This window comes from Idiomarina loihiensis, assembly GCF_024584785.1.
Taxonomy (GTDB): Bacteria; Pseudomonadota; Gammaproteobacteria; order Enterobacterales; family Alteromonadaceae; genus Pseudidiomarina; species Pseudidiomarina fusca.
Window position 1 is genome coordinate 979403 of sequence record NZ_CP074112.1, and the last position, 228325, is coordinate 1207727.

Annotated in this window: 237 protein-coding genes, 6 tRNA genes and 3 pseudogenes (2 of these 246 cut by a window edge); 85 read left to right on the forward strand and 161 right to left on the reverse strand. The window is 48.2% G+C overall.

Annotated features, from left to right (window positions below):
* The 26 genes from KGF88_RS04535 to KGF88_RS04660 all read right to left on the reverse strand — a co-directional run.
* Window positions 1–2372 carry the 5' portion of a hypothetical protein gene (locus KGF88_RS04535; protein WP_153825612.1) on the reverse strand. The gene continues 250 nt to the left of window position 1, outside the view, so 2372 of the gene's 2622 nt are visible here — the first part of the coding sequence; the start codon lies at window positions 2370–2372; its stop codon lies beyond the left edge, outside the window.
* Window position 2373: 1 nt separating this feature from the next.
* Window positions 2374–2718, reverse strand: coding sequence for a hypothetical protein (locus tag KGF88_RS04540; protein WP_153825611.1), 345 nt, complete (start codon window positions 2716–2718; stop codon window positions 2374–2376).
* 20 nt (window positions 2719–2738) lie between these two features.
* A complete protein-coding gene (locus KGF88_RS04545) occupies window positions 2739–3062 on the reverse strand; it encodes a hypothetical protein (protein ID WP_153825610.1) in 324 nt (107 codons plus the stop codon).
* Between the two features lie 12 nt (window positions 3063–3074).
* The gene (locus tag KGF88_RS04550; protein WP_153825609.1) at window positions 3075–3995 is read right to left on the reverse strand and encodes a hypothetical protein; all 921 of its coding nucleotides are present in this window, start codon (window positions 3993–3995) and stop codon (window positions 3075–3077) included.
* Entirely contained in the window at window positions 3982–4164 is a 183-nt protein-coding gene (locus KGF88_RS04555; protein ID WP_153825608.1) for an HI1506-related protein, read from the reverse strand. The genes KGF88_RS04550 and KGF88_RS04555 overlap by 14 nt, the downstream gene beginning before the upstream one ends.
* On the reverse strand, window positions 4161–4619 hold the full coding sequence (locus KGF88_RS04560) for a phage tail terminator protein (RefSeq protein WP_153825607.1): 459 nt from the start codon (window positions 4617–4619) through the stop codon (window positions 4161–4163). Before KGF88_RS04560 ends, KGF88_RS04555 begins: the two co-directional genes overlap by 4 nt.
* On the reverse strand, window positions 4591–5121 hold the full coding sequence (locus tag KGF88_RS04565; protein WP_153825606.1) for a phage virion morphogenesis protein: 531 nt from the start codon (window positions 5119–5121) through the stop codon (window positions 4591–4593). The genes KGF88_RS04560 and KGF88_RS04565 overlap by 29 nt, the downstream gene beginning before the upstream one ends.
* Before the next feature lies 1 nt (window position 5122).
* Window positions 5123–5545 (reverse strand): gp436 family protein, encoded by a 423-nt coding sequence (locus KGF88_RS04570; protein WP_153825605.1) that lies wholly within the window; start codon window positions 5543–5545, stop codon window positions 5123–5125.
* 9 nt (window positions 5546–5554) lie between these two features.
* Entirely contained in the window at window positions 5555–5848 is a 294-nt protein-coding gene (locus tag KGF88_RS04575) for a hypothetical protein (protein WP_153825604.1), read from the reverse strand.
* 40 nt (window positions 5849–5888) lie between these two features.
* The gene (locus KGF88_RS04580) at window positions 5889–6809 is read right to left on the reverse strand and encodes a hypothetical protein (protein WP_153825603.1); all 921 of its coding nucleotides are present in this window, start codon (window positions 6807–6809) and stop codon (window positions 5889–5891) included.
* Window positions 6810–6820: 11 nt separating this feature from the next.
* Window positions 6821–7180 (reverse strand): capsid cement protein, encoded by a 360-nt coding sequence (locus tag KGF88_RS04585; RefSeq protein ID WP_153825602.1) that lies wholly within the window; start codon window positions 7178–7180, stop codon window positions 6821–6823.
* 5 nt (window positions 7181–7185) lie between these two features.
* Window positions 7186–8346: a peptidase gene (locus tag KGF88_RS04590; protein ID WP_153825601.1), complete on the reverse strand. Its 1161-nt coding sequence runs from the start codon at window positions 8344–8346 to the stop codon at window positions 7186–7188.
* 76 nt (window positions 8347–8422) lie between these two features.
* Window positions 8423–9139, reverse strand: a complete 717-nt coding sequence (locus KGF88_RS04595; protein ID WP_153825600.1) for a phage minor head protein — start codon at window positions 9137–9139, stop codon at window positions 8423–8425.
* A gap of 2 nt (window positions 9140–9141) precedes the next feature.
* Window positions 9142–10638, reverse strand: a complete 1497-nt coding sequence (locus KGF88_RS04600) for a DUF935 domain-containing protein (protein ID WP_153825599.1) — start codon at window positions 10636–10638, stop codon at window positions 9142–9144.
* Complete coding sequence (gene terL, locus KGF88_RS04605; RefSeq protein ID WP_153825598.1) at window positions 10638–12224, reverse strand: phage terminase large subunit; 1587 nt, start codon at window positions 12222–12224, stop codon at window positions 10638–10640. The genes KGF88_RS04600 and terL overlap by 1 nt, the downstream gene beginning before the upstream one ends.
* On the reverse strand, window positions 12221–12802 hold the full coding sequence (locus tag KGF88_RS04610) for a hypothetical protein (protein WP_153825597.1): 582 nt from the start codon (window positions 12800–12802) through the stop codon (window positions 12221–12223). Before KGF88_RS04610 ends, terL begins: the two co-directional genes overlap by 4 nt.
* Before the next feature lies 1 nt (window position 12803).
* The gene (locus KGF88_RS04615) at window positions 12804–13364 is read right to left on the reverse strand and encodes a hypothetical protein (RefSeq protein WP_153825596.1); all 561 of its coding nucleotides are present in this window, start codon (window positions 13362–13364) and stop codon (window positions 12804–12806) included.
* A gap of 8 nt (window positions 13365–13372) precedes the next feature.
* Window positions 13373–13912, reverse strand: a complete 540-nt coding sequence (locus KGF88_RS04620) for a glycoside hydrolase family 108 protein (RefSeq protein ID WP_153825595.1) — start codon at window positions 13910–13912, stop codon at window positions 13373–13375.
* The gene (locus tag KGF88_RS04625; RefSeq protein ID WP_153825594.1) at window positions 13912–14595 is read right to left on the reverse strand and encodes a hypothetical protein; all 684 of its coding nucleotides are present in this window, start codon (window positions 14593–14595) and stop codon (window positions 13912–13914) included. Before KGF88_RS04625 ends, KGF88_RS04620 begins: the two co-directional genes overlap by 1 nt.
* On the reverse strand, window positions 14588–14947 hold the full coding sequence (locus tag KGF88_RS04630; protein WP_153825593.1) for a Mor transcription activator family protein: 360 nt from the start codon (window positions 14945–14947) through the stop codon (window positions 14588–14590). Before KGF88_RS04630 ends, KGF88_RS04625 begins: the two co-directional genes overlap by 8 nt.
* Window positions 14948–14949: 2 nt before the next feature.
* Window positions 14950–15318 (reverse strand): RusA family crossover junction endodeoxyribonuclease, encoded by a 369-nt coding sequence (locus KGF88_RS04635; RefSeq protein ID WP_153825592.1) that lies wholly within the window; start codon window positions 15316–15318, stop codon window positions 14950–14952.
* Complete coding sequence (gene csrA, locus KGF88_RS04640; protein ID WP_153825591.1) at window positions 15311–15496, reverse strand: carbon storage regulator CsrA; 186 nt, start codon at window positions 15494–15496, stop codon at window positions 15311–15313. The genes KGF88_RS04635 and csrA overlap by 8 nt, the downstream gene beginning before the upstream one ends.
* 93 nt (window positions 15497–15589) lie before the next feature.
* Complete coding sequence (locus tag KGF88_RS04645; RefSeq protein WP_153825590.1) at window positions 15590–16300, reverse strand: replication protein P; 711 nt, start codon at window positions 16298–16300, stop codon at window positions 15590–15592.
* Window positions 16281–17069 (reverse strand): hypothetical protein, encoded by a 789-nt coding sequence (locus tag KGF88_RS04650; RefSeq protein WP_153825589.1) that lies wholly within the window; start codon window positions 17067–17069, stop codon window positions 16281–16283. The genes KGF88_RS04645 and KGF88_RS04650 overlap by 20 nt, the downstream gene beginning before the upstream one ends.
* Before the next feature lie 86 nt (window positions 17070–17155).
* Window positions 17156–17749 (reverse strand): hypothetical protein, encoded by a 594-nt coding sequence (locus KGF88_RS04655; protein WP_153825588.1) that lies wholly within the window; start codon window positions 17747–17749, stop codon window positions 17156–17158.
* Window positions 17736–17948, reverse strand: a complete 213-nt coding sequence (locus tag KGF88_RS04660; RefSeq protein WP_153825587.1) for a Cro/CI family transcriptional regulator — start codon at window positions 17946–17948, stop codon at window positions 17736–17738. Before KGF88_RS04660 ends, KGF88_RS04655 begins: the two co-directional genes overlap by 14 nt.
* Before the next feature lie 121 nt (window positions 17949–18069).
* On the opposite strand from KGF88_RS04660, the gene KGF88_RS04665 reads away from it, so the two are divergent.
* The 5 genes from KGF88_RS04665 (at window position 18070) to KGF88_RS04685 (ending at window position 21422) form a co-directional block, all read left to right on the forward strand.
* Window positions 18070–18675: an XRE family transcriptional regulator gene (locus KGF88_RS04665; protein ID WP_153825586.1), complete on the forward strand. Its 606-nt coding sequence runs from the start codon at window positions 18070–18072 to the stop codon at window positions 18673–18675.
* A gap of 17 nt (window positions 18676–18692) precedes the next feature.
* Window positions 18693–19604, forward strand: a complete 912-nt coding sequence (locus KGF88_RS04670) for a DUF4747 family protein (RefSeq protein ID WP_153825585.1) — start codon at window positions 18693–18695, stop codon at window positions 19602–19604.
* 27 nt (window positions 19605–19631) lie between these two features.
* Window positions 19632–20204: a hypothetical protein gene (locus KGF88_RS04675; protein ID WP_153825584.1), complete on the forward strand. Its 573-nt coding sequence runs from the start codon at window positions 19632–19634 to the stop codon at window positions 20202–20204.
* A 322-nt stretch (window positions 20205–20526) separates the two neighbouring features.
* The gene (locus KGF88_RS04680; protein WP_153825583.1) at window positions 20527–20712 is read left to right on the forward strand and encodes a hypothetical protein; all 186 of its coding nucleotides are present in this window, start codon (window positions 20527–20529) and stop codon (window positions 20710–20712) included.
* 74 nt (window positions 20713–20786) lie between these two features.
* Window positions 20787–21422 carry a hypothetical protein gene (locus KGF88_RS04685; protein ID WP_153825582.1) on the forward strand — a complete coding sequence of 212 codons (636 nt, stop codon included), beginning with the start codon at window positions 20787–20789 and terminating at the stop codon, window positions 21420–21422.
* Window positions 21423–21443: 21 nt separating this feature from the next.
* On the opposite strand, the gene KGF88_RS04690 is transcribed toward KGF88_RS04685, so the two are convergent.
* On the reverse strand, window positions 21444–21725 hold the full coding sequence (locus KGF88_RS04690; protein WP_153825581.1) for a hypothetical protein: 282 nt from the start codon (window positions 21723–21725) through the stop codon (window positions 21444–21446).
* A gap of 414 nt (window positions 21726–22139) precedes the next feature.
* Here KGF88_RS04690 and KGF88_RS04695 point away from each other — a divergent pair, with 414 nt between their 5' ends.
* The 16 genes from KGF88_RS04695 to KGF88_RS04770 all read left to right on the forward strand — a co-directional run bounded on the left by KGF88_RS04695 (window position 22140) and on the right by KGF88_RS04770 (window position 30790).
* Window positions 22140–22427, forward strand: coding sequence for a hypothetical protein (locus KGF88_RS04695; RefSeq protein WP_153825580.1), 288 nt, complete (start codon window positions 22140–22142; stop codon window positions 22425–22427).
* A complete protein-coding gene (locus KGF88_RS04700; protein ID WP_153825579.1) occupies window positions 22424–23335 on the forward strand; it encodes a RecT family recombinase in 912 nt (303 codons plus the stop codon). Before KGF88_RS04695 ends, KGF88_RS04700 begins: the two co-directional genes overlap by 4 nt.
* A gap of 4 nt (window positions 23336–23339) precedes the next feature.
* Complete coding sequence (locus tag KGF88_RS04705; RefSeq protein ID WP_153825578.1) at window positions 23340–25094, forward strand: YqaJ viral recombinase family protein; 1755 nt, start codon at window positions 23340–23342, stop codon at window positions 25092–25094.
* A gap of 11 nt (window positions 25095–25105) precedes the next feature.
* Window positions 25106–25714: a hypothetical protein gene (locus KGF88_RS04710; protein ID WP_153825577.1), complete on the forward strand. Its 609-nt coding sequence runs from the start codon at window positions 25106–25108 to the stop codon at window positions 25712–25714.
* Window positions 25711–26145, forward strand: coding sequence for a hypothetical protein (locus KGF88_RS04715; RefSeq protein WP_153825576.1), 435 nt, complete (start codon window positions 25711–25713; stop codon window positions 26143–26145). The genes KGF88_RS04710 and KGF88_RS04715 overlap by 4 nt, the downstream gene beginning before the upstream one ends.
* Complete coding sequence (locus KGF88_RS04720; protein WP_153825575.1) at window positions 26145–26321, forward strand: hypothetical protein; 177 nt, start codon at window positions 26145–26147, stop codon at window positions 26319–26321. Before KGF88_RS04715 ends, KGF88_RS04720 begins: the two co-directional genes overlap by 1 nt.
* Window positions 26314–26715, forward strand: a complete 402-nt coding sequence (locus tag KGF88_RS04725) for a hypothetical protein (RefSeq protein WP_153825574.1) — start codon at window positions 26314–26316, stop codon at window positions 26713–26715. Before KGF88_RS04720 ends, KGF88_RS04725 begins: the two co-directional genes overlap by 8 nt.
* Window positions 26712–26909: a hypothetical protein gene (locus KGF88_RS04730; protein ID WP_153825573.1), complete on the forward strand. Its 198-nt coding sequence runs from the start codon at window positions 26712–26714 to the stop codon at window positions 26907–26909. Before KGF88_RS04725 ends, KGF88_RS04730 begins: the two co-directional genes overlap by 4 nt.
* Complete coding sequence (locus KGF88_RS04735; RefSeq protein ID WP_153825572.1) at window positions 26909–27106, forward strand: hypothetical protein; 198 nt, start codon at window positions 26909–26911, stop codon at window positions 27104–27106. The genes KGF88_RS04730 and KGF88_RS04735 overlap by 1 nt, the downstream gene beginning before the upstream one ends.
* Entirely contained in the window at window positions 27106–27426 is a 321-nt protein-coding gene (locus KGF88_RS04740; protein ID WP_153825571.1) for a hypothetical protein, read from the forward strand. The genes KGF88_RS04735 and KGF88_RS04740 overlap by 1 nt, the downstream gene beginning before the upstream one ends.
* Window positions 27423–27728 carry a hypothetical protein gene (locus tag KGF88_RS04745; protein ID WP_153825570.1) on the forward strand — a complete coding sequence of 102 codons (306 nt, stop codon included), beginning with the start codon at window positions 27423–27425 and terminating at the stop codon, window positions 27726–27728. Before KGF88_RS04740 ends, KGF88_RS04745 begins: the two co-directional genes overlap by 4 nt.
* 370 nt (window positions 27729–28098) lie before the next feature.
* Window positions 28099–28740 (forward strand): hypothetical protein, encoded by a 642-nt coding sequence (locus KGF88_RS04750; protein ID WP_153825569.1) that lies wholly within the window; start codon window positions 28099–28101, stop codon window positions 28738–28740.
* Entirely contained in the window at window positions 28733–28945 is a 213-nt protein-coding gene (locus KGF88_RS04755) for a hypothetical protein (protein ID WP_153825568.1), read from the forward strand. Before KGF88_RS04750 ends, KGF88_RS04755 begins: the two co-directional genes overlap by 8 nt.
* On the forward strand, window positions 28942–29514 hold the full coding sequence (ssb, locus tag KGF88_RS04760) for a single-stranded DNA-binding protein (RefSeq protein ID WP_153825567.1): 573 nt from the start codon (window positions 28942–28944) through the stop codon (window positions 29512–29514). Before KGF88_RS04755 ends, ssb begins: the two co-directional genes overlap by 4 nt.
* An 18-nt stretch (window positions 29515–29532) precedes the next feature.
* Entirely contained in the window at window positions 29533–29763 is a 231-nt protein-coding gene (locus KGF88_RS04765) for a DUF4224 domain-containing protein (RefSeq protein WP_202912493.1), read from the forward strand.
* A 4-nt stretch (window positions 29764–29767) separates the two neighbouring features.
* Entirely contained in the window at window positions 29768–30790 is a 1023-nt protein-coding gene (locus KGF88_RS04770) for a tyrosine-type recombinase/integrase (RefSeq protein ID WP_153825566.1), read from the forward strand.
* Between the two features lie 87 nt (window positions 30791–30877).
* Here KGF88_RS04770 and KGF88_RS04775 read toward each other — a convergent pair.
* The 8 genes from KGF88_RS04775 to KGF88_RS04810 all read right to left on the reverse strand — a co-directional run bounded on the left by KGF88_RS04775 (window position 30878) and on the right by KGF88_RS04810 (window position 35639).
* A tRNA-Leu gene (locus KGF88_RS04775) sits at window positions 30878–30964 on the reverse strand.
* 40 nt (window positions 30965–31004) lie between these two features.
* A tRNA-Cys gene (locus KGF88_RS04780) sits at window positions 31005–31078 on the reverse strand.
* Between the two features lie 9 nt (window positions 31079–31087).
* Window positions 31088–31162: transfer RNA gene (locus KGF88_RS04785), tRNA-Gly, on the reverse strand.
* A gap of 80 nt (window positions 31163–31242) precedes the next feature.
* Complete coding sequence (gene pgsA, locus KGF88_RS04790; protein WP_110075051.1) at window positions 31243–31791, reverse strand: CDP-diacylglycerol--glycerol-3-phosphate 3-phosphatidyltransferase; 549 nt, start codon at window positions 31789–31791, stop codon at window positions 31243–31245.
* A 16-nt stretch (window positions 31792–31807) separates the two neighbouring features.
* A complete protein-coding gene (gene uvrC, locus KGF88_RS04795; RefSeq protein WP_153825565.1) occupies window positions 31808–33676 on the reverse strand; it encodes an excinuclease ABC subunit UvrC in 1869 nt (622 codons plus the stop codon).
* Window positions 33677–33682: 6 nt separating this feature from the next.
* The gene (locus KGF88_RS04800; protein ID WP_110075049.1) at window positions 33683–34327 is read right to left on the reverse strand and encodes a LuxR C-terminal-related transcriptional regulator; all 645 of its coding nucleotides are present in this window, start codon (window positions 34325–34327) and stop codon (window positions 33683–33685) included.
* A 209-nt stretch (window positions 34328–34536) separates the two neighbouring features.
* Window positions 34537–35328: a thioesterase family protein gene (locus tag KGF88_RS04805; protein ID WP_153825564.1), complete on the reverse strand. Its 792-nt coding sequence runs from the start codon at window positions 35326–35328 to the stop codon at window positions 34537–34539.
* Between the two features lie 219 nt (window positions 35329–35547).
* Window positions 35548–35639 (reverse strand) — tRNA-Ser (locus KGF88_RS04810).
* 207 nt (window positions 35640–35846) lie between these two features.
* Between KGF88_RS04810 and KGF88_RS04815 the strand changes: the two genes are divergently transcribed.
* From KGF88_RS04815 to KGF88_RS04835, 5 genes are read left to right on the forward strand one after another with little or no spacing between them, the layout of a single operon-like run.
* Window positions 35847–36524: a Bax inhibitor-1/YccA family protein gene (locus tag KGF88_RS04815; RefSeq protein ID WP_110075047.1), complete on the forward strand. Its 678-nt coding sequence runs from the start codon at window positions 35847–35849 to the stop codon at window positions 36522–36524.
* A gap of 57 nt (window positions 36525–36581) precedes the next feature.
* The gene (locus tag KGF88_RS04820) at window positions 36582–36932 is read left to right on the forward strand and encodes a DsrE family protein (protein ID WP_110075046.1); all 351 of its coding nucleotides are present in this window, start codon (window positions 36582–36584) and stop codon (window positions 36930–36932) included.
* 13 nt (window positions 36933–36945) lie between these two features.
* Window positions 36946–37293: a hypothetical protein gene (locus KGF88_RS04825; protein ID WP_153825563.1), complete on the forward strand. Its 348-nt coding sequence runs from the start codon at window positions 36946–36948 to the stop codon at window positions 37291–37293.
* On the forward strand, window positions 37277–37639 hold the full coding sequence (locus tag KGF88_RS04830; protein ID WP_153825562.1) for a hypothetical protein: 363 nt from the start codon (window positions 37277–37279) through the stop codon (window positions 37637–37639). The genes KGF88_RS04825 and KGF88_RS04830 overlap by 17 nt, the downstream gene beginning before the upstream one ends.
* The gene (locus tag KGF88_RS04835; protein ID WP_110075043.1) at window positions 37627–37956 is read left to right on the forward strand and encodes a TusE/DsrC/DsvC family sulfur relay protein; all 330 of its coding nucleotides are present in this window, start codon (window positions 37627–37629) and stop codon (window positions 37954–37956) included. Before KGF88_RS04830 ends, KGF88_RS04835 begins: the two co-directional genes overlap by 13 nt.
* 76 nt (window positions 37957–38032) lie before the next feature.
* Here KGF88_RS04835 and serS read toward each other — a convergent pair whose 3' ends face one another.
* From serS to lrp, 6 genes are all read right to left on the reverse strand, one after another.
* The gene (gene serS, locus KGF88_RS04840) at window positions 38033–39325 is read right to left on the reverse strand and encodes a serine--tRNA ligase (RefSeq protein WP_153825561.1); all 1293 of its coding nucleotides are present in this window, start codon (window positions 39323–39325) and stop codon (window positions 38033–38035) included.
* A 1-nt stretch (window position 39326) separates the two neighbouring features.
* Complete coding sequence (crcB, locus tag KGF88_RS04845; protein ID WP_110075041.1) at window positions 39327–39716, reverse strand: fluoride efflux transporter CrcB; 390 nt, start codon at window positions 39714–39716, stop codon at window positions 39327–39329.
* On the reverse strand, window positions 39706–41046 hold the full coding sequence (locus tag KGF88_RS04850; protein WP_153825560.1) for a replication-associated recombination protein A: 1341 nt from the start codon (window positions 41044–41046) through the stop codon (window positions 39706–39708). Before KGF88_RS04850 ends, crcB begins: the two co-directional genes overlap by 11 nt.
* Window positions 41033–41674: an outer membrane lipoprotein chaperone LolA gene (gene lolA, locus KGF88_RS04855; protein WP_153825559.1), complete on the reverse strand. Its 642-nt coding sequence runs from the start codon at window positions 41672–41674 to the stop codon at window positions 41033–41035. Before lolA ends, KGF88_RS04850 begins: the two co-directional genes overlap by 14 nt.
* Before the next feature lie 58 nt (window positions 41675–41732).
* Complete coding sequence (locus KGF88_RS04860; protein WP_153825558.1) at window positions 41733–44255, reverse strand: DNA translocase FtsK; 2523 nt, start codon at window positions 44253–44255, stop codon at window positions 41733–41735.
* Between the two features lie 127 nt (window positions 44256–44382).
* Window positions 44383–44874, reverse strand: a complete 492-nt coding sequence (gene lrp, locus KGF88_RS04865; protein ID WP_110075037.1) for a leucine-responsive transcriptional regulator Lrp — start codon at window positions 44872–44874, stop codon at window positions 44383–44385.
* A 142-nt stretch (window positions 44875–45016) separates the two neighbouring features.
* Between lrp and ald the strand changes: the two genes are divergently transcribed.
* From ald to infA, 4 genes are all read left to right on the forward strand, one after another.
* Window positions 45017–46144, forward strand: a complete 1128-nt coding sequence (ald, locus tag KGF88_RS04870) for an alanine dehydrogenase (RefSeq protein ID WP_153825557.1) — start codon at window positions 45017–45019, stop codon at window positions 46142–46144.
* Window positions 46145–46284: 140 nt separating this feature from the next.
* Window positions 46285–47244: a thioredoxin-disulfide reductase gene (gene trxB, locus KGF88_RS04875; protein WP_110075035.1), complete on the forward strand. Its 960-nt coding sequence runs from the start codon at window positions 46285–46287 to the stop codon at window positions 47242–47244.
* Window positions 47245–47272: 28 nt separating this feature from the next.
* Entirely contained in the window at window positions 47273–47965 is a 693-nt protein-coding gene (gene aat, locus KGF88_RS04880) for a leucyl/phenylalanyl-tRNA--protein transferase (RefSeq protein ID WP_162014465.1), read from the forward strand.
* 162 nt (window positions 47966–48127) lie between these two features.
* Window positions 48128–48346, forward strand: coding sequence for a translation initiation factor IF-1 (gene infA, locus KGF88_RS04885; protein WP_008489926.1), 219 nt, complete (start codon window positions 48128–48130; stop codon window positions 48344–48346).
* A gap of 19 nt (window positions 48347–48365) precedes the next feature.
* Here the strand turns inward: infA and clpA are convergent, their stop codons facing one another.
* Together clpA and clpS are read right to left on the reverse strand one after the other, a co-directional pair.
* Window positions 48366–50645: an ATP-dependent Clp protease ATP-binding subunit ClpA gene (gene clpA, locus KGF88_RS04890; protein ID WP_153825556.1), complete on the reverse strand. Its 2280-nt coding sequence runs from the start codon at window positions 50643–50645 to the stop codon at window positions 48366–48368.
* Between the two features lie 39 nt (window positions 50646–50684).
* A complete protein-coding gene (gene clpS, locus KGF88_RS04895; protein ID WP_110075032.1) occupies window positions 50685–50999 on the reverse strand; it encodes an ATP-dependent Clp protease adapter ClpS in 315 nt (104 codons plus the stop codon).
* Window positions 51000–51242: 243 nt separating this feature from the next.
* Between clpS and cspD the strand changes: the two genes are divergently transcribed.
* Complete coding sequence (gene cspD, locus KGF88_RS04900) at window positions 51243–51455, forward strand: cold shock domain-containing protein CspD (protein WP_110075031.1); 213 nt, start codon at window positions 51243–51245, stop codon at window positions 51453–51455.
* Between the two features lie 57 nt (window positions 51456–51512).
* On the opposite strand, the gene yejK is transcribed toward cspD, so the two are convergent.
* A complete protein-coding gene (gene yejK, locus KGF88_RS04905; RefSeq protein ID WP_110075030.1) occupies window positions 51513–52556 on the reverse strand; it encodes a nucleoid-associated protein YejK in 1044 nt (347 codons plus the stop codon).
* Window positions 52557–52627: 71 nt separating this feature from the next.
* On the opposite strand from yejK, the gene KGF88_RS04910 reads away from it, so the two are divergent.
* From KGF88_RS04910 to KGF88_RS04920, 3 genes are all read left to right on the forward strand, one after another.
* Window positions 52628–52852, forward strand: coding sequence for a DUF1414 domain-containing protein (locus KGF88_RS04910; RefSeq protein WP_153825555.1), 225 nt, complete (start codon window positions 52628–52630; stop codon window positions 52850–52852).
* Between the two features lie 15 nt (window positions 52853–52867).
* On the forward strand, window positions 52868–54493 hold the full coding sequence (locus KGF88_RS04915; protein ID WP_153825554.1) for a DUF3413 domain-containing protein: 1626 nt from the start codon (window positions 52868–52870) through the stop codon (window positions 54491–54493).
* 67 nt (window positions 54494–54560) lie between these two features.
* Window positions 54561–54637, forward strand: a tRNA-Pro gene (locus tag KGF88_RS04920).
* Window positions 54638–54749: 112 nt separating this feature from the next.
* On the opposite strand, the gene KGF88_RS04925 is transcribed toward KGF88_RS04920, so the two are convergent.
* From KGF88_RS04925 to KGF88_RS04940, 4 genes are all read right to left on the reverse strand, one after another.
* Window positions 54750–56609 (reverse strand): sensor domain-containing diguanylate cyclase, encoded by a 1860-nt coding sequence (locus KGF88_RS04925; RefSeq protein ID WP_153825553.1) that lies wholly within the window; start codon window positions 56607–56609, stop codon window positions 54750–54752.
* 191 nt (window positions 56610–56800) lie between these two features.
* The gene (locus KGF88_RS04930; RefSeq protein WP_153825552.1) at window positions 56801–58186 is read right to left on the reverse strand and encodes a GTPase/DUF3482 domain-containing protein; all 1386 of its coding nucleotides are present in this window, start codon (window positions 58184–58186) and stop codon (window positions 56801–56803) included.
* A complete protein-coding gene (locus tag KGF88_RS04935; protein ID WP_162014464.1) occupies window positions 58171–59568 on the reverse strand; it encodes a DUF2868 domain-containing protein in 1398 nt (465 codons plus the stop codon). The genes KGF88_RS04930 and KGF88_RS04935 overlap by 16 nt, the downstream gene beginning before the upstream one ends.
* Window positions 59569–59576: 8 nt before the next feature.
* Window positions 59577–61406 carry an ABC transporter ATP-binding protein gene (locus tag KGF88_RS04940; RefSeq protein ID WP_153825550.1) on the reverse strand — a complete coding sequence of 610 codons (1830 nt, stop codon included), beginning with the start codon at window positions 61404–61406 and terminating at the stop codon, window positions 59577–59579.
* 117 nt (window positions 61407–61523) lie between these two features.
* On the opposite strand from KGF88_RS04940, the gene KGF88_RS04945 reads away from it, so the two are divergent.
* Genes KGF88_RS04945 through KGF88_RS04955 form a run of 3 tightly spaced genes read left to right on the forward strand, consistent with a single transcriptional unit; the run spans window position 61524 to window position 64546 of the window.
* The gene (locus KGF88_RS04945) at window positions 61524–63197 is read left to right on the forward strand and encodes a carbon starvation CstA family protein (RefSeq protein ID WP_110075023.1); all 1674 of its coding nucleotides are present in this window, start codon (window positions 61524–61526) and stop codon (window positions 63195–63197) included.
* A 26-nt stretch (window positions 63198–63223) separates the two neighbouring features.
* Window positions 63224–63496, forward strand: coding sequence for a cory-CC-star protein (locus KGF88_RS04950; protein ID WP_110075022.1), 273 nt, complete (start codon window positions 63224–63226; stop codon window positions 63494–63496).
* Window positions 63497–63520: 24 nt separating this feature from the next.
* Window positions 63521–64546: an ArsA family ATPase gene (locus KGF88_RS04955; protein ID WP_153825549.1), complete on the forward strand. Its 1026-nt coding sequence runs from the start codon at window positions 63521–63523 to the stop codon at window positions 64544–64546.
* A 5-nt stretch (window positions 64547–64551) separates the two neighbouring features.
* Here KGF88_RS04955 and KGF88_RS04960 read toward each other — a convergent pair whose 3' ends face one another.
* On the reverse strand, window positions 64552–65160 hold the full coding sequence (locus KGF88_RS04960; protein WP_257119967.1) for a YqaA family protein: 609 nt from the start codon (window positions 65158–65160) through the stop codon (window positions 64552–64554).
* Window positions 65161–65413: 253 nt separating this feature from the next.
* On the opposite strand from KGF88_RS04960, the gene KGF88_RS04965 reads away from it, so the two are divergent.
* Window positions 65414–66433: a zinc-binding alcohol dehydrogenase family protein gene (locus tag KGF88_RS04965; RefSeq protein WP_153825548.1), complete on the forward strand. Its 1020-nt coding sequence runs from the start codon at window positions 65414–65416 to the stop codon at window positions 66431–66433.
* A gap of 20 nt (window positions 66434–66453) precedes the next feature.
* Here KGF88_RS04965 and KGF88_RS04970 read toward each other — a convergent pair whose 3' ends face one another.
* On the reverse strand, window positions 66454–66897 hold the full coding sequence (locus KGF88_RS04970) for a hypothetical protein (RefSeq protein ID WP_153825547.1): 444 nt from the start codon (window positions 66895–66897) through the stop codon (window positions 66454–66456).
* A gap of 189 nt (window positions 66898–67086) precedes the next feature.
* Between KGF88_RS04970 and KGF88_RS04975 the strand changes: the two genes are divergently transcribed.
* Genes KGF88_RS04975 through KGF88_RS04985 form a run of 3 tightly spaced genes read left to right on the forward strand, consistent with a single transcriptional unit; the run spans window position 67087 to window position 71927 of the window.
* Window positions 67087–68229: an efflux RND transporter periplasmic adaptor subunit gene (locus KGF88_RS04975; RefSeq protein ID WP_153825546.1), complete on the forward strand. Its 1143-nt coding sequence runs from the start codon at window positions 67087–67089 to the stop codon at window positions 68227–68229.
* A gap of 3 nt (window positions 68230–68232) precedes the next feature.
* A complete protein-coding gene (locus KGF88_RS04980; protein WP_110075017.1) occupies window positions 68233–71340 on the forward strand; it encodes an efflux RND transporter permease subunit in 3108 nt (1035 codons plus the stop codon).
* 44 nt (window positions 71341–71384) lie between these two features.
* Entirely contained in the window at window positions 71385–71927 is a 543-nt protein-coding gene (locus KGF88_RS04985; RefSeq protein ID WP_153825545.1) for a DUF2937 family protein, read from the forward strand.
* A gap of 27 nt (window positions 71928–71954) precedes the next feature.
* On the opposite strand, the gene KGF88_RS04990 is transcribed toward KGF88_RS04985, so the two are convergent.
* The 5 genes from KGF88_RS04990 to KGF88_RS05010 all read right to left on the reverse strand — a co-directional run bounded on the left by KGF88_RS04990 (window position 71955) and on the right by KGF88_RS05010 (window position 76252).
* Window positions 71955–72296, reverse strand: a complete 342-nt coding sequence (locus tag KGF88_RS04990) for a hypothetical protein (RefSeq protein WP_153825544.1) — start codon at window positions 72294–72296, stop codon at window positions 71955–71957.
* Window positions 72297–72351: 55 nt separating this feature from the next.
* Window positions 72352–72900, reverse strand: coding sequence for a YgjV family protein (locus KGF88_RS04995; RefSeq protein WP_257119968.1), 549 nt, complete (start codon window positions 72898–72900; stop codon window positions 72352–72354).
* A 90-nt stretch (window positions 72901–72990) separates the two neighbouring features.
* Window positions 72991–74661 carry a M28 family metallopeptidase gene (locus tag KGF88_RS05000; RefSeq protein WP_153825543.1) on the reverse strand — a complete coding sequence of 557 codons (1671 nt, stop codon included), beginning with the start codon at window positions 74659–74661 and terminating at the stop codon, window positions 72991–72993.
* 4 nt (window positions 74662–74665) lie between these two features.
* Window positions 74666–75166 carry a DUF192 domain-containing protein gene (locus KGF88_RS05005; protein ID WP_153825542.1) on the reverse strand — a complete coding sequence of 167 codons (501 nt, stop codon included), beginning with the start codon at window positions 75164–75166 and terminating at the stop codon, window positions 74666–74668.
* A 111-nt stretch (window positions 75167–75277) separates the two neighbouring features.
* Entirely contained in the window at window positions 75278–76252 is a 975-nt protein-coding gene (locus KGF88_RS05010; protein ID WP_228759427.1) for a DUF4382 domain-containing protein, read from the reverse strand.
* A gap of 188 nt (window positions 76253–76440) precedes the next feature.
* Between KGF88_RS05010 and KGF88_RS05015 the strand changes: the two genes are divergently transcribed.
* Entirely contained in the window at window positions 76441–77361 is a 921-nt protein-coding gene (locus KGF88_RS05015) for a gluconeogenesis factor YvcK family protein (protein ID WP_153825541.1), read from the forward strand.
* 40 nt (window positions 77362–77401) lie between these two features.
* Window positions 77402–80077, forward strand: coding sequence for a M14 family zinc carboxypeptidase (locus KGF88_RS05020; RefSeq protein ID WP_153825540.1), 2676 nt, complete (start codon window positions 77402–77404; stop codon window positions 80075–80077).
* A gap of 45 nt (window positions 80078–80122) precedes the next feature.
* On the opposite strand, the gene dcd is transcribed toward KGF88_RS05020, so the two are convergent.
* Both dcd and apbC read right to left on the reverse strand, forming a co-directional pair.
* The gene (gene dcd / locus KGF88_RS05025) at window positions 80123–80713 is read right to left on the reverse strand and encodes a dCTP deaminase (protein WP_153825539.1); all 591 of its coding nucleotides are present in this window, start codon (window positions 80711–80713) and stop codon (window positions 80123–80125) included.
* Between the two features lie 21 nt (window positions 80714–80734).
* Window positions 80735–81805, reverse strand: a complete 1071-nt coding sequence (gene apbC / locus KGF88_RS05030; protein WP_228759426.1) for an iron-sulfur cluster carrier protein ApbC — start codon at window positions 81803–81805, stop codon at window positions 80735–80737.
* A 116-nt stretch (window positions 81806–81921) separates the two neighbouring features.
* On the opposite strand from apbC, the gene metG reads away from it, so the two are divergent.
* From metG to KGF88_RS05045, 3 genes are read left to right on the forward strand one after another with little or no spacing between them, the layout of a single operon-like run.
* Window positions 81922–83952 carry a methionine--tRNA ligase gene (gene metG / locus KGF88_RS05035; protein ID WP_153825538.1) on the forward strand — a complete coding sequence of 677 codons (2031 nt, stop codon included), beginning with the start codon at window positions 81922–81924 and terminating at the stop codon, window positions 83950–83952.
* On the forward strand, window positions 83952–85142 hold the full coding sequence (locus KGF88_RS05040) for a class I SAM-dependent rRNA methyltransferase (protein ID WP_153825537.1): 1191 nt from the start codon (window positions 83952–83954) through the stop codon (window positions 85140–85142). Before metG ends, KGF88_RS05040 begins: the two co-directional genes overlap by 1 nt.
* 54 nt (window positions 85143–85196) lie before the next feature.
* Window positions 85197–85562, forward strand: a complete 366-nt coding sequence (locus KGF88_RS05045) for a histidine triad nucleotide-binding protein (RefSeq protein WP_153825536.1) — start codon at window positions 85197–85199, stop codon at window positions 85560–85562.
* Between the two features lie 63 nt (window positions 85563–85625).
* On the opposite strand, the gene ggt is transcribed toward KGF88_RS05045, so the two are convergent.
* Entirely contained in the window at window positions 85626–87368 is a 1743-nt protein-coding gene (gene ggt / locus KGF88_RS05050; protein WP_153825535.1) for a gamma-glutamyltransferase, read from the reverse strand.
* A 160-nt stretch (window positions 87369–87528) separates the two neighbouring features.
* Here ggt and KGF88_RS05055 point away from each other — a divergent pair, with 160 nt between their 5' ends.
* Entirely contained in the window at window positions 87529–88197 is a 669-nt protein-coding gene (locus tag KGF88_RS05055) for a rhomboid family intramembrane serine protease (protein ID WP_153825534.1), read from the forward strand.
* A 70-nt stretch (window positions 88198–88267) separates the two neighbouring features.
* On the opposite strand, the gene KGF88_RS05060 is transcribed toward KGF88_RS05055, so the two are convergent.
* The 11 genes from KGF88_RS05060 to gyrA form a co-directional block, all read right to left on the reverse strand.
* Window positions 88268–88585, reverse strand: a complete 318-nt coding sequence (locus KGF88_RS05060; protein ID WP_324186767.1) for a ComEA family DNA-binding protein — start codon at window positions 88583–88585, stop codon at window positions 88268–88270.
* A gap of 91 nt (window positions 88586–88676) precedes the next feature.
* The gene (gene pyrF, locus KGF88_RS05065) at window positions 88677–89372 is read right to left on the reverse strand and encodes an orotidine-5'-phosphate decarboxylase (RefSeq protein WP_153825533.1); all 696 of its coding nucleotides are present in this window, start codon (window positions 89370–89372) and stop codon (window positions 88677–88679) included.
* The gene (lapB, locus tag KGF88_RS05070) at window positions 89373–90530 is read right to left on the reverse strand and encodes a lipopolysaccharide assembly protein LapB (protein WP_153825532.1); all 1158 of its coding nucleotides are present in this window, start codon (window positions 90528–90530) and stop codon (window positions 89373–89375) included. It lies immediately after the preceding gene.
* The gene (locus KGF88_RS05075; RefSeq protein WP_110075001.1) at window positions 90530–90808 is read right to left on the reverse strand and encodes a lipopolysaccharide assembly protein LapA domain-containing protein; all 279 of its coding nucleotides are present in this window, start codon (window positions 90806–90808) and stop codon (window positions 90530–90532) included. The genes lapB and KGF88_RS05075 overlap by 1 nt, the downstream gene beginning before the upstream one ends.
* 56 nt (window positions 90809–90864) lie before the next feature.
* Window positions 90865–91149: an integration host factor subunit beta gene (gene ihfB, locus KGF88_RS05080; RefSeq protein ID WP_110075000.1), complete on the reverse strand. Its 285-nt coding sequence runs from the start codon at window positions 91147–91149 to the stop codon at window positions 90865–90867.
* Window positions 91150–91205: 56 nt separating this feature from the next.
* Window positions 91206–92879, reverse strand: a complete 1674-nt coding sequence (gene rpsA, locus KGF88_RS05085; RefSeq protein WP_110074999.1) for a 30S ribosomal protein S1 — start codon at window positions 92877–92879, stop codon at window positions 91206–91208.
* A gap of 120 nt (window positions 92880–92999) precedes the next feature.
* Window positions 93000–93692, reverse strand: a complete 693-nt coding sequence (gene cmk, locus KGF88_RS05090) for a (d)CMP kinase (protein WP_110074998.1) — start codon at window positions 93690–93692, stop codon at window positions 93000–93002.
* Between the two features lie 59 nt (window positions 93693–93751).
* Entirely contained in the window at window positions 93752–95143 is a 1392-nt protein-coding gene (gene aroA, locus KGF88_RS05095) for a 3-phosphoshikimate 1-carboxyvinyltransferase (protein WP_153825531.1), read from the reverse strand.
* Between the two features lie 53 nt (window positions 95144–95196).
* Window positions 95197–96300 carry a histidinol-phosphate transaminase gene (gene hisC, locus KGF88_RS05100; RefSeq protein WP_153825530.1) on the reverse strand — a complete coding sequence of 368 codons (1104 nt, stop codon included), beginning with the start codon at window positions 96298–96300 and terminating at the stop codon, window positions 95197–95199.
* Window positions 96301–96435: 135 nt separating this feature from the next.
* Entirely contained in the window at window positions 96436–97518 is a 1083-nt protein-coding gene (gene serC, locus KGF88_RS05105) for a 3-phosphoserine/phosphohydroxythreonine transaminase (protein ID WP_153825529.1), read from the reverse strand.
* A 3-nt stretch (window positions 97519–97521) separates the two neighbouring features.
* The gene (gene gyrA, locus KGF88_RS05110) at window positions 97522–100197 is read right to left on the reverse strand and encodes a DNA gyrase subunit A (RefSeq protein WP_153825528.1); all 2676 of its coding nucleotides are present in this window, start codon (window positions 100195–100197) and stop codon (window positions 97522–97524) included.
* A gap of 143 nt (window positions 100198–100340) precedes the next feature.
* Here gyrA and ubiG point away from each other — a divergent pair, with 143 nt between their 5' ends.
* The 6 genes from ubiG to KGF88_RS05140 all read left to right on the forward strand — a co-directional run bounded on the left by ubiG (window position 100341) and on the right by KGF88_RS05140 (window position 106389).
* Window positions 100341–101057: a bifunctional 2-polyprenyl-6-hydroxyphenol methylase/3-demethylubiquinol 3-O-methyltransferase UbiG gene (gene ubiG / locus KGF88_RS05115; RefSeq protein ID WP_153825527.1), complete on the forward strand. Its 717-nt coding sequence runs from the start codon at window positions 100341–100343 to the stop codon at window positions 101055–101057.
* A gap of 2 nt (window positions 101058–101059) precedes the next feature.
* Window positions 101060–101716, forward strand: a complete 657-nt coding sequence (locus tag KGF88_RS05120; protein WP_153825526.1) for an HAD family hydrolase — start codon at window positions 101060–101062, stop codon at window positions 101714–101716.
* Window positions 101717–102206: 490 nt separating this feature from the next.
* Window positions 102207–104546, forward strand: coding sequence for a class 1a ribonucleoside-diphosphate reductase subunit alpha (gene nrdA, locus KGF88_RS05125; RefSeq protein ID WP_110074991.1), 2340 nt, complete (start codon window positions 102207–102209; stop codon window positions 104544–104546).
* Between the two features lie 83 nt (window positions 104547–104629).
* Entirely contained in the window at window positions 104630–105760 is a 1131-nt protein-coding gene (gene nrdB / locus KGF88_RS05130; RefSeq protein WP_110074990.1) for a class Ia ribonucleoside-diphosphate reductase subunit beta, read from the forward strand.
* A 6-nt stretch (window positions 105761–105766) separates the two neighbouring features.
* The gene (gene yfaE, locus KGF88_RS05135) at window positions 105767–106027 is read left to right on the forward strand and encodes a class I ribonucleotide reductase maintenance protein YfaE (RefSeq protein WP_110074989.1); all 261 of its coding nucleotides are present in this window, start codon (window positions 105767–105769) and stop codon (window positions 106025–106027) included.
* Between the two features lie 98 nt (window positions 106028–106125).
* The gene (locus tag KGF88_RS05140; RefSeq protein WP_110074988.1) at window positions 106126–106389 is read left to right on the forward strand and encodes a GrxA family glutaredoxin; all 264 of its coding nucleotides are present in this window, start codon (window positions 106126–106128) and stop codon (window positions 106387–106389) included.
* A gap of 27 nt (window positions 106390–106416) precedes the next feature.
* Here KGF88_RS05140 and hrpA read toward each other — a convergent pair whose 3' ends face one another.
* Window positions 106417–110151, reverse strand: a complete 3735-nt coding sequence (hrpA, locus tag KGF88_RS05145; protein WP_257119969.1) for an ATP-dependent RNA helicase HrpA — start codon at window positions 110149–110151, stop codon at window positions 106417–106419.
* A gap of 94 nt (window positions 110152–110245) precedes the next feature.
* A complete protein-coding gene (locus KGF88_RS05150; protein ID WP_153825525.1) occupies window positions 110246–111337 on the reverse strand; it encodes an isoaspartyl peptidase/L-asparaginase family protein in 1092 nt (363 codons plus the stop codon).
* Window positions 111338–111482: 145 nt separating this feature from the next.
* Between KGF88_RS05150 and sbcB the strand changes: the two genes are divergently transcribed.
* Together sbcB and KGF88_RS05160 are read left to right on the forward strand one after the other, a co-directional pair.
* Window positions 111483–112916 carry an exodeoxyribonuclease I gene (gene sbcB, locus KGF88_RS05155; RefSeq protein ID WP_153825524.1) on the forward strand — a complete coding sequence of 478 codons (1434 nt, stop codon included), beginning with the start codon at window positions 111483–111485 and terminating at the stop codon, window positions 112914–112916.
* A gap of 41 nt (window positions 112917–112957) precedes the next feature.
* Window positions 112958–114574 (forward strand): GMC family oxidoreductase, encoded by a 1617-nt coding sequence (locus tag KGF88_RS05160; RefSeq protein WP_153825523.1) that lies wholly within the window; start codon window positions 112958–112960, stop codon window positions 114572–114574.
* 38 nt (window positions 114575–114612) lie between these two features.
* Here the strand turns inward: KGF88_RS05160 and KGF88_RS05165 are convergent, their stop codons facing one another.
* Together KGF88_RS05165 and KGF88_RS05170 are read right to left on the reverse strand one after the other, a co-directional pair.
* Window positions 114613–116958 carry an efflux RND transporter permease subunit gene (locus KGF88_RS05165; protein WP_153825522.1) on the reverse strand — a complete coding sequence of 782 codons (2346 nt, stop codon included), beginning with the start codon at window positions 116956–116958 and terminating at the stop codon, window positions 114613–114615.
* Window positions 116959–116972: 14 nt separating this feature from the next.
* A complete protein-coding gene (locus KGF88_RS05170) occupies window positions 116973–118127 on the reverse strand; it encodes a sialidase family protein (RefSeq protein WP_162014463.1) in 1155 nt (384 codons plus the stop codon).
* A 212-nt stretch (window positions 118128–118339) separates the two neighbouring features.
* Between KGF88_RS05170 and KGF88_RS05175 the strand changes: the two genes are divergently transcribed.
* Window positions 118340–119695 (forward strand): DUF1329 domain-containing protein, encoded by a 1356-nt coding sequence (locus KGF88_RS05175; RefSeq protein ID WP_153825520.1) that lies wholly within the window; start codon window positions 118340–118342, stop codon window positions 119693–119695.
* Between the two features lie 75 nt (window positions 119696–119770).
* Here the strand turns inward: KGF88_RS05175 and KGF88_RS05180 are convergent, their stop codons facing one another.
* From KGF88_RS05180 to KGF88_RS05195, 4 genes are read right to left on the reverse strand one after another with little or no spacing between them, the layout of a single operon-like run.
* The gene (locus KGF88_RS05180) at window positions 119771–120640 is read right to left on the reverse strand and encodes an NAD(P)-dependent oxidoreductase (RefSeq protein ID WP_153825519.1); all 870 of its coding nucleotides are present in this window, start codon (window positions 120638–120640) and stop codon (window positions 119771–119773) included.
* The gene (locus tag KGF88_RS05185; protein WP_153825518.1) at window positions 120637–121623 is read right to left on the reverse strand and encodes a diacylglycerol/lipid kinase family protein; all 987 of its coding nucleotides are present in this window, start codon (window positions 121621–121623) and stop codon (window positions 120637–120639) included. Before KGF88_RS05185 ends, KGF88_RS05180 begins: the two co-directional genes overlap by 4 nt.
* A 15-nt stretch (window positions 121624–121638) precedes the next feature.
* Complete coding sequence (locus tag KGF88_RS05190; protein ID WP_153825517.1) at window positions 121639–122445, reverse strand: methyltransferase domain-containing protein; 807 nt, start codon at window positions 122443–122445, stop codon at window positions 121639–121641.
* 14 nt (window positions 122446–122459) lie between these two features.
* A complete protein-coding gene (locus KGF88_RS05195; RefSeq protein ID WP_153825516.1) occupies window positions 122460–123215 on the reverse strand; it encodes a Nif3-like dinuclear metal center hexameric protein in 756 nt (251 codons plus the stop codon).
* Window positions 123216–123351: 136 nt separating this feature from the next.
* On the opposite strand from KGF88_RS05195, the gene KGF88_RS05200 reads away from it, so the two are divergent.
* Complete coding sequence (locus tag KGF88_RS05200; protein WP_153825515.1) at window positions 123352–123714, forward strand: hypothetical protein; 363 nt, start codon at window positions 123352–123354, stop codon at window positions 123712–123714.
* Window positions 123715–123819: 105 nt separating this feature from the next.
* Here KGF88_RS05200 and KGF88_RS05205 read toward each other — a convergent pair whose 3' ends face one another.
* Genes KGF88_RS05205 through KGF88_RS05250 form a run of 10 tightly spaced genes read right to left on the reverse strand, consistent with a single transcriptional unit; the run spans window position 123820 to window position 132606 of the window.
* Entirely contained in the window at window positions 123820–124353 is a 534-nt protein-coding gene (locus KGF88_RS05205; protein ID WP_153825514.1) for a DUF3833 domain-containing protein, read from the reverse strand.
* The gene (locus tag KGF88_RS05210; protein ID WP_153825513.1) at window positions 124353–125003 is read right to left on the reverse strand and encodes a chalcone isomerase family protein; all 651 of its coding nucleotides are present in this window, start codon (window positions 125001–125003) and stop codon (window positions 124353–124355) included. The genes KGF88_RS05205 and KGF88_RS05210 overlap by 1 nt, the downstream gene beginning before the upstream one ends.
* Window positions 124969–125532, reverse strand: a complete 564-nt coding sequence (locus tag KGF88_RS05215) for a DUF2878 domain-containing protein (protein ID WP_153825512.1) — start codon at window positions 125530–125532, stop codon at window positions 124969–124971. The genes KGF88_RS05210 and KGF88_RS05215 overlap by 35 nt, the downstream gene beginning before the upstream one ends.
* A 6-nt stretch (window positions 125533–125538) precedes the next feature.
* The gene (locus tag KGF88_RS05220) at window positions 125539–126777 is read right to left on the reverse strand and encodes an SAM-dependent methyltransferase (RefSeq protein ID WP_153825511.1); all 1239 of its coding nucleotides are present in this window, start codon (window positions 126775–126777) and stop codon (window positions 125539–125541) included.
* Window positions 126778–126812: 35 nt separating this feature from the next.
* Entirely contained in the window at window positions 126813–127676 is an 864-nt protein-coding gene (locus KGF88_RS05225) for a DUF1365 domain-containing protein (protein WP_153825510.1), read from the reverse strand.
* The gene (locus KGF88_RS05230; RefSeq protein WP_153825509.1) at window positions 127663–128943 is read right to left on the reverse strand and encodes an NAD(P)/FAD-dependent oxidoreductase; all 1281 of its coding nucleotides are present in this window, start codon (window positions 128941–128943) and stop codon (window positions 127663–127665) included. The genes KGF88_RS05225 and KGF88_RS05230 overlap by 14 nt, the downstream gene beginning before the upstream one ends.
* 16 nt (window positions 128944–128959) lie before the next feature.
* The gene (locus tag KGF88_RS05235; protein WP_153825508.1) at window positions 128960–129676 is read right to left on the reverse strand and encodes an SDR family NAD(P)-dependent oxidoreductase; all 717 of its coding nucleotides are present in this window, start codon (window positions 129674–129676) and stop codon (window positions 128960–128962) included.
* Window positions 129673–130125 carry a nuclear transport factor 2 family protein gene (locus tag KGF88_RS05240; protein WP_110074968.1) on the reverse strand — a complete coding sequence of 151 codons (453 nt, stop codon included), beginning with the start codon at window positions 130123–130125 and terminating at the stop codon, window positions 129673–129675. The genes KGF88_RS05235 and KGF88_RS05240 overlap by 4 nt, the downstream gene beginning before the upstream one ends.
* Before the next feature lie 58 nt (window positions 130126–130183).
* Window positions 130184–131629: a cryptochrome/photolyase family protein gene (locus KGF88_RS05245; RefSeq protein WP_153825507.1), complete on the reverse strand. Its 1446-nt coding sequence runs from the start codon at window positions 131627–131629 to the stop codon at window positions 130184–130186.
* Complete coding sequence (locus KGF88_RS05250) at window positions 131626–132606, reverse strand: YbgA family protein (protein ID WP_162014462.1); 981 nt, start codon at window positions 132604–132606, stop codon at window positions 131626–131628. Before KGF88_RS05250 ends, KGF88_RS05245 begins: the two co-directional genes overlap by 4 nt.
* 140 nt (window positions 132607–132746) lie before the next feature.
* Between KGF88_RS05250 and KGF88_RS05255 the strand changes: the two genes are divergently transcribed.
* The 3 genes from KGF88_RS05255 (at window position 132747) to KGF88_RS05265 (ending at window position 134750) form a co-directional block, all read left to right on the forward strand.
* Window positions 132747–133355: an LON peptidase substrate-binding domain-containing protein gene (locus KGF88_RS05255; protein ID WP_153825506.1), complete on the forward strand. Its 609-nt coding sequence runs from the start codon at window positions 132747–132749 to the stop codon at window positions 133353–133355.
* 134 nt (window positions 133356–133489) lie between these two features.
* Entirely contained in the window at window positions 133490–134068 is a 579-nt protein-coding gene (locus tag KGF88_RS05260; protein ID WP_238387588.1) for a sigma-70 family RNA polymerase sigma factor, read from the forward strand.
* The gene (locus KGF88_RS05265; protein WP_110074963.1) at window positions 134061–134750 is read left to right on the forward strand and encodes a ChrR family anti-sigma-E factor; all 690 of its coding nucleotides are present in this window, start codon (window positions 134061–134063) and stop codon (window positions 134748–134750) included. Before KGF88_RS05260 ends, KGF88_RS05265 begins: the two co-directional genes overlap by 8 nt.
* Window positions 134751–134809: 59 nt before the next feature.
* Here KGF88_RS05265 and KGF88_RS05270 read toward each other — a convergent pair whose 3' ends face one another.
* The 7 genes from KGF88_RS05270 to thrS form a co-directional block, all read right to left on the reverse strand.
* Complete coding sequence (locus KGF88_RS05270; protein WP_110074962.1) at window positions 134810–135106, reverse strand: integration host factor subunit alpha; 297 nt, start codon at window positions 135104–135106, stop codon at window positions 134810–134812.
* A gap of 4 nt (window positions 135107–135110) precedes the next feature.
* Complete coding sequence (pheT, locus tag KGF88_RS05275) at window positions 135111–137498, reverse strand: phenylalanine--tRNA ligase subunit beta (protein ID WP_153825505.1); 2388 nt, start codon at window positions 137496–137498, stop codon at window positions 135111–135113.
* A gap of 13 nt (window positions 137499–137511) precedes the next feature.
* On the reverse strand, window positions 137512–138492 hold the full coding sequence (pheS, locus tag KGF88_RS05280) for a phenylalanine--tRNA ligase subunit alpha (protein ID WP_110074960.1): 981 nt from the start codon (window positions 138490–138492) through the stop codon (window positions 137512–137514).
* 115 nt (window positions 138493–138607) lie between these two features.
* Complete coding sequence (gene rplT, locus KGF88_RS05285) at window positions 138608–138961, reverse strand: 50S ribosomal protein L20 (protein WP_110074959.1); 354 nt, start codon at window positions 138959–138961, stop codon at window positions 138608–138610.
* Between the two features lie 18 nt (window positions 138962–138979).
* Window positions 138980–139177, reverse strand: coding sequence for a 50S ribosomal protein L35 (gene rpmI, locus KGF88_RS05290; protein WP_110074958.1), 198 nt, complete (start codon window positions 139175–139177; stop codon window positions 138980–138982).
* A gap of 90 nt (window positions 139178–139267) precedes the next feature.
* Window positions 139268–139810: a translation initiation factor IF-3 gene (gene infC / locus KGF88_RS05295; protein WP_110074957.1), complete on the reverse strand. Its 543-nt coding sequence runs from the start codon at window positions 139808–139810 to the stop codon at window positions 139268–139270.
* Window positions 139811–139829: 19 nt separating this feature from the next.
* The gene (thrS, locus tag KGF88_RS05300) at window positions 139830–141746 is read right to left on the reverse strand and encodes a threonine--tRNA ligase (RefSeq protein WP_153825504.1); all 1917 of its coding nucleotides are present in this window, start codon (window positions 141744–141746) and stop codon (window positions 139830–139832) included.
* Between the two features lie 144 nt (window positions 141747–141890).
* On the opposite strand from thrS, the gene KGF88_RS05305 reads away from it, so the two are divergent.
* Window positions 141891–142115, forward strand: a complete 225-nt coding sequence (locus KGF88_RS05305) for a hypothetical protein (protein ID WP_257119970.1) — start codon at window positions 141891–141893, stop codon at window positions 142113–142115.
* A 68-nt stretch (window positions 142116–142183) separates the two neighbouring features.
* Window positions 142184–142393, forward strand: coding sequence for a CPXCG motif-containing cysteine-rich protein (locus KGF88_RS05310; RefSeq protein ID WP_110076893.1), 210 nt, complete (start codon window positions 142184–142186; stop codon window positions 142391–142393).
* Window positions 142394–142425: 32 nt separating this feature from the next.
* Here the strand turns inward: KGF88_RS05310 and KGF88_RS05315 are convergent, their stop codons facing one another.
* Window positions 142426–143028, reverse strand: a complete 603-nt coding sequence (locus KGF88_RS05315) for a riboflavin synthase subunit alpha (RefSeq protein ID WP_110076894.1) — start codon at window positions 143026–143028, stop codon at window positions 142426–142428.
* 113 nt (window positions 143029–143141) lie between these two features.
* Here KGF88_RS05315 and KGF88_RS05320 point away from each other — a divergent pair, with 113 nt between their 5' ends.
* The 4 genes from KGF88_RS05320 to KGF88_RS05335 all read left to right on the forward strand — a co-directional run bounded on the left by KGF88_RS05320 (window position 143142) and on the right by KGF88_RS05335 (window position 146761).
* Window positions 143142–144248: a DUF3080 family protein gene (locus KGF88_RS05320; protein WP_153825503.1), complete on the forward strand. Its 1107-nt coding sequence runs from the start codon at window positions 143142–143144 to the stop codon at window positions 144246–144248.
* Between the two features lie 107 nt (window positions 144249–144355).
* Window positions 144356–144748 (forward strand): DUF6746 family protein, encoded by a 393-nt coding sequence (locus KGF88_RS05325; RefSeq protein ID WP_153825502.1) that lies wholly within the window; start codon window positions 144356–144358, stop codon window positions 144746–144748.
* A 1-nt stretch (window position 144749) separates the two neighbouring features.
* On the forward strand, window positions 144750–145583 hold the full coding sequence (locus KGF88_RS05330; protein ID WP_110076897.1) for an AAA family ATPase: 834 nt from the start codon (window positions 144750–144752) through the stop codon (window positions 145581–145583).
* A complete protein-coding gene (locus KGF88_RS05335) occupies window positions 145583–146761 on the forward strand; it encodes a vWA domain-containing protein (RefSeq protein WP_153825501.1) in 1179 nt (392 codons plus the stop codon). The genes KGF88_RS05330 and KGF88_RS05335 overlap by 1 nt, the downstream gene beginning before the upstream one ends.
* A 67-nt stretch (window positions 146762–146828) precedes the next feature.
* On the opposite strand, the gene KGF88_RS05340 is transcribed toward KGF88_RS05335, so the two are convergent.
* A complete protein-coding gene (locus KGF88_RS05340) occupies window positions 146829–150953 on the reverse strand; it encodes a S8 family serine peptidase (protein ID WP_162014625.1) in 4125 nt (1374 codons plus the stop codon).
* A gap of 239 nt (window positions 150954–151192) precedes the next feature.
* On the opposite strand from KGF88_RS05340, the gene KGF88_RS05345 reads away from it, so the two are divergent.
* The 4 genes from KGF88_RS05345 (at window position 151193) to KGF88_RS05360 (ending at window position 156871) form a co-directional block, all read left to right on the forward strand.
* Window positions 151193–151933, forward strand: coding sequence for a TetR/AcrR family transcriptional regulator (locus KGF88_RS05345; protein WP_202912524.1), 741 nt, complete (start codon window positions 151193–151195; stop codon window positions 151931–151933).
* A gap of 22 nt (window positions 151934–151955) precedes the next feature.
* Window positions 151956–153620, forward strand: coding sequence for an isovaleryl-CoA dehydrogenase (locus tag KGF88_RS05350; RefSeq protein ID WP_153825499.1), 1665 nt, complete (start codon window positions 151956–151958; stop codon window positions 153618–153620).
* Between the two features lie 10 nt (window positions 153621–153630).
* Window positions 153631–155154 (forward strand): class I adenylate-forming enzyme family protein, encoded by a 1524-nt coding sequence (locus KGF88_RS05355; protein WP_153825498.1) that lies wholly within the window; start codon window positions 153631–153633, stop codon window positions 155152–155154.
* Between the two features lie 163 nt (window positions 155155–155317).
* A complete protein-coding gene (locus KGF88_RS05360; RefSeq protein WP_162014626.1) occupies window positions 155318–156871 on the forward strand; it encodes an AbgT family transporter in 1554 nt (517 codons plus the stop codon).
* A 28-nt stretch (window positions 156872–156899) separates the two neighbouring features.
* On the opposite strand, the gene KGF88_RS05365 is transcribed toward KGF88_RS05360, so the two are convergent.
* Entirely contained in the window at window positions 156900–157355 is a 456-nt protein-coding gene (locus KGF88_RS05365; protein ID WP_153825497.1) for an RrF2 family transcriptional regulator, read from the reverse strand.
* Between the two features lie 136 nt (window positions 157356–157491).
* Between KGF88_RS05365 and KGF88_RS05370 the strand changes: the two genes are divergently transcribed.
* Window positions 157492–157809, forward strand: coding sequence for a hypothetical protein (locus KGF88_RS05370; protein WP_110076905.1), 318 nt, complete (start codon window positions 157492–157494; stop codon window positions 157807–157809).
* 651 nt (window positions 157810–158460) lie between these two features.
* Here KGF88_RS05370 and KGF88_RS05375 read toward each other — a convergent pair.
* The 5 genes from KGF88_RS05375 to KGF88_RS05395 form a co-directional block, all read right to left on the reverse strand.
* The gene (locus KGF88_RS05375) at window positions 158461–158835 is read right to left on the reverse strand and encodes a hypothetical protein (protein ID WP_110076906.1); all 375 of its coding nucleotides are present in this window, start codon (window positions 158833–158835) and stop codon (window positions 158461–158463) included.
* Window positions 158835–160175: an RHS repeat domain-containing protein gene (locus KGF88_RS05380; RefSeq protein WP_257119971.1), complete on the reverse strand. Its 1341-nt coding sequence runs from the start codon at window positions 160173–160175 to the stop codon at window positions 158835–158837. Before KGF88_RS05380 ends, KGF88_RS05375 begins: the two co-directional genes overlap by 1 nt.
* 17 nt (window positions 160176–160192) lie before the next feature.
* On the reverse strand, window positions 160193–160477 hold the full coding sequence (locus KGF88_RS05385; RefSeq protein ID WP_110076907.1) for a hypothetical protein: 285 nt from the start codon (window positions 160475–160477) through the stop codon (window positions 160193–160195).
* A gap of 75 nt (window positions 160478–160552) precedes the next feature.
* Window positions 160553–160933: a hypothetical protein gene (locus KGF88_RS05390; protein WP_110076908.1), complete on the reverse strand. Its 381-nt coding sequence runs from the start codon at window positions 160931–160933 to the stop codon at window positions 160553–160555.
* Window positions 160930–161967 carry an RHS repeat domain-containing protein gene (locus tag KGF88_RS05395; RefSeq protein ID WP_153825496.1) on the reverse strand — a complete coding sequence of 346 codons (1038 nt, stop codon included), beginning with the start codon at window positions 161965–161967 and terminating at the stop codon, window positions 160930–160932. The genes KGF88_RS05390 and KGF88_RS05395 overlap by 4 nt, the downstream gene beginning before the upstream one ends.
* 24 nt (window positions 161968–161991) lie before the next feature.
* Here KGF88_RS05395 and KGF88_RS05400 point away from each other — a divergent pair, with 24 nt between their 5' ends.
* The gene (locus tag KGF88_RS05400; RefSeq protein WP_153825495.1) at window positions 161992–162204 is read left to right on the forward strand and encodes an MBL fold metallo-hydrolase RNA specificity domain-containing protein; all 213 of its coding nucleotides are present in this window, start codon (window positions 161992–161994) and stop codon (window positions 162202–162204) included.
* Window positions 162205–162249: 45 nt separating this feature from the next.
* On the opposite strand, the gene KGF88_RS05405 is transcribed toward KGF88_RS05400, so the two are convergent.
* Together KGF88_RS05405 and KGF88_RS05410 are read right to left on the reverse strand one after the other, a co-directional pair.
* Window positions 162250–162762 carry a hypothetical protein gene (locus tag KGF88_RS05405; RefSeq protein WP_153825494.1) on the reverse strand — a complete coding sequence of 171 codons (513 nt, stop codon included), beginning with the start codon at window positions 162760–162762 and terminating at the stop codon, window positions 162250–162252.
* The gene (locus KGF88_RS05410) at window positions 162755–163816 is read right to left on the reverse strand and encodes an RHS repeat-associated core domain-containing protein (protein WP_153825493.1); all 1062 of its coding nucleotides are present in this window, start codon (window positions 163814–163816) and stop codon (window positions 162755–162757) included. The genes KGF88_RS05405 and KGF88_RS05410 overlap by 8 nt, the downstream gene beginning before the upstream one ends.
* Before the next feature lie 280 nt (window positions 163817–164096).
* On the opposite strand from KGF88_RS05410, the gene KGF88_RS05415 reads away from it, so the two are divergent.
* Window positions 164097–164173: transfer RNA gene (locus tag KGF88_RS05415), tRNA-Val, on the forward strand.
* Between the two features lie 249 nt (window positions 164174–164422).
* Here KGF88_RS05415 and KGF88_RS05420 read toward each other — a convergent pair.
* From KGF88_RS05420 to KGF88_RS05430, 4 genes and pseudogenes are all read right to left on the reverse strand, one after another.
* Window positions 164423–164866 carry a hypothetical protein gene (locus KGF88_RS05420; RefSeq protein WP_153825492.1) on the reverse strand — a complete coding sequence of 148 codons (444 nt, stop codon included), beginning with the start codon at window positions 164864–164866 and terminating at the stop codon, window positions 164423–164425.
* On the reverse strand, window positions 164829–165017 hold the full coding sequence (locus tag KGF88_RS13920; RefSeq protein WP_162014627.1) for an IS3 family transposase: 189 nt from the start codon (window positions 165015–165017) through the stop codon (window positions 164829–164831). The genes KGF88_RS05420 and KGF88_RS13920 overlap by 38 nt, the downstream gene beginning before the upstream one ends.
* Before the next feature lie 18 nt (window positions 165018–165035).
* Window positions 165036–165389: a cupredoxin domain-containing protein gene (locus tag KGF88_RS05425; RefSeq protein WP_153825491.1), complete on the reverse strand. Its 354-nt coding sequence runs from the start codon at window positions 165387–165389 to the stop codon at window positions 165036–165038.
* Between the two features lie 37 nt (window positions 165390–165426).
* A pseudogene (locus KGF88_RS05430) lies at window positions 165427–166227 on the reverse strand (HAD-IC family P-type ATPase); the annotation flags it as partial.
* Window positions 166228–166262: 35 nt separating this feature from the next.
* Here KGF88_RS05430 and KGF88_RS05435 point away from each other — a divergent pair.
* Window positions 166263–166958 (forward strand): IS3 family transposase, encoded by a 696-nt coding sequence (locus tag KGF88_RS05435; RefSeq protein ID WP_257119972.1) that lies wholly within the window; start codon window positions 166263–166265, stop codon window positions 166956–166958.
* A 214-nt stretch (window positions 166959–167172) separates the two neighbouring features.
* Here KGF88_RS05435 and KGF88_RS05440 read toward each other — a convergent pair whose 3' ends face one another.
* The 12 genes and pseudogenes from KGF88_RS05440 to KGF88_RS05495 all read right to left on the reverse strand — a co-directional run bounded on the left by KGF88_RS05440 (window position 167173) and on the right by KGF88_RS05495 (window position 181739).
* On the reverse strand, window positions 167173–169506 hold the full coding sequence (locus tag KGF88_RS05440; protein WP_110077063.1) for a heavy metal translocating P-type ATPase: 2334 nt from the start codon (window positions 169504–169506) through the stop codon (window positions 167173–167175).
* 113 nt (window positions 169507–169619) lie between these two features.
* Window positions 169620–170513 (reverse strand): annotated as a pseudogene (locus tag KGF88_RS05445) (IS3 family transposase); the annotation flags it as partial.
* Between the two features lie 12 nt (window positions 170514–170525).
* A pseudogene (locus KGF88_RS05450) lies at window positions 170526–170905 on the reverse strand (IS30 family transposase); the annotation flags it as partial.
* Window positions 170906–170950: 45 nt separating this feature from the next.
* Entirely contained in the window at window positions 170951–171409 is a 459-nt protein-coding gene (locus KGF88_RS05455) for a hypothetical protein (RefSeq protein ID WP_011234470.1), read from the reverse strand.
* Window positions 171410–171436: 27 nt separating this feature from the next.
* On the reverse strand, window positions 171437–171808 hold the full coding sequence (locus KGF88_RS05460) for a cation transporter (protein WP_055437796.1): 372 nt from the start codon (window positions 171806–171808) through the stop codon (window positions 171437–171439).
* A 57-nt stretch (window positions 171809–171865) separates the two neighbouring features.
* Window positions 171866–172204, reverse strand: coding sequence for a P-II family nitrogen regulator (locus KGF88_RS05465; RefSeq protein ID WP_153827123.1), 339 nt, complete (start codon window positions 172202–172204; stop codon window positions 171866–171868).
* A 96-nt stretch (window positions 172205–172300) separates the two neighbouring features.
* A complete protein-coding gene (locus tag KGF88_RS05470; RefSeq protein WP_092841983.1) occupies window positions 172301–172669 on the reverse strand; it encodes a hypothetical protein in 369 nt (122 codons plus the stop codon).
* A gap of 99 nt (window positions 172670–172768) precedes the next feature.
* On the reverse strand, window positions 172769–175894 hold the full coding sequence (locus KGF88_RS05475) for an efflux RND transporter permease subunit (protein ID WP_153827122.1): 3126 nt from the start codon (window positions 175892–175894) through the stop codon (window positions 172769–172771).
* A complete protein-coding gene (locus KGF88_RS05480) occupies window positions 175887–177413 on the reverse strand; it encodes an efflux RND transporter periplasmic adaptor subunit (protein ID WP_153827121.1) in 1527 nt (508 codons plus the stop codon). Before KGF88_RS05480 ends, KGF88_RS05475 begins: the two co-directional genes overlap by 8 nt.
* 1 nt (window position 177414) lies before the next feature.
* The gene (locus KGF88_RS05485) at window positions 177415–178704 is read right to left on the reverse strand and encodes a TolC family protein (protein ID WP_228759567.1); all 1290 of its coding nucleotides are present in this window, start codon (window positions 178702–178704) and stop codon (window positions 177415–177417) included.
* A 660-nt stretch (window positions 178705–179364) separates the two neighbouring features.
* Window positions 179365–180999 (reverse strand): PepSY domain-containing protein, encoded by a 1635-nt coding sequence (locus KGF88_RS05490; RefSeq protein WP_228759566.1) that lies wholly within the window; start codon window positions 180997–180999, stop codon window positions 179365–179367.
* 8 nt (window positions 181000–181007) lie between these two features.
* A complete protein-coding gene (locus KGF88_RS05495; RefSeq protein ID WP_153827119.1) occupies window positions 181008–181739 on the reverse strand; it encodes a hypothetical protein in 732 nt (243 codons plus the stop codon).
* Window positions 181740–182071: 332 nt separating this feature from the next.
* Here KGF88_RS05495 and KGF88_RS05500 point away from each other — a divergent pair, with 332 nt between their 5' ends.
* The gene (locus tag KGF88_RS05500; protein ID WP_153827118.1) at window positions 182072–182818 is read left to right on the forward strand and encodes a MauE/DoxX family redox-associated membrane protein; all 747 of its coding nucleotides are present in this window, start codon (window positions 182072–182074) and stop codon (window positions 182816–182818) included.
* Between the two features lie 26 nt (window positions 182819–182844).
* Here KGF88_RS05500 and KGF88_RS05505 read toward each other — a convergent pair whose 3' ends face one another.
* From KGF88_RS05505 to KGF88_RS05605, 21 genes are all read right to left on the reverse strand, one after another.
* Window positions 182845–184155, reverse strand: a complete 1311-nt coding sequence (locus KGF88_RS05505) for an APC family permease (protein WP_153827117.1) — start codon at window positions 184153–184155, stop codon at window positions 182845–182847.
* 21 nt (window positions 184156–184176) lie between these two features.
* Entirely contained in the window at window positions 184177–184611 is a 435-nt protein-coding gene (locus KGF88_RS05510) for a YybH family protein (RefSeq protein ID WP_055437789.1), read from the reverse strand.
* Between the two features lie 17 nt (window positions 184612–184628).
* The gene (locus KGF88_RS05515) at window positions 184629–185477 is read right to left on the reverse strand and encodes a copper resistance D family protein (RefSeq protein WP_228759565.1); all 849 of its coding nucleotides are present in this window, start codon (window positions 185475–185477) and stop codon (window positions 184629–184631) included.
* The gene (locus tag KGF88_RS05520) at window positions 185474–185824 is read right to left on the reverse strand and encodes a copper resistance CopC family protein (protein ID WP_011234483.1); all 351 of its coding nucleotides are present in this window, start codon (window positions 185822–185824) and stop codon (window positions 185474–185476) included. The genes KGF88_RS05515 and KGF88_RS05520 overlap by 4 nt, the downstream gene beginning before the upstream one ends.
* Before the next feature lie 26 nt (window positions 185825–185850).
* On the reverse strand, window positions 185851–186594 hold the full coding sequence (locus KGF88_RS05525) for a copper resistance protein B (protein ID WP_110076776.1): 744 nt from the start codon (window positions 186592–186594) through the stop codon (window positions 185851–185853).
* An 11-nt stretch (window positions 186595–186605) separates the two neighbouring features.
* Window positions 186606–188363, reverse strand: a complete 1758-nt coding sequence (locus tag KGF88_RS05530; RefSeq protein ID WP_153827116.1) for a copper resistance system multicopper oxidase — start codon at window positions 188361–188363, stop codon at window positions 186606–186608.
* The gene (tatA, locus tag KGF88_RS05535) at window positions 188353–188571 is read right to left on the reverse strand and encodes a twin-arginine translocase TatA/TatE family subunit (RefSeq protein ID WP_011234486.1); all 219 of its coding nucleotides are present in this window, start codon (window positions 188569–188571) and stop codon (window positions 188353–188355) included. The genes KGF88_RS05530 and tatA overlap by 11 nt, the downstream gene beginning before the upstream one ends.
* Before the next feature lie 2 nt (window positions 188572–188573).
* Window positions 188574–189065: a DUF411 domain-containing protein gene (locus KGF88_RS05540; protein WP_006956253.1), complete on the reverse strand. Its 492-nt coding sequence runs from the start codon at window positions 189063–189065 to the stop codon at window positions 188574–188576.
* A 66-nt stretch (window positions 189066–189131) separates the two neighbouring features.
* Window positions 189132–189476, reverse strand: a complete 345-nt coding sequence (locus KGF88_RS05545; protein WP_162014613.1) for a hypothetical protein — start codon at window positions 189474–189476, stop codon at window positions 189132–189134.
* A 355-nt stretch (window positions 189477–189831) separates the two neighbouring features.
* Window positions 189832–190491, reverse strand: a complete 660-nt coding sequence (locus tag KGF88_RS05550; protein WP_153827115.1) for a site-specific integrase — start codon at window positions 190489–190491, stop codon at window positions 189832–189834.
* A gap of 365 nt (window positions 190492–190856) precedes the next feature.
* Complete coding sequence (locus KGF88_RS05555; protein WP_072243337.1) at window positions 190857–191072, reverse strand: GDCCVxC domain-containing (seleno)protein; 216 nt, start codon at window positions 191070–191072, stop codon at window positions 190857–190859.
* Window positions 191060–191449 (reverse strand): organomercurial transporter MerC, encoded by a 390-nt coding sequence (merC, locus tag KGF88_RS05560; RefSeq protein ID WP_034823179.1) that lies wholly within the window; start codon window positions 191447–191449, stop codon window positions 191060–191062. Before merC ends, KGF88_RS05555 begins: the two co-directional genes overlap by 13 nt.
* Window positions 191450–191514: 65 nt before the next feature.
* Window positions 191515–191892 (reverse strand): MerR family transcriptional regulator, encoded by a 378-nt coding sequence (locus KGF88_RS05565; RefSeq protein ID WP_008950466.1) that lies wholly within the window; start codon window positions 191890–191892, stop codon window positions 191515–191517.
* Between the two features lie 217 nt (window positions 191893–192109).
* Window positions 192110–192574: a hypothetical protein gene (locus KGF88_RS05570; RefSeq protein ID WP_153827114.1), complete on the reverse strand. Its 465-nt coding sequence runs from the start codon at window positions 192572–192574 to the stop codon at window positions 192110–192112.
* Between the two features lie 140 nt (window positions 192575–192714).
* Entirely contained in the window at window positions 192715–193176 is a 462-nt protein-coding gene (locus KGF88_RS05575; RefSeq protein WP_153827113.1) for a hypothetical protein, read from the reverse strand.
* A gap of 2 nt (window positions 193177–193178) precedes the next feature.
* Window positions 193179–193529 (reverse strand): hypothetical protein, encoded by a 351-nt coding sequence (locus KGF88_RS05580; RefSeq protein WP_153827112.1) that lies wholly within the window; start codon window positions 193527–193529, stop codon window positions 193179–193181.
* Between the two features lie 95 nt (window positions 193530–193624).
* On the reverse strand, window positions 193625–194041 hold the full coding sequence (locus tag KGF88_RS05585) for a hypothetical protein (RefSeq protein ID WP_153827111.1): 417 nt from the start codon (window positions 194039–194041) through the stop codon (window positions 193625–193627).
* 229 nt (window positions 194042–194270) lie between these two features.
* Window positions 194271–195074, reverse strand: coding sequence for a GIY-YIG nuclease family protein (locus KGF88_RS05590; protein WP_092842175.1), 804 nt, complete (start codon window positions 195072–195074; stop codon window positions 194271–194273).
* A 1029-nt stretch (window positions 195075–196103) separates the two neighbouring features.
* Complete coding sequence (locus KGF88_RS05595; RefSeq protein ID WP_228759564.1) at window positions 196104–196535, reverse strand: potassium channel family protein; 432 nt, start codon at window positions 196533–196535, stop codon at window positions 196104–196106.
* Window positions 196536–197026: 491 nt separating this feature from the next.
* A complete protein-coding gene (locus KGF88_RS05600) occupies window positions 197027–197494 on the reverse strand; it encodes a GIY-YIG nuclease family protein (RefSeq protein WP_153827110.1) in 468 nt (155 codons plus the stop codon).
* 320 nt (window positions 197495–197814) lie between these two features.
* The gene (locus tag KGF88_RS05605; RefSeq protein WP_126801850.1) at window positions 197815–198198 is read right to left on the reverse strand and encodes a hypothetical protein; all 384 of its coding nucleotides are present in this window, start codon (window positions 198196–198198) and stop codon (window positions 197815–197817) included.
* Between the two features lie 120 nt (window positions 198199–198318).
* Here KGF88_RS05605 and KGF88_RS05610 point away from each other — a divergent pair, with 120 nt between their 5' ends.
* Window positions 198319–198750 carry a hypothetical protein gene (locus tag KGF88_RS05610; RefSeq protein ID WP_092841881.1) on the forward strand — a complete coding sequence of 144 codons (432 nt, stop codon included), beginning with the start codon at window positions 198319–198321 and terminating at the stop codon, window positions 198748–198750.
* 108 nt (window positions 198751–198858) lie between these two features.
* Window positions 198859–199569, forward strand: a complete 711-nt coding sequence (locus KGF88_RS05615; RefSeq protein WP_153827109.1) for a hypothetical protein — start codon at window positions 198859–198861, stop codon at window positions 199567–199569.
* A 581-nt stretch (window positions 199570–200150) separates the two neighbouring features.
* On the opposite strand, the gene KGF88_RS05620 is transcribed toward KGF88_RS05615, so the two are convergent.
* From KGF88_RS05620 to tehB, 3 genes are all read right to left on the reverse strand, one after another.
* The gene (locus tag KGF88_RS05620) at window positions 200151–200396 is read right to left on the reverse strand and encodes a type II toxin-antitoxin system RelE/ParE family toxin (protein WP_257119983.1); all 246 of its coding nucleotides are present in this window, start codon (window positions 200394–200396) and stop codon (window positions 200151–200153) included.
* A gap of 23 nt (window positions 200397–200419) precedes the next feature.
* Window positions 200420–200707, reverse strand: coding sequence for a CopG family ribbon-helix-helix protein (locus tag KGF88_RS05625; RefSeq protein WP_110076941.1), 288 nt, complete (start codon window positions 200705–200707; stop codon window positions 200420–200422).
* A 104-nt stretch (window positions 200708–200811) separates the two neighbouring features.
* Entirely contained in the window at window positions 200812–201381 is a 570-nt protein-coding gene (gene tehB / locus KGF88_RS05630) for a tellurite resistance methyltransferase TehB (protein ID WP_153827108.1), read from the reverse strand.
* 114 nt (window positions 201382–201495) lie between these two features.
* Between tehB and KGF88_RS05635 the strand changes: the two genes are divergently transcribed.
* A complete protein-coding gene (locus tag KGF88_RS05635; RefSeq protein WP_228759563.1) occupies window positions 201496–201843 on the forward strand; it encodes a hexameric tyrosine-coordinated heme protein in 348 nt (115 codons plus the stop codon).
* On the opposite strand, the gene KGF88_RS05640 is transcribed toward KGF88_RS05635, so the two are convergent.
* Window positions 201811–202764, reverse strand: coding sequence for a GlxA family transcriptional regulator (locus KGF88_RS05640; RefSeq protein ID WP_153827107.1), 954 nt, complete (start codon window positions 202762–202764; stop codon window positions 201811–201813). The genes KGF88_RS05635 and KGF88_RS05640 overlap by 33 nt on opposite strands.
* Before the next feature lie 97 nt (window positions 202765–202861).
* Here KGF88_RS05640 and KGF88_RS05645 point away from each other — a divergent pair, with 97 nt between their 5' ends.
* Complete coding sequence (locus KGF88_RS05645; RefSeq protein WP_228759562.1) at window positions 202862–203758, forward strand: MBL fold metallo-hydrolase; 897 nt, start codon at window positions 202862–202864, stop codon at window positions 203756–203758.
* A gap of 52 nt (window positions 203759–203810) precedes the next feature.
* Here KGF88_RS05645 and KGF88_RS05650 read toward each other — a convergent pair whose 3' ends face one another.
* Window positions 203811–204323, reverse strand: coding sequence for an alpha/beta hydrolase (locus KGF88_RS05650; RefSeq protein ID WP_194928203.1), 513 nt, complete (start codon window positions 204321–204323; stop codon window positions 203811–203813).
* A 194-nt stretch (window positions 204324–204517) separates the two neighbouring features.
* Window positions 204518–205708: an RNA-guided endonuclease InsQ/TnpB family protein gene (locus tag KGF88_RS05655; RefSeq protein ID WP_219968268.1), complete on the reverse strand. Its 1191-nt coding sequence runs from the start codon at window positions 205706–205708 to the stop codon at window positions 204518–204520.
* Window positions 205709–205751: 43 nt separating this feature from the next.
* On the opposite strand from KGF88_RS05655, the gene tnpA reads away from it, so the two are divergent.
* Window positions 205752–206180, forward strand: a complete 429-nt coding sequence (gene tnpA, locus KGF88_RS05660; RefSeq protein ID WP_257119926.1) for an IS200/IS605 family transposase — start codon at window positions 205752–205754, stop codon at window positions 206178–206180.
* A 48-nt stretch (window positions 206181–206228) separates the two neighbouring features.
* On the opposite strand, the gene KGF88_RS05665 is transcribed toward tnpA, so the two are convergent.
* Window positions 206229–206945, reverse strand: a complete 717-nt coding sequence (locus KGF88_RS05665) for a sulfatase-like hydrolase/transferase (RefSeq protein WP_202912530.1) — start codon at window positions 206943–206945, stop codon at window positions 206229–206231.
* A 129-nt stretch (window positions 206946–207074) separates the two neighbouring features.
* On the opposite strand from KGF88_RS05665, the gene KGF88_RS05670 reads away from it, so the two are divergent.
* The 3 genes from KGF88_RS05670 (at window position 207075) to KGF88_RS05680 (ending at window position 209141) form a co-directional block, all read left to right on the forward strand.
* Window positions 207075–208067, forward strand: a complete 993-nt coding sequence (locus KGF88_RS05670) for an LLM class flavin-dependent oxidoreductase (protein ID WP_153827310.1) — start codon at window positions 207075–207077, stop codon at window positions 208065–208067.
* A gap of 28 nt (window positions 208068–208095) precedes the next feature.
* Window positions 208096–208512 carry a VOC family protein gene (locus KGF88_RS05675; protein WP_153827309.1) on the forward strand — a complete coding sequence of 139 codons (417 nt, stop codon included), beginning with the start codon at window positions 208096–208098 and terminating at the stop codon, window positions 208510–208512.
* Window positions 208513–208613: 101 nt separating this feature from the next.
* Window positions 208614–209141, forward strand: a complete 528-nt coding sequence (locus KGF88_RS05680) for a hypothetical protein (RefSeq protein WP_153827308.1) — start codon at window positions 208614–208616, stop codon at window positions 209139–209141.
* 173 nt (window positions 209142–209314) lie between these two features.
* Here KGF88_RS05680 and KGF88_RS05685 read toward each other — a convergent pair whose 3' ends face one another.
* The 9 genes from KGF88_RS05685 to KGF88_RS05725 all read right to left on the reverse strand — a co-directional run bounded on the left by KGF88_RS05685 (window position 209315) and on the right by KGF88_RS05725 (window position 220510).
* The gene (locus tag KGF88_RS05685; protein WP_153827307.1) at window positions 209315–210130 is read right to left on the reverse strand and encodes a DUF7281 domain-containing protein; all 816 of its coding nucleotides are present in this window, start codon (window positions 210128–210130) and stop codon (window positions 209315–209317) included.
* A gap of 18 nt (window positions 210131–210148) precedes the next feature.
* A complete protein-coding gene (locus KGF88_RS05690) occupies window positions 210149–211441 on the reverse strand; it encodes a hypothetical protein (RefSeq protein WP_153827306.1) in 1293 nt (430 codons plus the stop codon).
* Window positions 211441–212058 carry a hypothetical protein gene (locus tag KGF88_RS05695; RefSeq protein WP_110076927.1) on the reverse strand — a complete coding sequence of 206 codons (618 nt, stop codon included), beginning with the start codon at window positions 212056–212058 and terminating at the stop codon, window positions 211441–211443. Before KGF88_RS05695 ends, KGF88_RS05690 begins: the two co-directional genes overlap by 1 nt.
* Entirely contained in the window at window positions 212058–215747 is a 3690-nt protein-coding gene (locus KGF88_RS05700) for an ATP-binding protein (RefSeq protein ID WP_162014640.1), read from the reverse strand. The genes KGF88_RS05695 and KGF88_RS05700 overlap by 1 nt, the downstream gene beginning before the upstream one ends.
* Window positions 215748–215785: 38 nt before the next feature.
* Entirely contained in the window at window positions 215786–216085 is a 300-nt protein-coding gene (locus tag KGF88_RS05705; RefSeq protein WP_153827304.1) for a monooxygenase, read from the reverse strand.
* Between the two features lie 137 nt (window positions 216086–216222).
* Window positions 216223–217752, reverse strand: a complete 1530-nt coding sequence (locus KGF88_RS05710; RefSeq protein ID WP_162014639.1) for an FAD-binding domain-containing protein — start codon at window positions 217750–217752, stop codon at window positions 216223–216225.
* Between the two features lie 2 nt (window positions 217753–217754).
* A complete protein-coding gene (locus tag KGF88_RS05715) occupies window positions 217755–218540 on the reverse strand; it encodes a DUF429 domain-containing protein (RefSeq protein WP_153827302.1) in 786 nt (261 codons plus the stop codon).
* A gap of 82 nt (window positions 218541–218622) precedes the next feature.
* On the reverse strand, window positions 218623–219024 hold the full coding sequence (locus tag KGF88_RS05720) for a GFA family protein (RefSeq protein ID WP_153827311.1): 402 nt from the start codon (window positions 219022–219024) through the stop codon (window positions 218623–218625).
* 343 nt (window positions 219025–219367) lie between these two features.
* Window positions 219368–220510 (reverse strand): transposase, encoded by a 1143-nt coding sequence (locus KGF88_RS05725; RefSeq protein WP_257119973.1) that lies wholly within the window; start codon window positions 220508–220510, stop codon window positions 219368–219370.
* A gap of 357 nt (window positions 220511–220867) precedes the next feature.
* Here KGF88_RS05725 and KGF88_RS05730 point away from each other — a divergent pair, with 357 nt between their 5' ends.
* Together KGF88_RS05730 and KGF88_RS05735 are read left to right on the forward strand one after the other, a co-directional pair.
* Window positions 220868–222031 carry an exonuclease SbcCD subunit D gene (locus KGF88_RS05730; RefSeq protein ID WP_153827382.1) on the forward strand — a complete coding sequence of 388 codons (1164 nt, stop codon included), beginning with the start codon at window positions 220868–220870 and terminating at the stop codon, window positions 222029–222031.
* Window positions 222032–222033: 2 nt separating this feature from the next.
* Window positions 222034–225261 carry an AAA family ATPase gene (locus KGF88_RS05735; protein ID WP_153827381.1) on the forward strand — a complete coding sequence of 1076 codons (3228 nt, stop codon included), beginning with the start codon at window positions 222034–222036 and terminating at the stop codon, window positions 225259–225261.
* 92 nt (window positions 225262–225353) lie between these two features.
* Here KGF88_RS05735 and KGF88_RS05740 read toward each other — a convergent pair whose 3' ends face one another.
* From KGF88_RS05740 to KGF88_RS05755, 4 genes are all read right to left on the reverse strand, one after another.
* A complete protein-coding gene (locus KGF88_RS05740; RefSeq protein ID WP_153827380.1) occupies window positions 225354–225776 on the reverse strand; it encodes a GNAT family N-acetyltransferase in 423 nt (140 codons plus the stop codon).
* A gap of 118 nt (window positions 225777–225894) precedes the next feature.
* Complete coding sequence (locus KGF88_RS05745) at window positions 225895–226335, reverse strand: helix-turn-helix domain-containing protein (RefSeq protein ID WP_153827379.1); 441 nt, start codon at window positions 226333–226335, stop codon at window positions 225895–225897.
* Between the two features lie 701 nt (window positions 226336–227036).
* Window positions 227037–227396 carry a metal-binding protein gene (locus KGF88_RS05750; RefSeq protein ID WP_110077049.1) on the reverse strand — a complete coding sequence of 120 codons (360 nt, stop codon included), beginning with the start codon at window positions 227394–227396 and terminating at the stop codon, window positions 227037–227039.
* 128 nt (window positions 227397–227524) lie between these two features.
* Window positions 227525–228325: the 3' portion of a ferredoxin reductase family protein gene (locus tag KGF88_RS05755; RefSeq protein ID WP_153827407.1), read on the reverse strand. Its footprint extends 534 nt past the window's final position; 801 of the gene's 1335 nt are visible here — the last part of the coding sequence; its start codon lies beyond the right edge, outside the window; it ends in the stop codon at window positions 227525–227527.

Below are 228325 nucleotides of genomic sequence, written 5' to 3' on the forward strand. Positions count from 1 at the left end.
TCTCGTTGCGCTGGGTTCAAAACCATCTCGTCTTTGCGCAGCATCCATGTGCCTTCATGGCTCTCAGGAACACGGCCAATGCCATCGTGCGCCATACCAGCAAGTGATAAACCTTGCGCTGCTGTCATAGTCGCTGTCATGCCGGCGATTGCTCCAGCTGAGTTACCACCCATTGTAGCCAGTGATACCATGGCTGCAGCTGGTGTCCACACAGACGCAAGTGTTACCGCGGTGGTTGTCCCTGCAGCTATGTTTGCTGCAGCTGTGGTTGCTGCGGCTGACTGTTCGATGCCAGCAAGCAATAGGCGTTTTACGCCAATCTCAACAAGACCTGAAATGACTGTTTTCAGAACGCTTCTTGCGAGATTCTGCATCACCTCACCAAAATTCTGCCCCTCCATTATCGAGGTGGCAACAGCATCACCGATGCCGGCAGCGAACCGATCAAAGGTTTCTGACCACATTGCATCAATCTGAGCGGTCATATCGCCATTGATTTGAGCCATTGCCTCGGTGTGGCGTTGCATCTCAAGCTCTTTAAGTGCGTTAAGCCGTGCTAGCTTTTCAACCTCAGATTCGCCAGGCATGGTTTCGGCCAAGCTTGGGTCTTGAATCGCTTGGTCGATGTGGCTCATGTTTGTGCGGTGTTGCCACATTTCAGATTGCTGTGGCATTAGTTGGTTGCTAAGCGAGCCGATATTACTGGTCACAGCTTGACGCTGGCGCTCTACATTAAGCTCATCTTCTTTGGCCTGGCGCAACTCACGAATGCGCGCAATTAGCCGATCGAGCGAAGCGATTTGGTCTTCGGTTAGGTTGGTGCCCGCTTCCTGCAGTATCTGGTACCGCTCCCAACTGTCCTCAGAAAGTGAAAGTTCAACCATCTGCATGGCGAGCTTATCAGTAACCTTTGCGAACTGCTTGGCAGCCTTGTCGGATGCATCGCCTGCGTTAGATACACCCTTAGCGGCTTCATCTGCGTTTTGTGCAGCCTTAAGTAATAGGCCGCCGATTTCCTCTAGCAACAACTCGAATCCGCGCTGTTCTTTCTGGGTTTCTTTGTACTCGGTTTTTAGGCCATCAAGACGGTCTTTTAGTGCGCTGTATTGGCTTGAGTTCATTTGCACGAACGGGTCCGCAAGTTGCTCCTCGAGCTTTTCGATTTCATCTCGATATTTGGCTATTTTACTGCTCGCCTCGACCCACTTCATTTGGAGTGAGTTTTCTTTATGCTCAAGTTCAGCAAGGGTTAAGCCCTCGAAGCTATCCCGAAGCTTCTCAAGCTCTGACTGCAGTGATTTGGCGCGTTTTTCGGCCTTATCACCGGCATCATCAGCAAAAATAAATAACGCACTGGCAGCTAGGGCGACAACGCCAATGGGACCACCAAGTAAACCCATGGCAAATGAAGCGCCGCGAGCGGCCGCGCCAACAGCGACCAAGCGATGCGCTGTCATTCGGGTTATACCATTCATGGCCGCATAGCGAGCAATAACACGAGTCTGTGCAGCCTGATGAATCAAAAAGGCCTGTGTTGTGGCAGCAACAGAACCAAGCATTCGTGCACCAAATACTGACGCAATCAGCAACCCAACATCAACAATGGTTTCACCATCTTCTTGGATCACCTCTGTCAGGTATCCCAAAGCTTCGGTGCCGGCTTGGATGCTTGCCTTCATCGCATCGCCGATACCGCCTTCGTTGATTGTTTGTAGCGTTTCAATCCATTGGTTATTCATGCGGTTAAGAGCGGCTTCTACTTGGTCTGCTTGCTCGTCTACGATGCCGGCAAATTGATTCTCACCAAGACCAATCAAATAGTCTTGGATAGCGCTGGCGCTATTGGCAACCTCGGTGGTAATCCCTTGGAAGGTAAACTTAATGGTTTCGCCTTCATTACGGGCTTTAATACCAAAGTCTTTCAGCCGTTCAAACTCGGCAACGGATGCGTCGGCAACAGCTTCGATAAACTGCTCTAAGCTTTTACCCATCGCGCGAGACGTGTTCATGTACGACAGCAGTGCTTCCTCAGATGGCTTCAGGCCAAGGTTGCTTAAGCGAGTGAAACCAAGAACCAGTTCATCTATTCTGGTACCCGTCTCATCGGCCATCTGGTTGAGTTCACCCATTTTAACGCGGGCTTCTTCAGTGCCACCGGCAGCAACGCGCATCTGCGCGCCCCACCGGTCAATCATCTTTTGGTTTTCAAGAAGCGCACGAGCTGATGTGGCTGCGGCATAAGCTGAACCGATGATTGCCGTCGCGCGCTTTGCAGTATCCTTGAGTCGCTCGATATCCGAGACGCTTTGGTTGGTGGCTTGTTTTAGCTTCTGATTCTTACCATCAAAGATGACGGATAACTTCAAGGCCATGTTATTTGCTCTCCATTCGAGCGTTTAGCTCGCGAACTGCAAAGCGCATGAGTTTGCGCAGCTTGTCGTATTGTTCTGGCGTGTATTGGCGGCCGCTCATTTCAGCATCGGCTTTTACGCCTACTAAATTAGCCCCGACACAAACGCCCTGGGTGTAGTTGAATTGGTCACTGACTTCGAGAAACCACTTCAAGGCCTCCCAGTTCTCATCAAGAACAAAGAAGTCCTCGTTGAGGTCTTTGCGCCCCTTTAGAGCTGCAGCGATATCTTCATCACTCGCCCCAAAGATGCGCATCTCATCAGCCAGTTGCTGGCGCTCTTGGCTATCTTCGGCTGGCCCGTGCACCCAATACCGGGCAGCCTCTTCTAGTTTTTTGCTGTGAACCCAACGTGCAGGTCGGTGTAAGCACGCATGATTGCGGTGCGCACGAACACGTATTCACATAATTGGCGCAGCGTATCTTTGCTGAACGGCACTTCGTTGCCGTCATCGTTCTGCACTTCAGACCAACCGGTGACAATCTTCTGAATGACCTCAACATCGTCCTTTTTGCTCTCAATTAGCTTCTGATACTCGCTGTGCTTGAGTATCAAAAACTGAGCTTTGAACGATGTTTCGCCGTCCACTGGGTGGTGCACTTTGACGGTCGCTTCGGCGGTCATTGGACCTGTTTGCAACTTGAATCCCATCGGTACCGCTCCTTATTTACTGACCATGGCCACGTCTTGAATGACACGGAACGGCAGCGTGTAGCACACTTTGCCTTCACGGTCGGTGTAAGTTGGCTTGCCTAGCTGAATCTTGGCGGTCGATAGCTCAAAGATTTTGCCGGCAGCGGTGCCGTGAATGACGTCCATTGACATTAGCGTGTTAGCGCGTGCAATTGGGAACGGGTCAAACTCGCTCACGTCCGGCGCCTCAATCACGAATTGACCATCAGGCTTCCAGTCGGTCAGGTAGATGCGCTCTTCAACGGTGTTTTCGTCATAGGCCACTTCGTTGTTCTCGTTGTGCTCGAACTCATACATCTTGTACTCAACACCATCGAGTTTGAACGTGGTCTTGTCATGACCGACCTTTTCAGGCGTTTGCCAGGCACTGAAGTCAGCAGCAGGAATACCGCCAGCAACAACACCACCATACAGGCCAGTGATCTCAAAGCTCATGCGTGGAATCTCACCCACCTTGAGTGACGTGCCAATCGTACCGCGCGCACCAAGCAGCTTGTGAATCGCACCGTCTTGGTGAAAATAGAACGTGCCATCAGGCTCGCTGTTATCAGTTAAGCGGCTATAAGCGACTTTGGCCACGTCAGGTGTTGCGCTGAATCCGGCTACCTGCATGATTGGCGCAAATGGTACAGGCGTGGTTGCTGCACCAGAACCAGTTAGCTCAACATTGCCCGTCATTTTGACGTGCATGCCGACCATCATCATCTGCTTGTTGCCGTTCTTGCCATCATCAAGCTCACGCTCAAGCTCTTCACCCTCAAGTGGGGTGATTTCAAGGCCGTTGGTTTGAATAGCGATACCAGGGCCGTTGGCGGAGATTAAATCAATCCCGTAAGCTTCAGCACCGCTATTGATAGCGGCCAATAGTAGTTTTTTCTTAGTTCGACGCATCTTGGCCACCTTTCTTCTGTTCGCTCACAACCTGAACACTCAGGCGTGGGTCAGCTTCAACTTGAGCAAGCTGCGCAGCGCTTAGCTCACCCGATTTAAATTTGTTTTCACCCTTCTTGAAGTCGATACCAGCGCGCCGGCACGCTTCACTTGCTGTGATAATCATCATGATTCACCCTCGTAGATGTACTCGACGCTGTACTCTTCAATCCAAAGCACACCGCCTTTGCGGAATTCAAATAAACTGCCCTGCTCAAACTGAATAGATTCGTAACTACCGCCCGGCTCGAACCCTGCTAACGCGGCACGAACCTGCTTTTTCATGGTGGCCAAACGGCGATTGACGTTCGAGCCAAGCGGGTCGTTGATGCTGCGGCACGCAATCAGCACACCAAAGCGCTCGCGTATGAGCTGTGAGTAGCGCCCCGTTGTGCGCTCGTTGGATTGCCCGCCGTCATCGATGGGAACCACGAACGCGCCATCAGCTTTGACTTGGGTATTGTCCAAAATGGTGGACGCATCAACCGCCTGTTCGATATTGCGAAACAGCTTATTGCCGTCCACCTGTATCGCCGCTAGGCGCTGTTCAACCACATCAAGCAAGTCCACTGCGCTCAACTCCATCAATGCTGCTCATGTAACGGTCGAATATCTGCACTATCTTGCGTTCCTGCGGTGCGTAGATACCAAGAAACTCGCGCTTTTCGATATTCATCTTGCGGTTGTGCGCTCCCACGGTCTGCGCCACGGGAAAACGCAACGGGCGGCCAAAAGCCTTATTGACAACGCGCGTATGGGTGCGAATTTTGACGGACTTATTCACGCCGTCTTGATGCGCTGGGCCATACTTAACATTGGTTCCCACCTCGGCTCTTAGGTGGGAAAACCGTGCGCGTATACTCTCTTGTAGGCGTCGAGTATCACGTAAGGGCTGGCCGCCCCGTTGAACCGGCTTCCATTTGGTGCCGTCAGGTGCAGTACTGCGCCGAAAGCCCATCTGGTAATCAGCGCGCAGGCCTTGACCAACACGCTTAAAAAATTCTTTTCGGCGATCACTGCCAACCTCATCGAGCGCACGGCGAATGCGTTCAAATTCTTGCTCGTTGAGGCTTACGGTCATCACCATGTTAGAAATCCTTGAGCGATTCGCGTGTAAAGCTACGGTCGCCCGCTGTGCGCTTTACAGCAACGCTAACGCGCGCGCTTCCCTCTTCTGCGCGAGAAAGACCAAGGGTGGCTTCACCTTTGGCTAATCGCTTAAGCCATGCAACTGCATCGACATAGCGATTGCGTACCTCTTCTGTGGCGCTGTTATCCCAGAGGCGATAACGGGCGATGTCGCAGCATACAGTTTTCAGAAACGCAGGGGTTGATGGCAATGGCAGTGCATACGCTACCGCAATGAACGTGTCCATTTCAGCGCTCGCTTCGCCCAGGGCAGCGGTTAGCTTAACGCTGTCATACGATTCATTGGCGTTATCGGTTGGCGCAAGATGCTCAAGCTCATCAACCCCAAAGCGCGTTTCTAAATCCTCAATAGCTGCGTACATCGCTACCTCTTACTTCTGCTCGCGTGCCTGCTCGATAAGCTCAATCAGGTTGGCCTTGGTGTGCTCATCGCTCACCTCAACGCCCAATTGTTTCGCAATCGCGATTAACTCATCTTTCTTGAGCTTGCTAAGCGCCGGGTCTTCGTTGTCGTCATCATCAGATTTCGACTCAACCGCAAGCGCATTCGCTTTAGCGAGCTGCTCAGCAATTTCCGCATCTACTTCGATTGGCTTGCCAGTCACGTTATGCTTTTCGCCATTGACACGAGCCGGAAATGCGAGAGTTACGTTTACTGTTGGCATGAGTGTTCTCCTATACCATTAGCGGTAGTGAAGCGGCGCTTTACAGCACCGCATTGAAGAAGAAGCCGGCCTCTTTTGAGATCAACACTTCTTTCACCGACTCACCCACACGAACACGGATACCGCCACGAAGACCAATGTCACCGTCTTCACGAGTAGCCGCAACACGCTCGCCATGCTCTGCAGTCAAGCCAAAGGTGACGTCATCACGAAGTGCAGCCACTGGGTTGATATACAGCAGCGCTGCACCGCCAGACCATAAGCGTGCAATGCTCATGTCTTGGCCTTTGTTCGCGGTGTTGTAGCGGCCTGCGCCAACGATGATGCTCTGCAGTTCAAACATTTCGCGAATGAACTCCCATGGCACCATGCCGGTGTCGCCAGTTGAGCCGTTGAAGGCTTTCACTAGGCTAGCGTTGCGACGCATTGCAGTGGCTTCAGCGCGGCCTAGCACCAACGTATTCGGGCGCACCAATGGCGTGTCTAGCGCATCACTGATTTGCTCAATTAAGTTAGAGCCTGCATCGTTCCACTTGTCGGTACCCGCTAGGGTTTCCGAGTGGTTATAGTTGTTCACGTTCATGACCATGTCAGCGACGCGCTTCTCGCGGCCAAGCAAGATGAGCTCAGAAAGCTTCATGGTTGCGCGACCTTCAGGGTCAATCGCTGGGTTGTTTTTCGCTTCTTCGATATCGCTATTTGGAATGGCGTCTTCCAAGCCGAAATCAACGACTGAGCTGGTGTGCTCAGTGGCACCAAATTCCACTTCGTTCGGACGCGATTTGCGACCAACTAAGCTATTTGGAATGGTGAAGGTGTCTTTGGCGTCGAACTCAGTCCACTTAAAGTTCGCTGCGCCAACTGGGGTGCGCGGCATTACCTGGTCGGCAATGAACTGCGCATTCTTAAAGCCTAAGGCGATAGCCGTCAGGCGCTGTTGTTCTACGAATGGTGCTGGCATGATGCTACCCCTTACTCTTTGTCGATTTCGATGCTGATGATGTCACCAGCGGCGTTGGCAGCGGTTAACGCGCGGCCAATGATGTTGTCAGTGCCAACCGCTGAGGTCACAACGCGGCCCTGGGTGTCAACTGTCAACTTGGCACCTTTAGCGATTGCAGCGCCTGCTTCAACCTCTTCAATGCCGTTAAACGTTACGTCGATACGACCGCCTGCAGCCACTTCGCGTGGTTCGGCAGAGGTACCTAACAATGGGCCCGCTACATCGGTCGCCAATGCAACCTCGTTATCACCTGCTGCTAAGGCAACAACGCGATGCGGAGGGATGACAGTGGCGGCGATAAACGTTTTGATTAAACCTGGGTTCTTCATGGCGTTTACTCCGCTTCTTTGATTACATGGTTAACAGCTTCAGTAATCGAAACCGTACGGCCAGCTTTACGCTGCTCTTCTTGGTACTCGACCGCTTTCACTGAAATGGATTTTGCTGTCACAGGCTCTGGCTTTTGCTCGTTATCATCGCCAGACTGCTCTTCAAAATTGATGACAACCTTGCCGTCCTCGAATTGCTTCAAGTAAGCATCTTGTGCGTCAAGGCCCTTCTCGTCTTCGCCCTCACCGAAATCAACGGTTTGGTTACCAAGGCGCTCAGCAAAGGCTAAAACACGGGCTTTATCAGCCGGCTTCACCTTGCCGCTTGCCACTAACGCGTCTACACGAGACACAAGTGCGGCATGCTTGCGCTGGTTTTCTTGCTCTTCAAACTCAGTCACCTTGGTTTGCAAGGCGGCTTTATCGCTTTCAAGCTTGGTTTTTTCGGCCTCAAGTGCTGCCACTTGTGCCTGTGCTTTTTCTAGCTCGTTCATATCGAATGTCTCCGGCTCTGGTTTGTCGCGGGTTTCGCTAAAATCAGTCACCGGAGTGCTGCTAGAAGAGTCCTTTTCAGGCTCCTTCATGAGCGATTCCGCTGACCTGTTTAAATCATCGATAACGTAATTAGGGATAGCCTTGTCGGCCTCGTCCTTGCTGAACTTATCGATGATGAATTCACGTAGGTTCTTGAATACATCGCCAACGCTCTTAAACATCCAGCCGCGCTGCCATTGCTCCTCGAACTCAATCACGCCCTCTTCTGCCTCACTGAACTCGACCGCTTTCAAACCTTTAATGGCGGGCGGTTGCGCACCTAAAAAGCCAACATGGCGCAAATACAACGTGCCTGGCTTGGGGTTGTTTGGTGCGTCCGGGAGATAGAAGCTAGCACTGACTTTCTTGAATGCGCCGCTTGTGACCATTTCTTCAAAGTCAGTGTTTAACTGGTGAGGAATGGCATCTAGCGCGCCCTCACTGAATTCCATGGATGCTACCCACCCATAAGCAGGGTGATTATCTTTGGGGTGGCCGATAACGATTGGTGCTTCATGCAGCTGTGGGTCATAGGCTGACGCTGCAGCCGAAAGCTTGTCCTCACTGAAGTCCAAAGTCTGGCCATGTGAGTCGGTATGCTTACCCGGTTTGAATATGTTGATACGTTTCATATCACGTCAGTCCTCTTTGATTGTCGCTATTTTGCGCATGTGTTTTTAGCTCCACCACCCGTGTTTTTTCCAAGCATCAAATAAACGTTGGCCCCACACCTTCAGGGTGCGCTATTTGGCGGCCGTCAGCGGTTTCGTGAATGAGCCATTTAACGTCTGGCTGGTCAGATATGCGCAGGCCGTACTCGGCGATGTCATCCCACGTCAGCTGGATGACGCCACAGCGGCAGTTGTAGTCATTTGGAGGGTAATGGGTCTGCCAGAATGGGTGGTCAGCCGGTAACACAATGCCGTCCCATGCGCGGTGTTGTGTTCGTGTTCGCGAGTCATCCACGGCGTCATACATGAGGTATGGGAACGTGTCTTTGGTTTCCTGAATGTTCTCCCACTGCCCCTTCGCATAGGCGCTCTGTAGGTTGGTTCTGAAGATGGTTTCAAGGCGGCTAGCGCTCCCTAGGCGCGCTTCAATAACCTGCCCAGTTAGCGGGTCGATGACATCACGCTTGCCCCACCAACCGCGACGCTGCAATGCCGGCATGATTTGCTCAGCGAAATCCGCAAAGGTGTCACCATTGGCGATCACTCGGTCGAGCTCCTGCTTAACGAAATCAAGCAAGTCCTGATTCATGAGTTTGGCCACGGTGAACGCAATATCATGCTCTTGGCCAACCATGTCATCCCATCGAAAAGAGCGAGACAGCCCTTTTGCCAGAAAGAACTCAAGTGCTTCCTCTGGCGTTATCTCGAATTGCGCTGCTGCTTCGTAATAGTTCACGATGTGATGGATATTCATCGCTATTGAGCCCCGCCGTTCTTCAGGTAGCCTCGCATACGGGCCATGACGTTGGCATTACGAATGCGCTCAAGAACCTTGTCGTCAGGGTCCTGCTCTGCAAGCTCATCAAGGCGCTTTATAAACTCCTGCTCGTTGCTGGCACTTTGGGCAAACTCAAGCACCTTGCGCACAAGACCACCAATTGCGCTTTCTGGGTCTTGTGCTAGATATTCGCCGGCATCAACCAGGTCACGCATGTCGCGGCGATGCTGAACGCGCTTCTGTGTCAGTGGCGACACCTCAGCGAATTCCATACCCATCGGCGGTACCTGGTTGCCAAATGGCAAATTAGATGCGCTCATATCGCGCTTGCGCCAGCCATCACCGTAGGTCTCTTTGATGTACTCTTCGGTGGGCTCGTAGCCCATTTCAAAAATCTTCTTGTCGCGCTCAGCGACTTGATTGAGGTCTTCTTTTTCCTCGGTCTTGCGCCAAATGCGTGGTGGTTTCGCCCCGTCGAAGTTAAGCGCAACCAGGTAATCAACCACTTGTCGATTGAAACTATCGCAAATAAGGTCGGCATCTGACTTGATGACGTCCGCTTTCACGCTGCCATGTACCTTGGCTTGACTGTAGCTGCTGCCATCGTCGGTAGTCATGGTTTGGCTTAAGATGATTTTCGAGATTGCTCGGTTCATGGCATCTTCGAGCGACTTGTAATCGACGGTGCCAGTACGACTTGCCTCGATAAGCTCAACTACGAAGTCCTCTGGGATAACCACCCCACTGTCAGCCTGAATCGCATCGAGCACATCAAGCGCCATGGCTTTTTGCTCTGGGTCCTTGATGGCCGCCTGTGATAACTTGGTGGCCACCGTAGGCATGCCAAACTTCTCAAGGTATATCAGCCAAAACTTGATGCAGTTACGCTTGAAGAACACAGGCCAGTACAGCGCATGGGCTAAGCCTTCGCCATACGGGTTGTCGTCATGCTCTTGACCAACGCTAAACACCCAGAACTTCTCACGCGGCATGGGCACCTTTTCAGCGCCCTTTTTGAGTAGGAATAATTCGTTGTTGATGCCAAACCTAAAGCGGCCGCGGTCACGAACCCGGATTGAATCGAGGTACCACAGGCCATCACGAAACACCGGCATAAGCTCCGCCACGCTGTAACCGTAGTGCATCGCAAAAAGCATCTTGTCAGTGACCTGGTCAAAGCCAACATCATCGAGAACGGTTTTGATGTATTCGGCTGCAGCGGTATCAGCTGCGCTTTGGCCGCCCGGAACGATGTCGATTTCAGCCTGCACAACGGCCGTACGGCGTTGTTGAAAAGCGCTTCGCACTTGATCATCACGCAGCAGCTCTTTATAGACATTGAATTGCCCATGGCCTTTGGTGCGCAATACGTTGTCAGGATTATCAATCATCACTTGGATAAGCGCGCTAGCGAGCGCTCTACCGTGGTCAGCTTTGGATAACTCGGTTTGAATGGGCTTTTTGGTATCTGGCATCAGGTATAACCTCCGAATCTATTTCGCCCTCGGCGGCGTGTGCCACCTGAGCCTGTATTGTCTGCATCAACGGATGCGCGGCGCCCTGTGCTGGCGCTGCTAATCTCGATTGAGTGATTGTGCGCCCAGTCGAGGTACTGCGATGTACTATCCACCTGGTCGTCATTGGTGCTTAGCGGGAAGCCAAACAGCTCTGACTCGTAGGCAATCAACCAATCGGCGTACTCAGGTAACCAAACGCGCCCAGACTCAAATTGCGGGCTAATGCGTATGGCTCGCGTGAGCTTGCTACCCTCTGGCTCGATGGCCACTACCGGCATGAGCACCTTTTTAGGTAAATCAGGGAGCTCAACGCCCTTCCTCAATTCCTGTATCAATGACTGACCTGAAGCCTTATCTTCAATAAGCACAGCGTGTGGGCGGTACTGCATGTAGTAGTTCGCGAGAATGCGCTTCAACTCTGGGTATTCCACCCGGTCACGCCACACATGCATCAGGAAGTGGCCAAGCTGATTGTTCTCGCCCCACACGCTCAACACGCTCGGGTCATTGTGTTGCTCTGGTTTGTACGCCGTATCCAAACTGAAGACCACCCGAGAAATTTCCGGCAACTGACGATAGCGTTGTGGCCAAGCGCGTTTAATGATGGAGCCTTCTGCAGGTTTAGGACGCTGCTGGTAGAGTGATTCCCAGTTACGTGAGCCCTGTGAGCGCTTTTCTTGCTCCCAGTGCGCCACGCTGAACCAATCGGTCCATAGGTATTCGCCAGGCTTGCGACCTAGCGGGTCGTCATCACGCTCACATTGAGCCTGCAGACAGATAACAAGCCATCGCTCACCGTCCTTGGCGATAACATGACCGCTTTCACCATCCCATGTATCGGGAAGAATGCGACCGGCTAAATCGTCCTCATGCCAGCGTGTTTGGATAATCAGGATACGGCCACCGGGCTTGAGTCGCGTGCGCAGGTCAGCGTTATAGGCGTCCCACGTTTTATCACGTATCTTTGGGCTGTCTGCGTCTTCACGGCTTTTGAAAGGATCGTCAATCACCAGTAAGTCAGCGCGGTTACCCGTGATACCCGAACGAATGCCGCCAGACATGTATGCTGAGCCGTTTTCAAGCGACCAGAAATCAAGCGCTCGGTTATCAGCAACCAGGTTGGTCTTAAAAACGTCGTTGTATTTCTCCGACTTCGCTATCGAGCGAACCTTACGTGAAAACTTCTGAGCTAAAGAAGAGCCATAACTAGTGCTGATAACACTTTTTGTTGGATTTTTCCCCATGAACCAAGGAGGGAAGGTAACGGTGCCGTAGGTAGACTTAGCGGAGCCCGGTGGCATCATCACGAGCACACGCCGCTCTTCTCCGCTTTCGAGCTTCATCATGGCGTCGTTGATTAGCTCATGGTGCTCTGCAGGTGTCACCGAATCAGGGTAGAACTCTTCGCAATCCTCATCATCTTCATTGACGGGAACGCCAGGCACGTCGATGTAGCGAGCAAAGGCATTTAAATCATTGCGCGCCCTCTCCCTCAACTTCTGTTCGAGCAGCTCCAAGAGCTCACGCTTTGCCTGCAATGTCATTTTTCCAGTTTTTGTAGAAGCTCTGCGATTCGGTTATCCATCTCACTTTCAGACATGGACTGGTAAGGCTTATCACCTTCAGGGTTGGTTGGTGCCACTTTGGTTGGTGCATCAAGACCAAGCAATTTACAGCGGCGCTCTACGATGTTCAGGATGACGTTCATATAGCGAGGGTCACCTGTTTGGCCGCCAGTCTCCGTGCGAACGAACTTGGCCTTAGCCTCAATCGGCTCACCATCATCATTGATTGCTGCCTCAGTGACTTCTTCGCCCTGCTCGTAGCGCTTGTGATAATCCTCACATGAACGCTCAAACTCACGCCATGCTTTCGCCTCAAGCAGGTCCAGCCGCGCCAACTGCTCTTCACGATGCGCATCAAAGTCACGCACAGCAGAAGAGCGCCAGCGCTTGCGTATCTCACGCAAGTCGTAGTTGACCATATTGACGCTGTACTTGATGCCGTTCGCAGCCTCTAAGGCCTCCGCAATGGCCGCCATGGTGAAGCCTTTGAGGTACATCTCAGCGACAATGGCTTGGTCTTTGATAACCTGGTCAGGTGTACGCCGCGGTTTAGCCATGTTATCGAGCCTTACTCAGTAGTTCTTTGACAGCTCCACCCATCTTGGGGCCCTTGTGCTTGCTAAAGGCGTCTAATGTGCGAAAACCCATATAGGCCAACGCAGGTGAGAATATCGCGCCGGCAAGCGCCATATCAGCACCATCAGCACTGGTGAATGCCGCAATAAGCTCGAACAGGAGTACATACGCAGCGCCAGCAACGAATGAATGACGAGCAATTTTCGGGCGAGTGCGGCGCACATACTCATCTTCTGCGTTGTCGCCACTACGAATGGTTTCTTGCTGCTGTTCGTGTTGGTGCTGCTTATCGGTAATCTGTAGCTTTGCCTGCTCGAACTGCAGCTGGCGCAACTGGATGCGCTCTTCGATTTCCATCTGCTGCAGCTTGGCCATTGATTCGGGATCGGCCTGCAACTTGCGCATGACTGCATCAGCATCAGCTTCAACACCAAGCCAACTGGCAACCAAGCCGCCCACCGCACCACCGGCAGGACCGCCAAGCAGCGAGCCAATAACCGGTGCAGCGCCACCGATTGCATCTTTAACTTTTTCCCAGCTCATACGTCACCTCACTCATCGCTCAACGCGGTGTTATAACAAGAAAATAGGCGGCGGTACCAACCACGGCCAAAGTGTTCAAGCAAGCCACCTGTTCGCGCGTATCCTAGCGCTCGCTCTGCTGCTATAGCCTGAATAGTTCGATCGCATCCGTAGCGCTGCTGATAAGCCACCAGGGCGGCAATCGTCTTGCTACCAACAATGCCGTCAACGTATGCACCCACAGCACGCTGTAGGTGTTTGCCCATAGCGCCAAGCCCTTGGTTGATACAGCCATCGAATACCATCAGCGCAACGCTATCGCTCATCTGGTCACACTTAATGGGTAGCCAGAACATGTGGTAGAAGATGAACTCAACGTGCTTGGGCTCAAGGTCGCTCACGCTTTCGGGTAAGTCGGCTTTTGGAAACTTACGCCGCGCGCTATTCAGGGTTAGTTGCGTAACTCCTAGGTTAGTATGGCCACCCGGGTCATTGGGGTGGTCAACCTCGCCACCCTCCCAGTGCGCTACAAACTGCAGTCCACGCTTGAAGCTGTTGCTGTACGTCACTATTCAATCTCCTTCCCCCGATAAAATTTACCGGTTAGCTGACCATTAAGGCCGATAAGGGTGCGCTCAGCGTCAATGAATGCGGTTTTCATGGCCGCAAGCACAGCGCTAAGTAGGAAGCTTGTCTTTTTGGAATTTGAGTCCGCTATCTCGGAGTCTTGCAAGGTGGCAATGGTGTGCGTGATGTAGCTCAAACTAGCGCGATTCCAGTCACGGAACCTTTCAATGACGATGTCAGGAATGCCCTGCTCCTTAAATCTTTTCTCGTACTCGGTGACGGCCATAGACAGTACTAGAGTTGCATGGCGCTGCCATTCAGCATTTGATGACTTTGCGCTAAGGTCTTTTAGATGCGCTTCAAGCTCGCTGCTCATCGTTCGCACCAGTATCTTGAGCATGTCACGGTACATCTGCGTGCGTACTGGGTAGCGACTGGGGAATGGCATCTGGTCAATACCAAGGTTTAGCCAGTAACTGGAAACGCTGAACAATCGGTGGTCAGTTAATGGCCGCTCCGACTTAATAAATTGCATTTCGGTGTTCTCAACGCCATCGCGCGGCGGCAGAAAACGGTCAATCACTCGCCCCAACACCTGGTGGCTCACAACGGCCAGAACAAATCCTAAGGCCGTTGGCCATCCGTACTGTGTGGCGATATCTGCCACGGCTTGAAAATCAGGCATTGTAGTTATACTCCTCGCGCAAAATATCTTTGATTCGCCTAGTGGTTAGACGGTATTTTGCGGCGAGCTCTTCGAGTGTTACACCCGTGTTTTTTCCATCACGCTGAATTTGCAAGTTGCGCCGTATGCGCTTGAGCTTCGTAGGTATGTAGATTGAGAACCCTCCGTAAACTGCGCTCAGCTGCTCAGCGGAATTATCCCCAATTGCATCAATCAACTCTGGTTGCGTGCGTGCATCAACGTGAACCGTTAAGTACGTGCCGCCCCAATGCTCTTCAAGCGCTAGCAATCCATCTTCGCCAACAAGCTCAATCAGCTCCTGCTCCCACACGCTATTCGTGATGTAACCCATCGCTACTGCTCCTCAAGTGGTTCAATCTCAACTTTCACGCAACCAGGCTTTTGTACCTGGGCGCGAACAATCGTTAGGTGGTCAATTTGGGAATCGTCTAAGTAGACGCCGGCATGGGTCATTACATCCAATAGGGCCTTGTTGAAGTTGTCCAAATCACGCCGCTTGGCGTCTGGTGGGAATAGCGTGATTGTGACTCGTAAGCTGTGACTGAGTCGCTTACAAGCTTTTTGCTGTTTTAGCAGCCAGAAGCATTCCGTTTTGTACTTACGGCCGCGCTCGCTGATTTTGGTGAATTGCTTATTGCCCACACGAACATTGCGATAGTAGGTATTCGTGCTTGGTGGGAACGGTAGCGTGATGTTAATCAACGTGCTCTACCTCGCTTTCGTTTTGCATGCGCAGGTAAATCTCTTCGCGAAAGATACCTGTTTCTTTTGGCGCCGTTATTCCAAGTCGCACCTGGTCGCCTTTGATGGCCAATACGGTGATCACGATATCGTTGCCAATATTGATGCTCTGTCCTGGTGTTCTGGTTAAATGCAGCATGATGAAGCTCCCTGTTGTTATAGTTATTTGCCCTCATTTCGCGCTTAGACAGCGAGGGCTACTGCCACAAACATGACCACTTGCGCTTACACGTTACTCAGGCTTACTCCCGGTCATTTGCTCCGTCGTAGTGCTGACGTTGCTGCTACCTGCAATCCCGGGGCCTAGCCGCGACGTGCCCACGCGGCCCCTGTCGGTGTTATCTGTTCGTTTGCGTTTCAGTACTGAGTCAATCACGGCGCGAGACTCTTCACGCGATAAGGTTTTGTAGCCTAGGCGTTCGTACATGGGGCGATTATCTTCTGGCTCTGACTTGTGCGGCAGTGCGTTGCGAAAGCTTGGTAGCTGCCCTGCGACGGCCTGTTTGACCAGATAGTGATACTCACGGCTAGCGCGCTGACGCCATTCACGCTCAGATGTTTGGTAAAGGTCGTAGCCCACACGTTGGTCAATGAAACGGCACACATCGTGGCTGAATGGGTATGGTGTTTTGCTGTGTCGCCATGTGGTTCGTGCTTCACGAACTTCGTGTGTAGCCGTCTCCAAATCGGGAATACCAAGCTCTTGGATGGTGGGCTTGCACAGTTCAGCAAACTCAGCTGGGTTTGGCGTGAATTTGTTTTCTGATGCACGTAGGCGTAAGCGGTTTATTCCGCGTCGCAGTCCAATGCGGCCAATCTTGTGATGGATAAGCAGCTTTGCATACTCACGCATCACATCATCTGAATGCTCACCAAAACGCGCTGCGTAATCCACGCAGTAGAGGCTGAACATTGGTTTCAACTCAGAATTTAGGATCATCATCAGATTGTTCTCTCTGGTCGTAATATCCAGTTCGTGCAAGTTCTGCTGCTGCCTCTTTGGACTCTCTGAGCAATCGCGCTGTTGGATTTTCTGCACGCTGGTTGCCGCCAGGTCGTGAATGTTTTTGGGTGTTTGGTCTGCCATACGATTTCTCCCTTCCGCACCAAACGCGCCATTCGGCTAGCCAGTCAGCCGGTGAGCGCATTGTGTTGCGGTGTTTGTTATGAAAACGGAATGCGTCAAATAGGCCGCTTAGCTGTTCTTCGCTAAGGGTTAGCCCAGTGATTTTTGCGGTTTGTTTAAATTTATCGCTGAAGCTGAGCTCTTGGCCTGTCGAAAAATTTGATTTTTGGCTCGTTTCGCGCGCACGCGCGTTAGAGAGAGAGGGTTTTATATCGGAAGTATCAGAGGTGTGGCGCTCATGGTGTGGCGCTCCTGTGGCGCTCATATTCACTTCAGCCGTTGGTTTTACTGGGTTCCGCTGTGGCGCTCCCACTGTGGCGCTCATGTGGCGCTCCTCATTTGGACGGACTAATCCTGCGCTAGCCAAAACAAGCCGAAAAACCATGTGTTCGCCCGGCTGTTTCGAGTGTAATGGCTCAATCCAACCGTAACGCTCAAGCTTGCGCAAAAGTCGCTTCACCTGGTCTTTGGTTAGATAGGTGTGCGGCTCTTTGGAGCCTCGCTCTGGTTTGTGCTCAAGATTCTCCCGTATCGCCTGATATGAGATTTTGCGCACAGCACCAACGATGCCTGTGTCATAATCCATGTGCCATCGTAGGTACAGGTACAGCGACCTTTCGCGGTCACTGATATGCCTGTCCTCGAATAGCGCCGAATACTCAGCTCTATTCATTACGCGTTACCGCTCTCAAGTACGCCATCAATCTGGCGTTTGATACACATGGCCGCCTCAACAACATCCATCAGCTCTTTACGCGCCAGCATCACTTCTTTCACCGGCATGTTCTCGATGCCGGTTTGCGTGAGCACCTTGCTTAATTGGTGAATTGCCTCTCCGCTTTCGCGAATGAATGTGCCCAGGTCAGCCATTTCTTTGTTCTGGCCAAGCTCGGAATGATGCACCGGAATAACGCCATATCGCTCACAAAGGACCGCACGAGCTTCTGAACGCTCTGGCTCAGGCAAGGCCTCAACCAGCGCTTCTTCAAGCTCGCTTGGTATCGATTGGGGTTTATCGCTGATGGGTGTGTGAACAAGGCGTGATATGCGCTTTTCAGCTGCAACAAGACCGTTGATGGTATCCGTATCAAACGGCTTAAGCTCCCGCAACTCTTCAGGAACGGTTTGTGTGTAGTGCGTGATAGCACGCTCAACGTAGACCTTAAATAACATACCGCGCCGATTGAGCGCCTTGGTCACATAATTACGGATAACTTGTGGTCTGCTTATTTTCTGTACAAACACTGACGTTTCAGGCTGCCGCATTAGTCTCTATCCTTTGGTCGAAGGGTTGGTTAATAAACTCCGCATCCACTGACAGTTTGCCGCCTGTCTTTACGTGGAGCTCAAATTGCACACCGCGGGGAACGCGTTTCCATTGGCTAACGGCGCCATCGGTTATCCCAAGTGTTGCAGCGAGCGCCCTTTGAGAGCCGAAGTATTTGATTGCTTCTTGCTTAGTCATGCTCACCTCATGGGTATAGTAAATCATAGCCATGTTAGTCAGCTAAAATATAAAGATCAACAAGAAATTATAGTTTGGGTTGTATAGATTGATTGCTAACTATGATTCGTAGGTGGTGAAAATGCAGAAACAGTCGCTCGGTGAGCGCATCAGAAGACGGCGGAAATTATTAGGTTTAAGCCAGAAGAAGTTGGCTAATTTGCTCGGCGTTACTTATGGGAATATTTCGCATTGGGAGATTGGGATAACAAACCCAAAACCATCGAATTTGAGCACGCTTGCTAAAACGCTAGACACAACCGTTGAGTGGTTACTCGATGGCACAGAAGACACAGACAAGAATAGTGACGCTGATTACTTTCTCGATGTTCCACCGTTAATTCACGGCGGTGGCCCAAAGTATTTCCCCAGGGCGCAACTCGAAACCCAAAACCTTGACCTGGAATATCTTCATTGGCTTGCTGCCCCAGATGACTCGATGTCGCCAAGCATTCGCGAGGGTGACGTTCTGGTGGTCGATATGCACGACCGTGAAGTCAAAGATGGCAAGGTTTACATCGTGCGATATGCCGATGCACTCATCATCAAGCGTTTATTTAAACGTATCAACGGGCTACTGCTGCGCTCCGATAACACCGCTGCAGTTCCTGATGAAACCCTACCCCCAAACAAGCAGGATGCCATTGAAGTGGTTGGCCGTGTAGTACTGCGGATTGGTGAGTTATAACAACAAGGAAAATACTCATGCCTATCATGTACGTCAATATGCAAGTCTTACCTTTGAAAACAAAGAGCCAGGGAGGGCCTGGTTTTATTGGCCAAGAGGGTTACAAAAATCTTTTTACTGAGCTTTCAAGATTGGTAAATAAGGCCAGAGAAGACAAGAAGCTTCACGAACTTGGGCATCGCTTGAAGCGTTCTGAATATTATCTTGTTTTTGACTCTGTAAAAGTTCAACCAGATTTAGCGTTTGGAACGCTCGTCAGATACAACAAGGTTAGACAGGTTGACGATTTTTACACTGGGGAAGAGCTTTTTAGTGAAAGCGATGGCAAGGCAGGGGTCTCATCCAAGAAGAAGTTCACATTTGTATTCGATTTCAACAAGCATGTAATGGCTATTCAGGGTTCGAGCTTCCCGAGCGTTCTCGCCCTGGAAGATGCGTTAGCAAATATTTTTCAGCAGCCGCTCCATAATACATTTAAAACGCACAGTTTTAACTGCCATGTTCTCACAGAGGCGAACTCTTACAGCGAGTTATTCGTCGCTAAAAGTGTTAAAAGAGTCGAGGTTAAGCTCACATTCTCTAATGCCAACAACGCGCTTAAAGGTAGCGCAAAGAAAATTGAAAAAGAACTCCAAGACCGCGGGGTTCATACCATGGAATACAAAGAATCCGGTGGTGAAGAAGGTTATATTGATGGTTTAAGCAAATTCACCAAGGCATATATAGAGCTGGCTTCTCGATATGGGCATGCTAAAGCACGATACATTGATCCAGCAACATCTAAGCTAAAATCTTATTTTTCTAAGGACCACCCAGTTGAGGAGCGATCAGTAAGAATAACGAAAAACATGAAGGAAGGTGACATTATCAGCAAGATAAAGCAGACTATTACCTCAGCGTGGAATAGGGCCTCTAACAAAGATGTTTAAAATTGTGGGGCATGGAGGTATGTACTTGTGAAGTGTTACAATATTCCGATACTCGGCTTGCTAATAAAATTTGCTAACGCATACGTTTTAGATGGCCGGCCAGAATACACTACAAGAATCGCTCCAAATACACTATGGCTTGAGTGTATCTTTAAAGATGTTTTTTACGCCGCATTAATGTCACTGGCTGCAATGGCCTTAACAGCTATTATAGGTTTTAATTTTTCTCCATCTTCAGTGATATCAGATGTTTTCCCTGATTTTATTGGTTTTGCGCTAGGGGCTTATGCTTTAACATTTTTGTTGCCCTACTCTATTCCCGATCACGTTTTTAAAGAAAATGAGTCATTGCTGAAATCGCTACCTTTTAATTTTGGTTACCCATTGTCGCTAATCGTTGTGGTATTGCTTTTGAACTCTATATTTAAGCCCAGTGAGCCTGGCTTGTTGTTCAATTTTATCTTCGGCACTGCAATGTTTTATTGCTTTATTCTGGTAATTGAAATTATCGAGTTGGTTGGTAATTTGGGCCGATCGATAGTGAGCCATCGAATGGATGATGCTAGCGCCCCCAGCAAGGATGACAATAAAAGGGATTAAGAAGCTACCGGTAACCAACCAGTAGCGCATATCGCAAATTGTGGTATGCGCCCTCTCCTTTTGGTGGCAGCTTTCGCCACCCTACCCAATCACTAGCCACTGCAGCTGACGCCCGGCTTCTATTAGCCCCGTCTTTCAAATCCCCTCTTATCCATAAAACCTATTAAATTCAAACCTTTGCCATTCAGTAGCGCAAATATCCAAACGTGGCAATATACACTCCAACTTGACTGGTCAATAAATCGACCAACCTGAGGAAATGGCCACCTTAGGTACGAGCCCATGGGTTCCGGTCTTCATCAACCAAATGAGGAACTGGAAAATGAATAATGATATTTGCGCGGTGTATGTGAGTTACCAGGTGTTAACCAAAAGCGGAGAATTGGTAACGGTAAATCATCAGCTGCAGCTTGACGCTTCCACTGGTGACGAACTGCGCCAGCACGTTGCTTCAGCTGTAGGTGAAGTTACCATCAGCGCGCGCCAGCCGGAGTGGAATTTTATGTAATGTCTGAATAGCGACATGGCAGTTGCATTCATGTTAATTTATGATTTCATCGTCATAAAACATGGAGAGTACCAGTGAAAGCACTATTACCAATCGCAATTGCCTTGTCGCTTGCCGGGTGCAACGTTACACCACCTAAAATTGAGTGGTTTACCCAGGTGAGTATCGACGAGTTTACCGATGAGGTTAGCTGTACAGTTACCCAAGGCGGGTTGTACACCAGTAGCGGTGTTATATACACAATCAACAACCAGGTTTACCCTGCCGTCCACTTTGACTCCTACGGCGTTTTTGCTGGTGTTATCAGTGGTGGCAATATACGCATTCCCGTTGGCGATGTTCGTGTTCGTGTTGACAACAATGAGCCTTGGACACTTCAGGCAGTGAATACGCCAAAGACCGCGCTTAAGGTTGATGGCCCAACAAGCCAAGAACATCTAAGCACTTACACGCAATCACTAAACCCAGAGCAAAAGGCACAAATTGAAGCCGCTTATAGCTCAACAATGAATCTAACAGCTAACATGATGCTGCCCTACACTTTCGTTGGTGGGGATGATGCTGCACGCTTAATCGATGAAATGAAAAGCGGCCGACAAATCAGGCTACAGCGCATCGCTCTTGGTAATACAACTTCGACCGTAGGTGTTCACGATATTGACCAATCTTTTCATGATGCACTTGCTAAGTGTCAGTCTTTGATTCAATAAGAAAAGCCCGCACTTGCGGGCTTAATATCCTTCATTCATTTCAAATTTACCGATCCTGTCGCCACTATAAACGGAGCACCGGTAACGGTAATTGGTCCATGCTCCAAAGCCATTCTGAAGCTTTGCCCTGCCTGTGACGATGACATCACTACTCATAGACTTTAGCGTTTCAGTTGTGACGATTTCAGCCTGGTGCTTGGCGCGCGAATGCACGCGGTCATGACAAGCTTCTATCGCTTTTCTGTATTGCCAATTGCAACCTGAAACCAGAATAACTAAAAAAATAACTCCCAGTAACCTCATCGCTAAATCTCCCTTTAAGCCCTTTAAATATCGGCTATTCAATGATGCCCTATTCCTACCGAAAATCAATTACCAAAAGTTTTCTATATTTTTCTATATCTTTTTGTTGACTATCAACTATAGTTTACTATACCTTTAATAACGCAAGGCAACTTCATCGCCTTTAAACAGCGAAGGGAGGGAGCGAAATGCAACTGGCTTTGTAATGAAGCTGACACCGCCGAGAGGCGGCGCATTTTCAAGCGTTCTTGGTTCGGACCTCTAATCCCCCGTCCGAAGTCCACACGAACTGAGAGCGCTTGGCAATGCGGAGTGTGATTCGCAGAAATGAAAAAGCCCAGTGGACGGCAATCCAACTGGGCTCGGGCAAACCGGGTGAGCAATCACCCTTCAACCAACAGGGAGTATAGCCAAATGACTCAGGCTTCTCAAGCGTTGTACGAACTAAATCTGAACGATCTGATTGACCAGGTCACAACCCATCATGCCGCACTTATGCGTTGCCGCCAGTTTAGCGGCCACATGAATGTAAGCGGCGACCATCTCGAACTTGTTGTTGATGAAGATGATGAGGTGCTTTTAACCCGCAAATTCGACCTGAACGACAAGTTCATTCTGCAGCGCCTACGCGGCGTCATTACCACGATGCAAGAAATTATGCCGGCATCAAGCGCATTTGAAACCACTGGAGGTGTTGCATGAGCAACCAAAATCAAAATCAAGTTGCTGAGCAGCACCAAGCGCCAGCAAATCAATTTTCAAACACCACTGACCTTGTCCTGGACTATCAAGCCATGGAGCAAATGGGTCGCTTAGCTGAAATGATGGCCAACGGTCGTGCGACTGTTCCAATGCACCTGCAGGGTAATCCTGCTGACTGCATGGCGGTCATCATGCAGGCGGCACAGTGGCGCATGAATCCGTTTGCGGTAGCGCAGAAAACGCACGTTGTGAGCGGCACACTCGGTTATGAGGCGCAACTGGTGAACGCCGTGGTGTGCTCATCAACCAAAGTGAAAGACTCGTTTCACTACGAATGGTTTGGCGACTGGACCCGCGTGATTGGCAACTTCGTGACCAAGACCTCACAAAAAGGCAATCAATACCAGGCACCAAACTGGACTGCAGCAGATGAAAAAGGTCTTGGCGTTCGCGTTTGGGCGACCCTCAAAGGCGAGAGTGAGCCGCGCGTGCTCGAATTACTGCTGAGCCAAGCGCAAGTTCGCAACTCCACACTATGGGCGTCAGACCCGAAGCAGCAACTTGCTTACCTTGCTGTGAAGCGTTGGGCTCGCCTGTACGCTCCTGATGTGATTTTGGGCGTGTACTCAGCTGATGAGCTTGATGATTTACCAGAGAAAGAGTTGAACCCTCGCGCAAGCGGTACTGCTGAACGTGCGCCAGAGCTTGAGCCCTATCCACAGGATAAGTTCAAAGAGTTCCTACCGAAGTGGACCAAGATGATTCATAGCGGCCAGCGCAGCGCCCAAGAGGTCATCGATATGGTTAGCGCTAAGTACCAACTGAGTAATGGCCAGATTGACACCCTGCTCGCCATTGAGCAAGAAGCGCCCATCGATGGCGAATACCAATCAGCGGATGAGGAGTAAGACCATGCGTATATTAAAGCTACAACAAGGCACGCCAGAATGGCATGCGGCGCGCGCAAAGCACTTCACGGCATCTGAAGCGCCCGTGATGATGGCCGCATCAAGCAAGATGAAACGCAACGAGCTTCTTGAAATGAAAGCGCTGGGTACCGAAAAGGAAATCAGCGACTACGTGCAGAAGTTTTTGTTTGACAAAGGCCACGAAATGGAAGCTCTAGCGCGCCCAATCGTTGAAGAGCTTATCGGCGAGGAACTGTACCCCACCGTGGCGGTAAGCGAGTGCGGTGAATACCTGGCATCGTTTGACGGCTTAACTATGATGGGCGACATCGTGTTTGAGCACAAAATGTGGAACGAGAGCCTTGCGCAAAGCGTGCGTGATGAAAAGCTAGATCCAGAGTACTACTGGCAGCTTGAGCACCAACTGATGGTTTCCAAAGCGGAAAAGGCTATTTTCGTAGTGTCTGATGGCACCAAAGATAACATGGTGCACATGTGGTACACCCCCGTTCGTGGCCGCCGCGGCAAGCTAGTGAAAGGTTGGCAGCAATTCCGTGATGACCTAAGCACGTTTGAGCCACCGGCTAAGGCTGAACCGGTTGTTGGCGAGTCGCCAGAGGATTTGCCGGCATTGTTGATTAAAGTTGAAGGTCAGGTGAAAGAAACGAACCTTGCCACGTTCAAGCAAACCGCTATGCATTTCATCGAGAATATCAACACTGAGCTGCAGAACGACAAGGACTTTGCTGACGCGGAAGTGATGGTGAAGTTCTGTAAGCGCGCTGAAGATGAACTCGAGCAGGCCAAGAAGCATGCACTGGCACAAACGCAGAGCATTGACGAGCTATTCAAAACCATTGACCACCTAAAAGACCAGTTACGCGACAAGCGCCTCACCTTGGACAAATTGGTTAAATCGCGCAAAGACGAGATTCGCGCGCAATTGCGTGTTGATGCGACCGATGCGCTCAAAGCACATGTCGAGCGCGTAAACAAAGAAACCCTTGGTGATGCTTACATCACGCTTGATAGCGTGTTGCCAGACTTTGGCGCGGCCATGAAGGGTAAGAAAACGGTCGATAGCTTGAAGTCGGCCATTGATGACGCCCTGGCTGCAGCCAAAATTGATGTAACTGAGCGCGCTGAGGTGATCACCGAAAACCTACTGACTTACGCTGAACTGGTGGGTGAAGAGCACCGCATTCTGTTCAATGACGTGAAGCAATTAGTGCTCAAGCGCGCTGATGATTTCCGTGCAACCGTGAAAGAGCGCATCACAGACTACAAAGCGCAGCAGCTTGAAATTAAGCAGCGACAGCAAGAGCAGGAAGCAATAGCGAAAGCCAAGGCTGGTACTGAAGTAAAACGCCCTGCTGAGCCAGAGACAGAGGCGTCAGCGGTTGAACCTGAAGTAGCCAAGGCGTCAGCTGAAACGGCTAAAGCATTTGATGGTATCAAGCCACCCAAAGAGCTAGTTATTCAAGCTGTAGCTGATGCTTACAACTGCGACCGCGCTATGGCCAGTATCATCATTTGCGAAACCGCTGACAGCATCCGCGGGCTTAAGAATGGCGGTGGACGCATTGGCAAAACCGCCTTAGCGATGGGCGACCGCATTTTTGAAGCGCAGTCCAAAGAAGACCTACTGGCCGTTGGCAAAGAGATTCAGCATGCCAAGCATGCCGGCGATATCGATGAAATCGACGATGCCGTTCTGCAGGCGCAGTACCGTCGTAAGCAATTCGAGTTTCGGGCATAGGAGCGCGCACCATGGCAACTTCAATGAATGATCTGCTGAACGATGCGAACTGTCGCATTCAGCAAATGGAGATGGAGCGTTTTCACGAGCGTGCAAGCTTAGTGATGATGGCCACTCTACTGGTTCAGGCTGCATTTGAGCGGAGCGGCGTCAGTATTGACGCTGTTACCGCCAAAGGCGTTGAGCGTGTTGACCTGGTTGATGTGAATCTCGTGCTGGCAGAGCTGCGCAAACTGGCTTTTGCCGGAACTTACTCGCAAGAGGACGTGCACAACAAGGTGGTCGAGCTCAGTCGTAGCAAACGCGACCGAGGTGCTGCAGTTGTACGCCAGGCGAAAATCATCAACCGCATGAAAACTGCCCACGATGCTCTACTTGAGGACTTTGATTTAATCAATAGCGCCATTGAAAAGGTTCTTGATTACCGCATTGCGCCCAAATCGGAGCTGCAGAATCTATCTAGTGCGCTCAACATGATGCGCATTCACCTGGGTGGCGTTCGACTGCTGCTGAAGCACAAGCCAGCGCTTGATTCGGTAGTGGTTATCCGCAAGCCAAACCGAGAGCGTGGCCAGTTCCTATTTGACGGTCGCGGCCAACTCAAGGAGACGGTCCAATGACATACATCACCGACTTAAAAGAGAAGCTTCGTAGCACCGAGGAAGCGCTTGATGCTTGGAAAACCGAAGCGGCAGAGCTGCGTGACCAGGTGCAGGCGCTACAGGCTAGCCGCTCGAAGTTAAGCGCAACCCTTCGCCTGCTTTGTGGTGACCTGATTGCGCTTAGCACCGAAAGCGCAGGTGTGGCCGGCTGGCACAAGAACAGCCAAATCGCTGCGTGGGATACCTTCGAGGGCATGATGAGAATTGCCCACGATTACCACGACAAAAAAGAGTTCGACCGACTGGGCAAAAGCTACATGGCCGAAGGTATCCGCATGGTTTTTGATGAGGACCTAGTAACACGTTATTACGACGATGAATTCGATGCTGAGTTTGTGTTGCTACCAGACGTTGATGACCTACTGAAAAGCATTGAGGAGGTCTCGTAATGGTTTTATTCAAAGAATGGCACAACACCATGACCGCTGGCCGCATCACCATCATTCTTGCCAAGCTATTTGGCCGCAAAACGGTGGCACGCGATATGAACTTCACCGTAACGATTCACCACTTTATGGGTAAGTCATACATCACCAATGCGGTTAAGGATGGCAACCATGGCTGATTTACAGCGTTTAGCAATGGAGCACGCCCGGTGGTCTCGTGTGAAGCGTGAGACCAAAAAGGAAGCTGGCCAAATCGAATGCAAGCGTCAAAGCACCGAGGGTTTATCGCTGCCTCATGATACCGAGGCGTACTTCAACGCGACATCCCGAGAAAACTGCATTGAATTTGTGTACCGCTTGGTTTCTGACACCAATGCAGAGCAACCTTTTGATGTCCAGGTCAGCTTCAATGAAGTGTGGGATGACGAGATGGCCGGCGGCAACGTCTGCCCAGGCTGCGTTCGCATTCGAGAGTTGAAGCGCCAGCGCGTTGAAGCATCACGCAAGCTTGGTCAAATCCGTTCAGCAATCACAAAGGCAGGCGAGCACCTGCTTAAGGCTGGTGAGTCATGAGTAACGCCGATCCATTTTTAACATGGGTGAACGGATACCCGTGCGGGGCCATTGACGCCCAGGGCCGCATCTACATGGTGAGAAAGTTCAACCGCGAGCAATGCGAAGCTGCGCTGAAAGTTGATGGCCTGCAAAAGTCAGTTGAGAAAGCGGTTCACAGCCGCCTGCGCAAGTTGGCTAAGGATGGTGAGTGATGAGCAACTTAACTATCGCTGTACGCTGGAATCGCTTGCCAGATTGCTGTAAAGGTTGTCGCTTCCACGAAAGTGAAGCGGACGATGAGTACTCACCGAATTACCATTTCTGCACGAAAGGTGTTGCTATTCCGGTGAAAAAGAAAAGTTGTAGGGTTAAAGAAAAATACGCCAATCGCGTTAAGGATGGTGAGTGATGAAACCTAAGATATGCATTGAAACCGGGCGAACCGCCTATTTGTTTTCAACAATGGTTTTTGATGCCAAGTCAAAGCAAGAAACTCGCCGCCAGGCAATCAAACGCTGCCCCTGGTGGGCAAAGCTTATTGGTGTATCTACTGGTGTGCTTGGGTTTCTAGCTTTGTATGCATTCATTATGTGGGAACCAAACCTTGTTAATTCACTGGCGCTAGCAGAGCCATGGGAAAGATTTTTTATTGTTTTATTTGCCGTTATTTTTGGCTTCTGTGGTTGGGTTGCTGTGGTCGCATCACATGAAAACCGAGGTGATTTATGAGTGAAACACTATCCCCACAAGACGTTGATAACTATCGCTGGCTAACCAATCTGATGCTTGCTGACCGCATGGCTCGCGCTTACGGGGTTAATCGCCCCGCTGCCATTCGCCGATGTGCAAGACGCATGCGTGACCAGACGGTATCAACCGTTGCCTACGGCATCGCTAAGCTACTAGTTGAGAAGCCTGATTCGTTCTTGGTGCCCTACATCGAAAAGCGCATTGAGGACTTCGAGAAGCGCAACATGCTGAATCGGGCTTTGCCAGAACTACCTAGCGCCGAGAAATTGTCGCCAGCATAACAACGAGGGCTGAAACAATGGATTTAAAGAGCAACTCAATAGTTCTTAATTATGAGCAATGGTACTTCGCTGTAATGGATGAGTTCGCGGAGACTCACACCAAAGAGGATTGCGACGACTGCAGCGGTGATGGCGAGTTTGAGTGTGATTGCTGTGGTCACATTGCGGACTGCAAAACCTGTGACGGTGACGGCTTTGTATTTGTCGATACATCTGGTCGCCTAGCTTATCCGCCGCAACGCAATAAGCGAGAGCACCGGCTTTATATTATCCGCACATTCTTGCGGCTCGCTAAGTTCACGGGCCGAAGCTACTTCAAGCAATGCAAAGAGGCCTTGAAACTTTATAGCTACCCTCTTGGAGGTTCGCTATGAAACTCGATTTTTTGACATCACTGCAGCAGTTAGGTCCGTGCGGACTACGCCCAGTTATCGACACCTTGAGCGACAGCTATTCAGTTATGGCTTTTGGTGACTGGAAAGCGCTCGCTATATCGCTCATCGATGACGGCTTTGTTACTCAAAAAGGCAATGGCCAATACATGGTCACTCCTGCCGGCGATGAAGCCATTCACAAAGGCCAAAGCTTTTTTGATGAAGCTGATGTCGATGATGAACCGCAAGCTGATAGCGCTGAGGGTGATAAAGAACCACCTGCACTAACAACCGCAACGCAAGCGCACCGCCCTGCAGCTGACCACGAATGGCGCAGGCCATTCTCACCCAAGGCGCCCTACCAAGAAACGGGTAAGCGGACTGAAGAGCCAAAGCCTAAAGGTGAGCCGGCGCCAGTGGTCCAATTCAAAGTAGAACAGGTTAATGGTGGCAACCAGGTCAAGGCAAGCGATGGACTATTTATCAACCTACCTGTCAAGAATAGCAGCACTGAGCTCAATCAAATGACGATTGATGATTTACTGATTGTATTCACGCTTGGGAAGGAAGCGGAGACAATCATTGAAACGCGCCTACAAGCTTTCGAGTTTGGCCGTAAGGCGGCATCGAATGAGTGATAGCGTTGACGATGCAAATGCAACGCAGGCGCACTTTAATGAGCTACAAATCAGCAAGGTGCGCCAAGCGGCGAAACAAATGGATGCTGCAGCGACAGGTTACTGCCTGTCATGTGGGCAGCAAATAACAAAATCTGGTCAGCGCTGGTGCAATGCAGATTGCCGCGATGACTGGGAAAAATTAAAGAAGCGAGGTTTGTTATGAGCAAGGGAATCAATAAGGTCATTCTGATTGGAAACTTGGGCGCTGACCCAGAGGTCCGTTACACCCAAAGTAATACGCCAATTGCGAATATCAGCGTGGCCACAACCGAGGCATGGAAAGACAAAGCCACTGGTGAACCCAAAGAGCTGACCGAATGGCACCGATGTGTAGCCTATCGCCGTTTAGCTGAGATTGCCGGTGAATACCTGAAGAAAGGCTCCAAGGTGTATATCGAAGGCCGCCTGCAGACGCGCAAGTGGCAAGGCCAAGACGGCGTTGAGCGCTACACCACCGAGATTGTAGTGAACGACTTGCAAATGCTCGACGGGCGCCAACAAGGTAGCCAGCCGCAAACTGGTGGCCAACAGGGTTATGCATCACAAGGTTATGGCGGCAACCAGCAACAACCGCAACGAAGCAGGCTTGGCACGACCATGCCTGGTGCACAACCGAGTCAGCAGCGAGCTGCAGCGCCAGCGCAGGGTTTTGCGAACCCACCGGATTTTGATGATGACATACCCTTTGCCCCGATTGGCAAGCAGTATCGCAGTTTATTGAACTGCATTTAATCAACGGAGAACGTAGTCATGAGTGCAGCAGAAGACATGAGCCGTCTACTTAATGACGATGAAATTGCGGAGATTACAGGCTATTCTCACCCAAGCGCGCAGTGCCAAGCGCTGCGTAAGCATGGGGTGTTCTTTATTCAACGCAAAGACGGGCGCCCTCGGTGCACGTGGTACCACATCAACCACCCGATTGGTGCCAAAGCGCAAATGAATAGCTCAAACGAGCCTGATTTCAGTCGATTGGATTAGTGTCATGGTTGGACGGAGAAAGGATTCGAGCGGGGAAAAACTCCCCGTTCGTGTTTACAAGACGAAGTATGCCTACGTTTGGAAGCCGCGAGATAACCAGACGGTTACGCTGTGCAAGGCTGACGCTGCCATATCGGAAGTGTGGCGCGCTTGGGAGGATGCAGTTGAGATTTCCAGCAACAAGCAAACCGTGCAATGGCTCGTTGAGCAGTTTCTGCGTAGTGCTGACTTCTGCGAACTGGCCGTGGCCACACGCAAGGACTATTACAAGCACTCTAAGTTTATTCTTGATGTGTTTGGCAAGATGGACCCAGACCGCGTTGAGCCGCAGCATATTCGCTTATACATGGACAAACGAGGCCTGCGTAGTCGCGTGCAAGCAAACCGTGAAAAATCATTCTTTAGCCGGGTGTATCGGTGGGCTTATGAGCGCGGTCTAGTTAAGCGCAATCCGTGCAAAGGGGTTCGTCAGTTCAAGGAGACGCCACGCAATAAGTACATCACCGATGTTGAATATGATGCGGTTTTCCAGTGCGCCCCACCGGCCGTAAAGATTGCGATGGAGCTTGCTTATCTTTGCTGCGCGCGACAATCTGACGTGTTAACACTGCGCAAGTCGAACATTCTCGATGAAGGGCTATTCATTAAGCAGGGTAAAACAGGCAAGGAGCAAGTGAAAGCCTGGTCACCACGGCTTCGAGCGATTATGGCCCTAGCAAAGCGCTTACCAATCAAGAAAGGCATGGCGAGCCAGTACGTCATTCACAAGCCAGATGGTAGCAAGTACACCCGTAATGGCTTCAATACGACGTGGGCAAAAGCACGAAGCGAGGCGCGAATAAAAACTGGCTTGCCGCTTGATTTCACATTTCACGACATCAAGGCAAAGGGTATTTCAGATTTAGATGGTGAGCTGCATGAGAAGCAACGCATTAGTGGCCACAAGAGCGCATCACAGACTGCTCGTTACGACAGAAAAGCGGATGTTGTACCAGCTGTTGACGGTTTCAATGAGCGTAAAAAATGAGGGTGAATCTTCTAAGTGTATCTTCTAAGAATCTTCTAAGTGTGGTTTTGCTGAAAGTGCCTGTTTCGCTACAGGCCTTGTCAGAATTGGTGCCCGGGGCCGGACTTGAACCGGCACGCTGTTACCAGCGAGGGATTTTAAATCCCTTGTGTCTACCAATTTCACCACCCGGGCATACATTGTAATTCCGAGGTACTACCTAAGGTCTTCGAGATGGAGGCGGGTCCCGGAGTCGAACCGAGATCCACGGATTTGCAATCCGCTGCATAGCCATTCTGCCAACCCGCCAACCGAATTTGGAGCGGGAAACGAGATTCGAACTCGCGACCCCAACCTTGGCAAGGTTGTGCTCTACCACTGAGCTATTCCCGCATCCAGTGCTTGCGCATTCTACTGGCTATTTCGTTAACGTCAACGCTTTTTTTCAATCATTTGGTTCGTTTGCTTTTTTTTTAATCCACTTGGCTTAAATCTGACCAAGCAGCCCGCAAATATTCCCACATTGACCACAGAGTTAACACAAAGGCTATGTATAACAGCAAGGTTGCGGTGCCAATTATAAAACTATTTGCCTCCCAAATTAAACCTCCAATTGCCACCATTTGTGCAATTGTTTTTAATTTTCCCAAATTAGAGACTTTAACTTGTTCTTGCCGCCCTATTTGCGCCATCCATTCGCGTAGCGCCGAAACGACCAATTCACGACTTACAATCGCCAATGCCGGAATACTGATCCACCAAACGGCGTAGTTCTCTACTACGACAATTAACGAAGCTGCCACCATAACTTTATCGGCAACCGGATCTAAAAAGGCGCCAAACTTAGTAAATTGATTAAATTTGCGTGCCACCCAACCATCTAAAGCATCGGTAATCCCGGCAATAGCAAAGACAAACGCTGCCCAAAAATGAGATTCAGGCCCGGGAATATAGTAAATAATTAAAAATACCGGAATTAAAACAATGCGAAAGCTGGTAAGCAGATTAGGAATATTCCACATCTTTAAAATTTATCCTCTATTCGTCCCGAAATGCATGATAGATGGTTTCAGCGATTTCTCGGCTAATTCCGGGCACTGCGCTAAGTTGGTCAATACTAGCCTGTTTTACTTCCTGTAATCCACCGAGATTTTGCAATAATTTCTGCCTTCTCTTGGCGCCAATACCAGGAATATCCTCCAGCTTGGATGAGCGTTTTACTTTTGCTCGCCGTTGCCGGTGCCCGGTAATGGCAAAACGATGGGATTCATCGCGAATATGCTGCACCAAATGTAAAGCAGGAGCATCGCCAGCTAAAGGTATGGTTTGATGGCTACCAGCGAGGATCAAGGTTTCTAAGCCAGGTTTGCGTGATTCGCCTTTGGCGACGCCAATTAACAACGGCGCATCTATATGTTTTGGTGCGGCCCATTGTTCAAAATAAGCTTCTGCTTGTGATAACTGCCCTTTACCACCGTCAATAAACAAAATATCAGGTAACGCCGCCAAGCCCTCTGGACTCTTCAGGGCTGCATCAAAACGGCGCTGTAGCGCTTGCGCCATCGCTGCATAATCATCACCAGGCGTGATGCCTTTGATGTTGAAGCGGCGATAATCACTCTTTTTCGGGCCTTGGCGATCAAAAACGACACAGCTAGCCACTGTTTCTTGGCCCATAGTATGGCTGATATCAAAGCATTCCATCCGTTGAATCGGCTCAGCGACATCCAGTACTTGTTCTAACTGCTGCAAACGCATACTCATGGTTGAGGCTTGGTTTAATTTAGATTCAAGCGCGTTGAGCGCATTCTTTTGCGCTAACACTTGATACTGTTTCCGTTCGCCTCGCACGTTATGCGTCATCCGTACTTGTTGCGCTAAGGCTTGTTCAAGTACTTGCAAATCGTGTTCGGGGTCAAGCAACAAAGCGGCATTGTCGGCCGGTAGAATAATTTCTCGCGGTAAGCGTCGACCTACTTGGTCATTCAGATAAAATTGCAGCAAAAAGGCTAACAACACTTCGTTATCACTGGTGTCACTAGGTAGTTTCGGAAAATAGCTACGACTGCCCTGCACTGCTCCTTCACGAATAAATAGCAGATGGATGGCAGCAATACCACCACGGCGAGCAAAGCCAATCACATCCAGTTCCTGCTGATTACCGGTAACGGCGTTGCGTTCTTGTACCTTGCGCAAGGCCCCAATTTGATCACGAAAACGCGCTGCTCGTTCAAACTCCAGTTGCGTACTGGCTTGTTCCATTTTCACCACCAACTGATCGATCACTTGTTGGTTCTTCCCCTGTAAAAACGACTTCGCTAAGTCTACTTGCTCTTGGTATTCCTCATCACTGCAGTAGCCTTTAACGCAAGGAGCCAAGCAACGTTTAAGCTGATACTGCAAACACGGACGGCTGCGGGCGCGATAGTAGGAATCCTCACATTGCCGCACCGGAAACAGCTTTTGTAACAAGCGTAAGCTTTCACGCACGGCTACGCCATTGGGGAATGGGCCAAAATACTCAGCTTTTTCGCGGCGCGTGCCCCGATGAAAAGCTAAACGTGGATGCTGGTGTTGGCTGACAAGAATGTATGGATAAGACTTATCGTCTCGTAATAAGACGTTATAGCGCGGGCGGTACTTTTTAATGAAATTATTTTCAAGAATTAGGGCTTCAGCCTCAGTATTGGTAACTGTGACATCCATCGCCGCAATATGACGGACCAAGGTTTGGGTTTTGGGCCTATCTACCGTAGCGCGAAAATAACTACTCACGCGCTTTTTCAGGTCTTTGGCTTTGCCCACATAAATAACAACACCTTCGTCATCATACATGCGGTACACGCCAGGTTGATGAGTCAGGTGTTGAATAAATGCTTTTGCATCAAATAACTGCTTTTCGGTCATGCTGTTTTATGTAGGTTCTAGGTCAACAAGTCCCGATTGTATCGCAAGATGAGTTAATTCTACATCTCCGGCGACACCAAGTTTTTGGAAGATACGATAGCGAAAGGTATTTACTGTTTTACTACTGATATTTAAATGCTTGGCTATTTCGACGACGCGAATACCTCGGCCTAACATCTGTGTCACTTGTAATTCACGCTCACTTAAGGAGTTTATCATTCGCACCTGCTCTTGCCGCCGCGGATTCTTAGCAAAGTATTCCGCTACTGCGCTGGCCACAAACATTTGCCCACGACTTAAAGAATAACAAGCCGCATCAAACTCTTCATAGTTTGCATGATCTAACAAATAACCGTCTACTCGAGAAAGATTGCACTGATAATCCAGCACATCTTGAAATGATCGCGCCCATAAGAGCAGCTGCAAATCATTATATCGTCTATGTAACCGACGCCAACTTTCAATTGTCCCATCACCTACAAGCTGACTACTAAGAATAACCGTGGCATACGGGTTGTTTTTTGCTTCTTCCCGTAATTCATTCATATTCTTGACGCTTGCAACAACTCGGTATTTTTTATTCGAGCTTAACGTGGCGTACATTCCTGCACGCACTAAATCACTCGATACAGCTATAATGAAATCAGCCATGAGCCACATTCCTTTGTTTAGTTTTCCACGAGTCCTGAAACCATTTCAGGTGGCTTAGATTTGCGCTATATCGGCATAAATTGCAAGCAAAAATTATTGATTTAATTAGCTATTAGGAAATTAACAAGGCGTTTTTAGTCTTTTTAAAAACACCTTGTTTCAAATGACATAAATAAGGTTTTTTTGAGTTAAATCAGCCTGTTTAAACCTTAACCAAAGACCGTCACAGTCTGACGGCTAATGGCAACTAGGTTACCAGCGGCATCCCAAATATGTGCATGAGTATGACCATACCCCTCATTGGCGTAATCAATATAGGCAGCATACTGCCACCAATCATGACTACTCAATTGGTTATCTAACGGCTCTGGGAACTCAATCGTCCAGGTAAGAGAACTGGCAGGTGCTGGAGCGGTTAAATGCGGCAATACGGCTGGCGGCCAAGCATCAACCATACCTAAGAGCAGGCCTATCGACATCGGTTGTTGTTCTGCACGAAAACGCATCCAGCCACCAAACTCGCGACTAGCATTGCCGGTAAAAGGTAAGCCACCCAAACTCACACGGTAATCAAAGTGACTAGTAAACTCTGGCAGTATGTCGATTGGCGGAAAAGCTGGGCCTTGCTCTCGTGGCGGCACATGGGCGCTGGGCAAATCTACCACTCGCACGCGGGATGGCCGTGATCGGCCATAACTTGCTAAAGCGGCTAACACCACGTCATCAGCCTGCACGATTTCAACGGCGATTTGCGTCACATTTTTGCCTTCTCGTAAAATTCGCCGTTTTAATGTTGCTGTGCCTGGTTGCACTGGGGCTACGAAAGAGACAGTTAGTGCCCGTAGGTGTTGTTCAGAATTGGCACCAAGGTGAGCATGTTGCCAAGCAATAGCGGCAGTAAGCCCACCAAATAACGCGCGTCCTTGCCCCCAGCCCTCAGGCAGCTCAATCGTTTGCTCTGCGGCAGCGCTTATTTGCGCTAATGTCTCACTAAACTGCATGGTAAGTTTCCTTGTGCCATTACTCTTTGCTTCAACAGAAACCAGTCACTATTCACCTAGCCACAGCAAAAATTGAGCTATAAGCCGTTAGGATACGTATGAATAATACTGAACTAATACCTTGAGATTATACACAGGTAAGACCATATGGCCAGCAGCAGCCGTGACGAAAAACGGGCAAAAAAAAGCCCGCTTAAGTAGCGGGCTTTTTCTAGAATGTGGCGGAGAGAGAGGGATTCGAACCCCCGGTGGGCGCAAACCCACGCCTGATTTCAAGTCAGGTGCATTAAACCGAGCTCTGCCATCTCTCCGGTGTCTGTGGCTGTGCGCCTCAAGACGAAGCGAATGATAAAGAGCTAAAACGCGCTTGTAAAGCAAAAATTTGAATCATTTGGTTCGTTTGCTGTCATTTTATACAATAAGCCAATAAAAGTGCTGAAATCATTGCTAAGTGCCCCCATATATAAGGTACACTGGTTGCAGTTTTAATTTGCAGTAACAACAACACGGAGATATCCATGAGTAACCAAGCTCACCTATCAACCACTCATCAATCAGAGTCGGTGTTACAAACAAATAAGGTTTTACGCAACACCTATATGTTGTTGGGCATGACCTTAGGCTTTAGTGCTTTAATGGCGTTCGTAGCTATTGCTACTAATGCAGCACCGATGCACTTTATTATTACCCTTGTCGGTTTTTATGGTTTGCTCTTTGCTATCCACAAAACGGCTAACAGTGCTATGGGGCTGGTATTAGTGTTTGCCTTAACCGGCTTCATGGGTTACACCATTGGGCCGTTACTAGGTATGATTAGTGCCATTGGGCCGCAAGGTAATGAGATTATCATGACTGCCATGGGTGGCACCGCGTTAATCTTTTTTGCCCTATCAGCTTATGTATTAACCACGAAGAAAGACATGTCTTTCTTAGGTGGCATGATGGTTGCCGGTTTTGTGGCCTTGGTGGTCATGATGATCGCAAATATCTTCCTGAACATGCCAGCGCTAAGTTTAGCTTTGTCAGCGCTGTTTATTCTGTTCTCAGCTGGTGCCATTTTGATGCAAACCAGTGCCATTATTCACGGTGGTGAGCGTAACTATGTATTAGCTACAGTTACCCTATTCGTGTCTATTTATAATATTTTCTTAAGCTTGATTCAGTTATTAATGGCGTTTGCCGGCGGTGACGAATAAGTTATCTGTTATCTAGCAGGGGCTCCCGCCCCTGCTTCTCAATTTGAAGCTCTTGCTATGGCCCAATTTGTTTTAGCCTTACATACTTCCCCGAATGCCGCTCAACCAGCTCATTATCGTAGTTTACTAGCTTTACGCTTTGCTCAGGCTGCCGTGACTGCTGGCCATCGTATTAGCCAAGTATTCTTTTACCAAAGTGCGGTATTGCATGGGCAAGCTACCGCCGAGCAAAGTATTGCCACCCAATGGCAGGCATTTGCACAACAACATCACATTCCCTTGGTGCTTTGCCATACCGTAGCCGCTACCGAGTATCAGCTCGAGCAACTTGCTGAGGGATACAGTAACGGTGGTTTAACAGAATTTGCCACGGCGGTAGCCGCCGCCGACAAAGTCGTTCAATTTTAAGCTGAGGTTGCTTGTGAGTTTCGCTATTATTCAAACGAGTCCAATCAACCACCCTGCCATCTGGCATGGTCAAGATATGCTGTTGGCATTAGCTAGTTTAGATCTTAATCCACAGCTTATCTTAACTGGCGCCGCGGTGCAGGCATGGTTGAGTAACCAAGATCAACAACGTCATGGCCAGTCGCTGCATAAGAGATATGCATTATTGGAGCTGTTTGACTGTCCTAACGTGTGGATTCAAGCCAGTGAATACCTAGCTGCCGGTGGCGCTAATAGCAACTGGATAGCTACGGTAGAAGTGATAGATGACGAGCTATGGAGCGCTCGCTTAGAGGAATTTCAACATGTCTTACGCTATTGAGGGCTTGTCCAAGGATATTGATACTCAGGCTGCGAGCAATCCCTTATGGGTTATGCGCACTTGGCCTGATACAGCGTGGTGTCAGCAGTGGCTAACTGCAGCAAGCCAAGTCATCTTATCGGAACGAGCCTTACTTGAGGTCTGGTATCACCCTGAGCGCATTGATGAGCTCCCGGCAAGGCCATTAGCGCTGCATACAGAAATTCAACTACTGCGCCAACAGCAGCCTGAGTTAGCTGAATTAGAGCTGCCTATCACGGTGATTCAGATTGGTGACCAACGTTGGGTGGAACTTACCTTGGAATGTCAGCCAGTGATATTATGGGAGCAACCATGTTCGAATTAGAGGGTCAGCAATATGCTACCGACCAACACGGCTATTTAGCTGATTTTAGCCAGTGGTCGCCCGCTTTAGCGGAGCATATTGCCGAGCTAGAAGGCATTGCGCTTAGTGATGCCCACTGGGAAGTCGTCCATTTTGTCCGTGATTTTTACCAACAATACGATACCAGCCCTGCGATGCGAGTGCTGGTTAAAGCCATAGGCAAGAGCTTAGGCGCGGACAAGGCTAGTAGTATGTACCTTTACAAGTTATTTCCTAAAGGCCCAGCCAAACAAGCCACACGAATTGCGGGTTTACCCAAGCCAGCCAAGTGCATTTAAGTGTTCGCCATAAACAACAACGCCAGCGATTCATGCTCTCGCTGGCGTTGTTATTAAGCTAGCTAACTCGTCACCTTTAGCGCAATTCAGTAGCGCCACCTAAATAAGGCTGCAAGGCTGCTGGAATAGCTACCGAGCCATCAGCTTGCTGGTAGTTTTCTAACAAGGCCACCAACGTACGTCCTACCGCTAACCCTGAACCATTTAAGGTATGCATCAACTCAGGCTTTTTCGCACCTTTGCGACGGAACCGAGCTTGCATTCTGCGAGCTTGAAAATCTTGCATGTTAGAGCAAGAACTGATCTCACGATATTTTTCTTGGGTTGGTAGCCAAACTTCTAGATCGTAAGTTTTAGCCGCACCAAAGCCCATATCGCCCGTGCACAAAAGCACTTTACGATACGGCAGTTCTAAGCGTTGTAGAACGGTTTCAGCGTGCGCGGTGAGCTGCTCTAAAGCTGTCATCGAATGCTCTGGTGCAACCAACCACACTAATTCAACTTTATCAAACTGATGCTGACGGATTAAGCCACGTGTATCACGCCCATGAGACCCTGCTTCGCTACGAAAACAAGGAGTATGAGCCACGTATTGCAGCGGCAGTTGAGCTTCGTCGGCAATCTCATCGCGCCACATATTGGTTAAGGGAACTTCTGCGGTCGGAATCAAAGACAAAGGTACTTGATTCTCGGTAGCTCCTTGCACATGAAACAAGTCTTCACCAAATTTAGGCAATTGTCCGGTCCCAAACAAGGTTTCATGGTTCACCAGATAGGGCACATAAGTTTCTTGGTAACCATGCTCATTGGTATGTAAATCAAGCATGAACTGGGTTAAGGCGCGGTGTAAGCGGGCAACCTGACCTTGTAACACCACAAACCGTGCACCGGCTAGTTTGGCTCCAACTTCAAAATTCATCCCCTGCTGTAAACCTACTGCAACATCCACATGGTCTTTCGGAACAAAGTTAAACTGGCGTGGTGTACCCCAGCGCGCCACTTCTTGGTTATCGTCTTCATTAGCGCCTAACGGCACCGAGTCATCGGGTAAATTAGGAATACCAGCAATGATACTGTGCAGTTCATCTTGTACTTGCTGTAACTCCGCCTTGGCCGTATCTAAGTCCTTACCCAGTGCATCTACAGCAGCTAACAAAGGCGCAATGTCTTCACCTTTGGCTTTGGCTTGGCCCACGGCTTTGGCACTGGCGTTACGCTCAGCCTGTAGTGATTCAGTACGCACTTGTAAATCTTTACGGCGTTGTTCTAATTGCGCTAAGCCAGCAACATCCATGGTAAAATTACGGGTGGCTAGCAATTTAGCTGCGGTTTGCTCTAATTCACTACGAAAAAACTTAGCGTCTAACATGTTAATCCCAGATATTTAAATAATAAGGTTTTAGCCACAGCGCTATCAGCACTGCCGCCAGACAACAAATAAAATTAGCAGCTGCATGAATCGCAGCTTTAAGTAGTTCGCCTTGTTGGGCAAGCTGCACAACTTCTACCGAGAAAGTTGAAAAAGTAGTAAAAGCACCGAGCAACCCGACTCCTAGAAAGAGCCACCAAGACTGATGAATGCTTTGCTGTTGTTGCCACACCAGCAGCATTGCCAACAAGAATGACCCCAATATGTTAACGGTAAGTGTTGCGAAAGGGAACGTTTTACCAAGGATATGTGGCAACAGTAACCCTACCCCATACCGAGCCATAGCACCGATGGCGCCGCCTAAGCCTACCCAAACCCAGTTAGTCAACATCACTGCGTCGCCAATTGCTACGTTGATCTTGTTCACGCAACCACTCTAGTTTAGCTTTTAGTTGCTGCTCTAAGCCGCGGTCGTTAGGGCGATAAAGCTGTTGATTGGCAAGAACTGCGGGCAGATAACGTTCACCCGGAACAATCGCTTGTGGATAGTCATGGGCATAACGATAATCGGCACCGTAGCCATCAGCTTTATGCAACGCTGTGGGTGCATTGGTTAAATGCTTAGGTACAGCTAAATCTGGATAATCTGCCGCCAGTTGCTTGGCTTGGTTAAAAGCTTGATAGACAGCATTACTCTTGGGCGCTAAGGCACAATAAATCAAAGCTTGCGCAATCGCCCGTTCGCCCTCGGCTGGGCCTACTCGGGTAAAGGTATCCCAAGCATTTAAAGCCAACTGTAGCGCACGCGGGTCGGCGTTACCGATGTCTTCAGAGGCAATCGCAAGGACACGTCGTGCGACGATCAAAGGGTCGCCGCCGCCATGCAAAATCCTAGCATACCAGTAGAGTGCGCCATCAGCAGAAGAGCCGCGAACTGATTTATGCAAAGCTGAAAGCAACTCATAATAAGCATCACCCTGCTTATCAAAGCTTGCTTGCCGCCCACCGACAGCCTCCTTGACTAAGGCTAAGTTAAGTTCAGACTCGGTAGCCGCATCGGCACTAATTTCTAAGTAATTCAGGGCACGCCGTGCATCCCCAGCAGCAGCATGCAATAAATACTGCAAGGCGTCGTCGCTAAGCTGCAAGTGGCGTTCACCCAAACCGCGTTCAGAGTCGGTTAAGGCCTGCATGATGACTTTTTTAATGGCCTCTTCATCCAGACTCTGCAACCGGTAAATGCGGGTCCGAGACAGCAGTGCGTTGTTGAGTTCAAACGCAGGGTTCTCAGTGGTGGCCCCCACGAAAATGATGGTGCCATCTTCTATGTGAGGTAAAAAGGCATCTTGTTGGCTTTTATTAAAGCGATGTACTTCGTCGACAAACAATACCGTGCGCTGTTGCCGTTGCAAAGCTCGCTGCTTGGCCGTTTCTATGGCTTGGCGAATATCTTTCACCCCAGCAGTTACGGCACTGATTCTATCTAATTGGGCAGCCCCACTGGTTGCCACCAGCTCAGCTAAGGTGGTTTTGCCGGTACCAGGTGGCCCCCACAAAATCATCGAGTGTAATAGGCCCTTGCTGATAGCTTGATAAAGCGGTTTTTCTGGCGCTAACAAATGCTCTTGGCCGATGTACTCAGCCAAACGCCGAGGTCGCATCCGTGCCGCCAATGGCCGAAAATCAGGGTCGAACGCCAAGCGCTGGTTAGCGTTGGTCATCCACATCTACTCCAGCCGGCACTTTAAAGGTAAATAATTGCTTGGCGACCGCACCATTAAGCTTCACGTTGGTTAGCTCAATGGTACTCATTTGGCCTTGCCCGTCATCTAGAATGATTCGGCTCAGTGGTGCCTTCAGATCCGCACCGGCAAACACCAACTGCAAACTTTGCGGGCTCTGCGCTTGGTCATTTGGTTGTAACGCAAAACTGTTGTCAGCCATTTTAACGTCATAATTTGCCCAAGCTGTAGCATCAGCATCAAGCAACAATAATAACGGACTTTGCTCCACTGCTTCAGCTTGTTGATAGACAGTAACCTGTTCAACAAAGGGATTGTAGTACCATAAATTGATGCCATCAGCGACCATCAGGGTCTCATCAGGAGCATCGGTTTGCCAATACAGATAATTAGGACGTCCGAGCGCCATGCGACCATGCAATTGCTGCACCAAATCGCCGTTCATATCGGTAACTTGCTGACTAAAGTCTGCTTCGAGTGTGGATACTTGCGCTAGGCGCTCTAACAGAGCATCACGATCGGCATCGTTGGCCGCAACCGGCTGTAGCGCTTGCTGCGCTAACGCAAAGATACCAACTGAGTATGCTACTAGGGTTTTAAACGTCATTTTTTACCTTCTACCTTTTTGAGTGAGACCAGCAATAGCAATGTTTAGGTAATAAGCCTTAATCGCGCGGAGCACGCGGTGCAATAACGTCACGCTGGCCATTGTTGCCGGCACTACTAACGACCCCACTTACTTCCATTTGTTCCACAATTCGTGCCGCCCGATTGTAACCAATTCTGAATTTGCGCTGCACGCTAGAGACGGATACCCGACGTGTTTCAGTCACAAAAGCGACTGCTTCGTCATAAAGAGGGTCACTTTCTTCATCACCCATGTCTAATTGTTCGCCAGGCAACAGGTTGTCTTCATCTAAGCCGCCCTTGAGAATTTCATCCAAGTAATTAGGTTTACCGCGTTTCTTCCAATCAGCGACCACCGCATGTACTTCATGGTCATCCACAAAGGCACCGTGAACTCGCGTTGGCACTCCGCTGCCGGGCGGTAAGTACAACATATCCCCTTGCCCTAATAGCTGATCAGCACCGGGCTGATCCAAAATGGTGCGCGAATCGATTTTAGACTGCACCTGAAAGGCGATACGCGTAGGAATGTTTGCTTTAATGAGCCCAGTAATCACGTCTACCGACGGACGCTGAGTTGCAAGAATCAAATGAATTCCTGCTGCCCGCGCTTTTTGTGCAATACGAGCAATCAACTCTTCTACTTTTTTGCCAACAATCATCATCATGTCGGCAAACTCATCAATGACCACCACAATACTTGGCAATTTCTCTAAGTAAGGTGGTAATTCGTCCATCGAGTCCCCTGGTTTCCAGAACGGATCGCGTAAGGGTTCGCCTGCATCCATGGCTTCCAACACTTTTTGATTGTAGCCTTTTAAATTACGCACACCCAAGGCTGACATCAGTTTGTAGCGGCGCTCCATTTCTCCCACACACCAACGCAGAGCATTGGCCGCATCTTTCATGTCGGTGACCACTTCGGTAAGTAAATGAGGAATCCCCTCGTACACCGACAGCTCCAACATTTTCGGGTCGATCATGATTAAGCGGACATCATCAGGTGAGCTCTTATACAGCAAGCTCAAAATCATTACGTTCACACCAACGGATTTACCCGAGCCGGTGGTACCCGCGACCAATAAATGCGGCATCTTAGCTAAATCAACTACAACCGGCGCACCAGAAATACCTTTACCTAGCACCATGGTTAGCGGAGATTGGCTTTGTTGGAAAGCATCACAGGCTATCACTTCACTGAAAAATACCGTTTCTCGAGATTTATTAGGAAGCTCTAAACCGACGTAGGATTTGCCTGGAATAACTTCGACAACGCGAACCGAAATAGCCGAAAGTGAGCGCGCAATATCCTTATCTAAGTTTGAAATCTTAGACACTTTGACACCAGGCGCTAAATCAAGCTCAAACCGGGTGATCACAGGGCCAGGTTGAACATTCGCAACCTTCACTTCCACTCCGAAGTCTTGCAATACAGCCTCAACGGTTTCACTGATTTGCTGTAATTCAGCTGGTGTTAACGGGTTACCTGTGCGATTAGGACGGTCTAATAACTCAATCGATGGTAATGGATCTATCGGGCCCTGATTTGGTTCTTCGTTAGCATCATCATCCGCGGCTGACGGTACTGCCGTATTCGCCCCAAGCTCAGTGTCCGGTTCTGGTTGCACAGCGTTACTAGTACTCAAAGAGGTCGCGTCAGAATTCACCCGTACTGGCTCGCGCGGTGGTTGGAATCGGCTCAGATCATCGGTGGCTTGAATACTTGGCAAGTCAAATGCTTCATCTAATTCTGGCTCTACTCGCGCACTAACAGGAGAGTCAATCGCTAGGCGGTTTGCTTTGTTAGCTGTGCCAGCGCTTTTCTTATTAAGCGCAGCATCGCTCTCATTGCTATTTTCGGTATCACTATGTTCTGTATCGCTATCTTCTGTATCAATGATGCGCTGCGCCGCTTGGCGCTCTGCCGCTTGTTGCTTGCGCTGTTGCGCTTGACCTTGTAACTTCATCATCGCCCAAGCCCAGCCGCGCTGACTTTGGGCGGCTAGCCATAATGCTGCAGTAATGGTCCACTCACCTAACTTATCGGCTAACCAAATCCAACTAACACCGGTAACTAAGGTCAAACCGGTACAGAGAAAAGTTAACAGTAATAAGGTCGTGCCGATCATATTAAAATAGGGTAACAGCGATTGGCTAATAACGTTTCCCACTACCCCGCCGGCAGAAAAAGAAAAAATATTAGCAAAATTTAAGGAAGCTAAGGCTGAAGCACCGATCAGCGTCAGGACTAAACCAATCAGGCGCAATCCTACCGCCAAATAGTCTAGCTCTAGTAAACGGTGGGGTTGCCGAAACATCAAATAGCCCAAACCAGCCAGAGCAAAGGGGATTAAATACGCAACATAACCCAAGGCAAAGAGCAAAGCGTCGGCAAACCATGCGCCAATGGCGCCGGCATGATTATGAATGGTGCCTTCAAATCCCGTTTGCGACCAACTAGGGTCGGCCGGATGAAAGCTTGCTAACGCCAGAAACAAAAATACCGCAAAGGCCCCACATAAAATAAGGCCAACTTCCAACATGCGTTGTACACCGCTCATTTAAGACCTCGCGGTTGCTGCTGTTTTGCCATGGTATCGATATCCTTGCGCTTAGCGTTATAATTATTTTATCCCCTATTGTAGCGTGCTTGTGCGGGTTATTCAGCTATTTAGTAGGGTTCTTTTGTTAACCTTTAATCAAGACCTTATTATCAGCTTTAACTTCTTCCATCACCACGTAAGTACGTGACTCATTGACCCCTGGCATGGTTAAGATAGTTTCGCCCAATAACTTGCGATAAGAAGGCATATCTGGCACTCGTGCTTTAATCAGAAAATCAAAATCACCGGCGACTAAGTGGCATTCTAGAATTTCCGGTGTTTTTTGCACCTCAGCGCTGAAATCAGCAAACGCATCAGATGAGGTTCTACTCAAGGTAATTTCTACAAACACCATTAAGTTAGCCCCTAATTTAGCGGGATTAATCCGAGCATGATAGCTTTCAATGACGCCCTCTCGTTCAAGTTTACGCACCCGCTCGCTGCAAGCCGTTGGGCTAAGCCCCACCCGCTGGGCTAAATGCACGTTACTAATACGCCCCTCAGCTTGCAAGATGCGTAGAATCCGCCGATCGATACGGTCGACCGTGATTTCTATTGGAACTTCCGGACTAAACATTATTTTTCTCTATTTAGCGCATGTTAATGCTATTTATACACTAATTTCTGCGTCAAAAAAAGTACGAAACACACCCCTGCTTTCTACTATAATGCCCGCCATTATCCATTGTTTTACAGAATCAACCAAAGAGGCTTGTTCCATGCTTATCGGTGTACCAAAAGAGATTAAAAACCACGAATACCGCATTGGCTTAACCCCCACTGCAGTGCGCGAGTATGTTGCTCATGGCCATCAAGTTATGGTTGAGCAAAATGGAGGCTTAGCGATTGGTTTTACCAACGAAGATTACGAGCAAGCCGGTGCCACTATTGTTGCTGACCCAAAAGATATCTTTGCCAAGGCTGAAATGATTATCAAGGTCAAAGAACCGCAACCACATGAATGTGAACAATTGCGTGAGGGTCAGATTCTTTATACCTACTTACACTTAGCGCCAGACCCAGTACAAACTGAGTTGTTAGCAAAAGCTGGCGTAACTGCTATCGCTTACGAAACTGTAACCGATCGCAACGGTGGCTTACCTTTGCTTGCACCGATGAGTGAAGTAGCTGGCCGCATGAGTATTCAAGCAGGTGCACACCACCTTGAAAAAGCCAATGGCGGCAGCGGCACCCTGCTTGGCGGCGTGCCTGGCGTAGCTCCTGCAAAAGTCCTGATCTTAGGCGGCGGTGTGGTTGGTACTCAAGCAGCTAAAATGGCTGTTGGCATGGGTGCTGACGTTACTATTCTAGATCGCTCATTACCGCGGTTACGTCAGTTAGACGACATTTTTGCTGGCCGCGTGAAAACCATCTACTCAACGGTTGATGCGGTAGACACCTACTCGCGTGAAGCTGATTTAGTGATTGGTGCGGTACTTATTCCTGGAGCCGCAGCGCCTAAGTTATTAACCCGTGAACACCTGAAAAACATGAAGCCAGGTTCAGTGGTTGTCGACGTAGCAATCGACCAAGGTGGCTGTTTTGAAACCTCTAAAGCAACGACCCATCAAGATCCAACCTATGTGGTTGAAGATGTGATTCACTATTGTGTGGCTAACATGCCAGGTGGCGTTGCTCGTACGTCCACCATTGCCCTGAACAATGCTACCTTGCCATTTGGTTTGGCATTAGCTAATAAAGGTCTGCAAGCATTAGCGAATGATCCACACCTGCTGAACGGTTTGAATATGCATCAAGGTAAAATCACCTATAAAGCGATTCACGATGATTTAGGTGCGCAATTAGGTCTGGAATACCTAGACCCACAACAGGCGGTTGCTGGTTAAATTTCACCTTTTGTCAACCTATTAAGCCAAGACCCGCAGCGTGAAAACCCTGCGGGTCTCTTGTTTCTTAGGGTTGCAAACCCTACAATCAGGCCATATACCTAAGAAATAATTTGAACGCATAACGGAGTACATTTTTCATGGCTACAGCCAAACATTGTCGTCTTCTCATTTTGGGTTCTGGCCCAGCCGGTTATACCGCTGCTGTTTATGCAGCACGAGCCAATTTAAACCCAGTGCTAGTGACAGGTTTACAACAAGGTGGACAATTAACCACCACCACCGAAGTAGAGAATTGGCCAGGTGATCCTGAAGGTTTAACAGGTCCTGATTTGATGGTGCGGATGCAGCAGCACGCGGAAAAATTTAATACAGAAATCATTTTTGACACCATTAATAGCGTTGATTTTTCTACTAAGCCGCTCAAGTTATTCGGTGATAGCGGCGAATACACTGCCGATGCGGTGATTGTAGCTACTGGCGCGTCAGCTAAATACCTAGGCTTAGAATCAGAACAAGCTTTTATGGGCAAAGGTGTTTCTGCTTGCGCAACCTGCGATGGTTTCTTCTATCGCAATCAGAAAGTTGTCGTTGTTGGTGGTGGTAATACTGCCGTTGAAGAAGCTTTGTATCTTGCTAACATTGCTAGCGAAGTTCATGTTATCCATCGTCGCGATAGCTTCCGTGCTGAGAAAATCTTGGTCGATCGGTTAATGGAAAAAGCAGCCAACGGTAACGTGACCTTGCATTTACATAAGACCCTCGACGAAGTCCTAGGTGATGATATGGGCGTTACTGGAGTGCGCGTAAAAGACACTCAAACCGGTGCCTTGAGTGAGATTGAGGCTATGGGCTGCTTTATTGCCATCGGCCATCAGCCAAACACAGGTATTTTTGCCGATCAGTTAGACATGCAAGACGGTTACATCAGCGTGCAATCGGGTACCCACGGTAATGCCACAGCGACCAGCGTACCTGGCGTCTTTGCGGCCGGTGATGTGATGGACCATATTTATCGTCAAGCCATTACCTCGGCAGGCACGGGCTGTATGGCGGCGCTGGACGCAGAACGTTATTTAGATGGCTTAACCAAAGCCTAAGTTTAGTTCAAGACGACTAGGGCAAAACGTGATTGCACATCTTGCAAGCGATTCTATCTGGTTTCCATCACCACGTTTTGCTCTAGCTGATCCTAACGGCTTGCTCGCCATTGGTGGTGACCTTGCCCCCGCTCGTTTAATCGCAGCTTACCAACAAGGTATCTTTCCGTGGTTTGGCGAGGACGACCCCTTGTTGTGGTGGAGCCCGGATCCGCGCTGTGTGTTTAGTCCAACCTCCCTCCACGTCAGTCGCTCGATGCGTCGATTTATCCGCACTACGAACTTGCAGGTCACCATCAATCAGGATTTTGCCGGGGTGATCCAAGCTTGTGCTGAGGTACACGCACAAGCTGAACGTGGGGTCTGGATTCATCCCGAAATGATCGCGGCTTATCAGCAACTGCACCAATTAGGCCACGCCCACGCCATTGAGGTATGGCAACAAGGTCAGTTGGTCGGCGGCTTATACGGCGTTGCCGTCAACAATCTTTTTTGTGCAGAAAGCATGTTTCAAAGGGTCACGAACGCGAGTAAACTTGCGCTGCTGCGTTTTGCGCAGGCATTTTTTGCAGCTGGTGGCAGCTATATTGATGCACAGATTATGAATCCACACACAGCTTCCTTAGGTGCCTTTGAACTCGCCCGGGCGCCTTATTTAACTGAACTTGCACAGCCGCAACGGGCAAGCGTCAAGCAATTTTGGCAGCAAGCTCAGCTTTAAATCACGGCCAAACGGCATTATCAGTGGCATTTATTGTCAAAAGCGGCTAAAATTCTGGCCACTTTTCGCACGGGGATGTCATCAGCGCGAGCGGTTAACCTCTTAACCACCTTCATCATTCCCTGCAACGCATATATAAACGATAAAATATCGAGGATTTGAATGGCAAAAGAAGACAGTATTGAAATGCAAGGTACGGTACTAGATACCCTACCTAACACTATGTTCCGTGTTGAGCTAGAAAATGGTCACGTGGTGACTGCGCATATTTCTGGCAAAATGCGCAAGCACTATATCCGCATTTTAACGGGTGACACTGTCACGGTGCAGCTTACCCCGTATGACCTAACCAAAGGTCGGATCGTCTTCCGCGCTCGTTAATAGCACCACCGAGCCCTGCTTAGCTAGCAGAACTCGGGGTGGTTTCGCGCTCACTAATGGCGAGGTCTAACTCGCCATTTTTCGTAGTAACAGCCACTGCCCCACCATTGCTTAAACGGCCGAACAGGATTTCGTTAGCTAATGGCTTTTTCAGATATTCCTGAATGACACGAGCCATCGGCCGTGCGCCCATAGCTTTATCGTAGCCTTTTGCTGCTAACCATTTCACCGCTGCTTGATCTAGAGTCAGCGACACTTGTTTTTTGTCTAACTGCACTTGCAGCTCACAAATAAACTTGTCGACGACTTGTTCAATCACTTCGGTATTCAAATGGTTAAACCAAACGATGCTATCGAGACGATTACGAAATTCCGGCGAAAAGGTTCGGTTGATTTCTTGCATGGCATCAGGAGCATGATCTTGTTGCTGAAAACCAATACTTTGACGTACGGTTTCTTGCACGCCAGCATTGGTGGTCATCACCACAATAACGTTCCTAAAGTCCGCTTTACGGCCGTTATTATCAGTAAGGGTGCCATGATCCATCACCTGCAATAAGATGTTGTAGATATCGCTGTGAGCTTTCTCTATTTCATCTAACAGTAACACCGCATGCGGATGTTTTATCACCGCATCTGTCAGCAGCCCACCTTGCTCGAACCCTACATAGCCCGGCGGTGCACCAATTAACCGGCTAACGGCATGGCGTTCCATGTATTCAGACATGTCGAAACGCAAGAACTCAATGCCCATGGCCTTAGCTAGCTGCTGCGTGACTTCAGTTTTACCAACACCCGTTGGCCCGGCAAACAAAAACGAACCAATCGGTTTTTGTTCATGACCTAAGCCCGATCGTGACAGTCGAATAGCTGCGGTTAATTGGTCAATAGCTTGGTCTTGCCCAAACACCACCAGCTTCAGGTTTCGATCGAGATTTTTCAGAATGTGTTGGTCTGAACGAGACACCGATTGCTCTGGAATACGGGCAATCTTGGCCACAATCGCCTCAATATCGCCAACGCCTATGGTTTTCTTGCGTTTCGACGGAGGCAATAGCCGTTGGCTGGCACCCGCTTCATCAAGCACATCGATGGCCTTATCTGGCAACTGGCGGTCGTTAATGTAACGTGCGGCTAATTCAGCAGCCGCTTTGATGGCCGGTTGGGTATAACGAATTTGATGGTGCTCTTCGTAACGTTCTTTCAGCCCCATTAGAATGCGGGTGGTATCTTCCACCGACGGTTCGCTGACATCAATTTTCTGAAACCGACGTACTAATGCCCGATCTTTTTCAAAAATATTTTTAAATTCACTATAAGTCGTAGAGCCTATGCATTTTAGCTCGCCGTTTGAGAGCAACGGTTTGAGCAGGTTTGAGGCATCTAGCACCCCACCACTGGCAGCACCGGCGCCAATAATGGTATGAATTTCGTCAATAAAAAGAATCGCATTAGTTTGCCCGGCTAATTCTTTGAGTAATTGTTTAAAGCGCTTTTCAAAATCACCGCGATACTTGGTGCCAGCTAGCAAGCCGCCCATATCAAGGGAATAGATCACGGCATCAGCCATCACGTCTGGTACTTCATGATGCACAATGCGGTAGGCCAAACCTTCCGCAATAGCAGTTTTACCTACGCCTGCCTCGCCCACCAAGAGAGGGTTATTCTTGCGTCGACGACACAGCACTTGAACACACCGTTCCACTTCGTACTCACGGCCAATCAAAGGATCAATACGACCATCTTTGGCACGTTGGTTTAAGTTGCTGCAAAAGCGGCTGAGAAAGCTCTGTTCTTCATCGGTATGATTATCAAGGGTTTCGCTAGCGCCGTGCTCATCGCTTGGGTTGTTAGCTTCATCCTCTAGTTTAGTCAGCCCATGAGATAAATAATGCACCAAATCGAGGCGCGTAATGTCGTGTTTGTTCAGGAGGTACACGCCATGAGATTCTTGCTCACCAAAAATGGCGACCAAAACGTTAGCACCGGTCACTTCGCTATTACCAGCCGACTGCACATGAAACACCGCGCGTTGCAACACCCGCTGAAAGCCTAAGGTAGGTTGGGTCTCGGTATCCGCGCTGTCATCGTCAAAACTCGGTGTAGTGCGCTCTACATAGCCTAATAACTCAAGCCTAAACTTGGTGAAATCCAAACCGCATGCGCGCAACGCTTTGCTGGCTTCAGGATTATCCAATAATGCTAGGAGTAAATGTTCAACGGTCATCAACTCATGCCGATAATCTCGTGCTAAACGAAATGCATCGTTGAGTGTTACTTCTAAAGCTTTGTTCAACATATCAACTCCTTATACCCAAACAACCCAACATTCTTATGCTTAGGCTAGTTCCATGCCACATAACAACGGATGTTGATGTTCGCGCGAATAGTGATTTACCTGCGCAACTTTCGTTTCAGCTATCTCGGCTGAATAAATACCGCAAACGGCTCGACCTTTGTAATGAATGGTCAGCATGGTGTCGGTAGCTCGCTCCTGGTCCATCCGAAAAAACTTGATTAATACTTCTACCACAAAATCCATCGGAGTGTAGTCATCATTATGTAAAACCACTTTATACATGGGTGGTGGCTTTAACGCCTGTTTGTCTTCAGTATGCACTTCACCCTGGTGATGATGATTTGGATGACTCATCGATAACCCTTTCTCTTATATATAGTATTAAATTCAAAAAATGGCTTAACTTTAAAAAATTAAGCTGTTCGGTTACTAACTAGACAAAAAACGCCTTGACTATCCGCAAAAGTCACCTATTGTAAAACATGGCGTTAACAAAAAAGAAATTCAAGACCTGCGCTTATGCATACTGGTTTCTTTTTTCACGATGCCATTCTAACAATAACTAAATCTTAAATGCAGAATAAAGGAAGTAGAAGTATGGCAACCGGTAAAGTGAAGTGGTTCAATAACTCTAAAGGGTTTGGCTTTATCGAGGCGGAAGATCGTGAAGGTGATATCTTCGCGCATTATTCAACCATTGAAATGGATGGATACCGCACTCTGAAAGCTGGCCAAGATGTTGAATTCCAACTAGAACAGGGCCCTAAAGGTTTACACGCAACCAATATCATTCCCGTTCAAGGTAAATAACCCTGCCGTGGTTAGATAATGAAACCTTCACAAACGCCGGCTTTCGCCGGCGTTTTTTTAACTATCAATACCAAAATACCGCCGCAGTTGATCGCGTAAGTTAGGTGGTGTCCCATGAATGGTTAAGGTATCTGTGTGTGGGTCATACTTAACCCGTTCATTCAACAGAGTTTGTTCAAAACCAACACTCAAACCGCCACCTTGCCCTTGAAATTTAACCAGTTTTCGTAAGGTGGATCGATCCGTTAAAACTTCCTCGGGCAAAGCTTGCTCTTGGCTACCTGCAAAATCAGCAAAACTGCGCTCCAATGGCACTTGAGCCTGCAGCTGTTCGGACAAGTCCTTAACGCGCACCGGTTCGCCTTGTTGCCATTGATTGTCACAGATGTCGTACACCGATTGACGAACTTGACTTGCCTGCTCAGCAGCTAATTGCGACTCTTGAACGAACTTTTGCACACTTTCAACCAAGTGTTGTGATTGTTTTTTCGGGTTGGCAGCCTCGGCACAGCCCAAAAAGTCCAAGAAAAAGTCTGAAACTTTGCGCCCCACTCGTCCCTTAATAAAGGAAATGTAAGTGACTGAATCCGGTTCTTGCTGCCACTCACTGATATTAATAGTGGCAGCTAATTGCACTTTGCTGATAGCTAATTGCGACGAACGGTCAACAGATAAATCGGGGGCTATGGTAACGCCATCTTGAAAAGGCAAAAAAGCCACCACGAGGTAATCTTCACCGCGGTCGGTATAGCTCGCCATCAATAAAAAGCCAGCCTCTAAGATGCCGTAATGCTGCAATTGCTGGTGCAAAATTTTAGCGGCTTGCTGCGAAAAATCGACAAATTCTAGTTGTTGAGCTAACCACCCCGTAAGCAAGTGCGGAAACTCACTAAGCTGATGCGGCTCGGCATCCTCATCATTGGCGCTTAAAAACCTAGCGTACCCCTTGCTTGGCTTGGCTTGGTATACATCGGTTAACTCGGTCAGTAAGAGACTAACTTCATCGTTAATCGGTAAAGTTGCTGGAGCTACGCGCAGTCCAATTTGGCCGTCATTGGTATAAAACTGATGAATAATGCTATGTTTTACTTCTGCGTACATGGTCACCCTTGTATTCTGTTGCAGTGCCTGTGGTAAGATGACGCTATTCTATCAGATTGAGACAAAAAACTATGCCTATTGTGTCCAAATACAACGCCAACCAACAACAGCAATTACTCGACGACGTGTTAGCCGTATTCAGTCAACACCAAGCGCCTACGGATCTTATTTTAATGACCTTAGGGAATGCCGTTAGTAATACCATTCAAGCTCGTTATCACCCCGACGATACGCATAAGATTGCTGAACAATTTGGTAAAGTGCTGTTACAATCACTTGCATCTAATAAACAATAATCGCTAGAGCTTACTATGAAGCAACGTAAACAACGCAGAGACAAAATAGCTCGCTTAATAAGCTGGGGCCATTGGTTTACGTTTTTTAATATTCTTTTAGTATTAGCTATTGGTACTTTATATATAGAAGCATCTGCTGCGCCAGGATCTGCGCTTGGCGTTGTTTATCTGATAGTAAATTGGCTTGGCCATTTTGCCTTTTTACCCTTTATTGTTTTTATCATTCTGATTTTTCCGTTCTGTATTTTTATTCCGATATCACGAGTGCTTCGGGGCATCGCCACGTTAGTTGCTAGTTTTGGCTTGATCGCTCTGGTTGCTGATGCTTTGTTTTATCGCCAATACGGCTACCATTTAAATACCTATTCACTCAGTCAACTGGCAAGCGACGCTGAATCAGCTTTTGCCGGCGCTAGTTTTTTAATTCTCTTAGGCATGCTACTTATTTTTGTGGTGTTGTTGGTCTTTGAGCTAGGCCTGTCTAATATCGCTTGGAAGCGCCTAGATTCATTACAACAAAAGCATTGGGGACCAACCTTTGCTAGCATCTTTGTCGCCTGTTTTTTAGCAAGTCATAGTATTCACGTGTGGGCAGATGCGGTGTTTTACACTCCGATAACTAAACAAGATGATATGTTTCCGTTATCTTATCCAACTACCGCAAAAACCTTAATGAGCAAGCACGGCTTGTTGGTGGAAGAGCGCCAAGCCATTACCCAGAATCTGATCCGCACTCGGGCTGATATCAGTCTGCAATACCCGCTTAACGAGCTGATGTGTTCGCGCCAGAGCAACCCTAACGACACCTTGTTAATTGCCGTGGATAAGCTGACGAGCAGCCAATCAGCTAAGCTTATGGAGCTTTCCAGTAGCCCAGTAAAAGCTGCTAGCTTACGCGAGTTTAGTAGCGTTGCCACGCCGGTACTCGGACAAACCCATGTCAGCGCAGCACTGTTTGAGTTAACTTATGGCTTACCCGATTTGTATCGACGCGCGGTGCAACAAGCCAACACCCCACCGGCCTACTTAACCGTCTTAGAGAGCTACGGCATTGAGCTTCGTGCCGATGACGAATTTGCGCTTGCGGACATCACCTCGAATAACCCTAACGCAAGCCTCGAGCTGCTCTATTATCGCCAAGATCAATGGGCGGAATTGGTAGCTCGCGTTGACACCGCACTCACTGAGGTACAGAAACAACAACTGCAGCTCATTATTGTGGGGCTAACGCCAGCAGCATCCAGTGGCACCGAAACATATGCCATCAACAACCTGCAGGTGCCTTTGTTGATCAGCTCAAACCTGGCATGGCAAGCCCAACCCTTGGTGCTGCTATCGGATATTATGCCCTCGGTATTGCACAGCTACATGCGCTGCGCGAACGAGGCCGCCAGTTACTCGGTGGGCGTGAATATGACCGAGAAAGTGAGAAAACTGCCATTGATGACGAGCTACGGTACTGATTTAGTCATCTATCAAGAACAGATGACGTCGGTGATCGAAGCTGATGCTAATATTCGCACCTTTGCCAACGATACTTATGAACCTTTAGCTGGGGTGGTTCCGGCAACCCCTATTCTTGTAGACGGTATTCGTAAGCTCAAACGCTTCAGTAATAATAACACGGCTGCAATTGATTAAATAACCCGCAGTTGAACGGTGCAGAGCTTGCTAAAGTTGAATTTATCAGTAATATAACGCCCTCGGTCGGCGTGTGGCGCAGCTTGGTAGCGCACTGTCATGGGGTGTCAGGGGTCGTAGGTTCAAATCCTATCACGCCGACCAAAAAATCAAATAAAAACAAGGGTTTAGGCTAACGCTTAAGCCCTTTTTTTTAGACCCTTGAAATGTTGGTATACGAGGGGCTCGTGGAGGGGCAAACGGCCCTAGCTGCTTGTCATTCCGCCACGCAATACCTATTGCGGCCACTTTCTTTCGCACGATACATGGCATTATCGGCTTTATTGAGCAAGGTTTCGTAGTATTCACCATGCTGTGGATAAAGCGCTATCCCAACCGATGCTCCAACAGTGACCGTATGCTGCTCGAGCACAAAGGGCTGCTGTAATGCGAGCACCAGCTTCTGAGCAATAGCCTCGGCATCTTTAGGCTCAGTGAGCGCATTGAGAACAATCACAAACTCATCGCCACCAATGCGCGCCACCACGTCATGATGGCGCAGTTGCGCCTTAATTCTTGGTCCAATACAACGTAACAATTGGTCCCCTACATCGTGACCATAGGTGTCATTAATAGGCTTGAATTTATCCAAATCTAAAAACAACACGGCTAGGTGTGTCGGTGCATTGTGTAACAGCACCGTAATCTGATGGTTGATAGCCGCTCGGTTAGGTAATCCAGTTAAGGGGTCTGTTAGGGCCTGTTGTTTGATGTTTTCCACCGCTAATTGGTCTGCTGTTACATCATTAAAGATATGGATAAGCTGTGTGACCGTGCGTTCTTGATTGCGCACCGCTGTGATCGTTTGCAAAGCAGCAATGGGTTCGCCTTTTGCAGTGCGATACCAGATTTCGCCTTGCCAGCCATCCTGTTGTTGTAAATGTTTACGAACGGTTTCGGTAAGCCGCAGAGAGACTTTGTTGCTATCAATAAAATCACTTAAAGAATGCTGCTTTATCTCTTTGCTGCTCAGGTTAAGCAAATTCAAAAAAGCTTGATTAGCTCTCTTAATACGTAAGTCCACATCCGTAATGACAATAGCTTCATGAGTCTTTTCAAACACCATCCCAGCTAGCTGGAGCTGCCGATTGAGTGCCTGTAGTTGCTGCTGCTGTAGTTGCTGCTGCTGGATAATGGGTCGCATGTAAAGTTTTAATAAATAGGCACCTATCGCCACAATCAAGAAAATTATGCCGCTTACCCAGAGCAACTCAACCAAGAGTTCTTCACGCAATGACGTTTCTGGCTGTGTTACCCACAAGCCCCAATTAGACTCGCTGAGTGGAATATAAAAGTGACGATGATGTAAGTTATGAAATACACCACTATGAAGTTGAGGTTGCTGGCCTACTAAAGCATGGGCAACTGTAACTGCTTCAGAATTAATCAGCTCGCGCACATTCGCGTTAAATTCAGTTGATGCGGCAGTGGCTATAGGAGTCAAACTAAAGTGAAGCTCAACTTTGCGGGTTAAATGCAGTAAACTAAATTCAGTGGTTGCATCAAATTTATTCAAGTGCTCTAAAATATCAATGATCTCAGTTTGGTCGAATAGCAACACATCATGACCAATGATTTCATTATTAAGGCTTATAATAGGGGCTACTACACTGATATAAATATGCCCAGAGAGGTTGATGTAGTCCGTTCTATGTAGATTTAATTGGCTCAGATTTACCTGCTTTAATAGGCTGGTGGTGCCTGATTCACCTGCAACTCGAGCAATCTCGGTGCCATTAGCTGCAATTCTTATCACCCCCACTAGGGTTGGAATAAAATCGACAGCATGTGCCAGCCGCGCGGCTGTCTCTTGTTGTACTTGAGCTAGCGCAAGTTGCTGGTCCAAATACAAAGCCAAACGCTGACGTATCTGTGAGCGACTCGCAAACTGTTGAGCTATCTGTTCATAATGAGTAAGTTGTTGCTCTACAGCAAGAGCTTGTGCAGAAGCATAAGCTAAATCCTGCCGATCTTCTGTTTTATCCAAATAAAAAAACAGCGGAATTAAGGTACTGGTGCTAGCGATAATCCCCGTTATTAACACTCCAATAATCACTCGGCGGCTTAATAAAGACAATGCATTCGTGTAAGGCGGTGGGGATTTGCCTTGGTCCTTTGTTGTTACGTGCAATCCTTGGTCTGGCAATGATGATATCCCTAAGCTAGAAATAATTACCCCATAAATAACCAACCCTTATGCATCTGTTACCAACTGGGTTGGGTCGCTCAACGTTGGCTATCTAACACATAAGACTTGAATTGATAAAATTATCTAATTAACTGTGCAACTAACTTGTCTATATATGTAGCACGTTCTGGCTCATTGATAAAATTTTCTTGCGCTAAAGTTGACCATTGCGGATTTTTTCGCGCTCCTTTAAACAAAGATTTTAGCTTACTTAACTCTTGTTCACGCTGGCTGTTATCACTGCTGAGTAATAAGGTGTTTGTCGCCCCATGACCACGCAAGCTCAATTGCTGCAACAACTGCAGTTGGCGCACGGCTAAAAGCAAGATAATAGGGTCTTCAACGATCAGTTGATGTTGGCCTTGTAGCTTATGTTTCAGTTGCTTGCCGTAGTGTTGCCAGCCTTGCCACAAACCACCGATAGTGGCCCCTAACAAGGTTCCTGCGCCTAAACTGGCTCCGCCGACCAAGAGATCAAAACCAGCCCCCACGGCCGCCCCACTGCCTACACCTAAGCCGGCCTTGATACCAAACTCAGTCAAGGTCTCAGTATCGAAGAGATCATCGTGCCAGTGACCGGTGCTAATATCTAAGTTATCGAGCGCCACGGCATCTAAGTTGAACTCATACAAAGCTAGTAAGTCTTGCACACATCGACGCTCGCGTTCGGTAACTTGACGCTGTACCTTAGCTAAAACCTCCTGCAGAGCGCTACTATCGAGCTCCGCACTCACCAGATGTTGCAGTGCAGCTACATCAGTCAGTAATTCAGCGATCTGCTGTAGCCCCTGGTGCAGACGTTGCTGCCGTTGCTGCTCACGGTGCTCAATAAGTAGGTTTAGCTGCTGATCAAAGCCTTTCACCACTAACTTTAAGCGCGTTAATAATTCAGCTTCACCGCCCTCAGGTGGGCTCACCGCATCAAACTCAATAAAGCTATGCAAATTTACCTGCGCTAGTGCTTGTTGCCAGGCGCTGCTGTAGCCTGCGGTAGTTGCGGTAAAGTTAAGCACAGGTAGTAGCGGTTTACCGCAGCGCATCAATACGGCTAATTCATCTTGGTATTTTGGCAACACAGGATCACGCACATCAATCACATAGAGCGCAGCGTCACTTTTAAGCAGTTGTCGTAGTACTTTGGCTTCTTGCGCAAATTCTGTTTCGGCTAAGGTAGAATTTAGAAACTGGTGTATTTGTTTGGCGCCATCGTGTCTAAATTCGGCATCGCTTAGGCTTAAACTCTCAAATAAGTCACTACCAGCTTCTAGCCCCGGAGTATCATAGAGCTCAAGCAACACCTGCTCAGCATTCCCAATCGCCATGGTAAGCACGTCACGAGTGGTACTTGGGCGGCTAGCTACTTCACCAAATTGGCTGTCATGCAAAAGTGTACGCAATAACGAGGTTTTGCCCGTATTGGTATGCCCCACTACGGCCAATTGTAACGCCGTTAAACGAGTCGCCATGGTATCTCCTGTTGAGCTAACAGCTGCTGCCAATGCTGCAGGCGCTGTTGTTGTTCGGCACTAGCATGCTCACTCGCTGTGATCAGTAGTACTTCTAGATGAGCAACATATGCCATCATCTCTCGTAACAATTTAAGCGTGGTACGGTCTGGGCTTAGTTCACTATTAACCCGCACCCATAATTGCTGCGGAGGGTGCGCATGTAGGTGAGCTAATAACCGGCGTTTTTCTAGACCGCTGGCAACAACACCATAAAAACCAACCGATGCTGCAGTTTGCTGTTGTGCTAACCACGCATGGTCTAATTCAAAATCCAGGCTCACGGTTAAGCTATCAGCAGTTAATTGCGGCGGCTCCAGACGCTGGTGTTGTGCTGAACTAGCCATGGTTACCGTAACTGGGGAATTCGTTGGCGATTGGGTATCTGCATCAATCACCACGGCTTGGGCGCGAGGTTTTAAGCCCTGCACTACGGTTGCCATACCAGGTGCTTGTAAATCAAGTTGGGCCCGCCACGCCCGCCAGCCTAGCAGCAGCATAGCAGCAAGCAGAAACAACAACCGCGGCACAATACCGTAGCTAAACACGCACATAAGTAGCCAGCGGCCGGCTGCCAGTTGATTCGTGGCATCAGCACTAGCTGGGCCTAAATCTGCATAGCTAGGAGCGCTAACTCCCCACCAGCTGGGGCCCCAACCTATCACTTCAGCCCAGCTAGAAACCGTCGCCGCCGGCCAGATGGTACTAGCCCAAGTAAACTGATAAACATTGGTGCTTAAGCTCACAAACAAAAATAACCAGGTGGCCAACATCACCAAGAGCCAGTAGCCATGGCTGAGCATAGCGGTGCCCGGCGCAATCATTTTATTGCGCTGAGCAACCGACCACAGGGCTGTTTGATACTGCTGATGTTGCGGCCGCCGACCTAGGCGCTGCATCAACCACATCGATAGCCGCAAAATACTGGTGCCGCTAGCCTGTGTGCTGGCTGGTCGCCGTACCCCCTGCAGTAGGCTCAGCACCAGCCACAGCAGTAACATGACACTATTCATTCCGAGTAATAGCACCAAGGCAAATAGCAAGGAGATTGGACTTGGCAAGGCTAGCGTTGCCTGCACTTGCGCCAAGCCAATGAGTACTGCCAACAAACTCAAGCTGATCGCAATCACCCGCCGCAGTTGGTGCCACCGTTGCAAGTGCTGCGTAAGCCCGAGTCGCTCTGCCCAGAGTTGTCCACGCAGCAACACTTGCTGACTGAGCTGCGGCTGTTGCCGAGCCTGCTGCTCAATCACAGCATCGCGCTGAAAGCCGTGTTCGAGCTCGTATCGACGAACCAACTCGGACATCCAAATCGCTTTAAATTTTGCAAAAATAGCTGTCATAGTGCCTATTATTCTTCGGGAATAAAGCCGCCTGATTGGCGCGCCCATAATTGGGCATAAATACCGCCCTGCTGCAAGAGTTGCTCATGAGTTCCTTGCTCTACAATTCGGCCTTGATCCATAACTACCAAGCGATCCATTGCGGCTATAGTTGATAACCGATGGGCAATAGCAATCACAGTTTTACCTTCCATCAAGCGATATAAATTCTCTTGAATGGCCGCCTCAACTTCTGAATCTAACGCCGAGGTGGCTTCATCTAAAATTAAAATCGGCGCATCTTTAAGCATCACCCGGGCGATAGCTACCCGCTGTCGTTGTCCGCCCGACAGTTTAACCCCACGCTCACCCACATGTGCAGCCAAACCACGGCGCCCTTCGGCATCCTCTAACTCATCAATAAAAGTATCGGCTTCGGCTTTGTGGATGGCTTCTTCAATCATCGCATCGGTAGCATCGGGGCGACCATAACTAATATTACCGCGTACCGAACGGTGCAATAACGAGGTATCTTGAGTAACCATGCCGATGTGCTGACGTAAACTGGTTTGCGTCACCTCAGCAATATTCTGACCATCAATCCGAATCGCCCCATCATTTACCTCATAAAACCGCAGCAACAAGTTAACTAAGGTTGATTTACCGGCACCCGAACGTCCTACCAAGCCAATTTTCTCACCGGCAGCGATGTGTAAGCTCAAATCATGTAAAACCGGTTTATCGCTATGATAATTAAAACTTACCTGATCAAATTCAATACTTCCTTGGGTAACATGAAGCGGCACCGCGCCCTCTTTGTCGAGAATATCTTGCGGTACCGAAACGGTCTTGATGCCATCCTGCACTGTCCCAATATTCTCAAACAATGCGGAAATCTCCCACATAATCCATTGGCTCATGCCCCATAAGCGCAGTACCAAACTCAAAGCAACTGCAATGGCACCCACACTGATCTGATTGTCTACCCAAAGCGAAATGGCTAAAAAACCGACCGCAAATAACAGCGTTGAGTTAAGCAGGTAAAGACAGGTATAAAGCTTGGTCACCCAGCGCATTTGTCGATGCACTGTGCCAAGAAACCCCGCCATACCGTCTTTGGCAAACTCTAATTCGCGCTCCGCATGTGAAAATAACTTCACCGTTTGGATGTTGGTATAACTATCAACAATGCGACCCGTCATGATTGAGCGCGCATCTGCTTGGGCAGCAGCTACTTTGCCCAGGCGCGGCACAAAAAAGCGTAATAGCAAACCGTATAACACCACCCAAACCACCAGCGGTGCCGCCAAGCGCCAGTCCGCACTAGCAATAATGGCAACGGTACCAATAAAATACACGGTAACATAATTCAGTACGTCGAACAGTTTGATCACGCACTCGCGCACTGCGAGTGCTGTTTGCATCACTTTGGTGGCAATGCGTCCGGCAAACTCGTCTTGGTAAAAAGTGAGGGACTGATTAAGCAAATACTTGTGCACTAACCAGCGAATACGCATGGGATAATTACCTAATAGCGACTGATAGGTAATTAAGGAGTGCAAAATGACCAGCATGGGCAAGCCCAACATCACCACCAAAGCCATTCCGGTGAGCCCCCAGAATTGCTCCTGCACAAAGGTTTCTCGATTCTGCTCAGCCAGCCAATCGACAATATTACCGATAAAACTAAACAGCCAAACTTCAGTTAGCGCAATCAACATCATCAGCAGCCCGGCCGCAATGATATAAGGCCAAGCGCCGCGGCTATAATAAAGGCAGAATTTCACCAGGGTTTGCGGTGGTTGCTCTACTTTATCTTCGGGAAATGGATTTAACCGGCTTTCAAACCAACGAAACATATCGATCCTTAAATTGAGGTTTAGCCTAGACTTTGGTCCAATGTCAGACTTTACTATCTATGCATTACCATAACGCAGTTATTGATTTGCCAATAATAAACTAAAAAAGGATAAGCCATGAATGCAATTCTGCTGATGTTACTGGGCTTAGGTGCGATGTTTTTGGGCTACGTATTTTATTCAAAGTTCGTAGCCGAAAAAATCTACCAGCTAGACCCTAATTTTCGCACGCCAGCGCACGAGTTTGAAGACGGCGTAGATTTTGTTCCCACTAACAAGTACGTGTTGTGGGGTCACCATTTTACCTCAGTTGCGGGTGCCGCGCCTATCATTGGGCCAGCTATCGCCGTTATTTGGGGTTGGGTACCGGCCTTTTTATGGGTAGTGTTCGGTACTATCTTCTTTGCTGGCGTTCATGATGCTGGTGCTATTTGGGCCTCGAACCGCAACAAAGCCCGCTCCATTGGGGCGCTCACTGGTGATGTGGTAGGCCGACGCTCACAAAGCCTGTTCATGATCGTGATTTTTTTAGTGCTGCTCATGGTTAATGCGGTGTTTGCAACCGCCATTTCAGGGCTACTGATCAACTTCCCTAGTTCCGTGGTGCCCGTATGGGGAGCTATCTTTGTGGCCCTGATTATTGGCCAATTTATCTTCCGTAAATGGATGAACCTAGGCACGGTTTCTATTTTAGGGGTGATTGCACTCTATGCACTGATATGGGCTGGACCATCGTACCCGATTGAATTACCAGAAACGGTATTTGGCGTTTCTGATAATGCGCAGTGGATTATTGTGCTTTTCCTTTATGCTGCTATCGCTAGTTTGTTGCCGGTATGGATGTTACTGCAACCACGTGATTACATTAACGGCTTACAATTATTCATCGGCTTAATTCTTCTTTACGGTGCCGTGCTAATAAGCGGCCCTGAACTCGTTGCTCCAGCATTTAATACCAATACTCCGGAAGGGACACCATCGCTGGTGCCACTGTTATTTGTCACCATCGCTTGTGGCGCTATATCTGGGTTCCATGGATTAGTTGCATCAGGAACCACCTCAAAACAGCTCGACAAAGAAACGGATGCTCGTTTTGTTGGTTATTTTGGTGCAATCGGTGAAGGTTCATTGTCTCTTGCCACCATCATTGCGGCAACTGCTGGCTTTGCTACCTTAGCCGATTGGCAGGCCGTGTATCATAGCTTCGGTCAAGGAGGCGTGGCTGCCTTTGTATCCGGTGGCGCAAATATCCTCGAGAATGGTATCGGCTTAAATGCTGAAATCTCGCAAACCTTGCTCACGGTGATGGCGGTGTTGTTTGCCGGTACCACCATGGATACAGGGCTACGTTTACAGCGCTATATCTTCCAAGAATGGGGCAATATTTATAACATCAAATGGATGGAAAAAGCTGCGCCTGCTACCTTACTTGCCGTAGGTTCGTGCTTGTTGCTCGCCTTTGGTGCCGGCGGTGCTGATGGTTCTGGTGGCTTGCTAATTTGGCCACTGTTTGGTACTACCAACCAGTTACTTGCCGGATTAACCCTACTGGTGATCACCACCATGCTGGTTAAGCTAGGTCGCCCCATGTATGTGACCTTGATACCCTTGCTGTTTTTGTTAGTCATGGCCATTTACGCATTGCTTATTCAGTTAATGACCTTCTACCAAAAATCAGACTGGTTCTTGTTAAGCTTAGACTTAGTGGTGTTAGTTGCAGCTATTTGGATTTCTTTAGAAGCGGCTAGTACTCTTACAAGGCTACGTCGCGAACAACGTAACAAAGCTTAATAAGGCGAGAAGTAAAAGGTCATACTATGAAAATACGAGCTATTGTCGATTGGTTAGGGAAAGCTAATAGGTATGCCACGGCGGTCTATAACGCTCCTTACCGAGCAGCCATAGCTCGTGCGAAGCGGGACGAGGACGATCTTTTCATGCTGTTAGTGTTCTCAGAACTGATGGGGGTTCCTAATCCCGCTTCTTATTACACCCTTGAACTACAACCTTTATTGCTTGAACGTTTTCATGAATGGCATCTACGCATGGGGATGGAACACTCCCCATTAGATGGCTTTCGTTGTTGTTAACACCCCTAACCTAGCTGAGCTTTTATGTTACCTATTTTATCTAAACGTATCTTATTTGTCGGCGGTAAAGGTGGTGTAGGTAAAACCACGGTTTCAGCAGCCATTGCCTTACAAGCAGCGCAACTTGGCAAGCAAGTCTTATTGGTCTCTACAGACCCCGCCCATAGCTTGGCCGATGCCTTTGATTTAACTATTGGTGACCCCAGTAGCGAACAAGAACAAGAGCAATATCAACCACTGTTGCCAAACATTGATGCGTTAGAAATCGATCCGGATAAACAAGTGCGGGCGCACATCAATCGAGTCATGCGTACCATGAAGCGTTTTGCACGGCCGCAAATGTATGGGGAAATTGAGCGCCAAATGCGCTTAACCGAGCAGTCCCCCGGAGCGCAAGAAGCAGCATTATTAGAACGCATTGCGAAAATCATCGATAGCGCACCCAGCCAGTATGATTTAGTTATTTTTGATACGGCTCCTACCGGCCATACATTGCGCCTGTTAACCTTGCCTGAAGCCATGGCCGCTTGGACTCAAGGATTGTTACGGCAAACCAAAAAGAGTGAACAGCTTGAGGGCGTATTAGCCCATCTCTCGGCTAAATCAGGTCGTGATATCGCTAACCCAATGGGCGACCCAACCACCCATGAAACAGCCGAGATGGATGATCGAACGGCTGAAATAACGGCTACTTTGCAACAACGGCAAAGCCTGTTTCATCGTATTCGCCATCAGCTCACAGATGCGCAGCAATGTGGCATTGTGTTTGTATTGACCCCAGAAAAACTCCCGATCCTCGAAACGACGCGGGCCGTGCAAACCTTACAGGCTGAGCATCTGCCCGTTGCGGGGTTAGTGATCAACCGCAATGTTCCTGATGCGATCGATAGTGAGTTTTTTGCCCAGCGTCGCCAGCAAGAGGCCATTTATCGCGAACAAATTCAGGCGCAATTTAGCAGCCTGCCGCAACTCTATTTACCGCTCTTCCCTACTGATTTACATGGCGTGGAAGCCTTGCGTGCGATCAGCGCCAAACTACAACTCAGCTAAGGCTACTAAACCAATAAATATACTGCATAACCGCCCCCCAACAAGGTTAGCAACAACCATCCAGCTTTACGCGAATGTTGTTGCCACCATCCTAAAACGAGCGGTCCAAACCAATAAACCAAGAGTGCTAGGCCATAATAGCGCAGCCCGCGAGCTATCACGGCTGCCAACATAAACAGAGAAAAAGGATAATTACTACTCCCCGCCGCTAACATCCCTACCTGAAATGGAATGGGCGTGATCCCCGTCAGTAACAGGGTCACAAAGCCGTACTGTTGAAACTGTGCGGTAAATTGTTCAAACGCTTGGCTGTAGCCAAAATAGGTGAGAATAGCGTCACCGATATCATCAAACAGCCATAACCCAACCCCATAACCGATACTTGCGCCAACCAAACACCCTGCCAGCACCACGGTAGCTATGGCCCACAGCCGCTCACGCTGATGAATCAACAACGGAATAAGAATAAGCTCGAGCGGGATCGGAATAATGATTGATTCTAACATCGACAACACAAACATCAGCGGTAACACCGCCGATGATTCGGCAACCCGCTGATACCAAGCGTCAGCTTTGCCGCTGTTAGAGCTTGGAGTGACTGCTGGTTTAGACACTTTGGACTCGCTAATTCCTTAAAATGCATTGAGCCTTGAGCGGGCCGCCCATCTTAGCATCATGTTGTTACATAATACTGGGCTTTGATTCCCTCAACGAGGGACCTAAATTAGTCTACAATGTAGCTAATAAATTCGTTTAATCTTGGTATTTTAACCTAATGACCAAGGTTTCAGGTAGTTTAACCTCTGGCTTACTGAGTTTTTACGTTAAGCTAAACCAGAACATCACTTCGGCACTGAGGAACCAAGCATGAAAGCAGTCGGTTACCAACAATCGTTACCCATTGATAACAACCAAGCTTTATTGGACATAGAAATAGCTGAGCCAACTCTACAAGCCGACGACATCTTAGTTGCAGTGTATGGCCTATCAGTGAACCCTGTTGATACCAAAATTCGCCAACGCAAACAGCCGCAAGCCGGCGAGTTTGGAGTTCTTGGCTGGGATGTCGCCGGGGTGGTGATTGGCGTTGGTGACAATGTCATGGATTTTAAAGAAGGTGACGAAGTTTGGTATGCGGGCGCTGTAGACCGCGCTGGTGCTAATGCTCAGTATCATGTGGTTGATGCACGCCTCGTCAGCAGAAAACCGCACAGCCTTAACTTTGCGCAAGCGGCGGCCATGCCGTTAACCTTTTTAACAGCGTGGGAGCTGTTGTTTGAGCGCTTAGCCTTAACCGCAGATACTACCGGTAGTTTGCTGATCACCGGGGCTGCTGGCGGCGTTGGTTCAGCCTTGATTCAACTTGCAAAACAACTGACCAAGCTCACCGTGATTGCAACTGCATCCCGACCAGAAAGCCAGCAATGGGTGCGTGATTTAGGAGCTGATCTCGTTATCAACCATCATCAGCCGTTAGCCCCACAATGGGCTCAACATGGTGTAACTGGAGTTGATTATGTGGCCAGTCTAACCCATACCGACCAGCATTTTACTAGCTTAGCTGAGCTGATCGTGCCGCAAGGAAAATTAGCGCTCATTGATGATCCGAGCGAGCTGTTAGACATTCGCCTGTTAAAACAAAAGAGCATCAGTTTGCATTGGGAATTTATGTTTACCCGCTCCATGTTCAACACCGCTGATGCCTATATACAAGGCCAGATTTTGCAGCGAGTCGCTGAATTAACCGATGCCGGTATTTTAAAAACGACCCTATCTGAGCATTTAGGCCCCTTAACCGCGGCCAATCTTCGTCTAGCTCACAGCTTGCTTGAAAGTCATCAAGTGATTGGCAAACTGGTGTTAGATGGCTTTAATGCGCCTGATTAGATGACCGCGCGGCTTGGTGCCTATCCGCTGCAGTCGGTAGGCACAAAGCGTAGTGTAAACAAAGACTGTTCATTTTGGTCGAGGTAACGAATTTCGAGAAAGTCAGCATGCTCACGATAAAAAGCTAAACTGTCATGCTGGCAATACTGGCGTAACATTGCTGGTTCAAGCTGTTGCTCAATATTGGCCTCATCGTGACTGTACTTGTCAATGCCTACTAACGAATAAATAAAGCGCATGCCGTAATTAACCACTTCGGCCCGTTCAAACCGAGTTTGCCGGTCGAGTAATTTAGGTAAGTCACGATTTAGCTGTCCCGAACGCTCCAGTAATTGTTGATACAAATAGTTACGATTTTTTGTTGAATCAGTGGCCTGCCATTGGCGTTGCACAATTATTCCGATGATGGCAATCGCTAAAACCAATAATCCTAGTAACAACTGGCGTTTGAACGAAGTAAACATAATCTTTCTCGGTGTTTGAAGCGTACTTAGCACATACCTTAGCATGTTTCTAACGCAGATAAACAAAGTGATTTTTGCTAATTTGTACTTACAAACATACATGAATGTATGTATAATTGGTGCAATTTTGTCGTCCTAGATTATTCCAATTGGCTGCGGCCAATCCATACATAAGAATAGAGGTAATTCATGCAGCAACGTTTACGTGTACCTTTGTTAGTTTCGATGCTTAGCGCATCGTTAGCGCTAGCAGGTTGCGGTGATGCAGAACAGGCACAGGGGCCTGGCGCACAACAACAACAGCAAATGACCGTAGGAGTAGTAACTATTGCTCCGCAAAATGTCGACCTCACCACCACCCTGCCCGGTCGTGCTAGTGCCTATCGGGTCGCTGAAGTGCGCCCGCAGGTGAACGGTATTTTACAACGCCAGCTGTTTCAAGAAGGTGCGATGGTCGAAGCCGGCCAGCAACTGTATCAAATCGACGCAGCCATGTACGAAGCAACTTTAGCTAGTGCCGAGGCCGAATTAAAGCGAGCACAGGCCACACTAAAAGCAAGTAAAGCGCGTTTTGAGCGTTCACAAGGGTTGGTCGCGGATAAAGCCATTAGCCAGCAAGATTATGACGAAGCAGAAGCTGCTTACTTACAAGCTGAAGCTCAACTTAAAGTCGCTGAAGCAAGCATCACTCAAGCCAAGCTCAACCTTGAGTATACTCGTGTTAAAGCGCCTATTAGTGGGCGCATTGGACGTTCACAGCTTACTGAAGGTGCATTATTAAGCGTTGGCCAAGCCCAAGCATTAACCACTATTCACCAATTAGATCCAATTTACATAGATATTGCGCAAAGTAGCTCAGAGTATCTGCAGTTACAGCAAGCTATGCGTTCGGGACAAATAGTGACTGATGCCAATAACCGTGCGGCAGTGACTGTTAAAGTCGGTGATAACACCGAGTTACAAGGCGAATTGTTGTTCAACGAAGTTACCGTCGATCCGCAAACCAGTGCCATTACCTTGCGTGCCAAAGTAGCCAACCCTGAGCAGGTGTTGATGCCTGGTATGTACGTACGCACTGAGATTGCTAGCGGTGAACTGCAACAAGCTATTTTAGCGCCGCAAACAGGGGTAACCCGAGACCCACGCGGGCGCGCCATCGCCATGGTGGTTAACCAAGCGGGTGAAGTTGAGCAACGCTACTTAACCGTGCAAGGTACCGTTGGTAGCGATTGGATTGTGACCGATGGTTTAACTGCTGGTGACCAAGTCATCGTCGAAGGTTTGCAAAAAATTCAGCCGGGGATGCCGGTTAAAACTGAAGAAGTGAAATAACCTATGGCTAAGTTTTTTATCGATCGCCCAATTTTTGCTTGGGTTATCGCTATTATCATCATGTTGGCAGGCGGGCTAGCGGTCACGCAGCTTCCTGTTGAGCAATATCCTGAGATTGCGCCGCCGTCGGTGCAAATTAATGCCTCTTATCCCGGCGCTACGGCAGCCACCTTAGAAGAGAGTGTGACCCAGGTTATTGAGCAGAACATGAATGGTATTGATAACCTCAAATACTTTTCATCTACCAGCGACTCCGCTGGTAACGCCAGCATTACGCTTACATTTGAAGCCGGTACCGATGCGGACATCGCGCAGGTTCAGGTGCAAAACAAATTGCAGTTGGCGCTACCGCTGTTACCACAAGAAGTACAAGACCAAGGTCTGGTGGTAGCTAAAGCGAACAACTCTTTCTTGTTAGTAGCAGCGCTCATTTCTGATAACCCTGAGATTACTCAAATCGATTTAGGCGACTATATTGCTAGTAACATTCAGGACCCGATTAGCCGTACTCCTGGCGTTGGTAGCGTACGTTTGTTCGGTGCGCCCTACTCCATGCGTATTTGGCTCGACCCTGAATTGTTAGTACGCTACAACATGAACACCATCGATGTGGTGCAAGCGTTGCGCGAGCAAAATAATCAGGTTGCCGCTGGCCAAGTTGGCGGTACTCCATCCGTTGAAGGCCAACGTCTAACCGCTTCTATTATTGCGCAAACACGCTTAGAAACGGTGGCGCAATTTGAACAAGTGTTACTACGGGTAAACAACGACGGCTCGAAAGTCACCGTGGGTGATGTCGCCAAAGTCGAACTTGGTGGCCAAGACTACAGTGTTGCCGCACGTTATAACCGCCAACAAGCTTCTGGTTTAGCGGTTAACTTGGCGACCGGGGCAAATGCTTTGGATACGGCTAAGGCAGTGAAAGCAACCTTAGCTGAACTCGAGCAATTCTTCCCTGAAGGCGTCAGTTTAGTCATCCCTTATGACACCACTCCGTTTGTTGAGATCTCCATCAAAGAAGTGGTGAAGATTTTATTTGAAGCGGTCATCTTGGTGTTCTTGCTGATGTTCTTGTTCTTACAGAACTTGCGCGCCACTATCATTCCATCGTTAGCCATTCCGGTGGTACTGTTAGGTACCTTCGGGATCATGTCGGCCCTTGGTTTCTCGATTAACACCCTAACCATGTTTGGTTTGGTGCTTGCCATTGGCTTGTTGGTGGATGATGCCATCGTGGTGGTCGAGAACGTTGAACGTTTGATGAGCGAAGAAAAACTATCGCCACGTAAAGCTACGATTAAGTCCATGCAACAAATCACTGGCGCCTTGGTGGCTATTGGCTTGGTTATGGCGGCAGTATTCGTGCCTATGGCCTTCTTCGGCGGCTCTACCGGTGCTGTGTATCGTCAATTCTCTATCACCATTATTTCAGCGATGTCGTTATCAGTATTGGTGGCCATCATCTTCACACCATCTTTGTGTGCGACCATTCTGAAACCATTAAACCACGACCATCAGCCAAAAGGTTTGCTAGGTTGGTTTAACCGTACTCTCGATAAAGCCACCAACAAATACACCAATTCTGTCCAAAATATCATCAAACGTAGTGTGCGTTTTGTACTGGTTTATTTGGGCTTAGTTGTGGTACTTGGCTTCTTATTTGCTCGTATGCCGAGTTCGTTTATTCCAAACGAAGACCGCGGTGTATTCTTAACTCAGATGCAGTTACCCGCTGGATCGACCCTTGAGCAATCACGTCAAACCATGGCTAAGATTGAGGATTATTACCTCGAGCAAGCAGAGGGTATCCAATCCGTCTTTTCGGTGGTTGGCTTTAGCTTCAGTGGTCAAGGACAAAACTCAGGGTTAGCGTTTATTCGGTTAACGGACTGGAGTGAGCGTACTGAGCCACACCTGCAAATAGATGCCATTATTGGTCAAGCTTTTGGCTTCTTCTCGCAAATTCGTGAGGCTATGGTGTTTGCCTTTAACCTACCTTCAATTCCTGAGTTAGGTACTGCCAGTGGTTTTAACCTTTACATTCAAGACCGTGTTGGTTTAGGCCACGCAGAACTCTTGAATGCACGCAACCAATTGCTGGGGATGGCCGCACAAGAACCTAGTTTAACTGGGGTGCGTCCGAATGGCTTGGAAGATACCGCACAACTGCGTATTGACGTTGATTATGAAAAAGCCAAAGCACTGGGCTTAAATATCAGCGAAATCAACGCGACCTTATCGAATGCTTTCGGTACTACCTACGTTAACGATTTCGTAGATCGTGGTCGGGTTAAGAAAGTTTACCTACAGGGTAAACCGGAAGCCCGGATGACGCCAGAAGACGTGAATGAGTGGTATGTACGCAATAATCAAGGCGATATGGTCTCTTTTGCTTCCTTTGCGACCACCCGTTGGGACTTCGGTCCGCAGCGCTTAGAGCGCTACAACGGGGTGCCAGCGATGAACATCCAGGGTGAAGCTGCACCAGGTTATTCGTCAGGCGATGCCATGATGAAAATGGAAGAATTGATCAGTCGTTTGCCGCCTGGTATTGGTTATGAATGGAGTGGTATCTCACTCGAAGAGCGCACCTCTGGTAGCCAAGCACCACTGCTCTACGCGTTGTCGTTGCTCATCGTATTTTTGTGCCTAGCCGCACTTTACGAGAGCTGGTCCATTCCATTTGCGGTCATGTTGGTGGTGCCCTTAGGTATTCTTGGTGCCGTGATTGCAGCAACCATGCGCGGCCTTGAGAACGATGTGTATTTTCAAGTGGGACTACTTACCACGGTTGGGGTATCGGCACGTAACGCGATTCTTATCGTGGAATTTGCTAAAGACCTACAAGCACAAGGCAAAGAGCTCTTGGCTGCAACGCTGGAAGCCGTCCGCTTACGCTTGCGCCCAATCTTAATGACCTCGCTGGCCTTTACCTTCGGCGTCTTGCCACTAGCCTTGTCAACTGGTGCCGGCGCGGTAAGCCGTCAAGCCATTGGTACCGGGGTGATTGGTGGTATGGTCGGTGGTACCATATTAGCTATCTTCTTCGTTCCTCTGCTGTTTTACGTCGTACGTAAAACTTTCCCGCCGAAGGCTCGGCCCGAGGATTAATAGTTAGCTAAACCCATAAAACATGCTAAGGTTGAGTCACTTTTGTGACTCAACCTTTTTTTATGCTGAGACGATACTTTTCTTTATTATTAGCATTAGCTGCGGCCTTAGTTGGAGTGCAAATTCCCAACTACGTGACCCAGTACCAGCAGCGCATTGACGCCCAGTACACCGAAGCAATGATTTATTACCGCGAGTATCAGGCTATCGCCGATACTTATTTAAACGGTGATATGCAAGCACTGCTAGCTGCACATGAAAATAGCGATAATGACATCTTTAAGGCAGAAGCTGTACCGCTCCGTACACTGATTGAACGGGTCGAATTACTCAGCTACGAACAGCAGCAATTGCAACGCCCCCTACCCGTTCAAGTTTGGTTTATTGCGACGCAAGCCAATCCCCAAATTCGCCAAGATACCTGGCGCATGTATAGCTACAACGTACCTATGACGACGACCGCAGTGGTGACCGCGTTGGTGAGTGCAGTACTGACGCTACTGCTATGGGATACGTGTTGGGGCTTACTGAGATGGGGTTGGCGACGTATTCGTCATACCAACAAAGGGCGCCGAGTGACGCCCTAGATTGCATCAATACCAAGGCGACTCCTGCTAGGATTGGGAGTCGTCGCGCTTAACCTCATATTCACCTTCAATAACGCTATCATCTTGACGATTTTGGCGTTGCTGATAAGCATTCTGTGCCTGTTGACGAGCTTGCTGCTGTGCCTGCCGCGTCGCTTTACTAAACTGCCACATTTGTTTGAGTTGGCGACGTTTACGCCACATCACTGGGAGTAATAGAATCCAACCAACCAGCAAAAACACCAGCCCTAAAAATAAACCAAGTAACAATAAGGCACCAAACAACAACCAGCCCAAAATAACCGCCAGCGGGTTTGCTCCAGGCTGTGGTTTTATTTTGCTTTGCATTTGGCGAATATAAATCAACATAAGGTCTCGCTTGTTTAGCTTGTAACTATCACCCTAACTTAATATATGGGGATGATTATTTCTCAGACAAGTCATTGCCCTTATTGGTTGCACGAGCAGCGAGCTTATCTTGTAACATTTTAAGAATAATGCTGGTTAAGTTAACAATATTAAATACGGTACCAGACACACTGCCAACTAAAATGGCATAGGCTAAACCCAGTATTTCAGCCAGTAAAAACCAACGCCGAATCAGCACAGGATCGTTGAGTACGATAGCACCAGCAGTAAAAATAATAGACGAGGTATAGGCCATCAATAAAGGTAATAATGGGGTATCGCCGGTTAATTCCCAAAAGAAGAAACCTAGGTTGATGCTAATAAATCCCCATAACACCAACTTGCCGCGCCACCGTAATGCAATCAGATTACGTAATACTGCAATCCCAGTAACAATCGCGCCAGCAACAGCACCAAGCATCGCAAAGTGAATCGACAAACTGCCTAAAGCAATCGCCGAGACAATACGATACCGATTTGCGGTGCCTTGACGGTAGGCAATAAAATTAGCTACCAACGCAATAACGCCAAAGACTTCCGCTATTCCTTCTATACTTAAACCCACGGTTCACCTTTACCAGATCAAAGCAATAAAAAAGCGGTCATGGTAGCTGCGCCACCACCACCGCTTTTTAATGTCATTTACGTCACTTAATTATTGGCGCTCGCCTGCACTTGCGTCACGAATCGCTTTAAATTCGTTGCCAGCATTCCAGTTCGGCCATAGCGCACTATTGGCAAGTTCTTCACCTACCCAGTAATACAACCAAAGATCTTGTTGTACACCGCGTAAATCCCAATTCGGGTCAAACTCATCAGCTGGCTTATGATAAGCTACTTGGACATATTCTGCACGTTTTTGCTGACCATATTCCTTGCCAAACTCAATGTGATCATTGCCACCTTTAGCGTACAACATAGGTACACCACGCTTAGCTAAGTTAAAATGATCTGAGCGATAGAAGGATCCCGCTTCAGGGCTTGGCTCAGGCGCAACGTAACGCCCTTGTTGTTCCACATACTTAGCCAAATAACCCTCAAGCTCGGAATTACCGTAGCCAACCACAACCATATCGCGCATCGGACCATAGACATTCAAAACGTCCATGTTGATGCCACCTACAGCTTTACTAAGAGGTAACATCGGGTTATCCGCATACCAATCAGAGCCCAACAAACCTCGCTCTTCGGCTGTTACCAACACAAACACCACCGAACGCTCTGGTTGCGGTTGGCTGCTATAGAACTCGGCTAGCGCCATCACCCCAGCAGTACCACTGGCGTTATCCTGCGCACCATTAAAGATACCGTCGTCAGGATTGATCGGGTCTAACCCCATATGGTCCCAATGAGCCATATAAATGACGTGCTCATCAGGTTTTGATTTACCTTCAATGTAACCAATCAAGTTAGGTGAATTAAGGTAGTCAAATTTGGTTGATACGCTAATGCTCATAGCTGTATTCAGCGCAACTGCTTTAAAGTCGGGTTGTTGTGCCGCTTTGCGCATATCATCATAACTGCTACCTAAGCGAGCAAATAACACATCGGCGGCGTCTTTTGTGATCCAACCTTCAATTTGAGTTCGGTCCATGTTTTTATTGTCACGGGCCAAATCAAATCGCATCGGCGAACCACCAGCAATCACGCCCCAGCCATAACCTGCAGGCCCAGTGTCATGAATCACAATAACCCCAGCGGCTCCTTGTCGAGCTGCTTCTTCAAACTTATAAGTCCAACGCCCGTAATAGGTCATCGCCTTACCGTTAAAGACTTCCGCATCTTGGCTATCGTAACCAGGGTCATTCACTAACACCACTACGGTTTTACCGGCCACATCTAAGCCTGCGTAATCGTTCCACCCAAACTCAGGGGCAACAATGCCATAGCCAGCGAACACCATCTCGCTATTGCTTAGGTCTACTTGTTCTTGTACTCGTGGTGACCAAGCCATCATATCTTTGCGGTATTCAAACGCACTGATATCGTTATTGCTAAACGTCATATTAGATACTTGCGTTGGCAACATACGTACCAGCGGAACTTGCTGTTGATAGCTACCCTTCTCGCTATCATAGGGCTGCAAACCCCATTCTTTAAATTTACCCTCGATGTAGGCAACTGTTTTTTCTTCACCTGCTGAAGCTGGTGCGCGCCCTTCAAATTCATCGGCGCTGAGGGTTTGCAAATATTCCGTATAATTTTCATTAAAACTGTACGGGTTAACTTCTACCGCCGGCTTGCTAGTTTGTTCTTGAGGTGCTTGCGCTGGGTTACAGGCAACCATCAGTAAACTAGCCGCAGCCAACGCTGAGAGCTTGTTCATGGGTTTATTCTCCTGGTTGTTTGCATGACTGTAATTGGGCGCCAACGGTAATACCATAACGCTCAAAATATCCTTGGTTTAATTCTAATGCTGCCATATACCGTACTTTTGGCTCGTACACGGGGCAGCGACGTGAATCAATACTTGGGCATGGGTCCATCGATAAAATGGTGGCAATTTTCATGTCCTTATCGAGATAAGCAATATCTAACGGTAAGTAGGTATTGTACATCCAGAAACCTGCACTACCGGGGCGTTCTTGTTGGTACTTAAACAACATCCCCGCGTGTTCAGCGAGAGTTTCACGAAACATCAAGCCACGAGCACGGCTATCATAGGTGTCAGCAATTTCTAACTGCAATGGATGCTCATGCCCAGCAATACACCATTGCTCGGTTTTTAACGAGGGTGATGCCGGCTGCCCCGCCAATGCCGCAGTTCCGGCTGGCTCTAAATGCAACAAGGACACTAACCACGCGGTAGAAATAAGACTGGTAAGAACCATGAGCTATGCCTCTGTGTTAGTAGCTAAAAACCTAGTATCGCTTTATTTAACTCAGAAAAAAAGGTAAAAAAAAGCCTCCATTTAAGGAGGCTCAAAGGGAGAGTGTATTCTTTACTCAATAACCACCGTCGTCACCTCACCATTATCGACAACTGTGACTGTTTGATGGCCTAACAAGCTAATATCGTCATCCACTTCAGGATCATCTGCGACATCGCAGGTATAGCCTAGGGTATAGTCCCCAGCGCTCACATAGCCAAGCTCAAACTGATAATTTACCGCACCATCAAAATAGACCGCGCTCACGGCATAAGGTTCAACGGCTTCGCTACCACCAACATCAGCAAGATCCGCAACAATATGATCAACACCTGGGTACAGGTAGACGCTTGCTACCGCCGTGCCAGTATCAGCAGGGGCGACAGTGCAGCTATTTTCAATCAAGAGGGCTTCCGCCATGCTACCTTCAATGTGCCCCACGGTTAGATTATTAACCAAACGAACTCCGCGCGGCTTCAAGAAATACTGATCTTGTCCGACCGGATTAACTAAGGCTTGGCGTAAATCAAACTCTGCAGTGTAAGCAGTTTCACCGCCAGCACCCACGGTAATACCATCAAACTTCAATTCATTCGATGGCACGCTTAGTGGGATCCTTTGGTCCCCCACTTGAACATAAGAACCATCCGCCATCACTAACCGTAGTTGACTGTAATCCCCAGCAGGCACCTCCACACCACTGATCAAATCTTCTGCTGTTGAACCGGTAAAGTTCATAAGGTTAATGCCGCGAGTATTAGCGATAACCTCACCGTCGCTATCAACACAGACATCGTTACTAGCAATGGTGTTACTGTCCTCGCCAATGGTGAAAACTTGCTTGCCAGCACTATTGCCGAGCAATTCGATAGCATGAAAGCAAGCCCATACCTCATCAGCGGCGTCTACGGGGGCATCACTGACAGCAAAGGAGAATTGACCGGTTTGCGCAACCACTTCAGAATCACTATCTGAACCACAAGCAACAAGCATGCTGCTGGCTAACGTTAAAGCAATCATGGTGCTAATAGGAGCTCGGTTAAACATATCAACCTCTTTGTTATATGAAAGATGTCATATTTATAGCAAAATTGAATAAAGAAAAAAGCTGTAGCCTTCCATTTTACTTAGCCTTTACACTCATCAACAAAAGATAGAATGAATACCATCTAACCGTTGATAAGCACCGCAGAACAGCATAAAGTAGCGCTATAAACAAACCACATATTGTTAACATGACACTAAAGACATCTCCTAGTCCCCTAGTAACAGCTCCTAGACAACTGCAACAGTTGCGCTCAGTGACGGCTATTGGCGGTGGCCATGGTTTAGGACGGGTACTCTCAACTTTGGCGTTTCTAAATCGACGCTTAATAGGGATTGTGGCCACCACCGATGATGGTGGCGCTAGTGGCCTGCTTAGACGTAATCATGACTGTATTGCTTGGGGCGATATTCGCAATTGTTTATCACAACTGGCCAAGCATCCATTAGCGGCGGATGTGCTTAACTATCGCTTTACCACCGAACACAGCCTCCATGGCCACAACTTGGGTAACTTATTGCTCTACACCTTAGATCAGCTAAGTGCGCGACCACTCGATGGGATTGCCCTGTTGAGTCGACTACTCAATATCAATACCCGTTTGCTGCCGATGTCTGAAACGCCCGTTGATTTGGTGGCAGCCACTCACGATGGAATGGAGTGTTTCGGTGAACTCCTAGTGGATGGCTTACAACAGATGCCTGCACAACTGCGCTTATCGCAACCGGTGGCGGCAACTCCTGAAGCCTTGCATCATGTGGAACGCAGCGAGCTGATCATTTTAGGCCCAGGCAGCTTTCTAACCTCGGTGATGCCACCGTTATTGGTAGAAGAATTTGCTCAAGCTATCGCAAACAGTGCTGCGCAAGTCATTTTTATTGATAATCTAGTGCCGGAAAATAGTCCTGCGGGGCAATTGTCATTGAGTGAAAAATTAGCTTGGATGGAGCAGCAATTAGGTGTGCAAGTGGTAGATAAGGTCATTACTAATCGACCGGACCCGAACCTCACCCTGCCTAGTTTTGATCACGTCTGCCCCTCCTCAGAAGCAGCTCATCGGCATCAACCTGAATCCTTATTAGCAGCGCTAGCAAAAGCTTTTAACGCCTAACCGGCAGCGCTGTGATCCTTACCTTATCGAGGAATGGCAGATGAAATTAACCAAACTTGTGGTGCAATTGGCGGCACTGTTAAGTTGCACCAGTTGGAGTGCGCTTGCCGCAGAACCAGCACAACAGCTTGGCTTGGCAACCGATTATCAAGCCAACAGCCCAACTATCGAAGCCGTTTTAGGGTACCCAGGCGGCAGTCGTATCAGTTCACCCGAGGCCATCGAAGCTTATTTTAATGCCTTAGCCAAAGCCTACCCAGAGCAGGTACAAGTGCACTCTTATGGGCGCAGTTGGGAGGGCCGAAATCTCTATTACGTGGTGATTTCGAGTGCTGAAAATATGGCTAAGTTAGGTGCTTATCAAGCAAATATTGCGGCGTTAAGCGCAGCCGATAGTACCTCCAGCAAACAAGCCGAGCAGCTGATCAAAAGCATGCCAGCCAGCGTTTGGCTCTCTTATGGGGTGCATGGTAACGAGATCTCGTCACCTGAAGCCGCCATGCTTACGGCGTGGCATTTGCTGGCTGCAACCGATGCCACAACGCAAGGCTACTTAGACCAAGCCTATGTGTTTATTGATCCTGTTCAAAACCCAGACGGGCGTGCACGCTTTGTCAGTCGCTATTACATGACCGCAGGGTTAGAACACAGTAGCGATAGACTTTCAGCAGAACATAACGAACCTTGGCCAAGTGGTCGTAGTAACCACTATTTGTTCGATTTAAACCGCGACTGGCTAGCTCTAACCCAGCCGGAAATTGCCGGTCAAGTGGATGCCCTGTTAATAAATATGCCGCTAGTGTATGTCGATTTGCATGAGATGGGCGGCGACACCAGCTACTACTTCACGCCTGAAGCTGAACCCTATAACCCTTTGATTACGGAAACTCAACGCAAAGCGCTATGGACCATAGGTGAAAATAACGGCAAGTGGTTTGATCAGCACGGTTACGATTACTACACCCGTGAAGTGTTTGATGCCTTTTATCCAGGTTACGGCGCCAGTTGGCCTTTGTACCATGGCGCAATTTCCATGACTTACGAAATGGCATCGGCGCGCGGCCATCACTTTCGCACCAAAGATGGTGAAATCTTAACCTACGGTGATGGCGTACAACGCCATTTTATTGCCTCTATCGCTACCATTGAGACGGTCGCTAAAGAGCGTCAGCAATTATTGCAAAGTTATTGGGATTATCGCCAACAATCAGTGCAACTGGGGCGTCAAAGCAAGCAGCGTTACTGGGTCTTTAATCCACAACAAGATGCGGCAGCAGCGCGTCGGTTAGCCGGCTTGCTAACTCGCCATGGCGTTAAAGTTGAGCAAGCAGAGCAAGACTTCAAAGCCTGTGGCAATCAATATGCTGCCGGTAGCTTTATTGTCGATAGCGCCCAGCCAGCCTATTACATGTTGCGCACGCTGCTCGATAAAGACATTGCCATGGATGCCGACTTTATTGCGGAACAAGAGCGGCGCCGTAAGAATAACCTGGCCGATGAAATTTATGACGTCACTGCTTGGTCACTGCCGCAGATGTTTAATGTTAGCTATCAAACCTGTGCCAAGTTACCGCGGGTGGCCACTGTTGCTGCTGGGACGGATCTGATTAAGCCAGGTCAAGTTAATCAGGCTGATGCCAACGTGGGCTTTATCGTCCCTTGGGGTGATATGAATGCAGGACGTTTTCTCACCGCTGCTCTACGTGAAGGCCTCACAGTAAAACAAACGGATTTACCTTTTACCCATAGTAACGGCAAGCGCTATCCAGCCGGGTCTCTCATTTTAACCCATGCCGACAATGCCAATTTGGCTGCAATTATCCAAGACTTAGCGGTTGCCAGTGGGGCTCAGGTTGATGGCGTGAATTCTAGTTGGGTGACTGATGGCCCTAACTTTGGTTCCAATAACGTGCAACGGGTGCATGCGCCCCAAATCGCGATGTTGTGGGACGAGCCGGTATCTAGCCTAAATGCCGGGCATACGCGGTTTGTGATTGAGCAGCAGTTTAACTATCCAGTTACCGCCATACGCGCTGCCCAATTAGCTGGCGCCAACTTAAGCCAGTATCAAGTGTTGATCATGCCAGCAGCCAGTAGCGTTGCATTGCAAGCCGCATTAGGTGAACGCGGGCAACAAAATATTCAGGATTGGGTTGCTAAAGGCGGCGTCTTAATTACTCTTGGCAGCAGTTCTGCGTGGGCCGTAGATGCCGAGTTTTTATCTAGTGCATTAGAAAGTGTTGTGCAAACTAAAGCCCCAAGCCACGGCGACGAAAAACGCATTGAGGGCTTGCTGTTTAAGCAACGTGAAGAACTTATGCACTATATTCAAGCCGACCATGCCGACCCATATTGGACCGCTGGCGTCATCACCCGCTTGCAGGTAGACCAAGAACATTGGTTAAGTGCTGGGGTCAAACCTGAGGTTTTTGCAGTAACGGTTGGTAATCAAATCTTCCGCCCGCTTACCATTGATCATGGTCGCAATATTGTGAATTATGCCGGCCCTAACGAGGTGTTAGCGAGCGGTTATTTGTGGGCTGAGAATCAACAGCAGTTGGCTTATAAACCTTATCTGATGTGGCAGCCGCAGGGTCGCGGCATGGTGATAAGCTTTGCCCAAGAGCCCACCTATCGGGCCTACCTTGATGGTCTGAATATTCTGTTAATGAATGCCATCTTTGCTGGGGCTAGTCACGCTAGCCCACTCCGATAAGCTTAGGGCTCATTTTAACGACACGAAGCGCCTAGACCACCTCGTCTAGGCGCTCTTATCCGCTCCAATACGCGATGCGACCGCACCTCTTTGATCCTTGTATTTAGCGTCTTTGCGCGAACGATAAGGACGTACACATGGCTCATCAAGTTGTTCAAAGCTAAGCGCACCGATTTTCATCAAGGGCCGCAGCGCTAACGGCAACTTACCACTATTAAAAAATTCAAGCACCACCTGTCCCGACCAACCTGGGTCGATGCGGTGGGCAGTAACATGCACCATTAACCCCAACCGCGCCAACGACGAGCGACCATCTAACCACCCCACCATATCAGCGGGTAAGGTCACCGATTCATGCGTAACCGCCAAGGCAAACTCACCCGGGTGAATAAAAAAGGCTTGGTCTTCATTCAGTACAATGGCATCGCTCATCACCGACTGAATCGCTTTATCAATCTCATCGCGTGGGCCGCTGATATCGATAAAAGGAGCGGCGTGATCTTGCAACACTCTAAATTCATTTCCCAAATGAATATCTACGGTGACGCCGCTGATATCCTCCGCCAATGGCGCTGGGTCTAATACAATTTTACCAGCTGCTAAGTAGGCTTCTATTTGACCATCGGTTAAACGCATGGGGAGCTCTCCTGCTTGTTCTTATGATGCGTTAGCTTGGGCTTGTTGATAAAGCTGGGCCGCCAACGCCGTTGCGCTTTGTTTGATAATAACACTAATTGGATCCTCAGGAGCACTTACCACCAAAGGGGTGCCGTTATCTAAGCTCTCACGTAAGCGCGCTGCTAGTGGCCACTGGCCTAGCAAGGGCACGCCATGTTCAGCAGCCACGTTAACCCCGCCGCCAGTACCAAAAATCGCTTCATGATGACCACACTGACTGCACTCAAAATAACTCATGTTCTCGATTAAACCAGTAATCGGCACCCCTACTTTCTGGAACATGGTAATGCCTTTTTCAGCATCGGCTAGTGCCACAGTCTGCGGTGTGGTTACTACCACCGCCCCAGTGATGGGTAGCTTTTGCGCAAAGGTTAGCTGAATATCGCCGGTACCCGGCGGTAGGTCAACAATCAGATAATCGAGAGCTGGCCATTTGGTATCCCGAAAGAGCTGTTGCAACGCAGCACTGGCCATAGGGCCACGCCAAATAGCTGCATCCTTGGTATCAGTAAGATAACCTAACGATGAAGCATACACACCATGGCGTTGATGGGGGATCATTTTTTGCTGCTCATTCACGGTCATCTTCTCATCAGCACCACCGAGCATGGTAGGTAACGAAGGACCATACACATCGGCATCGAGAATCCCTACCTTGGCACCGAAACTTGCCAAGGCCAACGCCAGTTGCACGCTCACCGAAGATTTACCCACCCCGCCCTTGCCTGACGACACCACAATCACATTGCCATAGACGAGCGGCAATTCAGGTTGGGAATTTTTTAGCTTGGCGACCTTGCACACCAACTGCCATTGATACTGACCTAACTGAGGGTCTTGCTGGAAAGACTCCAACACACTGGCATCAGCGGCAAAGGGTAAGCTCAAAGTGGCTTTATTACCCGCTACGCTCACCCATGCTGAAGGGATAGCGCCTTGCCAACCTGGCAACCTCATCTTGGCTAAAGCAGCGTTAAACTGCGTGGTTGCATCCAACGTGGTTGATGGGTCTGTGGCGGCGGCTTTGGATTTTTTGAAACGACTAAACATCTATCCCTCCCAGCTTGGTTGTCGGCAGCCATGATACGGCTAGTTCGGCTGGATTGCCAGCCACGATTAAGTTACACTTTAGGCCTTTAAATATCACGGAATTAACGGAAATATCCATGCCGACAGCAACTCGCAAAATTCTGGTTACCAATGCCCTTCCTTACGCTAATGGGCCAATTCACATTGGGCATATGCTTGGCTACATTCAAGCCGACATTTGGGTTCGTTTTCAGAAGTTACGTGGACACGAATGCCACTATGTCTGTGCCGATGATGCGCACGGTACGCCGATTATGCTTAAAGCGCAGCAATTAGGTATTGCGCCAGAGCAAATGATTGCCGATATGAATCAAGCGCACCAAGCTGACTTTGCGGACTTTCATGTGGCCTTTGATCATTATCACTCGACCCATAGTGACGAGAATCGTGAACTAGCGGAACTTATCTACACCCGCTTACGTGATGCTGGGCATATTAAAACCAAGACCATTGAGCAGTTGTACGATCCACAGCAAGAGATGTTTTTGCCCGATCGCTTCGTCAAAGGCACCTGCCCTAAATGTGGTGCAGAAGATCAGTACGGCGATAATTGCGATGTGTGCGGCGCTACCTATGCACCAACTGAACTTAAAAACCCTAAATCAGCGGTTTCTGGTGCCACCCCTGAGCTGCGTCAATCAGAACATTACTTCTTTGATTTGCCAGCCTTTGAGCAGATGCTAAAAGAATGGACTCGTTCAGGTTCGTTGCAAGACGAAATGGCAAACAAATTAAACGAATGGTTTGAGTCAGGCCTACAAATGTGGGACATCAGCCGTGATGCCCCCTACTTCGGCTTTGAAATCCCAGATGCGCCTGGCAAGTATTTCTACGTGTGGCTTGATGCTCCAATTGGCTATATGGGTAGTTTTAAGCACTATTGCCAAACCACCGGCAAAGCTAATTTTGACGACTACTGGCAACTCGATAGCCAAGCCGAGCTTTATCATTTTATCGGTAAAGACATCATCTACTTTCATAGCCTGTTTTGGCCAGCCATGCTTAAGGGTGCAAGCTTCCGGCAACCAACCAACGTGTGGGCGCACGGCTTCATCACGGTGAACGGCACCAAAATGTCCAAATCCAAAGGTACTTTTGTGATGGCTCGTACCTATTTGGACCATCTAGATCCGGATTACCTGCGCTACTATTTCGCTGCCAAACTGACCAACCGTATTGACGATTTGGATTTGAATCTGACCGACTTCGCTCAGCGCGTTAATGCAGATTTAGTTGGTAAGGTGGTCAACATAGCGAGTCGTTGTGCTGGCTTTATTAGTAAGAAATTTGACGGCAAGTTAGCAGCTAGCATTAGCGATACCAGCCTCTTAGATGAATTCCAAGCGGCGGCCGCTGGCATCGCCCAAGCGTATGAAAAACGCGAGTTTTCGAAAGCGATGCGCGACATCATGGCACTGGCTGATAAAGCAAACTTCTACATTGCTGAGCAAGAGCCTTGGCAGCTTATCAAAGACCCAAGCAAACAGGCTCAAGTGCATGAGATTTGTTCTATCGGGATTAATTTGTTCCGCTTACTGATGATTTATTTAACCCCAGTGGTGCCAGCCTTGGCGACCCGCGTGCAAGAGTTCTTGAACGATGAATTTAGTTGGGATAGTCACCAACAGCTATTAACAGATCACACCATTAGCCCGTTCAAGGCCCTGTTACAACGTATTGACATGGAAAAAGTAGAAGCCATGATTGAAGATTCTAAAGCCAGCGCAACCCCAGCTGCGGCCGCTACCAGCAACGGTGAACTCGAACGAGATCCTATCAGCGCCGAAATTAACTATGACGACTTTGCTAAAGTTGATTTACGGATCGCACTTATTGCTAACGCCGAGCACGTTGAAGGCGCTGATAAGCTACTCAAGTTAACCCTAGATTTAGGCGGTGAAACACGCCAAGTTTTTGCCGGCATTAAATCGGCTTATGCCCCAGAGCAACTGATTGGCCAACATACCGTGATGGTCGCTAACTTGGCACCACGCAAAATGCGGTTTGGCTTATCAGAAGGCATGGTTCTAGCCGCCGGCCCTGGTGGCGAAGAACTGTTTATTCTTAATCCACACGCTGGTGCAAAACCAGGGATGCGGGTTAAATAATGGTCGCTACCGTACACCTTTACGAAGGCAAAGAAAAATCTCTAAAGCGCTTACATCCGTGGATATTTAGCGGAGCCATTGCACGCGTTAAAGGCCAACCTGAAAGCGGTGCTACTGTCTCTATCCATGCACACAATGGAGACTGGCTCGGCTATGCCGCTTGGTCTCCCAAATCGCAAATTAGAGCGCGGGTGTGGAGCTTTAATCAAGGTGACAGCATTGATGCCGAGTTTTTTCTGCAACGCATTGCTGCGGCAAAAGCGCTACGCGATGGGCTCGATCTGCGCAGTAATGCCTATCGGCTGGTTGCCGCCGAGGCCGACCAACTGCCCGGTATCACCATCGATAAATACGATAATTGGCTGGTCTGCCAGTTACTCAGCGCAGGAGCTGAACTCTGGCGCGATGCTATTGTAAACGCTTTGCGAGCATTGTTTCCTGAGTGCTCTATTTATGAGCGCTCCGATGTGGATGTGCGGCAAAAAGAAGGCTTACCAACAGTCACTCAAGTACTCTACAGCCAATCCGGCGAGGCGCCTCCAACCACTTTATGGATTGAAGAGAACGGCTTGCAACTGGGCGTGGATATTCAAGCTGGACACAAAACCGGTTATTACCTAGATCAGCGTGATAGTCGGTTAGCGATGCAAAAGTATGCACCCGGCAAACGTGTCTTGAACGCTTTTAGTTATACTGGTGGTTTTGGCTTATACGCAGCAGCAGCTGGTGCAACCGAGGTGGTTAACTTAGATGTGTCAGCTCCGGCCTTGGCGCAAGCGGCTGCCAATCATGAGCGCAACCAATTGCCCCCCGAACAGCTACAAAACCTGCAACTTGATGTGTTTGAAGCCTTACGCAAGTTTCATCAAAACGGTGAGCGGTTTGATGTGATTGTGCTCGACCCACCCAAGTTTGTCGATAATAAGGCGAACCTCAATAATGCATGCCGTGGTTATAAAGATATCAATCGTCTCGCAACTATGATCCTCAAGCCCGGTGGTACCCTGATCACGTTTTCATGTTCTGGCCTGTTGCCTGTAGATTTGTTCCAAAAAGTAGTCGCAGATGCAGCCCTGGATGCCAAGCGCCCGCTACACATCATTGAGCGGTTATTTCAGGGCGCGGATCACCCGGTCCGCACTAACTTTCCAGAGTCGTTGTATCTAAAAGGATTTGTTCTGCGCGGTTAACTTAGCTAGAGTTATGAGCATAAGCAGCGCAACAGCAGCATAGACGAGGTAAGCATGAGTACTATTTTTGACAAAATTATCAGCCGCGAAATTCCAGCTGAGATAGTCTACGAAGATGATCTGAGTTTGGCGTTCAAAGATATTAATCCGCAAGCGCCCGTTCATCTGTTGATTATCCCGAAACAACACATAGCCACCATCAATGATATTACGGAAGAAAATCGTGAAATTGTTGGGCATTTGTATTGGGTGGCAGCAAAAATTGCCGCTCAGTATGATTTTGCTAAAGACGGCTATCGGGTCGTGATGAACTGCAATGAAGATGGTGGCCAATCGGTGTACCACATTCACTTGCACTTGTTAGCGGGGATCACCATGGGCTGGCCGCCGTTTGCAAATAACCGGCCGAAACAAGTTTAGGCGAAGCATAAAAAAGGCCGCAGGTAGCATTAAGTCACCAGCGGCCTTCCTTTTTAAGAGCAACTACTGACCGGTCGCAATACCCTCGCGACGAGGATCTGCACCACCGTACAAGCTACCATCTTCTAAGCGGCTGATACCATGCAAACCGCTGTTAAGGTCTTGCACCCGTACCTGATGGCCACGGGCTTTGAGGCCCTCTGCTAGAGCTTCAATCGTGGTTCCCCGCTCTAGTGCAGTCTCACCATTTAGGTTAGTCACGTGCGGCAAATCCATCGCTGCTTGCATATCTAAATTCCAATCAAGCAAGCCTATCAAGGTTTGTGCAACATAGTTAATAATCCGAGCACCGCCAGGTGAACCCACCACATGCAGTAACTCTCCTTGCTCATCAAACACCATCATCGGTGACATCGAGCTACGCGGGCGCTTACCCGGCTCAACCCGGTTAGCGACCGGATTGCCGTTCACTTCAGGTACGATTGAAAAGTCCGTCAGTTGGTTATTTAGCAAGAAGCCTCCTACCATCACCCCTGAACCAAATCCTGTTTCAATACTGGTGGTTAAAGACACCGCATTGCCTTCAGCATCAACAATAGAGATGTGGGAGGTATTAGGGAGCTCCGGCGATTGATCATCTGCATATACCAGAGTCGTTAGTTCACCGGGCGTTGCCTTACCTAAATCACGCTCGCCAATCAATTGCGCGCGCTCGGTTAAATAGCCCTTATCAAGCATGGCGGTGACAGGAACATCCACAAAATCGCTATCAGCAATGTAACGATTACGATCCGCAAAAGCTAACTTCGATGCTTGGGTAAAATAATGGACAGCCTGTTCACTGTTTGGCGCTAACTCGGCTAAATCTTTACTCTCTAACATGCTTAATATTTGCAGCACGGTAATCCCACCAGAACTTGGCGGTGCCATCCCGCACACCTCATAGACACGATAGTTACTACAAACTGGCTCACGAATAACTGCTTGATAACTTGCTAAATCTTCGACACTTAAGGTGCCTGGGCTACGTTCGGCTTGTTGCACCGCTTGCGCTATTTGTGTCGCCAACGGCCCTTGATAAAAAGCATCTGCACCCTGTTCGGCAATCATTCGTAAGCTGGCAGCTAGCTCAGGGTTTTTTAATACTTGCCCTTGCTTGAGGGCTTGCCCGTTTGGATAAAAATAGTCTTTGGCTGGGCTTAAAGTTTTTAAGCCAGGATGAAATTCCAAATCAAGTAAGCCTTGAAGCCGCGCAGAAACCGTAAAACCCTGCTCAGCTGTAGTAATGGTATCGGTGAATAGCTGCTGCCATGGCAACTTGCCCCATTGCTGATGAGCTCGCTCTAAACCACGCAAAATACCCGGGGTCCCTACCGAACGCCCACCTACCACAGCGTCTAAAAAGCTAGCCGGTGGCTGCCCTTGGGCGTCGAGGAACAACTCCGGCGTGGCAGCTGCGGGTGCAGTTTCACGCGCATCAACGGTGTAAAGTTGTTGTTCGCTGGCATCCCAATAAAGTAAAAAACCACCGCCACCAATACCAGAAGACTGTGGCTCAGTTAAAGTGAGCATGGCTTGTACCGCCACTGCGGCATCAATTGCACTTCCACCTGCCGCTAACACCTTCCGCCCAGCCTCTGCCGCCGCCGGGGTAGCTGCTGCCACCATATATTGCTGGGCTGCTTGCCCGCTTTTCGCAATAAAGCCAGTAGCTGCTTCAGGATCAGCTGCAACCCGTTCCGTAGGGGTAGTTTGGCTACCACAACCAACTAATGCTAGCGCTAGTAACGCCCAATACTTCTGCATAATTATCACCTTATTCGTGCTATTACTCGCAAGATGCGGATTTACCTAGTCATTCAGTCTTTTCATACTATCGCTACTATCATAAGATCTTGTGCCATTGATAACAACGCCATTGCGGCTTATCCTCGTCATTCATAGGCCGCCATGTAAGGATGACAACGTGTCAAAATCACCGCCCAAAACAACATTATCTGCCTTAGTCTTATCTGAACGAGGACAAATTACCATCAGTAGCTTGTTGCTTGCTGTGATTATGGTATGGCTGCATTTTTATCAGCAACAACAAGGCTCGTTGCTTGAGACCTTCGATTTTACTCAACCTTTGGTGTGGCAAGAGCCTTGGCGCCTGCTTACCGCTCATATCCTGCACCTTGATGCTCAGCACGCCATCTACAATGCGATTGGACTGCTTCTGCTTACCCTATTTTTTGCTGGCAACTTCACCCTGCGGAGCTGGTTTAATGCACTTCTAATTATCGCCGTTGTCATTGCTGCTTTGGTCTGGTTGATTGGTTACCCAAGCCGTTTTGTAGGCTTTTCGGCAGTGTTACACGGGCTACTGCTACTTGGCGTGCTACTTGACTGGCGGCAACAAGATTATCGCTGGGCTGACTGGCTGAACCCCATAGTGCTTGGGCTGTTAGGGCTTAAAGTGCTACTCGAGTACTCTGGTTTGCTGCAAAGTAAAATTCTGTTGAGCATCGGCGATCCGCAAGCGATAGGTATTCTTCATGCCTGTGGTTTAGTGGGTGGTTTACTCGCGTGGCATCTGCACTGCCGCAGCCTCAAAGCTTTGGCTACCATGGCAGAATCAAACCAGGACAAATAAAATAAAGGGCCCAATCCTTGGGCCCTATAACTTAATCAGATCCGTCGCTATAACAACTGCGTTAACACCGTTACAGGACAATCCGATCTTTGTTGAGTTCGAGCATACGTGGGCCGATTCCTTTCACCTGCATCAGTTGGTTAGCATCACTAAAAGTGCCTAACTGCTCGCGTAACTTGATGATAGCTTCAGCTCGCTTTAAGCCGACGCCGGTGAGTGCCATCGCTAACTGTTCGGCGCTGGCAGTATTGATATTAACCGTAGGGGTACTTGCTGCTTCTTGCATCGCCACTGCAGTAGGAGCAAATAATAAAGGTTGGGCTACAGCCGGCTGTAACAACACCAGCGGCGATAACATCGAGGCGAAAATCAAGGTTTTCCGTAACATAAGGCACTCTCCAAGTCAGTTTGATGACTGCACCATGCAGACCTGAAGAGTGTACGAAGGTGCTGGCGTTTAAGCCATTAAATAGCTCGTATTAGGCCGTGAGCGATTGCTTAATTGCAGTTAAGGCTGCGGCGGGGTCAGACGCTTGAGTAATAGGTCGACCGATGACTAACACTTCAATTCCTAATTGATTGGCCGCTGCAGGCGTCATAGTACGGCGCTGATCATCTGCAGCACTACCGGCTGGACGAATACCTGGCGTGACTCGCATAAAGTTCGGGCCACAGTGTTCGGCAATCAGCTCGGCTTCTTGGGCCGAACAAACCACCCCATCTAAGCCCGCTTGCTGGGTTAATTTGGCTAACCGTAACACCTGCTCTTGCGGGCTTACGTTAATGCCTTGCTCGGCTAAATCTTCGGCTGTCATACTGGTTAACACCGTAACCGCGATTAAGAAAGGTGGCTGGGGTAAGTCTGCCAGAGCCTCCCGCGCCGCTTGCATCATCCTACTACCGCCGCTTGCATGCACGTTAACCATCCAAACCCCAAGGTCGGCAGCAGCTCGTACCGCTTTACCTACGGTGTTTGGAATATCATGAAATTTCAGATCAAGAAATACTTTAAAGCCCAGCGCAACCAACTCTTTCACAAATTCAGGGCCTGCCGCAGTAAAGAGTTCTTTGCCAACCTTTAAACCGCACGCACTAGGTGAAAGTAACTTAATCAACGGCCAAGCTTGTGCAGGCGTGGCATAATCTAAGGCTACAAAGATTTCTGACTGTTTCATTTATTCTCCATCTAAACCAATTATGGGTTTTATTTCGCCCCAACTACGACAGCTAGGGCAATGCCAATAAAGGGTACTGCCCGAAAAGCCACAGTGGCGACAGCGATACTTCGGCCGCTGTTGCATCTGCTGTTGCACCAACTTCTGCAGCATGCGCAGACTATCGCGAGCTTTACCAACATCAGCCGCACGAATATGAAAATCCATTAATTTATGAAACCCGCGCATGGTCGGATTTTGAATCAAGGAAGACTGAATAAATTGTTCTGCTGCCTCAATGCTATTTTCACGAGCGATAAGTTCAGACAATAACACGGCAGCTGAGGTTGAGTGTGCCACCTTCACGCATTCATGTAAAAACTGCACCAAGCCTGTTTCATCGTGTAAATCATCAAAACATGCTTTGATGAGTGGTAAGGCTTCGCTGACGAAATCGCTATCTTCATGCAGGATGCCCACCAATATATTACGCGCTTTGACTAGCTGCCCCTGGGCATACCACATCCGCCCTAGCGCGAGCGCTGCACGGACACATTCAGGATCGTGCTGACGCGCTTTTAAATAATACTTTTCGCCCGCTTCAGGTTGCGTTTGTTGCTCTGCTAATTCGCAATAAAGTTGTCCTACCAATACCTCAGCAGAGCTGTCAAAGCGAGTGATTTTCAAGGCGACACGAATCGCTTTATCCCACTCATGGGTCGATTCATAAAGTTCTAATAAATGGCGTTGGCAGGCTTCATGAAACTGTTTGTCGGTTTGCAGGGCCAGTAACATGTCTTCGGCCCGATCGTAAATACCCGCAGCCAGATAATCTAGACCTAACTCAAACATGGCCATGCGCCGTTGCTGTTCGGTTATCGAGGGTCTGGAGGTGAGGTTCTGATGAATTTTAATCGCGCGATCTATTTCACCACGACGGCGAAATAGTTTACCCAGCGCCCAGTGGGTTTCTAAGGTGTCTGAATCTACATCAAGCAGTTCAATAAACAGATCGACTGCTTTATCCGGTTGATCAGAAAGTAATAAATTTAAGCCGGTGACATATTGCTTGGAGAATTGTTCTTGTTCTTTGCGGTCTTCATTACGCACACTGTTACGCCCCATGAACCAGCCATAGGCAGCAGCAACAGGTAACAATAAGAATAACAGTTCAAGCATTAAGGGGTGCTCGTTTTCACCAGCTGTTTACGTAATTTCTTTATTTCTCGGCCTAACAGAAATTGCCGAGCTAACATGGCTATCACACCAATGATAAAGCCAAGAGCCAAAAATAGTGCTGCAACTAGGGCTAACGAAACTTGTTGCTGTACAGCCAGAAAATCGACGGTGACTGGCGTATTGTTCATAGCACCAAAAGCGATGGCAATTAAAAATAGAATCAATAAGGGTAAGCTAACAAACAAGAATCGGATCATAGTTACAGGTCTCGTCTTCATAAAAAAACGGCATGCTTTATAGTAGCATGCCGTTTTGTTTAACTCGACGTTAAAAATCAACCGATGTTGTCGACCCGCTCGCGCAGTTCTTTACCCGGTTTAAAGTGAGGGACATATTTGCCCTCAAGTTCAACCGATTCACCGGTTTTAGGATTACGTCCAACCCGCGGCGCTCGATAATGCAATGAGAAACTACCAAAGCCACGAATCTCAATCCGTCCGCCTGACGCCATTTGCTGCGCCATCTGCTCGATAATTTCTTTCACCGCATCTTCAATCTGACGCGAAGAATGCTCTGGGTACAACGCCGTTAACTGGTTAATCAGTTCCGATTTTGTCATCTTAAGCTCCTCTATGTGTGCGTCAATGCGCTCGGGTTTTCAGTAAACCTGACTTATTAGTCGTTTTTCGCCGCTTTGAAGGCTTCAGCCATTGCGTTAGAGAAGTCAGCTTCGTCTTGCTGCTTGTTCACTGACTCAATAGCTTCTTTCTCTTCAACTTCGTCTTTAGCACGAATAGACAAGCTCAAAGTACGGTTCTTACGATCAACGCCCATGAAACGAGCTTCGATTTCGTCACCAACTTTCAACTCAGTGGTAGCGTCTTCAACGCGATCACGTGAGATATCAGCGGCACGAACGTAACCTTCAACGCTGTCAGCCAGTTCAACTTTTGCACCTTTGGCATCAACTTCGATGACCTTACCAGTAACAATAGCACCTTTTTTGTTAGCTGCCAGATAATTGTTGAACGGATCTTCTTCTAATTGCTTGATACCAAGAGAGATGCGCTCGCGCTCTGCGTCAACTTGTAACACCACAGCGGTAACTTCTTCACCTTTCTTGAATTCGCGTACAGCTTCTTCGCCAGTAGCGTTCCAGCTGATGTCAGACAAGTGAACCAAACCGTCGATGCCGCCATCTAAACCGATGAAGATACCGAAGTCAGTGATTGACTTGATCTTACCTGACACTTTGTCACCTTTGTTGAAGTTCTTCGCGAACTCTTCCCAAGGGTTAGCTTTACACTGTTTCAGGCCAAGTGAAATACGACGACGTTCTTCGTCAATTTCAAGAACCATAACTTCAACCACGTCATCCAAGTTAACAACTTTAGATGGGTGAACGTTTTTGTTGGTCCAATCCATTTCAGAAACGTGTACCAAACCTTCTACGCCTTCTTCGATTTCAACGAAGCAGCCGTAATCAGTTAAGTTGGTTACACGACCAGTCAAACGATGACCTTCTGGGTAACGAGCAGCGATATCCGCCCATGGATCTGCGCCTAATTGCTTCAGACCTAATGATACGCGAGTACGCTCACGATCGAATTTCAATACTTTCACATTGATTTCGTCGCCTACGTTAACCACTTCGCTTGGGTGCTTAACGCGCTTCCAAGCCATATCGGTAATGTGCAACAAGCCGTCAACGCCGCCTAGATCAACGAACGCGCCGTAGTCAGTCAGGTTCTTAACGATACCTTTAACTTCTTGACCTTCTTGCAAGTTCTCTAGCAGCTCATCACGCTCTGCACTGTTCTCAGTTTCAATAACAGCACGACGAGAAACAACAACGTTGTTGCGCTTCTGGTCTAGCTTGATAACTTTGAACTCTAAATCTTTGTTTTCTAGGTGCGTCGTTTCACGAACTGGGCGAACATCTACCAATGAACCTGGTAAGAATGCACGAACGCCACCTAAATCTACAGTGAAGCCACCTTTAACTTTACCGCTGATGAAACCGGTAACAGTTTCTTGGTCTTCATAAGCTTTTTCCAGCTGTAACCAAGCTTCATAACGTTTTGCTTTTTCGCGTGACAGGATAGTTTCACCGAAACCATCTTCAACCGCATCTAGTGCTACGTCAATTTGATCGCCAACTTGAACTTCTACAACGCCTTCTGCGTTGCGGAATTGCTCAACCGGAATAGCACTTTCAGATTTCAGACCGGCGTCTACCAAAACAACGTCACGGTTGATAGCTACGATGGTGCCTTTTACGATAGAACCTGGGCGAGTTTCGACCTCTTTGAGGCTTTCTTCAAACAGCTGTGCAAAATTTTCTGACATATGAGTTAGCTTACTTCAGTTAAGTACGTCCACCAGACATCCTGTTCGGCGGGGTTATTAAAAATAATCTGTTCGCTTATCCTTGCTACAGACCGCTAAGTTAGCCAGCTACATGCTGACCTACTCAGAATGCGAGAGCTTGCTGTATGCAAACTCAAGAATGTTGTCCACCACCTCGTCAATGCTCAGATCCGTTGAATCTATCTGCAACGATCCTTCGGCAGCACGTAAAGGTGCAACCGAGCGATTGGTGTCGCGTGCATCACGCTCGCGAATTTCGGTGATTAATTGGTCGATTTTAGCAGTAAAACCTTTATCTAGCAATTGTTGGTAACGCCGTTGTGCACGTTCTTCTGGGCTGGCTGTTAAAAACACCTTTGCCGCAGCGTCGGTAAACACCACAGTTCCCATATCTCGACCATCAGCAACGAGGCCTGGCAGCTCTTTAAACGCCCGTTGACGGCGCAATAAAGCTTCACGTACCCGTGGCAACGCAGCAATTTTGGAAGCCATATTACCGACCTCTTCATTACGAATGGTCATGGTAACGTCTTCACCTTCTAAGATGATATGGGTTAAGTCTGGGTCTTCTTCTACGTCAAACTTAACGTCTAGCGCACCTGCTAGAGCCACTAAGCTTGCTTCATCATCGGCGGCGAACCCATGATGCAACGCAGCGAGAGCTAAAACGCGATAGATGGCGCCACTGTCAAGTAAATGCCAACCTAACTTATCAGCGAGAATACGGCTTACCGTACCTTTGCCGGCACCGCTTGGTCCATCGATGGTGATTACCGGAATCTGTTTGGTCATGCTATCCCCTACCCAATAAAAGCGCCGCAATTATACGGAATTGGCAGAAAATTGCACCTTTATTCGGTGAACTTACGATGAACCTTACTCGACGTTTGCGTTACCGCACAAAAATCTTCGAAATAACGCGGGTAGGTTTTGCGACAGCAATCAGGGTCAAGAATAGTCACGCCACTGGCACTGAAACCTAACAACGAAAAGCACATCGCCATCCGATGGTCATCGTAGGTGGCAATCTCAGCATGCTGCAATTGGGCCGGCGCGGTGATTTCAATGCCATCAGCATGCTCAACCACCTGTGCCCCCACTTTGCGCAGCTCGGTCGCCATAGCGTGCAGGCGATCGGTTTCTTTAATCCGCCAATTGGCGATATTGCGGATGTTTGTGGTGCCCTCGGCAAACAACGCCAAAGTGGCAAAAGTCATGGCGGCATCAGGGATGGCATTTAAATCAGCATCTAAAGCCTGTAACGGCTCGGATAACTGGCGGCTCACCCTGATTTGTTGCGGCTGGATATCAACCTCAGCGCCCATTTGCGCAAGGTAATCGGCAAAGGCTATATCGCCTTGAATACTATCTGCACCCACCCCTTTAACCGTTAACGGACCACCGCTAATCGCCGCCGCCGCTAACCAGTACGAGGCCGCACTGGCATCCCCTTCTACCCAATACTGCTGAGGGCTTTGATAGCGTTGTCCGCCGGCAATGAAAAACTCATGGGCACTCACTTGGGCAATGGTGATACCAAAACGTCGTAACATAGCCAGAGTTAATTCAATGTAGGGCCAAGATACCACCTCGCCGGTCAGCTCTAACAGGGTGTCATCCGCCAACAACGGCAGCGCCATCAGTAGCGCCGAAATGTATTGGCTTGAGGCACTCCCGTCTACTTGCAGCGAGCCCCCACACAAACCAGCACCGAGTCGTAACGGCGGATAGCCTGGCTGTTGTAGAAACTTGATTGAAGCATGGCCGGCTTGCAAGGTATCGGTCAACGCCGCGAGCGGACGTTCATGCATGCGTGCATCGCCGGCTACCACCACAGCGGCAGTTGCGGGTAAGGTGGCAGCCAAGACTGCGGTCAACGGCCGTACCGCAGTACCTGCATTACCTAGGAACAACTCAAGGGTTGCCGTCGGGTTAGCTTGCCAATAAGGCCAATCACCACCGCAACCATGCACGGTAACCTGGCTGGGGTCGTTGGCATCAAGCTCAATCCGCACGCCTAACGCAGTCAAAGCTTCGAGCATGCGTTCAGTGTCGTCGCTGCGCAGTAAATTCGTTACCTGAGTTACTGCCGGGGCAGCCCCAGAATGAGAACCAGAATTCGAATCTGAGTTACTACACAAGGCCGCCATTAGTAAGGCACGATTCGCGATACTTTTTGAACCGGGCAAAGTAACCTCGCCCGTACAAGAGCTTAATCCACGTAACGCTATCCTACCGCTCATAGCACCAATAACCCCACCAACTTATTACAGTAGCATGCTTTTTAGTGCATCAATTACAGTAGCATGCTTTTTAGTGCATCAATAAACACTTGGTTTTCGTGTTCAAGGCCAATACTTACGCGTAAGTGGTTCGGTAATTCGTATCCAGCTACCGGCCGCACAATCACGCCTTTATGCAGTAACTGCTGATAAATATCGGCCGCATCAGCTCCAACTTCAATGGTCAAAAAGTTTCCGTAGGATGGAATGTAAACAAAGTTAAATTGTTCACAAAATTCAATCAGTTGTGCCATTCCCGCCTGGTTGACAGCAATAGATTGGGCTAAATAATCAGCATCATCTAAGACAACTTCAGCAGCCTTTAGGCTCAAGCTGTTCATGTTAAATGGCTGACGCACCCGATTCATTAAATCTGCGATATCCGCATGAGTCACCGCATAACCCGCACGTAAGCCGGCTAAGCCATAAGCTTTAGAAAAAGTACGGCTTACAATCAAATTAGGATAGCGCTGAACCCATTCAACCGAAGGCGCTCGTTCAGCTGCAGGCACGTATTCGTAGTAAGCTTCGTCTAACACCACCAACACCTGCGCAGGAACTTTAGCTAAGAAACTTTCCAGCTCAGCCGTGGTTAAGAAAGTACCGGTTGGGTTATTTGGATTAGCGATAAAAATCATTCGTGTTTTATCGGTAATAGCTGCGGCCATAGCATCCAAATCGTGACCATAGTTTTTCGCTGGTACTGCAATACCCTTGGCACCAATAGCTTGAGTTACCAATGGATACACCACAAACGCATGTTGCGAAAACAGCACTTCATGATGTTCGTTAACAAAGGTACGCGCCAACAGTTCTAAGACATCGTTGGAGCCGTTACCCAAGGTGATTTGATTAATATTTACACCCAGTTTCTCAGCCAGTTTGCTCTTTAGATAAAAACCGTTGGCGTCAGGATAGCGAGCTAATCCAGCTAAGGTATCTTGCAAAGCTGCGGTAACCTGCTTGCTCAACCCCAGCGGATTTTCGTTCGAAGCGAGTTTCACGATATCTGTTAGCCCTAGTTCGCGCTCAAGCTCTTCAATGGGTTTACCTGCCTGGTATGGGCTTAAGTTACGTACGCCAACATTAGCGAGAGATTTTGCATCAAAGTTTGTCATGAGTTTCCTGGTTGTTCGTTATTGATTGTTCGTTGTTCGTTGTTCGTTGTCAGTAAAGGGTGCCCACGCCAATAGCTAATATCCAATAGCTAACAGCGCTCTTGCTTTCGCGACAGCGCTCTTGCTTTCAAGCCATCACACCTTACGTTCAAACTCAGCCATAAATTCCACCAACGCATCCACGCCGGCCATTGGCATCGCATTATAAATACTGGCGCGCATACCACCCACAAACCTATGCCCTTTTAGACCAACTAAACCAGCCGCTGCAGCCTGTTTTAAAAAGGCACTATCAAGCGAGTTATCAGCCAGCAAAAACGGAATATTCATGCGTGAACGATAATCTGGATGCACCGGATTTGAATAAAAGTCTGATTGATCAATGTAGTGGTAAAGCTTAGCCGCTTTAGCTCGGTTCAATTCACCTATCGCAGCCACCCCACCTTGGCGTTTTAACCATTGGAACACCAAGGCTGATAAATACCATGCAAAGGTGTTAGGAGTGTTGTACATCGAGCCTTCTTTGGCCTGCACGGTATAATCCATAATGGTGGAGGTATTGGTTTGCGCGTGACCTAACAAATCTTCACGCACAATACTAATCGCGAAACCAGAAGGACCTATATTCTTTTGTGCACCGGCATAGATAACGCCAAACTTACTCACGTCCAGCGGCTCAGAGAGAATATTCGACGACATATCAGCCACAATGGGAGCATTCACTTGCGGTATCTCATGCACCGCAATACCGTCCACTGTCTCATTTGGGCAATAATGAAAGTACGCTGCATGTTCAGATAACTGCCATGAGTCTGGATGACTAATTGCTTTACCTTGATCGGTTTGCACGGCCGCGCCGACAACATTGACATGGCGCACGTACTTTTGCGCTTCACGAATCGCAAAGTCAGACCAAATCCCGCAGTTTAGATAATCCACGGTCGCGTCAGCAGCCGCAATATTTTGTGGGACAGCACTGAATTGACCGCGTCCACCACCATGCATAAACAGCACTTTATACTGGTCTGGAATAGCCATCAAATCGCGTAAATCTTGCTCAGCCTGTTCCGCCAAGCGGATAAACGCTGGGTCGCGGTGACTTATTTCCATCACTGAAATACCTAAATCATTCCAGTTTAAAAACTCATCGCGCGCTTGTTGCATTACTTCTGCCGGCAACATTGCCGGCCCCGCAGAAAAATTAAACGGGGCGCTCATGGCTTATTCCTCACCTTCTACAACATCGGTTTCGTCATCCGCTTCGTCATCTAGCGGCTCGTCTATGTCGCCTTCAACAGGTTCATTCAACAATGGATCCAGTTCTTCGTCCTCGTCGATATCATCAACCCGTTGTAACCCAACTACTTTTTCATCATCACCGGTACGAATCAAGCGCACGCCTTGGGTGTTACGGCCAACCACTGAAACTTCACTGACGCGAGTCCGTACCAAGGTGCCTTTGTTACTAATGAGCATGATTTGATTACTATCAATCACTTCCATCGCACCGACGACTTGGCCGTTACGCTCACTCACCTTAATCGAAACCACACCTTTGGTAGCACGGCTCTTAGCTGGGTATTCGGTGATTGGCGTACGCTTACCGTAGCCATTCTCCGTCACGGTAAGCACCGATGGCATTTCTGCTTCACCGTCGTCTCCAACTTCGAGTTCGTCGCCAGTGCGCGGCACAATCAAGCTAACCACATGCTGCCCAGCTTCTAGACGAATACCGCGCACACCTGTAGCAGTGCGGCTTACCGAACGAACTTGATCTTCGCTAAAGCGAACTACTTTACCAGCGTTCGAGAACAGCATGATCTCATCACCAGCGGTAGTCACATCAACCCCAATCAACTCATCGCCTTCAACCAAGTTAAGCGCAATAATACCGCCTTTGCGTTGCCGCGAATATTCCACCATTGGGGTCTTCTTCACGGTACCGTTACGGGTGGCCATGATGATGAATTTATCTTCCGGATAATCGCGCGTTGGCAGAATCGCAGTGATCCTTTCATCCGCTTCTAACGGCAACAAGTTGACGATAGGACGGCCACGCGAAGTGCGGTTGGCCAGCGGTAATTGGTACACTTTCATCCAATAGATTTTACCGCGGGTTGAGAAGCATAGAATGGTGTCGTGCGTATTCGCCACCCACAAGCGCTCAATGAAATCTTCATCTTTCATCTTAGTTGCGGCTTTACCTTTGCCGCCGCGGCGCTGTGCTTCATATTCGGTAAGTGGCTGGTACTTCACGTAGCCATGGTGCGACAAAGTCACCACCACGTCTTCTTCATTAATCAAGTCTTCCATGCTGATATCGTGTGCTGCCGCCGTAATTTCCGTACGTCGCGCATCACCATAATCAGCTTTGATTTTCTCTAGCTCTTCACGAATCACTTCCATGAGCCGCTCTGGGCTATTCAAAATCAACAGTAATTCTTCAATAACCTGCAACAAGCCTTTGTATTCATCTAGGATTTTTTCATGCTCAAGACCCGTTAACTTGTGCAAACGTAAATCCAAGATAGCTTGTGCTTGCTCGTCAGTTAAATGGTACTCACCGTCACGAATACCGTATTTTTCATCCAGATGATCAGGCCGCGCTGCATCAACCCCAGCCCGTTCTAGCATCGCGGCAACATCGCCTAAACGCCAAGCGCGACTGGTTAAACCAGCCTTCGCATCGGCCGCTGTTTGTGACCGACGAATCAGCTCAATGATCTCATCGATGTTAGCTAGCGCAATGGCTAAGCCTTCTAAGATGTGGGCGCGCTCACGAGCTTTACGCAGCTCATACACAGAGCGGCGGGTAACTACTTCACGCCGGTGCAAAATAAAGCAATGCAGCATATCGCGTAAGTTAAACAGGCGCGGTTGGTTTTTATCCAACGCCACCATGTTAATACCAAACACCACTTGCATTTGCGTATTGGCGTACAGGTGGTTTAAGACCACCTCACCTACTTCACCGCGTTTTAATTCGATGACAATCCGCATCCCGTCTTTGTCAGATTCGTCGCGTAAAGCGCTAATCCCTTCCAGACGTTTTTCTTTAACTAATTCAGCTATTTTCTCAATCAGTTTAGCTTTGTTAACTTGATACGGGATTTCAGAAACAATGATGGTTTCACGGCCATTATCTTCCGTTTCAATCTCAGCTTTGGCGCGTAAATGAATACGACCACGGCCGGTACGATAGGCTTCAACAATGCCTGAGCGACCTGAAATGGATGCTGCAGTTGGAAAATCTGGGCCCGGAATGTAATCCATCAATTCATCAATGGTGATGTCTGGGTTTTCAATCATGGCCAAGCAGCCATTCACCACTTCTGTGAGGTTGTGCGGCGGAATATTGGTAGCCATACCAACCGCAATACCCGACGAACCATTCACTAATAAGTTAGGTACTCGGGTAGGTAAAACATCAGGAATTTGCTCTGTGCCGTCATAGTTGGGCACAAAGTTAACGGTTTCTTTATCTAGGTCAGAGAGCAACTCGCTGGCAATTTTTGCCATCCGAATTTCGGTGTAACGCATGGCTGCCGCCGAGTCACCGTCTACTGAACCAAAGTTACCTTGACCATCAACCAACATGTAACGCAACGAGAATGGCTGAGCCATCCGCACGATGGTGTCATACACAGCACTATCACCATGAGGGTGATATTTACCGATCACGTCACCAACAATACGCGCTGATTTTTTGTAAGGCTTGTTGTAGTCATTACGCAGTTCATTCATCGCAAACAGTACACGACGGTGAACTGGCTTGAGGCCGTCACGAACGTCCGGTAAAGCTCGACCGACAATTACACTCATGGCGTAATCTAAATACGAACTCTTCAACTCATCTTCAATGTTAACCGGAACGACTTCTCTGGCGAGATCACTCATAGTAGTTATATCCCTAAACGATCTGTCTTTTTATAGTTTTACAAGATAACGCCATTGTACCCGTACGGGCTTACTATCGCATCTTTTTTTATCCCTGTAGGTTGGGTACACTGTACCTACTTTTAAGCCGTAGCAGAAGCCCTATGACCACAAGTTCTAATGTTGATCCTGCAGAAATTGAAAAATTCAGTGCCATCGCCTCACGTTGGTGGGACCCCGCCGGAGAGTTTAAACCGCTGCATCAAATTAATCCGTTGCGCTTAGACTTTATCCAAGCTACCTGTGATGGTGTGTTTGGTAGCCGTATTGTCGATATTGGTTGCGGTGGCGGCTTGTTGGCAGAAGGCCTAGCCCGTGCTGGTGCTCAGGTGACCGGCATTGATTTGGCTGAACAATCGTTGCAAGTAGCCAGATTACATGCCTTAGAAAGCCAGCTACAAATTGACTATCAATTTATCCCAGCCGAACAACTGGCCGCGAGCGAGCCAGGCCAGTTTGACGTGGTCACCTGTTTAGAAATGCTCGAACACGTGCCCAACCCGGCGGCGATAGTCCAAGCGGCAGCAGACTTGGTTAAGCCAGGTGGTAAGGTATTTTTCTCAACCTTGAACCGTAATCTAAAATCTTGGCTGCTTGGGATCGTTGCGGCAGAATATGTGCTGCAGTGGGTACCGAAAGGCACGCATCAGCACCAAAAGTTCATTCAACCGGCTGAATTATTGCGCATGACCGATGCTGCTGGATTGCTTGCGCAAAGCATGACTGGGCTCCATTACCTGCCGTGGCGCGGCTTTTACTTAGACCAGAACAATGTTGATGTAAATTACATCGTCTGTTTAACCAAACCGTTGAAGGACTAAGCATGTCACGTCCAGCTGCAATCCTGTTTGATTTAGATGGCACCCTGTTAGATACCGCCCCTGACTTAGGCGCAGCTTTAAACCGCGTCCTTAGGGCTGAGCAACGCCCCTTAGTGAGTGCTAGTGATTACACTCCGATTGCCTCTCATGGCTCCGCTGGGCTTTTACGCTTTGCCTACGGTGAAGCTGAATTTGAACAACGCAAAGACGAACTCAGACACAAGTTCTTAAGTTTTTATAGCGAAGCTATTGCTGAACAAACCCAGCTTTTTGCTGGGGTTAGCGAACTGCTAGCACAACTACAACAGCAACAGATACCGGTTGCGATTGTCACCAATAAACCAACGGCCTTAACCGTGCAACTGCTGCCTAGCTTTCCTGAATTAGCTGCAATCGAGGTGGTTGTCTGCGGCGATACCTTAGCGGTAGCGAAACCATCACCACAACCCCTACTGCACGCTACCCAAGCACTACAAGTAGTGGCGGACGATTGTTGGTACGTGGGCGATGCCGAGCGGGATATTCAAGCCGGTCGCGCTGCTGGCATGCGCACTATTGTGGCGAATTATGGCTACATCAGTGCCATCGAAACGCCAACCGCTTGGGGCGCCGACAGTTTCATCGAAACCCCCTTAGAGTTACTCGATTTATTAACTTAATTATGATCTCTTGGCCTAACTACGGGGCTTGCGCTGGTCTGGATTTTGGCCTTGATTCGGCACCAACAAAAAGTGCCAGCAGCGCTGCTTCGCAGTTTTCACCAAAAAAACCAACACAACATATAGACAGTCACACCACTGAAACGCCCATATGTAGATTTATCTAACCAAACCTCCGCTTTCTAATCGGTTTTCATTGAGCAACAAAACGTCAGCTAATGACGGTAAAAAAATTTCCAATATTTTTTTTCAGGGTGCTTGATTTTACTAAACCTCTATTGCACCGCAGGTTTTAGCGAAAGCCTACACTTCGGTTAGTCAAACCTTCCGGTTTTTGTAACGTAAACACACTTGATCAGTGTGCGATAAGTGCTAGGATAACCCTCATTCATTCATCCCAAGATATTGTGTAAAAAACCGTCGTGCGGTCGCAACACGCACTATATCTTGTGGCTAGACAAAACAACCATAACAACGATGGATGCGCCTCATGAACCAAAAGCTTTTCGTAACTAAACGTAGCGGTGAACGCGAACCTTTAAACCTAGACAAAATTCACCGTGTGATTAGTTGGGCAGCCGAAGGCTTGAACAACGTTTCGGTATCACAAGTTGAAATTAAATCGCATATCCAATTTTATGACGGTATTAAGACTGAAGATATTCACGAGACCATCATCAAAGCTGCCGCTGACCTTATCTCTGAAGAAGCACCTGATTATCAGTATTTAGCAGCGCGCTTAGCAGTTTTCCATCTGCGTAAATTAGCTTATAACCAATTTGAGCCGCCCCATTTGTATGATCAAGTCACTAAAATGGTGGCTGCGGGTCGTTACGATAAACATTTGTTGACTGACTACACGCGCGAAGAATTCGAGCAAATGAACGATTTTATCGATCACGCCCGCGACTTGAACTTTTCCTACGCAGCGGTGAAGCAATTAGAAGGCAAATACTTGGTGCAAAACCGGGTCACCGGTGAGCTCTATGAAAGTGCGCAATTTTTGTATGTCTTAGTTGCTGCCTGTTTGTTTGCTAACTATCCGAAAGAAACTCGGATGAGCTATGTGCAGCGTTTTTACGATGCCACGTCATTGTTTAAGATCTCCTTGCCAACCCCTATCATGTCAGGCGTTCGTACACCTACGCGCCAGTTTAGCTCGTGCGTATTGATTGAAACAGGCGACAGCTTAGATTCAATTAACGCCACTGCAAGTGCGATTGTTAAGTACGTTTCTCAACGCGCTGGGATTGGCATCAACGCTGGCCGTATCCGTGCGCTTGGTAGTGCCATTCGTGGTGGCGAAGCTTTCCACACCGGCTGTATTCCATTTTATAAGTACTTCCAGACCGCAGTTAAAAGCTGTTCTCAGGGCGGTGTTCGTGGCGGTGCCGCTACCCTGTTCTATCCGCTTTGGCACCTAGAAGTAGAAAGCTTGCTGGTTCTTAAAAACAACCGCGGCGTTGAAGAGAACCGTGTGCGCCACTTAGATTATGGCGTGCAATTCAACCGTGTTATGTATCAGCGCTTAATCAAAGACGACTACATCACTTTGTTTAGCCCGTCTGATGTCCCTGGTTTATACGATGCTTTCTTTGCTAATCAAGAAGAATTTGAACGCCTCTATCTGCAATACGAAGCCGACGATAGCATTCGCAAAAAGCGTATCAAAGCCATTGAACTCTTTAGTTTGTTCATGCAAGAGCGTGCTAGTACAGGTCGCATCTACCTGCAAAACGTCGACCATTGCAACACCCATAGTCCGTTTGACCCGGCGGTTGCCCCTATTCGACAAAGTAACCTGTGTTTAGAAATCGCGCTGCCAACCAAGCCTTTGCGTCACGTGAATGATGAAGAAGGTGAAATCGCTTTATGTACTCTATCGGCCTTTAACTTAGGTGCGATTAAATCATTAGATGAACTTGATGAAATGGCTGATTTAGCCGTGCGTGCGCTTGATAGCTTACTCGATTATCAAGAATACCCTGTACCAGCTGCTCGCAACGCAACCATGGGCCGTCGTACGTTGGGCATTGGGGTAATTAACTACGCTTATTATTTAGCTAAAAACGGTGTTCGTTATTCGGATGGTTCCGCTAATGCGTTAACTCATCGCACTTTTGAGGCTATTCAATACTACTTGATGAAGGCATCCATGAACTTAGCGAAAGAGCTTGGTGCTTGTCCTAAGTTTAATGAAACCACCTATGCCAAAGGTGTGATGCCAATCGATACTTACAAGAAAGATCTGGATAGCGTTTGCCAAGAGCCATTGCATCTTGATTGGGACCAGTTACGTCGTGATGTACAACAATACGGTATGCGTAACTCTACCCTGTCTGCCTTAATGCCATCAGAAACCTCGTCGCAGATTTCTAATGCAACCAACGGTATTGAACCACCGCGCGGACATATCAGTATTAAAGCATCAAAAGACGGCATTACGAAACAAGTCGTGCCTGAATACGAAACGTTGAAAGACGCGTATGAGCTGTTGTGGAGCATCCCTAGTAACAAGGGTTACTTAGAATTAGTTGGCATTATGCAGAAATTCGTCGACCAAACCATTTCCGCTAACACCAACTACGACCCAGCCAAGTTTGAAGCAGGCAAAGTGCCGATGAAGCAACTGCTACAAGACTTGCTGTATGCCTATAAGTTAGGCGTAAAAACGCTTTATTATCACAACACGCGTGACGGTGCTTCAGATAACCAAGTAGATTTGCGTGACAAAGTAGAAGCCAAAACTCGTGAAGAAGAGAACCAACAAGCAACTGTCGCCATTATTGAAGAAGACGATGATTGTGCCGGTGGTGCCTGTAAGATCTAGTTCTGCGGCTTAATAACAACAAGTTGCACTCGCTGAGCAGTACCGCTGCTCAGCTGATGATGCTAAAAAAGGTGTGCTAAGGTATGAGTTATTCAACATTTAATCAGAACCAAGTTAACCCTCTGTTAGAGCCAATGTTTTTTGGTAATTCAGTCAACGTTGCGCGCTATGACCAACAAAAACACAGCATTTTTGAAAAACTGATTGAGAAACAAATTAGCTTTTTTTGGCGCCCAGAAGAAGTTGATGTCAGCCGCGACCGCGTTGATTTTCAAGCGTTAACTGATAGCGAAAAGCATATTTTTATCTCTAACTTAAAGTATCAAACCTTGTTAGATTCAGTACAAGGACGCAGCCCTAACATTGCATTGCTGCCGATTGTATCGATTCCTGAATTAGAAACTTGGATTGAAACTTGGTCGTTTTTTGAAACCATTCACTCACGTTCGTACACGCATATTTTACGGAATTTATTTACTGACCCGAGTGAAGTTTTTGAAGATATCGTGATTAATGAAGAAATTCAGAAACGCGCCACCGATATTTCTCGCTATTACGACGATTTGATCTTCTATACGCAGCTTTGGCAAACCCATGGCGAAGGCGAATGGGAAGTTGACGGTGAGAAGCATCTGGTTAGCATGCGTGAGCTCAAGAAAAAGCTATTCTTGTGCATCAACTCAGTGAATGCGCTAGAGGCAGTTCGTTTTTATGTGAGCTTCGCTTGTACCTTCGCCTTTGCTGAGCGTGATCTGATGGAAGGTAACTCAAAAATCATCCGTCTTATCGCCCGTGATGAGAACTTGCATTTGGTCTCTACTCAGCAAATTCTTAATCTATGGCAATACGGTCAAGATGACCCAGAAATGAAAGAAATTGCCGAAGAGTTACGCGACGAAGCACTGAACATCTTTATGAAGGCCGTCGAACAAGAAAAGCAATGGGCCCACTATTTGTTCAGACATGGCTCTATGATTGGCTTAAACGAAGAAATGCTCTGCCAGTATGTGGAGTACATCGCCAACATGCGGATGGAAGCCATTGGTTTTGATGCGCCATTTAAACAGCGTAGCAACCCGCTACCTTGGATGAATAAATATCTAGTATCAGATAACGTTCAAGTAGCCCCTCAAGAAGCTGAAATCACTTCTTATTTGGTTGGGCAAATTGACAGTAACGTAAGTGCTTCTGACCTTGGAGACTTTGAACTCTAAATCATCATGAGCACCGCGTATAAAGTCATCGTCAATGGTCAGCAGCAGCTGACCGTTGACAGCTCACAGGGTACCCTCTTAGAAGCTATGGAAGCGGCTGGATTAGAGCCCCACTATCACTGTCGCAATGGTTTTTGCGGCGCCTGTCGAGTGCAACTAGTACAAGGCGATATCACCTACATCAACGAGCCACTGGCTTTCGTGCGACCCGGCGATTGCTTGCCTTGTTGCTGCGTTGCAGCCTCGGATCTTGAAATTAATCAATAATCGCTCGGTTCGATAGCCGCTATCCACAAAACTCATTGGCAAGCCGCCGCGGTTTGTAGGAAAATACGGGCAATATCACATTTTTTAAGGAGTCTGAGATGTTTACTGTTATTTTTGGTCGCCCTGGCTGCCCATTCTGCGTTCGTGCAGTACAAATCGCTGAAAAACTGACCGCTGACCGCGATGATTTTGAATTTCGCTACGTCGACATGCACGCTGAAGGTATCTCAAAAGCAGATTTAGAGAAAACCGTCGGCGCACCCGTCTTAACCGTACCGCAGATTTTTGTGGACGAAAAACACATCGGTGGATGCACTGAATTTGAAGCTTATGCCCGCGCCAATTTAGGTTTATACGCCTAACTTAGTTAAGCACTACTGCAGCAGCATTTAAGCTGCTGCAGCAAGCGCTTGGCGAATTCTCTTTTCTGAGATCGGGTATTGGGTACCCAACGTCTGCGCAAAAAAACTTACCCGCAGCTCTTCTATCATCCATCTGATTTCAAGCACATCTGACGGTATCAACTGCTGTTTGTTTTGTTTCGCCAACAAGCTTTGATAGGCTTGCGACAAGTCCGTGAGGACCAAGGTGTGTAAACGATCTTTGTTCGGATCCACCGGCAGCTTATCTAAGCGTCGCTCGATTGCTTTCAAATAGCGTTGAATATCATCCAAACGCTGCGATCCAGCGTTACTGACAAAACCTGGGCCCACCAAGGCATCCAACTGTTGAGCTATATCGCCGTGGGCTTGAATTTGCTCTAAGCTAACCTTGCCTTTCATCCGTTTACGAATGCTGTGGCTAAGCAGCAGACAAGGCTCCAATTGTTTCGCTATCTCACTCACCCGCTCGTTTAAATGTGCTCTAGCAGTATCATACAAGGCTTGAAAAGCCGCTGGGTCACGGGCTGGATTTGCCTCAATAAACTCATCCAGCGCCGCCCTAATACAATCAGCGATAAGTTCTTCAACATTGCCCCATGGATTGTAATAAAGCGCTAATTTCGCTTTATTAGAAAGCGTTTGCTGCAAATGCCGAATAGGTGACGGTAGTTGCAGCAACAACAGCTGCCGCAATCCTTGCCAATGCGCATGTTCGGCTTTCGCTAGGCTATCGAAGAGTTCTTCACGCACTCCTTCGGCCTCAGCCACTAACGCCGGAAAGGCTTTAATCGCATAACCTTGTTGTTGCTGCTCGAGCATGTCGGGGAGCGTACCAAACTGCCAACTGGTTGCCGCTTGCGGTGCCTGCTTACTGGCTACTGCCTGAGCGAGGGCCTCTTTCACGTCACCTTGTAGCCGCTGTTGCAACTGGTGTAAATCTCGCCCTTGTTGCAGTACCTTGCCCTGCTCATCCACTACCGCAAAGTTCATCTGTAAATGTGGTGGAATAGCATCTGCGCCACCATGATACCAAGCATCATCAGGGATAGTGACACCCGTCATACGCCGTAATTTGGCAGATAAGGCCGTAAGCAAAGGCTCTTTCGCTATCGTTGCCGCTGGGGTATCAGCTAAAAACGCTTGGGCGTAGTTAGGTGCCGGCACAAAGTTTCGACGGAGTTGTTTGGGCAGGCTCTTGATCAAGGCTACCACTAGATCATGCCGCAGAGCTGGTATTTGCCAATCAAACCCTTGCGGCGTCACTTGGTTTAGCAGTGCTAGCGGGATCTGCACCGTCACCCCATCATCTTCACTGCCTGGAGCAAAATGATAATGCAAGGGTAAGGTCAGTTGGCCCTGCTGCCAAACATCTGGATAATCATCAGGGGTGACATGTTCCGCATCTTGGGCCATCAGATCAGCGCGTACAAAATACAGAAGTTGGGGATTCTGCTTAACAGCTTTATGCCACCACCCGGCTAATAACTGCTCGTTGTAAATACCCGCGGGAATATGCTCATCATAGGCCTGAAACAGAGCTTCATCATCCACCAGGATATCGCGCCGACGCGATTTGTCTTCGAGCCCTTTAACACTCTCGATAAGTGCAAGATTGTGCTTAATGAAAGGCACTTGCCGTTTAAGCTGCCCTTGCACCAGTGCCTCACGAATAAAGATCTCGCGCGCTTCAATAGGTTTTACCGGGCCATACTGCACTTTACGCCGTGGCACGATAATCAAGCCATAAAGCGTCACTTGCTCATCAGCTAACACCGAGCCCTGTTTTTTCGAAAAATGGGGTTCAAAATAGCTGTATTTAACCAGGTGTTTCGCCAGTGGCTCAACCCATTCGGGTTCAATCCGAGCATTGATGCGGGCAAACAAGCGGCTGGTTTCTACAAGCTCTGCGGCCATCAGCCACTTAGGCGACTTTTTAAACAAGCCAGAGCCCGGGAACACAAAAAACTTGCGTTGCCGCGCACCCATGTATTCATGGCCTTCTTGCTTGGTTCCTAGATGCGAGAGCATGCCGGTTAAGAGCGCTTGGTGGATGGCCTCATAGCTGGCGGGTTCTTGATTAATCCGAAAGCCCATACCTCGCACACTTTGGCGCAGCTGAGTGTACACATCTTGCCATTCACGCACCCGCAGAAAATGAATAAACTCTTCTTTCAGACGCTTTCGCAGTAGGCCTCTAGAAAGCTCTTTTTGTAGACCCTCAAGGTATTGCCACAACAGCAAGAAGCTCGCAAAATCAGAGTCTTTATGGTGAAACCTTTGATGCAGTTGGTCTGCTTTTTGCGCTCCTTGTTGCGGACGTTCACGTGGATCTTGAATACTCAGTGCAGCGGCAATAATTAACACTTCTTGCATACAGCCACATTGATTCGCCGCTATCACCATCCGTCCCAGCCGCGGATCAATCGGCAACTGGGCGATTTGGCGCCCAATCTCGGTTAATCGTGGGCCCTGATAACCGCGTCGCTTTTTGCTTTTACCTGGCCGTCCAGTACCATCTAACGCATGGAGTTCTTCTAATAAATTCAGGCCATCTTTAATAGAACGCTCATCGGGCCGTTCTACGAATGGAAAGCGGCGAATATCGCCAAGTTTTGCCGCCGTCATTTGCAGAATAACCGCAGCTAGATTGGTGCGTAAGATTTCCGGATCTGTGTATTCAGGCCGAGCTAAAAAATCAGCTTCATCATAGAGCCGGATACAAATCCCCGGTGCGACCCGGCCACAACGCCCCATCCGTTGATTCGCTGAAGCTTGTGAAATTTTCTCAATCGGCAAGCGTTGCACTTTGCTGCGGTAACTGTAACGACTGATACGAGCCGTACCTGGGTCTATCACATAACGAATGCCGGGCACCGTCAGTGAGGTTTCAGCGACGTTGGTAGCGATCACAATACGACGTTGGCTATGCGGCTGAAAAATCCGTTGTTGCTCAGCAGCAGATAGCCGTGCAAACAGCGGTAAAAGCTCAGTATTAGGTAACTGCAAATCACCAATAGCTTCAGCAAAATCACGTATTTCACGCTCACCACTGGCAAAAATCAAAATATCACCGGGGGCTTCACGGCTTAGCTCTAATACCCCATCACACACGCCTTGCACTACATCAGCGCTGTCTTGGTTATCATCATCGGCATTGCTTAACGGCCGATAGCGCACCTCAACTGGATAAGTACGGCCGGTAACGGTAATGATCGGGGCCTGATTAAAATGTTTGGCAAAGCGTTCCGTCTCAATGGTAGCTGAGGTAATCACCAGTTTTAACTCTGGTCGCTTAGGCAAAATAGTGGCCAACGCGCCTAACAGAAAGTCGATATTCAGACTGCGTTCATGGGCTTCATCGATGATGATGGCATCGTATTGCCGCAACATGCGATCATTCTGCAGTTCAGCCAGCAACATCCCATCCGTGAGCAATTTTATTTCGGTAGTGGGTGCCGTTTGATCATGAAAACGTACCTTATAACCAACCCGGTTACCCAACTCAGTTTCTAATTCTTGTGCGATACGTTGGGCAACACTGCGGGCAGCTAAACGCCGCGGCTGAGTGTGGGCAATCATTTTACCGTAGCCCATTTCTAGCAGCATTTTAGGTAACTGTGTGGTTTTACCTGAACCGGTCTCGCCCGCGACAATCACCACTTGGTGTTTGGCAATGGCCGTTTGAATCTCGGCCTTGGCCTGCACCACAGGGAGTTCAGCTGGAAATTGAATGGTTTGCACAAAAATCCTGCATTAGCACTTAGATTTAAAAGGGCTGCTAGTTTAGCAGCCCTCTGTAAGCTTGTTAACCCGCACCAACAGCCCTGATTGCGAGTTAGTTTTCGTCTGCATAAATTGCAATATGAACCGGACCATCACCTTGTTGACTAGCGCGGTACATGCCTTCGGTATTAAAGGGCATATGCACCTTGCCTTGGCCGTCAACAATGATCACGCCGCCAGTACCACCAACGGGCATCAGCACCTCATGAATTACGGTATCACCAGCACTTACGATATCTTTGCCTTGATAGGTCACTCGTGCGCAAATATCTGCTGCTACCTGATACTTAATAAAATATTCACCATGACCTGTGGCCGAAACCGCACAACTGCCATTATCCGCCCAAGTACCAGCGCCAATCACTGGCGAATCACCAATACGACCGTAGCGCTTACCCGTCATTCCTCCGGTTGAGGTGGCGGCAGCTAAATTACCATGAGTATCCAACGCTACCGCCCCAACGGTGCCATACTTGAAGCGTGCGTCTAGCTGCTGCCATGCGGTTTTATCTTGGCTACCAAGCTGCTGCTTCATGTGTTGCAGCGCATCGAAGCGAGCTTCGGTATTGAAGTAGCTGTTATCCACCCGTTCTAGTTGATGCAGATCAGCAAACTCCTCAGCACCAGCGCCGCTGAGCATCACATGCACCGATTCTTCCATCACTTTACGGGCCAAGGCAATAGGGCTTTTAATCGTTGTCACCCCAGTCACCGCTCCCGCTGCACGATTGGAACCGTCCATAATAGCGGCATCAAGTTCATGCTGTTCATCCCAGGTATAAACGGCACCACGGCCAGCATTAAAGAGCGGTGAGTCTTCCAACACTTGCACCGCCGCAATAACTGCATCCATACTGGTGCCACCAGCGGCTAAGATCTGCTGTCCGGCGGCGATAGCTTCGGCTAGTTTTTCGCGATAGGCGCGTTCCCGTGCTGGCGTCATGCTTGCGCGGGTAATGGTGCCGGCGCCGCCATGAATGGCAATCGCAAACGGTGCGGCCTCGGTCACAGTCGCCTTGGCAGCTACACTAGAACTTGGCTCAGGTGCACTGCTGCAAGCGGCGGCAGTAAAGCAAGCGGTGGCGAGCAGACTTAAGCCCACGCGCTTGTTGGTGGCAAAAGAAAAAGAACTGAATAGACCCATAATCGCCTCGGTGCTGTTGAATCATTTTATTATCATTAGTTAGCTATCTTAGCGGTAATTAGGGTTGGCCGTCACCTCTTGATTGCGGCTAAGTCAGCAATCAGGTAGTCTGACCTGCATACATTAGCAAGGATTATTATGCGCCATGTCTGACGCCAGTTTTTACTTTCATGACTACGAAACTTGGGGGGCTAACCCTCATTACGATCGGCCCTCCCAATTTGCCGGTTTAAGAACCAATTTAGAATTAGAGCCCTGCGGTCGTCCACTGACCCTATTTAGTCAGCCCACGCCAGATTTTTTGCCTCATCCTCAGGCGGTGCTAGTGACAGGTATTACGCCGCAGTTTGCGCTTGCGCAAGGTACCAACGAAGCGAGCTTTGCCGCGGCTATCGCAGCGCAAATGAGCGTACCGAACACTACTATCATTGGCTACAACAACATCGCCTTTGACGATGAAGTAACCCGACACCTGTTCTACCGTAACTTTCATGATCCCTACGCTCATACTTGGCAGCACCAAAATTCACGCTGGGATCTAATCGACTTGATGCGCGCTTGCTATGCCCTGCGCCCCGAAGGAATCGAATGGCCCTACCACGACGATGGGCGGGTCAGCATGCGCTTAGAAGACTTATCTAAAGCCAATGGTATTGAACACGCCAACGCCCATGATGCTATGGCTGACGTTCATGCCACCATCGGCATGGCTCGTAAAGTTAAACAAGCACAACCAAGGTTGTTTGCCTACGCTTATGGATTACGCCGCAAACAAGCCGTGCAACAACTGATTGATTTGGTGAATTTTGAACCACGCGTGCACATCAGTGGTTTTTACGGCGCACTGAACGGTTACGTGAGTGTGATCATGCCGCTAGGCTATCATCCGGAGCAGCCCAACACCCTGCTCTACTGGGATTTGCGCCACAACCCGCTGGAGTTTTTAGAGAGTTCGCTAGATGATTTGGTCGAACGCCGCTTTACCCCGCGTAAACAGCTAGCTGAGAACGGTTTATCAGCCTTCGCTGGGGGAACCCTGCAACTCAATCGCTGCCCCTTTATCGCTAAACTCAATGTGCTCGACAGCACCGCGCAGCAGCGTTGGAACTTAGATCTCGAGCAACTTGAACGCCACCGGCAGACGCTACTAGCACAAAGCGAATTACGCGACCGCTTGTGCCAAGCCTTACTGACCAGCAAAACCTATGACGCGGTTACGGATCCTGATTTTATGCTCTACAGCGGCCCTTTCTTTAGTGAACAAGACCGCTCTAACATGGACATTATCCGTAGTACCGCGCCTGAACAACTACCAGGTTTGACCTTAAACTTTAGCGATTCGCGCTTACCTGAGATGTTGTTTCGCTACCGTGCCCGTAATTACCCAAGTACGTTAACTGATTCCGAACTACTAAAATGGCGTGAATTTTGCCAAGGCCGTCTGCTCTCCCCCCCTCCGGGTGGCTTGTCTGCCGAGCGATTTATGCAAGAGCTGGAGTTAGCTGCGCAGCAGCATAGCGATAACTCTCGTAACATGCGTTTATTGAATGATCTTTTACGCTACGCTCAAAGTTTATAAAACGAACAATCACTAACAATAACGAATACAGAACAACAACCATGAGCACAACAAAGTACGATTTTATCATTGTCGGTGGGGGTTCCGCTGGATGCGTGCTGGCGGACCGTTTGAGTGCCTGCGGTAACTACCAAGTGCTCCTGGTCGAAGCTGGCGGCAACGGCCAACACGAATTCAGTGATATGCCCGGTGGCGTAGTACGCTTTATGCACCACCGTGGCTTTAATTGGGGCTACCGCAGCAGTGATAAAGCCCCACTTCGCCAAGGCAAAGGCTTGTTTACCCCGCGCGGCAAAGGTTTAGGTGGCAGCAGCTTAATTAATGCCATGATTTATACCCGCGGTGCCCCTAGTGATTATCAACATTGGGCCAGCTTAACCAACAGTAACTGGGATTGGCCCGCCATGTTGGCAAGGTTCAAGAAACTTGAAGCCAATAGCCGCGGTGCCGACGCTTATCATGGCGCTGATGGGCCGCTTAAAGTCAGTGATGTGCCCACCTATTTTCTCGCTGCCCAACGCTTTGTTGAGGCAGGAGTTGCTGCCGGTATTCCCTTTAACCCAGATTTTAACGGTGCCGAGCTCTACGGTATTGGCCCGTTCCAATTTACGATTCACCAAGCGCAGCGCTGGAGTGTGCGCCGTGCTTTCTTGCTGCCAGCAATGCAACGCCCTAACCTCAAGGTGTTAACTGATAGCTTGGTACAACGGGTGCTCTTTGACCAAAGCCAAGCCCAGCCCCAAGCCGTAGGGATTGAATTAGTCAGTGGCGAGCAATGGTTCGCGCAACGCGAAGTGATTATTAGTGGCGGCGCAATCAACTCTCCGCAATTGTTGATGTTATCTGGTATTGGCCCAGCAGCCCAGTTGCAACAACATGGCATCAGTGTCATTGCCGATCGTGCCGAGGTAGGCGCAAATCTGCAAGAGCATGTGGATGTGATGATTCATTACCGCAACAAACGTAAAGATGGCATCAGTATTAATCCCATAGGATTAGCTAAGATGGCGAAAGCTTGGTGGCAATATCGGCGTGATAAAACCGGCCCACTCGCACATCCACCGGCCGAGGTGGGTGGATTCTTGCGCAGCAGTGAACAAATAGAGACACCTGATCTACAACTTCACTTTGTCTCGACTCGCTTTAACGACAGCGGGTATGACCTTAAACCGGCTTTCACCCATGGCTATGCCTGCCATGTTTGCCTGTTACGACCACAAGCCCGAGGCCAGTTACGTTTGCGGAGTAACAAAGCCACAGATAAACCGCTTTTTAGCTATGACTTTTTGCAGCATCCTAGTGATCAACAGGCGTTGTTGGCTGGGGTGCGACAGGTACGCGAGATTATGAACCAAGCGCCCCTTGCTGAGCATAATGGCGGCGAAGTATGGCCAGGGCCTTGTGCTAATGATGAGGAGTTGTTAGCTAAGCTGATGAGTAATGTCGGGCTGATTTACCATCCAACCAGCACCTGCCGCATGGGCAACGACCAAGATGCTGTGGTTGATGCGCAGTTGCGAGTAAATGGCGTTGCTGGTTTACGCGTCATTGACGCTTCCATCATGCCGACCGTAGTGAGTGGCAATACCAACGCGCCCACCATGGTGATCGCTGACCAAGGTGCTGATTTTATATTGCAAGACGCCGCTAACAAGTAGCGGCGTCTGCTGGTTCTAACGGTAACGCAAGCCTACAGTTAGTGGGCTTTGCGGGTAAAGTTAGCAAAGAAGCGTGCTAACGCTGGGATCAGGATCAAGGCACCTAGCATGTTCCAGATGAACATAAAGGTTAACAGGATCCCCATATCCGCTTGAAACTTAATCGGCGAGAAGATCCAAGTAGCTACGCCAATAGCCAAAGTGAGCCCAGTAAATCCAACCGCTTTACCAGTGCTGTCTAGCGCGTACTTGTAGCTGTCATCAAGATGCATGCCTTGCGCTAAACCTTCACGAATCTTGGTGTAGATGTAAATACCATAATCCACTCCAATCCCCACACCTAAGGCAATCACTGGCAAGGTTGCTACTTTCACGCCAATGCCCAGAACTGCCATCAAGCCTTGGCTCATCACCGTGGTTAGTGCCAACGGTAAAATGATACAGGTTACTGTACGTAAGCTCCGGAACGTTAGTAAGCATAAGAAAATAACCACGCCATACACCCACAACATCATTTTGTTCTGAGCTGACTCAATCACTGAGTTTGTCGCAGCTTCAATCCCTGAGTTACCTGCTGCCATCAGTAGTTCAAGACCATCTTGTTGATATTCTTGATTAAAACTATTGACCGAGGCGACCACGGTTTGCAAGGTTTCGGCTTTGTGATCATTCAAGAAGATAATCACCGGTGCCATCGAACAATCAGGGTTAATCAATCCCGGTGGCGTACGCCCGGTGTAACCATTCAATGAATATTGATTACGAGTTAGGCTGTACCACTTTAAATTACCCTCGTTAAGACCATAGGAACCCATTTTCGCCACATAAGCGACAGACTTAACGTCTTGCACCCCAGGGGTATTTTGCATGTGCCACGTAAAACGGTCTAATAGCTCCAGGTTATCGTAGGCAATACATTGGCTGGGTGCGGTTTCGGCCATCACCACAAACACATCGGTACTCGAGCTGTAGTTATCAACAATAAATTGGTTATCTAAGTTATAACGACTATCTGGGCGCAGTTCTGGTGCCCCTGCGTCTAAATCACCAATCTTCATTTGCTGGCCGTAGTACAAACCCCAGGCTAACCCCATCAGAGCCACAACTAAGGCACTATAGGCCCACTTAGGGCGCGAAAAACGGCTGAAAATATTGAGCACCGGGTGTTCTTTTTGGCGCGCTTTAGCAGCATATTCAACTCCGGCTTTAGAGACTCCGGTGTAGGACATCAAAATAGGTAACATCCCTAAATTAGTTAACACCACGACCGCCACACCAATACTCGCGGCAATAGCTAACTCTTGAATCACCTCAATATCAATGACCATCAAGGTCGTAAAACCGATGGCATCTGAAACCAAAGCAGTTAAGCCAGCGATATATAAACCACGGAACGCCAAACGGGTAGCGCCCACCTTATCTAAGGCATCCACTCGGTTATTACTGATGGCGTTGATGATTTGCACCCCATGGCTCACGCCAATGGCAAACACTAAGAACGGCACCAACATCGAGTAAGGGTTAATCCCACTTCCAATCAGTTCAATAATGCCTAACTGCCATACCACCGCAATGATGGAACAACCCAGCACCGCAAACGCACTGCGCCAACAACGGCTGTACCAGTACAGCATCACGAGAGTGATCATAATGGCGATAACAAAGAACAGCCCTACCTGATACGCACCTTCAATCAGGTCACCAATCACTTTGGCAAAGCCGGTAATGTGAATTTTTACGGTATCCGTTTGATACTTATCACGAATGTTCTGCTCTAAGGCTTCAGATAGCACTTTGTAATCAAGTTTTTCGCCGGTATCTGGATGCACTTCATATAAAGGCACATAAATCAGTGCCGATTTGAAGTTATTGGCAACTAAGTTACCTACTTCACCCGAGCGTAAAATATTGGTGCGCAATTGGTCCAGTGAACGCTCAGATGCATCCCATGTGTCTGGAATTACAGGTCCGCCGACAAAGCCCTCTTCGGTAACTTCGCTCCAGCGCACATTCGGCGTCCAAATACTTTTTAAACCACTACGGTCAACACCAGGCACATAAAAAACTTCGTCCGTAATTTGCTGCAAAGTTGCCTGAAACTCTGGGGTAAAAATATCCCCTTCGGTGGTTTCTACCGCCACCCGAATCACGTTACCCAAGCTCGCCAAATCTTCTTGGTGCTTAAAATAGTTCTGAATGAACTCGTGATTAGTAGGAATCATTTTGGTTAAGCTAGCTTCAGGACGAACCTGACTTGCATGCCAGCCCAAATAAACCGTCAAAATAGCAAACAGAGCCAACCATAAAGGTCGCATCGAAAACAACACCCGCTCTAACAAAACACTTTTGCCCGGCGGAGTTGATGTTGAAGGTTGTTGAGACATAAAAACGTCAATCCTTAGTTACGCAAAGCGGGTTGAGTGAGCAGGCCTCGCTGCCCCACCATAGTCAGAGTACCGTCATCGTTAAGCACCACGTCGGTTAGTGCGGCACCACTACTGTGAGTGCTTTCAAGCACCTCGCCAGCGGCATTCGCCCACGCTATCACACCAGCATTACCCACTAAATAAACGCCACCATCCGGGGCATCTATTGCAGCATTAATATTGACCGGATCTTGCAAGCTAATCTGACTAAAAGATTCGCCGTGATCCTCGCTTACAAAGATATTACCACGTAGGCCAAACGCCCACAGCCGCTGCTCTGCATCCACATGCAAACCAAAAAACGAGCCGTAATAAGGGCTGTCTAGGGTTTCCCAGGTCGAGCCCTGATCAGCACTTCGAAAGAGTAATCCCGATTCACCCGCTAAGTAAGTGTAATCCGAATCTGCCGTTAAACTATTCAAATGATAACCATCTGGATTTTCGAGTGCGCCGTCTAGTACCTGCCAGCTAGTACCAGCATCGGTACTGCGCAACAAGGAGCCATAAGCACCAGCTACTAAGACGACCTCAGGGGTTAGCGCTAATACATCTAAAAACGGTTTGGTGGGGCCTTCTTCTTCGGCAAACTGCGCATTTTCTAAATTAAACTCGGCAGTTTCTAGTGCAAATTCAAGATCACCAATAAGCTCGTCAGCACCGTCTGCTTCAGCTGCTGCGATCTCATCTGTTAACTGTGCAATACGAGTTGCGAAGTAATCTTGCTGTAGCTGAATAAATGCAAAACCATCCAATTGCCGCTGCCAAGTTTGGCCGCCATCGCTGCTGCCAACAATCACCCCATGGTGACCGACAGCCCAGCCCTGTTGCGCATCGGCAAAACTCACTGAGCTTAGAAAAACACTGGTAGGAACGGGCATTTGTTGCCACTGCTGCTCGGTGCGGCGCAAAATAATGCCATAATCGCCAACGGCGATATCAGCCTCGCCTGCTTCAGCGATATCACTTAATACCGCCCGCTGCGCTTCTTTTGCCATCACCGCAGGTGCGGTAATCACTTCGTAGGCAGAACTTTCTTCAGCGCTAGCTATAGGCGCTGCTAAGGCCGTTGCCACTGCACTTGCTAGCAGCGTTAATGCTGCACCAGCAGACGCTGTTGCTTTAATCATGGAACCCTCTTGATTGTTCTTGGTCTTAGAATTGTTATGTAAACTGTTGCAAATTTTTGTTTCGCGATACATGCTATGTGAAATCGCTAGAGGTCAAACCAGCTGATACCTTACATCGAGAATGAATGTAACGCTAGTAGCAGTTGGGCATTTATATTACATTAGTTTTGATGTAGCTTTAACGCGAACTAAGAACAACAAGGAAAAGCACAATGAATAAAATGATGCTAAAAGCCGGTATTTTTGCGCTATCAGTGGTATCAGCAAGTGTCATGGCTAAAGTTAGTCCTGACGAAGCCAACCGCTTAGGTCAAGATTTAACTCCGGTAGGTGCCGAAATGGCAGCCAATGCTGATGGTTCTATCCCAGCTTGGACTGGTGGCTATAGTGTGAAAGCAGACGGAGAAGTGCCAGACCGTCCAGCCGACCCGTTTGCCGATGAACAGCCGATTCTAACGATCACGCCAGCTAACGTCGACCAGCATGCCAACATGTTGTCGCCTGGCCAGGTGGCCATGTTCAAGAAATACCCAGACTTTAAGATCCACGTCTATCCTACCCACCGTACCGCAGCTTACCCGCAAGCCGTGTACGATGTAATTAAGAAAAACGCCCTTAACGCTGAGCTTATCAGTGGTGGTAACGGATTAGCTAATTTTGAAAAGCATATTCCGTTCCCAATTCCATCATCAGGTGTCGAAGCTGTTTGGAACCACATTACCCGTTATCGTGGTGGCTCGGTTCAACGTTTAGTGAACCAGTTCCCAGTACTAGAAAACGGTAGTTTTGTACCTGTGTTATTGCGTGAGTCGTTGGTAGTCCCTGAATACTTAGCCAGCGGCCGTGAGTCAGCAGACGACAACGTGCTGTTCTACTTCTTACAAGAAGTTCTTGCACCGGCGCGTATGACAGGTACCGTATTGTTGCTTCACGAAACGATTGACCAGGTGAAAGAAGCACGTCGTGCATGGCTGTATAACGCAGGTCAACGTCGTGTTCGTAAAGCTCCATCGGTAGCCTATGACGGTCCAGGTACCGCATCAGATGGCTTACGGACTTCTGATGGCTTAGATATGTTCAACGGTGCGCCAGATAAATACAACTGGGAACTTGTGGGCAAGCGCGAAATGTATATCCCATACAACAACTACAAGCTGATGGATACGAGCTTGTCGTATGACGATATCATCGGCCCTGGCCACATGAATCAAGACTACGTGCGGTATGAAAAACACCGTGTATGGGAAGTGAAAGGCACCTTGAAAGATGGCGAACGTCATATTTATGCAACCCGCCATATGTTTATCGATGAAGATACCTGGACAGCCTCAGTCATCGACCAGTACGATGGTCGCGGCGAATTGTGGCGCGTAGCGGAAGCCTACAACACCCAATTCTACTACCACGACACCCCGTGGATGGCAGCAGAGGCTTTGTATGACCTTAACTCAGGTCGATACATCCTACTGGGCCTATCTAACGAAGAAAGCGAGTTCATGAACTTTGGTATTAAGATGAGCCGCTCAGACTTCAGCACCGGTAGCTTACGCCGGATGGGTATTCGTTAAGATCTAACCCGCTGAGCTTATAAGCAACAGATAATAAAAGGCCTTATCAATTGATAAGGCCTTTTTTATTGGCGATTAATCTCGTTCTAGACGGGCTAACAAACTGGACGTATCCCAACGTGAACCACCCATTTTCTGAACTTCAGCATAGAACTGATCCACCAAAGCTGTCATCGGCATACTCAAGCCTTGGCGTTCTGCTTCCTGTAACGCAATTTTTAAATCCTTGCGCATCCAATCCACGGCAAAACCATGCTCATAATGATTGTTCCACATGGTTTGATAACGATTCTTCATTTGCCAAGAGCCGGCGGCACCTTGGCTAATGGCGTTGATCAAGGTGTCTGCATCCAGCCCTACCTTGCGTGCCAGTTGTAATCCTTCCGCTAAGCCCTGCACCACCCCAGCAATGCAAATTTGGTTCACCATTTTGGCTAATTGCCCATGGCCTGCTGGCCCCATGTACTCGCGGGTTTTCGCATAACAAGCTAAGGCCTTGTCGGCTTGAATTAAAGCCTCTTTATCACCACCAATCATGGCCGTTAAAACACCGTTCTCTGCGCCCTGTTGACCGCCAGATACCGGCGCATCGAGCCAACCAATACCACGTTCGGCACAAGCCGTAGCGAGTTCCTTCGCAAGTTCTGCTGAAGCGGTAGTGTGGTCAATTAAAATGCTGCCCGGCTGCATGCTGGCCAACACCCCATGCTCACCGTACACCACGCTGCGTACATCATCGTCATTGCCCACACACAACATCACTAAATCAGCGCCTTGCGCAGCAGTTGCTGGAGTAGCAGCTGCCTTACCTTGGTAACGCTGTTGCCACTGCTGTGCTTTGCTTGCAGTACGGTTGTAAACAGTGGTGGTAAAACCCCCGGTTTGTAAATGGCCGGCCATGGGATATCCCATCACACCTAAGCCAATAAATGCACATGCAGTCATGTTTGTCTCTCCAACTCAGTTATACACAAGGCTTCATCTATTGGTAAATTAAGTTTAATTGCCTGCGGGCAGACACTTACGGCCACCGGCCCCTCACCAACAATATCACCATCTACTTCAAAAGTTATTGCCGCCGCTGCTAGCATGAATACCTGCCCTGGCGCGGCAGTTACCGGCCGACAATCAATCACTGCTGAGGTATCAATACCACCCCATTTAACTTGTATTAACGCAGCTAACTGCTGCCAGCGTCCCAACAAGGGGATCTCGATACTACGCAAGTCGCCGCGCTGGCGGTCGGCTTGTGGGTAAACCTCTAAGCCACCGCCAATAAAGCGCCCTAATACCACCAGTTGGCCATTTAGTGCCTGCCCTGATGAGGCGTGCGAGTACCATTGAGTGCGTTTGCTGAGCGGCCCAAACAGGTAACGCAATAACGCAACCGTGTAGCTGAATGAACCTAACCAGCGCTTCATCCATGGCGGTTGTAAGCGCGTAAGATCAACACTGAGGCCACAACCAGCATGATTGATAAAATAATAACTGGCCGTGGCTGTGGCGACTTTACCTAGCGCTAGTTGCAGCTCTTGGTAAGGCGCTCGCATCCGCCAACGCCAGTCCTTAAGCGCAGTACATCTGTGTTTTGTATGGTTCAAATAATGCCGCGCAAAATCATTACCCGTTCCAACCGCTATCAAACTAATACTCACAGCGCTGTAGGCAAACGCATTGACTGCAATATTGAGGCTGCCATCGCCACCAATCACCAAGCATTCAGCCTTGGTTGTTGGCGCCTTGGTTGTTGGCGCCTTAGTTACTGGCGTCTCGAATGCCGGCGCCATGGCTGCCCGAAGCGCTGCTACGTCGGTGTCTCTATCACCGCTGCTAGCAACTAACTGGGCCTCGCCAAAATAGCTCGCATAAGCTTTAGCATAACGCCGCGCACGCCTACTTAGGCTATGAAAATAAATCACCTGCAGCATATTAGTGACCCAACCCTATGCTCGCTTGAGTTGCCAATGTAAATAACGGCCAATATCACAAAACGGAGCTTGCTGGTTGTAGCGCAGTTCAAGTGCTAATAATTGCTCGAAGCGCTCTTTGTCGGCGGCATTTTTAAGATAATCATGAAAACAACGCACGCCAGTTTTGTGTTCTATCTGTAGCCCTGCTTGTTCTAACCACTGGGCTACGTGCGCGGGAGCTAACGGCTGTTGTGGGCTTAATCGCACTTTTTTCTTAACTGTTAAGCCGGCTTCTACGTAGTCAAAATTACCAAAGATAACGTTAGCCAACACCTTGGCGTCTTTGTTGTAGAACATCAAGGAAATGCCGCCCTGCGGCGCTAGTAGCTGGGGTAACAAAGCAATCGCCGCAGCGGGATCTGCTAGCCACTCTAACACCGCATGGCATAAAATCAGATCATAATCATCAGCTACATGTCCAGGTAGTTGCTGCAACGGCGCTACCAAATACTGATAGCGCTGTGCTAATCCAGCTTGCGCATGCTGTTGTTGCGCTGCCGCCACTATCTCAGCGGATATGTCCGTGTGCATGATGTTGCAGCCTAACTCCGCAAACCACTCGCTAACTTGCCCTAACCCACCACCAATATCCAAAATCTTTAAGGGGCGCTGCTTTGCTCGTGTTAACCAAGGCTGCAAATCACGTTTTAATACAGCTAAGCGCAAACGACCTTTAGTGGTGGCATAGATGTTGTGCGAAAACTTATGCGTGATGCCATCAAAGGATTGATCGCCTGTGGCTTTCGATGCTTGGTTGTTCTGCTTGTTGTTGCTGTTCATGAAGAAAGTTTGGCCTACGCTGGGTTGTCAATATCAATAAAGTGATGCCGCAGGCCAAACTGCGCGGCCAAGTGCTTACCCAAAGCCTGCACACCATAGCGCTCGGTCGCATGGTGTCCAGCTGCGATATAAGCAAGACCTTGCTCGCGCGCACTGTGGGTGGTCTGTTCGCTGATTTCACCACTAATGAAGGCATCAAAACCAGCCGCAGCTACAGCATCGATGAAACCTTGTCCGCCGCCGGTGCACCAAGCCACTCGTTGAATGGGTGCAGCCCGCTCAATACACGCGGTTACTGGACGCTGTAGCGCCTCACTGAGGTGTTCGGCTAAGGCGACGCTGCTTAACGGCGCGCTCAAATCACAACCCATCACCACCCCAGCGGGGCTGATGCCTGACACCTGATAACCATCCGGCCAACCTAACACCCGTGCTAATTGAGCATTGTTGCCCAGCGTGGCATGAACATCGAGCGGTAGATGGTAAGCAAATAGATTAACATCCGCTTGAAGCAAGCTTTGTAGCCGACGTTTTTTCATCCCCGTAATCACTTCCGGTTCGTTTTTCCAGAAATACCCGTGATGCACCAACACGGCATCGGCATTGAGCGCAAGGGCTTGGTCTAACAGAGCTTGGTTAGCAGTTACACCAGTCACTAGGGTGTTGATCTCCGCTCGCCCTTCTACTTGCAGACCATTGGGACAATAATCCTTGATGGTCTCTACCTGCAGTAATTCGGCCAGATACTGTTGTAATTGATATCGTTGCAAAATAGGCCTCAATGTCGTCGCTAAATAGGCTCTTTTTTACCATAAATTACAATCTTTTGCCTTGTTGATTAGACAATAACTAGAAAAGACGGTATAAAAAAGAATCACTCTCATGCAACAACGATAGGAACAACACATGAGCAAACTTGATAAGGACCAAGTATTAGCTGATTATTCAGCAGCTTACCTAAAGGCTCACGGCAAACAACCTAATATCGAAGCCAAAGGCGGCTGGTACAGCGTGGATGGCGGTAAAAACATGCGTCTGGCCCAGTTAGCTGAAGCAACAGCCGAGCTTGGCGGTGCAACTGGTAGCTCAGCAGCGCCCGCCAAAGCAAAAGCTTCAGCGAAAAAAGCAGCAGCGAAACCGGCAGTTGCGCCTAAAAAGGCTGTTAAAGTCAGTAAAAGTGGTGGTGGCTTGAGTGCCAAAGAATTGTGGAAGCAGCGCTTAGAACAAGATCAAACCTTGTCGCGGCTACCCCGTGGTTACGATGAGTAAGTTATAACGAGCCGCCTTGGGCGGCTCGTTTGTTATTGCCTGCCTAACCTTTTGTACTCACACCTAGGTGCGAATACCTACGCGCAAATAGCTACGTACCAAGACCTATGAACGCTTACCTATATACAGAGTGATTTCACCTACCGGCAAGCCAAATTTGTACATTTGAGTACGGTTAATCATGTTGTTTTCATCCACCAAGTACATCCAATCATCAAGGTCCACAGCAAAGGGTTCACCATCAAGCTCAATGATTAGGGTATAGCGCCAATGTAAGGCGTTACCACTAGTAGTGCCTATCGCGGTGCCTTCAACATCGCTGGCACGGCCCTCATAGGTATGGTCTGCGGTTTTGGTTAAATACCAAATACGCTCTTGGCGGGTACCGTCTGCATAGTAAAACTGCTCATCTAACACTCCTTCGTTGCCATCCCAAGTACCCTTGAGGTCAGCAGTAAAGCGCTGAATAACCTTGCCACTGTAATCTTGGACAATGCCATGTGCCACCAAGTCACCGTTAAAAAAGGTTTCTAACTTAAGCTGCGGTTGCTCACCTTGGTAGTCTTCTAACTTTGCCGAGCAGCCCACCAGCAGCACCAACAGCATCAGCGCGATCATAGCTTGCCATGCTTGTTTCATTATTTAGCTCCTATTAATTCATCACGCTCATCTTTAAAGCGTGATTTAGCATCAAGCCAGATAGCTAGAAAGTCATCGGTAAACTGCGCCGATGCAATCTCACCAAGTAATTCCTGATTGGCATAAAACTGTGCATCGCCAGCATTGGTCTCAACCAAGGTAATACAATCACCTTTGCTCACGTTAGGCCACATCTCACGCAACTCTTGTAACCATTGCTGGTGCTCTGGGGTTTGCTCAATACCTAAACGCTGCCATTCATCAGCGGTGGTATCCACTAAATCATCCGCATCGATATCACGTAAGTAGGTGAGCTGCAGTGCACGCTGGTTGGCATCGCCAAACGCGCCTGTATCGGTTTTGAGTTGTGCATCATAAACATCCCAAAACCACACTTTTAAGCGTGTTTTGCCTACGGTTTGTAGTTGCTGAAATGCCGGTACTGTACAACTGTCTGCCGCCGCGACAGCCGTCGTCATGGCACTAGCTGCAGCGGCCTCGTTAGCGGCTGCGCTTGGCATACCAACGGCTACCGTTAAGAGCATCCCCGCGGCTAAACTGCTCAGTAACGAACGTGCGGCTGACTGCGGTGAAAACATGTTATGCAGGCTAAGATTAAGACGACTGCGAACTGTTGCTAATGACATCATGACTGCCCTCCTGTGTCTGCTTTATACGTTGTGACACCAGCGCAAAGATCACCATATAAGCAGCCCACAACAAACCATACACCAACCACAAGAGCCATTCTTCAACCAAAATTTCTGCAGCACCCAAGCGGGCACCTATCGCATAAGTTAACGGACCCGAGGCAATGCCCAGCAATGCTGCCCACCAAGGGCGCCCGGCTAAGCCACTGAGGGTGTTCATCAGCATGCCGACAAAGCCCACCCACAGAAGTACCAGCCAAATGGGTAGCCAGCCTTCACTAAAACGTAGGATGCCCATGCTAACCACACTGGCTTCTAATACTAACCCCAGCACCAACAAAGCGACGTACAAGCGCCAGCTGAAAGGCCCAGTACGCAGTGCTAACACCACCTGAGCAGCCACTAAAACCAACGTCAGCGCCAGCCATTCACCACGCCCAGCAACTGCTGCGAACCACACTGCATCAAATAAAAACAAACCTACCAGCTTAGGCAGGTAGGTTTTTATTAACGCCTTAGGATTAGCCATAACCTCTTAACGACTCTGCGGCTTAGTTGCAACCAACTGCACCGCAGATACGGTCCGCTCCCAAAAACCACCTTCGCAATAGCACAGGTAGTAATTCCACATCCGGCCAAAGCGCTCATCGTAGCCTTTGTCGATCAGTTGCGGGTGCGCCTGATTAAAATTGTCGCGCCAGTCAGCTAAGGTTTTGGCGTAGTCATAACCAATATCACGTACTTCACGCATTACCATATCTGTATGCTTAGTAAACATTTCAGCCATCATGGTTAACGACGGCAAAAAACCACCTGGGAAGATATATTTTTGAATAAAATCCACCGAGTTGGCATAGCTTTTCATGCGCTGGTCCGCAATGGTAATGGCTTGCAACGCCATTTTGCCATTTGGCTTAAGTAAACGACTGCAGGTTTTAAAGAAGGTCGGCATGTACTTTAAGCCTACGGCTTCAATCATCTCTACCGATACCAACTTATCGTAAGTACCTTCTAAATCGCGGTAATCTTTTTTCAGCAAAGTGATCTGCTGTGTCAGCCCTTCTCGTTCAATCAGCTCTTTGGTATAGCTATATTGCTCTTCTGAGATGGTCGTTGTAGTTACTTTACAGCCGTAATGTTTGGCGGCAAATACCGCCATACCGCCCCAGCCCGTACCAATTTCGAGCAGGTGATCTTCCGCACATAGCTCTAAGCTATCACACAAGCGTTTGAGCTTATGTTGTTGCGCTTCAGCAAGACTTGCATCAGCGTGCGGATACACCGCACTAGAATACTGTAGGGCTGGGTCTAAAAAGGCTTGATACAGGTCGTTACCTAAATCGTAGTGCGCTGAAATATTCTCTTTAGCCTGGCGCTTGCTATTGTTGCGGCGCCAATGCTGAAACTTTTGGAGCGGTAATAACAACCAGCTAAATTTAGCTTCGGCTGCATCTAACGCCGGCAGGTTCCTAGCAAACAATTGAATGACCTGGGTCAGGTTGGGTGTTGTCCAACTTTCATCCATAAATAATTCAGCGGCGCCAATACTACCACCAAACAAAAAGCGGCGATAAAAATCCCCTTTCTGTATATCTATCTCAGCTTTTAACTCACTGGCTTTATCACCAAACTCAGCAATCAGCTGACCTTGCTCAAACATCTTAAGGTGACCTAACTGCAGATGATTCAGTAGGCGTAAGACAATGGTACGAAAGGTTTTATCGAGCGTAGTTAAATCGTTCTGCATCACTGTTAAGGCATCTTCTTTATACATGGAACTTACCTGTTATATTGGCCTAACTTAGACCATTATTTGTTGAGTTCATTCTGTTTGGACTCAGTACTGGTTGCCGCTGAACTTGTTGTCTCTGAAGCTGTTGTAGCTGAACAAGTACGCTCACTGATATACACTGGATTACGTTTTAACCATAATCGCAATGCTTGCCAGTAAATAGCCGCCACCGTACCTACCGTATTTATTGGATACCGCAATAATACGTTCCGAATGCTACGTCGGTTCAATGCCACCCGCGATAATTTCATCGTGGCACTAAAATGACGTACCCAACTGGCGGCCTCTGTGCCTGCCGTTGCTTGTTGTTTAAGCACATCTAAATGAATGAGAGCCTTGTCACCCGCCTCTGCTGCATACCCAGCTGGTGGTTTGAGCTGCCAACGATAATGCATGTTAAGTGGATTAAAAGGCGATACAAAAAAAGTCTTGGGATGCCGCAGTGGTTGTTGTAAATCTACGGCATAGTAATGGCGTTCGTTCCAGGGCGTGTTACTTACTTCAGCCAACATATAACTGAACTCTTGCGCCCCATCGCTCTGCACGAAGTAACAATTTAATGGGTTGAAGTAAAGCCCACAGGTTCGCAGCGCACCAAGAAAGAACACCCGTCCGCTGATTGGCTGCTGCAACTGTTCACTGAGTTTTTGGCGCACAGCTGCGGCTAAATCACCGTCGGTATCAGGTAAATAATCGCTGCGTTTAAAGCGTAATGGCGCCCAGCGGTTGGTTAACGAAAACCACCGACTTTGCGCCGCCACTTGCTCTAACTCGTCCAATGCTAACCACCACTGCGCGATACTGTAGCTAAAGGCGTGGGGATGCGGTAAGTAGCGAGCGTGGTGCACTCGCCCCCGATAAATAGCACTAGCTAGCGACAAATTCTACTCCTAACCGTTTGGCGACATCGACGGCACTACGAACCCCGTCTTCATGGAAACCGTTATACCAATAAGCCCCGCAGTAATGAGTATGTTGCTGGCCACAAATCAGCTCACGCTGGGCACGGGCTTGCATCGACTCTACACTATACACGGGGTGCGCATAATGGTAGGTGCCTAAAATCTTTTCAGGATGAATGGCTGCCGTGTTATTTAGCGTAACGCAAAACACCTCTGGAGCCTGAATGCGCTGTAAGATATTCATGTTATAGCTGACTGAACTCGGCCGTGTCCGTGCCTGATCGTCGCTATGCAATAGATAATTCCAGCTGGCCCATGCCCGCTGTTCGCGCGGTAGTAAGCGCACGTCAGTATGCAACACTACTTCGTTCATTTGATACGGAATAGCACCCAAAACCTGTTGTTCCGCCGCACTCGGTTGAGCTAACAAAGCTAAAGCTTCATCGCTGTGGCAGGCAAATACCACTTCGTCAAAATCGCGTAACTCACCATCAGCAAACTCTAATGTGACTGCTGCTTGGCGTTCTGGTAGCTGACGATGAACCGCAACAATATTGGCGTTTAACTCAATGCGCTCGCGATAACTAGCTGTTAGTGGCGTTACGTACGCACTTGAGCCACCATCGATGGTCGCCCACTGTGGCCGGTCTGCAACATTCAGTAACCCATGATTATTAAAGAAGCGTAAGAAAAAGCCTAACGGAAAGGCTTCTGCTTCCTGTAACGAGGCACTCCAAATAGCCGCCACCATGGGCAACAAGTAAAACTCGCTCACTGAAGGATGGATGTGCTGCTGACGTAAAAACTCACCTAAGGTCAACTGATCAAGATCCGCTCCGCTGTTGTAAGCCTCTTTTGCAGCCTTGTTGAACTTTAAGATACCGCGAATCAATCGCCAGAAACTGGGGGATACTAGATTTTTGCGCTGTGCAAACAAGGTGTTCAGATTGTGCCCATTGTATTCCAAACCAGACTCAGGGTCGCGCACACTAAAACTCATTTCGGTATCTTGCCAAGATACGCCGATCTCGCGCATCAGCTTACGAAATAACGGATAGGTTCTATCGTTAAATACGATAAAACCGGTATCAATGGCGTATTCCTTGCCTTGCACCTCAACGGTAACAGTACGGGTATGGCCACCGATATAACTATTCTTTTCAAACAGGGTGATTTCGTGCTGTTGCTGCAACAAATAGGCCGACGTCATGCCAGCAATCCCAGAACCAATAATGGCGATCTTCATGAACGCATGTACTCCGTTAACTTAAGCGTTTAGATAGTGCAACTTGCCAACTCTGTGGCAACCGCGATAAGAATTTAAGCACCCAGCCAAACAGCGTCGGAAAGGTAATGTCGGTGGTTTTATTAGCAATACCCTTACGGATCCGCTGTGAAGCGAATTCAACCGTTACCTGCATCGGCATCTCAAAGGTATTGGCGTCGGTCATCGGGGTTTTTACAAAGCCCGGAGATACGGTTTGTACATGGATACCCCGTTTCGCTAAATCCACCTGTAAGCTACGCGCGATATACTGGATAGCTGCTTTAGAGCCACCGTAAGCTTGAGCTTTGGTAAACGGCAGCAGCCGTGCAGTACTGCCAACAAAGACTAACTGCGAACCAGCTTGCAGGTTCGGCAATAAAGCCTCGACACAACGCATCATGCCAAACACGTTCACTTCAAACACGCGCTCGAACATGGCCGCTTCAAACTGCTCGACGTCCAAGTACTCACATACACCTGCCGACAAGATCACCACATCAACATCTTGATACACAGCTAAAACTTGCTTGGTGCTGGCCGCATCACTTACATCCAAACGCTGCCCGGCAATGTGCTGGGGATGAACTTGTTCAAGTTCAGCTAGCGCATCTGTATTACGGCCACAAGCTATCACTGTGTGGCCGGCTGCCGCATAATCGAGGGCGAGCTGCTTGCCGATACCAGAGGTCGCGCCAGTAATCAAAATTTTCATGCAGACTTCACCTTATCTTTGACGGTGCGAATGGCCCAACCAAGCACCGGAATATGTTCATAGACCATAGCACCAGCATCGTAGTAATCCACTTGAGCGATAATCTTGCCATTCGCTAACTTAAAATGGCTGGTACCTGGCAGTATCACCTGCTCGCCTTTAGCCAACTTAGGGTGCCTTAACAACATCTGCCAAGCTACAAACAAGTTATCACCCTGCAACGCATGGTCGGTAAACTTAAAGTAGCAGCTCTGCACATTTTTAATGGTGTTTTGAAAATAAGCTTTGAGGTCGCTCAATCCATGCACTTGGTGAATAGGATCAACAAAACTCACCTGATCAGCATAGAGTGCATCTAGCGCGGCAATACTTTCTTGGTTTAGCTCGGCATAGACCTGTTCTAGGCGTGCCACAATGTCACTGTTATCGGTTGCGCTTGTATCAGTCATGCCTGCTCTCCGGTGTTATGCCTACCATCTACCCTCTAACTTAGTAAACTCAGCGGTTTTATAATGCTTTAAACGCAGCTAAAAAACGCTCTCGAGCTACTTTATGGTCCACGATAGGTTGCGGATAATCACTGCGTTTACGGTCTTTCAGCCATTTTCCTGGAGCATGGATATGCTGTTTCGGACAATCGGCTAATTCTTTCACCCATCTACGAATATAACTGCCGTCGGGATCAACTTTTTCGCTCTGTAAAGTAGGATTAAACACCCTGAAATAAGGTGCTGCATCAGTACCCGTCGAGGCACTCCACTGCCAGCCGCCGTTGTTGGCCGGAAAGCTGCCATCAATTAAGTGACGCATAAAAAACTGTTCACCTAAGCGCCAATCCAGCAGTAAATCTTTAACTAAAAAGTGAGCTACTATCATCCGTACTCGGTTGTGCATCCAACCTTCTGCAGCTAATTGCCGCATGCCAGCATCCACGATAGGAAAGCCGGTACGGCCTTCACACCAGCGTTGAAAGCTGTCGGCATCCTCACGCCATTGCATAGCATCGGTATGTTTTAAAAAGGCTTTGCCATAATTTAAGCGCGGCACGTGGAACATCAGATGTTGGTAAAACTCTCGCCAAATCAATTCCGTTAGCCACACATCAGGACCTTGATCTAACGCATCAGGAAAGTCCGGACTTAACTGCGCTAACTGCTGCACGGCTTGCCATGGCGATAGCATGCCTAGTTCCCAGTAGGGTGATAAACGCGAAGTCGTATCTAGACCTGGCAAATCACGTTCCGCCGCATAAGCGGTCACCCGCTCCTCGATGTACCCTTGTAATTGCTGATACACTGCATCTTCACCCACCACCCAGGCGCTGGAATCCTGTCGCGGGTAATCAACCTCGGGTACCACGGCTGCTGCGACCTTGCAGCGGCGTTCCACGGGTTGCATGAATGGCAGCCCATTATGACCAAGCTGCTCTCGCAAATGCTGCCGCCACGCTTTCGCAAATGGAGTGAACTTCTGGTAAATAGTGCCGGTTTGAGTGGTCAACACAGGGGGGACGACGAGGTTGCCATGATGCCCATGCCACGCCACACCTTGCTGCTCCAACAGCGCCTTTACTGCACGATCTCGGCGCACTTCGTGCAACGGATACTCTACATTGACATGAACCTCTGACAGCTGCTGTTGTTCGGCAAATCGCTTCACGGCTTTAGGCGCTACTTGCCAACTCTCAATCACCTGAATGGATAGCGCTATCCCAGCCGCCGCCGCACTTTTTACAAACTCGTGTAGGTGCCGATAATACAAGTCCCACTTGATTGGAGCCCAATCGTGCTCATGCATTTGCTGTGGGCAAAGCAAAATCAACGCCGGGATGGGCTGCTCAGCGCCATTCAGCTTAGCCGCTGCTGCCAGTGCCGGATTACTGCGTAGCCGCAGGTCGTGGCGCAACCACAACCCTGCCCGTGCGCTTCCCGTTGCTGGTGCCTCTGAACTCATAACGCGTACCTCAATTTCAAATCAGCTGGGTAAGGATTCAAGTAACGCTGTCCGGCCAAGTAGCTATCTGGATATTCCCGTAAATAATGTCGTAGCAAGGTTAATGGCGCCAACAACGGCTGGATACCATCGTGGTAATCCAGAATCAGCTGACTTAGTTCTTGCTTTTGCTCAGCGTTTAAATGACTACCAAAATAGCCCTGCAAATGTTGCAAGACGTTAGTATGGTTGGCTCGTGTCGCTGGTTTACCTAACGCCTGCATCACCTGCTCAATGTACTCTTGTGCATCTGCTGGGGTTAAATCTTGTTGCGCTGCAACCCAGCGGCCAAGCTCACGATATTGCTGCTGGTTATGCGCCATAAGGAGTAGTTTTAGGCTGGTATGAAAGGCTAATAAATCAGCTTTCTTCACCGCCACCGCCGGCGTTGCTTCGCTCAACAGTTGCTGCCAGGCATGATATACATACACCCGCATGATAAAGTTCTCGCGTAGTGGTGCATCGTTTAACCGGCCATCTTCTTCTAGCGGCAAAGCGGGATGTAGCTGCCTTAACCGCTGTACAAAAATGCCCTCAGCAGCTTTTTTTGAATAGCCAGTAACAGGATCGTACAACTTAACCCGTTCCATCCCGCAACTGGGCGATTTTGCACAAAGTACGTAGCCACTTAATTGGCGCAAATGCGGCTGCGCCCGGTCGGCAAATTCGATTAAGCGTGCAGTCACGTCTTCACCTGTCTTTGGTACAATTGCACGTACCGAAGATGCAGGTTCCGAAGCGGTAGGTGCTTGTTCATGCCACTCTAAGCGGATGGTTGGACGCGGCACCGGCATACCAATCCCGACTTCGGGACACAACTTGACAAACTCCACATGACGAATTAACTCATCGGCACAAAAAGAAGACCTTTTATGGCCGCCGTCATAACGCACCTGATCGCCTAATAAACAGGCACTTATCCCAACTTTGATGGTCACAAGCTACTCCTTGTTCTTGAACTCATGCTGACAACATACTGACAAATTACGCTAGTCGCGAGGAAAAGTTCACTAAGTACTAATCCAAAGACCAGAGGCTAGCGTACTAAAGCATAAGTTTAACTATGAAGGATTTAAGCATGACACATGCGCAACCCACAATTCCCTTGTTTCCTCTCTCTGGACACGTGCTTCCTGGGGGAACCATGCGTTTGCGCATCTTTGAGCCTCGCTACGTGCGGATGGTGAAAGAAGCCTGCAATGGTAACAGTTGTTCACCGATTGGCTTATGCATGCTCAATGAGGATGGCGACGTAGCTTCCAATACTCATATCCATCCCATTGGCACCAAGGTCACCATTGTTGATTTTGAGCAATTACCTGATGGCTTACTGGGGATCACGGTAGCCGGCAATGAGCTATTTCGTATCGTCGACATTCAAGTGCAAGACGATGGCCTACGAGTAGGCGAAATTGAGCCGATTGGAGCTTGGTCAGCGTTGCCATTAAGCGCGAACGATAAGCATATCGCTGACCAGTTAAACGCTGTCTATCAAGCTTATCCAGAACTTGCCATCGAAGCTGCCCCTGAACTGTGGCAACGAGCTGATTGGGTAGCGCTACGCTGGCTAGAGTTATTACCCATAGCCGCGACTGCCAAGCAAGAATTGTTGCAAGCCCCAACGGCTGATGCCGCCTTAGAGTTTTTACGCGATTTGATGGATGCTAGCCAAGAATACGACAGCTAATTATTTTTGCAGATTTTTTAGGCAGTAGTGATCCTTGTGTAAAACCTTGGCGTAAACATAGGTAATCCTTGAATATCCAAGCGGGTATCACTACTATGCAGATAGCAACTGAGCAAATAACACAACGGAAAACTATGCCTCCTGCGCAGCCGGATAATCCCGAACACGCTGCCGAGCTTCTCGCCCAAATTGCTACTGAGCAATCGCGTGCTGCCTTTAGTGAATTATTCAAACACTTTGCACCACGCTTACAAGCTTACGCAACGCGACAATTCGGCAATGAACAGACCGCGATGGATTTGGTTCAAGAAACCATGACCAACGTTTGGCATAAGGCTCATTTATTTAAGCCCGACCGCGGTTCTGCAGCCACTTGGATATTCACTATTGCTAGAAACATTCGCTTTGATTTCTTGCGGAAGAATAAATATCGCCAGAATGATTTAAGTGCGGATGATTTGTGGCCAGTTCTGGCCGAGCAAAATGAATCTCTTGATGACGATTATGCGTTAGATGACGATTTACTGATGCAGCAGTTGGCGGTTTATTGTGAACAACTACCGCCGGCTCAAAAAACCGTGATTGAGTTGATTTACATAGAAGGCAAATCGCAGCAAGAAGTTGCTGACGCCTTGGATATTCCGTTGGGTACTGTTAAATCACGTACTCGCTTGGCACTACAGAAATTGAAAGAGTTAATACAGCATGATTAAATTCCACCCTTCAGAACAGCAACTTGTGCTTTATGCTGCTGGTGAACTCAGCCCTGCCATGCTGATGATGGTGGGTACCCATGTGGACATGTGTAAGCAATGCCAAGCACAGGTACAAGACATCGAAGAGCAGATGGCACGCAAACTATTTGGCGAAAACAATTTTGCCGATTATCAAGCTAACAGCCTAGACAGTAAGACTCATGATGCCATGCTAGCTGCAATATTTGCGTCAACGGCGCCGGTTGCTGAACCCAGCCCACCACAGCCCCATGACAACCTATTGTACTTAGAAGGCAAGCGTTTTACGTTGCCTGCGACCTTAGCACGCAACAGCCACCGCATTGGTGACTGGAGCCGCTTACCGGGTAAATTGTGGCGTGCCTCCGTAGATATCGGAGCTGAGCAGTCGCTCAACTTTATCTACATGGGCGAGCAAAGTACCGTACCAGAGCATACCCATAAAGGTAACGAAGCAACCTTAGTGATAAACGGTGTGTTCAGTGACGAGCAAGGTGACTATAAAGACGGTGACTTTGTGTTACTGGATGGCGCGCACAAACACAGCCCGCACACCACTCACGAAGATTGTTTAACCTTAGCGGCACTAGACGCTCCGTTGCACTTCACCACGGGTCTAAGTCGCTTGTTAAATCCTTTTAGTAGCTTGTTTTTTAAATAACTCAAGCTGCAAACTAAAGTCATTAAAAAAGCCGTTGTGATTATCACAACGGCTTTTTTTTAGTCTTGCGGGTTGGCGTTAACAACGCGCTGCTTTAATTTCTGTCCAGGCCGGAAGGTTACTACCCGGCGAGCTGAGATTGGAATATCTTCGCCCGTTTTTGGGTTTCTACCCGGCCGTTGGTTTTTAGTACGCAACTCAAAGTTACCAAAACCAGATAGTTTTACTTCTTCACCAGCTTCTAATGCACGACGAATTTCTTCAAAAAAACATTCAACCAGTTCTTTTGCATCACGTTTGTGCATGCCAAACTTTTCATTTAATTGTTCAGCTAATTCAGCCTTGGTCAGCGCCATAGCATCACTCCCTTAGGGTTGCCCCAAATTCAGATGTCAGCATGTCAACCACTGCCGCCACGGCAGCGTTGATTTCTTGTTCTTCGAGCGTGCGCTCAGCGTGCTGTAACGTCATCGATAAAGCTAAACTGCGATGACCTTCGGCAACACCAGCACCTTGGTACACGTCAAACAAGTTTAGGCCAACTAAATGATTTACGCCAATATTTTCAATTGCAGCCAAAATCTCACCGGCGGCAATGCTCTGTTTCACCACAATCGCCAAATCACGACGAATAGATGGGTATTTAGAAACTGCTTGAGCTTCTGGTACCGCACGGTTTACCAAGCCGTCTAGCTCTAGCTCAAATACGTAGGTGCGACCGTTCAAGCCCAGTTTTTTCTCAAACTGCGGATGAATCGCGCCCAAGTAACCGATGCGCTCAGCACCGCGGAACACAGCTGCGGTTTGCCCTGGGTGCAAGGCTGGATGCTGATCTGCCACAAAGCGGAACTCGCCCGCCTCGCCAGTCATGGCTAACAATGCCTCTACATCACCTTTAAGGTCATAAAAATCGACCGCACGCTCCCCATCACTCCAATGCTCTGGATGGGCTTTACCAGCTCGAATACCAGCAATCATCGGCTGTTGGCGAACGCCATTTTCAGCATCCTCAGCAGGAATAAAACGTAACCCAGTTTCACAGAAAGCTAACGATTGTTGCTGACGTTTCTGGTTGTGCGCCACGGCACCTACTAAGCCTGGCCACAAACTCACACGCATCGATGACATCTCTACCGAAATCGGGTGCGGCAGCGTCAACGCAGCCACGTCATCAAATAGCATCGCTTGATGTTTAGGATCAACAAAGCTGTAAGTGATAGCTTCTTGATAGCCACGGTCAATCAAAGTGCGCTTTAATGAAACAGCACTAAGCTTGCCTTCTTGGCGGGCAATCATGCGCAATTGTGCTGCTGGAGCAGCAGCTTGAATGCGATGATAGCCATAGATGCGGGCCACTTCTTCAATCAGATCTTCTTCAATGGCCATATCAAAGCGGAAGGTTGGTACAGTCACCTGCCAAGCATCTGCATCTTCTTCAACAGCAAAACCTAAGCGGGTTAAGATGTCAGTTACTTCTGCTGCAGCAATGCTAATCCCCAACACTTTGGCTAACCGAGCTTTACGTAACACAATCTGTGCTGCTTGCGGCAGATGTTCAGGGCTTACTGCCTCAACAATCGGACCTGCTTCGCCACCGCAAATCTCTATCAACAACGCAGTGGCTCGCTCCATCGCCGTGCGTTGGAGTTCAGGATCAACCCCACGCTCATAACGATGCGATGCATCTGTATGTAAGCCAAACCGACGTGCCCGGCCGGCGATCGCCGCTGGTGCAAAAAACGCACTCTCTAAGAATACATCCGTGGTGGTACTGGTTACACCGCTATCGGCACCACCAAAAATACCTGCCATGGCTAGTGCTTTTGCTTCATCAGCGATAACCAATACGTCATCGGTTAAGGTCACTTGGTTACCATCTAACAAAGTTAGTTGCTCGCCAGTTGCTGCCATTCGTACCTGCACGGCACCTTCTAACTTAGCGTTATCAAAGGCGTGCATCGGATGACCCAGCTCTAACAACACGTAGTTGGTCACGTCCACCACAGGATCAATACTACGCACACCACTGCGGCGCAGACGTTCACGCAACCACAATGGTGACTCGGCTTGCACGTTAAGATCTCGTACAATTCGACCCAAATAACGAGGACAAGCTGCCGGTGCTGCTAAGATTACCGCGCGCTCTTGGTCATGGGTTACCGTAACTGGAGCCATAGCTGGTTCAGTTACTGTTAATCGATTCAACACGCCCACTTCGCGCGCAATACCACGAATGCCTAAGCAATCAGCGCGGTTTGGGGTTAAATCCACATCTAAAGTTACATCATTAAGTTCTAGATAATCGCGATAATCCATGCCTACCGGCGCATCGGCTGGCAATTCAATAATGCCATCGTGATCATCACTTAAACCAAGCTCAGCGTTCGAACATAACATGCCGTGCGAAGGCTGACCGCGTAATTTGGCTTTCTTGATTTTAAAATCACCTGGTAGCACAGCACCCACAGTCGCTACCGCTACTTTCAAACCCAATCGGCAGTTCGGCGCACCACAGACGATATCAACCGGCTCATCAGCACCGATATCAACCTTAGTGACTTGTAATTTATCGGCATCAGGATGCGGACCACAGGCAATAACTTCGCCCACCACGACGGCACTAAAATCTTCCGCTACCGCATCAATACTGTCTACTTCTAGGCCTGCCATGCTTAATTGCTCTGACAACGCCACACTATCTAAGGCCGGGTTAACCCAGCTACGTAACCACTTTTCACTAAATTTCATCTGCGTACCCGGCTTAGTTAAATTGTTTTAAGAAGCGTACGTCATTTTCGAAGAACGCACGTAAATCGTTCACGCCGTAGCGGAGCATAGTTAAACGCTCAACGCCCATACCAAACGCAAACCCGGTGTATTTTTCGCTATCAATGCCAACTGCTTGCAACACACTTGGATGCACCATGCCGCAACCTAGTACTTCTAACCATTGACCATTTTTACGACGCACGTCCACTTCTGCGGACGGCTCGGTAAATGGGAAGTAAGAAGGACGGAAACGTACTTCTAGCTCTTCTTCAAAGAAGTTCACCAAAAAGTCTTCTAGAATGCCTTTAAGCTGGGTAAAACTCACATCCGTATCTACCATCAAGCCTTCAACCTGATGGAACATCGGCGTATGGGTCTGATCGTAGTCATTACGATACACGCGTCCTGGAGAAATAATCCGCAACGGTGGCTGTTCCTGTTCCATGGTGCGGATCTGCACCCCTGAAGTTTGGGTGCGCAACATGGTCTTTGGGGTAAAATAAAAGGTATCGTGGTCGGCTCGAGCTGGGTGATTCGCAGGAATATTGAGCGCATCAAAGTTATGAAAATCATCTTCCACTTCCGGGCCTTCAACCGTACGAAAACCTAAATCACCAAAAAACGCTTCAATTCGTGCAATGGTCTGACTGACCGGATGCATGCCGCCACGCTCAGCACGCCGACCTGGTAAACTAACATCAATCCGTTCAGCCGCTAACTTAGCCGCTAATTCTGCTTGTTTTAGTTCATCGTTACGCGCGTTAATCACAGCTTGCACTTGCTGCTTGGCTTCGTTAATCGCTTGTCCGGCAGCTGGACGCTCTTCAGCACTTAGTTTGCCGAGGCTTTTCAGCTGCTCGGTAAGAGCCCCTTTCTTACCCAAGTAATCAACTCGTACTTGGTCCAATTGTTGCGCGGTAGTGGCCGCCGCAACCGCCGCTTCAGCTGCAGCTACAATGTCAGATAACGCCATGAGTTTCCTCGGTTATGACTAAAACATAAAAGTGAATAGTTAATTGCGCCTATGATAACGAAAAAGCATAAAAAAAGGGAGCTAGAAAGCCCCCTTTTTATGTATTTCAACTAGCTTACAGAGCGCTTTTAGCTTTCTCTACCAGCGCAGCAAAACCAGCTTGGTCATGAACTGCGATGTCGGCCAGGATTTTACGATCGATTTCTACCGATGCTTTTTTCAAGCCATTGATAAAACGGCTGTACGACAAACCACTTTGACGCGCTGCAGCATTGATACGAACGATCCATAATTGACGGAACGTACGTTTCTTAGCTTTGCGGTCACGGTATGCGTATTGACCCGCTTTGATAACGGCTTGCTTCGCTACGCGATAAACGCGTGAACGAGCACCATAATAACCTTTCGCCTGCTTCAGGACTTTCTTGTGACGCGCTCGCGCGATCACACCACGTTTTACTCGTGCCATTTGCTATCTCCTTTCCTTTTACGCGAACGGTAACATGCGCGCGACTAACGCTACATCAGACTCGTGCACCATGCTTTTCGCACGTAAGTGACGTTTCCGCTTTGAGCTTTTCTTAGTCAGAATGTGACGCAAATGTGATTGCTTGCATTTAAAGCCGCCTGAAGCGGTTTTCTTAAAGCGCTTTGAGGCGCCTTTTTTGGATTTCATTTTCGGCATGAAAATTACTCCGCATTGTTAGTTAACAGTGTAACAGGGTGAGTTTGGTGAACTTCAATTGAAGCCCGCCGCCCTACTTGAAAACCACAGCTACTTCTTAGTAGGTGCCAGAACCATAATCATCTGACGACCTTCAGCCCGTCTTGGGAACGACTCGCAAGTTGAGATCTCTTCTAAATCGGTTTTGATCCGGTTTAGTAGGTCAATACCCAACTCTTGGTGCGCCATTTCTCGGCCACGGAAACGAACGGTGACTTTAGTTTTGTCACCTCCCTCCAGAAAACGAGTCAGGTTGCGTAGTTTTACCTGATAATCGCCTTCATCAGTTCCAGGACGGAATTTAACTTCCTTCACCTGAATCTGCTTCTGGTTTTTCTTTTGCTCTTTAGCGTTCTTAGCTTTCTCGTAGACAAACTTCCCGTAATCCATCAAACGACAGACTGGCGGCTCAGCGTTAGGGCTGATTTCAACCAGATCAACGCCCGCTTCTTCAGCTGCATTAATTGCATCCTGAATAGCGACAACACCGATTTGTTCACCTTCAACACCGATTAATCGTACTTCTTTGACACGAATTTCTTCGTTAATCCGATTCTTATCACCAGCTTTCTGAGTTTTTTTTCCGCCTTTAATGGGTCATTCCTCCAATCAATTAACTAATCTTGCGACTACGTACTTCTTCGTTGAGCTCAGCAATAAACTGCTGTAGCCCTTTAATACCGTGGTCTTCACCACGTCGAGTACGTACCGCAACCGCTTGGTTCTCGACTTCTTTATCGCCAACAACCAACAAATATGGAACACGTTTTAAAGTGTGCTCGCGAATTTTAAAGCCTATTTTCTCATTTCTCAAGTCGGCTGTCGCCCTAAATCCGAGTTTATTCAACTCTTTTACGATTTCTTTTGCATAATCAGCCTGATTATCGGTGATATTCATCACCACAACTTGATTTGGTGCCAACCATAATGGGAAGTAACCCGCATATTCTTCAATGATAATTCCCATAAAGCGCTCTAACGAGCCCAAAATGGCACGGTGAATCATCACGGGCGTATGGCGTTCATTATCTTCGCCCACATAAGTAGCACCTAAGCGGCCCGGTAACGCGAAATCTAACTGTACCGTACCACATTGCCATGCCCGACCTAAACAGTCGTGCAGGGTAAATTCAATTTTCGGACCGTAGAAAGCGCCCTCACCCGGCAAGTATTCAAACTCAATGCCGTGATTCTTTAACGCATCGGCCAAGGCTTGTTCAGCATGGTCCCAAGTTGCGTCATCGCCTAGACGATGTTCTGGACGGGTTGACAGTTTCACTACGATATCTTCAAAACCAAAAGTTTTGTAGGTTTCGTAAACCATCTTAATGCAGCCACTAACTTCTTGCTGCACCTGTGCATCCGTACAGAAAATATGCGCATCGTCTTGGGTAAAGCCACGAACGCGCATCAGGCCATGCAAGGCACCTGACGGTTCGTTACGATGGCACGAGCCAAATTCAGCCATCCGCAACGGCAAATCACGGTAAGATTTTAAACCTTGATTAAAAATCTGCACATGCCCCGGACAGTTCATGGGTTTAATAGCATATTCACGGTTTTCTGAAGCCGTAGTAAACATCAGCTCAGAAAACTTTTCCCAGTGCCCTGAACGTTCCCACAGCACTCGGTCCATCATCAATGGGCCTTTTACTTCTTGGTATTTGTACTCGCGTAATTTTTCGCGAATAAAACGTTCAAGTTCTAAGAAAATGGTCCAGCCATTGTGGTGCCAAAACACCATACCTGGCGCTTCTTCTTGCCAGTGAAACAAATCTTGGGTTTTACCAATTTTACGGTGGTCACGCTTTTCTGCTTCTTCTAATCGTTGCAGATAAGCTTTCAACGCTTTTTTATCCGCCCAGGCCGTACCATAAATACGCTGTAGCATCTTGTTATCTGAATTGCCACGCCAGTATGCACCGGCTACCTTCATGATCTTGAAGTGTTGGCAAAAACGCATGTTCGGCACGTGCGGACCACGGCACATGTCGATGTATTCTTCATGGTGATACAAGCCAGGCTGATCATCTTGGCTGATATCATCATCTAAAATCTCAACCTTATAAGGTTCATGACGGCTGACAAAAGTCTCGCGAGCTTCTTGCCAGCTTACCTTTTTCTTCACCACTGAATATTCAGTTTTTGCCAACTCTAGCATGCGTTTTTCTAACGCCTGCAAATCGTCTGCAGTGAGCGTATGCTCCATATCCACATCGTAGTAAAAGCCATTATCAATGACCGGACCAATGGCCATCTTCACATCAGGGAACATCTGCTTTAAGGCATGGCCGAGCAAATGTGCACAAGAGTGACGAATAATATGCACACCATCATCGTCTTTTGGCGTGATGATCTGAACATGGGCGTCTTCAGTAATGAGGTCACACGCGTCGTGCAAATCACCGTTAATTCGTCCAGCTACCGTCGCTTTGGCTAAACCAGGGCCAATATCTTGGGCAACATCAAGAATGGAAACGGGGCCATCAAAGGCGCGTTGACTACCATCAGGAAGGGTTACTACAGGCATGACTGAATCCTTTTTTACAGTGGTGGCACCTACCAAGTGTCACTTGTGATTTTAGAAAGCAGCACTATAGCGTATGATGCCCCTCAAGGAAAGGCCTGCACCGCAATCGCACCTAAAACTTAGCCGTTACCAGAGACAGTAATCATGGAAAACCTCATTGGCCCACTAGCAGCTTTAACCGCAGCCTTATTTTGGACCCTTGCCACCTTACTTTATAGTCAAGCTGGCAGTTATTTGTCGGCCACCCAATTAAACTTGGTCAAAGGCATTGTAGCCTGTCCGCTACTGCTCATCGCCGGCTGGTTTACCGGGCAACTACTCACCTTAGAAGCTAAATCGTTGAGCCATCGACTAAAAAATTTTACGTAGTCAGCAGCAGGAAATTTTCGCAGAATCAGCCATACTAAAGTGACTCAAGTCACTGCAAGGAAGTAAGTATGAACGCTGATAAACTCTACGATGCCGGCCTCCGCTGCCCTCACTGCGGACACCGAATCCACGTTAGTATCGACCCCTCAGAAGGTGCTCAAGACTACCTCGATGAGTGCGCTGCATGCGGTTCAGATATTCATTTGATAGTGAAGATAGATGAGGTAGCGGATAAAATAATTGTCCGCGTGGCCAGCGATGACGAAAATTTCTACTGAGTTTTAATCACTCGCTCGTCAGCTGCCATAGACTAATGCCCGCGCTGCGCTAAAACTCGCTCGACTGTGTTGACAATGGTCATGGTTTGTTGGTCAAACTCAAGGTTAACCTGGTCTGCGTCTGCCAAATTAGTAAGCCGCAAGGTTTCCGGAATTAAATGCAAAGAAAATGTATTGCCTACCACTTGGCCTACGGTCAAGCTTGCACCATTGACACTGATAAAGCCCTTGGGCAAAACGTAAGGCGCAAATTCAGGCGCAAATTCAATCCACAAAGCTAAGTTATCAGGGCTCTGTTGCCGCTCAACAATGCGCCCCACCCCATGAATATGGCCCGAGACGTAATGGCCGCCCATTTCATCGCCCACCTTCAAACTACGCTCAAAGTTAACCTTGTCACCCACGCAGAGTGCGCCTAGATTAGTTAAGCGCAAGGTTTCATCAATGATATCAAAACTTACTGTGGTCTCGGTGAAACTCACCACCGTTAAACAACAACCATTAATCGCAATACTGGCACCTAGTGCCACCTGCTGCAGATACTCAGGGGCTACGCTTAGGGTAAGTTGACGAAAGTTGTCACGGTCCTGTAATTTGGCCACTTGCGCTTGGGTTTGTACTATTCCGGTGAACATAAGAGGTCTCGTTTTGCTGAATCTCAGGTAAAATATTGTAACCACAATAATGATGAAGTGCCACGTAAAGTACGAGTACCACTGAGCGCAGATCACCAACAAACAGGAACCCTATGACTCAGCCGCAGCATCCTAACCAACGTTGCTTAACCTGCCGCTATCGCACATGGGCGTGGCTAACAACGTTGCTGCTACTGACAGCCTGTAACCCGGCACCCGTTGGATTAGAGCAAGTAGCTGATTACCGGCAGCGGGTCGCTAATACCCTCAAGAGCCCATTACCAGCACCCGTGCTAGCAGCGCCCACCTGGCAACTGCCGCCCTTGCGCGAGCTTCGCATCGAAGTACCAAGCCAGAGTCTGTCGTTGCTGGATGCGATACGTTTAGATCAATGCCAAGCGGGCAGTCTAATCGCTGAGCGCAACAGCAGTTTAGGCAAATTACAACAGGGCTTAGTGCGCTACTATCATGATTATCAGCTGCTGCAAGCGCTTTATATCTGTGCCGCTCAGCTAGAACAACAAGGTCAGCTTGAATTAGCGCAAAAGGTGAGCGACCTAAGCCGCAACAAAGCTGCCAATATGACCCAACTCAAGCTCCAAGCCTTGGTAAGTGACCCTAGTATACGGCAAAGTTTACGCCTAGCAGATCGTCCTTTAGCCAAGGTCGACCCTGCCCAACTCGCGCCGCTTTTAACCGCCTTACAACAAGTCTACCTACTGTTAAATGCGCCCTTACCAGCGCCCAATGCGGCATTCAATCAAGAGCAGCAAAGCGAGTTATCGATAGCCCCGGTGGCGCTGGACGAGCTAGAGCAGGCATTGCAGCTCCTCGAACAGTCCCCTTACTTAAGCCAACTGTGGCGCGCTTTGTATGATCAGCAACAATACCTGCAGCAGCTAACGCCATTAGTACAAGACTTGAGTGCCGCAGCCGGTTGCCTAAGTGCCGGCACCCCCAGTCGGGCCCTAGTATTACGCAATGTTTTTGTGCAATATTTCAGTGGCCCTGTGCAGCAGCATTTTGCCGGCCTAATTCGCCAAGCTCAGCAAGTAGCTCCGCTATTAACCCTATTGGCCTCACCCGAGGCACCGCAAGCGTGGTTAACCCACCTGCGACAAATCAACGCATTACCTGATCAACTCACCGATACCACCCGTAATCATGTGCGTTATTGGCAACAGTTCTTCAGTGATTGTGGTTTTACCCCGGGGGCATAACTCAAGTAAAACACTTGGCAGCCATGACAAATTAGAGTATTTTATGAGAACGATTCTCATTAAGCATTTGGCTTAAGTTGTCACTCAGTCTACCCAGGAGCTTATTCATGACCCTTTTTAAACAATTAACCAGCGCCTCTATTGCCGTTATCCTTGCCAGCGGCGTAGCTTTTGCACCAGCTAGCCAAGCTAGCGATGACCGTCCCGACCACTTTAAAGGCAAGCCATCAGAAAACCTTGAGCAAGCCTTAGATAACTTGCGCGAATACAATAAAAAATTAGCCGAAGTACTTAACGGTGAGTTAACGCCTCAAAAAATGGGTGAAATTCATCAATTAACCTACACCCTCGAAGTTGCACTGCAATGTCTAGAGACCGAAGTTGATGATTTACAAGACGTGCTAGAGGAAGTTCACAAAGGCTCAGAGCACATGGACTTTGACAAAGTGAAGAAAAACGGTAAACAATACCTGCAAACTTCAGGAAAAATAGTGGACTAACATGAGCTTTACCAGTACCAGTAATTATATTGTTGCCGATGATCTCGGCCTAGCCGTAAACGCCGCAGTAACTTTAGAAAAACCGCTCTTACTCAAAGGCGAACCTGGCACTGGTAAAACCCGACTGGCGGAAGAATTAGCCGCCAGTTTGGGCGTACCACTGATTCGTTGGCAAATAAAATCCACCACCAAAGCTCAGCAAGGTCTGTACGAATACGATGCTGTATCGCGCTTGCGTGATAGTCAGTTGGGCAGCGACAAAGTGCACGATATTGCCAATTACATTAAACCGGGCAAACTCTGGCAGGCTTTTAGCGCCACCACCCGACCGGTATTGTTGATCGATGAAATCGACAAGGCGGACATCGAGTTTCCCAACGATCTCTTACATGAACTGGATCAAATGGAGTTTCATGTGTATGAGACGGGCGAGCAAATCAGAGCTCAACAGCGCCCTATTGTTATCATCACCTCCAACAACGAAAAAGAACTGCCAGATGCCTTTCTGCGACGCTGTTTTTTTCACTACATCAAATTTCCGGATGCAGACACCTTAGCGAAAATCGTGCAGGTTCACTTTCCAGACATTCGACAACAGTTGTTGAGTACCGCACTCGAGGTTTTCTTTGACTTGCGCCAAGTGCCAAATCTGAAGAAAAAGCCATCCACGTCGGAACTAATCGACTGGCTAAAACTCTTGCTCGCGGAACAAATCCAGCCCGCGGACTTACAACAGAATACCGGCCTGATGCCGCTGTTCGGTGCCTTGTTAAAAAACGAGCAAGATGTGCAACTGGTTGAGAAACTCGCCTTTATGGCGCGTCGCCAGCGCTAATGCTAATAGAGTTTTTTTACTGCCTGCGTAAACATGGGCTTAGCACCAGTATTACCGAGCTATTAGATCTATTGGCTGCGTTAGAGCGCGGTGTGATCTTTGCTAACGTCGATGACTTTTATACGCTAGCAAGGCTGGTGCTCGTTAAAGACGAGAGTCTGTACGATAAGTTTGACCAAGCCTTCGCCGAATATTTTACCGGCGTTGAGCAGGTTGATCTTGCTGCTAGCATTCCGCCTGAATGGCTAGAGCAGGCTTTGCAGCGCCAGCTCAGTGACGAAGATAAAGCTAAACTTCAAGCTTTGGGCGGCCTAGATGAACTCCTTAAAACCTTCCGCGAGCGCTTAGCCGAACAACAAAAGCACCATGCTGGTGGCAACAAATGGATTGGCACCGGTGGCACCTCACCGTTTGGCGCATACGGCTATAACCCTGAAGGTATTCGTGTCGGCCAAGACCGCAGCAATGCACGACGCGCAGTCAAAGTGTGGGATCAGCGCGAATTTAAAGATCTCGATGGTGGCCAACAACTCACCCAGCGCCATCTGCAGCTCGCCCTGCGCAAATTACGCAAGTTTGCTCGCTCCGGCGCAGCCACTGAACTAGACCTTAACAACACCATTCGAGCCACCTCGCAAAAAGGCGGATTACTTGATTTGCAATGGCAGGCGGAACGTCACAACGCCATCAAAGTGTTGATCTTGTTTGATGTCGGTGGCTCTATGGATGACTATATCTATGAATGTGAACAGCTTTTTAGCGCTGCCCGCAGTGAGTTTAAACACCTCGAATTTTATTATTTTCATAACTGCGTGTATGAGCATGTGTGGCAACATAACAGCCGCCGTTTTACCGAAAAAACGCCCACGAAAGAGCTTATCAATAAATACGGCCGCGACTACAAGCTGATTTTTGTCGGCGACGCCACCATGGGGCCCTACGAGATCGCTTATCCGGGGGGGAGTGTCGAGCACTGGAACGAAGAGCCTGGTTCAGTTTGGATGCAAAGATTACTGGGGCAGTACCAGCATGCGGTTTGGCTTAATCCCCAGCCACAACAGCACTGGCATTATTACGCGTCTATCGACATGATGAACGAACTCATGGGGCACCGTATGTTTCCACTCACCTTAGATGGCTTAACCACAGCCATGAGCAGGTTGCTACAAAAAGGCTAAAAAACCCCATAAAAAAACCGCTCATAGCCAAAGCTACAAGCGGTTTTAACTCACTTAATGACGGGTATTACCGCTGCACTCCATCCATAGAGTCTCGCACAGGTGCTTGTTGCGCCTGCTCTGGCTGCCATTGCGGCTGCCGTAATTGCTGTAACAACTCAGCTGAATCTGGATGCTCAACGCGACCACTCGCAATCGACGGATCCACCACTTCACTATAGCGGTCAACCACCCGCACATGGTCAATCACCCAACCACGGAAGCCATTGTATAAATGGTCTATCGTTGCGAACTGGAAGCGGATCTGAATCTGCGAACCTACGTACGCCGATAAGTCTAACAGTTCGTTGGTCCACACCGGTTTACGATTGTAGCCCGCTGATGAGAACGGCTTAGCAGCGCGTTGCGTATCATTCGGATCAACATACGGATTTAACGTACGCACCGTGACAAAATTATCACCGTTCATCGACACCTGAATCCGTAGCAAATCAAAACCGCTACTATTAGGATTCACTGACTCGATTTCCCACCAGCTTTGTAGATCTAGCATCGGCTGGTTGGTATTACTCAAGTCAATCACTGGTGAAGTTAGCATACCCATATTACTTGACGTAGAGCGACCACCACTTAACAGCGTATCTGAACTAGCTTGTTCACCAATAAAGGTACCTGTATCGGCTTTGCCGTACCACCACACGTAATCGCCATCATAAGCCTGTGGCAGATATGCATGGTCAGCAACTTCATCTGGAGCAAACAGCACATACCCTTCATCAACCAACAGGTTGTACAAGCTATTACCCGTCATTGATTCCAAGTGCCACATACCTACTGCAGACCATTCGCCGGGGCCATTTTCAAAGCTATCTGCAAAAATAACTTCTTCAGATTCTTCCAGCTCGTTCAAACGGAAGTTTTCTACCCGATCTAAGCCTGCCAATACGATCACTTCGTCACGTACCGCAGTGGTATGCATCGATGCTGTCGCTTCCATGGTAAAGCTCTCAATCGGTTGGCCAGTGCTCGATACTTTGGAGATGTTAGAAATCACATACTCACCGGCACTATTGGTTACCGCCGAAGCAAAGTAGCCATTAGTGAGCTCACCACCAGAGATACGTACTGACGCGCCTGCTACCGGCTCATCATTTTGATTCACCACACGGCCGCTAATAGAGCCCACCGAACCGGCATCTAGTGTCGTCATATTGAGGTAAATCGTTTGCGGCTCATCAGTCGTTACGGTAAAGCTCACCGCGCTGCTCTGATAATCCGTTGCCTCGGCATAAACCGAATAGCTACCCGGCTTCAACCATGCTGGAGTAATACCACTTTCAGGCGAATAACCGGTAAAGCTATACAATTGACCAGCTTCGTTAGCTATTTGCAACTCAGCACCACCAATGGCGTTCAGGCTGACCGTATCACGAGTATTGATGAATACTTGCGCTAGGCTAAAGGTATAGCTACGGCTCGCATTCACGATGGTATCGCTTTGCGGATCATACAAATCAACGTTAACCGTTAACCGATGCTCCTGCGCATCTCCATCAAACATTCCCGCAAAAATACCCACATCACCGGTACCTGAATCCGTCACAGACCAGTTTTGCTCAGCAGATAAGCTCTCTAACTGCCAATCAAAAGACTGCACCGCTAAGTTGTTATCAATGCTAGTCATAATAAACTGCACTTGATTCATAAACGGATTCACCATGTAGTGGCTAATAGTCACTTTACTGTTGATGATGTCTTGCGCCATCGCCACCGCGTTAGCCACATTCAATACCGGAATCGGGCTAGGTAATTCAACCGTTTCTGGCACGCCATTACAGCTCGCAGCATTGGCATGACGCTGAGTAACATAAGTATCAGCACTGTCGACCAAGATCTGCTTCACTTCAGTTGGGGTAAAGCCCGGATACATGCTGTAAATTAACGAAGCAGCACCAGCCACTACTGGCGACGCAGCCGAGGTACCATTAAAGCCGCCGCTGTAACAACTGCCATAACTATCGTCTTCGCTGGCATAGTATTCAGACACACCCGCGTTAACTGCACCTACCCCAAGATACTCACTAGGAGCTGCAATATCTACGCTGGTGCCATAGTTACTGTAAGGCAACAACAAGCCGTCGCTGCCGTGAGCCGCAACCACCATGATATTACTCAAAGGCGAGTAGCTGCCGTTGTTATTTAAATGCAAGGCACCATTTTGATAAGTTGCTGAGCGCCCGTCATTACCGGCAGCCCATACGTGCAATACATCTTGATGAGCTAAGGCTAATTGGCGATAACTACGGCTGAAGTAAATACCCATGCTTATCGAGCTGGAGTTATTCCCCATCGGACCCCATGAGTTATTCACCACCTTAATTTTACGAAGATCATTGGCATCATCTTGCGCCAAAGCTTCAGCGTACGACTGCACGCCCCAGCGCGCTAACACTGCTTGCGAACTGTGATTGATACCAGTAACACCCACGCCATTGTTGCTAGCCCCGACAATCGCACCAGCGGTGCCGTTGCCATGCGCTGACTGGCTCGCCGTCAACAAGTGGCTATAACGACCTTGCAGCTCTTCATGCTCGGCATAAAACCCACCATCAACCACAGCAATTTGCACGTTTTCGTTACCGGTAACCGTATTCCAAGCCTCGACAAAGTTTGCCCCTTGCTCGGTTTCTAGGTGCCAGTTACTGCCGCCATCAGCCCAAGTGTCACCATCATCAGGTAATGCGGTACTGAAGCTGATTTCAGCATTCACACCCACATGCACACGCTGATTGACAGATGCGATATTCGGCTGCAACTTAAGCATTTCTAACTGCTCGCGTACCAAAATAGAATCCGCATCGTACTGCACCAATAGGCCCTGCGTTGCATCATAAGCAACCGGGTTAAGGGTGCTGTAATCGCTGGTAATAAGCGCGGTAAGCTCAGCTTCCGTGAGCGTATCACTCACCACCCACGATTGGTTCAGTACCACCGCCACCACTTCATCTAATGCTGTGGTGCCATCGTAGTTTTCTAACGCGGCGGGGTCTGGTGCCGGCACACTAGAAGTCAGTACCGCCATCGACTGCATGCTATCACCACTGTGCGAGGTAGCCACTACATCATACAAGCCTACATCATCGACATTGAATTCAATGGCTGCGTTGTCGTTGATAGCAGTAAAATCAACCGCGCTTGCATCAGCACGCTTAGTTACCTGCCAGTTGATAGAACGCAGATCTTCGCTGCTGTCTAAATAGACGGTTACTGTGCTACCTACGGCACGAGCATCGCCAGCAAACATAGCGACACCAGTAAGTTCCGGATACACCGGATACAGCGTAACTGTCACTTCATCCGTAGCAGTTTTGCCTTCGTTATCCGTAACTGTTAACCGAAATACCAACGTAGTGACCTCGGTCACGTCAGGGGCATCAAACTCAAGGGTTGGGCTAGCGGGATCAAGAATCACCACCTCAGGACCACTTATCTGCTCCCATAACCAGCTCACAATCTCCATATCGTCTGAGCCAGTCCCTTCAATACTGACCCGATCACCGGCATTCGCGTCGGTGTCATCACCTGCATCACACTGCGGTGCTTCGTTAAACTGTAATTGCGCTTGTACCACACACGCAGCGGTAATCGGCCCGGTAGTATAAGTGTCATCAGCAAAACTACCTTCACAGCCCTCGGTGGTTAAAATACGATAATCTACCGGGTCCCAGGTCAGCACAAATGAGGTGCTATCACCGTGTTCAACAATCGCTTCGGTTGGTGACCAACTACCGCCCTCAGTTACATCTGTGGTAACTGTGTACGTCTTTTTAATAAAACTTGCGGTGACGGTACAGTCTTCAGTAATTGCACCGGTGGTGTAAGTCGTACCAGCTAAATCACCGCCACATCCGGTTACGCCATCAATGTCATAACCCGTATCAGCAGTCACCTCAATCGATGCTTGCTCGCCAGACTCTACTTCTTGTTCGGTTGGCGCCACGCTTCCTCCCTCACCGGCTTCAGCAGTTACCGTGTAACTTGCTGGCGGTGGCGGCGGAGGTGGTGGCGGAGTAATAGGCTCAGGATCATCAGAGCCACCACATGCAGTAAGCACGGTAGCTGCTGCAACCCCGGTTAAAATCAGTTTAAGGGAACGAGCTAAACCGCCCATTCGATAGGTACTTCTATCCATAGTTATTATCCCTGTACTGGTGTTGTTAAAACTCATTGCAGCTGAGTGCGCACCTCAGTGAGTGATTTAACCCATAGGTCTGTACGCATTTGGCTACAGATAAAGTGAGTGAAATATAGACGCAAATGTTATCACTTTCAACATTTTTTCAACTAACTTTTAATAGCGTAAAGAGATAAATGCTATATCTGGCTGATTTTCAGACACAATCGCTTTGCAAATAAACCTTGATCTAAAAAATGAATCATGATTCACTTCTTGTATTGAGTGACACGGTCGTACACCCGAGCAACTACGAACAAATAACGAGCAACAAACAACGAGCAACCACTATGGCCTACCGCGAAACCAGTAAAATACGTGAACGCAAACAAGCAACCCACAGCACCATCGTAAGCCATGCACTAGCAATGCTTAACGAAGTGGGCTTCAGCGGATTGCAAATGGCCGCATTAGCCAATCGGTGTGGCTTAGCTACCGGTACCTTGTATCGTTACTTTCCCTCAAAAGAAGATCTCTGCACGGTGCTCTTTGCCCATGCTACCGATATCGAAATCGCTCAAGTGGAACAACACCTTAGCAGCACCACAGATACTGCCAGTGAACGCATAGCTGCTGCCCTAAGCACTTTTGCTAAACGTGCCTTACGTGCACCTATCACCGCCTGGGCCCTTATCGCTGAACCGGTAGCTCCAGCAGTGATTGCAGCACGTTTACATTACCGTGAACGCTACGCTCAACTCTTTGCCAACGCCATCGAGCAAGGCGTAGCTACGGGCGAACTCCCTGCGCAAGACAGCAGCTTGAGTAGTCGAGCGTTGGTAGGAGCTATAGCTGAAGCTTTAATTGGGCCGCTGGCCAAAACCGAACAACTTGATGCTCATGCCGCGGTGCAAACCAGCGTTGCTTTTTGTATGCAGGCCATCAGCGCCCGCCCATGGCCGTCAGCCCATCTCGCATCATCAATAACTCATAAATAACGATCAACACAGGACAACCATCATGCCAGCCGAACGCGACCCTACTTATCTAAGCAATACCCACCAAGTAGAAAACCAACCCCCAGCTTTAGAAGACTATAATCTTTATGCAGAAGATAGCGCCCTTCAAGAAGCAGTTAACCGCGAAGGCGGCGCGTGGGCGCAACAAGACTTAGCCCGGTTTGGTGCAGAGTGCGGTCTGCCCGAACGCATTGCATTGGGCTTTCACGCCAATGCAAATAAGCCACAACTACTTACCCACGACCGCTTTGGCCACCGTATCGATCACATCGATTTTCATCCTAGCTATCACCAGTTGATGGACATTGCTATCAGCGAAGGCTTACATGCAAGCCCATGGACTGACCCGAAGCCTGGTGCCCACGTCGCCCGAGCCGCCAAGTATTATTTGCACACCCAAGTGGAAGCTGCCCACGGTTGCCCGATAACCATGACCTTTGCCGCCCTACCAGCCTTGCGCCATCAACCCAACTTGTTTGCGCAATTCGCACCCAAAATTACCAGCAGCATCTACGACGGCCGAAACCTACCTGATGGGCAAAAATTGGGCCTAACCATCGGCATGGCGATGACCGAAAAACAAGGTGGTTCTGACGTACGTAGCAACAGCACCCAAGCCTATGCGGTAGGTACGGAAGGTGCCGGCGAAGCCTATGAACTGGTGGGCCATAAGTGGTTTGTATCTGCTCCTATGAGTGATGCCTTCTTAGTCCTTGCGCAAACGCCAGCCGGCCTGTCCTGCTTTTTAGTGCCCCGTTGGCGCCCTGATGGCAGTAAAAACGCGCTGCAGATCCAGCAACTGAAAAACAAAATGGGCAATATTGCCAACGCTTCCAGCGAGTGTGAGCTGCGCGGTGCACTTGGCTGGATGGTAGGTGAGCCGGGCCGCGGCGTGCCCACTATCATCGAGATGGTGGCCATGACTCGTTACGATTGCATGATTGGTTCTAGTTCTGGAATGCGTCAAGCAACCGTACAAGCCATTCATCATGCCCGTCATCGCCAAGCCTTTGGTGCCCTCCTCTGTGATCAACCCTTAATGCAGAATGTGTTAGCCGATTTAGCTCTAGAAAGCGAAGCTGCGATGACACTTACCCTGCGCATGGCTCGCTCCATGGACCAACAAGATCAAGAACACGAGCGGCTGTTGGCCCGTATTGCTACTCCCATAGGTAAGTATTGGATTTGTAAACGCACCCCTAATCATGCTTACGAAGCCATGGAGGTTATCGGTGGTATGGGCGTTATGGAAAACACCATCATGCCGCGCTTGTATCGAGAGGCCCCGGTTAACGCCATTTGGGAGGGCAGCGGAAACGTGCAATGTCTGGATATTCTGCGCGCCATAGCAAAAGAACCACAAGTACTCGAGGCCTATTTTAACGAACTGCAGCGAGCGAGCGGCTGTGACCGACGCTTTGATGAATTTGTCGCTGAACTACAACGCAATTTCAAACAAACGCCGCAACAGCAATGGCCCTACCATGCACGTTACTTTGCCGACCACATGGCGCTTGCCTTGCAGGCGGCCCTGCTCTTACAACACGCCCCCAATACCCTAGCTGATGCTTTTATCGCTGCACGTCTGGTTGCCCGCAGTCATGCCAATTACGGCTGTCTGCCCAGTGGGCTCGATCTTAACTCAATCATTAACCGCGCGTTTTAAGGAGCCTGCGATGATTATCCCAGCTTACGTAGCACGTAACGCCCGTAAATACCCAAACCAAGAAGCCGTGATTGATGGCCAACTTCGAGCAACATGGCAGCAACTCGATAACGATGTGGATCGCTGTGCACGCTACTTAGTTTGTCAGCACCAAATTAGCGCAGGCGACCGGGTCTGTTTGGTGTTACCCAATACCTACACTTTTGTGGTGGCGTATTTTGCCATCCAACGTATCGGTGCCATCGTCGCTCCGATTAACGTTAAACTCACCGCCAGTGAGCTTAACTACATCTTCACCGATGCAGATGCCCGTTTAGTGATCACCTGTGATTTAACCAGCACCCATGCACTAGCAGCCTGCCGCGACTTAGGTATAAACAGCCTGGTGATTAACCAAATGCCCGAATTTCTTGCCAGCCAGCCAATCGCCCACACCTTGCCGCCAGGGCCATCAGATAGCGCCCAAGACCCATTACAACCGTTGGCAACAGACGCTGTATTAACCGCCGCAACCTTGCTCTACACCTCAGGTACCACTGGCCGCCCCAAAGGGGTCTTGTTTCATCATCAAGCGTTACTCTTTGTTGGCATGATGTTCGCCACAGAAATGCATTACGGCCCCGATAGTCGGCTGTTATCGCTGATGCCATTTACTCATTCGGCACCGCTAAACCTAACCTTAGTAGGCGGTACCATCATGGGCAGCACCCATGTTATCGCACCAACTTTTACTCCTGAACTGCTCCTTCAGCTAGTAGCACAAGAACGCACCACCCATTTCTTTGGCGCACCCGTGGCCTACCTGATGACGGCACAGCACCCTGCTATTAAAACAGCTGACTTAACCAGCATGAGTCACTGGATTTATGGTGGCGGCCCGTTAGCCGCAGAACATGCAAAACAAGTACAAGAAGCCTTTGGTAGCGATCAATTTTATTGCGTTTACGGCCTAACCGAGGCCGGTCCAACTGGCAGTTTTTTACGCCCAGAAGAGCATGCCAGCAAAGCTGGATCTGTTGGCAGGCGTGCCGCCGCCTTTACCGAGATGAGAATTATCAACAGCGATGGCAAGATCGCAGCAGTGAACGAACCGGGCGAAATTCACATTGGCGGAGAAGGCCTGATGCAAGAATATTGGCGTAATCCCAGCGCCACCGCAGAGGTCTTCACCAGCGACGGTTGGATCCGAACTGGAGATATAGGTATTCGTGACCAAGACGGCTATTTCTGGGTTAAAGATCGCATCAAAGATCTGATTATCTGTGGCGGTGTAAATGTCTATCCGCGCGAGGTTGAAGACGCTCTAGCCCGGCACCCTGCGGTGCTAGAAGCCGCGGTTATTGGTATTCCGCACCCGCAGTGGGGCGAAACCGTAAAAGCCTGCGTGGTACTGAAAGCTAACGCCACTGAAGCTGACTTGCGTGCACACATGAGCAACTGCCTCGCCGATTATAAATGTCCCCGCATTTACGCCGTCATGGATGAACTCCCCCACAACGCGAACGGTAAGGTGTTGAAGCATCAATTAAGATAAGCTTATTTTGGTCTGGCGCTTGTTACTTCGCTGCCGTGCGCAAGGACAAGTGCCAGCCCCAGAACCACCTATATGTGCCAGCTAAAGCGTAGACACCCCGGAAAAATTCTCCTACCATGCCCCTCATCGCAATACCTAATAAAAACAACTAAGGAACCTAGCAGTGTCTTCACAACCAACAACCTCCAGCGATAAAGGCTTCATCGCTTTTGTTGAACGAGCTGGTAAACGCATCCCCGATCCCGTTATCATCTTCATTTACTTTCTAATCGGCGCGCTGGTGTTAACCTGGGCCATCGGTGGCTTAACCTTCACAACCTACGGTGGCGATGGGCAACCCATAGCCTATGAAATCAAAAACATGCTGGCCAGCGACAATGTGGTATGGCTGTTTGATAATGCGTTATTAACTAACTGGTTAGGTTTTGGTGGCGGCGTGCTTGGCGTTATCTTAATCGTCATGCTAGGGGTAGGCATTGCAGAACACTCTGGATTATTTGGCGCCATCTTAAAGAAAGTATCGCGCGGCTTACCCATTAATTGGTTACCCTTATTCCTCGTCTTTATTGGCATCATGAGCTCCATTGCTACCGATGCCGGTTACTTGATCTTGATCCCGCTGGCCGGGCTACTTTATGCAGGCTTAAACAAAAACCCGCTGATCGGCATGGCCGCAGCTTTTGCCGGAGTTTCCGCCGGCTTTAGTGCCAATTTAATTCCCGCAACCCCGATTGATGTCATTATTGGGGTCAACGCTCAAGTTTTTGCCGAAGCTCAGGGGATTCCTTTCACCAATCAAGCCGGAGAACCTTTAACGCCAGCCACCATGAATTACTACTTCATTTTGGCTTCAACTTTCGTGTTAGGTGCGGTAGGGGCTTGGGTGACGCTAAAATTTGTGCAGCCACGACTCGAGCAAAAGCCCTATACCATCCCAGCTGAATTAGAGCTCGGCGATTTTGATGTCACTGCGCAAGAACAAAAAGGTTTACGTGCCGCAGGCATTGCTCTAGTGGTAGCGTTACTGGCTGTTTATGGCTTAGCAGTGGGCCCCCTGGCACCCTATCAAAACGCCGAGGGCGCAACCATTACTCCCTACCTGAATAACGTGATCCTGCTTATTACTTTCGTCTTTACCGCCGTGGGTGTTGCTTTTGGTGTGGCAAGCGGACGTTTTACCTCGATGCAAGATGTCGTGAAAGCCATGGTGAAACAGATGGACACCATGGGCTACATCTTGGTACTTACTTTCTTTTGCTATAACTTTCTGGGCGTACTGAGTTACAGCGGACTTGGTGCCTACATCACCTACTTAGGCGCAACCCTGCTCACCAACTTAGGGCTACAAAGCTTTCCGGTATTATTATTGATTGGCTTTATCCTAGTTACCGCCATCATTAATATTTTCGTCGGCGGGCTCACCTCTAAATGGATGCTGTTAGGCCCAATATTTATTCCGATGCTGTACTTGGTTAATAGCGAAATGACACCCGATTTAGTCGCCGCAGCCTTCCGAGTGGCGGATTCATCAACCAATATCATCACCCCGATGATGAGTTACGCCGGTATTATCTTAGCCTTTATGCGCAAATATAATCCGCAACTCACCTTCGGCGAAATGATTGCCATGATGGTGCCCTATTCACTGGCCTTTATGCTGGTATGGACCGCGCTGTTAGTCGCGTTTTTCAGCTTTGGCATCCCGCTTGGGTTCTAATCAAACTTGAACAAAGGTGGCGTGCCGGTTAATTTAACTCACCGCGCGCCACCGTGAATATCTCACGTAATTGTGGCGCCTGCACCATCAAGCTGGCTAGCGAATATTGTTCAAGGTACTGGTAAAACAACTCTTTTCCACGTGCCACTATACCTTTTAGCTCACAAGCAGGCATCGCCACGCAGTAGGGATTTTCGCATTCAATCCACTTCTCATCACCCTCAAGCTGCCTTATCACAAAAGCCAACGAGATCTGCTCTGGCGCCTGCGCCAACAAAAACCCACCATTTTTGCCACGACGAGTTTCGATTAACTTTAGCCGTCCTAAATGATGCACCACCTTATTCACATGATTAGCTGACAAATCGAACGTAGCACAAATCTCTTTTATCGTTGCCAACTTAGCCCCCTCGCCCAACTGCTCGTAGCTGGCCAAGTACATCAAGATGCGCAAACCGTAATCCGTATATTTTTTTAATTGCATAAGACCGCCGTAAAGGTGCATTTACAAAGCAGATATTAACCCAAAGCTTGATCCACATCAAACATGCATGCATAATGCATCTTATTAAACATGCGTTGAAGATGATTATTATGATCTACAGCAACCAAGGTGCCCTATGACTACCATTGATACTCGTTTCAGTAGCGCCGCTGCTACCGCTGTTGCAGCACACCAAGCACATCAGGCTAATCGCCCCAGCCCCGCTCAACAGCAAACAGCCCAGCGCCTCCTAACGGGTGCCAACTACGCCATGCTTATCTTTTTGGGAGCATTCTTAGTAGTAGCCTATCTTGCTTGGGGTCTCGAAGCCGAGTTCCCACTAATGACAGTGGCTGTGTTGCATTTTTTACAGATATTTCTAGCTGGTTTGTTCAAACTAAGCTACGTGGTACGCTTAATCGCTCAGCACCTCCTCGGTCAGCAACTGCGCTAGCATATATGGTGGTATGGACAGCTTAGTTGGTTAGCTTGTTCAGCTTCGGAATACCGCTAGGTTTCTAGAATAGGTCGAAACTTACGCGATCGAGCAACGACAGGGCAGAAACCACTTGCACCGTCGTGTGGCAGAATGACTAATATAGCCCCCGTTCACAATCGTGAACGCCTCAGAATGTGCGTCCGTAGCTCAGTTGGTTAGAGCACTACCTTGACATGGATGAAGATGAACAACACTTTTATAATTTTATCTGTCACACCGAGATGCAACAGCTTTCAGACATCCTCTATCAGAACGGACCAATCCCGGATAATTTCCGTGACTTAAAACACCTGATATTTGAGCGTACGTTGCTCCGAAAGTAACAGCAGACTGAGCAGCCTCAAACAGCAGAGCTGATCACACCCGGCCAGCAGAACAGATCAGTCTGTCCAGCCCCACCAGTTAGTGGCGCTGGCACAGATTGCACAACCTGCTGCTAGCAAGTGCGTAGTTCTACTGGGTTTGGTTGCGCACTTGATAGCTTTTTCTAGGGAAATTGTTAAAAAAACAAAATACAACTCCATCCTGAAAGGACTGAAGTTGTGATGATGGGTAGAAGGTTGGCTCAGGATCCTAAAGAGATCCTGAGTCTTATTTTAGGTATTGTTAAGTAGATTCATCATCATGAACATAAATTGCCCATAATGGCTTATGAGGAGAAGATCTTATCCAGCCAAGCTCCCTAATTACTCTGCTAGCCATTTTTCTCATCTTCGCCCATTGAACACTGCTCGATACCGATTCATTGGTCCACAGCTCAGCATTCTCTTGACCGCTAATAGATAGCATATAGTCATCAAGTTCTTTGATGGCGCTTCTTGCACTATCAGACAGCTCATCCAAATCAGTATCCTCTAAGGCTTCTTCCCAGCTTAATGCTAACTCGTCAGCCGCGTTAGCAAAATCAGGAAACAATCCAAGTTGAACTTTTGCAGGTTGAGCTAATGCTAATAGTGCCCATTCAAATTGTTCGCTAACCATTAATTAACTCCACTTACTATTGTGCCTTTTTGGTTAGGGTCGGCACGGAATGTTGCAGGATTAACAACCCAGACTCTACCTTGAGTACTGGTCGATATTTTGTAATAAGCGCCACCATGTCTGCCGCCACCTGCATGAACTTGAATTTGTGTAACTTGCTTATGTCCGCCTACTTTGATGATTGTTGCGTTACCAGACCCCCTTGTCGATTGTCTTACTGCAACTTGATAACCTTCAGCGGTCAATATGGCAGCTATTTGTTCTGCATTTCGCCCCCATAACAGCTTGGGTTGGGCAACCATATTCCCAGATAGCCCTCCTGACGGTAACCGCATTGAAGCTGAGGAACTAGCACGTAGAGGGGTATTTGCAAGTAAAACTGAACCTACTTTCCTAAAGTCATTTGCCACACCTTGTGCGACTTCGTTATCTACATCAACCCATTGCCCCATCCTACCTAGAAAGCCAGAATCTTGATGTAGAAACCTTTCAGTCCAATCAGCAATGCCATTTGCCATGTCAGGTATTAGATTACCAATGGCAGCGGCTGCACCATTAGCAATCGTAGAGGCTGTATCTGAGTATATTTGATTGTAATTGGTACTATTATTACCTTTTGCAGTTGTTGATGGTGTGCCTATATCGGCTGTTGCAGACATATTGCCTATCTGAATATTAACCGTACCATTACCATTGCCTGTCATGGTGCCGACTTTCACATCGCGTTTTATGCGGGAACCTGTGACAGATTGCTTTTGTGTTACATCGGCTGTTTCGCCTTTACCCAGATCTTCTGCAACGTCTTGGCACCCTGCGGCATCATCTACACTACAACTTGCATATCCCGTCGGATCTGTCCCACTTAACGGGTTATTCATAATATACGAATAGGGGTTAATACTTTGGCTATTCGTGGGGCTTTGAATAAATGGATCAACCGACATAAACCGGCCAAGGTTATAATCGTACACCCGCCCGTTCATATGAATGAGCTCAACGTCATCCAAATGCAGGTGGTCGGTAAAGCCGCGGCGAGTGATGCCGATATTGCTGATACCCGCATAATCGGCAAAGTTCTTCAGGCGTGGCCGTGCTCCGGGCTCCATCAAGGTGCCGTCAATCATTCGCGGTTTACCAAAGGCGTCATAGTGCCGGCGCCCGACGACCTGCCCATTCTCGTCACTGAAGGTCAAGCTCGTGCCCAGACGGTCCTTATGGTGGTAGCGGATGCGATGCCCATCGTCATTGCTGTAGCTGATAATGGCCATGGCGCTTAAATAGACCTTCCAGCTCCCATCCGGGCTGGCTTCATAGGCGTGGTCGACTTCATAGGTGGTCACCCCATCTCGAACGACTTTCACCCGCTCACGCTGCGCCCCATACGTAAAGCTATACTGGCTGCCGCCACGGGTGATGGTGCATATTTATCGCTATTGCTTTTTAGCATTCCAGTTGTAATAAATATCCAATCCTCTGGGGTTACCACGTCGATAGTGGTTTTAGCTCGTACAAAACAATTATCCATCATCTTAATTGCCTTATTTTTCAATTCTACATTCATTATTATGTGACTGCGCAATTCCATGAAACCAAATATTTGAGGAAAAGCATCAAGCTTCACTGTGAAAGGCTTATATGACATTTCATACGAACCGCTACTTACAGTTAGTTGAGTGACGTAGTCGGGTGCCTCTAGGGAGGCTCACTACGCCAACATTCAAAAATCTGAAAGATAAATTTTTATTGAATTTTTTTCGTCAAAATAGACATCGTCGATCTTTGTTGACCTAAATATTAAATTCAAAACCGAGTAATCAATGGACGCCTTTCTAATCCTCAATGATACTTCAGCGCCTTTTTTCGGCAACGGGAATATTACCCATTCACCTGTTTTAAAATTTGATAAAGTAATTTCTGAAATTTCAGAGCATTTACGGCTATTAGTATTGGAATCAATATTGACGACAAATTCTACAAACTCTCCATTTTTTCCATCGTACGATTTATCTATAGTAACGCCACATTCTTTCAATCTATTTGTGTCTGCATTGCATGCAGCAGTTAGGGTTAAAGCTGCAACTAGAAACAATATCTTCATTGTTTGCCTACTCCTTTTTGACGCCTGAATCGGTCAACTGCTTGTTGGGAAACCAGCGCAAACGCTCTCTGCTGTAACCTAGAGTTATGTGGACGTGCTTTACCTAGGTTAGCTGGATTGTAATGCCTAGACTCATGCGCCAATGTCGCAATAGCTCTTTCCACCCCTGTGAAACCCGGCCTAGAAAACGTTGCAGGTTTATAAATAGTTGATTTTCCCCCATAGTGGTACCCAAACACCCACACTTTCTCGTATCCAGCGCCGTAACTTTCACCTGCATATTCGTTTGCCTCTTCAAAGCTTTTAAATAATTTAGGGGCGTAAGTCTCATTATGGTCGGACACACTTCGAATAGAGATTGCGTATTCATCTTTAAACTCTACCTCTTCGCCCATGTTGCTTGCATCATCTTTGAAGAATTCATAAGCCTTATCAAATGTTTTTTGCGCACTACCTTCGTCTTTTCCAAGTTCAGATTTTTCTATTTTCCCAGTTAGCCCAGATGACTCTGCACTCCCATGCTTCCCACTGGTATCACCCTGACCACCCTCAGCCTCGGCTGGCGGCGCTAAATCGCTGGTTTCACCACGTCCGTGAGCGGTAGCAACTTTGTCACTCGCACCATTACCTACGGTATTGTTCGAACTGTCGTTTTGGCGCGGCTTCGATGAGGTGTCCGTGGTGACGTTTTCAAGGGCTATCATATGGGGGCACATCGAGTCCGCCATTTGTGATACCCCACAGCCAATATAGCCCGTGGGGTCGGTTCCCGCCAGAGGGTTATTCATGAGGTACGAATACGGGTTTAAGGATTGGCTGTTGCCGGGGCTTTGAATCACCGGGTCGACGCTTAAGAAGCGCCCTAGGTTATAGTCGTACACCCTACCATTCATATGAATGAGCTCAACGTCATCCAAATGCAGGTGGTCGGTAAAGCCGCGGCGAGTGATGCCGATATTGCTGATACCCGCATAGTCAGCAAAGTTCTTTAGGCGTGGCCGTGCTCCGGGCTCCATCAAGGTGCCGTCAATCATTCGCGTTTTACCAAAGGCGTCATAGTGCCGGCGCCCGACGACCTGCCCATCCTCGTCACTGAAGGTCAAGCTTGTGCCCGGTCGCGAAATTCGGCACACGCCGACCAAAAAGAGTTGTTGGAGTTTTTAGAAACTACCGAAAAGCCATTGCACGACGTACGCTTAGTTCACGGTGAGGCCGAGCCAAAGCGCGTACTGGCTGAAGCAATACGTCAAAGTGGGTTGATTACGGGGTAGTTACAATAACTCCGAGTCAAGCTGGAAATACAACTAAACATAAATTCAGTCGAATAATCGCCCAACAAAAACATCTTTACCGGGAGAGAATTCAACGGAGTATGATCTCCCTCCTGTTCCAAAAACTACAATTCTTACTTGTCCGTCGAGACCGAGGTGAAACTCCTTGACTTTATAATCACTACAAAAATCTCGATCGCTATTGTCACACCAGCTTTTCAACTTTGAAAGTTTAGTATTGTAAATTTCGAAATTAATATCACCTAACTTGCCAAGATACAGAACTGCTTGTTCTCTATCTAACTCAGCACATTCGCTGCCAGCAATTTGGGCTTGAAACAATTGAATAGGCTTTGATGATGTAACTCTATTATTATATAACGTTAATATAACTCTATCCTTCATGCAAAGTCCTTTATGGCTAAAAGATGGGCCATCAACAACCAGACTTTTTTCATGAGAGCCTGTTCCAGAAAATTTAAAATGCTCAATACCTTCATCATATGAAGCTGCCAAATGAAATGGCATGAAAAATAAAAAAAGAAGATACTTATTCATAGCCGTCTTTCCTGTATTGCTGAAACAATCTTTGCAAGTCGTTATCTGTGAGCTTTCTTTCATGCCCTTCGACATGAGCATAACTTAATAGACTTTTCGTATCGTTATGCTGATGAAGAAGACCTAACATATGGCCAAACTCATGTGCAGCTGTATTTCTATCTGCGGCCGGTGCGCGCAGCTCTATTAAAGTCGATCCGAGAGAAGCGCGACCAGCATTTCTAAAAGAATTTGCAGTGCTGCACCATCCGGGGCACTCGTTTATGTAGAAGTCAGGATTCTCTTTGCTAAAAGATACGTCTGTTTTTAGAAGTATTTTATACCCATTTGAGTGAGTACCTTCAATATTGAAGTGTTCGTTAATACCGGCAATGTAATCTGACAAAAGCTCATGCTCAATATCATTTGTTCCAACTGAGAGCTTAATTTGTAATGTGTAAGCTTTATTTTTCACATCGACTGTTGTTTTTATTTTTCCTTTAAAATTTATATTAGTATAAACATCATTGGATATATCCGTTGGAGATTTGTCATTCTGACTGTCAGAAAGTACGTATCCCAGTGCTGGCGCTTGATTTTGACTGCCAATATCAGCAACTTGCATCTGTTGAACTAAATCCGTCAGTTCACTTGGTTGTGCACCATTACCTACGGTATTGCTCGCACTGTCGTTTTGCCGCGGCTTCGATGAGATGTCCGTGGTGGCGTTTTCAAGCGCTGTCATATGAGGACACATCGAATCCGCCATTTGTGATACCCCACAGCCACTATAGCCCGTGGGGTCGGTTCCCGCCAGTGGGTTGTTCATCAGGTAGGAATACGGGTTTAAGGATTGGCTGTTGCCCGGGCTTTGAATCACCGGGTCGACGCTTAAGAAGCGACCTAGGTTATAGTCGTACACCCGACCATTCATATGAATGAGCTCAACATCATCCAAATGCAGGTGATCGGTAAAGCCGCGGCGAGTGATACCGATATTACTGATACCTGCATAGTCAGTAAAGTTTTTAAGGCGCGGCCGTGCCCCAGGCTCCATCAAAGAGCCATCTAGCATTCGCGGTTTACCAAAGGCGTCGTAGTCTAGCTGGTTTGTTCAAACTAAGCTACGTGGTACGCTTAATCGCTCAGCACCTCCTCGGTCAGCAGCTGCGCTAGCATTTATGGTGGTATGGACAGCTTAGTTGGTTAGCTTGTTCAGCTTCGGAATACCGCTAGGTTTCTAGAATAGGTCGAAACTTACGCGATCGAGCAACGACAGGGCAGAAACCACTTGCACCGTCGTGGCAGAATGACTAATATAGCCCCCGTTCACAATCGTGAACGCCTCAAAACGTGCGTCCGTAGCTCAGTTGGTTAGAGCACTACCTTGACATGGTAGGGGTCGGTAGTTCGAGTCTACTCGGACGCACCATCTTCTTAAAGTTCCAAATCCCTTGATTTTATTGACTTGCAGCCGTGATGGTTGGCTTGATGCTTTGTGCGTATTTGTGACCATATTGGGGCTTGTGACCAAATGGTGACCAAACGGTGACCATGTTTGATTTCATACCTTAAAAGCGACTGTCTTTGATTCTTTAAATGTACTGGTGACAATTGCCAACTAAGGATGAATAATTATGCAGCTAATAAGTTAATTCGCATTGTTTATTCGACAACTAATTCATTCTTCCGAATCTGATTCTGCATCAGGTGGCTTTTTAGAGATTTTTCGAGCTTTCGCTTGCAACTTCCCAGCACTTTTTTGCGCTTCAGGATTATCTCGTATAGCCATTTCTAACGCTGCTGCCGCGCGCTGCGCCTCTCCATTCCATAGACTTTGAGCTTTCATAATGTCTTTTATGGCGCTATGTTCTTTTAGGAATGCTAGTTGACCTTGCAATGCCCGATACACATCACCACCCCATTGACTTTGAGCAGTCACGCTATTTTTAAATGATTCAAAATCATTCAATGCCGCCATTTGACTAGCAATGGATTGAGCAATGCCGATGCTTGATCTTTCGTTAAATTCACGGATTTGGTCCGCAATAATTAGCGCTTGTTCCTCATCCGTAATTTCGTCTAATTCATCCTCTGTTGGGCGTGTTATAACCCCGCTGTGCACGGATGCCTTCTTTTTGCATTAAGCGTAAGATCCGATCTCGGCCGCAATATTGGTTGGCATCACGAAAGTCCATATAGATATTGCGGTAGCCATGAAAACCACCGCTCTCTATCCAAAACTGCTTAATTTTTTGCGCGAGTTGTTGTGTAATCCCCCCATTTTAAGCCATTTAACCGACAACTAGCTTTCCCCGATACATTTGCATCTGGCAATGAAAGTCGTACTCTCCGGGTTCCAGCGCTGGTATTTGAATTTGCTTTAATTTGTTAGAAGGCAACGTTTCACTTATTTCTAGCTTGGGAATGAGCAAAGTTACAGAACAAGGCGATTGATCCTTCCGCAGGAACTTAAGTTCAACCGGTTTACCTTCAGGTATTTTTATTCTCGAAGGCGAGTAGATACCGTTTTCGACGGCAATCACCAAATCACCTTCTCCCAGCTTCAGCTGCTGGGGCTTGTAAAGCCAAAACCACCAGACGATCAGCGCGATCAAAGTGATACCAGCAATATTAATGAATAACATGTTTATTCTCCTGAATGCGTCAGTGTTAGAAGGTGCGTTAATGTTTCTTGGCTTTGAAAAAGCGTAACCGGTTAGCGTTACTCACTACCGTAAGAGAAGAAAAAGCCATTGCTGCACCAGCAATAACCGGGCTCAATAGCATTCCCAAAAACGGGTACAGAACGCCTGCGGCAAAAGGAATACCCCCTACGTTGTAAATAAAAGCACCAAATAAGTTTTGCTTAATATTGCGCAGCGTGGCCTTGCTCACCGCGATCGCATCGGCAAGCCCATGTAACGACCCACGCATCAATGTAATATCGGCACTTTCAATAGCAACGTCCGTCCCTGTGCCAATAGCGAAGCCTACATTGGCAATAGCTAGCGCTGGCGCATCATTAATACCGTCTCCCGTCATACCAACAATTTCGCCTTCCATCTGCAGCTCCTGAACCTTTTTTGATTTTTCTTCCGGCAGAACTTCGGCAAAAAACTCTTTAATTCCTACTTTTTCAGCAACCGCTTGTGCAGTCGCGCGATTATCACCAGTAAGCATTACGACTCGCACACCGTTATCCTGCAAACGCTTAATGGCATCGACAGAGTCGTCTTTTATTGGGTCAGCAACTGCAATTATTGCAGCCAATTCATTATTAACAGCAAAGTACATTGGTGTCTTAGCTTCAGCTGCTAATTCTTGGGCTTTTTCAATAAAGTTACCGAGCTCAATTTGACGTTCACGTCAAAGTTTTTCATTACCAAAAAGGAGGGACTTCCCGTCTACTTTAGCCTCCACGCCATGGCCAGCAATCGCATTGAAGTTTGAGACTTTAGTTGTTTCAATTCCTCTTTCCCGAGCTGATTAGCCGTACCGCTTACTATTACGAGCCAAAATTGAACGATGATGACGAAATCATTGATGCCTTGAATGCTTTAATCGACAAGCACCATCGGTGGGGGTTCCCGAAGTGCTTTAAACGCCTTCGAAAGCTAGGCCATCGATGGAACCACAAGCGTGTTTATCGCGTTTATACTGAGCTAAAACTGAACCTGCGACGCAAAGGCAAAAAGCGATTACCCAACCGCAACCCAGAGCCATTGGCTGCACCGAATGCATTGGGTAAGTCCTGGTCAATGGACTTTATGAGTGACAGCTTGCACAACAAAGTCAGGTTTCGCACATTTAATGTCATTGATGACTTTAATCGCGAAGTTTTAGGTATCGATATTGCGACCAGCATGCCGTCGTTGCGCGTCATACGCTATCTTGACCAACTTGCTGAGTGGCATGGTTACCCTGAGAAAATTCGGGTTGATAATGGCAGCGAATTCACCTCGGAAGTGTTTGTAAATTGGGCAAAAGCACATGACATTATGATTGATTACATTAAACCTGGTTGCCCATATCAAAACGCCTACATTGAACGATTTAACCGAACTTATCGTGATGATGTACTCGATTGCTACATCTTCAACAACCTGAACGAAGTGAAGCAAATAACCGAAGATTGGATTGAGCTATACAACAACGAACGACCGCACGATTCACTCAATGACATGACGCCATTTGAGTACCGAAATGCGGCATAAATACTCTACGAGATGACTGTGTTAGAAATAGGGTATTTACAGCTTTACTATCCTCACACTCATTGTCATCCCGGTATTCTATACGCTGGTGAAACAGCATCGATTAATGCCTCGTTAATCAACGGATGGTGGATGAGGGGGCACAAGCTGCTGAAACATCTGTTCTTCAGCAGCTTGTGTTATCAGAGCATCATTCCGTGGGTTATCGCCCCATTCAATCGCGTGAGCCACGAAGCCGGAGAGCGTTGAAAACCACCGATGCCGAGCTGAGACTCATTGCGAGTGCGGCGAACATGGGTGAGAGCAGAATACCCGTGAGGGGATACAACACACCGGCTGCGATCGGGACGCCAAGCGCATTGTAGATAAACGCGAAACCCAGATTTTGCTTCATATTAGCGACGGTACTATCGGAAAGGTGCCGTGCGGTGGAGATTCCACGCAAGTCGCCTTTGACCAGGGTTACCTGAGCGCTGTTCATGGCAACGTCTGTACCCGTCCCCATGGCGATACCTACGTTAGCCTTTGCGAGAGCCGGGGCATCGTTAATCCCGTCCCCAGCCATAGCTACAATACAACCTTCAGCTTGAAGCTGTGTGACGAGGTCAAGCTTGTCAGCAGGTTTGACTTCGCCGTGCACTTCGTCGATTCCCAATTCCTTGGCAACAGCGTTAGCCGTTGTAATACCATCGCCGGTTGCCATGATGATACGAATCCCCGCTTGCTGGAGATCTCGCACTGCTTCCAGCGTGCTCTGTTTGATCGGGTCGGAGACAGCCAACAGGCCTGCAAGTTGGCCATCCGAGGCGAGATACATGACACTCGCACCTTTTTCGCGCAATGAGTCGGCGATGTTTGTCAGGTGGGTAACATCAATCCCGTCTTGCTGCATCAGAGCTGTATTGCCCAGGACCAGCGACTTACTATCGACTTGGCCACGAACGCCGATGCCGCTACCTGATTCAAAATCGTCGACTGCACTGAGTGTGAGGCCGCGCTCGCGCGCCGCGTTCACAATAGCGTCGGCAAGTGGATGTTCACTGCCTTGATCGAGGCTCGCTGCAAGACGTAGTACTTCATCGGCAGTTATGTCACCTGCCGGAATTGCTTGTTCAAAAGCCGGACGTCCTTCAGTCAATGTGCCGGTTTTATCAACAATCAGAGTATCGACTTTGCGGAAGTTCTCAATCGCGGCGGCATCGCGAAACAGCACGCCTTGCGTAGCGGCTTTGCCGGTTGCCACCATGATGGACATGGGTGTGGCCAGCCCCAACGCACACGGGCAAGCGATAATCAGCACCGCAACAGCATTTATCAAACCGTACACCCAGCTCGGTTGCGGACCGAAGAATCCCCAAACGAACAGAGTTGTTATGGCGATGACCACTACAGCCATAACGAAGTAACCGGCAACCAAGTCAGCCATGCGCTGCATGGGAGCGCGCGAACGCTGCGCCTGCGCTACGAGCTGCACAATCTGAGAGAGCACTGTGGCAGAACCCACTTTCTCTGCCCGAATCACAAGAGCGCCTGAAGTATTCATCGTCGCGCCAATCACCTTGTCTCCGGGCCGCTTGCTTACGGGGAGTGGCTCTCCGGTCAACATCGACTCATCCAATGAGCTATTACCTTCCTCTACCGTGCCGTCAACCGGGACTTTTTCACCAGGGCGAACGCGCAAGCGATCACCTTCATGTACGTGATTCAAAGGCACATCTTCCTCAGTGCCATCCTTGTTGATCCGCCGTGCTGTCTTAGGCGCCAGACCGAGCAAGGACTTGATGGCAGCTGATGTTTTCGAGCGTGCCCTCAACTCAAGCATCTGACCCAACAATGTCAGCGAAATAATGACAACTGCTGCTTCAAAATAGACTGAAACGCGGCCCATCGACATGAAAGTTTCAGGGAATATGCCCGGTGCTATCGTCGCGATAGTGCTATAGATAAACGCAGCTCCAGTACCAAGGCCTATCAGCGTCCACATGTTCGGGCTGCGGTTCACTACTGATTGCCAGCCCCGTACAAAAAATGGCTGCCCTGCCCACAACACTACCGGTATTGAGAGAACGAGTTCGATCCATGTTTGCACGCTCATGCTGAACCAGCCAAGCTGCGGGCCGAACATAGCAAGTATTGTCACGATGACAGTAAACGGCAGCGTCCACCAGAACCTGCGTGAAAAATCTTTCAACTCTGGATTGTTATCATCATCCAGACTGGGCATCAATGGCTCAAGAGCCATGCCACACTTTGGACAGGTTCCCGGGTGATCTTGCAGGATCTCCGGATGCATAGGGCAAGTGTACGTCGTGCCGGGCTCATGCGGCGTTGTATGTTCCTCCGACTTGGTGGGATCGAGGTACTTTTCCGGGTCATCACGGAATCTACCCAAACACTTGGTGCTGCAAAAATAGAAAGACTTACCCTCATGCTCCATGTGATGGGATGAATTCTCTGTAACTCGCATGCCGCACACGGGATCTGAGAGCGGCGCATCTGTGTGCGACGGATCCACGTGGTGTGGATGTTCTGATTGATTCTGCCTCATAACAACTAATCCTCTCGAGGTATGTGCCAAATTCCGTATACGCGTGCGTATAGCCTCATGACTGCATACATTTACTTCTTTTCAGCACCACTTTAACCCATTGGATGTACTGGTCAACTAAATCCGGACACATTTTTAAACAATAATTCATGGTTAACTGGCGACCTGCCGCCGTTGGCCGAATGTAGTCGCTCCAGGTGGTAGTAACGGATGTAAGCGGCCACATCCCTTTTCATATGTTCACGTGTCGGTTGTGACACTTTAAAGAGCCAATCATGTTTCAGGCTGCCAAAAAATCGTTCAACAACTGCGTTGTCCCAGCAGGCGCCAACGTCGCCCATACTCGCTCGCATACCAAAACGCTGAAGCTGCTTCCGGTACCGCTTGCTGGTGTACTGCGACCCGCGGTCGCTATGGAACACCAGCCCCTTGCTCGGCCTGCGCAGGTTGTAAGCCGTAATCAGAGCCCGCAGCACCAAACTGGTGGTCATCGTTTTATCAATTGCCCAGCCCACGATGCGCCGCGAATACAGGTCCATCACAACCGCCAGATACATCCAGCCTTCGCCGGTGCGGCAGTAGGTCACATCGCCCGCCCAGATCTGATTCGGGCCCACTGGGTTGAAATTCTGATTCAGCAAATTGCCCGCTACGCTGTCGCTGTGTTTGCGCTTGGTGGTTACTTTGTAAGCCACGCGCTGCGTCACCTTCAAGCCCATTTGATCCATAAGCCGGCGAACCCGGTATCGGCCAATTTCAAAGCCTTCCGCGCGAAGTGCCTTCATCATTTTCCGGCTGCCCAAGCTGGATCTGCTCGCTTTGAACAGTTCCTTGATCCGGCGGCGAAGCTGCAGCTCTTGAGCGCCAATCAGCTTGCCCGGGCGCTTGCACCAGTCATAGTAAGCCGACTTGCTGACCTTCATAACCCGACACAGAGCCCTGATTGGGTAGTTGCCAGATTCGACCTTGATGAATTCAAACTTTACTTTATTTCTTTCGCGAAGAAGGCTGATGTAGATTCAAGTCATCAACGCAACACCCTTATCAATCATGTGTGACGGTGTCATAAAGCTCAATGTTTTTCTCGGTCTCTCGTTTAATTGGGTCGCTACGTTGTTAAGAACTTCCTGTGAATGAACAGATAAATCAGTTTTTCTTGGGAAGTATTGCCGAACCAAACTATTAGTATTTTCGTTTGTGCCTCGTTGCCATGGTGATTGGGGGTCGCAAAAGTAAACGGGTATACCAATTTCTTTTGTTAGATCAGCATGCTTAGCCAGTTCCATACCGCGATCCCAGGTGAGCGATTTCCGGTATTCTCCCGGCACTGCTTAAATATTTTTAACAGCGCCCGGTAAACCGACTCCGCGTCTTTGCCAGCTAATTTCAATAGGATAGTTACAAGCTATTTCCCGTAAAGTACCAACGATAAAACCGTCACTAACTACATATCCGAAAATCGGTTCGCAGTTTGCACCATTCGTTTAATTTCATTTTCTTCAACGTTTTTTACTGTTTCTAACAGCTCTTTTGCGCTGTCTATATCGACACGGGAATATAGGTGTTCATACAACTCAATGACTTGCTCATGATGGTTTACAATGTTCTCCATAATGTGATCAGTATCTAACTCTTTAAAAGGCGAATCACAGTGTCCATGCTCAACGATGGGATGTTTCCCAATATAGTCATAACACCAAGTGTCTAATGCATTTCGGTTTGCTGTACTCAAAAAACCTTCGACCATTCGCTCTAAGCTAGCCTCATGACCCGACACGTAGTTTAGAATCATCCGAGCTCGTTCATCTTGGTTTTGTTTAGAGCAGTGAGTAACACACTCCTTCAGGTTTTTGTGGAAATCAACGGTCCAACTCAGCACATCTTTGATTGTTTCTATTTGCATTTTTTACTCCTTACCTATAATTAATCGTTACTTTCGTTTGCTTTTGTTAACTGGCGGACTTCTGTGACAACTCCACGGTGTATGTTCCGAATTATCTTTAATATTTTGGTCAATAAACTTGTAGTACTCTTCTTTCAGATGAGTCCACCACCCACTATTTATTTCAACACCAAACTTCCTGAGCTTTTCCTCTATAACATTGAGATCCACTTTAGAGGCATCATAAGCTACCAATAACAAGTTACGCTCAGAGTCATAGGCAACGCTATCGAGACCAACCAAGCGATCGATTTCGTTAATCGCTTCGCGAACTTTTTTCACACTCTCAGTGTTTAGCTTTAATGTGCGATTGACTAAGTTAATTTCCCGCACTCCGGCTCTATGATCGTTATTTGACATCAATACTGTCCTGTTAATTAAAACTACCAATACGTTTCAGGCAACATTTGCTCGGTGTTAACTTTGTAACGAAAGCTCTTTATTAGTGGCTGCTCGTTTATCGTGACCCCAGAACAATTCATCGATTGGCGAGATAGAAACTAATCCCTCGTTAGATACCCCAGTATGGGCCGCTTCAACTACCAAGAGGGCAACATCACGCGCATCATCACTGTTCACATAAACTTCAAGCTGTACGTGATCAACTAAGTGATCATCGTTATAGCTATCGAAGTAGTAACCCCGTCCTCGCACAGGAAACAGCGTAAAGCCGCTAACGCCACGGCCGATGAGAGCCTCTTCCACTGAGTCTTGTCGAAGTTGATCAAAAATAGCGGTAATTTTAGATAGGTTCATATACCCCCCTAAAAGCCCTAAAACATATAGCTTATGGACTGTGTTTAGTCTAGTTACTTAAATTTCGAGAAAATCTAGAGTTGTAATTTAGTAGTGCTATTTCGGAGGGTAGTAAATATCGAAGAGTATTTGCTTCACATCACCTTTATAAGACAAGGGATGTGGCAAGTTGCTAGGAGAGTTTATCGAGGTGTCGAATTGAATAAATACTAGAGGTGAGTTCGCAGAGTTACACTCTTCATCCATAGAGCATTTATCAGCTACGCAGCAATAACAGTCGTCAATGATAGATTGCTCACTTTCATCGCAATGAAAGTTATCTTTGCTTTCGTTGCTAACATCCATATGGCTAACACTTTTTTCGTGCTGTACATTGGAAGCATTGTTATAAGGAGGAGCGGCTGGGAAGGATAGCTGTATCACTATTCCTAACATAAGCACAACTAAAAATTTTGCTTGAAACATATGTGCGCTCCTATTGCCATGCTATAAATTAGCATACTACCCCCTGCACATCATTGATCGAGATCAAAGATGCGCAGGTGATATTTACAGAGTAAGGTATCATCTAACCTTAACGTCTTTCTTTCGCCACAAATAGTAAACAGCAGGTAATACGAGCAAGGTTAAGATAACAGCGCTGATCATTCCTCCAACCATTGGCGCCGCTATTCTACTAACCACCTCAGCCCCAGTCCCTGTACTAAACATTATAGGCAATAAACCAGCAATTGTAGAAACGGCCGTCATCATGACTGGGCGAACACGAAGTCCTGCCCCTTCCATTACGGCAAGAGAGAGACCCTCTTTCGTTAATGCCTTACCATGCTCTAACTGACTTTTTTCATATTCATTATAGGACTGGTTTAGGTAAGTCAGCATTAGTATTCCTATTTCTACAGTGACACCTGCTAGAGCTATAAAACCAACCGCTACAGCAACTGAGAAATTATAATCTAAAAGATACATTAGCCAGATTGCCCCCACCAATGCGAGAGGCAAAGTTCCCAATATAATGGCTATTTCTGTAGCGTTTCGAAAGTTCATATATAAAAGAACGATAATAATCGCGAGCGTTAACGGAATCACGTAAGTCAGTTTTTCCTTTGCCCTTTCCATATATTCGTACTGCCCGGACCAGGTAACTGAATACCCTGCTGGCAACTCGAGTTCTTGTTCTACAACCTTCATTGCTTTTTCAACATAAGTGCCGACATCAACTCCCTCAATGTCGACAAAAGTCCAGCCATTAAGTCTTGCGTTTTCGCTTTTAATTGCCGGCGGTCCAAGTTCAACGTAGACATCAGCCACATCCGCCAAACTAATACGCTGCCCGTTTGGCGTAACTAAAGGTAGCTTCTTTAATTCTTCCGGCGAATCACGGTAATCTTGAGGGTAGCGCAAGTTTATTGGGTAACGTTCAAGCCCTTCAATGGTCTCTGAAACATTCATTCCGCCAATAGCCGTGGCAACAACCTGCTGAACATCCTCAATGTTCAAGCCATAACGTGCAGCCTGCTCTCTTTTTATGTCGACTTTGACATAGCGTCCACCAGCCACTCGCTCTGAATAAACAGAAGCCGTACCATCGACATCATCAAGTATCGTTTCAAGCTGCTGACCGATCTTCTGAATTTCATTAAGATCAGCTCCGGCAACTTTTATACCTACCGGCGTTTTTATACCTGTCGATAACATATCAATGCGAGTTTTAATGGGGTAAACCCACGCATTGGTCAGCCCCGGAAACTTTACAAGCGCATCCAGTTCTTTTTTCAACTTCTCAGTGGTCATACCGTCTCTCCACTGATCTTTCGGTTTCAGTTGAATAAAGGTTTCAATCATCGTTAGGGGTGCCGGATCAGTGGCGGTATCCGCTCGACCAATTTTGCCAAAAACCGTCTTCACTTCCGGTACCGTTTTTATGAGCTTGTCGGTTTGCTGCAACAGCTCCCTTGCTTTACCAATTGATAATCCGGGATAGGTAGTGGGCATATACATCAAATCGCCCTCATCCAAATCTGGAATAAATTCACTACCAATTTTGTCAATCGGCCAGACACCAACGGCCAGGATAACAAGCGCTCCGCCAACTGCTGTCTTGGGGTATTTCAAAATGCCTTTTAAAAGCGGTTTATACCCGGCGATCAATAACCGATTAAGCGGGTTTTTCCCCTCAGGTGTTACCTTTCCTCTGATAAAATATCCCATCAACACGGGGATAACGGTAATCGCTAAGGCTGCACTGGCTGCCATTGCGTAAGTTTTCGTGAAAGCAAGCGGAGAAAACATCCGCCCTTCCTGGGCTTCTAAGGTAAATACCGGCATAAAGCTGACGGTAATAATGAGCAAGCTAAAGAAAAGAGCAGGGCCCACCTCTGAAGCAGAGGCGGCAACCACCCGCCAGCGGTTCTCTGCTGTCAGTGGCGTTTTTTCCATATGCTTATGCATATTTTCAATCATGACGATGGCACCATCGAGCATAGCGCCAATAGCGATTGCGATCCCTCCAAGTGACATAATATTCGCGTTAATTCCTTGCCAATACATGACAATAAACGCGGTTAAAATACCCAAAGGCAAGCTGATAACGGCAACCAGCGAGGAGCGGACATGGAAGAGAAAAATCACACAGATAAACGCGACAATAGCGAGTTCTTCTATTAAACTTTTCCAGAGACTTTCCACGGCATCCGAGATAAGCCCCGAACGATCATAGACAGTGACTATATCGACACCTTCTGGTAGCCCAGACTTTAATTCTTCCAACTTTTGTTTAACGCCATCAATCGTTTTTTGGGCATTTTCTCCGAAACGCATTACCACAATACCACCCACGGCTTCTCCCTCACCGTTGAGTTCGGCGATACCGCGTCTCATTTGGGGGCCCACACCCACATCAGCAACGTCTTTAAGCAATAATGGCGTGCCATTTTCATCAACGCCAAGCGGGATACTCTCTAAGTCTGACACACTATCAATATAGCCTGAGGCCCGGACCATATACTCAGCTTCCGCCATTTCAACCACCGACGCCCCCACTTCCCGATTGCCTCGCTGGATAGCATTTTGTATGTGAGCAAGAGGAATATTGAATGCGCGCAGCTTCTCCGGATCCACTTTCACCTGGTACTGCTTTACCATCCCGCCGAGGGCGGCAACTTCCGAAACCCCCTCGACCGTTTGCAGTTCATACTTTAAAAACCAATCCTGCATACTGCGTAACTCACTCAAATTGTGGTTACCCGTGCGATCAACCAAGGCATACAAATACACCCAACCAACCCCTGTTGCATCAGGGCCTAATTGCGGTCTTGCATTAGAAGGCAGTTTCGGAGCAACCTGAGACAAATATTCCAGTACTCGCGAACGCGCCCAGTAAGCGTCTGTATCTTCGCCAAAAATGACATACACATAGGAGTCGCCGAAAAACGAATATCCACGGACGGTTTTAGCGCCGGGGACAGACAGCATAGCGGTTGTTAATGGATAGGTAACTTGATCTTCTACCACCTGCGGCGCTTGACCCGGATAGCTGGTTTTAATGATCACCTGGACATCCGACAAGTCCGGCAGTGCGTCTACGGGCGTATTCTTAACCGCAAAAGCACCAACACCCACGAGGATTAATGTCGCCAGAAGAACGAAAAAACGGTTACTCACTGACCATCGAATGACTGACTTAATCATGGTTATGCTCCTGCTCTGTCACTTGTTTTTGCTCAGGAATATGAATCGATGTGAGCTGGTACTGTTGCTTCCCGACTTGCGTTATTTCCGCATGCAAGGATAACCCCGTGCTAAGCTGAGAAAGTTCAACATCCGAAGCAACATCGAAGTCCATCGTCATTGCAGGCCAGTCCCATTCAGAAATCTCACCGTGCTCCAGCGTAACCATCGAGTGCTGAGGCATAACATTTTTAACGGTTGCTTCAACCCAGACAGCTTGAGCTGCTGCGTCACTTGACATACTGCCATGGCTCTCGTTATCAGCATCAGTGTCATGTTGCATGCGCTTAAAGTCAGAGGATTTACTGGACTCAGAATCAATCAAAAACTGAGCTGAAGTAACGATCTCATCACCTGCCATAAGACCCGATAAAATTTCAACTCGCGAGCTCCCTAACCGCCCAACGTCAACATTAACTGATTTAAATTTCCCATCACCCAGTGCCAGTACAACTCGGTTCGAACCACCCATTCGGATAAGCGCTTCTTTAGGGATGATTAAGTTTTTGTCGCCTAAACCAGCCTTAATGTTAAGTTTCGCAAACATGCCCGGTTTTAAAAAACCATCTGGGTTGTCGAAGTGAATTCGAACTTGTCCCGTCCGAGTTTTAGGGTTAAGTGACGGATAGACATAATCAACCTTTCCTTGCCACTCTTTACCTGGAGCATACTCAAGGTTCATTTGAACGTCATTGCCTACCTCAACCTGGTTCAATTGCCGCTCAAAGACTTCTGCAATAACCCAAATGTTATCCAGTTGAGCAATGGTCATTAAATTCATACTCGGCGTTACAAACGCACCTTCACGCACAGTCAGTCTATCCAATACCCCGGACTGCTTTGCTTTTACCGTGATTGTTTTCTGAATTTTACGAGTTTCTTTTAACTTCTTAATCTCAGATTCAGAGACTTGCAGAGCTCTTAAGCGTTCTTCAGCGGCATCAATTAGCACCTGATTACCTCTTTGCGAGGCCAATACAAGCTCCTCTTGCGCATTAACCATTTCAGGAGAGTAAATACTGTATAAAGGCTCGCCGGCTTTAACCGAGTTACCAACCGCTTTTACGAAAAGCTTCTCAATCCAGCCTTCAACACGGGGACTTACTGTTAATACTCGGTCCTCATCAAACTGAACATAGCCAACTGTTTCGATATCTAGGTTGAGTCTCGAGGACGTGACGGTTGCAGTTGTAACCCCAAGGTTATTAATAACGTCGGGATCAATTCTCACCGTACCAGGTGAACTCTCTTCTGCATCATCGCCATAGTAAGGAATAAGGTCCATCCCCATTGGAGACTTTCCTGGTTTGTCTCGACGATAATTGGGATCCATCGGAGCCACCCAATATAACGGCTCTTTTTCTGCATTGCCCGATGAACGGTCAGACACTTCAGTCGATTGCATTACATAGCCAATAGCGCCAGCGCCAACTGCAAAGCCTACAGCTAAACTTATAAGAGATTTGGTGACTGTTTTCATTTTACACTCCTGAAAGTAATAAGTAGTTTGCTTCGGCAATCAATTTTTGGCGGTTGATGGCGATTGCTAATGCATCAATTTTTGCGTCGATTTCCGCAATCTGTGACCGTACCGCCTCGGCAAAGTCGCCATCATCATTGTTGTAGGCAGTCAATGCGGCTTCAGACTGGGCGGACATTTGTGGAAGTAGCTCTTCGTGATATAGGGCAGCACGTTCATTCAAACGGTTCAGTTGTAAAAACGTACTGCGTAAATTGGCTATTAACTGCCTGGCAACCAATAACTTCTCAGTTTTTTTTGCTTCCGTTTTAAACTTTGCTGAGCGTACCTGCTTATCCTGTTTGTTATCAGTAAATAAAGGGACATCGAACGTAACCCCGACTGACAGCAAGTCGGCACGGTCATTGCCGCTTGGATCGTCGTTTCTATGGCCATATTTCAGATTGGCTGACCATTGCGGTTTATAACCTTGCTGAGCGAGCTCGACAGACGTCTCCGACGCCAAAATGTCTTGATCGGTCGCTTGCAAAACCGGGTGTTCTTTTATCAATTCGTACAAGGCTTGATTCGGTATTGTCGAAGGTGATAGCAATGTCTTCTTCAGCGTAAGACTCGGAAGGTCATCCGGTAACCTTGATTTCGCTATAACACCTATCCATTCCGACAATTCGCTTTGAAGTTGCTCCTCTTTTTGTCGCAGTGACGTCAACCTATCATCCAGGCGTGTAAGCTCAAGTTGGGCTCTAATAACATCTTGCTGCCGTGCTTTTCCCTCGGTACTGGTATAACTCGCCTTAGCGGTTGACACTAACTGTTCAAAAAGCGCTCTATCCGATTCAATCAAGCGAATACTTTGCTGAGAGAAAAAAACATCTAACCACAACTTGGTGACCGTTGTTTGGACCTTTGCAATACGATCCGCTCTCAAAAACGGTTGTTTTTGAGCTAATTGGTTTTTCTGCTTACGAGACAACGATAAAGTGTCTCCTCTGGGAAATGCTTGTGAAACACCGACGACTAACTGGGTCATTCCTTCCTGTCTTGAACTAAAACTGTCAACCGGGAAACTGGCAGCCGTGAGCGATATTTGAGGGTCAGGCAAACTGGAAGAGGCTATCGCTTCACTCGCGAATGCCTCTTGGGTTTGCTTACTTGCCGTTAACCAAGGATCTTCTTGTACAGCGATACTCACTGCTTCTTGTAAATTCAAAAGTGGCTCTTGCGCACTAACAACATTTGGCACTACTGCAGTCAGAACACCTAAATAAGCCATTCTTCTTAAAAGTTTCATATTGTTACTCTCAAAAACTGTGAATTTTTAGATTCAACACAGACCAAGCTATGAATCAGAGCGTAACGAGGACGACGATCGGCGTCGTAACAACAATGAGCGAACCAAAGCTTATAGCTGTGCTTTTACCTGGACGATAAACGCGCCAGGAGCGAGAAATTTAGTACTTTTTAAGAGTAGATTGGGGGCCGAAATAGCGCAAGAGAGTGCTTTTCTTTAATATTCGTATCTAAGAATGAGGAAGCGTTAAAAAGCAGCTTTTCAACAGGAGGAACGGTGGATTGCTCAGAATAAACGACAGTAATTGACGGGCTGTAACAATGACGCATCATTGAATCAGAGCAACAGTTATCGGTAAGAGAATGTGACACTTCGCAATCTGCAAGATCGCAAACTTGCTCAGTAGGATCGTGCATACATGCCTTTTCCGTACTGATAGTTTGTGAAAATGACATTGTTGTTACTGCTAATAGCAGTAGGGCAATGATTAAACGATACATGCGAAGGTTCACTATAAAAACATGCTTGCATTGTATCTCTTTTGGCTGATAAAGATCAATCAATTAAAGGAAGTACCCATAACGAGGTAGTCAACCCAGGTGGTGATACGACTTCTACATCACCACGCAGATTTATTGCTAACTCAGGCGCTTTCAAGCTCTAAATACCAAAGTCATCGAACCTTACTTGTTCTCGCGGAACGCCAAAGTCAGCAAGAGACTTTAACGTTGCTTTCAGCATTGGTGGAGGACCACACACGTAAACGTCCAATGTGTTTTTGTTTTCATCTGCCAACCATTTCATTGCGATTTCGTGCACAAAGCCAGTGTGCCCGGCCCACTCATCTGATTTAGCAACCTCTGAAAGTACCGGTATATAATATAACCGCTCATCTCTTTCGAACTCATCCCTATAACAGAGCTCTTTTTCATATCGTGCGCCGTAAAAAAAGATACAGCGACGAGGAGAGCCTGCTGCTAATTCACTTTGTATTAACGCTCTCAACGGTGCAACACCCGCGCCGCCCCCGATGAAGACTTGTGTATGAGAGTTTTGCTTTGCCAGTTGGAAGTCTCCAAATGGCCCAACGGCATCGACACGAGCGCCAGCTTCTAAATTACATAAGTAATTTGATCCCACCCCCGGCGGTACCCCTTCGCTTGGCGATGGCAGCTGCCTTATGTTAAACACAAATCGAGTCGGGTGAGGCCGCGTAGCAACCGAGTAGTGCCGTGACAATATTTCGTTTATATGTGGAATACGGAACTGCATAAATTGCCCGGCTTCATAACTAACGGGGTCTGAACTTACAAAAGTAAGCTCCATAATGGATGGAGTGAGTTGCCGCTTTGAATCAAGTGTTAAAGCAATATCATCGACTCCGACATTATGCAGCTTAACGTCATAATTGGATGACGTTCTGTGTTGACAAGATAGGCGCGTTCCTGCTTCTAATTCGTTGGCACTCAATAACGCTTTATCAGCTGCTTTCGGGCTGGGTATATTGCTGCCTTGCAGTGTCACTTTACATAACCCACAGGTACCGCCTCCGCCACAATTACTCGCAATTGGTTGCCCTTTCTGCTGAAAATATTCTAGCCACGTTTTCTTACGTTTTGGATTAAAGTCACCGTCAGTAATATTTCGGCCTAAGAGAATTAAACCGGATAATGAAAACCAAAGAGCGAATAATCCAGCACTCCATATCAATAGATGATTAAAACTTCGACCGCCCGTGTAATCCATAAAGTGCAGACGAAACGCCCAGTCAGCGATTGTCCATGGCGTATTACGATGTTCCACAACCCGGGATGACGCTTCATCGATATATATTCGGGTATTAAGATCATCCTCGATATCAATGCGGAATCCTGAGGCATTCCAGCCATTCACTTCATCGCTTCCCTTGACTCTTTCAACCCTTTCAACCTGGCCCGGTCCATTGTAGCTATTCAGCGCTAGCTGAGTCGCCAAAGCTTGGTCCGTAGACCACCGTTCACCGGTATCTGCGTTGAAGTAAAGCAAACGTCCATCTGGCAGAGACACCTGATACTGACCTACCCCGGCAACACTGACCAGTTCAATGGAGTGAGCTAAGGGGAATCGTTGATGCATTTCAGTAACATCGATTTGAGGCGCTATTTTTTTAAGTGGGGGTTCAGAGTTTTTTGAGACCATATATTGGTGGCCTGACATTTCGTGATGTCCGGTTAAGCTAAAAAATAACCCACTCACTAGCCACAAAGCGACTTGAATCACTAAAACCAAACTCACCCAACGATGAAGCCATTGCATAAACCTTATCATTGAGCACCCCCAGTCGATTTTCTTTTAAACGTAATCGTATAAAAAAGCAGGACAGTGCCCGTTATCATTAAAATAAACGTACCGATAATAAAGCCCTTTAACCACCAGGTCTCGATATCCACACGCTCGTCGTAGTCCATTATGTGTAACATCCAGGCGATATCAAACCCCCGCCAAAACGTATGTCGCTTTACCAAAAGCTCCCCGGTCGTTTCAGATAAATACAGACTGGTATTACCGAAATCGTCATAATTTACCTGCCAAATCGGTAACAAAGCACCACTCACTTCTGTTGGTGGGTTATCAGTCATGTAAACGACCGATTCAATAGCGTCGGGATCCTTCGTGTAATATTGATTCGCTAACTCTTTAATGTGTTGTTCGGTTATATCAATACGCTGCAGCGACTCCGCATTAACTAAAAACGCTCCCTCGTTCCTCTCTATTTTATACACCGGCTGTAACTTCTGATTCAGCCATACGCTTTTTAACGACGTTTTTCGTGTTTCTGGATAGCGGCTCAACAGGTCATTTAAGCTTGATATTTCAACACCTTTCGGTATTGGCTGGCTTATATCCTGAACTAAGTGATCACCATGAATATAATCCAAATCGAAGAATACCATGTAAGCGCCACTGATTGTCCAAACAACCATTTGCAGGCCAAAAATCAAAGATAGCCAACGATGCCAAACTCGCCAGCTACTGGAGCGTTTCTTTTGAGTCATACCCTACCTCAAATTTAATAAAACAAAGCTGGCGCTCCCAGGGAAAAGCGACAGCCAGTCTAGTCTTTAAAAGCTGTAACGTACCTTCAGATATAACTGACGGCCTAACAAGTCATATGTCATAGTGTCAGTATTGGCGTCCGTCCAACTTTTAAAATAAGCTCTTCAAGATGACTAGAAAAGTTATAAAAAAAGTTGTCCACTTTTTTCAAAATAAAAATAATTTTTCATTTTTAATGAATTTTTACCCTTTTTTGATTATTGATGCTTTTAATCTTTTGCCGACTATAATGCGTACACGAATACATAACTTTTACGTAAGGAACTTGGCTATGAGTCAATCAACTAAAAAAGCCACGCTTTACAGAATGTCGACACCTGACCACCAATGCCCTTTCGGTTTAAAAACCCGGCACTTACTTAAAGCCAACGGTTACGATGTGGACGACAACCTACTGGAAAGCCGCGAGGAAACCAACATATTCAAGGAAAAACACAACGTCGATACCACTCCACAAGTGTTTATTGGTGATGAACGCATCGGTGGGTACGAAGAGGTTCGAGCCTTTCTAGGAAAACCTCTTCCTGACCCTGACGCAACCAGTTACCGACCCGTTATTGCATTATTTATTATGACAACGCTCCTCTCTGTAGCCACGTCGTGGCTGTCTTTTGGTCGCGCATTTACCGTACAAACCATCGAGTGGTTCATCAGTTTCTCTATGGTGGTTCTGGCCTTGCTCAAACTCCAGGACGTAGAGAAATTCTCTACCATGTTTCTCAATTACGATCTTCTCGCCAAAAAATGGGTGCCTTATGGCCGTATTTACCCCTACGCCGAAGGCTTGGCGGGTCTGTTAATGGCAGCGGAATTTGCTCATGTCATTTCCATCCCTATTGCGTTATTCATAGGCATCGTGGGTTCTGTCTCCGTGTTTAAAGCCGTTTATGTCGACAAACGCGAGCTAAAATGCGCCTGTGTCGGTGGCTCCAGTAATGTGCCGTTAGGCTTCATTTCACTCACTGAAAACCTCATGATGGTCGCTATGGCTGTCTGGATGTTTTTTACAATGAACTAGAAAAAGAGCGCTATGCGCTCTTTTTCTTAACGCTTTTTACGTAAAAACAAAATCTCACCAGCGGCAATCAATGCCATACCGATAAGAGACGCCCAAATAACCAGCGGATCGCTTGTCCATTTCACCCATATAAAAGCGGCTAAAACGATGACATCTAGCGTGATTGCGCTGACAAGTATGTAAATATTGGCATTCACCTTTTGCCTTAGATGCCGTAATACGCCCCAGTGGATCGCAATGTCCATCACGATATAAAAAATAGCGCCCAGTGACGCAATTCGACTCAAATCGAAGAATGCCGCTAAGATCATAGCCATAACAATGGTGTAAACCAGCGTATGCTTCTGAATGGAACCTGGCATGCCAAAATGACTGTGTGGAACAAGCTTCATATTGGTCAACATGGCTAACATTCTTGAAACGGCAAACGCGCTGGCAATCACTCCTGATACCGTTGCTACAATTGCAAAAGCGACCGTCACCCATAGTCCGGTCTCGCCATAGACGGGTCTGGCTGCTTCAGCAAGCGCGTAGTCTTTCGCTTTCACAATTTCATCTATGGACAGGCTCGAGCCAACCGCCAGAGTGACCAGAACGTATATTAACGCGCAGATAATAAGCGAAATAATAATGGCACGCCCGACATTTCTCTTAGGCTCAACAATTTCACCGCCACTATTGGTTATTGTTGTAAACCCTTTGTACGCAAGTATGCTTAAAGCAATCCCCGCTAAAATACCGCCACCCGTAGCTTCTTCTGGAATAGCCGATATCGATTCAAACTGAATGCCTGAGGCCCACAAACCACCAGCCGCTAAAATGACCAACCCTAAAGTCTTAACAAAGGCCATAAAAAACGAGAACGTTTGAATAAACTGATTACTCAAAATATTGATAAAAAACGCAAAGACCAGCAAACCCACCGCCAACAAAGGGATAAGCCACTGCGCTTCAAAAGAAATTAACTGGCTGGTATAAGACGCAAATGTCCGAGCGACTAAACTTTCATTAATGACCATAGAAAAGTACATCAAGAGTGCGAATATCGCCGTCACACTTCCTTTTCCATAAGCTTTACTGAGGAACATCGCAATACCGCCCGCTGACGGATAGGCTTTCGCCAACTTAACGTAAGAGTACGCGCTAAAGCCGGCAATGATACCGCCGCACACAAACGCCAGGACAAACCACTCTCTTGCCAGCTGAGCAACTTGTCCGGTCAGTGCAAAAATACCAGCGCCAATCATCACACCAGTCCCCAGCGACACCGCCCCCCAAAGGCTCAGGCTGCTTTTCTGATAATCCTGATGTCCGTGTTCATGATCGTGTTCTGCCATAATCAGCTCCTGTGATTGAACTCAGTTGGACCAATGGATCCGGATAATTTTCCAGCCAGACTCAGTCGTATTTGATACGGTTACGGTTTCATTCATCGTTAAATCAACCTCACGCCCGTTATACTCCCCGGAAACGCTATACCGAGAAGTGATCACAGCAAGGCCATCGGCTTCTTGTACTGTCCTTTCAAGCAACTGTGAAGGAACCGCCTGGCTAAACTTAATATCTGACTTAAGATGATGAGCACTGTATTCAGCCAGGGACCGTTCAACGCCACCACCTTCAAAGATAAGCACATCATCGGAAAGCACGTCTTTAACGACCTCCGTGTCACCTTCAGTTAAAGCAGTTCGAAATGCATCAAGCACAGCGGTCGGCTCAGATAGTTTTTCGGCGCTACTGGGCGCTGAAATAAACATTACCGAAACCATAAAAACACTCACAAGTAATTTCATTCTTCTTATTCCTTACATTAACCGGGGGAAAACGCGCTGCTTAGCGCTGAGGCCAGGGTAAAAATAGTGACAGCCAATACCATTTCCGCCGTTATGGAGTTTTTGAGTCGCTTGGCGGCCGCGTTATCATTTAATTGCGGTACGAACTTTAATTTATGCAATGCGGCAACAAGGAGAATCAGCGCCACAAACACAAGTTTCGCTAGTAGTACCGTGTCATACGACGTAAGCGGCAGCTCTGGCATCCATCGCCCTGTTGCACTACGATACATAACCAAGCCCGCAATAAGGAGTATTGGAACCGCTGCAGACATATGCACACCAAAACGCTCCATAATGGCTTTCGCTTTAGCAAGCGGTACCGACGTTGCCAGCTTTCGCAATGAGTTAAGACTGCCGAACCAAATCCAAGCGACTAACAAGTGTGTTAAAAGCGCTAGCTTTCCCCACCAGACGGCGTCACTGCCGTGACCAATACTTAAAAAGCTCCATCCCATGAGTCCAATGGCGACAACATATAGCACCCACTTTATACGTTTTAGCTTAACAACGGAGTAAACAATCCAAGCAATAGCAATCGCTATCTGAAGTTGGATGAACAACCCAACAGGGCCGGTCCATATAAACTGCATGTAAGTCTTGTCAATCATGCCGGCAAAGCCTTCAGCAGCAAAACTACCGACTTTCAGAAAAAAATACAGAAGGCTTGCCAGTAATAGAAGCAACGCAACAAGGCTATTCTTTCGTTCAGACTGCTTTTTTAAACCGGACAAATAAACGATATAAGGCGAGGCGGTCATCACCGCGTTAAGCCAGAATATAAAGGCCAACGTTAAAACGCTGGCCACACTCCAAAGGGTCATCATTTCACCTCAAAGCTAAAATCACCCGATATTTTATGACTGTCCCCACCCATTGCCGTCCAATAAACCGTATAACCACCTGACGCCAAATTGTTTTTAACAGCAATTTCGTACGCTGCTTTGGGAGTCATGCTCATCGAAAAGTCCAGCGGATGCATTTTACCGTCATCTGAGTGCAGCATAATTTTAGCCAGACGAACATCACCGGAAAAATTCATCGTAATTTCCGTTGGTGACTCGGACAAAGTCGCACCGTCCTCCGGGCTACTGGATGTTAGGCCGACGTGAGCGCTGGCCCATGCACTAAAAAATAACGTGGTACCGAAGGCTAACTTAAGTATGTTTTTCATGTTGTTTCCTCTTTGTTTATTATCAATTAAAACCAAACTCTGGCCCCAAGGACCACGCCTGTTTCTGTGGTGTCCTCTCCCATTCGTTTCATTTCATCTGCCGTGTTGCCTAACGCGCCGTTCCAATAAACACCAATGTAGGGTGCAAACTCACGACTGATTTCGTGACGATAACGCAACCCCACACGCAAGTTGCTCAAGCCACTTTGCCGTTCATATTTGTCTGAATCTGTCAGGTTGGCTGTAAACTCAATGCGAGGCTGTAAGTACGATGTTTGTGTGAGCTGCCACTCGTACTCAGTTTCGCTAACAAACTGGACATCACCTTCTTCGTTCACCATCAACGAGTTGTCCATTTCAAACCAATACGGAGCCAGCCCCATGAAGCTAACAACGGCATAATTTTCCATAGAGGCATTGGACGATAAGGAGCCTCGCGTACCAACACCGGCCTGAAACGACCAAAACGGAGACATCAGGTAGCCGTATAACAACTCAGCCCTTTCCAAGTCAGTGGGCTCTCCGTCATCTTGAATATTTTCCCCCTCACTTTTGAAGACAAACCGATGATAATCACCACCGTACCAAGCCATCATGTCCCAAACGGCAACGTTCTCTTCCTCGTCTGTTCGCGTTAATTCCAGCCGGTCAAATAATACCTGCCCGGTGTAATATTCTTTAACGGGCTCTGGCCAGCCTTCCTCTGCATGTCCCGCCATTGCCACTGCGGGTAAAAGTGCTGTAGTGAACAACAATGATTTAGCGTACATAGCCTTCCTCCTTATGCCACATTTACCACACGAAACATGCCCGCTTTCATGTGATAAAGCAGATGACAATGAAATGCCCAGCTTCCCGGTGCATCAGCGGATATCAGTAGTGACACTTTCTCGCTTGGTTTTAAACTAATGGTGTGCTTACGAGGACGAGGATACTGTCCATTTTCAAGTTCCATCCACATACCGTGTAAGTGGATTGGATGATCCATCATGGTGTCATTAACCATCACCAACCTTAAGCGCTCGCCGTGACGGAACTGCACAGGGCCGTCAACTTCGGTGTAGTTCTTCCCGTCAAACGACCACATATACCGTTCCATATTACCGGTCAAATGCAGTTCAATCTGGCGCTCTGGTTCCCGCTTATCTGGCCATTCTTGGGCGCCAATAAGATCGCTATACACTAAGACTCTATGGTCAACATTATCCAAACCTATGCCCGGTTCATGGAGACGACTGGTCGGATTCATAGCTATCATGGCGGCAGCAGCTCCGTGACCACCTTCACTGTGCTCAATTTTAATGTTTTCCACAGGAAGCTCTTTTTTATGCATCATTTCATGATTCATATGACCGTCTGTGCCGCTCATATTCATCATACCTTTCTCTTCCTTATTTCCTGACATCGCCATGGCCCCCATTCCCATCGCGGCCATCCCACGTTCAGGCACCGCGCGTAACTCAGGAACTTCTGCTTCAAGGCCAATTTCTGGTGTTAATGTGCCTCTGACATAGCCACTACGGTCAAAGCTCTCCGCAAAAATCGTATAAGCCTTGTTATGCTTTGGCTGAACAATGACATCATAGGTTTCAGCCACTCCGATACGAAACTCATCAATAGACACAGGCTTCACCGGTTGACCATCTGCCGCCACTACAGTCATCTCTAGACCAGGAATACGTACATCGAAATAGCTCATCGCAGAGCCGTTGATAATACGAAGTCGCACTTTCTCACCTGGTTTAAATAATGCTGACCAGTTCATTGCTGAATCGCGACCATTCATCAGGTAGGTGTATGTACTCCCTGTCACATCAGCGATATCGCGAGGACTCATCCGCATTTGTCCCCACATTTCTCTTTGCTTCCAGGTTTTCTCTAACCCATGCTGGCGCACGTCCTCGAACGTCTCAAATATCGTACGCTTTTGGTAGTTATAGTAGCCTTCCGCTACTTTCAAATTACGAAAAACCTCATTTGGATCTTCGAATGTCCAGTCACTTAGAATAATTGTGTGTTCACGATCAGCGCCTATATCTCCGTCTTTTGGGTCGATAATCAGCGGACCTAAGTGCCCCAGTTGCTCCTGTAAACCCGAGTGGCTGTGATACCAATAAGTTCCGTTTTGCTCGACATCGTAGCGGTATTTGAACGTTCGTCCTGGCTTTATCCCTTCGAAAGATACGCCAGGCACGCCATCCATATTCTCCGGCAAAATAATCCCATGCCAGTGGATTGACGTGTCTTCAGATAGTCTATTGGTCACATTTAGCTTGGCTCGTTGACCTTCTTTCAAACGAATTAGAGGACCAGGCATTTGACCGTTAATCGTTATAGGTGTGCCAACCTTATTCCCTACTAACAAAGGAGACTTCGCGATGGTTAAATCAATTTCATCTTTCGTCAAAACTTGATCTTTAAATTTACGCCCTTGAGGTGTTGCCCATGTTGGGGCTACTTTGGCAATTGCTAACGCGGACGCCACAGTAAATGCAGATTTAATGAATTTTCGACGCCCTTTATTAAACTCATTGTTCATGATGACGCTCCTCTTCTGAGGTTAAATTTTGATGACGTTGAATGTCCTTTTCCCTATCAGACGGTTCATCAGTAATCGATGATTTAAACCCTTTTATCGCACTACCAAGATCGGATCCCAGGGTTCGTAGCTTTTTGCTACCAAAAAGAAGAATGACAATAACCAGTAAAACTCCTAACTGAACCATACTCATGCCGCCAAATCCCATAGCTAAAGCCCTCCATTTGAGAGTGCTTGCTGCTGCTCTAAACTTGCTATCTGCTGATAAGGTGTAATTGAACCGTCCTTTTTGATTTCATAGACCGTATACGGTTGAAACCGAGTACCCATTTCCATACCAACAGACCCTACCGGCATGCCAGGAACAGTTAATCCAATGCCATTTTCTGACTTTTTCCCAGCTAAATAATGAGAAACCAATGTAGGAGGAACGTGCCCCTCAAAGACATAGCCATTACTAGAAATAGCGGTATGACAGGATTGGACCTCGGCACTAATACCGGAGTCACGTTTTCGTTGGGTCAGGTTGTTCGGATGTTGTACGGACACACTAAAGCTATCGGGTAAAGCTTGTAACCACTTTTCACAGCAACCGCAGTTGGGATCTTTTAGAACGGTTAGTTGCTGCTCTTCTACATCGGTTGCAGATACAGACACGGAAAACAGCATCGCCAAAACAGCGATATTGCGTTTGATAGACATAATTATTCACCGATTAATAAGTTTTAAGGAAACACGCCGAGCGTGTGTTAAATTTCTAGTAACTTATTAAGCGGTAATTATTGGGGGACGGAATAAATTAGACGCGTGTTTAGCACGAATTGAGGTGTCGATGGTCGTATCGACTTTGGCAGAGAGGTTAACTGCAGCGGCATTAACCGAAGAAGACTGTCCGACAAATAAAACCGAGCCGCCGGAGCAATGCCGAATGGTCATGTCAGCACAGCACGAGTTGTGCTTTTGCGTCTCATGCTCGCAATCGTTTGTGTCGGCTTCGTACATCATGCTGTGCTGCATTTGGCTGTTATCATGACATGCGTGAGCTTCTGCCGTTTGCGAAAACGACATCGACACCAATAGCACTGTCATTAATAACAGAATTCGAATTAGCACGAGCACCCTGCTTTTTGCAATTTAATAAACTTCAGTCTAACGTCATTTTAGCGCATGTCAAATATCATTCTTCTTTACTTTATAGCGTTCGGCCCATGGAAAAATGTTGATAAATAGCTAATTCACTTTAACCAAAGCAACAAGTATAGCTTTTCATCTCTGATCAGAAGCACGAATTTATTTGCCACTACACGTTCACAAGTTGCAGACCACTATAGCTATGTTCAACGTGTTAAGCGAGTATTGGGCATAGCCAAAAAGTTAAAAGATTCATTTGTGAAAAAGCTTTCAATCAAAAAACTAAAGCTGAAGTTTTAGTAACAAGGTAAGTAACACGCTTGAATCTTGATATTTTTTATCCACTATAAAACAATAAGTTATTAGATCTTATCGATTCCGCCTCCGGCACCATTATTGATAAGGCCTCGCTAGAAATAGCGGGGCTTTTCTTTTTCTGGCTTTGTACCAGATTTGTACCAGTTGTACCATCCACATTGCCCGCCACCCGTTTCAAATGATGACTCGCAAGATGAGCGTACCGCAGTACCATCTCATACGATGACCAACCGCCAAGCTCCTGCAACTCTTGTAAGCTTGTGCCGCGTTGAACATGCCAGCTTGCCCATGTATGGCGTAAATCGTGCCTACGAAAATTTTCAATACCCGCTCGTTTTAACGCTGCATGCCATGCTTTGGTTGATGTGCGCTCAACTGGTTTGCCTTGATACACAAAACAATAGTGAACATCGTCGCCCTGCACTTCTTGCAACACCGATAAAGCATCGTTATTGAGTGGCACGTTTATCGCCTTTCCTGATTTTGATTGATCAGGATGAATCCACGCAAAACCACGTTCTAAGTCCACTTGATCCCACCGTAGATAACTCACATTCGACTGACGCAAACCTGTAGCCAGTGAAAATTGAGCCATCAACCGCAGATGCTTAGGTAACTCATTCAATAAACGTTGTGCTTCATCGTGTAATCCCCCCGATTTTTCGGGGGGATTACACATTGGCTGTAGGAAAAAGATTACGGATAAAGTTAGCTTAGTATGTGCTCGTTGATTTAGGCTGCAAGGTTAACGTTAAACCAAGTGCAGATGCCACCTTAGCGATAGTTGAAAATGTCGGATCTCCATCAGATTCCTCCACGCATGCATCCAAATATGCTTGAATGGCTTCGTCATTATCGAGGTGTTGTGTGTATGTAACTACCCCGGGGTTTGTCAACTGCAGTTAACAACCTGTGCGTTGACACGAGGTTTGAAGAGTATGGTTAGTTGGTAAAAGTGGCAAACGTAATATTGTGTAGGATAAAAACTTAATAGTTAAAATTCGACGAAGCTATGTCCGCTGTGTGCCATTAAGAGACATTCACTTAGCTCTTACAACAACTTTGGCCTTCTTGAATTGGTGGGCATTTCACTGTTCCATAAGAGCAGTATACACAACAATCGCCCTTCAAAGGCTTTAGGAGAACTTTGCAAGATTCACATTCATAATACCACTGGCAAGCGTTGGTTGACATTTCTTCGGTTTTACTGAAACCGCACTCAGGGCAAGTAATGGTAGAATTTAACTCTATACCTCGCATGTTTGCTCCTTCAAAGGTTTAACAATGTCCAATACGGACATTACAATCATCAAACAAATACCCACATAGAACAAATAAGTGCTCCAGTCATATTGCCATAGTGGATAGAGGGTTAACAAAACAGCTATAGGCCCAATAACTCCAAGAGTACCTCTCGTATGATTTTGGTTTTTATACCAGTTATACAAATTTACCAACAACGCCAAAGTTGCAAATATAGGTAACAAGGTATTTACAGCAATCCCCTCAAAGTGAGAGAGAAAGCCTAATCCCAATGCTGATGCTAATGAACCGAGAGCAGGGAAACACCCCGTACAACTGAGGGCTGCAAGCCAAACACCACCTGAGCCAACTTTATCTAAAATCTTATTAATCATTTTTAACGCCTAACATTATTTGAATGACTTGAGTGTAAACTCCGTAGATAGGTACGGAGTCAATGCTATTTTAGCGAATCGATTATTGGGCAGTGAGATTGGTCGTTATTGTTGCGGCATGAATTAGTCATTTCTTTTATGACGACTTCTAAGCGTTGAAGGTCAGCTATCTTACTTTGAATTAAGCTCAGTTTCTGCAAACCTAGAGATTCAACTTTGGCACAATCGCCATCCATTGACATCAAAGACGCTACTTCCTTTAGAGTAAAGCCAAGTGCTTTAGCCTTACAAATGAATTGTAATTGCTTGGTGATTGAGTCGTCATACACACGATAACCATTTTGAGGTTTTTGAGGTTGTTTTATCAAGCCTTCTCGCTCATAAAAGCGTATAGTTTCTACGCCTAAACCAAGTTCTTTAGCCAACTTGCCTATTGTTTTCATCGTATAACCACAAAATCAGCCTACTTCATGACATTAGTATATCAATACGATATAAAATTTCTCGAACTAATAATGACCGCTTCTCGCTCTTAGCAGACCACAAAATTGCCCTGTCAGGCGGCTTCGTGCCAAGAGCGGACGTTAATGCCGTCAACACGCGCGGCTTTGTAGTGGAGGCGCAGCCACAAAGGAAAAGCTGTCGTCGTGATTGGCCTTGTTAACTGCTGGCATTTTCGAGCAACTTTTTCACTACAGTTTCTAAATAGTCAGGTTCTGGAAAAAGCGATTTGGTATAAAGCCAGTTTCGGCGTGGCCCTATTGTGAATGTGCCAGTTCTTGCTTTGTAACCAGGATTCACATGATAGGCTTCTGAGTCAAGAATCGCCTTGGCTTCGGTTTTTGAAAGAACCCATTGAGGACCACCTTTTCCTGGTCTGGTGTCATCAATTCGACAGGAAAGGCCTTGATCTGTAACCGCCAACCAAGTTTTCTGTTTAGATGTCCTAAACACAAGAATTTCCCGAAGGCTATCCTCTGCTTCATTATCCGAGGCATTCTCAGGTTCCGCCTCTTCCTGCTCTGGTGCTCTAAGATATGTTCGGTACGCCAATACAGCCATCACAACAGCAGTCACGGCTGTAACGATCTGTGTAATCACTTGTGTCCAAACAGGAAAACTCATTTAGATAAATTTCTCTCTACTATTGAGGCAGTTAACGCCGCAAACATGGGCTGGCAGAAGTGTCACGTAATTGCGAATGCAATTTAAGTGACGCTTTTGACAGTCCAGCGCAGCTTTGCTGTGCGACATGCTTTGCCTTGTTATGCGCTGACAGCATCTGTTCTGACTTTGGTTTTGGTGTAGTTTATTGGTGGGTACTCACCGTGATTCTGAAAGTACCACCACAAAAATTGTCCTTCAGCACCCAGCAGAGTGTCGCCAAACTTACGATAATCACAAAACGCGATCTCTATTGCCCCATAATTTCTTATTATCATATCAAATTTCAACGAGTTAGCCTTTGACGTGGCATGCAGGTTTGCGTGGCGGAAATATCTGGACTTGAAACTGGTCTTTGTTTGGCCTATGTAAAGTATGTTGCTCTCGCCATTGAGGCGAGGCACAGGTTTTGAGGACAAGAAAAAATAGATTATGTTTTTTGCCTGAGCAGCAGCTTCCGTGTCATAAACACTTTCAAAGGCGGACTTTGAGAGCTCATTGATTCGGCCCGGTAGACGCTCAAAATTGCTCACAAGAGATGGCAAGTCATGCTTTGTAATCAAACTTACTGCTCCTCACCTGAATGATCTGATAAATGGGTAGACCCGTCAGGCAACCATTCAATACTCAAGTCGCCACCACCAAAACGAACAATCCCTTCTTTTTTCGGCAACTCATTACATCGGCCTCGGTGTGCAATAAAATCATCGAGAAGCTCGAGCAGATGCAGCTTAAAACCAGACTCCGTAACCTGATCGAAAATATCCTCTTCAAGTGTCCAAGATGTACCACTCAAGCGGTCTTCATCATCTTCTGCACGGAAAACCACCTCACCTGTAACTTTAACAATGTCTGAATGCTGTTTGGCCAGCGAGGCAAGACGTGCAGCTTCAAAATTTTGATCGAAATTCGACATACCTTTTCCTTTATGATCATTGCTCTTTCAGCTTACGCGAGCTTGCGAGCGTCGGGCGACCGAAGGGAGCGTACTTGATGGCTTGGTTATGCATATTATAGGTCTCCTGCGTCCTGAACTATTTCAGACCAAGATTTATCGGAATGCCACTCGTCGTACTTTACCATCATTGGCAAGTAATGCTCTGGAATGTCTGATTCCGGTGCGTTGCTATACACATACGCCATACCTTCTCTAAACCATTCAGGTTTCATCATGGTCGAAACAGGGCCAATTTCATAAAATTGGAACCAATGAACCAATTCGTGCTGAGTGATGTAGCGCTGCCACGATTCAGGAGCTATAACCGTACCGAGAAACGGATAAGAAATCGCTCGCTCATTTCCTCCACCAAACGACTGGTAGCACTCTGCAGTAGAGCAATAAACAAACGTTGGGCTAGCTCTAAGTGGAAGTTGAGCTGCAGAGATGTTCGTTACCGCAGAGCCATAAAGCTCAATAGCTTGATACATCCCACTCGTATCCTCCACGCACACTGAGCCGTTGCACGTCACTCCATTTAAATGAGGCAGAAGTAACCTTAACGGCTTTGCATATGACCAAGCGAGCGCTGGAATTGACGCAATTACTAAAACCAGAAATAGTTTTCGTATCACACTGAGTCCTTATGCATAACGCCCGGCTCACGCGCCGGCTTGGAGCCGCAAAGCGGCGGAAAATCGGTCGCTGTGCAGCCGATTGTTATGCCAGAAGTTCCGCGAAATCAACGGCAAACTCCTGTTCCAAAAACTTTATAGTTTCTGGCTGACCATCCAACGAGGCTCGGATGAGCTGCGAGGTAAACAGCCCACTCTTTGATTTCCACTTTGCCTCGTTTCGCGGAACAGTCCTGATCCAGTCGACGAGTGCGACATACTCCGACTTATCGAGATCGTTCGAGTTTTCTGCAATATTTGGGCATACCAGCTCATGCTGCAAAAGTGGGATACCGCCTACCAGAACGTCACGCACCGGCCGAGCGCTTTGAGTAATTTGGCCAACCCCAACAAAACCGTGGCGCTTGAGATATGCTGCGACAAAATCCCCTGTCTGCAAACCTAGCATTGCATCCCGGAATCTTGGTGCCTGACCTGCGGAGATAAACCCATGGGAAACGTAGTCATCCCAGTTGCGATGCACACCTTCCCCTACGTTGTAATAATATAGCCCATTTTGAAAATCGAACCCCGAAAGGTATTTGTGTAGGGAGTCATGCGGACGGAAATTGTCTGCATAATGGCCCGAGGATATATTCGTTAACTGCTTACCCAACTTCCAGAGTAGCGTCTTCTCAACCAGCAGCGCATCGTGCTCAGATAGATTGCGAGCAATAACCCTGATTATTGGCTCCAACCCTTCTTTCTTGATGGCCTTTATCCGCCGGGATTTTTCGCTATCCGAGTCGTCATTCAGGTGAGCATGTTTACGGGAGCCTTTACCTTTTCCAAAGTAAAACTCCTCGAAATTTCTGGGATCAATGTAAACGTAGACGTAATAGTTACTCATAACACCTTAGGGCATAACGTCGTGCTAAGCCGACCGAACCGAGAGTGTAACACAGCGCGTACAATGGCGAAGCCATGCGCTGTGTGGAGCGTAGGTGAAGGTTCGGCTTGAGCACCTTGTTGGGTGCTTTGCGCACTAGGAACCACTGCCCCACCAAGAAGCCCTGAACTACCCTACTTTGAAGATGTACTACAATGGCCAAATTGAAGAAGGGGTGTACGCGCCGCTTGCCCAACTTACGCGAACCACCAGAAAAGCTTGATAAAATGGTTAACACTGAAAAAACCTACGCCCTCATTTCAAACTCTTCAAGCCGAGAATTTCAACGACAACCTTCCTTTAAAACGCGCCGGAAACGATATACCAAAGACCACAGAAATAATATCGTTCGCGCAAAGCCTTCACTGAACTCTGACGACTAGAAAACAAAATTTAGAATGTTTTACCTACACCCAACGCCGTGCTAAGCCGGCCGAACCGAGAGTGTAGCACAGCGCGTACAATGGCGAAGCCATGCGCTGGGCGGAGCGTAGGTGAAGGTTCAGCTTGAGCGTCTTGTTGGGTGCCTGCCAGTTAGAACCTACCCACTTCCAGCGAACTAACTTAGCCTTGCAAAGACTGGCACGCTTTTAGGCTGCTTGCGATGTGAAACCCCAAGGACAGCTAAAGTATAGAACACCGTTTTTTGCGGGAACACCACTGTTTTGCAAATGAAAATAAACACGGCTTGTGAACTGGTACGACGACGATATTCGCCGCTCTAACTTAGGTTAACCCTGTTCCCCAACCTGCAGGAAAGATAGCTTTGGCCCTCTGACTTCCGTTATTAAAAACGTTCTCGCCTCGAACCACCACGATTAATAATGCCAGGCTTCTGCACATTTAGAACCAAGATGTTTTTTTACACCCAACGCCGTGCTAAGCCGGCCGAATCGAGAGTGTAGCACGGCGAGATATAATGAGCGAAGCGAACCAGCCTGCGCAACGTAGGTGAAGGTTCGGCTTGAGCACCTTGTTGGGTGCATACCACTAACGCTGATCCCAGTGACGCTGCATTTCGAGATAGAGAAACGAAGCTGTCCAAGTAATAAGTACCAACCCTGCTATTGACTCAATGCCTGTAAGATAGCGAATATACCCTAAAGGCTCAATATCACCAAAGCCGACTGTTGTGTAAACCGTAAACGAAAAATATACGCAGTCCAACAACGTACCATCAAAATTGCCTTCTAAACTACCCCAACCCGAACCTTGAGATTTAAAATAGTAACCTAAAGCAAAAATCCATATTTCTATAACATGAGCAATCAAGGCGCCAAAGACTCCGAAAACTATCCGTAGGCTATGAGCGAAAGTAAAACGTGGTAGGATTTTAACGATCTGGTGCAATATGCCGTAATGCACCATGACCACTACGGCGACAAGCAAACTATTGATTACAAACGCGAGAAGCAACTGCATTACAAATTTACCCAGAAATTACTGTGATCTACTTTAGCACCCAACATTTGTATATTGTGCGTGCGCATTTAGAAACTCGTCCAATTGACGGTTTTCGGTTCTTAACTTACTGATCAAGCAGGCATTCCTGACTTGAAAAGTCCCGAGTTAGCAAAGGCTATTTGAGAATGCTCAGTTACACTCTACCGAGCGCACAATATCCAACCTTCATTTTTTGTTATGTCACTGACAGTAAACGACTTAAATACACAACACAACAACAAAACGCGTAATATTGCCGACGTGAATGTGCCGTGCACCGCTAGCAACACCCACACTGACGAATAACGGAACGGCTAGTCACTAGTTGGAGTAGGCTGAAAGTCAGAAGGTCCGCTGTTCGCTCATTCGAGCCCGGCAAGCCAGAATTAGGAATGCATGATAACCCTAGCCATAACGTTCAAAAACGCAGTTAGATAACAACGCTATTAATCTTTAACTTTGTTGGCTTGTTAGTGATTATCGAAGTTATTGTGAGGGGTTCCTAAACTTACAGAAACGTACATCTCTAAAAGTGCCTGTCGCATTGGTTCCGGTTCGGAAACGTAGCGTACATGCATCTCCCTCACCCTCTTTTTCTGTTTGATAAATTCAGGACCAAACGTAGCATCTAACTCTAAATTCGCACGTGAGCCATCGGTAACATATGTCGCCTGTGTGATTCCGGTAATTTCTCGCGTAAGCCTAAAAGCAAATGTAGCTGAATTATGTCCTGAACTTGGCCGACAATGATTCTGCAAACGCTTTCTTATTGTATTTGTTCTGCCAACGTACAGATGTTTACCATTCTCTGAAAACAGATAAATACCGGACTGTGGGATTTCCTTTGGCAACGTTGCAACCGTGACTGGTTTCATATTTAGAAGTTGTTGGAAAGATGGTTCTAGTGAATCAATGTACTCTTTAAAAACTGGATGCATTTTTAATTATCCTAGCATTTTTAAAACAAAAGTTAGCACGAATATTGGAGGTCCGTTCTTCGCTCATTGCTGACCTTCAGCTAAACCCCGACTTTAGTAGTCGTTTTTAATTTAGCCACTCGAGAGTCTTCCCTTGCATTTCAGTCATTGTTTAGTAAGAATAACTGAGCAAGGATTAAGTACGTTTCGATTAATAGCCCGCCAAACTATTAGTCATTGAATAGGCACTCCAAATGGGCGCCTATTCAAATCTCCCCAAACCGCATTTCATTAATCAACCTAAGCAGTACATTACGACCATAGGTTGTTTGCATTAAAAGTCAAGGTTGTGTTTGCTCTAACGCTCTCGCCTCACTGTTTAACCACATGAGCAATATGTCGCGACGGCCATCAAAAAAAGCCAGTAATTTACACCATGTTCGCACAAGATAAAGCAACGTGTCTGATTGCGAAACGTTCAACTTTATCTGATTTGCCACTTTTAACTTAATTGTACGCTCAGTCAAACCGAGCGCATCAGCAATGAGAGTCAAAGGAATGAAATGTTGTAGCGAGTCAATCACGCAAGCATCAATCCCATCTCGCAACTCTTGCTGCACCTTGGATGCCGGAAGGGTGATTCTTGCGCAAGAATCACCTGGAGCAAGATTAACAAACCACTGGCTCAATGAACTCGTGTTTTCTTCCGTTGATACAGTGTTCATTCTATTCCCCCCGCTTAGCTTCTGCGAGATTGTAGCGTCAATTTTAAAATATGTTACTCATGTTAACCATAGCATCAATTTCTAAGACTAAATTTACTGAGTATCGATTGGAGAAATCACATGGGGATTATGATCACGGTTGCGTTTGTTATCATGGTTATTGGCTATCTAATTGGCAAAGGCGACGTTGCTGCAAAACGCTCGCCGGACCTGCTCGCTCCTGTACCTATCAAAAAAACTGGTGACCAGCTTAACGGTACGACCACACGCCTCTTAAGCTCGGATATCCTGAGGTTATACGATTGTGATGATGAGCCAACACCGCACCTTTGCCACTCTTATTGGAGAAACCACCGTTTCAGTCATCACTCAGTGATGCATCACGACTTACTCGACCCAGCCAACCTACTCTCGCCCTTCAATCCAGTAAATGTTCAGTCAGGGTTTCATGACGACATGTTCACGCACAGATTGAGTGATGACGGCATCTTCAATAGCAGTATCAATAATGACTCATTCAGCTCATTTGACTCACATAGCCCATTTGATTAACCGCCCTGCAGCGCCCTACTTTTTGGCCCTGCCAATCAGTAGCGCCAATATCGAAACATGCTAGCGTGGTTCTGCATAAGTTATTTTAATCACCAAGGAGCCACAACTATGCACTACTCAAAAACCGTATTCGATAAGGCATTCGCTAATGCTGACAATGTCCAATGCCTGTTTGATATGCAGCATCAACTGATTGCGTTGGTCGACAACCACCAGCAAATTTTAGGCGCGCTTCTGTTCGAGCTACGCGATGACAAATACGCTCAAATCGAAGCCCTTGCGACTGCTACCGAGAAAAAGGGTTATGGCTACCGTTTATACCTGTCTGCACTTGCTGCTCTTGCACCTGGCATGCAGCTTATACCTCAGGCGCTCCAAGACAGCGATGTCTGCTTAGATATTTGGTACAAGCTTTACATGGAGCCGGATACCATCAAGACATCGCTCAACGGCACCAAGCATTATCATTTTGACTGGGATGCCACCTACTCTCACGAACTTGCGGGCCTAAATCCCGATATTATTTGCGAGCAATGGGAGGCTTGGGAGCTCACCGACGATATCTACACCCAAGTGCACTCAGGTGAATTGAATCCACATCCATCCAATGTCTCATTTACACTGCCTGAGCAACGCCGCGCACAAATTGTCAAAACGGTAACGCCTTATGTGTTTACCGCAGCGCAAATTACCGCGCTAAACGGTTGCTTACAGCTCGACTACGAATCGCTTGGCAGCCCCAAAGCAGATACCTTACGACAAGGCGTGACACTACCTGGCAGCAGCGTTACTTCTGCGTTAAAAGTGTGTGCTGCTTAATTTTCGCCATCCGATACAAACAAAAAACGGAGGCAGTCGCCTCCGTTTCATATTAAATTCATGCACGCAACTATGACGTTGCCTCTTGCCGTTCAATGACTTCGTTCTGTGCCTCAATGGCTTTATCAATTACCCGAGCATACACACGCTTCTTCTCACGCGATTTTGCATTTCGCACGAATTCTGACAGGTTCGAGTTATAAGTTGCTCTCGGTTTTGGTAGCCAACTGAACATCACCAATCCCCCCATTTTATGTCGTCAACTGGTGCTAATTATAGCACTCAACAATGCACTAACAGATCGCAACTAACCCACAAATCTGCATACCTATGCAAACCCCAAAAATACAAATAGCATGAAATCATGCTTTTTCAGCACTCAAATTAGCATGATTTCATGCCAAAACCATGTGACCAAGTTTGCCGCGACCATGCTAATTTACCTTAATTGATCTTAACTGGCGTTCGGGGTCGATATCGCTGAAAGCCTTATATATCAAGGGTTGCAAAGCAACGTACATTAAGGTATAAATACAGAAATTACCCCAGACTACCTTGACATGGTAGGAGTTACTTAATTATTAAGGCCACTTCATAGCCGCATGTAGGATTCGTAAAATTCTAAGGGCGTCCTTACTGAAATCGTACACGACAATATAGTTTGCATGCACTACAAGCTCTCGAGTTCCAAGAACCCGTCCTTCACGGCCTATTTCTGGATATTCAGACAGATTTGCTACGCTTGACGAGACTTGATTATCTAGTTGAAGCGCCGCTACTGGGTTATCATTTTCGATAAAGTCATAAATTTGCTCACGATCCCGAATAGCTTAAGGAGTCCATTGCACAATCATCGTTGCTTATCGATGTTACGCTGCGTTAACGCTCTGCGTGCCGCAAACTTAGCCTCAACGTCACCCGCTGGAACCAAATTCCCAGCGTTAGCAGAATCAAGCCCTTGCTTCACTTGCTCCCTAAACCAGCTATCGTGCTCAGCCAACCGCTCTTGTTGCTGAACGTACTCACGCATAAAGTCACGTAGCAATTGCGCACTACTGCGATCGCGCGAGCGTGCGGCTTTTGAAAATTCACTTTTCAACTCATCGTTAACGCGGAACGTAAATGTTGCATCGCTCATATCACCCCCTTGTGTTACATTATTAGTACAATGTAGCACCCGATCTTTGCTCCGTCTAGCTGAAGTCATTCTTTCCTATAAAGCGGATGATTTTAGATAAAAAACTAGTTTGTTGGTTTTCGCGCCAACATAGTCGCAAACTTCAATCGCGCCCCATTGTGCATAGTGCCCAGATCTTCATTGTATTTAACTAGCTCCCAACCTTGGTAGGCATCCCGTAATTCGCTTTCGTCAAAAGTGAACGGAAACGGCATGGGGCACGGGTACTCGGCTGTGCTCATGGCGCATACAATTAAGTTGTAGCCGCCAGGCAACGTATGCTCTTGCATGTCAGCTAACACTGCCGCAACACGCTCTGGGTCTAAAAACATCAAAGTTACTGTGCACGCAATAAACCCGAAGTTATCGCTCAATTGCGCGTTGTTAATGTCGTATACCTGCGAATTAATGTTCGCAATGCCCTCTTCGGCTGCAATTTGCTGCAACATCGCAATGGCACTGGGGTTGCTATCTACAGCGGTGACATCGAAGCCAAGCTGACTCAGGAACAGCGCGTTACGCCCGTTAGAGCAACCCATATCAAGAGCTTTGCAAGGCTCTATCACCGAACAGGCTTCAACAACTTCACTATGTGGTGGGTTTAATCCATAACGGCTATTTAAATCAGCTGACATTCTATTTCCTGCCCTGTCTATTCACGAATAACGAATAACGAATAACGCGCATTATACTTGCACTTTCAGAGTTAACAATCATAATAAATGCATGTTTAACAAGGAGCACGATCTATGCGTCAGTTATTACTTATTAGTTTTTTCAGTGTATTCATGATCGCGGCGGCTACGCCGGTACAAGCGCAAGACAAATCGCAGCCGTGGTTACCTAGTTTAATTACCGAAACCCCGCAGCAAGGTTTTGAGCTTGCCGTCAAACTGGCTCGCAAAGGGGTGACAAGCACACAGTCGAACAAAGAAGTGTTGTTTCGCGAACGCGATAAATATTCCAACAATGCAGAAGATTTAATGATGGCATCGCAGGTGATCGCCCTGCACTATCAAACCATCGCAGCGGCTAATAATTATTGGCGTTCAACGAGCTTGTTGTTAGTGCCCAGTAAAGGTGCGCCGCCAAACTGAAGGGCTTACCTGATGGCGGCGCTGAAAGTGCTGGCGAAACGACACGGTGTTATTAAAACCACAAAGCTCCGCAATCCTTTCAATAGAATGCGAGCCGGCTTCTAGCAATTCGCAACTGCGCTGTATGCGCTCATCATTTAGCCAGTTGATCAACGACTTACCGGTTGCTTTTTGAAAGTGACGCGTGAAAGTACGGCGACTCATCGACAAGCGTTCTGCCAACTCATCGATACGATGCGGTTGCTCAAGATGCTGACGCAGGTAGTCCAATAGCTTGTTGATGGTGATATCTTTGGTTGAATGAGCCACCGGCTGTTCAATATACTGCGCTTGCCCGCCCTCACGGTGCGGCGGCACCACCATCACGCGCGCAATTCGGTTTGCCGCCCGCACACCGCAGAATTTGCGAACAATATACAAGCAGCAATCAAGCCCCGCCGCAGTACCAGCTGAAGTAATCAACCCCGAATCTTCAATGTATAACGCATTGGTATCGAGTCTAACGTGCGGAAAGCGCTCCCTGAAATCCTGCTCGGCTAGCCAATGCGTTGCAGCGCGGCGATTATCTAGCAAACCGGCGTAGGCCAACGCATAGGCCCCATAACACAACCCCACCACCAAAGCGCCACGTTGGTGAGCTTGGTGCAACGCATGCAATAACTCAGTACTCGGTCGAGCATTCAAATCATGCCAGCCCGGCACAATCACAATGTCCGCACTAGTAATGAGTTCAAGCCCACCATCAGATGCCACTTGAAAACCATGGTTAGCGGTATCGGCAATATGCGCTTCGGCCGCTACTTTTAATTCGAACAAAGGCTGCTCAGTAAATATTGGACTGAACACGGTATAGGGCACCGAATAATGAAACGGCGTTATTTCGGGGTAGAGCAATAAAGCAATGCGTGGAATAGTTTTCATGGCCCAATTATTTCGTTAAATGACATTTAGGTCAATCGTTTACCTAGTCAAAACCAACCATAATAGTTAGCGTTCAATCACTCAAAGGAAGCAACACATGAAACACAGTCTAAAAACACTTATTATGGCATCAGCCCTAATCGCCACAACTGCTTGCACCGGTGTTGGCGACACCACCCAACACCAAACGACTACAACAACCACCGAGGTAAGCGTTCAGCATATTCGCAACGCCACCGTAAAAATAACCTATGGCGAAACTACCTTCTTAGTTGACCCCATGTTAGCGGGAAAAGGCGCCTACCCTGGTTTTGAAGGCACCTACAACAGCCATTTACGCAACCCGCTGGTTGACTTACCCATCCCAACCGAGCAGCTTTTAGCAAATGTTGATGCGGTAATCGTTACACACACCCACTTAGACCACTGGGACGACGCAGCGCAACAAGTGATACCAAAAGCATTACCGTTATTTGTACAAAATGAAGCAGACGCAAAAACGGTACGGGACCAAGGCTTTACCGACGTTCGCGTGTTAGATCAAAGCGCTGAATTTGCCGGTGTTACCCTACAAAAAACTGGCGGCCAACATGGCGAAGATAGCGTGTATGCGGTGCCTCCGGTTGCGCAAATGCTCGGCGAAGTAATGGGCGTATTATTTAGTGCTCCTAACGCCAAGCAAGTGTACTTAGCTGGCGACACCGTATGGCGCCCAGAAGTTGAGCAAGTGCTTAAGGCTGAACAGCCAGAAGTGATCATTCTGAACACCGGTGCGGCAGTGATAAATGGGTTTGAACAAGCACCTATACTTATGGGTACATCAGACACCTTGCGCGTTCATCAAATGCTACCTAACGCCAGTATTGTTGCCGTGCATATGGATGCTGTGAACCACATGACTGTTAGCCGCGCTGACTTACAGCAGTTTGTGGACACCCAAGAAATTAGCGCAGCGGTTCGTATTCCTGCTGACGGTGAAACCTTATCGTTTTAAATAAACTTAGGCGCTGCGACACGCCGTGGCGCCTTCACTTCCATCCGTAAGACTATTGCGCCTTCAACTGCTGCAACATACCCACAAGCAACTGGCCGACAGTGTGAACTTCACTATGCAGCGAATGATTATCGTCAACAAGCACCAAGCGTACATTATGGCGCTGCGCCCAAGTGATAGCATTGTCTACCGGCACCACCTCGTCATGCCAGCCGTGCACGGCCGCAACTTGGCTAGCGACTGGGGCTGGGTAATGATTTGGGTAATCGGGTAAGCCAAACGCCGGCGCCATAAGTAATAAGCCATCGGGTTTTAAATGTGCTGATGCCGTGGTGCTGACGTAACCACCCATACTGGAGCCTACTAAAATCAGGCCGTTGTGTTCTGGCAGCTTGGTATTCAGCAGAATGTTCACGCGCTCGGTGGGATCATACGTTGAGGTATAATCCACGCTGATTGTCTGTGCGCCCTGCGCTTCGGCAATTTCTTGTAATTTCCTAATTTTACGGCCATGAGGGCCGGTTTCTTTACCGTGACTAAATACCACGAGTGGTTTGGTTGGCATGAGAAGTCCTTATCTAGTTATCGTTGAGTGGTGCCAAGCATTACGTCATTCGGCTTCATCGCAAGTCATCGCCCTGCACTATCAAGCGATTGCAGTGGCAAATAATGACAGAGATTAACCTTTAAACAAAGGTTCCCAAAGTGACTGCTCCCCGCCCTAAGCGCTAAAGCGCCACGGGCGAGGCTTCCAACTTCTCAGGCAGCAACTGGTACGTGACCAGATTGACGCTTGCCTCCATTGGCAGAAACCGACAGTCCTGCGGCCTTTAATTTTAAAATACCTTGCGCCTTGATATTTAAGGCTGCATTGATGTCCCGATCACGCTGTGTTGAGCAGGATGGACACTGCCAGTCACGCACGTTCAGTGACAAGTATTCCAGCTTGTGTCCACAGCAAGAGCAGGTTTTTGAGCTGGCAAACCATTGATCAATTTTAACCAGATGCTTGCCTTGCTCTTTGGCCTTGTATTCCAGCTTTTGGAGCAAGCCTGACCAACTCGCATCGGCAATGTGCTTGGACAATTTCCTGTTCTTCAGCATGTTTTTGACTTTCAGTGTCTCGACAATTACCGCTTGGTTTTCGTCAATAACGTGTCGAGACAGCTTGTGCTGAAAATCAGCACGAGCATTCGCCAGGCGCTGATGCGCCTTAGCGAGTTTAAGTCGGGCTTTTGCACGACCTTTGCTGCCTTTTTTGCAGCGTGATAAGGCTTTTTGTTTACGGCGCAGATTGGCACTGGCTTTCTTCAAAAAGCGTGGATTCGGTTTTTTCGTGCCGTTTGAATCTATGGCAATATGTGTTAAACCCATATCCAATCCGAGAACTTGAACAGCATTCAGGCTTTGAATGGGCGCAGGAGCTTCTTGCCCATCTTCATGCAGTAGCGAGGCATAGTATTTACCTGTCACAGTGCGGGACAGGGTGATGCTTTTCAGTTTTCCTTCAACCTTGCGATGAATACGCGCTTTAATGGGCTGCTTTAACTTCGGCACTTTAATCCAGTCATCACCACAATCAACGCTCATGCAATGATAGCTGGACTGCCTGCCGTGCTTGCGCTTGAACTTGGGATAACGAGAAGGCAGTTTGGGATCAAAGAAATGTTGAAAGGCTTTATCCAGATTGATACATGCCTGCTGGAGTGCAATCGAATCAAAATCTTTGAGCCAGTGATACTTGCGAGATTTCTTCGCAACAGCCAACAGCGGCTTGAGGTCTTTTTTGGCCTTCAATTTCAGGCCGTGACGCTTGTACTGGCTGCTAATGATGTGCAAAGCCTTGTTATACGCAAAGCGCACAGCACCGAACTGGCGGTTTAAAAATTCCGCCTGCTCAGGTGTGGGATAAATGCGTACTTTCGTGGCCTTTAACATTTCAGCGCTCATTGATATAATTCATTCATTATAAGCTATTAATGTCATATTTCAAGTGAGTGTGCATCATAAAGAATTGCTATCAGATTACCTTAGAAAACGTCACAGCGTCACCAAGCTGGTTGTTCATCTGGTCTTTACCACCAAGTACCGACGAAAACTGTTCGATGGCTTTATGATTGAGCAGCTGCGTGAAGCATTTGAGTCTGCTTGCGAGAAACTGGAATGTAACCTGCTGGAAATGGACGGTGAAGAAGATCATGTTCATCTGTTGATGGCCTACCCACCGAAACTGGCGATCAGCGTTATGGTGAACAACCTGAAATCGGTTTCATCTCGCCGGATACGTAGACTCAATACCCACGTACCCCGGCAAAGCAAGAGCGCAGCGCTCTGGTCGCGCTCCTATTTTGCCTGTAGCGCAGGTGGTGCAACGATTGAAACGCTGAAAGAATATGTACAAAGTCAGGCCACACCTGACTAGAAACGCTTCGCGTTTCCCGCTTATATCCCCGCCCGATTGGGCGAGGGTTTACGCGGGTTTTGCTAAATCATTCATCACTTGAAAAGTTTGATCGGCAAAGTAACAAACCCCGCGATCCGCACCATGTTCTTCATCCAGTGCCGTAATGGGCACCCAACCGCACTGATAAGTACCCTCTGGCGCAATTCCTCCCGCGGTTGTATCGATCGGGTAAGGCGCACCATCAAGATAACCGGCAAAATAATCCCAGCCTAAATCACGCATGGCGCTGTCACCAAGGGCATGGTTATCTGGCCCTAAATCAGACCCTGTTAGATGCATTTTACCGATAAGTGCGCTCACGTAGCCGGCCTCTGAACGCAGTAATTCAGGTACCGAAACCGCGTAGGGAGACATTTGGGAGTTGGCTAAATCCGTTGAAACAATTGCGTTTCGAACACCATTTCTGAAGGGGTAGCGACCATCAAAAAACGTCACCCGGGTGGGCGAACAGGTAGGCATCGTCCAAGTATTACGAAAACGCACCCCAGCTTCAGCAATAGCATTAATCGACATGGTATTTGCCGGTACCGCACCGCCATACCCAAAAGCCGAAAACTGATCGATACCTGCATCATCGATAACAATAAACAGGATGTTGGGTGGCGTTTCTGCCAGCGGCGGCTCTGGTGGCGGAGGTACTGGAGTTGCCACCCCAGAATCATTATTGCATGCGCTCAACAACACCGCTGATGATAAAACGAACATTCTAACAAGGTGCCACATAGGTTTCTTTCCCTAGCTACGTAACCACTAAGTAAAGACCCATTACTCGCTTAAGTCAAAGCTAGTGCTGCTCATATGGAAGTTATTTATACCATTGCTCCGCCAACCTGGATGTAAGATAATGCCCCTATGACAACATTATCCCTACTAGAACTGGTGCGTGTGACCACCGCAGCTGATGCTGGCACTGCCATTAATCACGCTCGTGATCTTGGTCATCACGCCGAACAATGGGGCTACCAACGAATTTGGGTAGCTGAACATCACAACATGCCGGGTATTGCTAGTGCGGCAACCGCATTGGTGGTTGCACACATCGCTGGCGGCACGCAATCCATTCGGGTCGGCGCAGGCGGTATCATGCTACCCAACCATGCGCCCTACATTATTGCGGAGCAATTTGGTACGCTCGCTCAATTGTATCCGGGCCGTATTGATTTAGGTTTAGGCCGAGCCCCTGGCACGGACCCCGTCGCTATTCGTGCTATGCGCCGTCCGGCTCATGCATCTGAGCAATTTCCACAAGATATCTTGGAGTTACAGAGCTACTTAGCACCAGCTAGCGAGTCACCAGCGATCTTGGCGGTACCAGCTACCGGTACGGAAGTGCCTTTGTGGATTTTAGGTTCGAGCATGTACGGCGCCAGTTTAGCCGCTGAACTTGGCTTGCCCTATGCCTTTGCCTCCCATTTTGCACCTGAAATGCTTCTGCCTGCGCTGCAACTTTATCGCAGTAAGTTCAAGCCCAGCAAGCAACTAGCCGAGCCCTACGCGATGGCGGGCATTAATGTGATTGCTGCTGACACGGATGCCGAAGCTACGCGTTTAGCCACCACTCAGCAGATGTCTTTTGCTGATTTAGCCGGCGGTCGCCAGCGCTTAAGTCAGCCACCCATAGACGACATTGAGAGCTATTGGTCACCAAGAGAGAAGGCAACCGCAGAACGCATGTTAGCGCGGTCCGTGATTGGCGCTCCTGATACGGTGCGACAAGGCTTACAGAGCTTCATCAAGGAAACCGGTGTCGATGAACTCATGATTGTATCGGACGTGTATGACCATCAAGCCCGCTTGCGCTCCGTCGAGCTTATTGCGCAAGCAATGCAAAATGACGAGCTGTAACCAGCCACAATCACCAGAGAGGCCCCACATGCAGCCAAGTATTTCGGTCATTACCTTAGCGGTTGACGATTTAGAACGTGCACTAGTTTTCTATCGCGATGGTTTAGGCTGGCCTACTGCTGGCATTGTGGGCACCCAATACGAATACGGTGCGGTGGTGTTTTTTGATATTAATCCCGGGCTTAAACTTGCCCTGTGGCCGCGTGCTAGCTTAGCTCGCGACACAGGGTTGTCACTTGCTGAGCCCACCTCAACCAACATGCTGCTCAGCCACAATGTGGCTGAGCGCGACCAAGTAGATGCTGTATTTGCGCAAGCACTTGCCGCCGGAGCCAGCCAAGTGAAAGCGCCACAAACGGTGTTTTGGGGCGGCTACGCTGGTTATTTTAGCGACCCCGACGGCCATTTGTGGGAAGTGGTGTTCAACCCCGCTTGGCCAAGCTAACGCAGCCAGCTATTGCGCATCACACACAGTTCCTACAGCCGCTTCTATCAGCTGGAGATCGAGCTCGTTGGTTTGTGCATCAAAATTAACATCGTACCAACTTGAACCCTGCCAGCCAGCCGCATCATATTGGCCATGGTGATATTAAAGTACGCCCCGATATTCGCCGGCTCACACCCAGCGGCGCAGATTTTGTCGATGGCCAACAGGCCGATTACGATCTGATCTTGCAAGCCACAGGTTACCAACTGCATTACCCTTTTATTGCAGCCGAACACTTGAATTGGCACGGTCACGCACCGCAGTTGTACCTTAATATATTCAGTCCGCGCCATGCCAATCTGTTTGTGATGGGCATGGTCGAGGCTTCGGGGCTTGGCTGGCAAGGTCGTGATGAGCAAGCTCAATTAGTGGCGGCGGTGATTCGTCTGCAACAGGATAACCCCAGCGCTGCGCAGAGTTTTTTCGACAAAGTACAGCAACATGCCAATCAGCGTATTGATGGCGGCATGAACTATTTGCAACTCGAGCGCATGGCTTATTACGTGCACAAAGAGAGCTACTTAAAAGCCCTGGCAACCGAGCGCCAAGCCCTCGCCTCTATGGCTGATAACCGCTCAAATCGCTAGGAGCACCTATGTCTGCGAGTTCGTTGTTGCTGCTAAATGGCATCCTTGCGGGTGAGCATGACAGCGCTCTTTAAAGCGAAACGGTTGCCCGCCTGGTTATTGCGTGCGGCCCTGCATATCGGCCAACGCTTAAAGTTAACCCGCTACAGCGCCGAACAAGTAGATTTTCTACGCTAACGACAACGGGCCCAATGCAGGGGAATATCCTGCAGCCATTGTTGTAACATGGCGCGTTGTTCACGTTGCAATAGTTGATGATACCCAGCTAAATCGCCACCACCAGCAAGCTGCTCAGCAAACACCTGCTGTTTGGCCGGATAAGCATGTGCTGTGGCATGCTCACAAAACCACGCTAACTCAGGCACCGCAATATGGCTAAAACCTTCTTGCTGCGCGATATGAAAGCCCTTGGCATCCAAATCACCAAAGTAGCATAGCGGTTTAGCGCTGCTGCGCCAGCGTTGCAACAATGCCGCCCGGCCTTGGCTGTAAGCCACGTCGCCGCGGTAAACCACTAACATGGGTGCAGGCGTAGACGGCAACTGAAATTGCTGCAACTGATAAAAGCAATCTAGATTCTCCACCACCACCAACGCCGCATAGTTATCGAGATCTAAGTTGCGTTGGTCGACATCCAAGATCTCCTGCTGCCGAGCCATCAACACCCGCTGCGCCCGCGGCTTGCTGCGGACACTCTTATGTTCAGCTTGCCCTTGTTTGGCTTGGGCCAGACTGCTACCGCTAAGGTCCGTACCAAGCGGCGCCAACTGTTGTTGCTGCAGGCGCGTACTAATGCCCTTGAGCAGCTCTTGGCTGTAGGCAAATTGTGGCTGCTGAGCCGCATGACTAGCAATCAGATCTTGCTCCACACACCATTCAAGCACAGCTTGGTCGGTAGCCCGCACGGTTCGCACCACTCTCAACTGGCGTTGCAATTGCGCCGCAATAGTTTGCAGTAACTTACGCTCACGGGGCTTTAAATCAGACATACGTAGGGCACCATCGACCTAAGCCGCCGATTGAGGCTGATAACGCACAGCAATATCAGCAATCAGATACAGGTGGTTAAAACGACTGGCGGGCTGCTCTTGCCGATACAACTCAAATAACTGCTGCTCGTGACGAGGCAAACCGTTGTACTCGCCCAACACCTGAAATAACCACACCTCGGGTGGCCATGACAATTGTTGTTGCTGCAAGTAATCAAGCGCAGACAAGGGCTCAGCGTCATGGGCCTGGGTATCTTGGGCCCGCTCACAGACCGCAATAAAGTATTGCATCGCATCTTCTTTGAGCTGCTGCTGACGTGCCTCAACGGCTTGTTGCTTGGCATTCACCTCAATGCTATTGCTATTAGAACTGGCCGTATCCACTTTGGCTTTCAGCGCCAACTCTTTGTACAAGCTATGAATTAACGGCACCAAGGCCGGCTGCTGCTCGCGTTTATCCAGCGCTACCCCCGCACTTGCCAGCACCGGAGCGGCATGGTTCACCAATCTGGGCACCTGAGTACGGTAGGAATAATCGCCGATGGCAAAGCTTGGATGCTCGCGCAAAAAACCCGCCATATTCACCACCAACAAGCTGCGTTCTTGCTGCTCTCGGAAGCGTGTCATCAGCTCAACTAAGCGTTTTTGAACTTCGAGCAAACTGCCATGGTGGGTGTTAATTTGTTGCTGCAGACGGCTCACCAATAGTTTACGCAGCCCCGGATGTCCCTCCGCCAGCTCAATAAACTCATCAAAATCAATCAGCGACAACCCTTCAATAAGACGCTTGATTTGCTGCTGAGCACGACCGTTTTCACGAATTTTATCGCTTAAATTGCTAACGAAACCAAAGTTACTGTTCAAGCGGTGCCATAAACTAAAAATGGCTTCTTCAAATTGTGAGGTTAAATCATAAACCGCCTCTTCTATACGCAGCATCTGGCTATCAACACGTACGCCATCGCCCATACGCTGGGCCTCACGCATGCCTTCTACGTAACCACGAATCGCCACCAGTTTATCGGCCACACCGGCATCAATTTGCCGACGACTTTCGTCAGTCACCAAAGCCGCGACTAATTGCGTTACCGGATGTCGTAATTTAACTTCGGTGCTAGCGTCAGGTTGATACAGAATTCGCGCTGCTATCAAGCGCTTTAAACTGCGCTCGGATACTGCAGCCACGTCAATGCTACCGCGTAAATAACCCTGCATCAGTAGCTTCGCATGGTCGCCTATCAATTTGAGACGCTCTGCTCCTACCTCAAACAAGCCACTCAGCAGCTGTGATTCGCGCTCTTGTCCAGCCATTAGAGTAACTCCACTTGGCTCTGACTTTCATCCAACGGAATGTTTTCTTCATCTTTAATAAAGCGCACCAAATCAAGCAAATAATCTATTTTACCAGTGACGGTAAAATACAACCGATTGGCATGAGGCTGCAGCAAATAACCATGCTCAACCAAGCGCTTAGCCACTTGCTTGGCTTGGGCATCTACCGCATCTGCATTCGAGTTAAAAAACTTATCATTTGCTAGGGCTTGCAGGCGCTGACGCAAACTTGGGTTGTCTTCAGTTTTTACCATCAACTCTTGCAGTTTAATGGTATCGCCAGCCGTCAAAATCGCGTCGCTACCCATGGCTTCTTGCACATAGGTTAACCACTCCAACAAGGGCAACATCGAACTCATCACCACACTGAGCTGTTGTTTTAAGTGCTCGCGTGCGGGTTCGTCGATATCGCGATAGGCCAAGAAAAAGACGGTTTGTTCATCATTGGTGGCCACCCGGCGGTTCAGTGGGCGTAAATAATCATCCAAGCCTTCACGCACCTCGTCGCGCTGCAACTTGGTAAAGTAATCTTCGTTGGTGATTGCACAAATGTACTGCCCCGCTAACAAGGCTTCTAGTAAAGGTCCGTGTGGCATTAGGCGGTACCTCCTGTCACCTGATGAGCAGGCTGCAACTGCTGTAACTTTTTCGTAAGCTCAGACACGCGTGGTTTAATCCGCTTTAACTGGCCTTTGTTAGGTTGCTGCGCATGAGGTTCAATCAAATACCTATGCTTAAACAGCAACAACACATCACTTTCAGGGTTAGGAAAGGCCCCCACAATATCAATGTTGTTGTGATTACAGGCATCAAATAACTTTTCAACGTTGTGATATGCCAAGGTACCAATCTCATCGATCGGCCAATGAATGGTCACGTCCGCTTGCGGTGGTCGTAATAACCGCGTAAAGGCCAATAAGAACTTACATAAAATAAGATAAGCCATACCATGGCTCGACGAGTCCGTTAATTGGCGATCGTTACGAATCACCACCGGCTCACCGTTTTCTATCAGGTTTAATTGTAATTTCAATAAGCTTTCGATGGTGTATTCCTGATTCGCTTTCAGTAAATCAGCCACCTCAGTTAAATGTTCAATATATTCCGCAGGTGGTAACAATTCGCCAGAACTATTCCACACCTTGTATTGATAGGTCATTTCTTTAAGCGGCTTCCAAAAGCTTAATTCATCAATAGTTGAACTGATTTTAACTTCGGCTTTATCAATACCATCTAAAGTTAGTTCATCAGTAACCGCTTGGGTTAAGCGCCGGCTGTAATCACTCACGCGTTTATGAATATCATTAAACACGGTAAAGAATTCAAACAAGCCTTTACCGATGGTTCGACCTTGATCAATGGTTTGCTCTTGTTTGGCTTCCAGCACTTTTAACAATTCAGCTAAGGTAGTAACTTGCGCTTGTAGATCTGGGGCTTCGCCCAACTGCCCCAATGATTGCTCAATAAAGCTCATAAATTGGCTATCGGCATCTTGGCGTAAATCACTCTCTAAGCGTGGAACGCGCTGTTCCAGATCTTTATCAAGCTTCTGCTTATCATCCAACAGCTGGTGAGCTCGCGCCACGTGCTCGCTAACATCGCCGGCATTAAAATCAGTATCAAGCGCAGCTATGGTTGCTACCGGCAAATCCGCCATGCGTTGCACCAAAGCCTGTAAATTCAGCACCTGGCGCTCAATTTTCTCCAACTGCTCTTTCACTTCGTTGGCTTGGCGTTGCAGCAGTTGCTTCTGATCACGGTACTTATTTTCGTGCAGCTCTAACTCTGCGCCTATTTCGCGCAGTTGTTGTTTTGCACGTTGCTCAGCAGCCAACCATTGCGGCCTTAGGCCCTGCCAAGTCACCTGCATGAACTGCTGATACTTGGCAAAATGATCACGTTGAGCCTCGGTATCACGAATATGTTCGCTACGTTGTAAGCGCTCCTGCTTTAGCTCGGCTAAGCGTTTCGGGTCCACCCCTTCGTCAGCCAGCTTGGCACTAAAGCTTCGCTCTAAGTCAGCCATTTGCTCAGCCGTTTGTGCCTTGGCGCGCTCGAGTTCGCTGCTTAAATCAGCCACGGCATCGTCAAGGATTTGCAACTGCTCCTGAAATTCCGCCGTTTGCTCCAGCGCCAGCGTTTGCTGCTCCGATTCCACCTCAGCTAGGGCCTGCGCTCGCTGCTCTTTAGTTTTCTGCAGTTGTTGCTGTAACTGCTCTAACCGCTGCCGCAGTTGCCCTTTACGCTCCTGCTCTAATTGGCGCTGGGTATGCAGTAAGCGTTGCTTGTTGTCGCGGGCAAACTCCACATCTTGGCTACTGCTGCGTAACTGCTGTTGCAACCTATCTAATTGTTGTTGCTGCAATTTCGCATGCTCAACTGCCTTCGCAAAAGCCTTTTCTGTTTCCTGCACCTGTTGCTGGGTGCGCTGCCACTGCTCGCTGGCTTGCTCGAGTTGCTCCTGCAAACGCTCGTCGGTACTGGCGTAATCGGGCAATTCAACGGCGCTTAAATCTAGCTGAATGCCATACAAACTGGGCTGCTCTTGGTGATTGACCTGTTGCGGCGCTAAATCAGTACGCTGCAATAAAGGTTCGGCTAGTACTTTCCCCAAGCTCTGTTGCCAATCATCCACATGCTGCCCTAAAAACTGGCGGAGACTGCCAGGAGCCGGCGCCAACTGCTGTTGCAATTGCTCCACCCGACTCGCAGCTTGAGCACTGCGGCTACGCGCGTCACGCACATCCGCATCAGCGCGCTCGCGCTCACGCAACGCTACATTCAGCTGCTCCTGTTGCTTGGTCACCAATGTTTGCTGCTGATTCAGGCGTTCTTGCGCTTCATCTACCCGCGCTTCAGCTACTCGCATCGCCTCGTGCTCGTCGCTATTAAGCATCGACAAGCCCGCTTGAGCTTGCTTAGCCGCCAACTCGTTTTGCAGCGCTTCTAACTGCGCCTCAAACTGTTCACGCACTCGTTGCAACTCTTGCTGCAACTGCAGACTCTGCTGCTTGGCGGCATCCAGTTGCGTCTGCATCAATTGTTCACGCAAACCCGCTTTAACTTGCATCTGCGCACGTAATTTTTGACTCTTATGCTCTAGCGCATCGCGCAATTTCAGTTTGTGACTATTTAATTGCTGTTCCGCATCTTGGTGCTTTTCCATCAGCAAGTGATAATGCTGCTCTAACTCTTGCAGTTCGGCGCGGCGTTCAGGTAACAACTCCAGCTCACGCCCCAGCCGCTCTACATCTTGCTCGCGATAATCATCATACTCGCGCTGGGCACTGCTCAAACGCTGTTCAGCTTGATCCAAATCAGCTTGTGCATCACCTTGTTGTTGGCGTAATTGGCCTCGTACCTGCTCGTAATGAGCTTGCGCCTCTGCAAGTTCCCGCTTTAAAAGTTGTAACCGCTGTTCAGCATCTGCCTTCGCTATTTTTTGCTGACTAAAATCGCTCTCAATCACCTTTTTTAATTGCCATAATGCCGCCACATTATTATTGCGTTCGGCACTTACGCGCTCAATTTCAGCTAGACTCTTTTGCAAGCGTTCAACTTTCATGAACTGCTTCATATCACGCAGCCAGCTTTTAATTTTATCGCCCGTAAACGTATTGGCTGGGCGCTGATAGCCGTCTTCTTCTAATATGGCCGCCAGCATGCTTTTCAGCGTATCCATTTTGCCTTCTTTGGCATGCACCGCAGACACCAGTTTCTCAATATGGCGCAACCTATGATTATCTTGGGCTAGCGCATAACGCGCTGCTAATTGCCGATATTTTAAACTCTCGCTACGCTGGCTACGGTCATTTTTAATATCGTTAAGAATAATATTGCGGTATTCCGTGGTGGTCGAGATCTTGGCCGACATATCAATCGACAGCCCACGCATAAAGTGCGCCCAATCTTGATATTCTTTAGCCACCACGCCATCGGTTTTTTCTAATAAATAATGCTGTGGATCATAGCCGGCATCCACAAACCGATAATCAATCCCATCGGCGCGCTTAGTTAAAACCACTTGCGCCAAACCATGGCGAGGTCGCTCGTATTCATAAATCACGTAACTATTTTTGTACGGCAAATAATACTTATCAAAACTTAGTCGAGTGCGCGGCACCACCCGATTAGGAAGCTCACCATAAAAAACCGGAATCATCCGTTGCAACGTGGTTTTACCCGATGCATTGCTACCACAAATATTGGTATGGCCATCCAGTTCCAACTCCACCACACCCGGCAGATGCCCATTAATCATGATTATCTTTAACAGCTTCGCCATCTCGTTTCCGTCAGTTATTTTAGTTTTTAAGTAGGGAGTTAAAGCGGAGCTTTAGTAATCGTTGATAACTCGCTGTTTACATCAAAGATGCGGCCACGTACGGATGGCACCCCAAACGACTTCAACCGGGCACTATGCATCTCTAAATAAGCTTGTGCTGAGGCCTCGTCAGTAAAAGCATAAAGACCGCCCGCTTCACCATTAGCTTGGTTTTCTGTCCAGATCTTCCACAAAAAGCCTGGCTCTTGGGTAATAGATTCTGCCAACTGTTGCATCTGTGCCGCCATCTCAGCACCAAACGGCCCTGCATACGGAAAATCCACCTGCAATATCTTCATCACCAACCTCCACCTTTTATAGCAACAAACCTAGCCATTATTAAACCATGATACCGCGCTTACAACAATTCATTGAGGAACTTGCAGACCCACCTCCGTAGCTGGGTCCGTAGCTGGGGCCGCAAGTTCCTCACGGGTTAGTCAAACAGGCTGAGTTGGTTATCGGGTGGGGTGTTTTTGCGTGAGCGTGAGCGTGAGCCGGTGCGCGAGCGGCGCTCATTGAAGCCGCGGGCGGGGCGAAGGTTGTGTTCTTTGCGTAGCTGGCTCACGTCATTTTTGAGTTGTCGATGGGCCAGCTCAAAGTCGACTAATGGCAGCGGGTAATCGATGCCCTGCTGTTGTTTTAGATGCACCGGCATCAGCCAAGGCTCAAACAGCCACATCGCATCGATAGAACGCAGTTCTGGCACCCAGCGGCGCACAAATTGCCCTTGTGGATCAAGTTTTTGCGCCTGCATCACCGGGTTATAAATGCGTAGAATCGAATTACTGGCGTGGCCACTTTGCATCTGCACCTGCGGAAAGTGAATCCCTGGCTCGTAGTCCACAAACAGTTGCGCTAACCACTCGGCCACCGGGCGCCATGGTAATGACAGTGAATAGGTTGCCGCAGAAACCAACATGGCGCGCATCCGAAAATTTATCCAGCCGTGCACATGCAAATAACGCATGCAGGCATCCACCATCGGCCAGCCGGTACGGCCATGCTGCCACGCAGCAAAACGCTCGGCATCAAAAGGCCGCGGCAACTTATCCGTAGCCGGCACCAACGCCTGAAACTCAATTCGATGATGGCTTTCAAAGCGCTGAATAAAATAACAATGCCACCATAATCGTTGGCTAAAATCCGCTAGGCTTTTACGCCAATGCAAGGGCACGGTTTTGGCACGGCTGCTCTCGGTGGCTTGCACAATTTCTTTCAAACTCAAGCAGCCATAAGCTAAATAAGGGCTCAATCGCGAGCAGCTTGAAACCGCCGTCAAAGGTGAACTAATCGAACCTCGATAACGCTCACTACGGCGAGTTAGAAAACTCTCCAATAATGCCAAACCCTCGCGGCGTCCGCCTTGCTGGCGCGATCGCAACAGGTAAGCATCAGTGCCTAAATTGGTGGGCAGTAACTCAATCGCCAACGGCCGCAACGAGGTAGATTCCAACCACGCCGGCGGCACAAAAGCGATGTGCTCGGGCAGGGTCTGCTGCGCTTGCTGCATCCAATCAAACCAATGCTCATGAAAGCGACCAACACGGCGCTGTACTGGCCGCACCACCCCAAACTGGGGATACTCATGCCAAGTTAGCTGGTGCCCACGACAAAACCGCCCCACTGCTTGGTCGCGCTTAAAGGTCCATAAATTACCGTGCTCTTGATGACTATGCAGGACAAACTGCGGCAGCACTTGATGTAACTCGCTTAGCGCCTCCAGTACATGCCCGTGAGCTAACCACAATTGTCCGCCCAGCGCCGCCAGCTGCTGCTGCAAATCCACCAAGGCATCACGCACAAACATCCACTGGCGGTTACTGGTATCAGAGAGCTGCCAATAATTCGGCTCAATCACATACAAAGCCAGCACCGGCCCAGCTTTAGCGGCTGCAGCCAACGCCGCATGGTCGACACAACGAAGGTCGCGTTTAAACCAAACCACCTGAACGCTTGTCGACATCTTCATACTGCGCGCGGCACCCAGATCGCATCATCCTGTGCCACCTCTCCAAACACCTGTAATCGATGCGGTGCGTGCACTTTCAAGCCAGCAACCCAAGCCGCACTGTAGGCGTCAACTTTATCGTGGGTGCTGCCAAAACTAATTTGCGGTAGCTGTTGCCACTCGTTTTCTGTGGCTGGCCAACCGCTGTGCTGTGCAATGGCAGCCAATTGCTGCTCAGGCACACCCAGGGCGGTCTTATGCGGAGTTTGCGGGAGTAGTTGCCGAATCGTTGCCTGCGGAAAAACTTCAATCAACGGCGCCAGCTCTGCTAACTGTTCGGCCAACGCAAAACCAGCAAGCATCCACAATTGCATCACATGAGGCATGTTCGCAACGGGCTTTCGAGCGGCCAAGTGCTGCCGCGCTTTGTCCACAATAGCCCTGAATTCTGTGGCCGACGGTGTTTTGTAACAACGAATGCCAGCGTCGGCTAACGCCTGTTCAGCCAACCGAAATGAGAGCTGCTCAGCGCGCGGGCGGAGCGGCGCATCGATACCAATACACGCAATCTGCAACTGGTAATGGTCACACACGGCATCGATATAAGCGCGCACTTGCTCGGCGTAACTCGCCGTATAGGCGTCATCAATAACGCGTCTGTTGCCCTGTCCAAACGGAGGTTGTACCGCCAACTGTCGCACCGGCAACGGCACCAACCGCGCCCCTTGCCACTGCGCAAAAACAATCGGAATACGCTTCTGTCGTGAACATGCCACATCCACGCCTACCACCACCGACGCCATCACATTTCTCCTGCCTAACCTTAAACTCTCATTACTGTCTATTCGGTGGTTTTAGATCATGATGAGCTGCGACAACAAGATGTTATTCAGGTAAACCTTGAAACGTTGGGCTTGTCTCTAAAGCCTTACACCAGGTAGGTTCACTGGCGGTAAAAAGACGAGCTGTAGGTGATAGATTGATGGGCGAATCCAAACACCCAGCAGGAACCATCAACATAGATGCACTCGGTTGATTAGGTAAAGCCGAGCCACAGTGTCTGCAGAAGCTCTTGCTGTGTCGGGTATTGGGCAGGGTAAATGAAGTGACTGCCTCAACTCCAGCAAGCCAGTTTAACGTGGCTGAACTCGCAAAAAGATTAGCGGCATGAGCCGAGCCGGTATCTTTTTGGCAGTAACGGCAGTGACACACATAAAAACTGTCAAATTCGCCCTGAACTTCAAAGGTGACGGCGCCGCATAAACACGACCCTCTATGAGTTGCCATAGTCCTATCCTTTTTTGAGTTACGTTGAGTTAAATTGAGATAATAAACAACTACTCTACTCAAGAATAAGAATTCCGCCACCTTGGATTGGTTCGTTAACCTTTCGGAGTGGCTAACTTACGCTTGGCTAGCTGAGCGCCCAGTAAGCTTGTGCCAGAGCATCTTACGGGCATCAACCATGGCCATGCCAAATAGTAGCGCTGTGATCCAAAATGCTACTTCGGTGATAACCGCAGCAGCCGTTAGCGCAATAATGCCAATCGTTTCGTCGTCACGTGACTTCTCACCGCCCTATCGGGCGATGCTTCTTACTTCATTAGCCGTTGCTCGATAGTATCGAGGCTTACGCAGCTTCCATAAGCAGAGACGACCGTCCAGCCGCCTTTAATTCCAGAATGCCTTTATCACGGATATTGAAGGCGGCATTTAAGTCGCGATCTATACCCATCGTTCCGCATGAGGGACAATCCCATGAGCGAACCGATAAGGGCATTACTTCCATTTTATGACCGCAACAATGGCAAGTCTTAGAGCTGGCGTACCACTGGTCGAGCTTGACTAGGTATTTGCCTTGCTCTTTCAGTTTGTACTCCAGTTTGTTGACAAAGCTATGCCATGAGGCATCGGCTATGTGTTTTGCCAGTTTACGGTTTTTCATCATATTGGCCGATTTCAATGTCTCAACTATCACCGCTTGGTTTTCGTCAACGAGAGTTCGAGAGAGTTTGTGTTGAAAGTCGGCACGAGCGTTTGCTGCTTTTTCGTGGCATTTAGCAACCAACAAACGAGCCTTTGCTCGGTTGGCGCTCCCTTTAGCCTTACGAGACAACTGACGCTGCTTACGTCTGAGATTTTTCTCAGCGCGTTTTACAAATCGAGGGTTGGCAGTCTTTCTGCCGTTTGATTCGATGGTGAAGTGAGACAGCCCCAAATCAACACCTGTAACCTTGCTTATAGTGTGAAGTAATGCAGGCGCTTTAACTCCATCATCCACAAGGATAGAGGCGTAGAATTTGCCAGTTTTACTCAGGCTCACTGTAATGCTTTTAACTGCTCCCGAAATTTCACGATGAATATTTGCCTTTACAGGCTGCATCTTGGGCAACTTAACAGCCCCATCCAGCACTTTTACACCCACACAGTGATAGCTCGACTGTTTGCCGTGCTTGCGTTTAAATTGCGGAAATTTGGCTTTTAACTTCGGGTTGAAGAAGTTGTCAAAGGCTTGATGCAGATTGATAACCGCCTGCTGTAAGGCGATTGAATCATATTGTTTCAACCAGTGGTATTTTCGTGATTTCTTAGCAACTGCAAGCAGCGGTTTTATGTCTTTTTTGGGGTTCAGCGTAACCCTGTGCTTGCGATACATATGAGACTTTAAATGCAGAGCCTTGTTGTACGCGAAACGCACAGCGCCAAACTGAGCTATTAAAAACACAGCCTGGTCTTGAGTTGGGTAAATGCGTACTTTTGTCGCCCTTAACATTTAAATTATACCACTGTATAAATAACCAGTATTCTCCTGATATGGCTTTGCTTGTCAAGGAAGAAGTTGAGGCTTCGCCTCAATCGCCTTATATCCCCGCCCGATTGGGCGAGGGTTTACGGCGAAATTGCTAATTGCTGCACTAGTTGTATGGATGAGATTTGAATCCTTATCCTTAAACTAGTGCATGCGGCCACTCAAGGTAAGTGCTGAGCAGCAGAAACCGTCAAACCAACTTCGGCAAGTTTTGCCGTGGCTTCAGCTTTATTCAGTTACGACACTAAGTGTCGCCACGGCAAGCTATGGTACTATCCTTGAATTGACAGCACAGTCATGCAGCAACATCAGGACGGTTCCATGAAAATTTTACACACCTCAGATTGGCATCTTGGCCGGATCTTTAACCAGCAATCGCTGCTTGAAGATCAGGCCCACATCCTTCAACAAATCATTGCCTGCGCCGTTGCCGAGCAGGTTGATGTGGTGATTGTTGCCGGCGATGTTTATGATCGGGCATTACCGCCAGCTGAGGCTGTCACCCTACTTGACCGTACCTTGAACACCCTTATCAGCGAACATCAGATTCCGGTAGTGATGATTTCAGGGAATCACGATGCGGCGAAACGGCTTGGCTTTGGCGCGAATTTACTCAAGCACAGCGGCTTACATCTATTCACCTCCTTTGAACAGTTACTCACACCCGTAACACTGACAACCGACACCGGCGAATTAGTCATTTGGGGAATACCTTATTGCGATCCTGAGCACGTGAATGACTTCTACGGGGTGAAGACAACGGATCATCAAAGCGCCCAAGAGCACGTCACCAAACTGCTTAAGCAACATCTAGCAGACCATCCTAACCAGCAAGCTACCCACGTTGTGGTAAGTCATAGCTTTATTGCCGGAGCAAGTGTGAGCGACTCAGAGCGTCCCCTCAGTATCGGTGGGGCCGAATGCGTTGATGCCAATCTGTTTAAAGATTTTCATTACACCGCCCTTGGCCACCTGCACCAAGCCCAGTATCGGGGCTACCAGCACGTGCGTTATAGCGGCTCACCGTTAAAATATAGTTTTTCTGAAGTGAACCATAAGAAGAGCGTCACCTTGGTGAAATTTACTGCCGACCAGCAGGCTTATATCAGCCAATACCCACTGAAGCCGTTACGTGATGTACGCATTATCGAAGGCGCTTTTGCTGAGATTCTCGAGCAGGGCAAAAACGACCCCTATCACCAAGATTATGTACAAGTAAAACTCACCGACAAAGAAGCCCTGTTAGACCCCATGGCAAGGTTACGGCAGGTGTATCCCAATATTCTCGATCTCACCAAGCGAGTGCTAGAACGCAGCGACAGCGAGGTCGTCAAGGTGCACAGCAAAGAGCAACTGGCACGCACAGAGTTAGACATCATCGATGACTTTTTTCATGCCATGACCGATGACCATCTCAGTGCTGAACAACGCCAAGTACTGAACGATGTAGTGCAAGACGTGCTTAACAAACAGAAGGAACTGTAACCATGAAGCCTATTTACCTTGAAATGAGCGCCTTCGGCCCCTTTGCTGACACACAGTGCATCCACTTTAATGAGCTTGGCGACAATCCGCTGTTTTTAATTAATGGCCCCACTGGCGCGGGTAAAACCACCCTGCTAGATGCCATGACTTTCGCACTTTTTAACAGCACCACGGGTGACCGCAGCGGGCAAAACATGCGCTGCGATCACGCCCCTAATGACCAAGAAACGTCCGTCGTGCTGATTTTTAGCTGCGGTGCCCACACCTATAAAGTAGAGCGCAGCCCCACCCAAACTGTCAAAGCCAAACGCGGTGACGGCGAAACTACCCGTGCAGCCAGCGCCACCCTCTGGCGAGTGCAGCCAGATGCCGCCACGCACGATGCCACCCAGTGGCAAACCAGCGAGCTACTAGCCAATAAAGTAAACGATGTCAGCCAACAGGCACAAACCTTGCTGGGCCTTAATGCCGACCAGTTCCGCCAAGTTGTAGTGCTGCCGCAAGGCCGTTTTCGTGAATTTTTGTTGGCGAAATCAAGCGAACGTGAAAACGTTCTTGAAAGCTTATTTCAAACCCAGCGCTTCAAGCTTATCGAAGAGGCCTTAAGCCAACGCGCCCTTGCCGTTAACCGCGATTACACCACCTTAAAAAACGAGCTTGAGCAACGCTTAAAAGACATGGGACACCCGACCATCGAGGCCGCTCTAGCGCATCTTGATGAATTGCAGCCCCCGTTGGCAGACGCACAAGCTGAGCATGAGCACGCTAAACAACAATTCAGCCTAGCGCAAACTCACTACACCCAAGCCGAAGAGCTTAACAAGCGCTTCGTGAACCTTGCCGAGTTACAAAACAAACTCAAACACTTGGCTGAACAGCATAACGAGATGCAGCAACATCAGCAGCAACTCAAAGCCCATGCTCAAGCACTCCATCTGCAACCGTTTTGGCAAACATTTACCCAGAGTAAAGACGCACTCGGCCATCGTCAGCTGGCATACAACAAAGCGCAAGCACAGGCAGAGCAAGCCACGGCAGCGCTGAACCAAACCCAAGCTGAACTCAAAACAGTAGCCGACCACCCGGCACGTATAGAGCAGTTGAACTTGCGCCTTGATGAGCTCAGTCGGTTAGTAGCAACAGTGCAGCAGTTACAGCAGCTAATGGCAAAGCTCCAGCAACAAGCCCAAGCGGTAACCCAAGCGAGTACACAGAAGACTGTGGCTGCTGAGAATCTGGCGCAGCTCAAAACCAACCATAACCAAGTAACCAGCGAGCTCACCGCACTTCGCGAACGGATTAAACAGCACACCAACACCGAGGCGCAGCGCACCCAATTAGCGCATCATCAACAGTTGCACGATGAACTTAATAAGCGTCATGCCGACGTGCTAACCGCCCAGCACGCATGGCTTGCCGCGCAAGCCCCATTATCTGCAGCCCAAGCTGCTACCGAACAAGCCCAACAGGCGCGCGACAGCCTCTTTTTACGCTGGTACCAAGAACAAGCCGCAGCATTGGCGCAAAAACTGCAGGCCGGCCAGCCCTGTCTGGTCTGTGGCAGCACAGAGCACCCGGCTCCAGCCCATCTAGCACGCCAGCAAGACTTGGTGAGCCAAGAACAATTAGATGCCGCTGAAGCTCTCGCCCAGACAAAACGCCGTGCTGAACACCAAGCTCAAACAGCACTTGAACTTGCGGCCAACAACCACACCAAAGCGGAGCAGGCCCGCAACGAAATTGCTAAACGCGTCAGCCAGGTGATTGACACCTTGGCTAAGCCAGTTGCGTGCTCTGCCACTCAACACGCTGCCAGTGAGCCGTCGGCCAACCAGCAGTCTGATAGCACGCACTCTGTTAGCAAGCACTCTGTTAGCAACAAAGCGCCCGCACAAGACACTGAAGAATTACTACAAGAATTAGCAGCACAGTTACAGCTGGTGCAAACGCAGTTACGTGAGTTCGAGCAACGCCAGCATCGCGAGCGCACGCAAGAAACAGAACTTGAGGCCACGCAAGCCAATCTTGTCAAGCAGATCGCCCAACAAGAGCAGGCCCTAGCCGAGGCCAATACCCAGCTACAAGATGCCACCCAGGCGCATAGCAACAGCGCAAGCCAGCTCGCCGCCCTCGATAAAGATGGCGAGCTGCGCAAGCGTGAGGTGACGCAAATAACCAATGAACGCCAACAAATTCAGACCGAACGCGACAACTTACGTCTTGCCCACGACAAGGCCCAAGCTCAATTAAAACAAGCTGAAAACCATCACACCACGGCGCAAAGTGCGCTCGCCAGCGCTCTCACAGAATTAACCACAGCAACGCAAACCTTAAACCAAGCCGAACGCCGTTGGCACGAAAAACTCAGCGCCTCAACCTTTGCCGATACCGAGGCCTTTAGCCAAGCCCTGCTAGACCAAGCAACCGCCGACACACTGCAACAGCAGGTGGAGACCTATAAAAACCATGTAACCCAAGTGCAAATGGGCATCGACTCCGAAACCAAAGCCATCGGCAACCAGGCCCAGCCTGATCTCGCTCAACTTGCTGAACAACGCTCTCAGGCCGCAACGCTCGAGCATGAAAAACTGCAAGCTTGGCAGAGCTTGTATACCGAGCACAAGCAGCTCAAAGACAATATCGATAAGTACCAAAGACGCGCCGCGCAAAGCGCCGACTTAGAACGTAATTACGCCGTACTAGGACGCCTCGCACAAACCTTAGCCGGCAACAACAGTAGCCGCATCAGCCTGAATCGCTTTGTTTTGGCTATCTTATTGGATGATGTACTCCACGAAGCCTCGCAGCGCTTAGCACAAATGACCCAAGGGCGTTATCAACTCGTCCGTCGACGTGAAGGAGGTGACGCCCGCAGTCACGGAGGCCTTGAGCTAATGATCGACGATAGCCACACCGGCAAACAGCGCGAGGTCAACACCCTCTCGGGCGGCGAGAGTTTTATGGCCGCCCTCGCCCTAGCATTAGGCCTATCCGATGTAGTACAAAGCTACGCCGGTGGCATAAAAATCGATACCCTGTTTATTGACGAAGGCTTTGGCAGCCTCGATAGCGAAGCACTCGACCAAGCCATCAACGTCCTCGCTCACCTACGCGATAACGGCCGCACCATCGGCATCATCTCGCACGTAAGCGAGCTCAAACAGCGCATCACCAAACGCATTGATGTGGTGCGAGGTATTGGCGGAAGTTCGTTGCGGGTGGGATTGTAATCCCACCCAGATTGGGTGGAGCTTCAGCTAAACATCTGTCTCCTTGTTCAGAAAAATTTGATACGCGATTACTGTTGCTATTCAAGCGTTCGTTAGGAGAGCATTTTCGACATGTTATAAAACCTTTCATCTTCACTATCGACAACAAAACCTGACCTAACATAAAGCTTGTAAGCTGGACTAATTCTAAACACCCGTAATTTAAGACGATTTGTACCCGAATTAATTGCTAAACGTTCACATTCAGCGAGGGCTGCTGCTCCAAACCCTTTATTTTGATGATGATGGCTAACCTGTAAATCACGGACATAGCAGCTATCATTATCAAATGCTAATCGTATTGCACCGACAACTTCACCTTTCAACAATAGGTCGAAATTGACCAAATCACGGATTTGTTCTTCAATTTTTGAACAATCCCAATCAACAGCATAGTGCTCGTAATATGAGCGCATATTTTCATAAGTCATCAGAGCTGAAGCTGATAAATTTTCTGTTCGCTGAAATGAAATCATGGAATCTTCTATCGCTCGCGTAAAGCGCGCCAACTTGAGAGCGTCTCAGGCTCCGAATGAAGAGGCATGCTATGTGTTTGAGTAGTATGCAATTGAGCTACCCTCGTTTAATTAAAACCTAAACAGCTAGTTTCCACTGTCGATCAATTTCCTCAAGTAAAATTTCATGTGCAGCCTGCTCGGCCTCGTAGTTGGCGAGTAAATCCAAGAAATAACTAACCGAATTATTTTGCTTAATACTTTCCATGTATAACGACCGTAATGCAGCATCTGTTGTACGTGGAATATCTGACTGGCCTTTCTCATAACGAGCAATTGTTTGCTCAGAAACACCAAACCGTTTGCCCAAAATACGTTGTGAAAGGTTTAGTTCAATTCGTAAGAATTTAAATTCGGCTTTGGTTAGCGGCATCGCTTTACTTGCGATTGTTCTAGCCAAAACTCGATGGAGCCCCTCTAAATCATCGATACTGGTATATTCTTCATCATCAATCACATCAATCGAATAGCCATTTTTCAGGTACACGTTGGGCAAGCCGCTTTCGCTGTAATGGTACATGATTATCTCCTACTCTACCCAAACTGTAACAAGTACCGAACTCGGTGAATCTTGATGCTTTTTAAGCACTACCGTCAACTCGATTATTTTCCCCGCGGCAAGTCCTTTAAGGTTAAATTTCCAATCGCCATTCAGCTCTTGGTAAGGTCCCTCTCTAAACACTGAATACTTACTTCTTAAAAGTGTGAGAATTTGACGCGAGGTAACGCCTCGCTCAAGCATTCGTTGTTTCACATGCCGACTCCAGCGAATTCGACAATTCCCTTTGGAGTGTTCTCGTCCATGAGCCACCTATCATTTTGATAGGAAATTTTGAGCTGGAACTTAGAAAATGTCAAGCGGGTGTTGGCTGACCGTTCGGTGCGATAATATATTATTGTGGGCGTTAAGTAGCAAAATTATCATGAGGTCATGATGATATGGACATACTGAATTAATGCGGTATAGCCATAATCGGTACTCCCTCCCATTTGAATTACCGTGTTACCGTTTATTTCCGTCTGCGCGAGGCGACCCAGTAACCAGCGATCGTTCGCTTTCGTGAACGCATCATTCAGCGAATTTTCAGGTAAAAAGCACTAGGTCCTGCTGAAGGTTATTGAGGTCTGCTTCGTGCCAATTGCGGACGTTAACGCCGCAAGCAAAGGCGCGCGTTAGCGCGTCCAGCCCGCAGGGCGATTTTGCCTTGCCTTGTTAAATGCTTACGCACGAGCTCCACCAGAATAGAGATGGTTAACACAGTAAGCACTACCTTTTACTTGCTTGATGTCACAGCCTGACCACATGCATGATTCGTTGGTAAGACCGCCGTGATTTTGAACAATTTTATCTTTTATGAGTGACTCACTATCAAATGCTTCCCAGTTTTCGGATGAGGGTATTTTTACTGCATAGCAGGTTTGATATTTATCCCACTCATCGACTTTGTAGAGTTGCTTGCAATCGGGACATTGCATTAACAAAACCCAATTACCAACATCCAGTTGGTTTAGCTTTGATTTGAAATCAGAGTGATTGTTGCTGATATCAATTAAAGCGGGTTGTTCTTTGCAATTGCACATAGCTTCCCTTGGCATTTAACGTTTGAATTCACCGGTGCTGCGCGGCTTTATCGCGCAGCGTCCGGTGGAATGATGGGTTGGGCATTCAGTGGATAAACCTCATCGGATAAGCTGCATTAGGGCTGCCATCAACGCATCTGAAACAGTTCTTGATGGAAACGCTCTGGTGGCAGGCCGTGGGCGAGGAAGTCCTCGCGCAGCGCCTGACCAAACCTCGGCGGGCCGCAGAACCAGATGCTGGCGGACTGCCATTCCGGAATGACGGCACGGATGCGCTCGCCATTCAATCGTCCATCCTTGCCATCGACCAGCAGGTGCAGACGCACGCTTGCAGCTTCGGCATCTGCCGTGAGACGGTCGATGGCGGCCTGATCGAACTCGGCAGTCGGATGAAAGAGATCAATCGTCTTTGCGTCCGGGGTGGCGGCGCGTTGCTTGAGGCGGGCGATAAACGGCGTGATGCCGATGCCCGCACCCACCCAAATCTGATGTGGCTGCGCATCCTCGAAGTCGAAACAGCCGTAAGGGCCTTCCACCGTAACCGGCATGCCGATCTTCAATCTTTCCCGCAAGCGGCTGGTGTGGTCGCCCAGCGCCTTGGCGATGAAGACGAGCCGACGGTCAGCGGGGTTCCAGGCGGAGGCGATGGTGTACGGATGCGCGCCTTCGTTTTTGTCCGAGGTGACGAAGGCGAACTGCCCGGCGGCATGGCCGCGCCAGCCGTCCTCTAGCACGACGGCGGTCTCGAGCACGCGCAGCGCGGGATAATCGATCAGACCCGCGATGGTTCCCGTAACCTTGCGGCCGGTGCCGATCCGCCCCGTCAGGGTCAGCAGCGCGGTCACGGTGCCGCCCAGCAGCAAGGCCGCCATTAGCCAGCCGACCGGCTGCGTCCAATACTCCACCTTGGTGAGCACGGCGGAGTGATA

Excerpts from the sequence above, each read along its gene's own strand:
- KGF88_RS04950 (WP_110075022.1), top strand. The coding sequence starts at position 63,224 with ATGAAAATACGAGCTATTGTCGATTGGTTAGGGAAAGCTAATAGGTAT.
- KGF88_RS05180 (WP_153825519.1), bottom strand. The coding sequence starts at position 120,640 with ATGACTGCATGTGCATTTATTGGCTTAGGTGTGATGGGATATCCCATG.
- KGF88_RS05670 (WP_153827310.1), top strand. The coding sequence starts at position 207,075 with ATGACAACATTATCCCTACTAGAACTGGTGCGTGTGACCACCGCAGCT.
- KGF88_RS05610 (WP_092841881.1), top strand. The coding sequence starts at position 198,319 with ATGGGGATTATGATCACGGTTGCGTTTGTTATCATGGTTATTGGCTAT.
- tehB (WP_153827108.1), bottom strand. The coding sequence starts at position 201,381 with ATGTCAGCTGATTTAAATAGCCGTTATGGATTAAACCCACCACATAGT.
- KGF88_RS05350 (WP_153825499.1), top strand. The coding sequence starts at position 151,956 with ATGCCAGCCGAACGCGACCCTACTTATCTAAGCAATACCCACCAAGTA.
- KGF88_RS04945 (WP_110075023.1), top strand. The coding sequence starts at position 61,524 with ATGAATGCAATTCTGCTGATGTTACTGGGCTTAGGTGCGATGTTTTTG.
- KGF88_RS05745 (WP_153827379.1), bottom strand. The coding sequence starts at position 226,335 with ATGTACCATTACAGCGAAAGCGGCTTGCCCAACGTGTACCTGAAAAAT.
- KGF88_RS05460 (WP_055437796.1), bottom strand. The coding sequence starts at position 171,808 with ATGTCAAATAACGATCATAGAGCCGGAGTGCGGGAAATTAACTTAGTC.
- trxB (WP_110075035.1), top strand. The coding sequence starts at position 46,285 with ATGGCTACAGCCAAACATTGTCGTCTTCTCATTTTGGGTTCTGGCCCA.
- KGF88_RS04555 (WP_153825608.1), bottom strand. The coding sequence starts at position 4,164 with ATGATGATTATCACAGCAAGTGAAGCGTGCCGGCGCGCTGGTATCGAC.
- KGF88_RS05645 (WP_228759562.1), top strand. The coding sequence starts at position 202,862 with ATGAAACACAGTCTAAAAACACTTATTATGGCATCAGCCCTAATCGCC.
- KGF88_RS05045 (WP_153825536.1), top strand. The coding sequence starts at position 85,197 with ATGAGTACTATTTTTGACAAAATTATCAGCCGCGAAATTCCAGCTGAG.
- KGF88_RS05330 (WP_110076897.1), top strand. The coding sequence starts at position 144,750 with ATGAGCTTTACCAGTACCAGTAATTATATTGTTGCCGATGATCTCGGC.
- KGF88_RS05020 (WP_153825540.1), top strand. The coding sequence starts at position 77,402 with ATGAAATTAACCAAACTTGTGGTGCAATTGGCGGCACTGTTAAGTTGC.
- pgsA (WP_110075051.1), bottom strand. The coding sequence starts at position 31,791 with ATGTGGAATATTCCTAATCTGCTTACCAGCTTTCGCATTGTTTTAATT.
- KGF88_RS04725 (WP_153825574.1), top strand. The coding sequence starts at position 26,314 with ATGGCTGATTTACAGCGTTTAGCAATGGAGCACGCCCGGTGGTCTCGT.
- KGF88_RS04835 (WP_110075043.1), top strand. The coding sequence starts at position 37,627 with ATGTTCGAATTAGAGGGTCAGCAATATGCTACCGACCAACACGGCTAT.
- KGF88_RS04940 (WP_153825550.1), bottom strand. The coding sequence starts at position 61,406 with ATGTTTCGTTGGTTTGAAAGCCGGTTAAATCCATTTCCCGAAGATAAA.
- yfaE (WP_110074989.1), top strand. The coding sequence starts at position 105,767 with ATGAGCACCGCGTATAAAGTCATCGTCAATGGTCAGCAGCAGCTGACC.
- KGF88_RS05530 (WP_153827116.1), bottom strand. The coding sequence starts at position 188,363 with ATGAACAATGAGTTTAATAAAGGGCGTCGAAAATTCATTAAATCTGCA.
- KGF88_RS05650 (WP_194928203.1), bottom strand. The coding sequence starts at position 204,323 with ATGCCAACCAAACCACTCGTGGTATTTAGTCACGGTAAAGAAACCGGC.
- KGF88_RS05585 (WP_153827111.1), bottom strand. The coding sequence starts at position 194,041 with ATGTATCAAGCTATTGAGCTTTATGGCTCTGCGGTAACGAACATCTCT.
- yejK (WP_110075030.1), bottom strand. The coding sequence starts at position 52,556 with ATGTACGCAGAAGTAAAACATAGCATTATTCATCAGTTTTATACCAAT.
- KGF88_RS04750 (WP_153825569.1), top strand. The coding sequence starts at position 28,099 with ATGAAACTCGATTTTTTGACATCACTGCAGCAGTTAGGTCCGTGCGGA.
- KGF88_RS05315 (WP_110076894.1), bottom strand. The coding sequence starts at position 143,028 with ATGTTCACCGGAATAGTACAAACCCAAGCGCAAGTGGCCAAATTACAG.
- hisC (WP_153825530.1), bottom strand. The coding sequence starts at position 96,300 with ATGACAAACTTTGATGCAAAATCTCTCGCTAATGTTGGCGTACGTAAC.
- KGF88_RS05165 (WP_153825522.1), bottom strand. The coding sequence starts at position 116,958 with ATGTCTCAACAACCTTCAACATCAACTCCGCCGGGCAAAAGTGTTTTG.
- KGF88_RS04585 (WP_153825602.1), bottom strand. The coding sequence starts at position 7,180 with ATGAAGAACCCAGGTTTAATCAAAACGTTTATCGCCGCCACTGTCATC.
- KGF88_RS05605 (WP_126801850.1), bottom strand. The coding sequence starts at position 198,198 with ATGAACACTGTATCAACGGAAGAAAACACGAGTTCATTGAGCCAGTGG.
- KGF88_RS05470 (WP_092841983.1), bottom strand. The coding sequence starts at position 172,669 with ATGTTTCAAGCAAAATTTTTAGTTGTGCTTATGTTAGGAATAGTGATA.
- KGF88_RS04650 (WP_153825589.1), bottom strand. The coding sequence starts at position 17,069 with ATGGATTATGACACAGGCATCGTTGGTGCTGTGCGCAAAATCTCATAT.
- KGF88_RS05505 (WP_153827117.1), bottom strand. The coding sequence starts at position 184,155 with ATGGCAGAACACGATCATGAACACGGACATCAGGATTATCAGAAAAGC.
- KGF88_RS05510 (WP_055437789.1), bottom strand. The coding sequence starts at position 184,611 with ATGAAATTACTTGTGAGTGTTTTTATGGTTTCGGTAATGTTTATTTCA.
- lapB (WP_153825532.1), bottom strand. The coding sequence starts at position 90,530 with ATGCTTGAACTGTTATTCTTATTGTTACCTGTTGCTGCTGCCTATGGC.
- KGF88_RS04770 (WP_153825566.1), top strand. The coding sequence starts at position 29,768 with ATGGTTGGACGGAGAAAGGATTCGAGCGGGGAAAAACTCCCCGTTCGT.
- KGF88_RS04800 (WP_110075049.1), bottom strand. The coding sequence starts at position 34,327 with ATGGCTGATTTCATTATAGCTGTATCGAGTGATTTAGTGCGTGCAGGA.
- KGF88_RS05440 (WP_110077063.1), bottom strand. The coding sequence starts at position 169,506 with ATGAGGCAGAATCAATCAGAACATCCACACCACGTGGATCCGTCGCAC.
- KGF88_RS05325 (WP_153825502.1), top strand. The coding sequence starts at position 144,356 with ATGACCCTTTTTAAACAATTAACCAGCGCCTCTATTGCCGTTATCCTT.
- KGF88_RS04860 (WP_153825558.1), bottom strand. The coding sequence starts at position 44,255 with ATGAGCGGTGTACAACGCATGTTGGAAGTTGGCCTTATTTTATGTGGG.
- KGF88_RS04930 (WP_153825552.1), bottom strand. The coding sequence starts at position 58,186 with ATGGCGACTCGTTTAACGGCGTTACAATTGGCCGTAGTGGGGCATACC.
- KGF88_RS05200 (WP_153825515.1), top strand. The coding sequence starts at position 123,352 with ATGAGCAAACTTGATAAGGACCAAGTATTAGCTGATTATTCAGCAGCT.
- KGF88_RS05220 (WP_153825511.1), bottom strand. The coding sequence starts at position 126,777 with ATGTATAAAGAAGATGCCTTAACAGTGATGCAGAACGATTTAACTACG.
- lolA (WP_153825559.1), bottom strand. The coding sequence starts at position 41,674 with ATGACGTTTAAAACCCTAGTAGCATACTCAGTTGGTATCTTTGCGTTA.
- KGF88_RS04615 (WP_153825596.1), bottom strand. The coding sequence starts at position 13,364 with ATGAGCTGGGAAAAAGTTAAAGATGCAATCGGTGGCGCTGCACCGGTT.
- KGF88_RS04665 (WP_153825586.1), top strand. The coding sequence starts at position 18,070 with ATGCAGAAACAGTCGCTCGGTGAGCGCATCAGAAGACGGCGGAAATTA.
- KGF88_RS05310 (WP_110076893.1), top strand. The coding sequence starts at position 142,184 with ATGAACGCTGATAAACTCTACGATGCCGGCCTCCGCTGCCCTCACTGC.
- KGF88_RS05600 (WP_153827110.1), bottom strand. The coding sequence starts at position 197,494 with ATGCATCCAGTTTTTAAAGAGTACATTGATTCACTAGAACCATCTTTC.
- KGF88_RS04655 (WP_153825588.1), bottom strand. The coding sequence starts at position 17,749 with ATGCGGCAGCCTGAAACGTCAGTGTTTGTACAGAAAATAAGCAGACCA.
- KGF88_RS05265 (WP_110074963.1), top strand. The coding sequence starts at position 134,061 with ATGATTAAATTCCACCCTTCAGAACAGCAACTTGTGCTTTATGCTGCT.
- KGF88_RS05635 (WP_228759563.1), top strand. The coding sequence starts at position 201,496 with ATGCGTCAGTTATTACTTATTAGTTTTTTCAGTGTATTCATGATCGCG.
- KGF88_RS05240 (WP_110074968.1), bottom strand. The coding sequence starts at position 130,125 with ATGACTGATACAAGCGCAACCGATAACAGTGACATTGTGGCACGCCTA.
- KGF88_RS05695 (WP_110076927.1), bottom strand. The coding sequence starts at position 212,058 with ATGCCACACGGACCTTTACTAGAAGCCTTGTTAGCGGGGCAGTACATT.
- KGF88_RS05355 (WP_153825498.1), top strand. The coding sequence starts at position 153,631 with ATGATTATCCCAGCTTACGTAGCACGTAACGCCCGTAAATACCCAAAC.
- KGF88_RS05410 (WP_153825493.1), bottom strand. The coding sequence starts at position 163,816 with ATGCTAGATGGCTCTTTGATGGAGCCTGGGGCACGGCCGCGCCTTAAA.
- KGF88_RS04715 (WP_153825576.1), top strand. The coding sequence starts at position 25,711 with ATGACATACATCACCGACTTAAAAGAGAAGCTTCGTAGCACCGAGGAA.
- KGF88_RS04545 (WP_153825610.1), bottom strand. The coding sequence starts at position 3,062 with ATGGGATTCAAGTTGCAAACAGGTCCAATGACCGCCGAAGCGACCGTC.
- KGF88_RS05555 (WP_072243337.1), bottom strand. The coding sequence starts at position 191,072 with ATGCGAGGTATAGAGTTAAATTCTACCATTACTTGCCCTGAGTGCGGT.
- KGF88_RS04990 (WP_153825544.1), bottom strand. The coding sequence starts at position 72,296 with ATGTTGATTTATATTCGCCAAATGCAAAGCAAAATAAAACCACAGCCT.
- KGF88_RS04645 (WP_153825590.1), bottom strand. The coding sequence starts at position 16,300 with ATGATGATCCTAAATTCTGAGTTGAAACCAATGTTCAGCCTCTACTGC.
- KGF88_RS05480 (WP_153827121.1), bottom strand. The coding sequence starts at position 177,413 with ATGAAAACAGTCACCAAATCTCTTATAAGTTTAGCTGTAGGCTTTGCA.
- KGF88_RS05675 (WP_153827309.1), top strand. The coding sequence starts at position 208,096 with ATGCAGCCAAGTATTTCGGTCATTACCTTAGCGGTTGACGATTTAGAA.
- KGF88_RS05595 (WP_228759564.1), bottom strand. The coding sequence starts at position 196,535 with ATGCAGTTGCTTCTCGCGTTTGTAATCAATAGTTTGCTTGTCGCCGTA.
- KGF88_RS05210 (WP_153825513.1), bottom strand. The coding sequence starts at position 125,003 with ATGATGTCATTAGCAACAGTTCGCAGTCGTCTTAATCTTAGCCTGCAT.
- KGF88_RS04630 (WP_153825593.1), bottom strand. The coding sequence starts at position 14,947 with ATGGGTTACATCACGAATAGCGTGTGGGAGCAGGAGCTGATTGAGCTT.
- KGF88_RS05015 (WP_153825541.1), top strand. The coding sequence starts at position 76,441 with ATGACACTAAAGACATCTCCTAGTCCCCTAGTAACAGCTCCTAGACAA.
- KGF88_RS05405 (WP_153825494.1), bottom strand. The coding sequence starts at position 162,762 with ATGAATAAGTATCTTCTTTTTTTATTTTTCATGCCATTTCATTTGGCA.
- KGF88_RS04550 (WP_153825609.1), bottom strand. The coding sequence starts at position 3,995 with ATGCGTCGAACTAAGAAAAAACTACTATTGGCCGCTATCAATAGCGGT.
- KGF88_RS05710 (WP_162014639.1), bottom strand. The coding sequence starts at position 217,752 with ATGTCGACAAGCGTTCAGGTGGTTTGGTTTAAACGCGACCTTCGTTGT.
- KGF88_RS05735 (WP_153827381.1), top strand. The coding sequence starts at position 222,034 with ATGAAGCCTATTTACCTTGAAATGAGCGCCTTCGGCCCCTTTGCTGAC.
- clpS (WP_110075032.1), bottom strand. The coding sequence starts at position 50,999 with ATGAGTCATCCAAATCATCATCACCAGGGTGAAGTGCATACTGAAGAC.
- KGF88_RS05270 (WP_110074962.1), bottom strand. The coding sequence starts at position 135,106 with ATGGCGCTGACCAAGGCTGAATTAGCTGAACAATTAAATGAAAAGTTT.
- KGF88_RS05590 (WP_092842175.1), bottom strand. The coding sequence starts at position 195,074 with ATGAGTAACTATTACGTCTACGTTTACATTGATCCCAGAAATTTCGAG.
- KGF88_RS05040 (WP_153825537.1), top strand. The coding sequence starts at position 83,952 with ATGGTCGCTACCGTACACCTTTACGAAGGCAAAGAAAAATCTCTAAAG.
- KGF88_RS04660 (WP_153825587.1), bottom strand. The coding sequence starts at position 17,948 with ATGACTAAGCAAGAAGCAATCAAATACTTCGGCTCTCAAAGGGCGCTC.
- ald (WP_153825557.1), top strand. The coding sequence starts at position 45,017 with ATGCTTATCGGTGTACCAAAAGAGATTAAAAACCACGAATACCGCATT.
- crcB (WP_110075041.1), bottom strand. The coding sequence starts at position 39,716 with ATGTTGACTAACTGGGTTTGGGTAGGCTTAGGCGGCGCCATCGGTGCT.
- KGF88_RS04695 (WP_153825580.1), top strand. The coding sequence starts at position 22,140 with ATGACTCAGGCTTCTCAAGCGTTGTACGAACTAAATCTGAACGATCTG.
- KGF88_RS04590 (WP_153825601.1), bottom strand. The coding sequence starts at position 8,346 with ATGAAACGTATCAACATATTCAAACCGGGTAAGCATACCGACTCACAT.
- KGF88_RS05395 (WP_153825496.1), bottom strand. The coding sequence starts at position 161,967 with ATGATTGACGGCACCTTGATGGAGCCCGGAGCACGGCCACGCCTAAAG.
- KGF88_RS05150 (WP_153825525.1), bottom strand. The coding sequence starts at position 111,337 with ATGGGTCTATTCAGTTCTTTTTCTTTTGCCACCAACAAGCGCGTGGGC.
- KGF88_RS04910 (WP_153825555.1), top strand. The coding sequence starts at position 52,628 with ATGCCTATTGTGTCCAAATACAACGCCAACCAACAACAGCAATTACTC.
- KGF88_RS05230 (WP_153825509.1), bottom strand. The coding sequence starts at position 128,943 with ATGAAGATCGCCATTATTGGTTCTGGGATTGCTGGCATGACGTCGGCC.
- csrA (WP_153825591.1), bottom strand. The coding sequence starts at position 15,496 with ATGCTGCATTTAACCAGAACACCAGGACAGAGCATCAATATTGGCAAC.
- KGF88_RS05690 (WP_153827306.1), bottom strand. The coding sequence starts at position 211,441 with ATGGCTGGACAAGAGCGCGAATCACAGCTGCTGAGTGGCTTGTTTGAG.
- cmk (WP_110074998.1), bottom strand. The coding sequence starts at position 93,692 with ATGACCAAACAGATTCCGGTAATCACCATCGATGGACCAAGCGGTGCC.
- KGF88_RS04565 (WP_153825606.1), bottom strand. The coding sequence starts at position 5,121 with ATGGTGATGACCGTAAGCCTCAACGAGCAAGAATTTGAACGCATTCGC.
- KGF88_RS05170 (WP_162014463.1), bottom strand. The coding sequence starts at position 118,127 with ATGATTAAAGCAACAGCGTCTGCTGGTGCAGCATTAACGCTGCTAGCA.
- KGF88_RS04730 (WP_153825573.1), top strand. The coding sequence starts at position 26,712 with ATGAGTAACGCCGATCCATTTTTAACATGGGTGAACGGATACCCGTGC.
- KGF88_RS05750 (WP_110077049.1), bottom strand. The coding sequence starts at position 227,396 with ATGTGCAATTGCAAAGAACAACCCGCTTTAATTGATATCAGCAACAAT.
- KGF88_RS04600 (WP_153825599.1), bottom strand. The coding sequence starts at position 10,638 with ATGCCAGATACCAAAAAGCCCATTCAAACCGAGTTATCCAAAGCTGAC.
- KGF88_RS05580 (WP_153827112.1), bottom strand. The coding sequence starts at position 193,529 with ATGTCGAATTTCGATCAAAATTTTGAAGCTGCACGTCTTGCCTCGCTG.
- KGF88_RS05370 (WP_110076905.1), top strand. The coding sequence starts at position 157,492 with ATGACTACCATTGATACTCGTTTCAGTAGCGCCGCTGCTACCGCTGTT.
- KGF88_RS05455 (WP_011234470.1), bottom strand. The coding sequence starts at position 171,409 with ATGCAAATAGAAACAATCAAAGATGTGCTGAGTTGGACCGTTGATTTC.
- infA (WP_008489926.1), top strand. The coding sequence starts at position 48,128 with ATGGCAAAAGAAGACAGTATTGAAATGCAAGGTACGGTACTAGATACC.
- KGF88_RS05685 (WP_153827307.1), bottom strand. The coding sequence starts at position 210,130 with ATGTCTGATTTAAAGCCCCGTGAGCGTAAGTTACTGCAAACTATTGCG.
- KGF88_RS04740 (WP_153825571.1), top strand. The coding sequence starts at position 27,106 with ATGAAACCTAAGATATGCATTGAAACCGGGCGAACCGCCTATTTGTTT.
- rplT (WP_110074959.1), bottom strand. The coding sequence starts at position 138,961 with ATGGCACGAGTAAAACGTGGTGTGATCGCGCGAGCGCGTCACAAGAAA.
- KGF88_RS05375 (WP_110076906.1), bottom strand. The coding sequence starts at position 158,835 with ATGGTTAGCGAACAATTTGAATGGGCACTATTAGCATTAGCTCAACCT.
- KGF88_RS05475 (WP_153827122.1), bottom strand. The coding sequence starts at position 175,894 with ATGATTAAGTCAGTCATTCGATGGTCAGTGAGTAACCGTTTTTTCGTT.
- clpA (WP_153825556.1), bottom strand. The coding sequence starts at position 50,645 with ATGTTGAACAAAGCTTTAGAAGTAACACTCAACGATGCATTTCGTTTA.
- KGF88_RS04915 (WP_153825554.1), top strand. The coding sequence starts at position 52,868 with ATGAAGCAACGTAAACAACGCAGAGACAAAATAGCTCGCTTAATAAGC.
- KGF88_RS04935 (WP_162014464.1), bottom strand. The coding sequence starts at position 59,568 with ATGACAGCTATTTTTGCAAAATTTAAAGCGATTTGGATGTCCGAGTTG.
- KGF88_RS05390 (WP_110076908.1), bottom strand. The coding sequence starts at position 160,933 with ATGAAGATATTGTTTCTAGTTGCAGCTTTAACCCTAACTGCTGCATGC.
- KGF88_RS05625 (WP_110076941.1), bottom strand. The coding sequence starts at position 200,707 with ATGAGCGATGCAACATTTACGTTCCGCGTTAACGATGAGTTGAAAAGT.
- KGF88_RS05160 (WP_153825523.1), top strand. The coding sequence starts at position 112,958 with ATGAGCACAACAAAGTACGATTTTATCATTGTCGGTGGGGGTTCCGCT.
- KGF88_RS05655 (WP_219968268.1), bottom strand. The coding sequence starts at position 205,708 with ATGAGCGCTGAAATGTTAAAGGCCACGAAAGTACGCATTTATCCCACA.
- cspD (WP_110075031.1), top strand. The coding sequence starts at position 51,243 with ATGGCAACCGGTAAAGTGAAGTGGTTCAATAACTCTAAAGGGTTTGGC.
- KGF88_RS04980 (WP_110075017.1), top strand. The coding sequence starts at position 68,233 with ATGGCTAAGTTTTTTATCGATCGCCCAATTTTTGCTTGGGTTATCGCT.
- KGF88_RS04830 (WP_153825562.1), top strand. The coding sequence starts at position 37,277 with ATGTCTTACGCTATTGAGGGCTTGTCCAAGGATATTGATACTCAGGCT.
- KGF88_RS05700 (WP_162014640.1), bottom strand. The coding sequence starts at position 215,747 with ATGGCGAAGCTGTTAAAGATAATCATGATTAATGGGCATCTGCCGGGT.
- KGF88_RS05725 (WP_257119973.1), bottom strand. The coding sequence starts at position 220,510 with ATGTTAAGGGCGACAAAAGTACGCATTTACCCAACTCAAGACCAGGCT.
- KGF88_RS05120 (WP_153825526.1), top strand. The coding sequence starts at position 101,060 with ATGTCACGTCCAGCTGCAATCCTGTTTGATTTAGATGGCACCCTGTTA.
- KGF88_RS04975 (WP_153825546.1), top strand. The coding sequence starts at position 67,087 with ATGCAGCAACGTTTACGTGTACCTTTGTTAGTTTCGATGCTTAGCGCA.
- KGF88_RS05465 (WP_153827123.1), bottom strand. The coding sequence starts at position 172,204 with ATGAACCTATCTAAAATTACCGCTATTTTTGATCAACTTCGACAAGAC.
- sbcB (WP_153825524.1), top strand. The coding sequence starts at position 111,483 with ATGTCTGACGCCAGTTTTTACTTTCATGACTACGAAACTTGGGGGGCT.
- KGF88_RS05335 (WP_153825501.1), top strand. The coding sequence starts at position 145,583 with ATGCTAATAGAGTTTTTTTACTGCCTGCGTAAACATGGGCTTAGCACC.
- KGF88_RS05565 (WP_008950466.1), bottom strand. The coding sequence starts at position 191,892 with ATGAAAACAATAGGCAAGTTGGCTAAAGAACTTGGTTTAGGCGTAGAA.
- KGF88_RS04580 (WP_153825603.1), bottom strand. The coding sequence starts at position 6,809 with ATGCCAGCACCATTCGTAGAACAACAGCGCCTGACGGCTATCGCCTTA.
- KGF88_RS04690 (WP_153825581.1), bottom strand. The coding sequence starts at position 21,725 with ATGAGGTTACTGGGAGTTATTTTTTTAGTTATTCTGGTTTCAGGTTGC.
- KGF88_RS05235 (WP_153825508.1), bottom strand. The coding sequence starts at position 129,676 with ATGAAAATTTTGATTACTGGCGCGACCTCTGGTATCGGCAAGCAGCTC.
- KGF88_RS05385 (WP_110076907.1), bottom strand. The coding sequence starts at position 160,477 with ATGTCATATAAGCCTTTCACAGTGAAGCTTGATGCTTTTCCTCAAATA.
- KGF88_RS05495 (WP_153827119.1), bottom strand. The coding sequence starts at position 181,739 with ATGACTCAAAAGAAACGCTCCAGTAGCTGGCGAGTTTGGCATCGTTGG.
- terL (WP_153825598.1), bottom strand. The coding sequence starts at position 12,224 with ATGACATTGCAGGCAAAGCGTGAGCTCTTGGAGCTGCTCGAACAGAAG.
- KGF88_RS05305 (WP_257119970.1), top strand. The coding sequence starts at position 141,891 with ATGGAAAACCTCATTGGCCCACTAGCAGCTTTAACCGCAGCCTTATTT.
- lrp (WP_110075037.1), bottom strand. The coding sequence starts at position 44,874 with ATGTTTAGTCCGGAAGTTCCAATAGAAATCACGGTCGACCGTATCGAT.
- tatA (WP_011234486.1), bottom strand. The coding sequence starts at position 188,571 with ATGGGATTTGGCGGCATGAGTATGGTTCAGTTAGGAGTTTTACTGGTT.
- pyrF (WP_153825533.1), bottom strand. The coding sequence starts at position 89,372 with ATGAAACAGTCAGAAATCTTTGTAGCCTTAGATTATGCCACGCCTGCA.
- KGF88_RS05520 (WP_011234483.1), bottom strand. The coding sequence starts at position 185,824 with ATGAAAAACATACTTAAGTTAGCCTTCGGTACCACGTTATTTTTTAGT.
- pheS (WP_110074960.1), bottom strand. The coding sequence starts at position 138,492 with ATGGCGTTATCTGACATTGTAGCTGCAGCTGAAGCGGCGGTTGCGGCG.
- KGF88_RS04680 (WP_153825583.1), top strand. The coding sequence starts at position 20,527 with ATGAATAATGATATTTGCGCGGTGTATGTGAGTTACCAGGTGTTAACC.
- KGF88_RS04755 (WP_153825568.1), top strand. The coding sequence starts at position 28,733 with ATGAGTGATAGCGTTGACGATGCAAATGCAACGCAGGCGCACTTTAAT.
- KGF88_RS04705 (WP_153825578.1), top strand. The coding sequence starts at position 23,340 with ATGCGTATATTAAAGCTACAACAAGGCACGCCAGAATGGCATGCGGCG.
- KGF88_RS05185 (WP_153825518.1), bottom strand. The coding sequence starts at position 121,623 with ATGCTGCAGGTGATTTATTTTCATAGCCTAAGTAGGCGTGCGCGGCGT.
- metG (WP_153825538.1), top strand. The coding sequence starts at position 81,922 with ATGCCGACAGCAACTCGCAAAATTCTGGTTACCAATGCCCTTCCTTAC.
- KGF88_RS05715 (WP_153827302.1), bottom strand. The coding sequence starts at position 218,540 with ATGGCGTCGGTGGTGGTAGGCGTGGATGTGGCATGTTCACGACAGAAG.
- ggt (WP_153825535.1), bottom strand. The coding sequence starts at position 87,368 with ATGCAGAAGTATTGGGCGTTACTAGCGCTAGCATTAGTTGGTTGTGGT.
- KGF88_RS04970 (WP_153825547.1), bottom strand. The coding sequence starts at position 66,897 with ATGTTTACTTCGTTCAAACGCCAGTTGTTACTAGGATTATTGGTTTTA.
- KGF88_RS04720 (WP_153825575.1), top strand. The coding sequence starts at position 26,145 with ATGGTTTTATTCAAAGAATGGCACAACACCATGACCGCTGGCCGCATC.
- pheT (WP_153825505.1), bottom strand. The coding sequence starts at position 137,498 with ATGAAATTTAGTGAAAAGTGGTTACGTAGCTGGGTTAACCCGGCCTTA.
- KGF88_RS04805 (WP_153825564.1), bottom strand. The coding sequence starts at position 35,328 with ATGCAGTTTAGTGAGACATTAGCGCAAATAAGCGCTGCCGCAGAGCAA.
- KGF88_RS05245 (WP_153825507.1), bottom strand. The coding sequence starts at position 131,629 with ATGAGTTCAGAGGCACCAGCAACGGGAAGCGCACGGGCAGGGTTGTGG.
- KGF88_RS04575 (WP_153825604.1), bottom strand. The coding sequence starts at position 5,848 with ATGCCAACAGTAAACGTAACTCTCGCATTTCCGGCTCGTGTCAATGGC.
- KGF88_RS05345 (WP_202912524.1), top strand. The coding sequence starts at position 151,193 with ATGAATCATGATTCACTTCTTGTATTGAGTGACACGGTCGTACACCCG.
- apbC (WP_228759426.1), bottom strand. The coding sequence starts at position 81,805 with ATGTTTAGTCGTTTCAAAAAATCCAAAGCCGCCGCCACAGACCCATCA.
- KGF88_RS04815 (WP_110075047.1), top strand. The coding sequence starts at position 35,847 with ATGAGTAACCAAGCTCACCTATCAACCACTCATCAATCAGAGTCGGTG.
- KGF88_RS04570 (WP_153825605.1), bottom strand. The coding sequence starts at position 5,545 with ATGTACGCAGCTATTGAGGATTTAGAAACGCGCTTTGGGGTTGATGAG.
- KGF88_RS05490 (WP_228759566.1), bottom strand. The coding sequence starts at position 180,999 with ATGCAATGGCTTCATCGTTGGGTGAGTTTGGTTTTAGTGATTCAAGTC.
- KGF88_RS05000 (WP_153825543.1), bottom strand. The coding sequence starts at position 74,661 with ATGAACAAGCTCTCAGCGTTGGCTGCGGCTAGTTTACTGATGGTTGCC.
- KGF88_RS04610 (WP_153825597.1), bottom strand. The coding sequence starts at position 12,802 with ATGGCTAAACCGCGGCGTACACCTGACCAGGTTATCAAAGACCAAGCC.
- KGF88_RS04595 (WP_153825600.1), bottom strand. The coding sequence starts at position 9,139 with ATGAATATCCATCACATCGTGAACTATTACGAAGCAGCAGCGCAATTC.
- KGF88_RS04745 (WP_153825570.1), top strand. The coding sequence starts at position 27,423 with ATGAGTGAAACACTATCCCCACAAGACGTTGATAACTATCGCTGGCTA.
- ssb (WP_153825567.1), top strand. The coding sequence starts at position 28,942 with ATGAGCAAGGGAATCAATAAGGTCATTCTGATTGGAAACTTGGGCGCT.
- KGF88_RS05365 (WP_153825497.1), bottom strand. The coding sequence starts at position 157,355 with ATGCAATTAAAAAAATATACGGATTACGGTTTGCGCATCTTGATGTAC.
- KGF88_RS04850 (WP_153825560.1), bottom strand. The coding sequence starts at position 41,046 with ATGACCAACGCTAACCAGCGCTTGGCGTTCGACCCTGATTTTCGGCCA.
- serS (WP_153825561.1), bottom strand. The coding sequence starts at position 39,325 with ATGTTAGACGCTAAGTTTTTTCGTAGTGAATTAGAGCAAACCGCAGCT.
- KGF88_RS05525 (WP_110076776.1), bottom strand. The coding sequence starts at position 186,594 with ATGTACGCTAAATCATTGTTGTTCACTACAGCACTTTTACCCGCAGTG.
- KGF88_RS05320 (WP_153825503.1), top strand. The coding sequence starts at position 143,142 with ATGACTCAGCCGCAGCATCCTAACCAACGTTGCTTAACCTGCCGCTAT.
- ihfB (WP_110075000.1), bottom strand. The coding sequence starts at position 91,149 with ATGACAAAATCGGAACTGATTAACCAGTTAACGGCGTTGTACCCAGAG.
- KGF88_RS05515 (WP_228759565.1), bottom strand. The coding sequence starts at position 185,477 with ATGATGACCCTTTGGAGTGTGGCCAGCGTTTTAACGTTGGCCTTTATA.
- rpmI (WP_110074958.1), bottom strand. The coding sequence starts at position 139,177 with ATGCCGAAAATGAAATCCAAAAAAGGCGCCTCAAAGCGCTTTAAGAAA.
- KGF88_RS05205 (WP_153825514.1), bottom strand. The coding sequence starts at position 124,353 with ATGAAACAAGCATGGCAAGCTATGATCGCGCTGATGCTGTTGGTGCTG.
- KGF88_RS05190 (WP_153825517.1), bottom strand. The coding sequence starts at position 122,445 with ATGAACAGCAACAACAAGCAGAACAACCAAGCATCGAAAGCCACAGGC.
- KGF88_RS05550 (WP_153827115.1), bottom strand. The coding sequence starts at position 190,491 with ATGTGTAATCCCCCCGAAAAATCGGGGGGATTACACGATGAAGCACAA.
- rpsA (WP_110074999.1), bottom strand. The coding sequence starts at position 92,879 with ATGTCAGAAAATTTTGCACAGCTGTTTGAAGAAAGCCTCAAAGAGGTC.
- merC (WP_034823179.1), bottom strand. The coding sequence starts at position 191,449 with ATGATTAATAAGATTTTAGATAAAGTTGGCTCAGGTGGTGTTTGGCTT.
- ubiG (WP_153825527.1), top strand. The coding sequence starts at position 100,341 with ATGACCACAAGTTCTAATGTTGATCCTGCAGAAATTGAAAAATTCAGT.
- KGF88_RS05425 (WP_153825491.1), bottom strand. The coding sequence starts at position 165,389 with ATGTTATTCATTAATATTGCTGGTATCACTTTGATCGCGCTGATCGTC.
- KGF88_RS05075 (WP_110075001.1), bottom strand. The coding sequence starts at position 90,808 with ATGAAGACGAGACCTGTAACTATGATCCGATTCTTGTTTGTTAGCTTA.
- KGF88_RS04560 (WP_153825607.1), bottom strand. The coding sequence starts at position 4,619 with ATGGAGTTGAGCGCAGTGGACTTGCTTGATGTGGTTGAACAGCGCCTA.
- KGF88_RS05640 (WP_153827107.1), bottom strand. The coding sequence starts at position 202,764 with ATGAAAACTATTCCACGCATTGCTTTATTGCTCTACCCCGAAATAACG.
- KGF88_RS05215 (WP_153825512.1), bottom strand. The coding sequence starts at position 125,532 with ATGGCTAATCCTAAGGCGTTAATAAAAACCTACCTGCCTAAGCTGGTA.
- KGF88_RS04625 (WP_153825594.1), bottom strand. The coding sequence starts at position 14,595 with ATGCCTGATTTTCAAGCCGTGGCAGATATCGCCACACAGTACGGATGG.
- KGF88_RS05720 (WP_153827311.1), bottom strand. The coding sequence starts at position 219,024 with ATGGCAACTCATAGAGGGTCGTGTTTATGCGGCGCCGTCACCTTTGAA.
- aroA (WP_153825531.1), bottom strand. The coding sequence starts at position 95,143 with ATGAGCGGTAGGATAGCGTTACGTGGATTAAGCTCTTGTACGGGCGAG.
- KGF88_RS04670 (WP_153825585.1), top strand. The coding sequence starts at position 18,693 with ATGCCTATCATGTACGTCAATATGCAAGTCTTACCTTTGAAAACAAAG.
- thrS (WP_153825504.1), bottom strand. The coding sequence starts at position 141,746 with ATGCCTGTAGTAACCCTTCCTGATGGTAGTCAACGCGCCTTTGATGGC.
- KGF88_RS05060 (WP_324186767.1), bottom strand. The coding sequence starts at position 88,585 with ATGTTACGGAAAACCTTGATTTTCGCCTCGATGTTATCGCCGCTGGTG.
- KGF88_RS05615 (WP_153827109.1), top strand. The coding sequence starts at position 198,859 with ATGCACTACTCAAAAACCGTATTCGATAAGGCATTCGCTAATGCTGAC.
- serC (WP_153825529.1), bottom strand. The coding sequence starts at position 97,518 with ATGAGCGCCCCGTTTAATTTTTCTGCGGGGCCGGCAATGTTGCCGGCA.
- KGF88_RS05540 (WP_006956253.1), bottom strand. The coding sequence starts at position 189,065 with ATGTCTATCAAACGCAATATCGCTGTTTTGGCGATGCTGTTTTCCGTG.
- KGF88_RS04735 (WP_153825572.1), top strand. The coding sequence starts at position 26,909 with ATGAGCAACTTAACTATCGCTGTACGCTGGAATCGCTTGCCAGATTGC.
- KGF88_RS05705 (WP_153827304.1), bottom strand. The coding sequence starts at position 216,085 with ATGAAGATATTGCAGGTGGATTTTCCGTATGCAGGGCCGTTTGGTGCT.
- KGF88_RS05665 (WP_202912530.1), bottom strand. The coding sequence starts at position 206,945 with ATGTGGCACCTTGTTAGAATGTTCGTTTTATCATCAGCGGTGTTGTTG.
- KGF88_RS05500 (WP_153827118.1), top strand. The coding sequence starts at position 182,072 with ATGAGTCAATCAACTAAAAAAGCCACGCTTTACAGAATGTCGACACCT.
- KGF88_RS04965 (WP_153825548.1), top strand. The coding sequence starts at position 65,414 with ATGAAAGCAGTCGGTTACCAACAATCGTTACCCATTGATAACAACCAA.
- KGF88_RS05340 (WP_162014625.1), bottom strand. The coding sequence starts at position 150,953 with ATGGATAGAAGTACCTATCGAATGGGCGGTTTAGCTCGTTCCCTTAAA.
- KGF88_RS05005 (WP_153825542.1), bottom strand. The coding sequence starts at position 75,166 with ATGGTTCTTACCAGTCTTATTTCTACCGCGTGGTTAGTGTCCTTGTTG.
- KGF88_RS05175 (WP_153825520.1), top strand. The coding sequence starts at position 118,340 with ATGAATAAAATGATGCTAAAAGCCGGTATTTTTGCGCTATCAGTGGTA.
- KGF88_RS05140 (WP_110074988.1), top strand. The coding sequence starts at position 106,126 with ATGTTTACTGTTATTTTTGGTCGCCCTGGCTGCCCATTCTGCGTTCGT.
- dcd (WP_153825539.1), bottom strand. The coding sequence starts at position 80,713 with ATGCGTTTAACCGATGGTCAAATAGAAGCCTACTTAGCAGCTGGTAAA.
- nrdB (WP_110074990.1), top strand. The coding sequence starts at position 104,630 with ATGAGTTATTCAACATTTAATCAGAACCAAGTTAACCCTCTGTTAGAG.
- KGF88_RS04820 (WP_110075046.1), top strand. The coding sequence starts at position 36,582 with ATGGCCCAATTTGTTTTAGCCTTACATACTTCCCCGAATGCCGCTCAA.
- KGF88_RS05260 (WP_238387588.1), top strand. The coding sequence starts at position 133,490 with ATGCCTCCTGCGCAGCCGGATAATCCCGAACACGCTGCCGAGCTTCTC.
- nrdA (WP_110074991.1), top strand. The coding sequence starts at position 102,207 with ATGAACCAAAAGCTTTTCGTAACTAAACGTAGCGGTGAACGCGAACCT.
- KGF88_RS05740 (WP_153827380.1), bottom strand. The coding sequence starts at position 225,776 with ATGATTTCATTTCAGCGAACAGAAAATTTATCAGCTTCAGCTCTGATG.
- KGF88_RS04710 (WP_153825577.1), top strand. The coding sequence starts at position 25,106 with ATGGCAACTTCAATGAATGATCTGCTGAACGATGCGAACTGTCGCATT.
- KGF88_RS04955 (WP_153825549.1), top strand. The coding sequence starts at position 63,521 with ATGTTACCTATTTTATCTAAACGTATCTTATTTGTCGGCGGTAAAGGT.
- uvrC (WP_153825565.1), bottom strand. The coding sequence starts at position 33,676 with ATGACCGAAAAGCAGTTATTTGATGCAAAAGCATTTATTCAACACCTG.
- KGF88_RS05010 (WP_228759427.1), bottom strand. The coding sequence starts at position 76,252 with ATGTTTAACCGAGCTCCTATTAGCACCATGATTGCTTTAACGTTAGCC.
- KGF88_RS05570 (WP_153827114.1), bottom strand. The coding sequence starts at position 192,574 with ATGAGTTTTCCTGTTTGGACACAAGTGATTACACAGATCGTTACAGCC.
- KGF88_RS05255 (WP_153825506.1), top strand. The coding sequence starts at position 132,747 with ATGACACATGCGCAACCCACAATTCCCTTGTTTCCTCTCTCTGGACAC.
- KGF88_RS05485 (WP_228759567.1), bottom strand. The coding sequence starts at position 178,704 with ATGAAACTTTTAAGAAGAATGGCTTATTTAGGTGTTCTGACTGCAGTA.
- KGF88_RS04765 (WP_202912493.1), top strand. The coding sequence starts at position 29,533 with ATGAGTGCAGCAGAAGACATGAGCCGTCTACTTAATGACGATGAAATT.
- KGF88_RS04700 (WP_153825579.1), top strand. The coding sequence starts at position 22,424 with ATGAGCAACCAAAATCAAAATCAAGTTGCTGAGCAGCACCAAGCGCCA.
- KGF88_RS05730 (WP_153827382.1), top strand. The coding sequence starts at position 220,868 with ATGAAAATTTTACACACCTCAGATTGGCATCTTGGCCGGATCTTTAAC.
- gyrA (WP_153825528.1), bottom strand. The coding sequence starts at position 100,197 with ATGAGTGATCTCGCCAGAGAAGTCGTTCCGGTTAACATTGAAGATGAG.